The 230,686-nt window shown below is 70.0% G+C and carries 201 protein-coding genes, 2 pseudogenes and 1 riboswitch (2 of these 204 running past the window's edge); of the genes and pseudogenes, 100 read left to right on the forward strand and 103 right to left on the reverse strand.

Features of this window, described 5'->3' with window-relative positions:
- Positions 1–34: the beginning of a 2'-5' RNA ligase family protein gene (locus HEB94_RS43660; RefSeq protein ID WP_192755278.1), read on the reverse strand. It extends 401 nt beyond the left edge of the window; the window shows 34 of its 435 coding nt (coding positions 1–34); it begins with the start codon at positions 32–34; its stop codon lies off the left edge, out of view.
- A 129-nt stretch (positions 35–163) separates the two neighbouring features.
- On the opposite strand from HEB94_RS43660, the gene HEB94_RS43665 reads away from it, so the two are divergent.
- Positions 164–1,345: a macrolide family glycosyltransferase gene (locus HEB94_RS43665; protein ID WP_192755279.1), complete on the forward strand. Its 1,182-nt coding sequence runs from the start codon at positions 164–166 to the stop codon at positions 1,343–1,345.
- On the opposite strand, the gene tnpB is transcribed toward HEB94_RS43665, so the two are convergent.
- The 6 genes and pseudogenes from tnpB to HEB94_RS43695 all read right to left on the reverse strand — a co-directional run bounded on the left by tnpB (position 1,325) and on the right by HEB94_RS43695 (position 6,488).
- Positions 1,325–2,713, reverse strand: coding sequence for an IS607 family element RNA-guided endonuclease TnpB (gene tnpB, locus HEB94_RS43670; protein WP_192755280.1), 1,389 nt, complete (start codon positions 2,711–2,713; stop codon positions 1,325–1,327). The genes HEB94_RS43665 and tnpB overlap by 21 nt on opposite strands.
- A pseudogene (locus HEB94_RS43675) lies at positions 2,710–3,316 on the reverse strand (IS607 family transposase). Before HEB94_RS43675 ends, tnpB begins: the two are co-directional and overlap by 4 nt.
- A gap of 74 nt (positions 3,317–3,390) precedes the next feature.
- Positions 3,391–3,732 carry an NIPSNAP family protein gene (locus tag HEB94_RS43680; RefSeq protein WP_192755281.1) on the reverse strand — a complete coding sequence of 114 codons (342 nt, stop codon included), beginning with the start codon at positions 3,730–3,732 and terminating at the stop codon, positions 3,391–3,393.
- Positions 3,733–3,930: 198 nt separating this feature from the next.
- Entirely contained in the window at positions 3,931–4,572 is a 642-nt protein-coding gene (locus HEB94_RS43685) for an HAD-IA family hydrolase (protein ID WP_192755282.1), read from the reverse strand.
- Positions 4,573–4,637: 65 nt separating this feature from the next.
- On the reverse strand, positions 4,638–4,994 hold the full coding sequence (locus tag HEB94_RS54980; protein WP_192755283.1) for a ClpX C4-type zinc finger protein: 357 nt from the start codon (positions 4,992–4,994) through the stop codon (positions 4,638–4,640).
- Positions 4,995–5,138: 144 nt separating this feature from the next.
- Positions 5,139–6,488 carry an alpha/beta hydrolase gene (locus HEB94_RS43695; RefSeq protein ID WP_192755284.1) on the reverse strand — a complete coding sequence of 450 codons (1,350 nt, stop codon included), beginning with the start codon at positions 6,486–6,488 and terminating at the stop codon, positions 5,139–5,141.
- A 178-nt stretch (positions 6,489–6,666) separates the two neighbouring features.
- Between HEB94_RS43695 and HEB94_RS43700 the strand changes: the two genes are divergently transcribed.
- Both HEB94_RS43700 and metH read left to right on the forward strand, forming a co-directional pair.
- Positions 6,667–6,813, forward strand: a complete 147-nt coding sequence (locus HEB94_RS43700) for a hypothetical protein (RefSeq protein WP_192755285.1) — start codon at positions 6,667–6,669, stop codon at positions 6,811–6,813.
- 210 nt (positions 6,814–7,023) lie between these two features.
- Positions 7,024–10,698 carry a methionine synthase gene (gene metH / locus HEB94_RS43705; RefSeq protein ID WP_192755286.1) on the forward strand — a complete coding sequence of 1,225 codons (3,675 nt, stop codon included), beginning with the start codon at positions 7,024–7,026 and terminating at the stop codon, positions 10,696–10,698.
- A 103-nt stretch (positions 10,699–10,801) separates the two neighbouring features.
- Here metH and HEB94_RS43710 read toward each other — a convergent pair whose 3' ends face one another.
- The 4 genes from HEB94_RS43710 to HEB94_RS51810 all read right to left on the reverse strand — a co-directional run bounded on the left by HEB94_RS43710 (position 10,802) and on the right by HEB94_RS51810 (position 13,497).
- A complete protein-coding gene (locus HEB94_RS43710) occupies positions 10,802–11,158 on the reverse strand; it encodes an HNH endonuclease signature motif containing protein (RefSeq protein ID WP_238361779.1) in 357 nt (118 codons plus the stop codon).
- Entirely contained in the window at positions 11,067–12,218 is a 1,152-nt protein-coding gene (locus HEB94_RS51800; RefSeq protein WP_238361780.1) for a DUF222 domain-containing protein, read from the reverse strand. The genes HEB94_RS43710 and HEB94_RS51800 overlap by 92 nt, the downstream gene beginning before the upstream one ends.
- Positions 12,219–12,400: 182 nt before the next feature.
- Positions 12,401–12,745, reverse strand: coding sequence for a nitroreductase/quinone reductase family protein (locus HEB94_RS51805; protein WP_238363135.1), 345 nt, complete (start codon positions 12,743–12,745; stop codon positions 12,401–12,403).
- Entirely contained in the window at positions 12,670–13,497 is an 828-nt protein-coding gene (locus tag HEB94_RS51810; RefSeq protein WP_238361781.1) for an antibiotic biosynthesis monooxygenase, read from the reverse strand. The genes HEB94_RS51805 and HEB94_RS51810 overlap by 76 nt, the downstream gene beginning before the upstream one ends.
- A gap of 100 nt (positions 13,498–13,597) precedes the next feature.
- Here HEB94_RS51810 and soxR point away from each other — a divergent pair, with 100 nt between their 5' ends.
- Positions 13,598–14,053 (forward strand): redox-sensitive transcriptional activator SoxR, encoded by a 456-nt coding sequence (soxR, locus tag HEB94_RS43720; protein WP_192755288.1) that lies wholly within the window; start codon positions 13,598–13,600, stop codon positions 14,051–14,053.
- A gap of 288 nt (positions 14,054–14,341) precedes the next feature.
- On the opposite strand, the gene HEB94_RS43725 is transcribed toward soxR, so the two are convergent.
- The 3 genes from HEB94_RS43725 to HEB94_RS43735 form a co-directional block, all read right to left on the reverse strand.
- The gene (locus tag HEB94_RS43725; protein ID WP_192755289.1) at positions 14,342–14,914 is read right to left on the reverse strand and encodes a hemerythrin domain-containing protein; all 573 of its coding nucleotides are present in this window, start codon (positions 14,912–14,914) and stop codon (positions 14,342–14,344) included.
- A 124-nt stretch (positions 14,915–15,038) separates the two neighbouring features.
- Positions 15,039–15,392 carry a GNAT family N-acetyltransferase gene (locus HEB94_RS43730; RefSeq protein ID WP_192755290.1) on the reverse strand — a complete coding sequence of 118 codons (354 nt, stop codon included), beginning with the start codon at positions 15,390–15,392 and terminating at the stop codon, positions 15,039–15,041.
- Positions 15,389–16,411, reverse strand: coding sequence for a pirin family protein (locus HEB94_RS43735; protein WP_192755291.1), 1,023 nt, complete (start codon positions 16,409–16,411; stop codon positions 15,389–15,391). Before HEB94_RS43735 ends, HEB94_RS43730 begins: the two co-directional genes overlap by 4 nt.
- A gap of 231 nt (positions 16,412–16,642) precedes the next feature.
- On the opposite strand from HEB94_RS43735, the gene HEB94_RS43740 reads away from it, so the two are divergent.
- From HEB94_RS43740 to HEB94_RS43755, 5 genes and pseudogenes are all read left to right on the forward strand, one after another.
- Positions 16,643–17,137: a carboxymuconolactone decarboxylase family protein gene (locus HEB94_RS43740; RefSeq protein ID WP_192755292.1), complete on the forward strand. Its 495-nt coding sequence runs from the start codon at positions 16,643–16,645 to the stop codon at positions 17,135–17,137.
- A pseudogene (locus tag HEB94_RS54985) lies at positions 17,134–17,325 on the forward strand (alpha/beta fold hydrolase); the annotation flags it as partial. The gene HEB94_RS43740 and the pseudogene HEB94_RS54985, both read left to right, overlap by 4 nt.
- On the forward strand, positions 17,303–17,953 hold the full coding sequence (locus tag HEB94_RS43745; protein ID WP_202896859.1) for an alpha/beta fold hydrolase: 651 nt from the start codon (positions 17,303–17,305) through the stop codon (positions 17,951–17,953). The pseudogene HEB94_RS54985 and the gene HEB94_RS43745, both read left to right, overlap by 23 nt.
- A 103-nt stretch (positions 17,954–18,056) precedes the next feature.
- Positions 18,057–19,058 (forward strand): ATP-binding cassette domain-containing protein, encoded by a 1,002-nt coding sequence (locus HEB94_RS43750; protein WP_192755293.1) that lies wholly within the window; start codon positions 18,057–18,059, stop codon positions 19,056–19,058.
- The gene (locus HEB94_RS43755; protein WP_192755294.1) at positions 19,055–19,846 is read left to right on the forward strand and encodes an ABC transporter permease; all 792 of its coding nucleotides are present in this window, start codon (positions 19,055–19,057) and stop codon (positions 19,844–19,846) included. Before HEB94_RS43750 ends, HEB94_RS43755 begins: the two co-directional genes overlap by 4 nt.
- On the opposite strand, the gene HEB94_RS43760 is transcribed toward HEB94_RS43755, so the two are convergent.
- Together HEB94_RS43760 and HEB94_RS43765 are read right to left on the reverse strand one after the other, a co-directional pair.
- Positions 19,843–23,037, reverse strand: coding sequence for a BTAD domain-containing putative transcriptional regulator (locus tag HEB94_RS43760; protein ID WP_192755295.1), 3,195 nt, complete (start codon positions 23,035–23,037; stop codon positions 19,843–19,845). The genes HEB94_RS43755 and HEB94_RS43760 overlap by 4 nt on opposite strands.
- 147 nt (positions 23,038–23,184) lie before the next feature.
- The gene (locus HEB94_RS43765; protein WP_192755296.1) at positions 23,185–24,021 is read right to left on the reverse strand and encodes an NlpC/P60 family protein; all 837 of its coding nucleotides are present in this window, start codon (positions 24,019–24,021) and stop codon (positions 23,185–23,187) included.
- A gap of 701 nt (positions 24,022–24,722) precedes the next feature.
- Between HEB94_RS43765 and HEB94_RS43770 the strand changes: the two genes are divergently transcribed.
- Positions 24,723–26,069: an MFS transporter gene (locus tag HEB94_RS43770; protein WP_192755297.1), complete on the forward strand. Its 1,347-nt coding sequence runs from the start codon at positions 24,723–24,725 to the stop codon at positions 26,067–26,069.
- Positions 26,070–26,282: 213 nt separating this feature from the next.
- Positions 26,283–27,188, forward strand: coding sequence for a TIGR03621 family F420-dependent LLM class oxidoreductase (locus HEB94_RS43775; protein ID WP_192755298.1), 906 nt, complete (start codon positions 26,283–26,285; stop codon positions 27,186–27,188).
- On the opposite strand, the gene HEB94_RS43780 is transcribed toward HEB94_RS43775, so the two are convergent.
- From HEB94_RS43780 to HEB94_RS43805, 6 genes are all read right to left on the reverse strand, one after another.
- A complete protein-coding gene (locus tag HEB94_RS43780) occupies positions 27,189–28,427 on the reverse strand; it encodes a glycoside hydrolase family 5 protein (RefSeq protein WP_192755299.1) in 1,239 nt (412 codons plus the stop codon).
- Positions 28,428–28,578: 151 nt separating this feature from the next.
- Positions 28,579–29,514 (reverse strand): aminoglycoside phosphotransferase family protein, encoded by a 936-nt coding sequence (locus HEB94_RS43785; protein ID WP_192755300.1) that lies wholly within the window; start codon positions 29,512–29,514, stop codon positions 28,579–28,581.
- Between the two features lie 122 nt (positions 29,515–29,636).
- On the reverse strand, positions 29,637–30,110 hold the full coding sequence (locus HEB94_RS43790; RefSeq protein ID WP_192755301.1) for a GNAT family N-acetyltransferase: 474 nt from the start codon (positions 30,108–30,110) through the stop codon (positions 29,637–29,639).
- A 22-nt stretch (positions 30,111–30,132) separates the two neighbouring features.
- Positions 30,133–30,990: a carbohydrate ABC transporter permease gene (locus HEB94_RS43795; protein WP_192755302.1), complete on the reverse strand. Its 858-nt coding sequence runs from the start codon at positions 30,988–30,990 to the stop codon at positions 30,133–30,135.
- A 16-nt stretch (positions 30,991–31,006) separates the two neighbouring features.
- Positions 31,007–31,942 carry a carbohydrate ABC transporter permease gene (locus HEB94_RS43800; RefSeq protein ID WP_192755303.1) on the reverse strand — a complete coding sequence of 312 codons (936 nt, stop codon included), beginning with the start codon at positions 31,940–31,942 and terminating at the stop codon, positions 31,007–31,009.
- A 25-nt stretch (positions 31,943–31,967) separates the two neighbouring features.
- Complete coding sequence (locus HEB94_RS43805; RefSeq protein ID WP_192755304.1) at positions 31,968–33,266, reverse strand: ABC transporter substrate-binding protein; 1,299 nt, start codon at positions 33,264–33,266, stop codon at positions 31,968–31,970.
- Positions 33,267–33,723: 457 nt separating this feature from the next.
- Between HEB94_RS43805 and HEB94_RS43810 the strand changes: the two genes are divergently transcribed.
- From HEB94_RS43810 to HEB94_RS43835, 6 genes are all read left to right on the forward strand, one after another.
- Entirely contained in the window at positions 33,724–34,800 is a 1,077-nt protein-coding gene (locus tag HEB94_RS43810; RefSeq protein WP_192755305.1) for a Gfo/Idh/MocA family protein, read from the forward strand.
- 75 nt (positions 34,801–34,875) lie between these two features.
- Positions 34,876–35,748, forward strand: coding sequence for a sugar phosphate isomerase/epimerase family protein (locus HEB94_RS43815; protein WP_192755306.1), 873 nt, complete (start codon positions 34,876–34,878; stop codon positions 35,746–35,748).
- A 60-nt stretch (positions 35,749–35,808) separates the two neighbouring features.
- The gene (locus HEB94_RS43820) at positions 35,809–36,852 is read left to right on the forward strand and encodes an alcohol dehydrogenase catalytic domain-containing protein (protein ID WP_192755307.1); all 1,044 of its coding nucleotides are present in this window, start codon (positions 35,809–35,811) and stop codon (positions 36,850–36,852) included.
- 128 nt (positions 36,853–36,980) lie between these two features.
- Positions 36,981–38,216: a CapA family protein gene (locus tag HEB94_RS43825; RefSeq protein ID WP_192755308.1), complete on the forward strand. Its 1,236-nt coding sequence runs from the start codon at positions 36,981–36,983 to the stop codon at positions 38,214–38,216.
- Between the two features lie 132 nt (positions 38,217–38,348).
- Entirely contained in the window at positions 38,349–39,041 is a 693-nt protein-coding gene (locus HEB94_RS43830) for a TetR family transcriptional regulator (RefSeq protein WP_192755309.1), read from the forward strand.
- Positions 39,042–39,079: 38 nt separating this feature from the next.
- Positions 39,080–39,910: a class I SAM-dependent methyltransferase gene (locus tag HEB94_RS43835; protein WP_192755310.1), complete on the forward strand. Its 831-nt coding sequence runs from the start codon at positions 39,080–39,082 to the stop codon at positions 39,908–39,910.
- Here the strand turns inward: HEB94_RS43835 and HEB94_RS43840 are convergent.
- Together HEB94_RS43840 and HEB94_RS43845 are read right to left on the reverse strand one after the other, a co-directional pair.
- The gene (locus HEB94_RS43840) at positions 39,840–40,553 is read right to left on the reverse strand and encodes a hypothetical protein (RefSeq protein ID WP_192755311.1); all 714 of its coding nucleotides are present in this window, start codon (positions 40,551–40,553) and stop codon (positions 39,840–39,842) included. The genes HEB94_RS43835 and HEB94_RS43840 overlap by 71 nt on opposite strands.
- A 149-nt stretch (positions 40,554–40,702) precedes the next feature.
- The gene (locus HEB94_RS43845; RefSeq protein WP_192755312.1) at positions 40,703–41,488 is read right to left on the reverse strand and encodes an aminoglycoside phosphotransferase family protein; all 786 of its coding nucleotides are present in this window, start codon (positions 41,486–41,488) and stop codon (positions 40,703–40,705) included.
- Between the two features lie 252 nt (positions 41,489–41,740).
- On the opposite strand from HEB94_RS43845, the gene HEB94_RS43850 reads away from it, so the two are divergent.
- Positions 41,741–42,046, forward strand: coding sequence for a hypothetical protein (locus HEB94_RS43850; RefSeq protein ID WP_192755313.1), 306 nt, complete (start codon positions 41,741–41,743; stop codon positions 42,044–42,046).
- Positions 42,047–42,262: 216 nt separating this feature from the next.
- On the opposite strand, the gene HEB94_RS43855 is transcribed toward HEB94_RS43850, so the two are convergent.
- Genes HEB94_RS43855 through HEB94_RS43865 form a run of 3 tightly spaced genes read right to left on the reverse strand, consistent with a single transcriptional unit; the run spans position 42,263 to position 45,583 of the window.
- Positions 42,263–44,197: an FUSC family protein gene (locus tag HEB94_RS43855; RefSeq protein ID WP_192755314.1), complete on the reverse strand. Its 1,935-nt coding sequence runs from the start codon at positions 44,195–44,197 to the stop codon at positions 42,263–42,265.
- Positions 44,198–44,233: 36 nt separating this feature from the next.
- Entirely contained in the window at positions 44,234–44,959 is a 726-nt protein-coding gene (locus HEB94_RS53985) for a DUF402 domain-containing protein (RefSeq protein WP_202896860.1), read from the reverse strand.
- Positions 44,960–44,998: 39 nt separating this feature from the next.
- A complete protein-coding gene (locus HEB94_RS43865; RefSeq protein ID WP_192755315.1) occupies positions 44,999–45,583 on the reverse strand; it encodes a TetR/AcrR family transcriptional regulator in 585 nt (194 codons plus the stop codon).
- Positions 45,584–45,680: 97 nt separating this feature from the next.
- On the opposite strand from HEB94_RS43865, the gene HEB94_RS43870 reads away from it, so the two are divergent.
- Positions 45,681–46,646, forward strand: a complete 966-nt coding sequence (locus HEB94_RS43870) for an aldo/keto reductase (RefSeq protein WP_192755316.1) — start codon at positions 45,681–45,683, stop codon at positions 46,644–46,646.
- A 37-nt stretch (positions 46,647–46,683) separates the two neighbouring features.
- On the opposite strand, the gene HEB94_RS43875 is transcribed toward HEB94_RS43870, so the two are convergent.
- The gene (locus HEB94_RS43875) at positions 46,684–47,370 is read right to left on the reverse strand and encodes a hypothetical protein (protein ID WP_192755317.1); all 687 of its coding nucleotides are present in this window, start codon (positions 47,368–47,370) and stop codon (positions 46,684–46,686) included.
- 749 nt (positions 47,371–48,119) lie between these two features.
- Here HEB94_RS43875 and HEB94_RS43880 point away from each other — a divergent pair.
- The 5 genes from HEB94_RS43880 (at position 48,120) to HEB94_RS43900 (ending at position 53,783) form a co-directional block, all read left to right on the forward strand.
- Positions 48,120–49,520 (forward strand): ABC transporter substrate-binding protein, encoded by a 1,401-nt coding sequence (locus HEB94_RS43880; RefSeq protein ID WP_202896861.1) that lies wholly within the window; start codon positions 48,120–48,122, stop codon positions 49,518–49,520.
- A complete protein-coding gene (locus HEB94_RS43885; protein WP_337918389.1) occupies positions 49,517–50,536 on the forward strand; it encodes a carbohydrate ABC transporter permease in 1,020 nt (339 codons plus the stop codon). Before HEB94_RS43880 ends, HEB94_RS43885 begins: the two co-directional genes overlap by 4 nt.
- Positions 50,533–51,468: a carbohydrate ABC transporter permease gene (locus HEB94_RS43890; protein WP_192755318.1), complete on the forward strand. Its 936-nt coding sequence runs from the start codon at positions 50,533–50,535 to the stop codon at positions 51,466–51,468. The genes HEB94_RS43885 and HEB94_RS43890 overlap by 4 nt, the downstream gene beginning before the upstream one ends.
- 77 nt (positions 51,469–51,545) lie before the next feature.
- Entirely contained in the window at positions 51,546–52,706 is a 1,161-nt protein-coding gene (locus HEB94_RS43895) for a mandelate racemase/muconate lactonizing enzyme family protein (protein ID WP_192755319.1), read from the forward strand.
- Positions 52,707–52,751: 45 nt separating this feature from the next.
- The gene (locus HEB94_RS43900) at positions 52,752–53,783 is read left to right on the forward strand and encodes a LacI family DNA-binding transcriptional regulator (protein ID WP_238363141.1); all 1,032 of its coding nucleotides are present in this window, start codon (positions 52,752–52,754) and stop codon (positions 53,781–53,783) included.
- Here HEB94_RS43900 and HEB94_RS43905 read toward each other — a convergent pair.
- From HEB94_RS43905 to HEB94_RS43915, 3 genes are all read right to left on the reverse strand, one after another.
- The gene (locus tag HEB94_RS43905; protein ID WP_192755321.1) at positions 53,734–54,438 is read right to left on the reverse strand and encodes a nucleoside/nucleotide kinase family protein; all 705 of its coding nucleotides are present in this window, start codon (positions 54,436–54,438) and stop codon (positions 53,734–53,736) included. The two genes, HEB94_RS43900 and HEB94_RS43905, sit on opposite strands and share 50 nt — an antisense overlap.
- Positions 54,439–54,461: 23 nt before the next feature.
- Complete coding sequence (locus HEB94_RS43910; protein WP_192755322.1) at positions 54,462–55,199, reverse strand: formylglycine-generating enzyme family protein; 738 nt, start codon at positions 55,197–55,199, stop codon at positions 54,462–54,464.
- Positions 55,200–55,327: 128 nt separating this feature from the next.
- On the reverse strand, positions 55,328–56,137 hold the full coding sequence (locus tag HEB94_RS43915; protein WP_192755323.1) for an SDR family NAD(P)-dependent oxidoreductase: 810 nt from the start codon (positions 56,135–56,137) through the stop codon (positions 55,328–55,330).
- Positions 56,138–56,314: 177 nt separating this feature from the next.
- Between HEB94_RS43915 and HEB94_RS43920 the strand changes: the two genes are divergently transcribed.
- Positions 56,315–56,905, forward strand: coding sequence for a TetR/AcrR family transcriptional regulator (locus tag HEB94_RS43920; protein ID WP_192755324.1), 591 nt, complete (start codon positions 56,315–56,317; stop codon positions 56,903–56,905).
- A 64-nt stretch (positions 56,906–56,969) separates the two neighbouring features.
- Here the strand turns inward: HEB94_RS43920 and HEB94_RS43925 are convergent, their stop codons facing one another.
- Positions 56,970–57,410: a PPOX class F420-dependent oxidoreductase gene (locus HEB94_RS43925; RefSeq protein ID WP_192755325.1), complete on the reverse strand. Its 441-nt coding sequence runs from the start codon at positions 57,408–57,410 to the stop codon at positions 56,970–56,972.
- A gap of 171 nt (positions 57,411–57,581) precedes the next feature.
- On the opposite strand from HEB94_RS43925, the gene HEB94_RS43930 reads away from it, so the two are divergent.
- From HEB94_RS43930 to HEB94_RS43965, 8 genes are all read left to right on the forward strand, one after another.
- A complete protein-coding gene (locus HEB94_RS43930) occupies positions 57,582–58,202 on the forward strand; it encodes a TetR/AcrR family transcriptional regulator (RefSeq protein WP_192755326.1) in 621 nt (206 codons plus the stop codon).
- 49 nt (positions 58,203–58,251) lie between these two features.
- Positions 58,252–59,232 (forward strand): aldo/keto reductase, encoded by a 981-nt coding sequence (locus tag HEB94_RS43935; protein WP_192755327.1) that lies wholly within the window; start codon positions 58,252–58,254, stop codon positions 59,230–59,232.
- Between the two features lie 54 nt (positions 59,233–59,286).
- Entirely contained in the window at positions 59,287–59,763 is a 477-nt protein-coding gene (locus HEB94_RS43940) for an NUDIX domain-containing protein (RefSeq protein ID WP_192755328.1), read from the forward strand.
- A 33-nt stretch (positions 59,764–59,796) separates the two neighbouring features.
- Positions 59,797–60,372 carry a hypothetical protein gene (locus tag HEB94_RS43945; protein ID WP_192755329.1) on the forward strand — a complete coding sequence of 192 codons (576 nt, stop codon included), beginning with the start codon at positions 59,797–59,799 and terminating at the stop codon, positions 60,370–60,372.
- A gap of 202 nt (positions 60,373–60,574) precedes the next feature.
- Positions 60,575–61,600, forward strand: coding sequence for a YncE family protein (locus HEB94_RS43950; protein ID WP_202896863.1), 1,026 nt, complete (start codon positions 60,575–60,577; stop codon positions 61,598–61,600).
- A gap of 108 nt (positions 61,601–61,708) precedes the next feature.
- Positions 61,709–62,266: a hypothetical protein gene (locus HEB94_RS43955; protein ID WP_192755330.1), complete on the forward strand. Its 558-nt coding sequence runs from the start codon at positions 61,709–61,711 to the stop codon at positions 62,264–62,266.
- 192 nt (positions 62,267–62,458) lie between these two features.
- Positions 62,459–63,787, forward strand: a complete 1,329-nt coding sequence (locus tag HEB94_RS43960; protein WP_192755331.1) for an MFS transporter — start codon at positions 62,459–62,461, stop codon at positions 63,785–63,787.
- 238 nt (positions 63,788–64,025) lie between these two features.
- Positions 64,026–64,313 (forward strand): hypothetical protein, encoded by a 288-nt coding sequence (locus HEB94_RS43965; RefSeq protein ID WP_192755332.1) that lies wholly within the window; start codon positions 64,026–64,028, stop codon positions 64,311–64,313.
- 99 nt (positions 64,314–64,412) lie between these two features.
- Here HEB94_RS43965 and HEB94_RS43970 read toward each other — a convergent pair whose 3' ends face one another.
- On the reverse strand, positions 64,413–64,619 hold the full coding sequence (locus tag HEB94_RS43970; protein WP_337918390.1) for a DUF397 domain-containing protein: 207 nt from the start codon (positions 64,617–64,619) through the stop codon (positions 64,413–64,415).
- Complete coding sequence (locus HEB94_RS43975) at positions 64,616–65,077, reverse strand: Scr1 family TA system antitoxin-like transcriptional regulator (RefSeq protein WP_238361782.1); 462 nt, start codon at positions 65,075–65,077, stop codon at positions 64,616–64,618. The genes HEB94_RS43970 and HEB94_RS43975 overlap by 4 nt, the downstream gene beginning before the upstream one ends.
- Here HEB94_RS43975 and HEB94_RS43980 point away from each other — a divergent pair.
- From HEB94_RS43980 to HEB94_RS43990, 4 genes are all read left to right on the forward strand, one after another.
- Positions 65,029–65,313 (forward strand): hypothetical protein, encoded by a 285-nt coding sequence (locus HEB94_RS43980; protein WP_192755334.1) that lies wholly within the window; start codon positions 65,029–65,031, stop codon positions 65,311–65,313. The genes HEB94_RS43975 and HEB94_RS43980 overlap by 49 nt on opposite strands.
- A gap of 82 nt (positions 65,314–65,395) precedes the next feature.
- On the forward strand, positions 65,396–66,106 hold the full coding sequence (locus HEB94_RS43985) for a hypothetical protein (RefSeq protein WP_192755335.1): 711 nt from the start codon (positions 65,396–65,398) through the stop codon (positions 66,104–66,106).
- A 316-nt stretch (positions 66,107–66,422) separates the two neighbouring features.
- Complete coding sequence (locus tag HEB94_RS53060) at positions 66,423–66,557, forward strand: hypothetical protein (RefSeq protein ID WP_273377332.1); 135 nt, start codon at positions 66,423–66,425, stop codon at positions 66,555–66,557.
- A gap of 80 nt (positions 66,558–66,637) precedes the next feature.
- A complete protein-coding gene (locus HEB94_RS43990; RefSeq protein ID WP_192755336.1) occupies positions 66,638–66,838 on the forward strand; it encodes a hypothetical protein in 201 nt (66 codons plus the stop codon).
- A gap of 286 nt (positions 66,839–67,124) precedes the next feature.
- Here the strand turns inward: HEB94_RS43990 and HEB94_RS43995 are convergent, their stop codons facing one another.
- From HEB94_RS43995 to HEB94_RS44005, 3 genes are all read right to left on the reverse strand, one after another.
- Positions 67,125–68,282 carry a glycerate kinase gene (locus HEB94_RS43995; protein WP_192755337.1) on the reverse strand — a complete coding sequence of 386 codons (1,158 nt, stop codon included), beginning with the start codon at positions 68,280–68,282 and terminating at the stop codon, positions 67,125–67,127.
- Positions 68,282–69,406 (reverse strand): enolase C-terminal domain-like protein, encoded by a 1,125-nt coding sequence (locus HEB94_RS44000; RefSeq protein ID WP_192755338.1) that lies wholly within the window; start codon positions 69,404–69,406, stop codon positions 68,282–68,284. Before HEB94_RS44000 ends, HEB94_RS43995 begins: the two co-directional genes overlap by 1 nt.
- 70 nt (positions 69,407–69,476) lie before the next feature.
- A complete protein-coding gene (locus tag HEB94_RS44005; protein ID WP_192755339.1) occupies positions 69,477–70,811 on the reverse strand; it encodes an alpha-galactosidase in 1,335 nt (444 codons plus the stop codon).
- 379 nt (positions 70,812–71,190) lie between these two features.
- On the opposite strand from HEB94_RS44005, the gene HEB94_RS44010 reads away from it, so the two are divergent.
- On the forward strand, positions 71,191–72,006 hold the full coding sequence (locus HEB94_RS44010; RefSeq protein ID WP_192755340.1) for a hydroxypyruvate isomerase family protein: 816 nt from the start codon (positions 71,191–71,193) through the stop codon (positions 72,004–72,006).
- Between the two features lie 199 nt (positions 72,007–72,205).
- Entirely contained in the window at positions 72,206–72,928 is a 723-nt protein-coding gene (locus HEB94_RS44015; protein WP_192755341.1) for a GntR family transcriptional regulator, read from the forward strand.
- A gap of 24 nt (positions 72,929–72,952) precedes the next feature.
- On the opposite strand, the gene HEB94_RS44020 is transcribed toward HEB94_RS44015, so the two are convergent.
- A complete protein-coding gene (locus HEB94_RS44020) occupies positions 72,953–74,515 on the reverse strand; it encodes an MFS transporter (protein ID WP_192755342.1) in 1,563 nt (520 codons plus the stop codon).
- Positions 74,516–74,586: 71 nt separating this feature from the next.
- On the opposite strand from HEB94_RS44020, the gene HEB94_RS44025 reads away from it, so the two are divergent.
- Positions 74,587–75,273 (forward strand): TetR family transcriptional regulator, encoded by a 687-nt coding sequence (locus HEB94_RS44025; RefSeq protein ID WP_192755343.1) that lies wholly within the window; start codon positions 74,587–74,589, stop codon positions 75,271–75,273.
- Positions 75,274–75,344: 71 nt separating this feature from the next.
- Here the strand turns inward: HEB94_RS44025 and HEB94_RS44030 are convergent, their stop codons facing one another.
- Positions 75,345–75,773 carry a hypothetical protein gene (locus HEB94_RS44030; protein WP_192755344.1) on the reverse strand — a complete coding sequence of 143 codons (429 nt, stop codon included), beginning with the start codon at positions 75,771–75,773 and terminating at the stop codon, positions 75,345–75,347.
- Between the two features lie 458 nt (positions 75,774–76,231).
- Here HEB94_RS44030 and HEB94_RS44035 point away from each other — a divergent pair, with 458 nt between their 5' ends.
- The 4 genes from HEB94_RS44035 (at position 76,232) to HEB94_RS44050 (ending at position 79,644) form a co-directional block, all read left to right on the forward strand.
- A complete protein-coding gene (locus HEB94_RS44035) occupies positions 76,232–77,302 on the forward strand; it encodes an NYN domain-containing protein (protein WP_202896864.1) in 1,071 nt (356 codons plus the stop codon).
- Positions 77,303–77,421: 119 nt separating this feature from the next.
- Positions 77,422–77,829 (forward strand): ArsR/SmtB family transcription factor, encoded by a 408-nt coding sequence (locus HEB94_RS44040; protein WP_192755346.1) that lies wholly within the window; start codon positions 77,422–77,424, stop codon positions 77,827–77,829.
- Positions 77,826–78,260 carry an SRPBCC family protein gene (locus HEB94_RS44045; RefSeq protein WP_192755347.1) on the forward strand — a complete coding sequence of 145 codons (435 nt, stop codon included), beginning with the start codon at positions 77,826–77,828 and terminating at the stop codon, positions 78,258–78,260. Before HEB94_RS44040 ends, HEB94_RS44045 begins: the two co-directional genes overlap by 4 nt.
- 49 nt (positions 78,261–78,309) lie before the next feature.
- Positions 78,310–79,644: an SGNH/GDSL hydrolase family protein gene (locus HEB94_RS44050; protein WP_192755348.1), complete on the forward strand. Its 1,335-nt coding sequence runs from the start codon at positions 78,310–78,312 to the stop codon at positions 79,642–79,644.
- Positions 79,645–79,672: 28 nt separating this feature from the next.
- Here the strand turns inward: HEB94_RS44050 and HEB94_RS44055 are convergent, their stop codons facing one another.
- The 4 genes from HEB94_RS44055 to HEB94_RS44070 all read right to left on the reverse strand — a co-directional run bounded on the left by HEB94_RS44055 (position 79,673) and on the right by HEB94_RS44070 (position 83,684).
- Positions 79,673–80,173 carry a GNAT family N-acetyltransferase gene (locus tag HEB94_RS44055; protein WP_192755349.1) on the reverse strand — a complete coding sequence of 167 codons (501 nt, stop codon included), beginning with the start codon at positions 80,171–80,173 and terminating at the stop codon, positions 79,673–79,675.
- 49 nt (positions 80,174–80,222) lie between these two features.
- Positions 80,223–81,290 carry a S1C family serine protease gene (locus tag HEB94_RS44060; RefSeq protein ID WP_238361783.1) on the reverse strand — a complete coding sequence of 356 codons (1,068 nt, stop codon included), beginning with the start codon at positions 81,288–81,290 and terminating at the stop codon, positions 80,223–80,225.
- Between the two features lie 165 nt (positions 81,291–81,455).
- Positions 81,456–82,985 (reverse strand): globin domain-containing protein, encoded by a 1,530-nt coding sequence (locus HEB94_RS44065; protein ID WP_192755350.1) that lies wholly within the window; start codon positions 82,983–82,985, stop codon positions 81,456–81,458.
- 60 nt (positions 82,986–83,045) lie between these two features.
- Entirely contained in the window at positions 83,046–83,684 is a 639-nt protein-coding gene (locus HEB94_RS44070) for a LysE family translocator (protein ID WP_192755351.1), read from the reverse strand.
- 149 nt (positions 83,685–83,833) lie between these two features.
- Here HEB94_RS44070 and HEB94_RS44075 point away from each other — a divergent pair, with 149 nt between their 5' ends.
- The 3 genes from HEB94_RS44075 (at position 83,834) to HEB94_RS44085 (ending at position 88,482) form a co-directional block, all read left to right on the forward strand.
- Positions 83,834–84,265: an SRPBCC family protein gene (locus HEB94_RS44075; RefSeq protein ID WP_192755352.1), complete on the forward strand. Its 432-nt coding sequence runs from the start codon at positions 83,834–83,836 to the stop codon at positions 84,263–84,265.
- Between the two features lie 168 nt (positions 84,266–84,433).
- Complete coding sequence (locus tag HEB94_RS44080; protein ID WP_192755353.1) at positions 84,434–86,230, forward strand: GAF domain-containing protein; 1,797 nt, start codon at positions 84,434–84,436, stop codon at positions 86,228–86,230.
- A 272-nt stretch (positions 86,231–86,502) separates the two neighbouring features.
- Entirely contained in the window at positions 86,503–88,482 is a 1,980-nt protein-coding gene (locus HEB94_RS44085) for an elongation factor G (RefSeq protein WP_192755354.1), read from the forward strand.
- A gap of 6 nt (positions 88,483–88,488) precedes the next feature.
- On the opposite strand, the gene HEB94_RS44090 is transcribed toward HEB94_RS44085, so the two are convergent.
- Positions 88,489–90,264 carry an alpha-keto acid decarboxylase family protein gene (locus HEB94_RS44090; protein WP_192755355.1) on the reverse strand — a complete coding sequence of 592 codons (1,776 nt, stop codon included), beginning with the start codon at positions 90,262–90,264 and terminating at the stop codon, positions 88,489–88,491.
- A 165-nt stretch (positions 90,265–90,429) separates the two neighbouring features.
- Here HEB94_RS44090 and HEB94_RS44095 point away from each other — a divergent pair, with 165 nt between their 5' ends.
- A complete protein-coding gene (locus HEB94_RS44095; protein ID WP_202896865.1) occupies positions 90,430–90,909 on the forward strand; it encodes an Lrp/AsnC ligand binding domain-containing protein in 480 nt (159 codons plus the stop codon).
- Positions 90,910–91,021: 112 nt separating this feature from the next.
- Positions 91,022–91,816 carry an SDR family NAD(P)-dependent oxidoreductase gene (locus tag HEB94_RS44100; RefSeq protein WP_238361784.1) on the forward strand — a complete coding sequence of 265 codons (795 nt, stop codon included), beginning with the start codon at positions 91,022–91,024 and terminating at the stop codon, positions 91,814–91,816.
- A 64-nt stretch (positions 91,817–91,880) separates the two neighbouring features.
- Here HEB94_RS44100 and HEB94_RS44105 read toward each other — a convergent pair whose 3' ends face one another.
- The 5 genes from HEB94_RS44105 to HEB94_RS44125 form a co-directional block, all read right to left on the reverse strand.
- Positions 91,881–94,625, reverse strand: a complete 2,745-nt coding sequence (locus HEB94_RS44105; RefSeq protein WP_337918391.1) for a helix-turn-helix transcriptional regulator — start codon at positions 94,623–94,625, stop codon at positions 91,881–91,883.
- The gene (locus tag HEB94_RS44110) at positions 94,592–94,840 is read right to left on the reverse strand and encodes a hypothetical protein (protein ID WP_192755357.1); all 249 of its coding nucleotides are present in this window, start codon (positions 94,838–94,840) and stop codon (positions 94,592–94,594) included. Before HEB94_RS44110 ends, HEB94_RS44105 begins: the two co-directional genes overlap by 34 nt.
- 162 nt (positions 94,841–95,002) lie before the next feature.
- Entirely contained in the window at positions 95,003–97,366 is a 2,364-nt protein-coding gene (locus HEB94_RS44115; RefSeq protein ID WP_192755358.1) for a glycoside hydrolase family 65 protein, read from the reverse strand.
- The gene (locus HEB94_RS44120; RefSeq protein WP_192755359.1) at positions 97,363–98,097 is read right to left on the reverse strand and encodes a beta-phosphoglucomutase family hydrolase; all 735 of its coding nucleotides are present in this window, start codon (positions 98,095–98,097) and stop codon (positions 97,363–97,365) included. The genes HEB94_RS44115 and HEB94_RS44120 overlap by 4 nt, the downstream gene beginning before the upstream one ends.
- Before the next feature lie 185 nt (positions 98,098–98,282).
- On the reverse strand, positions 98,283–101,333 hold the full coding sequence (locus tag HEB94_RS44125; protein WP_192755360.1) for a tetratricopeptide repeat protein: 3,051 nt from the start codon (positions 101,331–101,333) through the stop codon (positions 98,283–98,285).
- 390 nt (positions 101,334–101,723) lie between these two features.
- A riboswitch (ZMP/ZTP riboswitch) is annotated at positions 101,724–101,820 on the forward strand.
- Between the two features lie 21 nt (positions 101,821–101,841).
- On the opposite strand from HEB94_RS44125, the gene HEB94_RS44130 reads away from it, so the two are divergent.
- From HEB94_RS44130 to HEB94_RS44140, 3 genes are all read left to right on the forward strand, one after another.
- Positions 101,842–103,293: a glycine hydroxymethyltransferase gene (locus tag HEB94_RS44130; protein ID WP_192755361.1), complete on the forward strand. Its 1,452-nt coding sequence runs from the start codon at positions 101,842–101,844 to the stop codon at positions 103,291–103,293.
- A gap of 126 nt (positions 103,294–103,419) precedes the next feature.
- The gene (locus tag HEB94_RS44135) at positions 103,420–105,942 is read left to right on the forward strand and encodes a DEAD/DEAH box helicase (protein WP_192755362.1); all 2,523 of its coding nucleotides are present in this window, start codon (positions 103,420–103,422) and stop codon (positions 105,940–105,942) included.
- 170 nt (positions 105,943–106,112) lie between these two features.
- On the forward strand, positions 106,113–106,418 hold the full coding sequence (locus HEB94_RS44140; protein ID WP_192755363.1) for a hypothetical protein: 306 nt from the start codon (positions 106,113–106,115) through the stop codon (positions 106,416–106,418).
- Between the two features lie 2 nt (positions 106,419–106,420).
- On the opposite strand, the gene HEB94_RS51820 is transcribed toward HEB94_RS44140, so the two are convergent.
- The gene (locus tag HEB94_RS51820; RefSeq protein ID WP_192755364.1) at positions 106,421–107,536 is read right to left on the reverse strand and encodes a DUF2267 domain-containing protein; all 1,116 of its coding nucleotides are present in this window, start codon (positions 107,534–107,536) and stop codon (positions 106,421–106,423) included.
- Between the two features lie 208 nt (positions 107,537–107,744).
- Between HEB94_RS51820 and HEB94_RS44150 the strand changes: the two genes are divergently transcribed.
- A complete protein-coding gene (locus HEB94_RS44150) occupies positions 107,745–108,782 on the forward strand; it encodes a hypothetical protein (protein ID WP_192755365.1) in 1,038 nt (345 codons plus the stop codon).
- Between the two features lie 30 nt (positions 108,783–108,812).
- Here the strand turns inward: HEB94_RS44150 and HEB94_RS44155 are convergent, their stop codons facing one another.
- From HEB94_RS44155 to HEB94_RS44205, 11 genes are all read right to left on the reverse strand, one after another.
- Positions 108,813–109,319 (reverse strand): Ohr family peroxiredoxin, encoded by a 507-nt coding sequence (locus tag HEB94_RS44155; RefSeq protein WP_202896866.1) that lies wholly within the window; start codon positions 109,317–109,319, stop codon positions 108,813–108,815.
- A 28-nt stretch (positions 109,320–109,347) separates the two neighbouring features.
- Positions 109,348–110,091, reverse strand: a complete 744-nt coding sequence (locus HEB94_RS49855) for a sigma-70 family RNA polymerase sigma factor family protein (protein ID WP_202896867.1) — start codon at positions 110,089–110,091, stop codon at positions 109,348–109,350.
- Between the two features lie 113 nt (positions 110,092–110,204).
- A complete protein-coding gene (locus HEB94_RS44165) occupies positions 110,205–111,122 on the reverse strand; it encodes an RNA polymerase sigma-70 factor (protein WP_192755366.1) in 918 nt (305 codons plus the stop codon).
- A gap of 93 nt (positions 111,123–111,215) precedes the next feature.
- Positions 111,216–111,935, reverse strand: coding sequence for an alpha/beta fold hydrolase (locus HEB94_RS44170; protein ID WP_202896868.1), 720 nt, complete (start codon positions 111,933–111,935; stop codon positions 111,216–111,218).
- A gap of 52 nt (positions 111,936–111,987) precedes the next feature.
- Positions 111,988–113,772: a ferritin-like domain-containing protein gene (locus HEB94_RS44175; RefSeq protein ID WP_192755367.1), complete on the reverse strand. Its 1,785-nt coding sequence runs from the start codon at positions 113,770–113,772 to the stop codon at positions 111,988–111,990.
- A 65-nt stretch (positions 113,773–113,837) separates the two neighbouring features.
- Positions 113,838–114,065, reverse strand: coding sequence for a hypothetical protein (locus HEB94_RS44180; protein WP_192755368.1), 228 nt, complete (start codon positions 114,063–114,065; stop codon positions 113,838–113,840).
- A 55-nt stretch (positions 114,066–114,120) separates the two neighbouring features.
- Positions 114,121–114,318, reverse strand: a complete 198-nt coding sequence (locus HEB94_RS44185) for a hypothetical protein (RefSeq protein WP_192755369.1) — start codon at positions 114,316–114,318, stop codon at positions 114,121–114,123.
- 202 nt (positions 114,319–114,520) lie between these two features.
- On the reverse strand, positions 114,521–115,276 hold the full coding sequence (locus HEB94_RS44190; RefSeq protein ID WP_192755370.1) for an SDR family oxidoreductase: 756 nt from the start codon (positions 115,274–115,276) through the stop codon (positions 114,521–114,523).
- Positions 115,277–115,440: 164 nt separating this feature from the next.
- Positions 115,441–116,259: a universal stress protein gene (locus HEB94_RS44195; RefSeq protein WP_192755371.1), complete on the reverse strand. Its 819-nt coding sequence runs from the start codon at positions 116,257–116,259 to the stop codon at positions 115,441–115,443.
- Positions 116,260–116,454: 195 nt separating this feature from the next.
- Positions 116,455–118,185, reverse strand: a complete 1,731-nt coding sequence (locus HEB94_RS44200) for an L-aspartate oxidase (protein WP_192755372.1) — start codon at positions 118,183–118,185, stop codon at positions 116,455–116,457.
- Between the two features lie 126 nt (positions 118,186–118,311).
- Entirely contained in the window at positions 118,312–119,562 is a 1,251-nt protein-coding gene (locus tag HEB94_RS44205; protein WP_337918394.1) for a low temperature requirement protein A, read from the reverse strand.
- 297 nt (positions 119,563–119,859) lie between these two features.
- Between HEB94_RS44205 and HEB94_RS53065 the strand changes: the two genes are divergently transcribed.
- Positions 119,860–123,750 (forward strand): S8 family serine peptidase, encoded by a 3,891-nt coding sequence (locus tag HEB94_RS53065; RefSeq protein ID WP_192755373.1) that lies wholly within the window; start codon positions 119,860–119,862, stop codon positions 123,748–123,750.
- Positions 123,751–123,909: 159 nt separating this feature from the next.
- Here the strand turns inward: HEB94_RS53065 and HEB94_RS44220 are convergent, their stop codons facing one another.
- Positions 123,910–127,266: a bifunctional cytochrome P450/NADPH--P450 reductase gene (locus tag HEB94_RS44220; protein WP_202896869.1), complete on the reverse strand. Its 3,357-nt coding sequence runs from the start codon at positions 127,264–127,266 to the stop codon at positions 123,910–123,912.
- 128 nt (positions 127,267–127,394) lie between these two features.
- Here HEB94_RS44220 and HEB94_RS44225 point away from each other — a divergent pair, with 128 nt between their 5' ends.
- The 8 genes from HEB94_RS44225 (at position 127,395) to HEB94_RS44260 (ending at position 138,047) form a co-directional block, all read left to right on the forward strand.
- Positions 127,395–128,171 (forward strand): TetR/AcrR family transcriptional regulator, encoded by a 777-nt coding sequence (locus HEB94_RS44225; protein ID WP_192755374.1) that lies wholly within the window; start codon positions 127,395–127,397, stop codon positions 128,169–128,171.
- Complete coding sequence (locus HEB94_RS44230) at positions 128,168–128,902, forward strand: DUF1275 family protein (protein WP_192755375.1); 735 nt, start codon at positions 128,168–128,170, stop codon at positions 128,900–128,902. Before HEB94_RS44225 ends, HEB94_RS44230 begins: the two co-directional genes overlap by 4 nt.
- A gap of 310 nt (positions 128,903–129,212) precedes the next feature.
- On the forward strand, positions 129,213–130,685 hold the full coding sequence (locus HEB94_RS44235) for a glutamate synthase subunit beta (protein ID WP_192755376.1): 1,473 nt from the start codon (positions 129,213–129,215) through the stop codon (positions 130,683–130,685).
- A 129-nt stretch (positions 130,686–130,814) separates the two neighbouring features.
- Positions 130,815–133,436 (forward strand): Tex family protein, encoded by a 2,622-nt coding sequence (locus HEB94_RS44240; RefSeq protein WP_337918395.1) that lies wholly within the window; start codon positions 130,815–130,817, stop codon positions 133,434–133,436.
- 150 nt (positions 133,437–133,586) lie between these two features.
- Entirely contained in the window at positions 133,587–134,438 is an 852-nt protein-coding gene (locus tag HEB94_RS44245; protein ID WP_192755377.1) for a TIGR03620 family F420-dependent LLM class oxidoreductase, read from the forward strand.
- A gap of 97 nt (positions 134,439–134,535) precedes the next feature.
- Positions 134,536–135,285: a DUF402 domain-containing protein gene (locus HEB94_RS44250; protein ID WP_192755378.1), complete on the forward strand. Its 750-nt coding sequence runs from the start codon at positions 134,536–134,538 to the stop codon at positions 135,283–135,285.
- A 45-nt stretch (positions 135,286–135,330) separates the two neighbouring features.
- Positions 135,331–136,164: a hypothetical protein gene (locus HEB94_RS44255; protein WP_192755379.1), complete on the forward strand. Its 834-nt coding sequence runs from the start codon at positions 135,331–135,333 to the stop codon at positions 136,162–136,164.
- Between the two features lie 137 nt (positions 136,165–136,301).
- Positions 136,302–138,047, forward strand: a complete 1,746-nt coding sequence (locus tag HEB94_RS44260; protein WP_192755380.1) for a M15 family metallopeptidase — start codon at positions 136,302–136,304, stop codon at positions 138,045–138,047.
- Positions 138,048–138,080: 33 nt separating this feature from the next.
- On the opposite strand, the gene HEB94_RS44265 is transcribed toward HEB94_RS44260, so the two are convergent.
- Together HEB94_RS44265 and HEB94_RS44270 are read right to left on the reverse strand one after the other, a co-directional pair.
- A complete protein-coding gene (locus HEB94_RS44265) occupies positions 138,081–140,180 on the reverse strand; it encodes a prolyl oligopeptidase family serine peptidase (RefSeq protein ID WP_192755381.1) in 2,100 nt (699 codons plus the stop codon).
- 60 nt (positions 140,181–140,240) lie between these two features.
- Positions 140,241–140,951 (reverse strand): TetR/AcrR family transcriptional regulator, encoded by a 711-nt coding sequence (locus HEB94_RS44270; RefSeq protein ID WP_192755382.1) that lies wholly within the window; start codon positions 140,949–140,951, stop codon positions 140,241–140,243.
- A gap of 197 nt (positions 140,952–141,148) precedes the next feature.
- On the opposite strand from HEB94_RS44270, the gene HEB94_RS44275 reads away from it, so the two are divergent.
- On the forward strand, positions 141,149–141,541 hold the full coding sequence (locus tag HEB94_RS44275) for a YrdB family protein (protein WP_192755383.1): 393 nt from the start codon (positions 141,149–141,151) through the stop codon (positions 141,539–141,541).
- Between the two features lie 22 nt (positions 141,542–141,563).
- Here HEB94_RS44275 and HEB94_RS44280 read toward each other — a convergent pair whose 3' ends face one another.
- From HEB94_RS44280 to HEB94_RS44330, 11 genes are all read right to left on the reverse strand, one after another.
- Positions 141,564–142,331: a VOC family protein gene (locus tag HEB94_RS44280; protein WP_192755384.1), complete on the reverse strand. Its 768-nt coding sequence runs from the start codon at positions 142,329–142,331 to the stop codon at positions 141,564–141,566.
- A 289-nt stretch (positions 142,332–142,620) separates the two neighbouring features.
- Positions 142,621–143,235 (reverse strand): MarC family protein, encoded by a 615-nt coding sequence (locus tag HEB94_RS44285; protein ID WP_192755385.1) that lies wholly within the window; start codon positions 143,233–143,235, stop codon positions 142,621–142,623.
- Between the two features lie 112 nt (positions 143,236–143,347).
- The gene (locus tag HEB94_RS44290; RefSeq protein ID WP_192755386.1) at positions 143,348–144,373 is read right to left on the reverse strand and encodes an aspartate-semialdehyde dehydrogenase; all 1,026 of its coding nucleotides are present in this window, start codon (positions 144,371–144,373) and stop codon (positions 143,348–143,350) included.
- A gap of 94 nt (positions 144,374–144,467) precedes the next feature.
- Complete coding sequence (locus HEB94_RS44295) at positions 144,468–145,031, reverse strand: hypothetical protein (protein ID WP_192755387.1); 564 nt, start codon at positions 145,029–145,031, stop codon at positions 144,468–144,470.
- 11 nt (positions 145,032–145,042) lie between these two features.
- Entirely contained in the window at positions 145,043–146,389 is a 1,347-nt protein-coding gene (locus tag HEB94_RS44300) for a DUF58 domain-containing protein (RefSeq protein ID WP_337918396.1), read from the reverse strand.
- Positions 146,390–146,391: 2 nt separating this feature from the next.
- Positions 146,392–147,378 carry an AAA family ATPase gene (locus HEB94_RS44305; protein WP_192755388.1) on the reverse strand — a complete coding sequence of 329 codons (987 nt, stop codon included), beginning with the start codon at positions 147,376–147,378 and terminating at the stop codon, positions 146,392–146,394.
- Positions 147,375–147,908 carry a hypothetical protein gene (locus HEB94_RS44310; protein WP_192755389.1) on the reverse strand — a complete coding sequence of 178 codons (534 nt, stop codon included), beginning with the start codon at positions 147,906–147,908 and terminating at the stop codon, positions 147,375–147,377. Before HEB94_RS44310 ends, HEB94_RS44305 begins: the two co-directional genes overlap by 4 nt.
- A complete protein-coding gene (locus HEB94_RS44315; protein ID WP_192755390.1) occupies positions 147,905–148,708 on the reverse strand; it encodes a DUF4129 domain-containing protein in 804 nt (267 codons plus the stop codon). The genes HEB94_RS44310 and HEB94_RS44315 overlap by 4 nt, the downstream gene beginning before the upstream one ends.
- A gap of 85 nt (positions 148,709–148,793) precedes the next feature.
- Entirely contained in the window at positions 148,794–149,552 is a 759-nt protein-coding gene (locus HEB94_RS44320; RefSeq protein WP_192755391.1) for a hypothetical protein, read from the reverse strand.
- A 191-nt stretch (positions 149,553–149,743) separates the two neighbouring features.
- Positions 149,744–152,083 (reverse strand): hypothetical protein, encoded by a 2,340-nt coding sequence (locus HEB94_RS44325; RefSeq protein ID WP_192755392.1) that lies wholly within the window; start codon positions 152,081–152,083, stop codon positions 149,744–149,746.
- The gene (locus tag HEB94_RS44330; RefSeq protein ID WP_192755393.1) at positions 152,080–152,733 is read right to left on the reverse strand and encodes a hypothetical protein; all 654 of its coding nucleotides are present in this window, start codon (positions 152,731–152,733) and stop codon (positions 152,080–152,082) included. Before HEB94_RS44330 ends, HEB94_RS44325 begins: the two co-directional genes overlap by 4 nt.
- Here HEB94_RS44330 and HEB94_RS44335 point away from each other — a divergent pair.
- Entirely contained in the window at positions 152,732–153,052 is a 321-nt protein-coding gene (locus HEB94_RS44335) for a hypothetical protein (protein WP_192755394.1), read from the forward strand. The two genes, HEB94_RS44330 and HEB94_RS44335, sit on opposite strands and share 2 nt — an antisense overlap.
- A gap of 191 nt (positions 153,053–153,243) precedes the next feature.
- Here the strand turns inward: HEB94_RS44335 and HEB94_RS44340 are convergent, their stop codons facing one another.
- Positions 153,244–153,927, reverse strand: coding sequence for a Crp/Fnr family transcriptional regulator (locus HEB94_RS44340; protein WP_192755395.1), 684 nt, complete (start codon positions 153,925–153,927; stop codon positions 153,244–153,246).
- A gap of 116 nt (positions 153,928–154,043) precedes the next feature.
- The gene (locus HEB94_RS53990; protein ID WP_192755396.1) at positions 154,044–154,976 is read right to left on the reverse strand and encodes a hypothetical protein; all 933 of its coding nucleotides are present in this window, start codon (positions 154,974–154,976) and stop codon (positions 154,044–154,046) included.
- A gap of 117 nt (positions 154,977–155,093) precedes the next feature.
- On the opposite strand from HEB94_RS53990, the gene HEB94_RS44350 reads away from it, so the two are divergent.
- The 3 genes from HEB94_RS44350 (at position 155,094) to HEB94_RS44360 (ending at position 158,561) form a co-directional block, all read left to right on the forward strand.
- Positions 155,094–156,038 carry a PfkB family carbohydrate kinase gene (locus HEB94_RS44350; protein WP_192755397.1) on the forward strand — a complete coding sequence of 315 codons (945 nt, stop codon included), beginning with the start codon at positions 155,094–155,096 and terminating at the stop codon, positions 156,036–156,038.
- 224 nt (positions 156,039–156,262) lie between these two features.
- Positions 156,263–158,047, forward strand: coding sequence for an ABC transporter substrate-binding protein (locus tag HEB94_RS44355; RefSeq protein ID WP_192755398.1), 1,785 nt, complete (start codon positions 156,263–156,265; stop codon positions 158,045–158,047).
- 313 nt (positions 158,048–158,360) lie between these two features.
- Positions 158,361–158,561 (forward strand): hypothetical protein, encoded by a 201-nt coding sequence (locus tag HEB94_RS44360; RefSeq protein ID WP_192755399.1) that lies wholly within the window; start codon positions 158,361–158,363, stop codon positions 158,559–158,561.
- A 55-nt stretch (positions 158,562–158,616) separates the two neighbouring features.
- Here HEB94_RS44360 and HEB94_RS44365 read toward each other — a convergent pair whose 3' ends face one another.
- Positions 158,617–159,222, reverse strand: a complete 606-nt coding sequence (locus tag HEB94_RS44365; RefSeq protein WP_192755400.1) for a TetR/AcrR family transcriptional regulator — start codon at positions 159,220–159,222, stop codon at positions 158,617–158,619.
- A 108-nt stretch (positions 159,223–159,330) separates the two neighbouring features.
- Between HEB94_RS44365 and HEB94_RS44370 the strand changes: the two genes are divergently transcribed.
- The 8 genes from HEB94_RS44370 (at position 159,331) to HEB94_RS44405 (ending at position 168,680) form a co-directional block, all read left to right on the forward strand.
- Positions 159,331–160,635, forward strand: a complete 1,305-nt coding sequence (locus HEB94_RS44370; RefSeq protein ID WP_192755401.1) for an FAD-dependent oxidoreductase — start codon at positions 159,331–159,333, stop codon at positions 160,633–160,635.
- A gap of 73 nt (positions 160,636–160,708) precedes the next feature.
- A complete protein-coding gene (locus HEB94_RS44375; protein ID WP_192755402.1) occupies positions 160,709–161,497 on the forward strand; it encodes an SDR family NAD(P)-dependent oxidoreductase in 789 nt (262 codons plus the stop codon).
- A gap of 7 nt (positions 161,498–161,504) precedes the next feature.
- Positions 161,505–162,722, forward strand: coding sequence for an enolase C-terminal domain-like protein (locus HEB94_RS44380; protein WP_192755403.1), 1,218 nt, complete (start codon positions 161,505–161,507; stop codon positions 162,720–162,722).
- A 138-nt stretch (positions 162,723–162,860) separates the two neighbouring features.
- Positions 162,861–163,934, forward strand: a complete 1,074-nt coding sequence (locus HEB94_RS44385; RefSeq protein WP_192755404.1) for a Gfo/Idh/MocA family protein — start codon at positions 162,861–162,863, stop codon at positions 163,932–163,934.
- 238 nt (positions 163,935–164,172) lie between these two features.
- On the forward strand, positions 164,173–165,675 hold the full coding sequence (locus tag HEB94_RS44390) for a DNA-3-methyladenine glycosylase 2 family protein (protein ID WP_202896870.1): 1,503 nt from the start codon (positions 164,173–164,175) through the stop codon (positions 165,673–165,675).
- Positions 165,672–166,181, forward strand: a complete 510-nt coding sequence (locus HEB94_RS44395; protein ID WP_192755406.1) for a methylated-DNA--[protein]-cysteine S-methyltransferase — start codon at positions 165,672–165,674, stop codon at positions 166,179–166,181. Before HEB94_RS44390 ends, HEB94_RS44395 begins: the two co-directional genes overlap by 4 nt.
- 83 nt (positions 166,182–166,264) lie before the next feature.
- A complete protein-coding gene (locus HEB94_RS44400) occupies positions 166,265–167,404 on the forward strand; it encodes an NAD(P)/FAD-dependent oxidoreductase (RefSeq protein WP_192755407.1) in 1,140 nt (379 codons plus the stop codon).
- A gap of 229 nt (positions 167,405–167,633) precedes the next feature.
- The gene (locus tag HEB94_RS44405) at positions 167,634–168,680 is read left to right on the forward strand and encodes a beta-propeller fold lactonase family protein (protein ID WP_192755408.1); all 1,047 of its coding nucleotides are present in this window, start codon (positions 167,634–167,636) and stop codon (positions 168,678–168,680) included.
- Between the two features lie 105 nt (positions 168,681–168,785).
- Here HEB94_RS44405 and HEB94_RS44410 read toward each other — a convergent pair whose 3' ends face one another.
- The 5 genes from HEB94_RS44410 to HEB94_RS44430 all read right to left on the reverse strand — a co-directional run bounded on the left by HEB94_RS44410 (position 168,786) and on the right by HEB94_RS44430 (position 175,111).
- Positions 168,786–169,847, reverse strand: a complete 1,062-nt coding sequence (locus HEB94_RS44410) for a zinc-dependent alcohol dehydrogenase (protein ID WP_192755409.1) — start codon at positions 169,845–169,847, stop codon at positions 168,786–168,788.
- Positions 169,848–169,988: 141 nt separating this feature from the next.
- Positions 169,989–171,443 (reverse strand): rhamnulokinase, encoded by a 1,455-nt coding sequence (locus tag HEB94_RS44415; protein WP_192755410.1) that lies wholly within the window; start codon positions 171,441–171,443, stop codon positions 169,989–169,991.
- A 16-nt stretch (positions 171,444–171,459) separates the two neighbouring features.
- Positions 171,460–173,493 carry a bifunctional aldolase/short-chain dehydrogenase gene (locus HEB94_RS44420; protein WP_192755411.1) on the reverse strand — a complete coding sequence of 678 codons (2,034 nt, stop codon included), beginning with the start codon at positions 173,491–173,493 and terminating at the stop codon, positions 171,460–171,462.
- A 51-nt stretch (positions 173,494–173,544) separates the two neighbouring features.
- Complete coding sequence (rhaI, locus tag HEB94_RS44425; protein WP_337918398.1) at positions 173,545–174,729, reverse strand: L-rhamnose isomerase; 1,185 nt, start codon at positions 174,727–174,729, stop codon at positions 173,545–173,547.
- 16 nt (positions 174,730–174,745) lie between these two features.
- Positions 174,746–175,111, reverse strand: coding sequence for an L-rhamnose mutarotase (locus tag HEB94_RS44430; RefSeq protein ID WP_337918399.1), 366 nt, complete (start codon positions 175,109–175,111; stop codon positions 174,746–174,748).
- A gap of 331 nt (positions 175,112–175,442) precedes the next feature.
- Here HEB94_RS44430 and HEB94_RS51845 point away from each other — a divergent pair, with 331 nt between their 5' ends.
- The 4 genes from HEB94_RS51845 to HEB94_RS44450 all read left to right on the forward strand — a co-directional run bounded on the left by HEB94_RS51845 (position 175,443) and on the right by HEB94_RS44450 (position 182,595).
- Complete coding sequence (locus HEB94_RS51845) at positions 175,443–176,759, forward strand: Gfo/Idh/MocA family protein (RefSeq protein ID WP_337918400.1); 1,317 nt, start codon at positions 175,443–175,445, stop codon at positions 176,757–176,759.
- A 73-nt stretch (positions 176,760–176,832) separates the two neighbouring features.
- Positions 176,833–178,758, forward strand: a complete 1,926-nt coding sequence (locus tag HEB94_RS44440) for a S9 family peptidase (RefSeq protein ID WP_192755412.1) — start codon at positions 176,833–176,835, stop codon at positions 178,756–178,758.
- A gap of 108 nt (positions 178,759–178,866) precedes the next feature.
- Positions 178,867–180,711: a sugar-binding domain-containing protein gene (locus HEB94_RS44445; protein ID WP_192755413.1), complete on the forward strand. Its 1,845-nt coding sequence runs from the start codon at positions 178,867–178,869 to the stop codon at positions 180,709–180,711.
- A 153-nt stretch (positions 180,712–180,864) separates the two neighbouring features.
- Positions 180,865–182,595 (forward strand): hypothetical protein, encoded by a 1,731-nt coding sequence (locus HEB94_RS44450; RefSeq protein WP_192755414.1) that lies wholly within the window; start codon positions 180,865–180,867, stop codon positions 182,593–182,595.
- A 129-nt stretch (positions 182,596–182,724) separates the two neighbouring features.
- On the opposite strand, the gene HEB94_RS44455 is transcribed toward HEB94_RS44450, so the two are convergent.
- A complete protein-coding gene (locus tag HEB94_RS44455; RefSeq protein ID WP_192755415.1) occupies positions 182,725–184,734 on the reverse strand; it encodes an aldo/keto reductase in 2,010 nt (669 codons plus the stop codon).
- 327 nt (positions 184,735–185,061) lie between these two features.
- Here HEB94_RS44455 and HEB94_RS44460 point away from each other — a divergent pair, with 327 nt between their 5' ends.
- The 4 genes from HEB94_RS44460 to HEB94_RS44475 all read left to right on the forward strand — a co-directional run bounded on the left by HEB94_RS44460 (position 185,062) and on the right by HEB94_RS44475 (position 189,710).
- Positions 185,062–186,387: an extracellular solute-binding protein gene (locus HEB94_RS44460; protein WP_192755416.1), complete on the forward strand. Its 1,326-nt coding sequence runs from the start codon at positions 185,062–185,064 to the stop codon at positions 186,385–186,387.
- Entirely contained in the window at positions 186,384–187,331 is a 948-nt protein-coding gene (locus HEB94_RS44465; RefSeq protein WP_192755417.1) for a carbohydrate ABC transporter permease, read from the forward strand. The genes HEB94_RS44460 and HEB94_RS44465 overlap by 4 nt, the downstream gene beginning before the upstream one ends.
- Before the next feature lie 11 nt (positions 187,332–187,342).
- Complete coding sequence (locus HEB94_RS44470) at positions 187,343–188,221, forward strand: carbohydrate ABC transporter permease (RefSeq protein ID WP_192755418.1); 879 nt, start codon at positions 187,343–187,345, stop codon at positions 188,219–188,221.
- 229 nt (positions 188,222–188,450) lie between these two features.
- Positions 188,451–189,710 carry an alginate lyase family protein gene (locus HEB94_RS44475; RefSeq protein ID WP_192755419.1) on the forward strand — a complete coding sequence of 420 codons (1,260 nt, stop codon included), beginning with the start codon at positions 188,451–188,453 and terminating at the stop codon, positions 189,708–189,710.
- Between the two features lie 255 nt (positions 189,711–189,965).
- On the opposite strand, the gene HEB94_RS44480 is transcribed toward HEB94_RS44475, so the two are convergent.
- Positions 189,966–190,301 carry a LuxR C-terminal-related transcriptional regulator gene (locus HEB94_RS44480; RefSeq protein ID WP_202896871.1) on the reverse strand — a complete coding sequence of 112 codons (336 nt, stop codon included), beginning with the start codon at positions 190,299–190,301 and terminating at the stop codon, positions 189,966–189,968.
- 318 nt (positions 190,302–190,619) lie between these two features.
- On the opposite strand from HEB94_RS44480, the gene HEB94_RS44485 reads away from it, so the two are divergent.
- Genes HEB94_RS44485 through HEB94_RS53995 form a run of 3 tightly spaced genes read left to right on the forward strand, consistent with a single transcriptional unit; the run spans position 190,620 to position 194,069 of the window.
- Positions 190,620–192,146: an extracellular solute-binding protein gene (locus HEB94_RS44485; RefSeq protein ID WP_192755420.1), complete on the forward strand. Its 1,527-nt coding sequence runs from the start codon at positions 190,620–190,622 to the stop codon at positions 192,144–192,146.
- Entirely contained in the window at positions 192,143–193,111 is a 969-nt protein-coding gene (locus HEB94_RS44490; protein ID WP_192755421.1) for an ABC transporter permease, read from the forward strand. Before HEB94_RS44485 ends, HEB94_RS44490 begins: the two co-directional genes overlap by 4 nt.
- A gap of 10 nt (positions 193,112–193,121) precedes the next feature.
- Positions 193,122–194,069 carry a carbohydrate ABC transporter permease gene (locus HEB94_RS53995; RefSeq protein WP_337918402.1) on the forward strand — a complete coding sequence of 316 codons (948 nt, stop codon included), beginning with the start codon at positions 193,122–193,124 and terminating at the stop codon, positions 194,067–194,069.
- Positions 194,070–194,195: 126 nt separating this feature from the next.
- Here the strand turns inward: HEB94_RS53995 and HEB94_RS44500 are convergent, their stop codons facing one another.
- Together HEB94_RS44500 and HEB94_RS44505 are read right to left on the reverse strand one after the other, a co-directional pair.
- A complete protein-coding gene (locus tag HEB94_RS44500) occupies positions 194,196–195,296 on the reverse strand; it encodes a Gfo/Idh/MocA family protein (RefSeq protein WP_192755422.1) in 1,101 nt (366 codons plus the stop codon).
- Complete coding sequence (locus tag HEB94_RS44505) at positions 195,281–195,961, reverse strand: ThuA domain-containing protein (protein ID WP_337918403.1); 681 nt, start codon at positions 195,959–195,961, stop codon at positions 195,281–195,283. The genes HEB94_RS44500 and HEB94_RS44505 overlap by 16 nt, the downstream gene beginning before the upstream one ends.
- A gap of 383 nt (positions 195,962–196,344) precedes the next feature.
- Here HEB94_RS44505 and HEB94_RS44510 point away from each other — a divergent pair, with 383 nt between their 5' ends.
- The gene (locus HEB94_RS44510; protein ID WP_337918404.1) at positions 196,345–197,166 is read left to right on the forward strand and encodes a methylenetetrahydrofolate reductase; all 822 of its coding nucleotides are present in this window, start codon (positions 196,345–196,347) and stop codon (positions 197,164–197,166) included.
- Here HEB94_RS44510 and HEB94_RS44515 read toward each other — a convergent pair.
- Positions 197,132–197,896 carry a nucleotidyltransferase domain-containing protein gene (locus HEB94_RS44515; RefSeq protein ID WP_192755424.1) on the reverse strand — a complete coding sequence of 255 codons (765 nt, stop codon included), beginning with the start codon at positions 197,894–197,896 and terminating at the stop codon, positions 197,132–197,134. The two genes, HEB94_RS44510 and HEB94_RS44515, sit on opposite strands and share 35 nt — an antisense overlap.
- 310 nt (positions 197,897–198,206) lie before the next feature.
- On the opposite strand from HEB94_RS44515, the gene HEB94_RS44520 reads away from it, so the two are divergent.
- Positions 198,207–198,521 carry a winged helix-turn-helix domain-containing protein gene (locus HEB94_RS44520; RefSeq protein ID WP_337918405.1) on the forward strand — a complete coding sequence of 105 codons (315 nt, stop codon included), beginning with the start codon at positions 198,207–198,209 and terminating at the stop codon, positions 198,519–198,521.
- A 60-nt stretch (positions 198,522–198,581) separates the two neighbouring features.
- Here the strand turns inward: HEB94_RS44520 and HEB94_RS44525 are convergent, their stop codons facing one another.
- The gene (locus tag HEB94_RS44525) at positions 198,582–201,815 is read right to left on the reverse strand and encodes a family 78 glycoside hydrolase catalytic domain (protein ID WP_475554915.1); all 3,234 of its coding nucleotides are present in this window, start codon (positions 201,813–201,815) and stop codon (positions 198,582–198,584) included.
- Between the two features lie 153 nt (positions 201,816–201,968).
- Here HEB94_RS44525 and HEB94_RS44530 point away from each other — a divergent pair, with 153 nt between their 5' ends.
- Both HEB94_RS44530 and HEB94_RS44535 read left to right on the forward strand, forming a co-directional pair.
- On the forward strand, positions 201,969–203,060 hold the full coding sequence (locus HEB94_RS44530) for a LacI family DNA-binding transcriptional regulator (RefSeq protein ID WP_192755426.1): 1,092 nt from the start codon (positions 201,969–201,971) through the stop codon (positions 203,058–203,060).
- 60 nt (positions 203,061–203,120) lie between these two features.
- A complete protein-coding gene (locus tag HEB94_RS44535) occupies positions 203,121–203,894 on the forward strand; it encodes a transposase (protein ID WP_192750141.1) in 774 nt (257 codons plus the stop codon).
- 253 nt (positions 203,895–204,147) lie between these two features.
- Here HEB94_RS44535 and HEB94_RS44540 read toward each other — a convergent pair whose 3' ends face one another.
- From HEB94_RS44540 to HEB94_RS44565, 6 genes are all read right to left on the reverse strand, one after another.
- The gene (locus HEB94_RS44540; RefSeq protein WP_192755427.1) at positions 204,148–204,942 is read right to left on the reverse strand and encodes a methyltransferase domain-containing protein; all 795 of its coding nucleotides are present in this window, start codon (positions 204,940–204,942) and stop codon (positions 204,148–204,150) included.
- Positions 204,939–206,039, reverse strand: coding sequence for a hypothetical protein (locus HEB94_RS44545; RefSeq protein WP_192755428.1), 1,101 nt, complete (start codon positions 206,037–206,039; stop codon positions 204,939–204,941). Before HEB94_RS44545 ends, HEB94_RS44540 begins: the two co-directional genes overlap by 4 nt.
- Before the next feature lie 58 nt (positions 206,040–206,097).
- Positions 206,098–206,805, reverse strand: a complete 708-nt coding sequence (locus HEB94_RS44550; protein ID WP_238363155.1) for an iron-dependent transcriptional repressor DtxR — start codon at positions 206,803–206,805, stop codon at positions 206,098–206,100.
- Positions 206,806–206,944: 139 nt separating this feature from the next.
- Positions 206,945–207,703 carry a cupin domain-containing protein gene (locus HEB94_RS44555; RefSeq protein ID WP_192755429.1) on the reverse strand — a complete coding sequence of 253 codons (759 nt, stop codon included), beginning with the start codon at positions 207,701–207,703 and terminating at the stop codon, positions 206,945–206,947.
- A 200-nt stretch (positions 207,704–207,903) separates the two neighbouring features.
- The gene (locus HEB94_RS44560; protein ID WP_192755430.1) at positions 207,904–208,920 is read right to left on the reverse strand and encodes a hydroxyacid dehydrogenase; all 1,017 of its coding nucleotides are present in this window, start codon (positions 208,918–208,920) and stop codon (positions 207,904–207,906) included.
- A 241-nt stretch (positions 208,921–209,161) separates the two neighbouring features.
- Complete coding sequence (locus HEB94_RS44565; protein ID WP_192755431.1) at positions 209,162–210,196, reverse strand: LacI family DNA-binding transcriptional regulator; 1,035 nt, start codon at positions 210,194–210,196, stop codon at positions 209,162–209,164.
- Positions 210,197–210,502: 306 nt separating this feature from the next.
- Here HEB94_RS44565 and ngcE point away from each other — a divergent pair, with 306 nt between their 5' ends.
- From ngcE to HEB94_RS44595, 6 genes are all read left to right on the forward strand, one after another.
- A complete protein-coding gene (ngcE, locus tag HEB94_RS44570; protein ID WP_192755432.1) occupies positions 210,503–211,939 on the forward strand; it encodes an N-acetylglucosamine/diacetylchitobiose ABC transporter substrate-binding protein in 1,437 nt (478 codons plus the stop codon).
- Positions 211,940–211,958: 19 nt separating this feature from the next.
- Positions 211,959–212,879, forward strand: coding sequence for a carbohydrate ABC transporter permease (locus tag HEB94_RS44575; protein ID WP_192755433.1), 921 nt, complete (start codon positions 211,959–211,961; stop codon positions 212,877–212,879).
- A gap of 17 nt (positions 212,880–212,896) precedes the next feature.
- On the forward strand, positions 212,897–213,841 hold the full coding sequence (locus tag HEB94_RS44580; RefSeq protein WP_192755434.1) for a carbohydrate ABC transporter permease: 945 nt from the start codon (positions 212,897–212,899) through the stop codon (positions 213,839–213,841).
- A gap of 112 nt (positions 213,842–213,953) precedes the next feature.
- Positions 213,954–215,111 (forward strand): Gfo/Idh/MocA family protein, encoded by a 1,158-nt coding sequence (locus HEB94_RS44585; RefSeq protein WP_192755435.1) that lies wholly within the window; start codon positions 213,954–213,956, stop codon positions 215,109–215,111.
- Complete coding sequence (locus HEB94_RS44590) at positions 215,108–216,274, forward strand: dihydrodipicolinate synthase family protein (protein WP_192755436.1); 1,167 nt, start codon at positions 215,108–215,110, stop codon at positions 216,272–216,274. Before HEB94_RS44585 ends, HEB94_RS44590 begins: the two co-directional genes overlap by 4 nt.
- Positions 216,271–217,158, forward strand: a complete 888-nt coding sequence (locus HEB94_RS44595) for a sugar phosphate isomerase/epimerase family protein (RefSeq protein WP_192755437.1) — start codon at positions 216,271–216,273, stop codon at positions 217,156–217,158. The genes HEB94_RS44590 and HEB94_RS44595 overlap by 4 nt, the downstream gene beginning before the upstream one ends.
- An 11-nt stretch (positions 217,159–217,169) precedes the next feature.
- Here HEB94_RS44595 and HEB94_RS44600 read toward each other — a convergent pair whose 3' ends face one another.
- From HEB94_RS44600 to HEB94_RS44620, 5 genes are all read right to left on the reverse strand, one after another.
- Entirely contained in the window at positions 217,170–217,979 is an 810-nt protein-coding gene (locus tag HEB94_RS44600) for an alpha/beta fold hydrolase (RefSeq protein WP_192755438.1), read from the reverse strand.
- A gap of 239 nt (positions 217,980–218,218) precedes the next feature.
- Entirely contained in the window at positions 218,219–219,058 is an 840-nt protein-coding gene (locus HEB94_RS44605) for a class II fructose-bisphosphate aldolase (RefSeq protein ID WP_192755439.1), read from the reverse strand.
- Positions 219,058–220,209, reverse strand: coding sequence for an N-acetylglucosamine-6-phosphate deacetylase (gene nagA, locus HEB94_RS44610; RefSeq protein WP_192755440.1), 1,152 nt, complete (start codon positions 220,207–220,209; stop codon positions 219,058–219,060). Before nagA ends, HEB94_RS44605 begins: the two co-directional genes overlap by 1 nt.
- Positions 220,210–220,221: 12 nt before the next feature.
- Positions 220,222–221,211, reverse strand: a complete 990-nt coding sequence (locus HEB94_RS44615; protein ID WP_337918407.1) for an ROK family protein — start codon at positions 221,209–221,211, stop codon at positions 220,222–220,224.
- A complete protein-coding gene (locus HEB94_RS44620) occupies positions 221,208–222,113 on the reverse strand; it encodes an SIS domain-containing protein (protein ID WP_192755441.1) in 906 nt (301 codons plus the stop codon). Before HEB94_RS44620 ends, HEB94_RS44615 begins: the two co-directional genes overlap by 4 nt.
- A 236-nt stretch (positions 222,114–222,349) precedes the next feature.
- Here HEB94_RS44620 and HEB94_RS44625 point away from each other — a divergent pair, with 236 nt between their 5' ends.
- On the forward strand, positions 222,350–223,138 hold the full coding sequence (locus HEB94_RS44625) for a DeoR/GlpR family DNA-binding transcription regulator (protein ID WP_192755442.1): 789 nt from the start codon (positions 222,350–222,352) through the stop codon (positions 223,136–223,138).
- Between the two features lie 69 nt (positions 223,139–223,207).
- Entirely contained in the window at positions 223,208–224,053 is an 846-nt protein-coding gene (locus HEB94_RS44630) for a metallophosphoesterase (RefSeq protein ID WP_192755443.1), read from the forward strand.
- Positions 224,054–224,549: 496 nt separating this feature from the next.
- Here HEB94_RS44630 and pdxH read toward each other — a convergent pair whose 3' ends face one another.
- A complete protein-coding gene (pdxH, locus tag HEB94_RS44635; protein WP_337918408.1) occupies positions 224,550–225,422 on the reverse strand; it encodes a pyridoxamine 5'-phosphate oxidase in 873 nt (290 codons plus the stop codon).
- 113 nt (positions 225,423–225,535) lie between these two features.
- On the opposite strand from pdxH, the gene HEB94_RS44640 reads away from it, so the two are divergent.
- Together HEB94_RS44640 and serC are read left to right on the forward strand one after the other, a co-directional pair.
- A complete protein-coding gene (locus HEB94_RS44640) occupies positions 225,536–226,261 on the forward strand; it encodes a class I SAM-dependent methyltransferase (protein WP_192755445.1) in 726 nt (241 codons plus the stop codon).
- 138 nt (positions 226,262–226,399) lie between these two features.
- Positions 226,400–227,542: a phosphoserine transaminase gene (gene serC, locus HEB94_RS44645; RefSeq protein WP_192755446.1), complete on the forward strand. Its 1,143-nt coding sequence runs from the start codon at positions 226,400–226,402 to the stop codon at positions 227,540–227,542.
- A 112-nt stretch (positions 227,543–227,654) separates the two neighbouring features.
- Here serC and HEB94_RS44650 read toward each other — a convergent pair whose 3' ends face one another.
- Positions 227,655–229,877 carry a hypothetical protein gene (locus HEB94_RS44650; protein ID WP_192755447.1) on the reverse strand — a complete coding sequence of 741 codons (2,223 nt, stop codon included), beginning with the start codon at positions 229,875–229,877 and terminating at the stop codon, positions 227,655–227,657.
- A protein-coding gene (locus HEB94_RS44655; protein WP_192755448.1) for a class I SAM-dependent methyltransferase crosses the window boundary here: on the reverse strand, positions 229,874–230,686 show its 3' portion. It continues 423 nt past the right edge of the window; only the last 813 of its 1,236 coding nucleotides appear in the window; its start codon lies off the right edge, out of view; the stop codon is at positions 229,874–229,876. The genes HEB94_RS44650 and HEB94_RS44655 overlap by 4 nt, the downstream gene beginning before the upstream one ends.

Consider the following 230,686-nt stretch of genomic DNA (forward strand, 5'->3'; position numbering starts at 1 on the left):
CCGGTACCAGCACCCCGCCATCACCGGGTCCCACCTGCGGCGCAGAGCCTCCACCCGGTCGGACGCGGCGCCCACCACCGCGACGCACAGATGACGCCGAACGGTCGTGGTCACGCCCCGCACGGTATCGGCCGCCCCGGGACGCGCGTACTACCGTTGCGGGGTGGCGAGCATCGCGTTCTTCGCACCCATCGGGGCCGGGCACGTCAATCCCACCCTCGGCGTGGTGGCCGAGCTGGTACGCCGGGGACACCGGGTCACCTACGCCGTCACGCGGCACTTCGCCGACGCGGTCGTCGAGGCGGGCGCCGAACACGTCCCGTTCACCTCGTCCTGGGAATCCCTCGACATGGCCGCGCCGCAGATGCACGGCAAGGAGCTCGTCCGGGCCATGGGCCTGCTGCTGGCGGAGACCAGGGTCGTGCTGCCCGTCCTGGAACGCCTCGAGCCGCCGGACCTGGTGGTTCACGACGGCCCGATGGCCTGGTGGGGACGTCTGCTGGCACGGCGTTGGCAGGTTCCCTCGGTGGAGACCTGGCCCAACCTCGTGAGCAACGGGCACTGGGCGATGTCGACGAAGTACACGACGCTCAACCCGTTGAGCCCCCGCTTCCTTCTGCAGATCGCCCGAATCGGCCGGTTCCTGCGGAGCCACGGCGTCACCGACGTCCGGGCGTTCATCCAGGGCGACGACGCGTCGCTGCGGCTCGTGATGCTGCCCCGCGCCTTCCAGTACGCCGGCGACACCTTCGGGGACGGCTATCTGTTCGTCGGTCCCGGGCTCACCGAGCGCGCGTACCAGGCCGGCTGGGAGCCGAACGGTGACCTGCCGGTCGTGCTCGTCTCGTTGGGCACCGCCTACAACAACCGGCCCGACTTCTATCGTATGGTGCTCGACTCCGCGGCGGGTCGGCCCTGGCAGGTGGTGCTGGCCGTGGGCGCGGTGGATCCCGCCGGACTCGGCCCGATCCCACCGAACGTCGAGGTGCGTGCGAGGATGCCGCAACTGGCCGTCCTGCGACACGCACAGGCGTTCGTCACCCACGCCGGGATGGGCAGCACGATGGAGAGCCTGACCTTCGGGGTGCCGATGGTGGCGTTGCCGCAGATGGCCGAGCAGCGTGCCAACGCCGACCGGATCGCCGAGCTGAACCTCGGCGTGACGCTGTCGCCCGAGCGGCTCACGTCCGAGACGCTGTGGAACGCCGTCGACCGCGTCGCGGCGGATCCGACCATCCGCGAACGCCTGACCTGGATGCGCGGCGAGATCGACGCGGCCGGTGGCGCCGGCGCGGCGGCCGACGCCATCGAGAAGCTACTGCCGTTACCGTTCAGAGCGTTTTAGTGCGCAAGCCTGAAAGGTAGTCCTGCCTTGCGGTGGGACGGTCCCGGTCTGACCCGCGGGTGCGGTGCCGGGTTCACGTTTCTTAGCCACCTGCCCGCCGGAGCGGGTCTTCTGGTCGGCTCCACGTGCTGCCACCGGGCCACTCCCGGCAGTGTGCCACTCGGCCGCGAGGGCGGCGAGGTTGCGTGCGGCGTTGGCGTCTCGGTCGAGGATGAGTCCGCATGCCTGGCAGGTGTAGGTCCGCTCGGACAGGGCGAGCTTGGCTTTCACCGTGCCGCATCCTGAGCAGGTCTTGGAGGAGGGGTACCAGCGGTCGGCCACCAGCAGCTGGCCGCCGTTCCAGGCGGTCTTGTATTCGAGTTGGCGGCGGAACTCGGCGAACCCGGCGTCGGCGATGTGGCGGGCCAGCCTGCGGTTGGCGAGCATGCCGGTGACGTTGAGGTCTTCGGCCACGATCGTGCCATGCTCCTGCGTCAGCCGGGTGGTGAGCTTGTGCAGGCCGTCGCGGCGCAGATTCGCCACCCGGGCGTGTGCCCGGCCCAGCCGGTTCGCGGCCCGCCGCCACCGCTTCGACGGGCGCTGCCCGGTGCGCCGATCCGGTCCGGTTTTACGCGACAGGGCGCGGCCCAGGCGCCGCATCCGCTGGTGGGCGGCGTTGAGGTGGCGCGGGTTGTCCACCAGCTCACCGGTGGACAGGACGGCGAGGTGTTTGATGCCGACGTCGACGCCCACCACCGAGCCGGGTCGGGCAGGCACACGGTCAGCCCGCTCGACCTCCACTGTGAAGGCGACGTGCCAGCGCCCGCCGTCTCGGCGCAGCGTTGCCGACATGATCCGCGCGGTGCCGGCCTCGAGGCGGCGGGCCAGTTTGCGGGAGGACTCGTGCAGCTTCAACCGACCCAGCCGTGGCAACACCACATGCTTACGGCCGGCCTCGACGCGGATCGTACCGGTCGTAAACCGCACGCAGGGTGTGCTGCGCCGACGGGACTTGAACCGGGGGAAACCCACGTGGCGCCCGGTCCGCTTACCTGAGCGGGAGTCCGCCCAGTTCTTCAACGCGCGGGCCAGCGCGTCCAAGCCGGTGTTGAACGCCTCCTTCGAACACTCCGCCCACCATGGCGCCACATCGTCCTTGGCGGCGTTCCACGCCTTACGCAACCCGGGCAGCGTCCACGACACCGTCGGGGTGAGCTGGCCGTCGGGGATGCCGTAGGTCCGCTCAGCGGCGCGCTGGTCCATGACCGCCTTGACCCGAGCCAACGACCAGTTGTAAGCGACTCGGGCCGCACCCGCATGCGCGAGAACCGCCCGTTCCTGAGCCGGAGTGAGGTCGAGGGCGAAACGATATGCCTGGATCGTCTTCACCCCGAGCCGTCCTCAGTGGCTGCCCCAGTGGCTGCATCGACGGCGGCCCGGGCACGGTCCGCCGACGGCCGGGGGCCATACAGGCGGGCGCACAGCGACGTCAGGATCTCGGTGACGTCGCGCACGAGGCCTCCTCCACCAGGTCACCGTCGACCTCGGTTGGGTCGACCACAAGCAGGCGGCGGCCCTGCGCGGCTAGCGCCGCCTCGACGTACTCGACGCCGAACCGAGCGAACCGGTCGCGCCGCTCAACCACGATCATCGACACGGCAGGGTCGCGCAGCAGGGCGAGGAACTTCCTACGATGCCCGTCCAACGCGGACCGACCTCGGTCACCACCCGGTCAACGGGCAACCCCTGGCCGGTAACCCACGTGGTGACCCGAGCGACCTGCCGATCCAGATCCGACTTCTGCTCAGCCGAGGAGACCTGTGCGTACACCACGACCTGCCCCGCGTCTCGTCGACCAGGGGCCAGTGGCTCGCCAACCATGATGAGCCGGCCCAGCCGGTACGTGGGAACAGGCAACGTCCCAGCCGCGTACTGCCGTCGCGCAGTGATGTACGCGACGCCCTGAGAAGCCGCCCACTCCTTCAAATTCACACCAAACACCCCAGCCCGCCAAAGAGCGCCAAAGATTCCCGACGCGCTGGCAGCTCCTAGCCCTAGCGTGCGCTCTACCGCAGCGGCGAATAGTCGGTCGGCGACAGGAAGACACTCTCGACGCGCTCGGTCAGCGAACCGTCGACCTCCGAGGCGGACTTGACGCTGATCCACTCCGGGTCGGCGCGGAAGGCATCCCAGGCCTGGTCGGCGCTGGCCCGGTCGGGGAACGCGAGGACGTAGACGAGCGCGTTGTCGCGGTCCGGCTCGTCGGTGGGGCTGAAGAAGGCGACCAGCTCCATGCCGTGCTTGGCGAAGAGCGCGAGCGTGTGCTCCCGGAACCGCCGGTGCAGCGCGTCGAGCTTGCCGGGTGCGGCGTAGTAGGTACGGAGTTCGAACACGCGGTCGGTGGTCATCGTCCATCCTGTCGGGCGTTGGGCGACGTGCGTCGCGGGGTGCGTCCGCGGGTCGGGGCGCCCCTGCGAGGCTACCGATCCGCGGTCGACCCAGGTCCGCGCGGTACTCCTCCCCGGTCCGGCTGACAGCCCCACTCCGCGGTGTCGGTGTTGGGTCCGGGGACCAAAGGAGTATGGAACACGTTGGTAAGCGCTCCTTCAGGTTACATCGATAATGATGTCCTTCAATTCAATCAAGGTTTCGATTCGGTAGCTAGCCTGTGTAAAGTCATGTGCTTTTGTAAAGTCATTGTAGACAATGGCACAGTCGATACCGGCCGCCACGGCTGAGTTCAGCCCTCTGGATGAATCCTCTACAACCAGTGTCTCTTCTTTGGTGGCTCCGAGGCGCTTCAAGCCGGTCAGGTACGGCTCCGGGTGCGGCTTGGCGAGGTCGTAGTCTTCGCGGGCAAGGATGAAATCCATGAATTGTTTGATCTGGCGCTTCTCATGGATGATCTCAAAATCTACACGTTTCGAAGTCGTCACGATGGCCATGCGGACGTATTTTGACAGTTCGGCAAGAGCTTCAACGACGCCTTCAATCTCAATGGCTTCCGTTCTGAGGTATTCCTGATAATAATCATTACGGACCTCACGCTGCCTGCCGATGGTCCGCTCATCAATACCTGCCGCCCTGGCCTGGGCCCAGGTGGCCAGTCCCTGGGTCATGTCTCGGAGGTACTGGTCCCTGTCCAAGGTGAATCCAATTTCCGCCAGGGCGCGTTCTCCAGCTTTGTAATACCAGAATTCGGTATCCACCAGAACACCATCATGATCGAAGAGTATGTACTTTTTCACTCGCTGATCCTTTCCGGTAGCCCCGGCAAACCATGGCCGTCGAGCGTGTCTCCCGGGTCCAGGTGTCACTCCTCGCCGGAGAAGCGCTCCCACGCCGACTGCCGGCTGATCCCGAGCGCCTCCCCGATGCGCGCCCACGTCACACCGAGCTCACGCAGGCGGCGGACATGTTCGGTGACGGCTCGCTCCACGTGTCCACGGGAGGAGTCGAGTCTCGTCATCTGCGCGAGGAGTTCCTCCTCGCTCTTCTCGGTCAGGTCCGGCAGCGACGCGACCCGTTCGTCGGCGAGGATCTGGTCGCACAGGCCAACGCACCCGTCGCAGATGAAGACCGCCGGACCGGCGATCAGCCTCTCGACCTCACCCTTCTCCTTGCCGCAGAAGGAACAGGCGAACACCTGGGTCTCCGTCTTCGCGGCCATCCTGGCACCCCCGATCCAATCTTTTGTCAGGTGATCCCTGACAGATTGCTTGTCAGGCTAGCCCTGACAGAGTGCGACGTCAACGACCCGTGATGCTGACCCGGCCAGTCGAGCGCCGGGGAGCGCGCGTCGGTCACGCACCGTTCACCAGGGCGGGTCCGCCGCGACGTAGGCCGGTCGCGGCAGCTCCTCGCCGTGCAGGAAGGCGCGTACGGTCTCGCGGTAGAGGTCCGGCTGGTGTGTCGGGATGGTGTGCCCCGCGTCGTCGATGGCGAGCAGCGTCGCGTTCGGCAGCAGGTCGCGGTACTCACGCGTGGCGTTCCAGTGGATGTAGTCGCATTCACCGCGCAGAACAAGAACGGGAGCGGTGACCGCACGCAATGCCGGCCGCGGATCGGCCACGCGCCCGGCGTCCAGTGAGGTCGCGGCGTTCGCCCAGAAACCGAAGCCCCGCGGCTGCCATGCGCCCTCGGTTCCGGACGGCGGGCCCGACGCGCACCCCGGCCGCATGTCGAGGTCGCTGACCATGGACTCGAAGACGCCGTCCATGCGCGCGTCCGGAAAAAGGGTGCTCGCCGCCCGCGGACCAGCCGCGCTCAACAGCACCTGGGCGAACAGAAACTGGGGATGCCGGCCGATCGCCTCCTGCTGGTCGCGCCGACCGGCTTCGGTGAGGCGCTCGGCCTCGGTGCCGGCGGGCGCCCAGATCTCCCCTGGGGAGGAGACGACCGCGCGTTCCACCCGCTCCGGATGCGCGGCGAGATAGTTGGCGATGAGCGTGCCACCCCACGAGGCCCCGACCAGGGCGAGACGTTCGGCGCCGATGACCTGCCGGATCGCTTCCAGGTCGGCGACATGCCGCGCGACGGTGTAGTCACCGACGTCCGCGAGACGTCCGGACAGGCCTGCCCCGATCTGGTGGTAGTCGTACACGTCGAAACCGCCGGCGGAGAGGTCGCGCACCAGCGCGCCCCTCGACCCGTCGGGCGAACCCGGCCCGCCGTGCACGAGGAGCACCGGGCTCGGCCTGGCTTCACCCTGGGCCGGTGTGTGGGTGTAGGCGATCCGTGAGCCGGTGGGCAGGTGCCAGAACCGCACGTCCGCCGTCATCGGCAGTGGGGTGCTCGGCGGGGTCGGGCCGAAGACGATCCCCCAGATCAGGAACCCCACGCCCGCCGCGGTGACGGCCGTGACAGCTCCCGTCAGCCACCGGCGCGACGCGCGGCGGGACGTGACCAACGCCGCGGCCAGTCGCACCACACCGCCCGTGCAGACCAGCAGCACCAGCCCCGCGCCGACCGCCGCCAGGACCCGATGCCCGGTGATCGCCGCGACGGCGACCAGACCGACCACCGCACCGATCGCGCCGGCTGGGATCGCCGCCACCACCAGCAGCCATCCCGCGATCCGTCGTACCACCGTGAACGCGCCGCGCGATGGTGCCACCTCTGGCCGAGGCACCTGATCCGCCTGATCCGCCTGATCCGTCGCCATGCTTCCACCCCCGTGGAGCCGTACATCGCCAGCACTGGGGCTTCATCTGACCATGATCACCGGCCTGGACCAAGCCCCGACGCACCGCGGGACCGCACGTCGTGACCGCCTTTCGCGTTCGGCCGTCCTCGGGACCTCGGCGCGGCTACTCTGCCTGCACACATTCATGGGGGGACACATGGGTGCCGGCACGATCATCGCGGGGATCGCCATCATCACGGGGGTCGTCCTGCTCCGGTACGGGTTGCGGTGGTACGACCTGTGGAGCATGGACCGCGCGGAGGAACGCCGCCGTCGCGCGGAGGACCACGAGCGCCGGGCGTGACGTCCGCGGCTCACTCAGGCGCGGCAAACCTCCGCAAGCGGGACAATCCGGGAAGAGGCGTCAGGCATCCGCAGGGTCTGGCCGGGTTTGGGTGCCGGGTTTGGGTAGGCTAGGCGTTCAGGTCGAGAGGCGCTGCGACGGGCCGACACCCGCCACGCTCGACCTGGATCGAATGACTCCAAGGGCGCCTCCGATTTCTGGAGGTGTCTGATGAGCAGGTCCACGAATGCCGGCGACGATCGCGGGCACGCGACCCGATCCGCGTCCGGGCCCGAGTCGGCCAGTGCGACCCAGGCGCTCCGAGACCTCCTCGACCAGCGCGTCGTCCTCCTCGACGGGGCCTGGGGCACGATGCTGCAGGGCGCGCAGCTCACACCCGCCGACTACCGCGGCGACCTCATCTCGCCCGATCACGCCCAGGACGTCACCGGCGACCCCGACCTGCTCAACCTGACGCGCCCCGACATCATCCTCGACGTCCACCGCCAGTACCTCGCGGCCGGCGCGGACATCACGACGACCAACACGTTCACCGCTACGAGCATCGCCCAGGCGGATTACGGCCTCCAGTCGTACGTCAAGGAGATGAACATCCGCGGCGCGCGACTGGCGCGGCAGGCGGCCGACGAGGCCGGAGGCAAATTCGTCGCGGGCTCGGTGGGTCCGCTGAACGTGACGCTCTCCCTGTCGCCGAAGGTCGACGACCCGTCCTATCGCGCGGTCACGTTCGACCAGGTCAAGACGACGTACGTGGAGCAGATCGCGGCGCTGGCCGAGGGCGGCGTCGACCTGCTGCTGATCGAGACGATCTTCGACACGCTGAACGCGAAGGCGGCGATCGCGGCGGCCCGTGAGGTCGCGCCCGACCTGCCGCTGTGGATCTCGCTGTTCGTCGACCTGTCCGGGCGCACCCTCTCGGGTCAGACCGTGGAGGCGTTCTGGCGGTCGATCGAGCGGGCCGAGCCGCTGGTCGTGGGCGTGAACTGTTCGCTGGGCGCCGCCGAGATCCGCCCGCACGTGGCCGAGCTGAACCGCCTGGCCGGCACGTACGTGGCCTCGCACCCGAACGCCGGGCTGCCGAACGCGTTCGGTGGCTACGACCAGACGCCGGAGCAGACCGGCGAGCTGATCGGCGAGTTCGTCGACTCCGGCCTGGTGAACATCGTCGGCGGCTGTTGCGGCACCACACCCGCACACATCGCGCGGATCGCCGAGGCGGTCCGCGGCAAGGCCCCGCGCACCGTCGCCGAGTCCGAGCCGGCCACCCGGTTCAGCGGTCTCGAGCCGTTCGAGATCGGCCCGGACACCGGCTTCGTGATGATCGGCGAGCGCACCAACGTCACCGGCTCGGCGCGGTTCCGCCGGCTGATCGAGGCCGACAACTACCAGGCCGCCGTCGACGTCGCGCTGGAGCAGGTACGCGGCGGAGCCAACCTGCTCGACGTCAACATGGACGCCGACCTGCTCGACAGCGAGCAGGCCATGACGACGTTCCTCAACCTCGTCGCGACCGAGCCGGAGGTCGCCCGCATCCCCATCATGGTCGACAGTTCGCGGTGGAGCGTGCTGGAGGCCGGCCTGAAGTGCGTCCAGGGCAAGGGCGTCGTGAACTCCATCAGCCTCAAGGAAGGCGAGGAGGCCTTCCTCGAACAGGCCCGCCGCGTCCTCGACTACGGCGCCGGCGTGGTGGTCATGGCGTTCGACGAACAGGGTCAGGCCGACACCACCGAACGCAAGGTCGCGATCTGCGGCCGCGCCTACGACCTGCTCACCCAGAAGGCCGGCTTCGCGCCCGAGGACATCGTCTTCGACCCGAACGTCCTCGCGGTCGCCACCGGCATCTCCGAGCACAACGGCTACGCCAAGGCCTTCATCGACGCGCTGCCGTTGATCAAGCAGCGCTGCCCCGGCGCGCGGACCAGCGGCGGCATCTCCAACCTGTCGTTCTCCTTCCGCGGCAACGACGTCGTACGCGAGGCGATGCACTCGGCGTTCCTCTTCCACGCCGTACGCGCCGGGCTGGACATGGGGATCGTCAACGCCGGGCAGCTCGCGGTCTACCAGGACATCCCCGCGGACCTGCTCGAACTCGTCGAGGACGTGCTCTTCGACCGGCGCCCGGACGCCACCGACCGGCTCGTGTCGTTCGCCGAGACCGTGAGCGGGTCCGGCACCCGCCGCGCCGTGGACCTGTCCTGGCGTGAAGCGCCGGTGAAGGAACGCCTCGGGCACGCGCTCGTCCACGGCATCGTCGACTTCATCGAGGAGGACACCGAGGAGGCCCGGCAGAGCGCGGCCCGCCCCCTCGACGTGATCGAGGGCCCGCTCATGGACGGCATGAAGATCGTGGGCGACCTGTTCGGTTCGGGGAAGATGTTCCTCCCGCAGGTGGTCAAGAGTGCGCGGGTGATGAAACGCTCGGTCGCCTACCTCGAGCCGTTCATGGAGGCCGAGAAGGAACGGGCCCGGCAGGAGGGACGCGCGGAGAGCGTCCGGGGCCAGGGCAAGGTCGTGTTGGCGACCGTCAAGGGCGACGTGCACGACATCGGCAAGAACATCGTGGGCGTCGTGCTCGGCTGCAACAACTACGAGGTCATCGACCTTGGTGTCATGGTGCCCGCGTCGGTCATCCTCGACACGGCGATCGCCGAGGGTGCGGACGTGGTCGGGCTCTCCGGTCTGATCACGCCGTCGCTGGACGAGATGGTCGGCGTCGCCGCGGAGATGCAGCGCCGCGACCTGAAGCTGCCGTTGCTGATCGGTGGCGCCACGACCTCGCGCCAGCACACGGCGGTCCGCATCGCTCCGGCCTATGAGGGGACGACGGTGCACGTGCTGGACGCCTCCCGCGTCGTCGGTGTCGTGTCGGACCTGCTCGACGCGGACCGCGCCGAGCAGCTCGCCACGAGCAACCGCGCGGAGCAGGAGCATCTACGCGAGCAGCACGCGACCAGGCAGCGGCAGCCGCTGCTGACCCTCGAGCAGGCCCGGGCCAACCGGGAACCGGTCGCGTTCGAGGACCTGCCCGTCCCCGTCTTCACCGGTGTCCGCACCGTCACTCCCGACCTGGCGACGCTGCGCGAGTTCATCGACTGGCAGTTCCTCTTCCTCGCCTGGGAGCTGAAGGGGAAGTACCCCGCCATCCTCGACCAACCGGTGGCCCGCGAACTCTTCGACGACGCCAACACGCTGCTCGACCAGATCATCGCCGACGGCAGCCTCCGGCCCGAGGGGGCCTACGGCTTCTGGCCGGCCCACTCCGACGGCGACGACATCGTGCTGGAGTCGGGCGTACGTTTCCCGATGCTGCGCCAGCAGACGACCAAGCCGGCCGGACGGGCCAACCGCTGCCTTGCCGACTACGTCGCACCGGCCGGTGACCATCTGGGTGGGTTCGCCGTCACCGTGCACGGCGCCGACCAGCTCGCCGCCACCTTCGAGGCCCAGAACGACGACTACCGCGCGATCATGGTGAAGGCCCTGGCCGACCGGCTCGCCGAGGCGTTCGCCGAGTACATCCACCTCGAAGCGCGGCGGGCGTGGTACGAGCCGGGCGCCGAGCCGCTGATGGAGGACCTGCACGCCGAGCGCTTCCGCGGCATCCGACCTGCGCTCGGCTATCCCGCGAGCCCCGACCACAGCCAGAAGCAGGACCTGTTCGACCTGCTCGGCGCCAAGACACTCGGCATGGCGCTCACCGAGTCCTTCGCGATGACCCCCGCCGCCAGCGTCAGCGGGCTGCTCTTCGCGCACCAGTCGTCGCGCTACTTCACCGTCGGGCGGATCGGCAAAGACCAGGCCGAGGACTACGCCAACCGGCGAGGAGTCGACCTCACCCAGGTCGAGAACATCCTGCGGCCCAACCTCGCCTACGAACCCCAGTAGGGGTGACGGGTCCGCGTCGTCGACGACGCGGGCCATGGTGGTGGTAGGGCGCGGCGGATCTCTGCGCCCGCGTTCAGCACAGCCGTCTCGCGCCCCGCGCTGTTCAGCGGCGGAGGGGGTGTTGGGTGGGGTTGGTCCATGGGGGTGGGATGTATTCGGGGTGGCCTTGATCACCCATCCGCACCTGCCAGTTGTCGTGGTGGATCATTTCGTGGTGGGTGGGGCAGAGCAGGACCCCGTTTCTCACATCGGTGGGCCCTCCGTCTGCCCAGTGGACGATGTGATGGGCGTGGCACCACTTCTCCGGTGCTTGGCAGTCGGGGAAGTTGCAGTGGTGTCCGTCCCGCTCCCCGATGGCGTGACGCTGGTTACTGGTGAAGAGTCGTGTTCCGGTGCCCAGATCGAGGATCGCTCCGTCGCTGCCCAGGACGGCGGGGAGGATCTCGGCGTCGCAGGCCAAACATGCGCAGCCACCGCGCCGATACCGCGATCCCGCCGGGGACTTTCCCGAACGCTCCGACCTTCGGACCGCTGCCATCCCCGCCGCCGTTCTCCGCGTCCCCGCACCCGGTGACGCACGCCTCGCAGCCGCCGTCGGGGCTTTGCGGGTTGAGGGTTGCGGTGGCTTGGAGGGTGGTGTGAATGGTCCCGTGGCCGTGGAGGTCGCGGAGAAACTTGAAGGGGATCGTGGCGGTGATCCGCGGCCTCGTCCCACCCCGCGTGGGTGCGTTCCCGGCGGCCTGAGCAAGCCCGATCCATTCGATCGCGGCGTCGGCCAAGCGGCGGTCGTAGGGACGCGTGTCCCTGCCATGCGGTCCGGGGCGGGGTTTCGCCAGGGCGTCGAGCATGCCGTGCAGTTGGGTCATGTGGGCGCGTTCGAACCGCATCGTGACCTTGCCGATGCCTGGCGCGGCGGTGCCGAAGTAGACGGTCCTGCTCGCGGCGGCTTTCCGTTCTTCCCGTGCGAGTTGTTCGCCGATCCGCCGGTCGGCGTCCTCAGGGGCCACCACCTGGTAGAGCCGTTCCCCGAGTGCGCGTAGCTCTTGGGGGTCGAACGCTTCAGCCTGCTCCACCAACGCCGACTCACCGCGGGCCTTGATCTCGGGGTCGATGTCGGCGGGGAGTTTCCCCATCGCGAGATGGATCTCCTGCGCGTGCCGCAACGACACCCGCCCCTGCGACAGCGCCTGCTTGGTGGTGTGCAGGGTGGTGTTGAGGGCTTTGGCCTGTTTCACCGCGCCGCCGGCTTCGGCGCGGCTCATCCGGGTCTGCTGCCGGACCCACACCGCGGTGCTCGCCGCAGCGGTGCCGGTGTGGACCGCGTTGACATCGGCTTGTCGCACGAGTTCCAGGATCAGGGCGTCCAGACGCGCCCGCTCCTTTGTGAGCGCCGCGAGTATCGGACCCAACTCGGCGTCCGGGAGCGACCACACGGGACACCACGCCACCAGGTCGAGACAGTCGCGGACACCATCGACCACCGCACCAAGCGGATGGGTGGAGGTGGTGTCGGTGTCCATGACCAAACCCTAGACCCGACCACCGACAACAACCCCTTGTAAAAAAGGCGATCCGAGCCACCCCGGCCAAGAGTCCTTCGAACAATTCTTTGTCAGAAACGAGTTCGACATGGGCGATCGAACAGGAGAGGCCCGAGAAGGCAAGGCCGGCGATACTCGAGGACCCGTCAACCTCACCTTGCCTAGGACGACCGTTCGAGGATCACCACCGGAATGTCGCGGCCAGACCGGGCTTGGTAGCTGTCGTACAGCGGAAAGATCGCCGCCATCCTCGGCCACAACTGTTTCTTCTCCTCCGCGGTGGCCGTCCGCGCACGCGCGTCGGACCTGTCACCACCGACCTGGACCGCGACGCCCGGGTGAAAGTGGAGGTTGAGATACCACGCCGGGTCTCGAGGCGATCCGGCGTTCGAGCCGACCAGAAGGTAGCGGTCGCCGTCCCGTCCGTAGATCAGGGCCGTACGCCGGAGCCTCCCCGTCCGTCGCCCGCGGGTGGTGAGGAGCAGCGTCGGCCAGCCCTGGTACAGGTGCCCTGTCCGGCCATCGGTCTCGACGTAGGCGCGGACATGCTCGGCCACCCACTCCGTCGGCTGTCCAGCACCTCCGCCCCTCCGACCTCCTCGGCAACCTCCCCTTCGACCGGAGTCGCCGACACGCTGCCCACCAGCCTGAAGCGCCTGTATCCGCCGCTGATCACCCCGGGGAACTCCTGGACCCGCCGCCAGCCGAGCGAGGATCCCACCGTCCCCTGCCCCGAACGCTCGAGCGCCTCACGGTGAGCCCGCTCGTCGGTCCACTCGGCGTAGTTGAGCACCCGCGTGCCGTCGACACTCACGTGGAAGTGGCCCGAGATCCCACCCTGTGCGGGTTGGGTCTCCCCCGCCATCGCGTCGAAGACCGTGTCGATCCATCGCTGTTGCCGTTGCGGATCGGAGCCGTCGAAGTCCACGGTGACGAGGACGACGCAGCCCGGGGCCGGTGAGTTGTCGCGGACGCCACTGCGGTGAAGGCGATACTCGACCAGATTGCCGGCGCCCATCAGGTCCGCCACGTACGCGTGATCCGCCTGGTCCTTCGCCCACTGCGTGTACGCCACCAGTGTGTCGTCCTCGATGCTTCGGAACAGGGCGACCGAGCGCAGTCCTGGCGGCGACGGCTCTCGCCTCACCCTGTCAAGGATCGCTTTCGGTGACGTTTCTCGAGCGTCCGCCTCGGCGAGCAGCACGCTCCCGGCATCGGGACGGTCGACGTCCGGCCAGGAAGCACGGTTCGCGGTCATGTCTGTCCTCCGCACAAGGGTGACTCACGTCCACCGCCAGTCGGCGGCACAGAAAGCGTCGAACTTAAACAAGGGTTCAAGTCAAGTTAGGGTGGGCCGCATGGCACCATTACCGGCCGACGTGACCGAGATCACGATCGGCGAACTGGCCGACCGGAGCGGAGTTCCGGCCTCTGCTCTGCGCTTCTACGAACGACAGGGCCTCATTCGCAGCCGTCGCACCTCGGGAAACCAGCGACGCTACGACCGGGCGACACTTCGTCAGGTCGCGTTCATCCGCGCCTCGCATCACCTCGGCATTCCGCTCACGGTGATCGGAGAGGTCCTTGCCCTCCTCCCCGAGGGTGTCGCGCCGAGCCACGACTTCTGGGTCAAAGCCTCAGAATGCTGGAGCGCGGAGCTCAACTCCCGAATCCAGCGGCTCGAACGAATGCGGGATCGTTTCACCGAGTGCATCGGCTGTGGTTGCCTGTCGTTCGAGCAGTGCACCCTGGTGAACGCCAACGACGACCTGGGCCGGGACGGCGCGGGACCACGCCGGCTGTTCAACTCCTAGGTCACGACCTGGTCGAGAAACGATGCCGCACTCACGCGATCCGTTCCGCGGAAGGCGGGCGCCTGGCATCCTGAACGGCATGAACACCGACCGCCGACGGGTGCTCCTGTGGACCTGGGTTCTGCTCGTGGTCCTGGTCCTCGCCGTGACGTCGTACCACACCGACGACATCACCAACACCGCCCCCGCCATGTCCTGAGCCGGCGACGAACGCCGTCGTGGCGCGGCCGATCGGTGGTCGCGCGGACCGCGACGAACCTGTGCGCGGGCGGCGTACGCCGATCCTCGTTACCTCCGCTGCGCTCGGCTCCAGTCCCGTATGGCGCCACGGATGCGGTCGAAGAGGGCCACCGGCGGACCCGCCAGAAGGTTGACGACAGCGGACTCGCCGACCGCGGGATGGGGCCGGGTGGGCGCCACGGCCTCCGCTGTCCGTACCGCGCCCGCCATCCTGCGAAGCCGGTCCGCCGGGAGTTCGCGGCGCAGGCGCGCGAACTCCTCGGTCTCCTCCTGCGAGGCGTGTGCGGTGACCGCCTCCGCCAGCGCGGCGAGCTTCACGTCGAAGCGGGGATGGTCCACACCGAGTTCGTAGAGTTCGGCGAGCGCCCTCTTCGCCTCGGCCTCCTCGTGCAGGCGGCCGGACACGACACGCTCCCCGTCGAGGAGTTCGCGTCGGGCGATCGGATGGAGGATCTCCTCCTCCGCTGTCTCGTGGACTGCGAGAAGCCGCACCAGATCCTCGAACATCGCACGCTTGGCGGGACCCGCGGTGGCGCCCTTCAACCGCGTGAGAAGGCCCCTGATCTGCTCGTGCTGCTCAAGCAACAGGTCCACGACGTCCTGTTCCCGCGTCTTCGCCATGCTCGCGACCTCCCTCACCACAGGGTCGGTGGCGTACGTCCCGGCAAGCTCCTCTTTCGCAGCTACCCGGTTGTGCCGTCCACAACACCTGCGGCGTGGGTCGCGGGCATCCGCCGCGAGGACCCTAGGAGTTCAGGACCCGGTCGAGCCACTGCAGCGTCTCGGGGGTCACCGGTCGCGCGATGTCGCTGAACTCTTCGTGCTTCTTGAGGTAGGCGGCCACGAGCGGGCACACGGGGACGACCTGCTTGCCGCTCTCGCGGATGTCGGTGAGTGCCTGGGTCACGAGGACGGAGCTGAGGCCGCGGCCGCTGAAGGCGTCCTTGATCTCGGTGTGGTAGAGGACACGCTGGTCCTCGCGGTCGCGGTAGGCGGCGAACCCGGCGATCTCGTCGCCCACGCGTACTTCGTAGCGGTTCTTCGCGTCGACTCGATGCACGGTGGGAGGGGTGGCGGGGCTGGTGGGTGCATCGGTCATCGTGGACGCTCCTCGTCACGTGCTGCTCGGGGGGACGGGTTGTGGCGCGGGGTGAGCCTGGCCTTCGGCAACGGCGGCGCGGGCAGGCGGCCCGGGTTGCCCTGGTAGCCCTCGACGCGGCCGAACTGGTCGGACTCCGCCTGCCAGGCGGCTCGGAACTCGGCGATCTCCTCGTGAGTGCGGCCGACGAAGTTCCACCACATCACGATCTCCTCCTCGAACGGTGTGCCACCGAGGAGAAGGACGCGGGCGGGCGCGTCGCCGGTGTTGGCGAGTTCGAGGGCCGACACGCCGGTTCCGACGTATCCGAGGTCGCGGGACGCGAGGTCGGTGCCCGCGACCGCGACCGTGCCGAGGTCCACCAGGACGCCGTGCTCGAACGTCGGATCGACGTCCAGGTCGAGCCGGGTGTGCGGGTCGAGGACGAGTTCGGCGCCGAGCAGCGGGGTGAACGTGCGTACCGGCGAGGTGTCTCCGGCGAGGGAGCCGAGGAAGACACGGGCCGTCGCGTTCCCGAGATCGACGGTACCGGGCGCGTAGTGCTGGAACTCCCGACCTGTGTGCCGGTGTGCGTCGGGCAGCGCGACCCAGAGCTGGACCCCGTGCAGGGTCCTGGTGTCCGGGGTCGAGACCTCGGAGTGGCAGATACCGTGGCCGCCGGTCATGAGGTTGACCTCGCCGGGCCGGATCAGCGCGTGCGAGCCGAGGCTGTCGCGGTGTTCGACCTCACCGCTGAACAGCCAGCTGACGGTCTGCAGGCCGGTGTGCGGGTGCGGGCCCACGTCCATGCCACCGGCCACCGCGACGTCCTCGGGTCCGTAGTGGTCGGCGAAGCACCAGGCACCGATCAGCGAGCGCTGGCGCTGCGGCAGCGTACGCCGCACGCGCATCGCGCGCGGTCCACCGAGTGGAACGTCTCGAGCGGTCAGGATCTCGACGTCCGGCCGGGTCGGATCGACCACGACGCCGGGATCGTCGCGGCACGTCAGCTCCGGCGGAGCCGTCTCGGTGTTACTCATGGCGCGGCTCACTGTCATGCGTCATCGGAGCACCTCGTTCTCAGCTCAACTGTCCCACCCGCGGCCGCGACCGCTGCGCCGCGGTCGCCCGTACGATGGATCCCACGGGGATTGTTGTCACGTCAGCATCTTGGTGTCAAGGCGGGGCGATAGGGTGCGGCAGAGACGGGCGGCGTACAGACAGCTACGGAGCCCGGTACGCAGATCGGTACGGAGAAGGTGAGGACCCGCATGAACGTCGAGGCCGACCACCGGCGGGTGTTCGTCGACAAGCAGAGTCCGGAGGTGTTCCGGGCGCTCCTGCAGACGGCGAAGGCGGCACGGGCGGCGGCGACCGAAGCCGGCCTGGACCCTCGCCTGATCGAACTCGTCAACCTTCGCGTCTCGGCGATCAACGGCTGCGCGTACTGCCTGGACCAGCACACCAGGGACGCCCTCAAGCTCGGCGAGACCGCGCAGCGCCTGGCCACCCTCTCGGCATGGCGGGGCACCGATCTCTTCTCGCCCACCGAACAGGCCGCGCTCGTTCTCGCCGAGTCGGTCACCACCCTTCCCAGCGCCGACGACCAGGCCCGCGACTACGCCCTGGCCCGCCAGCAACTGTCGGCCGACCAGATCTCCGCGGTCATCTGGGTCGCGATCACGATGAACTCGTTCAACCGGGTCTCGATTCTCAGCCGGCATCCCGTACGCCCGCAGGAGAAGGTGGCCGCGGGGGCCTCATGAACCTCACGGTGAACGGCGTCAGCCTGCGGGTCGAGGAGTCCGGCGCGGGTCCGACGGTCCTGCTGCTGCACGGCTTCCCCGACTCGAGCGACCTGTGGCGGCACCAGGTGCCCGCGCTGGTCGGGGCCGGTTACCGCGTCCTCACCATGGACCTGCGCGGGTTCGGTGAGTCGGAGCGCCCGGCCGAGGTCGCCGAGTATCGGCCCGAGGCCGTCATCGGCGACATCACCGGTACTCGACCATTTCGGCGTCGACCGGGTGCACCTCGTCGGCCACGACTGGGGCGGCGTCATCGCCTGGACGGTCGCCACCACGAACCCCGACCGGCTCGCCAGCCTGACCTGCCTGTCGACCGGGCACCCGGCGGCTTACCGCGACGCGGGGTGGGCGCAACGCGAGAAGGGCTGGCACACGCTGTTGTTCCAGTTCGAGATCGCGGGGGCCTGGCTGCTGCAGGACGACGCGCGCAACCTGCGCGAGGCGCTGACCGAACACCCGGACGCCGAGGCCGCCGTCGAGCGGCTCCGTCGTCCCGGCGCCGTCGACGCCTCGCTCGGCCTCTACCGGGCCTGGGCCCCACCCGAGTCGCTGCTGGCGCGGCGGCACCCGTACCCATCGATCCCGGTGCCGGTGATGGGGGTGTGGAGCACCCGCGACCGGTTCCTGACCGAGGAACAGATGACGGGTTCGGCCGCGTACGTGAGCGGACCCTGGCGCTACGAGCGGGTCGAGGGCGTGGGCCACTGGTTGCCGCTCGAGGCTCCCGCGAAGATCACCGAACTCCTGCTGGGCTTCCTCGGTTCCACCGGCCGATGACCTGGCTTCGTGCCGTGAAACCGCGCTGAAACCGCGGTAAAGCTTCGCTCCCGCACTCTTCTCGCAGTCGTGGACCAGCACCACCCTGACGAGACGAGGAAGCATGACCACTCCCGCATCCCAGCCGGCGATCGCGGTGACCGGGCTACGCAAGTCGTACGGCGACAAGACCGTGCTCGACGGTATCGACCTGCACGTCGCACCGGGGACGATCTTCTCGCTGCTCGGCCCGAACGGCGCCGGCAAGACCACCACGGTCCAGATCCTGTCGACCCTGATCGCCGCCGACGGCGGGCAGGTACGCGTCGCCGGTCACGACCTGGCGAGGGATCCCGACGCGGCCCGCGCGGTGATCGGCGTCACCGGCCAGTTCTCGGCGGTGGACAACCTGCTGACCGGCGAGGAGAACCTGCTCCTCATGGCCAGGCTGCGCCACCTCAGCCGGGCCGAAGGTCGGCGGCGGGCCACCGAACTGCTGCAGGACTTCGACCTCGTTGAGGCCGGCAGGAAGCTGGTCTCGACGTACTCCGGTGGTATGCGCCGCCGGCTGGACCTCGCGATGACGCTGGTCGGTGACCCGGCCATCATCTTCCTGGACGAGCCGACCACCGGGCTTGACCCGCGCAGCCGCCGCACGATGTGGGAGATCATCCGCCGGCTGGTCGCCCGCGGGGTCACGATCTTCCTCACCACGCAGTACCTCGAGGAGGCGGACCAGCTCGCCGACCGGATCGCGCTGCTCGACCACGGGAAGCTGGTCGCCGAAGGCACCGCGAGCGAGCTCAAGCGGCTGATCCCCGGCGGTCACGTCCGGCTGCGTTTCACCGACGTCCAGGAGATGCGGAAGGCGGCCCACGTCTTCGGTGACGTGCAGCGGGACGACGACGCGCTCACCCTGCAGGTCCCCAGTGACGGCGGCGTGCGGTCGCTGCGGACACTGCTCGACCAACTCGACCGCGCCGCGATCGAGGTGGAGGAGCTCTCGGTCCACACCCCCGACCTCGACGACGTGTTCCTCACCCTCACCGGCCGCCCCGCCGACCAGAGCACCGGCCAACACTCCGAGCAGGCCTCCACCACGCACGAAAAGGAACTCGCCCGATGAGCAGCCTCTCCTACTCGATCGCGGACTCGGCGACGATGCTGCGCCGCAACCTCCTGCACCAGCTGCGCTACCCGTCCATAACCGTCCTGCTCATCGGCATGCCGCTGATGTTCCTGCTGCTGTTCGTCTACGTCTTCGGCGGGACACTCGGCGCCGGCCTCGGCGGCGCGTCGGGAGGCCGCGCGGAGTACGTCAACTACGTCGTTCCGGGCATCCTGATGATGGCCATCGCCAGTGCCGCACAAGGCACCGCGATCGGCGTCGCGATGGACATGACCGAGGGCATCATCGCGAGGTTCCGCACCATGGCGATCAGCCGCGCCTCGGTGCTCACCGGACACGTCCTCGGCACCCTGATCCAGACCATGCTGAGCCTGGCCGTCATCACCGGCATCGCGCTGCTCATCGGTTTCCGACCCACCGCGACACCGATCGAGTGGCTCGCCCTGGTCGGCGTGTTCGCGATGATCAGCCTCGCGCTCACCTGGCTGTGCGTCGCGCTCGGGCTGATCGCCAAGACGGTCGAGAGTTCGAGCAACCTCCCAATGCCGCTGGTGCTGCTGCCCTTTCTCGGCAGCGGGTTCGTGCCCACCGACTCCCTGCCGGTCGGGATCCGCTGGTTCGCCGAGTACCAACCGTTCACGCCGATCATCGAGACGCTGCGCGGCCTGCTCCTGGGCACGCCGATCGGCGACAGCGGACTGCTCGCCGTCCTCTGGTGCGCCGCCCTCACGGTGCTCGGCTACCTGCTGGCCCGGGCGCGCTACAACCGGGACCCCTCCCGCTAGTGGGTCACCGCTTCGGGCTCGGGCCGCTCGTGCAGGGCGGCGAGTGCGGCAGCGAGCAGCGCGTCGCGATCCAGGTCGGCGTACGAGGACACCGCGTCCTGGTACGCCGACCTGTCGGCGTCCTCGGCGGCCTCCCGGACGCGGGTCACCGACATCGTGACGGAGAAGTCGCGCGGGTAGCCGAACCGCTCCGCCAGGGCGACCATCCGCGCGCCGGAGCGCAGGACCCGCACGTCGCCGGACCGCCGGCCACCGTCGAGGTCGGCCAGTGCCAGCGCCAGCAGGAGCGCGCCGTGGACCGGGCCGTCCACGTAGTAGGCCGGCGGCTGGTCGACGGGAGCGCTCAGCATCGCCATCAGGATCCCCGGCAGTTGGTCGGCCATCGTCGCCGCGAGGTCCAGCCGTCCGTGCTGGGTGTGGGCGACGACACTGACGCTGAGGAGTTGCAGGGCCCACGGATGCAGCCCCACCGAGTCCAGGCGGAAGCCCAGGTCGTCCCCGTCGCGGTTGGAAACCTCGTCGACGGCATGGCGCCACTGCGCCAGACCCGCCTCGACGTTGCCACGGGCCAGCTGGATCTCCGCCCGGACGCCGAGGTCGAAGGTGGCCATCGCGGTGCGGTTCTCATGCGGGGTCCCCGCCAGCCCGAGCCAGTGCTCCGCCTCGTCGAGGGCGCCGCGTTGTACGTTGGCCAGCACCAGCGCCCACCTGGTCTTGAACAGATCCGGCCACTGCTGCCCGGCGAGTACCTTCAGGGCCTCCTTCAGGTGACGCTCCGCCAGGTCACCGCGACCTGCCTGCAGAGCCAACTCGCCGATCCGGGAGTGGGCGAGGAGCCGGCCCCACGGGGCGCCGTTCTGGTTGGACGCCGCGAGCATCCGCTCCGCGGCCAGGAGCGCCTTGCCGGCGTCGCCGCCGTGCTCCCAGACGTAGGTCGCGACGACGTTGGCGATCATGGCCACCAGCGGCTGGTCGCTCCGACACAGCTCGTCCAGGCGGGCGAAACCCGCGCCCATGAGATCCGGCGTGGCGGCGATGACGGTCGCGGCCGCGCGGGTCACGGTGTCCGGCGGAGCCGGCGGGAGGCGGCGCAGGATGAACAGCTCACGGCCTCCGGTCCCGCCGTACAGCAGGAAGACACACATGATGTTCAGTACCGCGGCCGCCCTGGTGATCTCGACGTACTCCGGCTCCGGCCGGTAGTGCGAGAGCGGCCAGACGGACTCGGCGAGTGATGGCAGTCGGGCGTAGTTCGACTCCACGGTCCACAGGCCGCCGAGTGCGGCAACCGTTGCCGCGATGGTGGGACCGTCGCAGTGCTGGAGTCCGAGCCGGAACGCCTGCACGAGGTTGTCCTGCTCGGCCCGCACCTGCCACGCCGGGGAGAACGGGTCCTCGGTGAAGGTCGACTCATGGTGCGCGATACCGAAGTCACGTGCCCAGGCGAGGAACCGTTCGGTGACGAGACCGGCCTCGCCGGCGGACTCGCGTCTCGCGGCGCTGAACTCGCGGACGGTCTCCAGCATCCGGAACCGGGTACCCGACGGGGTGTCCGCGACCTTGAGCAGGGACTGGTCGACCAGGTGCTCGAGGACGAACAGGATGTCGTCGTCACCGAGCAGGTGGCGGGCGGCGTCCTCGGTGAAGCCGTCGGGGAAGATCGACAGCGCCCGCATCGCCGCCTGGCCCTCCGGATCCAGCAGGTTCCAGCTCCAGTCGACGACGGCGTGCAGGGTCTGGTGCCGTCTCGGAGCGTCCCGGGCGCCGCCGCGCAGCAACGAGAACCGGTCGTTCAGGCGCTGCGCGATCTCCGGGACGGACATGACCCGGACCCGCGCCGCGGCGAGCTCGGCGGCGAGCGGGAGGCCGTCCAGGTGGCGGCACAGGTCGGCCACCACCTCGGCCGGCAGGTCGACGCCGGGGCGGGCCGCCCGGGCGCGTTGCTCGAACAGCTCGACGGTCGTCTGCTGGTCGAGCTCGGGCAGCGCGTAGACCGACTCCGACGACAGTCCCAGGGGGGCCCGGCTGGTCGTCAGCACCCGGAGGTCCCCGGCCATGGACACCAGGGCGCGCACCAGCTCGGTGGCGCCGTCGAGAACGTGTTCGCAGTTGTCCAGCACCAGCAGTGCCGGGTCGGGGCCGAGGGCGCTGACGATGCTGGCGAGGTGGTCGGGTGGCGCGGTGCGCGGACCGACCGGCATGCGTCGCGCCTCCCCCACGCCGAGGACGGTGGCGACCTCCCGCAGGACGTCGGCGGCGGCGGTGACACCGGCGAGCGGGACGACGTGGACGATCCGCTGCTCCGCCTCCCGGCTCACGGAGTACGCGAGCCGGGTCTTGCCGAGACCGCCCGGCCCGACGATGGAGGTCACCCGCGAGGTCCGGATCAGCTTCGCCACCGCCGCGATGTCCTCGTCGCGTCCGAGCAGCGGGTTGGGCTCGTGCGGGACACCCTGCCGGATGACCGGTGCCTCGCCCCGCAGGAGCTGTTCGTACTCCGCCCGCAGCGCTGGGCCGGGATCGGTGCCGAGGTCGTCACGCAGCGAGCGGCGGTAGGTGTCGTACCTCGCCAACGCCGCGGCCGGTCCCACCGTCGCCGCCTCGCAGCGCAGCAGTTCGAGCAGCACCTCCTCATCGCGCGGGCTCTCGGCTGCCAAGGAGGCCAGTTCGTCGAGGGCCTCCGCGCGGCGACCGAGCCGGGACAGCGCGAGCGCCCGGGCCCGGCCGAGCGAGCGGTAGGTCGACAGCCGGTCCGCGCGCAGTGCCGACAACGGATCGTCGAGTACGACGTCGCCGCCCGCTGCCCCGTCCCAGAGCGCGAGGCCCTGCTCGGCCTGCTCGAGAGCGGCGGCATGGTCGCCCGCGCGGGACTGCTCGCCGCTCGCGGCCAGCCGCAGCAGCACCGCCGAGGCGTCCACCTGGTTCTCACCAAGCGCGAGGCGGTAGCCGGTGGGCGTGCTGGCGATCACGTCCGAGCCGAGCTGGGAGCGGGCCCGGGAGACCAGGACCTGGAGCGCCTTGGTGGGGTTCTCGGGTTGGTCGTCGGCCCACAGCCCGTCGACCAGTCGGGTGGTGCTGGCGCCCGCGCGCAGGTCGACCGCGAGGAGGGCGAGGAGCGCGCGCAGCCGGGGACCAGCGATCTCCTGGTCGCGGAAGGACACCCGCGACAGCAGGGTCAGATCGGTGGTCACCGTCGTAGGTTAGTCAGCCCGCCGGGTTCGCACGCAGAAGGCCGCATCGCCCACAACGGCGGGAAGCCGGAATGTGGGCGACGCGGCCTGCTGGCACGGTCTGCTCAGGTGACCCGGCCCGTCGAGACGGGTCCGGTCAGGTGATGGTCAGCTACCGTCCACGATCTTGTCGTAGCGGTAGGGCAGGTAGGCACCGCGCGAGTCCTGGATGGGCCACTCGTGGACGCTCTGGTGCGGGCGGTCGGGGTTGCCGCTGTGCTCCCAGACCGTGAAGCTCGAGTGCGAGTCGTCGTTCCACTTGACGAAGATCATCACGTGACCGCCGGCGCCGCCGGTGCTCGGACCCATGATGCCGAGCAGGTCACCGGGCTTGAGGTCGTCCTTGTCACTCAGAACGTGGGTGACGTCGGGCAGGTCGATGGTGCTGCGGCCCGGAGCGTCGAGGTGCAGAGCCATCGACGCGTACCCGGAGCAGTCGCTTCGGTACGGCACGCCGTTGGGGTCGTCGGCCCGGCCACTCATGTCGTAGCTGATCGACGGGTCCGTGAGCCAGGTCCGTGCCCGCGCGAGTACCTCGGCGCGAGTGATGGTGCCGTCCGTGACCGACTTCTTCGGAGCGGCGACCGCGCGCTGGGACTTCACGGCCGGACGCTTCTCGGCGGGAGCCGAGCGTTCCTTCTTGGTGACGGTCTCCTTGGTCGCGGTGACCGAACGCTTGTGCGTGGTTGCCGTCGGCTTCGCCCGCGGAGCGGACCGCTTCGTCGCGGTGGCGGTCTCGACGGCCGTGGGAGTGGCGGTGGGGGTGGTGGCGGTGGTCGGCGTGTCCGAGGGCCTCGCGGCGGCGATGTCAGCCGCGGCCTCCGTGCGCGGGCTGTCGTCGGACTTCACGACGCCGGCCAGTGCGGTCCCGCCGAGCGCGACCAGAGCCACGGCCAGCGCGGCCAGAACATATCGAGCGGCGCCGAGCCGATGGAAGAAATTCAAGACACTAACCCTTCTGTTCGCCGCAGGAGGGGTCGATATTGCCATATCGCTGGCGAATAAATGCCTTCGGACGATCAAGAGGGCCTTGTGGCGGGAGAAATTGATCTGCATAAAGTGCTACAGTCCGCGCCCGGCATGATCAATTGGTTGATCATTTTATTTGCCTTGTCTAATGCGGCTGACCGTGACCAGACCCAACGCTCGCGTCGCGACTCCAAAGGCATTCCCGATGTGGCATATCGCACATTCGGTGGCCGAATTAGGCGGGCCGGTGCTGGCTTTCGCAAATGTACCAGTTCGGTTTGGTGGTGCCATTTCACCGGATTCACCGTGCGTGCACCTGCGGCCTCATCGGGTAGCCGTTCCACCCGCGCCGGGGCTCCAACGGCAGGCCTTCAGCGGGCGCCCCCGCGGCTTCTCGCCCCGCGAAAAAGGGTTGAGGAAGTCAGGGGTGGCCCGGATAGGGTGCTGCCGTGCCCGAGTCGGACAGAGTGCGCCGCCCGTAGCGGCGGCGTGAACCCCACCAGCACGCTCCGCCGCGTCCGCGTCCCTCGCCGGTGCGGCTTCTGACGCTGCTCGGCGCCCGTTCGACTCACGGAGCGCTCTGTGTGCACACCTCTCCGGCCCGCTGCTCCCTGGCGGGCCCTTCGTCAGGTCATCCTTGACGTGCCTCACCTCCACGCCGGCTCGCGGAGGCGCAGATGAACCGGCGGTCGCTCGTCCTTTCCGCCGTCCTGTTGTCGGCTCTATCCGTCCCGCTGACCATCACCGGCGCCTCGATCGCGCTGCCCGACCTGCGACGCGACCTCGGCGCGGACCTGACGACAGCACAGTGGGTGGTCAACGGATACAACGTCGCCTTCGCGGCGTCGCTCACCTTCGCCGGCTCGCTCGCGGACGTGCTCGGTCGGCGCCGGGCGTTCACCGCCGGGGTCGCCCTGTTCGTTCTGGGGAGCCTGCTCTGCGCCGTCTCCGGTGACGTGGCCCTGCTGAACGTCGCCCGGGTACTCGCCGGCGTCGGAGCGGCGGCGGGCACCGCGGCGGGCGCGTCACTCCTCGCCGCGACGTTCGACGGTCCGGCCCGCACCCGTGCCTTCGGCCTGCTCGGAACACTCCTCGGAGTTGGGCTTGCCCTTGGTCCGACGGTCTCTGGTCACCTCGTGTCAACGTCGGGTTGGCGCGCGGTGTTCGTCCCGCCGGTGGTCCTCTCCGCCCTGGTTCTCACGCTCTGCCTTCTACTGCCGCGATCCACCGCGCCGGTCGGCCGCCGGATCGACTGGCCCGGTGGCACGTTCTTCACGGCCGGACTGGTGTTGGTCATCGTGGTTCTCGTGGAGGCTCCCGCGCTCGGCCTGGCCGACCCGCTGATCCTCACGGGGCTGCTGGCGGCGATCGGGTTCGTGGTGGGGTTCGTGCGGACCGAACGACGTGCGCGGGAGCCGATGTTCGACCTCGGCCTGCTCGCCAACCGGCGCTTCGTCGGCTACGCGGTGGCGGCGGGCGCTCTCATGGGCCTGCTGGTGCCGCTGCTGGTCTACCTTCCTTCCTACCTGATCGCGGTGGTCGGCCTGGACAGTGACGCGTCGGGGCTGTGGCTGCTCGCGCTCACCCTGCCGTCCGTGGCACTGCCCAGTGTCGGCGCCGTGATCGCGCGGCACCGCCCGAGGCTGCTGGTCGTCGGTGCCGTCGCCCTGAGCGGGGTCGGCGTCGCGCTGCTGACGTCGACGGGTCGGGACAGCGGCTTCTGGGAGTTCGCGCCGGCGTTCCTCGCACTCGGCACCGGAGTGGGACTGACCACGGGAGTGGTCGACGGCCTGGCCGTCTCCGCCGTAGGAGCCGAAGACGCCGGGACCGCGGCCGGCATCTTCAACACCGCACGACTCACGACCGAGACCATCGCGCTGGCCAGCGTCGGTGCCCTGCTCGCCGCCCTCAGCGGAGGCCACTTGGAAGGCGCGGGCTTCACGACCGCGTTGCACGCAGTGTGTGCCGCACTCGGCCTGCTGGCGATCGGCGCGGCCGCCGTCGTCGCGGTGATCCTCCGTTGAGGTGTTCTCAACCCGGACGCGCGCCGCGTTGCCGGAGTGCGAGTCGCTGTCCCCCGGCTCCGCGGCGCGTTACCGTTCCCCTTGTCCCCCTGTCGTGAACGGATACTCAGCTGACTGACATGAGAAGCCTGGGCAACGCGGCACGACAACGGAGATCGGCATTGAGCCCTGCTCGGTGAATGACGCGCCGACCAGAAGATGGTGTGACTTGTGGTGACTTACTCCTCCCGGTCCCGATCAGCGCACGGAAAAGAGCGCGGCACTCGTGCGTTTCGGTTCGGTGTCAGCCTGCTCGCCACAGGTTCGCGGTCGGCCTGGCAGCGTAAGGCCCGTCAGGCCGAGGACCTCGGCTACGACGTTCTGCTGGTACCCGACCACCTGGGGATGCTCGCGCCGTTTCCAGCCCTGGTGTCGGCCGCCGATGTGACGTCGATACGCGTGGGTACGTTCGTCCTCAACAGCGGGCTCTACCGTCCCGCGGTGTTGGCGCGGGACGTCGCCGACACCGACCAGCTCACCGACGGGCGGTTCGAGCTGGGGCTCGGCGCCGGTTATCAGGATGCCGACTTCAAGGCCGCGGGCTTACCACTGCCGAGCAGGAAACAGCGTATCGAGCAGTTGGCCCGCACCGTCCGGCAGGTGCGCCGGCTGTTGACCTCGGCCGACCACCGGCCCATGGTCCGCCAGAAGCCGCACCCGCCGCTGATGATCGCCGGCCGCGGCGCCCGGATGCTCGGCCTGGCGGGGCGAGAGGCCGACATCGTCGGGCTCCCCCTCGACGCCGGCGTCAAGCCCGGCACCGAGCCGGAACGAGCCCTCGCCGAACGGGTCGCACTCGTGCGCGCGGAGGCTGGTGAACGGGCCGACGACCTGGAACTCAACCTGCTGATCGCCGGCGTGGCGGTGACCCCCGACAGACCGGACCTGCCCGCGCTACGACCCTTCCTTCCAGGTCTGAGTGAAGCTGAGATCCTGCGGCTACCCAATGTCCTCCTCGGCTCGGAGCGGCAGATCGCCGAGCAGCTGCGGCATCTCCGCGAGGCGTACGGGATCAGCTACTTCTCAGTCGTCGAACCCCACATGGCCGCGTTCGCCAGGGTGATAGCCCAGCTGCGGTGATCACAGACGTTGTCCCCGTGGGCGGCGGCGGCCGTTGCGGGTGAAGTAGTGCTTGAGGAGTTCCAGCCGCGGGGTGCTCGGATAGCGCGTCAAGTCGTCCTTGTCGTCGTTGCTGAGTTCGGCGTCCCAGCCCTCCCACTCCCGCCAGGCGTGATACGTCCAGCTCCACCCGAGCCGTTCGAACTCCTCGATGGTGTCGCGCAGGTAACGGTTGCCGTCCGCACCGATCCATCGCGGTGTGCTGAACTCACCCACGAAGACGGGCACGTGGTGGGCTCGCTGATAGTCCAGTGCCGGGCGGAGGTAGTCGCGGATCGCGGCGCGGTCCCAGTACACCGAGGCAGGCAGGCCCTCCCAGGTCTGGCCGGGCGCCGTCCCCGGATAGTGGAGGCCCTCCGGATAGTCGGCCTGCACGCCCTGGTGGGTGAACGCGTGCGGGGCGTACATGTGGGGGGTGATCACGATCCTTCGGTCCGGTGGAGGCGGGAGCGCGTTCACCGACTCGAACCGGGAGTACCACAGGGGTCCGTCCGGCTTCGGTGAGATCGCCGTGCCGATGAGGATGTGGCGGTCGGGATCGTGGGCCCGGACGGTCGCGACCAGCCCCAGCGCGAGGGCGTTCCAGCTCGCCGGGCCCGACTCGGCGCGGACGTCCGGAACGGCCGGTTCGTTGAGCAGGTCGTAGCCCGCGACGACCGAACCACGGTCCTTGTAACGCGCGGCGATGTAGTCCCACAGTTCGTGCGCCAGGTCATGGAAGCGCAGGTCCTGCCAGAACTCGTCGTCGGGGAAGGTGGTGAAGTTGTCACGCAGGCCTGGAAGGGTGTGCGGGTCGATCACCACGTGCACGCCGTGGCGCTCGCACGCGTCGAGGATGGCGTCCAGACGCGCGAACGCCTCCTGGTCGAGGTCGAACGGCGCGGTCTTGCGCATCAACGGCGTGCCGGCGAATCCCAGCCGGAGCAGGTTCCCTCCCGTTGCCGCGAACGCCTCGACGTCCGCGTCGGTGAGAGTGGACGGTGCGGACATGCCGCGCAGCCGGTTCCAGGAGAACGACCGGTCACTCCCGGCTCTCTCCCCCGCCTCGGTGTCGACGGCGTCGTCGGTGTCCACGTCGCCCATGTCGTCCGGCCGCGCGGTGGCGGCGCTGGCGGTGCCGGCGCCGATGCCGCCACCGAGCAGGGCGCCGCCAACGGTCGTGCCCGCGGCCGCCAGCAGCTTTCGTCGGTCCAGGTCCATGGTTTCCACCCTCCGGGCGCGCGGAAGCACTGAGCCCCTCGGGCCGACGGCCCGTGCGCCGTCCCGCCGAGGCTGACGGACGTCCGCCGACGCTACTGAGGGCGTGCCCGCCGGTAAACAGACATGCGCGCTTTCGGCCACGTCACGGCGCTCATGGCCGCGAGAAGGTGCCGTGCCGGTGGTCGGCGACGAACTCCTCGAGCCGGCGCCGGGAGTCTGCCGCCATCGGCGTGTCCACCGAGAGTTCTGCCCGCGACGGCAACGACAGCGTGAGCCCCCAGCCGCGCCCGCGCGCCCAGGTCGCGTCGTCGACCGCGAGAACGCTACGAAGGACGGGGCGCGTCGCTGCGGTGACGAACGTCGTCCACGCGGCCATCAGGTCGCAGGCGGGGTCGGCGACGCCCAACCCACCGAAGTCGAGGACGGCACTGAGCCGTCCGCCGACGACGAGCAGGTTGCCGTCGTGCAGGTCGCCGTGGATCCAGACGGGCGGGCGGTCCCAGGCCGGCGCGTCCAACGCCGCGTCCCACACCGCCGTCAGTGCGTGGGTGTCCACCAGCCCGTCGAGGTCGGCGATGGCGGCACGGATCCAGGAGTCGTTGTCGGCGAGTGGCCCACCGCGGAAGAAGTTCTGCGGCCCGGGAGTGGGGCCGCCGGCGGTGTCGATCCGCCACAGCGCCGCGACGAATCCGGCCAGGTCGACCGCGGCCTGCCGCGGGTCGTCGACGGGCGCGACGGCGGAGTCCTCGCCCGCGAGCCACCGGTAGACGGACCAGCTACGCGGGTATCCCTCGCCCGGCGCGCCCTTCGCGAGTGGGACAGGAATCGCGAGCGGCAGCGACGGCGCGATGCGTGGCAGCCACAGGTGCTCCTTGTCCACCTGGAACCTCGCCCGGTTGGGCAGCGGGAGCCGCACGGTCAGGCTCTCACCCAGCCGGTAGATCGCGTTGTCCGAGCCGGCGGAGCTGATCGGCTGGAGGGGAAGGTCGGCCCACTCGGGGAACTGGGCGGCGAGCAACCGGCGTACCAGGGTGTCGTCGATCGTGAAGTCCTCTGCCCGCACGACACCACTGACACCACTGGCCATCGACTGCTCCCCTGGTCCGGACTCTCGACCCGCGTCGCGGGCCGTCGGCAATACCACCGGCCCGGGCGGCGCTCGTCAACAGGAATATGGCGGCGTATGCGCGACGACGTGTTCAGCCGGGCTCAGACGGTCGCGGCCAGCGCGGCGACGTAGAACGCGCAGGGGTTGCCCGGCCGCCAACCAGGCAAGGGGTCGACCGTGTCGATCTGGAGGAAGCCGCGTCGCTCCCAGAACGCTCGCGTCGGTGCGTAGGGCGGATAGTCGACGGACCCGTCGAGCGTCTTGACCTCGACCAGGACCACGCCGTCGCCGCGAAGGTCGGCCAGCATCCGGCGGAGCAGGCGGGTGCCCAGGCCGGAACCACGCCGCGCGGGATCGACCGCGATCCAGCGGATCTCCGCCGCCGCCGACCGGCGTTCGGTCACGGCGAATCCCACGACGGCATCATCGTCGGTGATCACCCATCCACCGTGGCTCGCGAGGTCCTGGCGCACCTTGGCGGGCACGTCGTCGGTGAAGTAGTCGGGCAGCGCGCGCACGATCCGCTCGCATGCGTCGACGTCGGAGTCGGTGGCGCGGCGTTCGGTCATCGCCATGGCCCCAACCTATCGGCGCACGCTACTTCGTGGCGCCTGCCGTGAGCCCTTCGATGATGTGGCGCTGGAAGAACAGGAACACCACGATCAGTGGGAGCGACGCGAGCAGGGCACCGGCCAGCAGGACGCCGTACTGCGACTCGAACGGTCCGATCAGCGACGCGATCCCGAGGTTGACCAGGAACATGTCCGGCTCGGTGGTCACGATGAGCGGCCAGAAGAAGTCGTTCCAGTACGCCAGGAACGTGATCGTGGCCACCACGGCGAGCCCGGGACGCACCAGCGGCACGACGATCCGCCACCACAGCCCGAACTCGCCGACGCCATCGACGCGTGCGGCGTCCAGCAGTTCGTCCGGGACGCTGAGGGTGTACTGCCGCATCAGGAAGACCGCGAACGCGTTCGCCGCCACCGGGATCACCAGCGCCCAGTAGCTGTTGAACCCGCCGAGCAGCCGGACGATCTGGAACTGTGGCACGAGCAACACCTGGAACGGCACGAGCACCGTACCGAGCACGAGCGTGAACAGCAGGCTCTTGTAACGGAACTCGTACTTCGAGAACGCGAACCCCGCCATCGAACTGATCGTCAACGTCAGCGCCGTACCGAGCACCGCGACGAGGAGGGTGTTGAAGTACCACCGCGCGTAGGGCAACAGGGAGAACAGCGCGGAGAAGCTCTCGAAGGTGAACTGGCGCGGGAAGAACCGCAGCGGGGTGGCGAAGATCTCCCCCTGCGGCTTGAACGCGCTCACCGCCATGAAGGCGTACGGCGCCACCATGACGACGGCGAACACCACCATCAGGGCGGTGACCAGCACTGTCATCGGTCGCCTGGCGGTACGCCGGGCCGAGTCGCGCAGAGCGGTCGTGGCACTCATGTGTTCTCGTCTCCTCTCACTCCGAGGTCCGGTAGCCGCGGAACAACACGATGTTGACGACGGACAGGATCAGCAACAACGCAAACATCGAGTACGCGATGGCGCTGGCGTAACCGACGTTGAAGAACTGGAACCCCTGCTGGTACAGGTAGAGCGAGATCGTCAGGGACGCGTCGGAGGGTCCGCCCTCCGTCATCAGCAGCGGTTGGGCGAACAGGTTGTAGGACCCGACGATCGCCTGGATGACGACGAACAACGCGACCGGTCGCAGCAGCGGCATGGTGACGAAGCGGAACGTCTGCCAGGCGCTCGCCCCGTCGACGGCGGACGCGTCGTAGAGGTCCTGGTTGATGGCGGTGAGTCCGGCCAGCCAGTACAGCGAGTTCAGCCCCAGGTAGGTCCAGATGCCCATCAGGATCATCGCCGGCATCACGACGGCAGGATCGGTGATCCACCCGACGGGTTCGACTCCGAAGTCGCCCAGGAAGTCGTTCAGCAGGCCGAAGTTGGTGTCGAAGACCCGCATGAAGATCACCGAGATCACCACGAACGACGTGATCACCGGCATGAAGAAGACGACCTTGAAGAGCGTCTTGAAGGCGAGGAGCTTCGAGCGGAACAACAACGCCAACCCCAGTGCGAGCGGGGCCAGGACGAAGACGCTCCCCAGCATGTAGTACGTCGTGTTCAGGACCGCCCGCAGGTAGCGCGGGTCACCGAGCATGTAGGCGTAGTTGCCGAGCCCGGCGAACCTCATCCGGTCGAATCCGAAGCCCTTGAAGAAGCTGAGGTAGAGCGACGACAGGATCGGATAGAGCCCGAACACCCCGAAGATGAGGAAGAACGGAAGGAGGAAGAGGTACGGCGCGGTGGACTTCCGCACCCGCCAGGACCCGCGGTCGGGCGCCGCCCGAGTCTCCCGTCCGGTCCGCGGCCGCGTGTTCGTCGCCATGTGACACCCGCCTCTCGTCGCAAAGTCAGGTGGTCGACAGCCTGATGATCTTCTCCGCCTCCTCCTGCGCCGTCCGCATGGCGACCGCGACCTCGACGTCCTTGCTGAGCGCCGGTGTGATGCCCTCGCGGAGCGTCGCCTGGGTGACCTCGGGCCAGAACGGTGAGTTGGACCAGGAGTTGATGTCGGGTGAGAGGTCGCTGACGATCTGGCCGACGCGCTGGTCGGAGAAGAACTTCACCGGCTCGTTCAGTGCCGGGTCCTCGTAGGCCGGCCGGAAGGTCGGGAAGGTCTGCCGTCGCCTGTAGTCGAACAGCAGGGACTCCATGGTGCTGTGCTCCCAGATCACGAAGTCGACCGCCTCGTCGGGCAGCGGACAGGATCGGGTGACGCAGACACCGGTTCCGCCGTGGGTCGCCGTCCGGGAGCCGTCGGCATCCCAGCGTGGGAACGGCTGCAACCTCCACTTGCCGGCGGTGTCGGGGATGTAGTTCTGGCTGTTGCCGCTGAAGTACCAGGCCGGGCCGAACATCGTCGCGATCGTTCCGTTGCCGAGTCCGGCGAACTGCTGCGGACTTCCGGTGTCGGAGCTGCGTCGGATCGCCCACCCCTCCTGGACCGCCCGGCGGCGGTAGGTCAGCGTGCGGATGCCCTCCGGCCGGTCGAGTGCCGGGCGGCCGGACCGGTCGAAGAAGCCGCCGCCCTGCTGCAGGGTCAGCTGCCACCACTCCTGCCAGTCGAGGTACTCGACGTCGGTCAGGTACCTGCCGGTGTCGCGGTGGTAGCGGCGGCCCTCCTCCGCGAACTGGTCCCACGTCTCGACCGGTGTGGTGACGCCGGCCGCGTCGTACAGGTCGGCGCGATAGACCATCAGGCAGGTGTTCAGCTCGTTGCCGAGGCCGTAGACGCGGTCCTCGAACGTCCACGGATCGGTGGCGGACGCGCGGTAGAACTGGTCGAGAAGCTTTCGCTCACGCAGCGCCGGAGTGAGGTCCACGAAGATCGGTTCACCCTTGATGAACCGTCCGAACGCGCTGATCTCGATGTCGGCGATGTCCGGCCCACCAGAGCCGGCCTGTGCCGCGACGAGGATCTTGTCGTGCATCTGTTGGAACGGCAGGGTCAGGATCTCCAGCTCGAAGTCCGGGCGTTTCGCCTTCCGGTAGAGCCGCCACGCCTCCTCGTGCCAGGGAACCCGGCCGTCTCGGGAGAACGCCCACATGCTGAGCACCGGTTTCCCGTCGACGGTCTTGCGTCCGGTCTGGGAACACGCGCTCGCGCCGAGCCCGCCCAGCGCGAGTGCCCCGCCGGCCGCGGCTCTCAACAGCCCGCGTCTGCTCAGTCCTCGACCGTTCGGTTCTCGGCCGTTCGGTCCTCGCCAGCTCAGCTCTCGCATACGCAACCCCAGATCCTGATCGAAGATGCAGGTACCTGTGCAGCCGGTTGGATGGTCGACTGTTCTTGGATGTGCGGACGGCGCTCGCCGTCTTGTCCGGGCCACCGCGGCTGACCAGCCGCGTTCGCCGCCACACCGTCGGTCGCTCGGTGGTCACCGTGGTCACTCGGTGACCAGGTGCTGGACGATACTCCAGCTGACAAGTCTGGAGAGCGCTTACCAAGCGCGTTCGATGCCGGTTCTGGAACGCTCACGGCCGGATTCGGACAGCACCACGACGGCCCGGCCACGTAGGCTGATTTCCGGTGCGTCCCCGACGCGAACACCGCGTCAGGACAGCCAGCCGCGTCACCCGAGCGGGGCTGTCACACGAGCGAGGAGGGCAATGACTCCGGCGCGAATCGGTGTCATCGGATGCGGAAAAGTCAGCCAGATGTATCTCCCCGTGCTCACGGGGATGTCGAGTCTCGACGTGGTCGCGGTCGCCGATGTCGATCCGGACAGCGCACGGGCCGCTGGTGAGCAGTACGCGATCTCCAACGTCGTCTCCCCCGAGAAGCTGCTCGCCGACCCGACGGTCGAGGTCGTTCTCAACCTGACCCCGATCTCCGCCCATGTCGATGTCACGCGCGCGGCACTGGCCGCGGGCAAGCACGTCTACTCGGAGAAGCCGCTCGCGACCAGTGTCGAGGAGGCACGTTCGCTCTTCGAGGAGGCCGAACGCCGCGGTCTCGCGTTGGCCTGCGCCCCCGACACGCTGTTGGGCACGGGCTTCCAGGCCGCCTGGAAGGCACTGACCGACGGCGAGATCGGCAAGCCGCTCGGCGCCACGGCGGCGATGTACCGCAGCGCGTTTCGGGGTACGAGCTTCTACACCAACGGCGCGACCCCGATCTTCGACATGGCGCCCTACTACGCCAGCGCCCTCGTCGCGTTGTTCGGTCCGGTGACCCGGGTGAGCAGCACCACCCGCACCTGGCCGGAGGGCGAGGTGGGCGAAGCGCCCGCGGCGGGCCCGCCGGTCGCGGTGAGCGGTGTCCTGGAGTTCGCCTCGGGCATGCTCGCGAACCTCACCCTGGCGTGGGCCACCGAGCACCGGCACGAGATCCCGGTGCTCACGGTGCACGGGACCACCGGTGTCCTGCGCTTCCCGAACCCGAACAACTTCGGCGATCCGGCCTACCTCCAGCGCTACGGCGAGGACACCTGGACCGAACTCCCGGGCAGCAGGCAGCCGGAGGACTGGAAGCACAACCTGCGTGGGCTCGGTGTCGCGGAGATGGCGCAGGCGATCCGCGCCGGTCGCCGACCCCGAGCCGGTGGCGAGCTGGCCTGCCACGTGGTCGACGTGATCGCCGGGCTGGTGCGCTCCGGCGAGACCGGCGCCGGGGTCGAGCTCAGCACGACCTGCACCCAGCCGGCGCCGGTGCCCGCCGGCGAACAGCACCAGCTGCTCTTCTGACAACGCTCTCCTGACAGTGCTTGCCTGACGATGACCGCCTTCTGGGCGGCTTTCTCCACGACGGGAAGGAACACCATGCGGGTCGACCTAGGCTGCGGCCAGATCACCTGGCGGGGGCTCTCCGCGGAGTCCGCACTCGCCGACATCGCGCGCGCCGGTTACGCCGGCGCTCCCTGGGGCGGACGCAACGCCAACAGCGCCGCGGACGTCGTCGCCCTCCACCAGAAGTACGGCCTGGCACCGGCACCCTCCTACTTCGGCGGGGAGTTCTGGGACCCGAGCCAGCGCGAGGACCACGTCGCGGCGGCCCGGAAGTACGGCGAGATCTCCCGCGAGCTCGGCCTCTCCGACGTCTACGTCGCCTCCAGCGGCTTCGACCAGCAGACGCGGGCCGGACGCACCCGCAAGCAGGCCGCCGCCCACGTGAGCGAGGAGGACAAGCTGACCGACGATCAGTTCGGTGAGCTCGTGCGCACCCTCCAGGCGGTCGGCGAGACCCTGAACGAGTACGGCGTCCGCGCCTGCTTCCACAACCACGTCGGCACCTTCGTCGAGACCGAGGACGAGATCGAGCGGCTGCTCGCCGCCATCGACCCCGAGGTCCTCTACCTCGGCCCGGACACCGGTCACCTCGCCTGGGCGGGCGTCGACCCGGTGGCCTTCACCCGCCGGCACGCGAACCGGATCAAGACGATGCACCTGAAGGACATGTCCGCGCAGGTGCGTGACCGGGGCGTCGCGGAGAACTGGGACTACGGAACCTTCGAGGCGCACGCCATCTGGGCCGAGATCGGCGAGGGTGCGGTGGACTTCCCCGCGATCTTCGAGATCCTGGACGGCGCCGGTTTCGACGGCTGGCTGATCGTCGAGACCGACGTCACCCAGAAGGAGAGCCCCTTCGAGAGCGCCCGGGTGAGCAGGGAGAATCTGCGCAAGCTCGGGATCTGAGGCCCGCACGCCTGGCCCTGGGGCCCGTCCCAGGCATCGACGGAAGACACGACACCACCCATGCACGCACTGACGATCCGGGGCGCCGACACCGGCGCCCAGCTCACTCTGGAGGAGGTCGCCGAACCGGCGCCGACGTCGCAGGACCTGCTGGTCGAGGGCCTCGCGCTCGGTGTCTGCGGCACCGACCGGTCCATCATCGCCCGCGGCGTCCGCCGGTCGGCTCCGGGCCGCGACTGGCTGATCCTCGGCCACGAGTCGCTCGGGCGGGTGCTCCACGCGCCGCCGGGTTCGGCGTACTCTCCGGGTGACCTCGTGACCGGGCTGGTCCGGCGACCCGATCCCCAGCCGTGCGCGAACTGCGCCGCCGGCGATCTCGACCTCTGCGAGAACGGCGAATACACCGAACGCGGCATCCTCGGCCAGGACGGCTACGGCGCGCAGCGGTACCTGCTCGACCCCGCCTACGCCGTGCGCGTCGACCCGGTGCTCGGACTCGCCGGCGTCCTCGTCGAACCCACCAGCATCGTCGCCAAGGCGTGGGAGCGCCTGGACGTGGCCGCACGGCGTCCCGGCGGTCGGGCGCTGGTCCTGGGTGCCGGGCCGATCGGCCTGCTCGCCGCGCTGCTCGCCCACCAGCGCGGGTACGACGTGCACGTCGTCGACCAGGTGGCCGACGGGCCGAAGGTGGCGCAGGTGCGGGCGCTGCCCGCGACGTACCACCAGGGGGTCGAGTCGCTCGCCGGTGAGTTCGACGCGGTCCTCGAGTGCACCGGCGAACTCGTGGCCGCCGCCGTCACCAGAACCGCCCGCGGTGGGGCCCTGTGCCTGGTCGCGGGCCTGCACCGGGGCGCCGAGGTGGGCACCGTCGACCTCGCCGCGGTCAGCGGCGCCCTGATGGGCGGCAACCGCACCTTCACCGGGGTGGTCAGCTCGAGCCGGCAGCACTTCGAGGCCGCGCACAGCGCGCTTCGTACCGCCGCCCCGGACTGGCTGTCCGGGCTGATGACGACCGTCGTTCCGCTCGCGAAGTACGCCGAGGCCTTCGCGCCCGATCCGCACGCGATCAAGACCGTCATCCGACTCACCGACGCCGCCGTGTAGTTCCGGGCTGGAGCGACCCGGGCCGGCCGGACCCAACCGGTCGGCCCAACCGGTTCGGCTCCTCCGGTCGTACCGGATTTCCCGGAGCGGCCCCCACGCGTGGGCCCAGGACCCCTACCCTTCCTTGCGTGCCGCGCCATCAGAGTCGTCGTCCGCGCTCCGCCAGTTCCGTGGCGGGCCCCATCGTGTTTCGCCCGCCGGTGGGCCGCTCCGCGTTCGCGCGTCTCCTGGTGGCGACGGTCGTCGCCGGCGCCGTGGCGGCCGCGTGCAGTGGGCCGCCGAGCGACGACACGGCGGCGGTATCGCGGCCCACCACCGCGGCCTCGCAGGCGGCGGGTACGCCTCCCGCGGCGCGGACACCCGCTCCGACGGGGACGCCGAAGGCGACACCCAGACCTGGCCCGCTCACCCTGTCCTTCGCCGGCGACATCCAGTTCGAGAGCCAGCTGGAAACACGTCTGGCCCGGCCGGCCACCGCTCTCGCCCCGATCCGGCCCGAACTCTCGGCGGCGGACCTCACGATCGCCAACCTGGAGACCGCCGTCACCACCGGCGGGCGCGCCGAGGACAAGACCTACACCTTCCGGACCCCTCCGGTGGCGTTCGACGCGCTCGCGGCGGCCGGCATCGACGTCGTCACGATGGCGAACAACCATGGCGTCGACTACGGGCCGGAGGGCCTCAGGGACACTGTCGCCGCGGCCGCCCGCGCGCCGCTCGGGGTGATCGGGATCGGCGCCGACGCGGACCAGGCGTTCGCCCCGTACGTCGTGACGATCAAGGGCACGCGCATCGCCGTCCTCGGCGCCTCGGCCTTCCCCGACCCGACCACGAGGAACTACCCGGCCGGCCCAGACCAGGCCGGCGTCGCCGCAGCGCTTGATCCCGAACGCCTGCTCGCGCAGGTGCGCACCGTACGAGACACCGCCGACCTGGTGGTCGTGTATCTCCACTGGGGGATCGAGCGGGTCGGGTGCCCGACCCAGGAGCAGAGCTCACTGGCCCACGATCTCGCGGAGGCCGGCGCCGACATCGTGGTCGGCAGCCACGCGCACATCCTGCTGGGCGCGGGTCGACTCGACGGGTACGACACCTTCGTGAGCTACGGCCTGGGCAACTTCGTCTGGCCGAACCGCAACTCCGCCCGGGAGATCACGACGGGCGTCCTCACCCTCACCGTGCGGGGGCGCACCGTGACGTCGGCCGACTGGGCGCCGGCGACGATCGGCGTGGACGGGCTACCCGCGTTCGCCCGTGGCGAGGACGCCTCGACGATGCGGGAGGACTTCGCGGGGCTGCGGTCCTGCGCCGACCTCGACGCCGTACCCGCCTCCGCCAGGACGGCCGCGCGCCCGGGCGGCTGAGCCTTCCGCGCATCGCACCCTCCGCACCCGTTGACGCTGTCCCCGCGCCGTCCTACCCTGCCAGTGGCTGACCAGAAAACCGATCTGGTCAGTCAGTCGGTGAGTCGACACGGATCTGGCAGGAGCCGGCAGGTGGAAGAGGACAAGGCCTCGCGCATCCTCGACGCCGCCGAAGCGTTGCTGGTCAGCTACGGCTATCGCAAGGTCACCATCGACGAGGTGGCGCGGCGGGCAGGCGTCGGCAAGGGGACGGTCTACCTCTACTGGCCGAGCAAGCGGGAACTCTTCGCGACCGTCCTCACCCGCGAGTCGGCCGAACTGGTCCGCGAGCAACTCGCCGCGTTGCGCGAGGATCCGGCCGAGGTCCGGCTGCACCGGGTGATGCGCCGGACCTTCGTCCAGGTCATGAAGAGACCACTGGCCAGGGCGCAGAGCATCGGCGACTACGACGTACTCGGCGAACTCCTGACCATGAGCAAGGCGGGGTTGCGGTTGGCGGCGAGCAAGTCGGAGAACACCTCCGGCTATCTCGTGCTGCTCCACAAGCACGGGCTGCTCGCCGACGACCCGGCCACCGACCCGCTTCTGTCGTACCGCCTCTCCGCCGCGGTCACCGGGGCCTTCCTGCTCGAGAGCGTGCTCGGCGCCGCTGACTTCGATCTGGACGACAAGGCCGAGGCGCTCGCCACGACCGTTCGGCGGGCCTTCGAGCCCAGCACGGAGCCGACGCCCGCGACGTTGCGCGATGCCGCGACAGAACTCGCCGACCTGCACGAGCGGTGGTTGGCGGTCCTCGACAACTCATTTCCACAGGGGAACTCATGACCGGCGCACTCAGGCGCCTCAGATAAGGAGCATCCGGCATGGAGCAGGTGAAGGTTCGGCTCGACGAGGCGATGGAGACCTCGCTCCTCACGCTGTACGGCAAGGCCATCGACGCACGACGCAAGCCGTCGATTCTGGGTGACACGATGGCCGTGGCGGCCATCGACCGGGTCGACTACGACTTCACGCGGCTGAAGAGCGCCGGACGGGTGGCGCCCAACGCGGCGGCCCGCGCCAAGCACTTCGACAACTGGGCCCGTGAGTTCCTCGCCACCCACGAGCGCGCCACCGTGCTGCATCTGGGAGCGGGCCTGGACACCCGGGTGTGGCGACTCGACCCGGGTCCGGGCGTGAGGTGGTACGACGTCGACTTCCCCAAGGTCGTGGACATCCGCCGACAGATCTTCCCCGACCGCGACAACTACCACCTGATCGGCGCGTCGGTGACCGCGCCGGAGTGGCTGGACAAGGTGCCGGCAGACCTCCCGACGCTGATCGTCGCCGAAGGGCTGACGATGTACCTGCGGCCCGAGGAGGGGCACGAACTCTTCCGCCGGATCACCGACCGTTTCCCGAGCGGAACGCTCCTCATCGACGGCCAGAGTCGGCTCGCGCTCCGCATGGTCAACAAGAAGCTCTCGCGCTCCCTCGGCAGCGGGCAGATCATGCACTGGGCCATCGAGGACCCGCAGGAGCTCGTGCGTGTCAACCCGAAGTTGCGCTTCGTCGACGGAGTGAGCGCGATGACCGCACCGACCACGGCGCAACTACCGGGCGGGATGCGGATCGTCGTCGCCATCAGCCGACTCGTTCCCGCCCTCCGCGACATCGGCTTCTACCTCCGTTACGAGTTCGGTGACACACGCTAGAAGGCGCGGCCCGACGAAAGGCGGGGCCGCGAGTTGGTCGGAACTCATGGGATGGTCCTGGCGGCGGAGGGGCCGTCGCAGCGCCGCCTCGCACGGTGAGATCCCGCAGACGGAGGTCACCGCCGGCGGCGACCTCGAAGATCCGAAAGTCGGCCGCGTTCCCGGCTCGCACGATGGTGGAACCGTTGCCGTCGATGGTGATCGGCTGGGTGATCATCGGCAGCCCGGTGCCCGCCTCGTGCGCGGTCAGCGCGTAGGTGCACGCCAGCGCGAGCTCGAGCGTGCCACCGCCGTTCGCGTCGGCGCGTACCAGCGCGGCGATGAGTTCGTCCTGGTCGCAGGGCACCTGCACCGCGCGCCCTGGGCCGTCCTCCTTCGCCGTGCCTGCGCGGGCGTCGTGGGAGTCGGCCCTGCGGTAGCGGTCCAGCCCGTCCCCACGATCGGGGTCGTCCGGCCGGTCAGGATCCGGGCGCGCCAGTGCTCGCTCGGTACCAGCCGCACGCTCCCCGCCGGCCGTTCGAGCGTCCTCGGGTACGTCCGAACTCACCTGGAGTCCCACGGCCGCGGCGACGAGCCCCACCGCGCCGACCAGCCCACCGACGACGGCGGCGAGCCCGGACCGTCGGCCGCTCCATCGGGCCATGCCGGTGACCTCCCCGACTCGGAGGTAGTGACAGGAAGGACGTTGCCAACAAAGCGACCAGCGGCGCACGAAGTCAGGGCAGGACGTACATGTGGCCGACCAAAGGCCGGTCGCGTCTCGTCAAAGGGAACCGACCCTGGAGACGCACCTTAGGTGTCCTGGCTGAAGTGGCGGATGGTCCAGTCGCGGTCCGCGCGCGCCTTGTCGTGGAAACCCAGTTCGAGGAACGTCCGCCACGGACCACCCTCGGCAGCGGATCCACGCGTACGCACCCGTCGTTCGTACTCCTCCTGCGCGCGAACGGCGATCCGCACCAGTTCGACAGCGGAGATCCCGGCCCCGGCCGCGAACGCGTCGAGGCGCGCCCCCCGATCCGGCGGCTCCGGGAAGCCCCGCGCGTGTGCGCGTTCGTCGTCCATCAACGGCACCGTGAACCACGCCAGGTGGCCGGTGTCGTACCAGGGATCTCCGGGGCCCGCGAAGTCCCAGTCGAGGACACCCACGATCTCCGGACCGTCGCCCCACAACAGGTTCCACGGCCCGAGGTCGCCGTGTTGCAGCACCTCACCCGGTCCGGGTGCGCCGTGCGCGAACTGCCATCGCGCGTCGGGCGGGCACGGACACGCCGACAGGGCCGAACGCAGCCGGGAGGCCAGTCGGCCGAGCCGCTCGGCGCCCTCCACAGCGAGGATCTCCGGGAGGAACGGCCAGCCCTGGTCCCTCCCCTCGACGTAGCCGAGAACCTCCCGGCCCGCGGCGTCGAGCCCCAGCGGCTCCGGCGCGAGGTCGAAGCCCAGCGCCCGGAGATCGCGCAGCAGACGCTGCACCGTCGGGCTCCACGGGCCGGCGGGCCGGCGTACGGTGTCGCCCACCCGGGCCAGCTCACGATCGCTCAGGCCCGCCCCGTTGATCGGCGACTCCGCACCGTTGTTCATGTGCGAAACCCTCCCTGCCCGGCCACGACATCGCAACGGTGTATCGGATGACAGACGGCGTGTACGACGTCGCGAATCCACCTGCGGGGCGCGCCGCCCATCAACCACCGGCTCCTGAGAAACACTTGAGAACCGGACGAGACCCGACCGATCCGCCCAGGTTGCACATACTCTTTGGGCCAAACCGGGTCGGCTCCTCTCAAGAGGAGATCCGTCCTCCCCAGAAAAATCGACGAGGAGCCGGGGGAACTTGTGAGTCTGTTCGACATGTTGAAGGAGAAAGCCGCCGAGCTGTTCCAGGCGGGCAAGGACCAGGCCAGCGAGGTGACAAACGAATTTGGTTCGCAAACCGAAGGAGTAGTCGGCCAAGCCGAAGGTGCGGTCGCGGAAAACGCCCAGAATCTCTCGCAGTCGGCGCAGGACGCCGTAACCCAAGCAACCAACGACCTCCCGACCGGGGCCGCGGACATCGCCCAGTCCGCCGAAGGCGCCGCCGGTGACGTGGTGAACGACGCGGTGGACAGGGTCACCGGCACCGAGGGCACCGCACAACGCTGACCGGACCGGTCGGAGGGACAGCCGCGGTGAGCGTCATTCATCGCCGGACGCCGGACTCGACATCCGTTGAAAGGATCAGCAGCCATGGCATCGCTCTCCGACCGCATCCGTGCTTTTCTGCGGAGCCCGAAGGGCCAACAGTTGAGCCAGAAAGCGCACGACCAACTTCGTAAGCCAGAAAACCAACGTCGACTCCGCCAGCTCATGCAGAAGTACTCACGGCGGCACTGACGGTCCTGGCGTCCGCGACCCGTTGTCGTCCGGACGCCACAGCAGTTCGCGGACGGTATGGATCGCCTCGGCGACGGATCTCGCGGCCGCTTCGGTGGGCAGCGGCCGCGGAGCCGGTGGCGTGCCGGTCCGTACCGCACGACTGATCTCGTTGAGCGCGTCGGCCAACTGGCGTACGGCATGTTCGCTCGGGGCGACCGCACCACCCTGCACGTTGACCGCGGTGGCGGTGATCGCGTCGACGATGCGCTCGGACGCCACGAAGGCCGGAAACCAGATGGTCGCCCGACGACTGACCGGCGCCGGCTCGGCCAGGGCCCGTTGGAAGACCGTGCGCAGGTCGGACAGGCCCCGGTAGACCTCCCGGAGCACGTCCGTACGCTCGGTCGGGTCCGGGCCGAGCGCGCGTTCCAGGTAGTGCATGATCTCCCGCAGTTCCGCGGCGAACTGCGGGCGCACGTGCGCGTGCCAGGTGCTCGGCCAGGGCGCGTAACCGAGGACGATCACCACGGCGCACCCGACCGCCGTGTCGATGAGCCGCGCCTCCGCGAGTTGCCAACCCGAACTCGTCAGCAGGTCGATCAGCAGCACCACCAACGGCGTCAGGAACGTCGTGAAGAGCCCGTAGTTGCGGGTGATGCCGTACGGAATGACGAACGCCAGCACGGTCAACGGGATCAGTAGCAACGGCCCGGGTGGTACGACCGCGAGCAGCACGGCGCCGAGCACCGCGCCGACCATGGTGCCGAGGCCGCGTTGGAGCGCGCGGGCGAACACCGAGCCGAAGTCCGGCTTGAGGACCACCGCCACGGTCAGCATCACCCAGTAGGACCGCTCCAGGGTCAACACCTCGCTGATGACCGCCGCGACCCCCATGCACAGCGTCAACCGGAGAGCGAACAGCCGGACCTGCCGCCCGCTCCGGATCTCGGCCAGTTGCTCGCGTACTCGTTCCCGCAGATCCTTGCCCGGCAGCCGTGGCTGCCCGTCCACCTCCGCGCGACCACGGGCGAGGACGTCGGTGACGGCGACGAGTTCCTCCCACAGCGCTGCCCGGCCGGGCGTGTCGGTCTGCGGCCGCGGGATGCGCGGGATCTCGTGGGAGGTCCCCTGAATGACGTTCGCGATGGCCTCGACGGCCCCGATCACCTGCGGCGTCGGCCGCCTCTCCTCGTGCGCGAGCGTCACCGCGGCCTCGGCGAGCGTGTGGGTCTGGTTGAGCAGCACCACCAGCCGCACGTACCGGCGGTCCTGGCCGGCGAGCGCCGAGCGCGCGGTGATCACGTCGTCGTAGGCCAGGTTGAGCGCGGCGGTGAGGTTCTCTCGCTCCTCCTCGAACCGCTCGGTGCTGGTCGCCGCCAGCAGTCGGGCGATCGCGCGGTAGGCCTCAGCCACGCTCTGCTCCTCCGGCGCGCGACGGAAGAAGACCCAGCCGATGGCGGTCAGGCCCAGCCCCCATGCCGCGCCGGCCACGAACAGGCTGACGACCAACCACCACGGGCGAAGCTCCCCGAGCGGCCCCGTCGCGAGCACCGCGAACAGCAGCAGTTGCATGCCGGTCGTGGAGCCGACGTCGCCCGCCGCACTGATGACGGCCGAGACCAGGGAGAGGCCCACGATCACGCCGACCGCGACCCAGCCCCGGCCATAGATCAACAGACCGACCATCAGGCCGACCGCGCCGCCCAGCACGGCGATGGTGCTGACGCGTTTCACCCGACCGAGATACGGGCCGCCCCGATCGACCAGGGAGCTACTCAGCCCACCGATCGAGAGGGGCAGGAAGATCGCCAGGTTGTCGGTCGCGAGGCCGACCCCCAACGGCAGGCAGATCGCCAGCGGCGCACGGATCATCCGTGCCCACGGTGGCTTGGCCGGGATCGGCCGAAGCACCTCGACCATCCATCCCAGTGCCGTCACACCGGGGCTCATTCCCCAACGGCGGGTTTCGTCCCCTCAACGACCGGGTCCGGGCAGGTCCCACCACCACGGAAGCACGCTGGGCGGACCGTCGTCGGGCGCGAGATCGCACCAGGTGCCGTCGAAGGGGAACACGCCGGCCGCCGCGAGGGCGATCACCCGTTCTCCTTCGGCGCGGATCGCCTTCGCCCCGGCTTCGTCCCAGAAGAACGGGTGGCCGGTCAACTGGGCGAACTCGTCCTCGTCCTTCCACTCAAAGGACCGGTCGGGCGCGACCAGGATGTCGAGTGCGTAGTCGCGGATGTCGACACCGCCGGACCACCGTTCGGCCGGGCTCTCGAGGTTGACGTACCAGCCGACGAACGTCCTGTCGTCCCGCCACGCCCACCACACCGAGTGGCTCACGTCCGAGTCCGCGCTGCCCGGCGGGAGGAGCATGAGGGTGTCGTAGGAGCGCCACGTCTTCGGCACCAGGACGGTCGGCAGCCGCATGTCCTCCGCCCATGGCAGGTGCCGAGTCGGCTGACCCTCGAGCGTGGCGCGCCGCAGGATGGCCGATCCCTTGCGGACCCACAGCAACAGGCCACGCTCGTCGTCCTGGATCACCCGTGCGCTCTCCACCGCGGCGATCCGCCCGTCGGGATGCAGACCGCGGCGTACGACGGTCTGCCCCTCCCGGAACCTGCCCGGCTCGCCCCGGCTCGGCTCGGCCTGGCCCGGCTCGTCCCGGTCAACCTCGTCCTGGTCCACGTGTGAAGGCACTCGCCCGACCCTACCGGCGGCGAGGGCTCGCCCACGGCGTCACGCGGGCGAGGCCGCGCCTTTGGTCGTACCGTCCAGGAACAGCGCGACGACGGCGGCGCTGGCGGGTTCGATCCCCGCCTGCCCGCGCATGACCAACTGGAGCGCCTTTTCCAACAGGCCCCGAAACATCTCGAACTGGATGTCGATCGGTACGTCGTCGCGCAGCGTGCCGTCGGCGACGCCCCGTGCCAGCAACGCCCGGACGGGTTGGGTGATCCTCTCGTCGAGTTCCTCGACCTCGATCTCGCCCAGATGCTTCTTACCGGTCTGCACGATGGCGGCGTACTTCGAACCGGCGGTGACGAAACCGCGGGTCAGCCGGGCGACACCCTCCCGGACGGGGACAGCGTCGAGTTCGGCCTCGGTGATCCTGGCGCCGAGCTCGTCGAACGCCGCCCGGGCGAGTCCCTGCAGCAACGCCTCCCGGTTGGGGAAGTAGCGGTAGAGAGTGGCGCGGCCGACACCAGCGGCCTCGGCGATCTCGGCCATGCTCACGGTCTCGCCGCGTTCGGTGAGGACGATCGCCGCGGTGTCGAGGATGCCCTTCACCACGCGATCGTGCAGCGCCGGCCGTCTCACCATGGGAGCACCCTACATGGGCGTCTCTTTCGTTGACATCGACGTTCCGTGTTGAGATAGTCGTGTCTCATCCGGCTGGCTTCGAGGAAGGGCACAGCTCATGGGGAAGCGCCGACTCGGCTCGACGGACATCGAGATCACGCCCATCGGACTCGGCTGCATGCAGTTCGCCGGCCCGGGAATGGTGGAGCAGTTCTATCGCGCGCTTGATCAGCCGTCCGTCACCCCGGTGGTGAAGTCGGCGCTCGAGGGCGGCATCAACTGGTTCGACACCGCGGAGATGTATGGCCGGGGCGCCTCGGAGCGCGCACTCACGACCGCGCTGCGGGAGTCCGGCGCGAGTCCGGGCACGGTGGTGGTCGCCACGAAGTGGGCGCCGATCCTTCGTACGGCGGCGAGCATCGGGCGCACGATCGACGCCAGGATCTCCTCCCTGCAGGGCTATCCCATCGACCTGCACCAGATCCACATGCCCTACGGCAGCCTCTCGGCCATTCCCCGGCAGGTGCGGGCCATGACCGCGCTGTGCCGCGCCGGACAGATCTCGTCGGTCGGCGTGAGCAACTTCTCCGCCCGGCAGATGAGAACGGCGAGTGCGCTCCTTCGCGGTCAGGGCCTCACCCTCGCCTCCAACCAGGTGCAGATCAGCCTGTTGAACCGGAAGATCGAGCGCAACGGCGTGCTGGAGACGGCACGCCAACTCGGCGTCACCCTGATCGCCTACTCGCCCCTGAGTTCGGGGGTCCTGAGCGGGAAGTTCCACGAGGACCCGGCGAACGTCAGGTCCCGCCCGCGAGTCCGCCGGCTCGTCGGGGGGCTGAGCCCACGAGCCCTCGCCCGTACGGCGCCGCTGGTCGACGCGCTGCGCGCGATCGCGCGGGCCCACGGCGCCACCGCGAGCCAGATCGCGCTCAGCTGGCTGACGACGTACTACGGCGAGACCGTCGTCGCGATTCCCGGCGGGACGAAGCCGCACCACGCGCAGGAGGCGGCGGCCGCGATGCATCTTCGACTCTCCGAGCGGGAGCTCGCCCAGCTCGACGAGCTGTCCCGCCCCGCCCGCTAGGCCGGCGACGAACAGATCGGCGGGCGCCGCGGCAGCGTCAGCCGGGCAGGCGGGCGTCCACCACGACCGCGACACTGAACGTCGTCCCGTCCGCCTGCAGTCCGTGGCAGCCCGGCTCGCGCACCCAGGTCGCACCCGGCCAGTGACGGTAGCCGTCGACGACGTTCACGCCGCGCCCGGCGGGGATCTGGACGGCCAGGGTGTGCGGACCCTCGCCGAACGCGACATCCCCGGGCGCGTCGAGGCGCCGGCCACGGAGCAGGACCGGGCCGGTGTAGGCCGGGTCCGCGAACCACAGCGTCTTCGCGCCGTGCCATCCCTCGACCCGCTGCGGCCCCAGCCGCAGCACTCCGTCCCACGCGTCACCTCCGACGACGGCGCGTACCGGTCCCTCGCCGACAGCGGTACCGCCGAACGGCAGGCCCGACGCGAGCGTGGCGCCGTTCGTCACCGGGCACCGGCCGGTCACCGCGGGGAAGCGCAGGTCCCGCCACAACGCGCTGGGTACCGCACCCGGTCGAGGGGTCGCGCAGATCTGGGGCTGCCGGGCACACGACTCGTCATAGGTCCGGGGCGTTCGCAGGGCATCACCGCCCGGCGTGACCACGGGCGTCGACTCGCGGACCCCCGGGCGGCTCGACTCCTCCGGCCCACCTGAGGACGACGCCGTGCAGCCACCGAGCAGACAGGTCGCGAGGACGAAGCACACTGCCGCGCGTCTCATCGGGCCCCCTCTCCCGTCGACGCTCCCGCGATCACCCCAGCACAGCCGCGCACCGAACGCCACCCCACGCCCTCCCGAGGAGGGAGCCCACCGGCCCGCGTGATGAGCCGGACGCACAGGGAAGTCATTCGTCACATCGCCGACCAACTCTTGACATGCGCGACGATGTGAGCGCTAACATTGCACACCGGTCAGAGGTCTGACCGAATGTCGTCCGGACGTCACCTGAATACGGACGACAAAGCGACGACCACCTCGTCCGGCACGTTGTGGAGGTTTCGAAGGAGCGGTCTTCGCGGCATCCGGCCACGAGGACGGCGCAGGAGCGAACGACAGCGAAATAACGGGAAACGCGAGTCGCGGCGACCTCAGCGAGCGGTTTCGCGATCACTGTCACCGGGCGAGTTCCGGGTATTCCTTCATGCCGTCGCCCCTCTGACGGGCGCCACTGATGCCCCTTGCCCACAAGGCGAATCGGGCACCCGCGACCGAGTTCACCCCACCGGCGAACGACTGTCCGCGTCCATTCGACGTCACCGTCGGCGTCCATTCGACGTCACCGTCCGCGTCCACGCAGAGTCACCGTTTCGGGTCTCTTGTCAGCCACGAACGTCAGCGACCCATGCCCACGTCACCAAACGTCGGCGCGCAGTTCCGAGTACGAGCGCCGTCTCGCATGCCGTGGCAGGCGCCGTCATGAGGACCCGATGCGTAGTCCCTTGTCGAATCCCCGAGAAAAGGCGTACCCAATGATGAGAAGAAGAGGTCCCCTTGCCGTTCTCGCGGCGCTCGGCCTGACCGCGGCTCTCGCCGGATGCGGCGGCGGCAGTGGCACCGACGACGGCGCTTCTTCCGACAAGAGCCTCACGGTGTGGACTCTGGAGGAGCAGCCCGACCGACTCGCGAAGGCCAAGGCCGACGCCGCCAACTTCACCAAGAAGACGGGTGTCAAGGTCAAGCTGGTCGGCGTCAACGAGGACCAGTTCCCCCAGCTGATCACCGCGGCGTCCGCCGCCGGAACCCTCCCCGACGTCGTTGGCGCGCTCCCACTCGCCGCCGTGCGCACGATGTCGGGCAACGACCTCGTGGACACCGACGCGACCGCCGAGGTGGTCGAGGACCTCGGTCCCGACACCTTCTCCAAGTCCGCGCTCGCCCTCACCAAGGACGGCGACGAGCAGGTCGCCGTGCCAAGCGACGGCTTCCCGCTCTCGGTGATCTACCGCAAGGACCTCTTCGAGAAGGCCGGACTACCCGAACCGAAGACCTACGCGGACATCCTGAACGCCGCGAAGAAGCTGAACGGGCCGAACATGGCGGGCTTCGTCGCGGGTGACAGCCCGAGCACGTCGTACACCCAGCAGATCTTCGAGTTCATGGCCCTCGCCAACGGGTGTGAACTCGTCGACAAGTCCGGCAAGGTCACCCTGGACAGCAAGGCCTGCGTCGACGCGTTCGACTTCTACGGCGACCTCACGCACAACTACTCCGTGCCCGGAGCCATGGACTCCACCTCGACGAAGACCACGTACATGGCCGGCAAGGCCGCCATCACGGTCTGGGCGTCGTTCGTGCTCGACGAGATGGCCGGCCTCGTCGACGACGCGAAGCCCACCTGCCCCGAGTGCGGGGCCGACCCGCGGTTCATCGCGAAGAACAGCGGGTTCGTCACGAGCATCCAGGGTCCGGACGGCAAGGCGCCGATCGCAGGCGGCGACGTGACCTCGTGGGTGATCAGCGCCGACGCCTCGACCGACGCGGCCAAGCAGTTCGTGGAGTACTTCATGGACGAGGGCTACCTGCCCTGGCTCGACCAGGCGCCGGAGGGGAAGTTCCCCACCCGCGCCGGAACCGCGGACGACCCGCAGAAGTTCGTCGACGGCTGGAAGAACCTCCAGGTCGGTGTGGACACCAAGGCCAAGCTGACCGACATCTACTCCCCCGAGGTCCTCGCGGACATGCAGCACAGCGTGGACAACTTCTCCCGCTGGGGCTTTACGCAGGGACAGGGCAACCTGCTCGGGGCCATCCTGACCGAACTCCCGGTGCCGAAGGCCGTCGCCAGCCTCGCCACCGGCAAGGCTGACGGCAAGAGCACGGCCACGCAGGCCCAGAAGGCCGTCGAGTCGATCCAGGAATCGTCCCAGTGACGCAGCCAACCGCCTCCGGCGGCACCGGGCTCGCCCCGGTGCCGCCGGACCAGCCCAGCACCTCCGCCCGCCGGGTCAAGCCCGGCGCCATGCGCCGCAGCGAGGCGCGCACGGGAATCGGCCTGATCGCGCCGACCGTCCTCATCGTCCTCGCGGTCGTCGTCCTTCCCATCGTGTGGAGCATCTCGCTGGCCTTCCAGCGGGTCCGGCTGATCAACCTGCGCTCGGCCGGGCTCTTCGGGGACTACAGCCTGCGCAACTTCGAGCGCGTGTTCTCCTCCCCCGGCTTCGTCGAGACGCTGCTGACGACGCTCGCCTACTCGGTGCTGGGTACGGCGTGTTCGATCGGGCTCGGTCTGGTGGCCTCGCTCGCGCTGCGCCGGAAGTTCCGTGGCCGCGGCTTCGTACGTTCGGTGATGCTGCTTCCCTACGTCGCGCCCATCGTGGCCGTCACCTTCGTCTGGCAGACCATGCTGAGCCCGCAGTTCGGCGTCCTCAACTACTGGGGCCAGCACCTGCTCGGCTGGTCCAAGCCGGTCGCCTTCCTCAGCGAGAAGTCCAACGACCTGTCGCTGTTCGGTCTGCACGTCCCGGTCCCGACGGCGCTGCTCACGGTCATCGCGTTCGAGGCGTGGCGGCAGTTTCCCTTCGCCTTCCTGTTCCTCACGGCCCGGATGCAGGCGATCCCGGCGTCCCTGGAGGAGGCCGCACGGGTCGACGGCGCCACGGTCTCCCAGCGGTTCCGGCACATCGTGTGGCCGCAACTGCTGCCCACGATCGCGGTCCTCTCGGTGCTGCGGTTCATCTGGACGTTCACGAGCTTCGACGACATCTACCTACTGACCGGCGGTGGCGCCGGTACGGAGGTCATCAGCGTGCGCGTCTACAACTTCCTCACCGGGCGCGGCGACATCGGTCTGGCCTCGGCGCAGGCCCTGATCATCGCGGTCGTGCTCGCGGTGATGGTCGGCGTCTACCTCAGGATGTTCGGTCGGCGGGAGGAGGACCTGTCATGACGACGACGAACACCCGCCCGGCGGCGCTGGACAAGGGCGGCCGACGCCGGCGGCCCAGCGCCTTCACCCGGGACCGGTTCGAGAACGGCTTCTTCGGCGTCGCGCGCTGGGTGGTCATCGTAGGACTCGTGATCGTCACGGTCTTCCCGTTCTACTACATGGTGCTGCTGTCGATCCGCACGCTCGGCGACGTCCTGGGCAACCCCGGCGCGCTCTGGGTCGATGTCGGCGAACTCAGCCTGAAGGCCTACACCCGCGTTCTCGCACCGGTCGCCTCCGGCGGCGAGGGGTTCCTCGGCTTCATGCGCAACAGCGCGCTGCTGGCCGTGGGCACCGTCGTCCTCACGCTGGCGGTGTCGATCCCCGGTTCCTACGCCGTGAGTCGGCTGCGCTTCTTCGGCCGCCGGCACATCAGCGCGTTGTTCCTCGCGGTGTACCTCTTCCCGAGCATCCTGCTCGCCGTTCCCCTCTTCGTGTTCTTCACCCGGGTGGGGATGCGCGGCTCGCTCGTCGCGGTGTTGCTGGTGTACGTGTCGCAGACGGTGGCCGTCTCCATCTACATGCTGCGCAACTACTTCCAGACCATCCCGGTGAGCCTGGAGGAGGCGGCGGCACTCGACGGCTGCAGCCGGCTCGGCACCATGCGGCGCATCAGCCTTCCCCTCGCGATGCCGGCCATCGTCGCCAACGGCCTGTTCGTGTTCATGGCCGCCTGGAACGAGTTCCTGTTCGCGTTGCTCTTCCTCGTGGACAACCGGGACCGCTGGACGGTCTCGCTCGGGCTGTCCCAGCTGACCGGCAACAGCATCGAGATCCCCACCACGGTGCTCATGGCAGCATCAGTGATAACCACGATTCCGATCATCGTCATCTTCTTCGCGAGTGAGCGCCTGCTGACCGAGGGCCTCACGAGCGGGGCCGAGAAGGGCTGAGCGGGCACACCCCGCCCGCCACGCCCCGACCACCCGCCGTCGAGGCCTCCACCATCACTATCCGAAGGGCACTGTGCATGCGCATCGAGAGCGTCACCCCGATCTTCGTCGACCGTTACCTGTTCGTGGAGATCAGGACCGACACCGGGCTCGTCGGGCTGGGCGAGTCGGGCGCCTGGGGTTTCCAGGAGGGCACCGCGGCGACCGTCGAACGCTTCGCCGAGTACCTGGTCGGACAGGACCCGCTCAAGATCGAGCACCACTGGCAGTACCTCTACCGGTGGACCCATTTCCGCGGCTCCGTCGTCATGGGCGCCGTGAGCGCGATCGACATCGCCTTGTGGGACATCGCCGGCAAGCACTTCGAGACACCGGTCCACCAACTCCTGGGCGGCAAGGTCCGAGACCGTGCCCGGGTCTACTACCACGTCTTCGGCGAGACCACCGACGAGCTGTGTGAGGGCATCGCCGCGGCCCGCGGTGAGGGCTACACCGCCGTCGGCCACCTCACGCCGTTCGTCGACGCGCCGCGCGACGAGAGCTACTTCGAGACCCACGTCCGCAAGATCGAGAACGCCGCCGCGTCCGTCGCGCGCTACCGCGAGGTCGCGGGCACCGACGTCGACCTGTGCATCGAGATCCACCGCCGGCTCGCACCGTACGAGGCGGTCCAGCTCGGCCTCGCGATCCAGGAGTACACGCCGCTGTTCCTCGAGGACCCGGTGCTTCCCGACAACATCGACGAGATGGCCTACGTCGCCTCGAAGATCAACATCCCGATCGCGACCGGCGAGCGGTACACCTCGCACTGGGAGTTCCAGATGCTGCTCGCCCGCGGCGGTGCGCAGATGGTCCGCCCGGACGTCTGCCTGGTCGGCGGCATCACCGGCGCCCGCAAGATCGCCGCGATCGCCGAGGCCTCACACGTCGGCGTGGTCCCGCACAACCCGCTCAGCCCCGTCTCCACCGCGGCGTGCCTGCAGATCGCCGCGACGGCGCCGAACTTCGTCCTGCAGGAGTTCCCCAACGAGACCTGGGGTTCGGCCGGTGACATGCGTCCGGACCCCGCCAAGCTCGTCACCGGCGCGGCCCTGCACGACGGCGAGGGCTTCGTCCACATCAGCGATGAACCAGGCATCGGCGTAGCACTCCAGGCCGACGCCGAGCAGCGCTACCCTTACCGCAAGCGTCAGATCCTCACGCGTCTGCACGTCGACGGGTCGGTGGTGGATCAGTAGCCCTACCCCGTCTACGGAGAGAATGCGATGAACCGCCGGGTGACCATGTCTGACGTGGCGAAACTCGCCGGAGTTTCCCATCAGACGGTCTCGCGCGTCCTCAACGAACCCGGCCGGGTCACCGCGGACACGAGGGCACGGGTCCAGGCCGCGATCGAGCGGCTCAACTACCACCCGAGCACGGTCGCCCGTGCCCTCGCGAGCCGCCGGACCAGAACCATCGGACTGTTGAGCACCGGTCTCGCCCTGCACAGTCACTCCAAGCGGATGATCGCGTTCAACGAGGCGGCGCGCTCGGCCGGCTACCAGGTGAGCATGGCGAGCCTGGCGAAGGCCGAGCGCGAGACCATGCTGCCCGCGCTCGGCGTACTCCTCGGTCAAAGTGTCGAGGGCATCGTCCTGATCGCCGCCGACGAACGCGCTCTCGAGATCATCCAGGACGTCGACCTCGGCGTCCCCCTCGTCATCGCCGAGAGCAGCGGGCGTGGCGGTCCGCACAACGTGTCCATCGACCAGTTCCTCGGCGCGCGGCTGGCGACCGGACACCTGGCCGATCTCGGCCACCTCGCGATCGCCCACCTGGCCGGTCCCACCTGGTCGCTGGACGCCAACCAGCGGCTTCGCGGCTGGCGGGCCGAGCTGGAACGCCGTGGCCTACCGGTGCCCGAACCCTTCTTCGGCGAATGGACTCCGGAAAGCGGCTACCAGATCGGGCGCCGGCTCGCGGAGAGCGCGGAGGTCACCGCTGTCTTCGTCGCGAACGACCAGATGGCCATCGGACTCCTGCACGCGTTGTCCGAGTGCGGCGTACGGGTCCCCGCCGACATGAGCGTCGTCGGCTTCGACGACATCGCGGAGGCGGCCCACTTCATCCCACCGCTGACGACGGTCCGGCAGGACTTCAACCAGCTGGGCCGGCAGATCCTCGCGACCCTGCTCAGCCTGATCGAGGATGTGGAGTCCGGCGAGCCCGTCCACACCGAGCCGAAGCTCATCGTCCGGGAGTCGAGCGCCGCGCCTCGCCTCCTCACGACGGGCGCGAACCGTCGGAAGGCCACCGCACCACGACAGGTCTGAGCGGGTCGCCCATGTCGAGCACGATGTCGGCCCGGTCGGAAGGACGTGCCTCCGCGCGGTACAACTCCTGTCCGGGCAGGTACCGCGCGAGGTAGCGCTCCTCCACCGTGGCCACCGAGCCGAACAGCGCGACGTCGCGGACGAGGGCGCGCCGCAACGTCTCCTCCGGTTCGACGTGGAGGTAGACCGTCACGTCCCAGTGGTCCCTGACCTGCGGGCGTAGCAGGAAGACACCGTCGAAGAGCAGGATCGCGTCGTCGTCAGCCCGACGGCGTTCGGCAACGACGTGCTCCTCCGACCGCAGGTCGTAGGTCGCCGGCAGATAAAGCCCGTCGCCGCCCGGCCCGAGTGGGCCGAGCACCGAACCCACGACCGCGTCCTGGTCGAAGGCGTCGAGGTAGTAGCCCTCCGGCGACAGGGATCCCCGGCGCCGACGGACCTCCTCGGGCCGGTGAAAGTCGTCGACGCCGAGCCGGATGACGTTCCGGCTTCGCCTCAGCGCGACCGCGACGTCGTCCGCCAAGCGTGTCTTGCCGGCCGCGTCCGGACCGTCGACGGCGACCCGCAGCGGGTGCGGGAGCCGGTGCCGAGCGAGATGCTCGGCCAACCGGGCCACCACCTCGTCGCGTTCGTGACCGCGCGTGTGCGCCCTCATGCGCTCGAGACGGTAGTCGATGCTCAGTCGACCACGAGCCTGATCGCGAGCGGCTCGCCCACGGAGTAGATACCGTGCCGCCGGTCGCAGCGGGCCAGGTCGCGGGCGTGCATGAAGCCGCCGCCCTTGGTGATGTAGGGCGAGTGGGCCCAGTCCTCGCGTTCGGGTACCTCGCGCGGAGCGCCGGGGAAGGGGGCGTAGAGCGTGGAGGTGAGTTCGTCGGCGTTGCCGGCCATGTCGAGCAGCCCGAACGCGCTCCGGCCCTTCGGGTACTGACCGACCGGTGACGTGTCGCCCCGACCCGACCGGCCCAGGTTGGCGCGGCCCTCCTCCCACTGGTCGCCCCACGGATAGGTACGCAGGTCGTCGCCGCGCGCGGCGCGGACCCACTCCTCCTCGGTCGGCAGGCGTACGGTCCGGCCGGTGAGTTCGGACAGGGCCTCGCACAGTGCCAGGGTCTGCTCGACCCCGACGGTGGCCGGATGATCCGGGCCGCCGTCACGGACGGGCAGGATCGCCGTCTCCTCCGCCAGGACGCGAACCTGTGCGACTGTCAACGGCACCTTGCCAATCCGGAACGCGGGCACGGAGACCACGTGCCGGGGAACCTCCTTGAGCAGCCACCCGGGCTCGATCCCGCCCATGTCCGGCGCGGCGAGTTCGGCGTGGACCGTGTCGAGGTCCGATCCCACCACCACCTGCCCCGCCGGCACCTCCACCAGGTCGTCCTCGATCCCCGCGAGCACGCTTGCCACGTCCATGTCGGCCTCTCCTCCGCCGTCCTTCGCTTCGGCACGAGCCTGGCATCGAGGACGGTCGCCCACCATCGGCCCTTCGACCGACCTGCCGTCTGTCTGCCGACGTAGGCGGGACGGGCGTGGTCGGGTACTCAGCCGCGGCCGGCCACGGCGAAGCGTTCGGCCGCGTGCCGGCGGGACACGTTCTCGGCGAGCTTCAGCCGAGCGGCCTCGAAGGCGTCCCAGTCCGCGACGTCGGGCAGCGAGGGGACGGTGACGAGTTCACCGGCGTCGAGTCCGGCCAACGCCGCCTCGACCGCCTCGGCCGGCTCCATCACGATCTCCTCGGGGAGGCTCGACAGGGGCACCCAGGAGCCGTCCCAGATCGCGGTCCGCACCGCACCGAACATCACCGCCTGCACCCGTACCCCGGTCCCCGCGACTTCCTGGTGCAGGCCCTGGGTGAAGGTCAGGACGTAGGACTTCGTACCACTGTAGGCACTCCCGGACGGCAACAGGTTGACGGCGAGCGCCGAGGACGGGTTGATGATGGTGCCGGTCCCTCGCTCCACCAGGCTGCCGAGCACCGCGCCCGTGAGCCGGGTCAGGGCGGTCACGTTGAGCTGGAGCAGCGTCGTCACCTCGGCCAGGTCGGCCTTGACCAGGGGTGTCAGTCCGCCGACGCCGGCGTTGTTCACCAGAACCTCGATCCGCTGGTCCGTACGCAGCCGCTCCTCCAGCGCGCGCAGGTCGGACTCCACCGTGAGGTCCGCGACGAGGACCTCCGCGTTCACCCCCGTCTCCTTCGCGACCCGGGCGGCCAGCGTGTCAAGGCGGTCTTGTCGACGGCCGACCAGCAGCAGGTCGTGCCCTCGGCGGGCCAACTGGTCGGCGTACGGCTCGCCGAGGCCACCGGAAGCGCCGCTGATCACCGCCAGGCCGGTCGTTGTCGCTTCACTCATCGGAAGCCTCCATCTCCAGGAAGTGTGGTCCCCGGCGGCGTCGCGACCAGGTGGATCGCGCATCACCCCGGTAGATGACGACCATAATCTAAACGTCCGGGCCGGGCACCCGATAGGTGATGCACGTCATATAAACTCTCGGAGTCGGGACGAACGACAGGTGAAGGGAGCGCACAGATGGGACGCGCTTCGAAGGCGGACGCGCAGAAGCATCGCGACGAGGTGGTGACCGCCGCGGCCCGAATGTTCCGGGAACGCGGCATCGGCGCGGTCAGCGTGCCCGAACTCATGGCGGCCGCCGGACTCACCCACGGCGGCTTCTACCGGCACTTCCCGTCCAAGGACGCCCTCGCGGCGACCGCGGTCAGCGCGGCCTTCGCCGAGCAGGTGGCCTGGACCAAGGCGATCTTCGAGCGCCACCAGGGCGACCCGGAGGCAGGCCACGCGGAGATCGTCGACGTCTACCTCTCCACCGACCACCGCGACCAGCCGGGCACCGGATGCGCCCACGCCGGCCTGGCGATCGACGCCTCACACACGTCCACGGACAGCGGCGTACGCGAGGCGTTCGCCGCCGGTATGCGTGAGACGGTGGACACGCTGGCGACGTCGGGCGGGCAGACGCGCGAGAGCAAGGCTCGACGCGAGGCGGCCCTGGTCGAGCTCGCGACCCTGGTCGGCGGGATGGTCCTGGCGCGGGCGACCGCCGGCGAGGAGATCTCCGATCAGGTCCTTGCCGCGGTCCGCAAGAGCCTCGCCCAGACGTGATCCCGCCTCGCGCCGACGCCGACGGCGACGGCGACGGCGACGGCGACGGCGACGGCGACGGCGATCAGTCGACCGACGCGCCGACCGTCCGGGCGTGGGTCTCGTAGGAGCCGGTGTCGATGCCCCACGAGACGATACGGAGCGGCTCGATCCGCAGGTAGGCCTCATCCATCGGGAACGGCACGGACAGGCGCTGTCCCACCTGCGCGCCGCCGCTGTCGTGGGTCCGCACCCGCCCGCGAATCTCCACCCCCCTCGGCGTCCAGGGGGCCACAGACGCGAGGTCGTCGACAATCAGGGCCGCCTTGCCGGTGCGCCTGGCGTCCCGGTACTTCTTGCTGGCCACCATGTCGCCGGCGGAACCGATGACGACGGTGTCGTCCTCGGGGTCGTAGTAGGCACCCACCGCGGTGGCATGGGGCATCCCGTCGCGCCCGACCGTGGCCAACCGGCCGAGCGGTTGGGTCCGCAGATAGTCGATCTCCGCTGCGCTGAACACGCTCATTCGCCGTCTCGCTCTCGATCTCGCCGGACTGAGGTCTCACTGGATTGAGGTCTCACTGGCTGGAGCAGGCCCGGCACCCGTCGCCGACCCACACACGCTAGGGTAAAACGCACATGGCAATAATTACAACGATCGTTGCAATCCAGCTGGAGAGAGGAGCGATCGCGGGACATGGCCACACCCCGACCACGCGGCGGACTGACGGACAAACGGCGGGCGATCCTCACCGGCGCACTCACCGTCTTCGCCCGTGACGGCTACACCCGTGCGAGCGTCGACGCGATCTCCGCCCAGGCCGGCGTCTCGACGCGCACGATCTACAACCACTTCCAGGACAAGGCCGACCTCTTCCGCACCGTCATCCAGGAGAGCGCGGGCCAGGTGGCGGCGGCACAGATCGCGATCATCGAGCGGCACCTCCACCGGATCAGCGACCTCGAGGCTGACCTGGTGGAGTTCGCGCAGGCGTGGCTCACTCCCATGCCCGACTACGCCGATCACTTCGCCCTGGTCCGGCAGGTCGACGCCGAGGCCGGCCACATCCCGCAAGCCGCGGTTGACGCATGGCAGCAGGCCGGTCCACTCCGGGTCCGCCGCGAGCTTGCCCGCCGGCTCCAAGGATTCGCCGACCGGGGACTCCTGCGCATCGAGGACGCCGAACGGGCGGCACTGCACTTCTCGCTGCTGATCTCCGGCGCCAACCCCTCCTACCGCGGCGAGGTCCGCCGGGACACCGCCGAGACCGTCCGGGCCGGCGTCCACGCCTTCCTGTACGGACATCTCCCACGGTGAGTCAGCCGTACCCGGACCGAGGGCGGGACAGAAACGTGAAGGACGACGAGTGCGCTATCGGCTGATGGGCCAGACGGGTCTACGGGTGTCCGAGCTGTTCCTCGGAGCGATGAAGTTCGGCACGCCGGAGGGTGGGTCGCCCCCGGAGGAGTGTCGCCGCATCGTCGATCTGTACGACGACGCGGGCGGCAACGTCGTCGACACCGCCAACGCCTACGGCGACGGTCGAAGCGAGACCATCCTCGGCGAGCTCCTCGAACGTCGTCGCGAGCGGTTCGTCCTCGCGACGAAGTACACGATCTCGCGCGACAGCACCGACCCGAACGCCGCGGGCAACCATCGAAAGAGCCTCGTCCACGCGCTCGAGGCCAGCCTGCGCCGACTCCGGACGGACTACGTCGACGTGTACTGGGTCCACATGTGGGACCGCCACACGCCGCTGGAGGAGACGATGCGCGCACTCGATGACGTCGTCCGCGCCGGGAAGGTCCTCTACGTCGGCATCTCCGACGCGCCGGCCTGGGTCGTCTCCCGCGCCAACACCCTCGCCGAATGGCGCGGATGGGCGCCGTTCGTCGGTCTGCAGGTTCCGTACAACCTCCTCGCCCGCGACATCGAACGCGAGCTGTTGCCGATGGCGGAGGCGTTCGGGATGACGGTGGCCGCCTGGGGGCCGCTCGCCCACGGTCGCCTGTCCGGCCGGCTCGAAGGCGCGACCGGTGCCCCGACCGACGGGCATGCGGTCACCCTGGCCCTGCGGGAGGTCGCCGACGAGGTCGGTGCGACACCCGCCCAGGTCGCGATCGCCTGGACCAGGGCAGCGTCGCGCGCGGTGCATCCGATCCTGGGCGCGCGTACGGCAGAACAGCTCAAGGACGGCCTGGGCGCCCTCGACGTCGTCCTCACCCACGACGCCCGTGCCCGCCTCGAGGCGGCGACCGACTTCACCGTCGGCTTCCCGGGTGACTTCATCGCCAAGTCCAGCCCCTGGGTGTTCGGCGAGGCCTCCGGCAGACTCGACGGCAGGTGAGAGACCCTCGAACCGATGAGCCCGCTGAGACAGGCACGAGCGAGGGAGGGCGACATGGGTCGCGTCGACTTCTGGGACGACCCGAACGCACCGGCCCCGAACAGCCTCGTCCCGTCGGTGACGGCGGTCGTGGTCCGAGACGACACCCTTCTGCTGATCCACCGGGTCGACAACGACCGCTGGGCCCTGCCCGGCGGAGCGATCGAGCTGGGCGAGTCGAGCATCCAGGCCGCAGTGCGTGAGACCAGCGAGGAGACCGGCATCGACATCGAGGTCCAGGGCCTGGTCGGCGTCTACACCGATCCCCGGCACGTCATGCGCTACGACGACGGGGAGGTGCGCCAGCAGTTCAGCCTCTGCTTCCGCGCCGATCCCGTGGGTGGTTCGCCACGCCCGCAACCATCGGAGACCAGGGCCGTCCGCTGGGTGGCCCTCGACCGGCTCGCGGATCTCGACATCCACCCCAGCATGCGCACCCGGATCGAGGACGGCCTCGCCTGGCGGCCGGGGACGGCCGCGAAGATCATTTGATCGTCGCGGTGTCGGCCGCCCTAGACTGCCCTGATGACGGATCACGGGGGTACGTCGGAACAGCTGTGGACCGTCCGCGCTCGCGTGCTCGAACGGCCGCCGCGACCTCCGACCGCCTGTCACACGGTCCTCACGTCCGACCCACCGGCCGGCTGCTCCGGCGTCGAGGTGGTCGGGCTGGATCCGCGCACGGTGCCCGGCGCGGCGATCCATCGCGGCGGCACGGTCTTCACCCCGACGCTCCGGCTGACCGGCCGCTACGACGGCGGGCGCCTCGTCCTCACCCAACCCCCCACGCTCGTCCAGAGGCGCGCGTACGCGACCCCTCCGGTGCGCAGACGGACCGGCTCCGTCCCCGCCGGCCCTGGCGCTGCGCGCACCATCGAGGCCGCTCCTTCAGACGTCGACCTGGCTGCGATCCGGGAGCGACTTCACGCCGACGCTGAGCTCGCCGACCACGGCATCGCGATCCTCGGCTCGGGTCAGGCCGGCGGCCAGGTGCTGCTCTGGGTCGTCGTGGCCGGACCCGAGCAGACCGAGTTCCTGCTGGACCGCTACGGCCCCCACCTCGTGGTGGAGGGCTGGCTGGAGCCGGTCCCGCCGCGATGAGGCCACGAACGATTCACCCGCTGGTCGAGAGACGTTCCGGACGCGGATCGCACTGATCGGGACACTGCGTCGAGTTCGCGCCGTGAGCTGTCGCCGTCCTCGCCCCGAAACCGGTGCGAACGACTGTCGCCGCTCACGCAGGCATTCCCAGGTCGTCCGATCGTCCTCCGATGTCGTTCTCGAACGGGAGTATCGAATGCTCGTGCGCACCAAGCCAGGAACCCGACTCCTCGTCGCGCTCGCGGCGACCGCCGCGGCCGGGGCGGTGGCTCTCACCGCGATTCCCGGCGCCGCCTCCGCGGCCGCACCCACCCGGGCCGCCGCCCACGTCGGCACCCAGGCCGTTGGCACCCAGGCCGTCGGCACCCAGGCCGTCGGCACCCAGATCGTCCGCTCCGCCGCGGCCGTGCCGCCCGTGCTCGACGGCACGGTGGTCGCGTCCTTCGACGCCTTCGACGCCAACCAGGCCATCGCGGTGGACAAGAAGTACTTCTACGCCGTCAACAACCGGACCATCACCAAGCACGACAAGGCCACGGGCAAGCCCCTGCTGCAGTTCGCCGGGGCCTCGGACGGTCCGATCATCCACATGGACAGCGGCGCGGTGGTCGGCAACAAGCTCTACGTCGCCCACTCCAACTACGACGAGTCGCCGATGGAAAGCTCCATCGAGGTGTTCGACACCGAGACGATGCGGCACGTCGGCACGCACAGCTTCGGGATCTACCGCGGTTCGCTGACCTGGCTGGACCGGCACGACGGCGCGTGGTGGGCCGGCTTCGCCAACTACGACGTGGTCCCGGACGGCGAGAGCGAGCCCTACGGCGAGACCTACAACACCCAGGTCGTGAAGATGGACAACGACTTCCAGGCGGTGGAGTCCTGGACGATCCCCACGCAGATCCTCGACCGGTTCAAGCCGATGAGCAACTCCGGCGGCTCCTGGGGCCCGGACGGTCGCCTCTACCTCACCGGCCACGACCTCGGCGAGGCCTACGTCATGAAGGTCCCCGCCGCCGGCGCCGAACTCGAATGGGTGGCCACGGTCGAACTCCCCGAGATCCAGGGCCAGGGCATCGCCTGGGACCGCTCCGGCGCCAAGCCGACCCTGTGGGGCATCAGCCGCGCGGACAGCAAGGTGATCAGCTTCTCGGTCCCCTACCGGAATATCAGCGACCCCGAGCGGACTGACTGGGAGATCCTCGGCCCGGGTGAGTTCCAGCAGTGACGTACCGCTCTGACCATCCGTGACGTGGCCGGCCCGGTCGGGTGACCGACCGGGCCTGGCCGCCGTGCCGGTGCCGGGGACGGTGTCCGGTACCGGCAGACTTCGCCGGTGCTCGAGGAGAAGGTCAACCAGAATTTCGGCCAGGTTCTACGCCGGCGAGGTGTTCTCATCCTCGCCCTGTTCGCACTGGTGTGGGCCGCCGCCGGCATCTCCGGACTGCCCTTCACCGGTCCGACGCAAATCCTGGTCGGGGCTGTCGCCGTACTCGTGACCGTCGTCGCTCTCGCCCTCGGCCTACGTCCCCAGGGGACGGCGGGCACCCGCCCGCGCGACCTGCCGGACGGATGGCGTCGCCGGGTCGGCCAGGTCAACCTCGTCGAGGTGGTTCTGGTCCTGGTGACCATCTTCGGCTGCGCCCGGCTGGGCGTGCCGATGCTCATCCCACCCGTCGTGTGCCTGGTCGTCGGCGCCCACTTCCTCCCGCTGGCGCGACTCTTCGACCAGCCGCAGTACCGCTGGACCGGCATCCTGTTGTGCGTCGTCGCGGTGGTGGGGTTCGTGATCCTCGCCGCGGGCGGGAGCACCGAGGCCACGCGCGCGGTCGTCGGCCTCACCGCCGCGCTCATCCTGTGGGCGTCCGCCCTGCACGTCGCCTTCCGCGGCTGACCGCGCCACTCCCCCTCCCTGGGGCCGGGCTCGCCCACGGGAGGTCGGTCGCGGCGATCCGGACCCCCTCCCTCCCACGGCTACGGGCGAGTTCTGGGTAGAACCAAACCTGCGGGACCCAGAGCGTGCCTCATCTGTCGTACGGAACGTGGACCACGCCCAGAGGATGGTGGCCGGGAGGGGTGGTCAGTCATGGCGTCGAACCGGAAACCCGAGACCGAACCCGCCACGCTGCGCCGCGCCATCGGGGCGTCCGCCATCGGAAACCTGATGGAGTGGTACGACTACGGGGTCTACGGCTACGCCGCGGCGATCATCGGCGAGGTCTTCTTTCCGTCGCAGAGTACGACGGCCGCGTTGCTGTCCTCGTTCGGCGTGCTCGCCGTCTCGTTCGTGATCCGCCCGTTCGGCGGGTTGTTCTTCGGCCCGTTGGGTGACCGCATCGGTCGGCAGCGGGTACTCGCGACCACGATCATCCTGATGGCATGCTCGACCTTCGCGATCGGGGTGCTGCCGTCCTATGACCAGGTCGGCGTCTGGGCACCGATCCTGCTGGTCCTCGCCCGTCTGGTGCAGGGCTTCTCCACCGGCGGTGAGTACGGCGGCGCCGCGACCTTCATGGCGGAGTACGCACCGGACCGCCGGCGTGGGTTCCTGAGCAGCTTCCTGGAGTTCGGCACGCTCAGCGGGTACATCCTCGGGGCGGGGTTTCTCACCGCGCTCACCTTCGCCCTCCCGCACGCGGACATGCAGTCCTGGGGTTGGCGGATCCCGTTCCTCGTCGCGCTGCCGTTGGGACTGGTCGGGCTCTACCTGCGGTTGAAGCTCGAGGACACTCCGGTCTTCCGGGAGTTGCAGGAGACCGGCAACGTCTCGCGGGCGCCGCTACGGGAGAGCATTTCGCGGAACTGGCGACCGATCCTGTCCCTCATCGGTGTCGTGATCCTGCTGAACGTCGCCGACTACACGTTGCTGACGTACATGCCGAGCTATCTGTCCGACGTGCTCGACATCAGTTCCTCGGTCGCCCTGCTCATCCTCGTCGGCGTCATGCTCGTGATGTTGGCGGTCATTCCGTTCGTGGGTGCGCTCTCCGACCGGGTCGGGCGTAAACCCGTGCTCCTCGCCTCGGCGATCTGCTTCGTGGCGTTCTCCTATCCCGCCTTCTGGCTCATCTCGCGGGGAAACCTCGCCTACACCGTCCCGGGCATGCTGATGCTCGGGCTCTTCCTCGTCCTCTATCTCGGGACGGAGCCGTCCACGCTGCCCGCGATCCTCCCGACCCAGCACCGGTATGGCGGTTTCGCGATCGGCTACAACCTGTCGACCTCGCTGTTCGGCGGGACCGCGCCCTTCCTGAACACCTACCTGATCTCGGCGACGGGCAACGAGTTCGTGCCCGCCTTCTACCTGATGCTGGCCGCGGTGGTGTCGATCGGCCCGATCCTGTCGATTCCGGAGACCGCGCGCGCGTCCATCCATGGCACGACCCGCCCGGGGACCACCCCGGTCGCGGGATGAGACCGGCCAGGCAGGGTTCGTAGGACCCAGATCGCTTCTGCGAGATATGAAAACTGGCCTGCTCGGCCCGACAACAAGACTCGTTCCTTCCTTGGTCTGCCGCACACTTTCTCCTGACCACCTCGCCGGATGAAGACAACGGCCGCTAGGGTGCGTCACCGCTGTAGGAACACTCGTCACCGTGTACGGCGCGTGGAAGGTCGAGAACAAACCGATAACTGGATGCGCGCGGAAATGTGTGCAATTCGACGTTGCGTTCATTGTCGCGATCGCGCTATTCGTGTTCACCCTCGCACCGTGGGTCGGTATGAAGGGACCTCCCGGCCCACTCATGATGAGTGCGCAACGCAACGTCGAACTTCAGCGCACCGCGAACGAGGTGGTCCGGACCATCCTCAACACCTCCGGCACCGACGAACAGCACCGCGCCCGGGATCCGGGACGCTCTGACCCGCTACGGCGTGGCGCTGAGCGCGTTCGAGCAGACCCGGAAAAGGTCAGGGCCACGCGGCAGGCCCACCCCTAGCCGACCTCCCACGACATCGACCGCTGCCGGTAGACGCAAGGCGGCCCCCCGCCGGAAGCTTACGGGGGGCCGATCAGTGCGGGCAGGAGCTTGGGTGGGTTAATGCAGGTCGAACTCGCCGGCCTTGATGCTGTCGAGGAACGACCCCCAGGCGGCCGGGGAGACCGTCAGCATCCCGCCGTCCCGATCCTTGGTGTCACGCACGCCGATGTGGGTAGTCGATGCTCCGACCTCGACGCAGTTTCCGCCGGAAGAGCTGTAGCTGGCCTTGCGCCAGTTGGTAACCTCGGCCCTAATGCTCTTCACGACATGATCCTTTCCATCATGTTGTCAGCGGCTTCGCTCAACAGGTCGGCGCTCGCTTGCGGCGAGACCGCCGCCTCGCGAATCCTGTCATACAATTCCAGCCTGCGTACGTCACTTACGTTCGTGACGACGGTGTCGTCAATCAACGTGTCAACGCTGGCGATCGTGCCGTCCTGTGGATCATGGTACGTGTAGAGCGAGAAGCTGCTCTTCGGCACCGTGAACGCCTCGATCGTCGCGTCCGCAGGAAGAACGCGAACGATTATGTGGTCACCGGCCTCGGCCAGGACGCGGTACTGAGCCGCCAGCACCTCCAGTGGGGCTGTGGGTCTACGAATGACCGCTTCGTCGATGATCACCTCATAGTGCGGCCCGTCAGACGTACCAACTACATGGAGGGGGACGGCCGGTGAGCGGCGGTGCCACCTACGACGTCGTTGGGCCAGAGACCCGGGCAAGGAACGTCCGGTTCATCTGGGGGCCGCTGAACGGCTACAACATCTACGCGGGTTCCGCCAACGTGAGTTACGGGTTCACCGTCCACAACTGGTCCTGGCATGGCCCCAAGTACCCCGGAAGGTGGTGGACCTGGGCCAAAGGGATCAAGGTGCAGCAGACAAACGACCTCCTCAAGTACATGAGCGTGGAGTCGACGCCTACCGATCCGATGGACGCTGGCTGGAGCACTAGCTAGTTGCTTGACATGACATGCCCTCACTTCGCCTTGGCGGGGTGGGGCACGTCCTATTGTCAATTCGACCGAGAGGACACGAGACATGACTGAATGGAGTGCTCTCGCGCGTCGTCGGGCGGACGCCGCCCGGCGCGCCGAGAAGGTGCGAAGGCTTCCAGCGGAGGCGTACGGCCACCCGCCGGACTATGTGTGGCAGGACACGTTCCAGCCCGTCCCGGTACCGCCCCCCGGCACCGGCTCCGTCGTAGTCATGTCGAGCGAGCCAGTCTGGCTGCGGGACATCGGTCCCGTGGGCAGGCTGGAGCTGCCGTCCTTCATGCTGACGCGCAGATGGTCGGCGGAGTGGTACGGCGACATCGACGAAGACGACGACGCCCCAGTGCCTGAAGGATCTGTTCGTGTAGCTCCCGTCCTCGGTTGCCCACGTCCCCTTATGCACCGCCTCGGCGTGCTGGAGTGGGCGGCTCGCCAACCCGCCGCCCGCGTCGTCAAGACGGTCGGGGGCAGCGCGGATGAGATCCCGATGGAGCTGACTGCCGTCAATCGGGCACCGGACCCAGGGACCGGCTACCTGCGTATCATGCTCGATTCCAGCCGCCCCATCTGGTACGCGGTGTGGTTCGACATCTACACCGGCCTCGCCGAGTTCGCCGACGACGACCTACGCGCGGTCATCGAATGGGCGCAGGCACAGCCAGCCGAAGACAAGCTGATCACCGGGGACGCGCTCGACGAACAAGTGGATCTCGCTGCGTTCCTCCAGCACCCCGACCGCTATCTGCAAGCACTCTGAGAAGACAGCCAGTCCAAGGGGCGGGGGTACCCCGCGTTCTGAGAGGACGACCATGCCGATAGGTGACTACGACGGGCCTACTCCCCCCAAGTACGGACCCGAGACCGAGCCGGACTGGGTGCAGTCCCGGATTGCGGCCGAGGCTGGCGACTACGAGAAGTCGATCGCCTACGGGCTTATGCACGTCGGTGCGTGCCTAGAGATAGTCGGCCAGAGACTCAGCGAGATTTCCTCCGCTCTAGAGGGGCCAGCTCAGCCTGTTGACCCTGATGACCCCCGCAGACGGCGGGATGAACCCCACTGAGAGGACAGCGCCATGGCAACATTCCCCAGCACGTTCGGCGATGAGGACCACCCTCACAAGCCGACCCTGATCGAAACCAAGGTCCACGAAGCCATGGCGGCAGGGAAAGGCGACCTGGCAATCCGGCGCGCACAGGTCGCGAACTGAACGGGACACAAGAGAGGAAGCCCTGCGGTGGGGGGCCGAACAGCCCGCCGGGGGCCGGTCGACGAAAGGAGGTGAGAACTATGAGGAAGAGGATCCTGATCGCGGCGGCGATCATCGTGGTCGGCGCGGGGGCGGCCGGGGCGACAGTCGCGTTCAAGTCGGGCGACATACCGGAGTGGCTACAGGGCTGCGGAGGGGTGACGGGCACGCCTGGGGGCGGTTGGACCGGGTACTGCCCGATGCCGGAGCACAGCATCATCGGTGGAGTCGGCGACAAGTAAGTTGGTTGGGCCCCTGCGGCTCGCCCGCGGGCGCTAGGCGGGCGGTTCCGGCAGGGGCCAGCTTTTAGTGAAGATGCAACGCCTTGCCACACGTGAAGCACCCGAGAGTCGGCGACTGCACAACCGCTCGACCACCGGCGCGGCAAGTCTCCGCGCCCCAACCCTTTTTCTTCTTCGGCTTCGTCGGCTCAAGCTCTGGCGCCACAGGTAGCAGCGACAGCTCCCCGACCTCCGCCACGCCGGTGGCCTCGACGCCGAGCTGTACGGCCTCCAGGCCCGCGCCTACTCAAAGGGTGGCGCCGATCTGGCGGCCGACCTCGGCGAGGAGCCGTTCGGCCTCGGCGAGGGCAACCGCACGGTCCCCGCCGGCTGCCTCCATCAGGGACCAGGTCCGCTGGACACCGAGCTTCTCCCGGCCCTCCTCGCTCATGGCGATCTCTCCCGCGACCAGGAACACCGGTACGCCGGATCGGCGGGCGAGGTGCGCGATCGCCGCGGGTGCCTTGCCGTGCAGGGTCTGGTCGTCGCAGCGACCCTCGCCGGTGACGACGACACGGGCACCACCGAGATGGCGTTCGAACCCCAGGATGTCGAGCACGAACGCCGCCCCCTCGATGATCTCCGCGTCCAGCAGACCGTAGGCCGTCGCCGCGACTCCCCCGGCCGCCCCGCCGCCGCGCAGAGTACGGATGTCCCTTCCCGACAACTCCTGGACGAGCGCGGCGAACTCGTCGATCTCCCGCTCGACCTGGTCGGCCGCCTCGCCGGTGAGGCCCTTCTGCGGTCCGAAGACCGCGACGCTGCCCTCCGGACCGAGCAGCGGGCAGGTGACGTCCGCCGCGATCCTGATCCGGGCGTCGCGCAGACCAGGGTGCAGCCCGTCCAGGTCGACCGCCACGATCCGTCCGAGCCCAGCGGCTCCGGGCTCGACGGGGAGGCCGTCCCGGTCGAGCAGGCGCGCGCCGAGGCCGACCAGCAGTCCCGTACCCGCATCCGTGGACGCGCTGCCGCCCAGTCCCAGCACGATGTCGTCGCAGCCGTGGTCGAGCGCGGCGGCGATCGCCTGGCCGACCCCGACGGTGTGGGCCGTCATCGGATGCAGGGCGGCACCAGGCAGCGTGGACATGCCGCAGGTGTTGGCGAGTTCGACCACGGCCTGCCGGCCACGGCGCGCGACAACGCTGTCGACCGGCGTACCGATCGCGTTGACGACGGTGACCGGCAGCGGCTCGAACCCGGCGGCGATCGCCGCGTCGACCGTGCCGTCACCTCCGTCGGCGATCGGCGCGACGTCGATCGGCGCGTCGGGTCGAACGTCGTGGATGCCGCGGGCCAGCGCCCGCGACACCTCCAACGCGGTGAGGGAGTGCTTGAACTTGTCCGGAGCGATGACGACCGTCCGCGACGACAAGGCGTCCGCCGGGTGGCCCGATCCGACCGCCATCAACGTGCGATCTCGTGGGTGGCGACCGCGTGTCCCTTGATCCACTCCCAGTCGTAGCTGACCCCAAGTCCCGGCCCCGAGGGCACCGACACGCATCCGTCCACGCCGACCGCGCCGAGGTCCTCGGTGTAGCCGTCGCCGTAGACCGGCGGCATGACCGGGTTGCCGAGTTCGGGATCGAGCAGGCCGAGCTCGTAGTAGTTGGTGTTCCGGATCGCCGCCATGCAGTGGCGTTGGGCCGGACCGGCCGCGTGCACCTCGACGTCGATACCGAGCGACTCGGCCGCGCGGGCGGTCTTGATCACCCCGGTGATGCCCATGTCGAGTTCGGGGTCGGCTCGCAGCATGTCGGTGCCGCCGGTCAACGCGAGCGACATCCGCAACTCCAGCCCCCGCACGAACTCCGTAATGAGCAAGGGCGTCTTGACACGTTCGCGCAGGATCTTGTGGGCGGTCGGCGCGTCGCCGCGCAGCGGGTCCTCCCACCAGTACGCGCCCACCTCGTCGCAGACCCGGCCCAGCTTGAGCGCGTCCGCGAGCGTGGGCAGGCCCTTGCCGGGGTCGGTCATGACGTCGGCCCGGCCGGCCAGGCGTTCACCGACGGCGCACATCACGTCGATCTCGTCCTTGACCAGTCCGGTGCCGAACCCGTGGAACTTGTAGGCCCGGACGCCGAGCCTGACGCAGTACTCGGCGTAGTCGGCGTAGGCGGCCGGCGAACCCAGCGAGCCACGCCCCTTGGTGCCGCCCACGGTGCTGACGTAGGCGGGGAGGCGTTCCCGGTGCCGGCCGAGCAGCGCCCAGATCGGTGCTCCGGCGGCCTTGCCGGCGATGTCCCACAACGCGATGTCGACGGCGCCGTAGCCGATCCGGTCGTGCTTGGCGTGCGCGCGGTTGACCGCGTCCCAGAGCCGCTCGCGGTCGCGGTAGTCCTGTCCGACCACCATCCGCAGTCCGGCGAGGGTCTGCGGAACGGCGAGCGGCGGTGCGCTCCACAACGCGACGTAGCTGCCCTCGTGGCCGTCGTCTGTGCGCAGCTGGACCGCGAACTTCCGCAGGGCGCGGCCGGATCCTGGTACGTCGAACTCGAACTCGGTGAGGGTGGCGGACTCGACGATGGTCATGCGGCGGCCTTCCGGGTGCGGGTGTCGATGGCGGTCAGGCGCTGGGACCTGGCCGTGGCGGTGGGTGCGCTCATGTCGTCGCCTTCTCGCCCGGCTTGTGGATCCAGTCCTCCTCCAGCGCCTCCCACTCGCGCATTCCGGTGGCCACGGCCCGCAGGCGTTCCATCGTCGCGCCGTCGTAGTGTCCGAGTGACAGGCCGTCGCAGCCCGCGTCGACGGCCGCCTTGACGCTGGCGCGCAGCGTCTCCGGCGTCGCGTTCGGGCGGACGCCGAGCGCCGCCAACAGTGGCTTGTCATAGCCGAGGGCACGGCGGGCCTTCATCAGCTTCGCTCGTTTGACCGCCACGCCCTCAGGGGTGCCGAGCTGGTCGGAGTAGTCGGACTCGCGCACGGAGTCGACGTACTCAAAGGCCGACCGGAAGTTGAGTCCGGCGAGCTCCGGCTGCGACATGTAGGTGTTGTAGCGGAAGTCCACCTCGGGACGGGCGGCGTGGATGGCCTCGGAGATGACGCGGAAGAGGTCGTCGATGGAGCGACGCCGGAACAGCAGCCACGCGGCGAAGGCGTCGTTCTCCAACAACAGCTCGGTCTCGCTGTAGTTGCTCTCCCGCAGCAGGGTGCCCTCGTGCGCCTCCTCGAGGTCCCGGCCGGTCGAGACCATCGCGAGATGCCTGCTCTGCCGCAGGACCTCCTCCCAGTCGAGTCCCTGGGCGCGCGCCTTCGCCTCGCAGGCGGCGCAGAAGCAGCCGCCGGTCGCGACGGCCATCACCGCGGTCCAGCCCGCCGGTTTGCTGCTGGCGCTCACGGTGTTGCTGGACCGGAAGCCCGAGCCGAACATCACCAGACAGGACTGGATGAAGTCGATGTCGTGGTTGGCCGCGAGGTCGGTCACCAGGCCGACGAGGTACTCCTGGACGTCGGGGTTGTTCAGACAGGGCAGGGCCCGCTGGGCCTCGACGGCCTCGAAGGTTCCGACCGAGTTGCCGAACACGTCGCGCTGCAGGACGTCCGCGTACTGCTCCCGAGCCACCTGGGCGTCGAGGATCGTGTGCGAGATCTCGCAGCCGGTCTTCATTCCACGCGACCGGGCCGACTCGACCAGGGTGTCCAGCCAGTCGGTGCCGGCGAGGAACTCGCGGCTGGAGGTCATCGGCTTGATCCGGCCGGGATAGGCCTCTGGCCGCGGGATCCAGTAGGCGCGACTGTCCTCGGGCGTGTAGTACTTCCGGACCGGGTTGTGCGGGTAGAAGCGGGCGTGCAGCGGCCGCTTCTCCTTGTGCATGAGGCCGACGAGGTACGCCGAGTTGACCCCGGCCAGCGCCTCGAGGTTGTCCAGGCACCGGTCGACACCTTCGTCGGCCAGGTCCCACGCGTACAGGCTGGCTGCGATCTCGTTCAAGGGCATGGGGAGCGCCTCCGTCTCGGGGTCGGCCCCTTCCCCGTCACGGGGGAGGAAGGCCGTCGGATGCTCAAGCCATCAACGTTGTGCGCGAGGTCGAAAGTCGTCGCCGCGGCCGCATCAGGACACGGCCGAGGGCTGGAAGGGCGAGCACGCGGGTGGGTCCGGTACCCATCCGATGGAGCTCGGCGTCGAGTCCACCTGTTGCCTCCTCCTGAAGGGATGCAGCAGCCTTGCGGAACGAGATCGACCCTGGCGTCTCCTGACGTCGCGAACTGGCCGCGGCGGAGGCGTGGACATGACTGTTTCAGCCGGATAACTTGCCTGTCAAGCAATCTAGTCAGACATGTGCACAAGTGGCTCGCGTACCCGAAGGAGAGCGCCGATGCGGACGTCCCGGCCGGTCCTGAACGTCTCGATCACCCTCCGAGCCCTCCCGCTCCTGGAGCGGTTCGAGGCAGCTCGGCGACTCGGGTTCGAGCAGGTGGAGTTGTGGTGGCCGTTCGACTCCCCCACGCCCGGCGAGGGCGAGGTGAGCAGCCTCGTCGCGGCGTTGGACGATGCCGGCACCCGGCTGCGTGGGCTCAACCTCTTCGCGGGCGACATGCCGGCCGGTGAACGCGGAGTCGCCTCGAACCCCGAGCGGGCCGGAGAACTCACCGCCAACCTCGACGCGGTCCTCGCCATCGCGGAGGCGACCGGATGCCGGCTCTTCAACTGCCTCTACGGTCACCGCGACGAGCGCTGGAGCGAACAGCAGCAGGCCGAGACGGCCGACCAGGCGATCGCGGGTGCGGCCGACCGGTTGGCCGCGCTCGACGGCGTGGTCCTGATCGAGTGCCTCGCGCAGGGTGAGAACGGTGCGTACCCGCTCACCAGCCTCGAGCACTGCGCCGCGGTCGCCGACCGGGCGAACGCGCTGAGCACGCACGGCAACGTCGCGCCGCTCCTGGACCTCTACCACCTGGCACGCAACGGCTTCGACATCGTGGAGAGCGCCGCCCAGTGGGCGAAGCGGGTCGCGCACTGCCAGATCGCCGACGCGCCCGGCAGGCACGAGCCGGGCACGGGCGACCTCCCGCTGCGCGAGGCGATCGACACGTTGTACGCCAACGGGTACCAGGGGTTGGTCGCGGGAGAGTTCGTTCCCGCGTCGCCCGAGGGCCCGACCACCGCGTGGGTCGAGGACCTCGGGTGGTGAACGGGAGCGTGCGAACGAAGGGTGTGAACGACGGTTGGTGAACGAGTCATGCTGAACGTGCATCCGTATTCTGGACGCGTCGGCGGCGTCCGCTGATCCGCTGTCGGCTACCGTCTCCGCGTGCCGTGGCGCGAGGTCGAACGTGTCCTCGCACATCCGCCGCGGCATCCCAGCGTCCGAGTACCAGGAGGACGGTCCCATGGATCTTCAGTTGGAGACACGCTCACTGGTCGACGCTGTCACGCACGCCCTGCGCGACCGGATCCTGACCGGCGAGATCCCTGCCGGCGCGGCGCTGACCGAACAGACCGTCGCGACCGGGGCCAACGTCGCCCGGCCGACCGCCAAGGCCGCGATCGAACGCCTCACGCACGAAGGCCTGTTGCGGCGAGGAGCCAACAAGACCGCCCGGGTTCCCCAACTCGACGCGGACGACATCGCCGACCTGTACTTCAGCCGGATGTTCCTCGAACGCGAGGCCGTCGCGGCGCTGGCGCGGGCGAGCACCGTCCCCGAGCCGGCCTGCGACGCGCACCGGCGGTTCCAGATCGCGGCCAAGGACCGGTCGCTCACCGGCATCGTCGAAGCCGACATCGACTTCCACGTCGCGTTGGTGGCGGCCCTGAACAGCCCGCGGGTGAGTCGTATGCACACCTCGGTGATGGGTGAGGCACATCTGTGCATGGCGCAGGTGCAGGCGCACCGGCTCCTGACCGCGAAGACCATCGCCACCGAGCACGGCGCCATCGTCGACGCGATCGCGTCGGGTGAGGAGGAGACGGCCGCCCGTCTCCTCGTCGACCATCTCGAACGCGCCCGGGACCGGCTCGTCAACAACCTCGCGGTCATCTCCGCCACGGCGGCCGGCGCGGCGGCCACCGTGCCGGACCCGAGCCCGGACACGGCGGCCGCGGAGAGCTAGGACACGACCTGGTACACCGGCCGGTCAGCCGACGCGCTCGACCGTGCCGACGGCGCCGTCGCCCTGCGGAGACGCCGGTTCGCTCGGCGTGCGCCGCAGCAGCAGTGTGACCGCGAGGGCGGTGGCGGCCATCACGACCGTGCCCACGATCGCCGACAGTGCCATGCCCTGCGTGAACGCCTCCTGCGCCGAACCGAGCAGCGCCGTTCCGATCCGTTCGGGTAGCTGGCTCGCGACCTCGACCGCTCCGGGGAGGGTCTCGCGAGCCGCCTCTGCGGCTTCGCGGGGCACCCCACTGGCCGTGACGGCGGCGACCTCGGCCCGGTAGACCGCGGCTCCGATGCTGCCCAGGATGGCGATGCCCACCGCGGCACCGAGTTCGCTGCTCGCCTCGGACAGCGCGGACGCCGAACCCGCACGCGCGGCCGGGGCGGCACTGACCACCATGTCGGACGCCAGTGCGAGGACGGCGCTGATCCCGAGCACCATCACGGCAAACCCCAGCAGCAGAACGGCGAGTGGGGAGTCGACCCGGATCTGGGTCATCACCGCGAAGCCCGCGGACACGAGCACCAGGCCGCCGCCCACGACGTAGCCCGGACGGAGCCTGCGCAGGAGCGCCACCGCCAGCAGCGCGCCGACCGGCATCACCGCGACCACCGGGAGGTTCCACATCGCCGCCTCGAACGGCCCCATGCCGAGCACCAACTGGAGGTACTGCGTGCTGAACAGCAGGAAGCCCACCATCGCGAACATCGTGAGCGTGCTCGCCGCGATCGACGTACTGAAGGGGCGGTTGCGGAACAGCCGGACGTCGAGCATCGGATCGGGCAGGGTGCGCTGCCGACGCAGGAACACCAGTCCGAGCAGGGCGCCGGCGAGGACCGACAGCACCGGAACGACCCCCAGGCCGTCCTCCGCGATCCGCTTCACGCCGTAGACCATCGCGAGCACCGCGACCAGGGAGAGGACGACGCTCGCGAGGTCGAGGCGACCCACGCCCCGGCTCCGGAACTCCGGCAGCAGGACCGGCCCCAGCACCAGCAGCAGCACCATGAAGGGCACGTTGACCAGGAACGCCGATCCCCACCAGAAGTGCTCGAGCATCGCCCCACCGACGAGCGGGCCGAGCATGGCGCCACCGGAGAAGCCGGCGGTCCAGACGGCGATCGCCGTGCGACGTTGCCCCGGGTCGTGGAACATGTTGCGGATCAGCGAGAGTGTCGACGGCCCCAGGGTCGCGCCCGCGACACCCAGCAGCGCGCGGGTCGCGATGAGCATCTCGGCGCTGGTGGAGTACGCCGCGAGGACCGACGCGATGCCGAATGCCCCCGCGCCGACCAGGAGCAACCGGCGACGGCCGAACCGGTCGCCGAGCGTGCCCATCGTGAGCAGCATGCCGGCCAGCAGGAACCCGTAGATGTCCATGATCCACAACATCTGGGCGCTGCTCGGCCGCAGGTCGGCGCTGAGGAAGGGCAACGCGAAGTTCAGTACGGACATGTCCATCGAGACGAGCAGGCACGGGAGGACCAGCACGGCGAGGCCGAGCCATTCCTTCCGACCGGCCTTTGCCGTGTCAGTCATGAGCCGAACTATACGCACGTATTAAACGCTCGTATAGGACGTTCGTATAGCGGCTTGGGTAGGCTTCCCCCGTGGGACATCGAGAGGACCTGCTCGCCGGGGCGCGGAAGTGCCTGTACGAGCGCGGATACGCACACACCACCGCCCGCGACCTGGTGGCGGCATCTGGCACCAACCTGGCCTCGATCGGCTACCACTTCGGTTCCAAGGAGGCGCTGCTGACGGAGGCGCTGATCTCCGCGTTCGACGAGTGGGGCGAGGAGCTCGTCCACGTCGCGCGCACCAACGCCGTCAGCGGCAAGGGCGCGCTCGAACAGATGGAGGCGCTGTGGGTGTGGATGATCGAGTCGTTCGACCGGCTGCGCCCGCTGATGATCGCCAACTTCGAGGCCTTCGCCCAGGCCTCACACTCCGACCGGTTGCGGGCCCAGTTGGCGAGCTACTACGAGCGCTCCCGGCAGGAGTACGTCGAGGCCTTCGCCCAGGCCTCACACTCCGACCGGTTGCGGGCCCAGTTGGCGAGCTACTACGAGCGCTCCCGGCAGGAGTACGTCGAGGCCTCCAGGGAGTTCACCGGAGTCGACGGTGCGGAGGCGCGCGCCGTCGGCTCGTTCCACATGGCTCTGCTCGACGGCCTGATGCTGCAGTGGATCCTCGACCCCGAACACGCACCTTCCGGCCAGGAGATGGCGGGCGCGTTCCGCTCGATGGTCGAGCTGGTACGCCGCGACGACGCGAGCACCCCTCCGAGCGGCTGACCCGCGCGGAGTCGGCCGGGCCGCCATGCGGCGCCCGGACGCCTACGGACGACCGGGCGCGCGGCGCCGCGCTACTTGTGCGTCCGATGTCGTAGGCCCAGGCGGTCCCGGAAACCGGTCGGGTGCTCCGCCTCGGCCCGCTGCCCCGGGACCTCGCCCGAAGTCCCGGGCTTCGCGGACCCGGAGCGCTCGCCCTCGAGCCGCTCCATGCGCTGGGCCTCCCGCTTGCGCAGCTCGTCCGCCTCGCGACGGGTGTGCCGCAGCTCGCGCCGGTGGGCCCTGGCTCGGTACGCGGCCCTCGCCATCATCGCCAGGCCCAACATGCCGACGAGTCCCGTGATGACGCCCCAGAAGAACACCCAGCCGGACGACATCGGCACCGGCCAGCCGAAGAGCGTGAAGTTGCTGGCCAGCGTCGCGTCGGCGCCCTGGTTGGCCGCCGTTCCGACGACACCGACCACGGCCGCCGCCACGAAGAGGATCAGCCCAAGGAAGAACATGAAGCTCGCCTCCGCACGCGTCGAGATCTCCCCACCCGCGGGTCCGAGCGACGCCAAGCGGAGGGCGCGCGGCCCTCGTACTTCAGATCGCCGTGGGCCCACGGCGTGCTGCCAGTCAATCGCCGCTTCGCGACGTCCGTCAAGGTACGGCAGTCACTGGTAAACGCCCAGGTGAGAGTGGATACGACCGGGGGCCGTGCCCGAGCGGGACAAGTCCGGAGAATGCCGCGTCCCGCTCCTTCCCCGCCCACCCGGCACGAGCTCTCCGTCCGCTGAGTCCAGCCGTGTCGCACCCGCTCACCCGGTCGGCCGAGCCGACGGACGGCGGTGGGTACCCGCCTCTGCCGATCGGCCGATGTGCCGGGTGGCTCGCCGGCACGAGCCTGGATGCCATGCAGCCAGCATCCACGAGAACCTCCTCGACACCAGGCCGGGCGCCGACCTCCGCGCCTGGATCCGTGCTTTCCCGATGGCCGGCCTGGGTGGGGTACGCCGCCTCGGCCTGGTCGCTCCTGTACGCCGCGCTCGGCCTCTTCTGGACGTTCGGCGGTGCGGGCTTTCCGTTCGGAGCGGGGCACGACCCCGAACCGCTCGAGTCCATCCTCGGCGGGCTCCCACGCACGACCGCCGCTCCCGTGATCGCCGGGTTCGGACTGATCGGCACGGTGGTCGCTCTCGCGAGTACCCGGCCCGGGGCGCTGCGTCGTCCTGGCCGCAACGCCGCGCTCCGGATCCTCGTCCTGGGCTTCGCGGCCCTGAGCGCGGTGGCGCTGCTGGTCGTGATCCCGGACCGGCGACTGCTGATGATCGTGGCGTACGCACCGATCCTCGCCGGCATGGGCCTGTGGGTCCTTCTCACCGGATCGGACCTGCCGACCATCGCCAACCTCGGGCTGTGGACGCTCACCCACCAGGTCGGCAGCGTGCTGGGCGGGTTGGTGTGGGCGGGGGTCGCCGTGTCCTTCGCGCGCCGGAAGCGCGCCGCCTGCGTCAGGTGCGGCCGCGGTGACCAGACGCCGGCCTGGACCACGTCGGCGGCTGCCGCGCGGTGGGGACGCTGGGCGGTCGGGGTGGCGGTCGTCGTACCGCTCGTCTACGCCGCGACCCGCTGGGCCTGGGCCCTCGGGATCCGGCTCGGTATCAGCGAGGAGTTCTACCAGCAGGGCAGGGCGAACAACATCTGGTGGGCCGGAGCCGCGCTGGCCACGCTCGCCATCGGCGGCGCCGTCCTCACCCTCGGCCTGGCCCAGCGATGGGGTGAGACCTACCCGCGCCTGGTGTGGTTTCGGGCCGGACGCCGCGTGCCGCCCGCACTCGCCATCGTGCCCGCCTCCCTCGTCTCGATCATCGTCACCTCGGCAGGACTGGAGTACCTCCGACTGATGTTCCGTCCGGAGTTCCAGGAGAACTCCTGGGCCACCATGGGGCCGGAACTTCTCTGGCCGCTGTGGGGTGTCGCCCTGGCCGCCGCGACGCTCGCCTACCACCTGCGCCGCCGGGGCGCCTGCGCGGACTGCGGGCGCGGGTGAGCACGGCAGGCTCCCCGTCCTCCGCTGACTTCTTCCGGGATGCGCCGAACCGCCCTTGACGACGGCGCCGGCGAGCCCTACGTTTAACCCATCCGTTAATTAACGGAGAGGTTAAACAGATGGCAACCGATCGACTCAGCATGATCTTCGCGGCGTTGGCGGACCCGACCCGCCGGGCGATCCTGGCCCGACTGGCGGAGGGCGAAGCGACCGTCTCGGAGCTGGCGGAGCCCTTCTCCATCAGCCTTCCAGCCATCTCGCGGCACCTGAAGGTGCTCGAGGAGGCCGGGCTGATCACGCGGAGACGGTCGGCCCAGTGGCGGTCGAGCAGTCTCAACGCCGGCCCGCTCCGCGAGGTCATGGGCTGGATGGAGCACTACCGGGAGTTCTGGGACGCCAACTTCGACCGGCTCGACGCTCACCTCCGACGGATCCAGGCAGAAGCCCCCACACGACAGCCCGGCGAACCCTCCCGGGCGAAGACCACGGACCCACAGAGCAAACCCAGGAAGAGGGCAGAGAGATGACCGAAACCTCCCCCGCCAACGAACTCGTCATCAGCCGGGTCTTCGACGCGCCCCGCGAACTCGTCTACCGCGCCTTCGTCGATCCTGACCAGCTCGCCGAATGGTTCGGCCCGGAAGGGTTCTCCATTCCGCGGGAGTCGGTCGACATCGAGGCACGGGTGGGCGGCCACCAGCGGTTCGAGATGGTCAGCGACGCCGACCCGACCTTCAGGTCCCCGGTCAACGCCCGCTTCACCGAGGTGGTCGAGAACGAGCTGCTCGTCGGCGTCGAGGAGAACTCCGGCATGAATCTGCGGGTCGAACTGCACGACGAGGGCGGCCGCACCCGTCTCGTGTTGCGTCAGGGCCCCTACTCCGAGGAGTTCATCGGCATGGCCCGCGACGGTTGGGACAGCTCTCTCGGCAAGCTCGAGAAGCTCCTCGGCGTCTGAGCCCGTCGTAGACGGCAGAGGACCTGCGACGTAAAGGACACCGACAGACATGAGCCTTTCGACGGTTCGCATTCTGGCGGCCGGAGCGGTGGCCGCGGCGGTGGTGGCGCTGGGAGTCCCGGCCGGTGCTGCCACCGCCTCCGAAGCCACGTCCCTCGCGACCGGCAGGTGGACGAGTACCTGGTCGGCGTCGCTTCACCACCCGACCCCAAGCAACGACTGGCAGGGATCCAACTGGTCCGTGCCGGGGTTCACCGACCAGTCCGTTCGTCAGGTGGTGCGGGTGAGCACCGGTGGATCCCAGGTACGGATCAGGCTCTCCAACCGCTACGGCGCCGCACCGCTTCGGGTGACAGGGGCGACGGTCGCCAAGGCGGCGACCGGCGCGGCCGTGCGACCTGGCACCGTGCGTCAGCTGACGTTCGACCGGTCGCGGTCGACCACGATCCCGGTGGGCCAGGAGACGACGTCGGACGCGGCAACGATTCCGGTCGGGCCGCTCGACTCGCTGGCGGTGACACTGTACTTCGCGGGCTCCACCGGACCGGCCACCTTCCACGAACTCGCGCTGGCGACGACGTACCGGGCCCAGGGCGACCGGCGGTTCGACCCGAGCGCCTCCGCGTTCGCCGGAGAGACCTCGCACTCGTGGTACTACCTGACCGGCGTTGACGTCGCCGGCAGAACCGGTGGGTGGGCAGGACGCCACGGCAGCGTGGTGGCGCTCGGTGACTCCGTCACCGAGGGCTACGGCTCCACAGTGGACGCCAACAACCGCTACCCCGACCAACTCGCCGAAAGACTTGTCCGGTCTGGCCGGCCGATGGGGGTGGTCAACGCCGGAATCGGCGGCAACAAACTGCTCGGCGACTCCACGTGCTTCGGCGCCAGCGCGGTCGACAGGTTCGCGAACGACGTACTCGCCCAGCCCGACGTGCGGACGGTGATCGTGCTGGAAGGTGTCAACGACATCGGCACGGGTGGCATGCCCGACTACCTCGGGTGCGGCGCTTCGCCCACAGTGACGGCCGCGCAGCTCATTGATGCTCACCGCGGCCTGATCCGCGCGGCGCACGGGCGCGGTGTGCGGATCGTCGGCGCGACGCTCACGCCGTTCAAGGGAAGCTTCTACGCCCCCGCCGAGGAGTGGGAGGCGGCGGAGAAGGCCGGGTCCGTCCCCGCCGCGGAGCGGGTACGCGATGCGGTGAACACCTGGATCCGCACCAGCGGGGAGTACGACGCGGTCGCCGACTTCGACTGGGCGCTCGCCGACCCGGCGGATCCGGACGCGATGCGGGCCGCCTACGACGGTGGCGACCAACTCCACCCCAACGACGCCGGCATGGACGCCATGGCGAACGCGATCGACCTCGGCAGGCTCTGACCGAACCAGGTGGATCCCGGGCGCGCCCTCACCGCGAGCCCGGGATCCTCTTGACGAAGTACACCAGCGTCCACGACCTGCCGGGCTGCCGCTCCCGGCCGACCTCCTCATAACCAAGGCTGCGATAGAACGCCATCGCGTCCGGCTGGTCCGCGGTGTCCAGGTGCATCTCCCGCATACCCAGCCCCTGCGCACGCCGCTCCAGGGCGGTCATCAGGGCCCGGCCCACGCCGTGGCGCCGGGTGGCCGGATGCACCCGGATCCGCTTGACCTCGGCCCGCGACCCGGCAGTCGGCCGGATGCCGCCCATCCCGACCAGGTGGCCGCCGAGTTCGGCGACCAGGAAGTCGCCTCCAGCTCGCAGGAACCTCGCGGGTATGTCGGCCAGGTCGGGAAAGGCCGGCGGATGGCGTGCGGGCGGCAGCGGCAGCGGAACGCCTGGATCGGCGGTGGCTCCGATCGTGATCAGGTCACTCAACGCCCACAGCGTCGGCGCGTCCGCCTCACGAAACCTTCTGACCGTCAGCACGAGACAGACGCTCGCAGTCCGACGGCCGCCGGCGCGAACGAATATCCCTCTAGCGACCGCCGGAAGACCGCCCGGTGGCGGCCTCACCAAGCGGGATCTGGTCGGCCGGCCGTTCCAGCTTGCGGATGATGACCTTGACGCGGTCGATCGGGATCGCGAACCCCAGCCCCTGGGTGGCCGCGCCGGTGGCCGGTGCGTAGACGGCGGAGTTGACGCCGATGACCCTGGCGGACATGTCGACCAGCGGGCCACCGGAGTTCCCCGGATTGAGAGGCGCGTCGGTCTGGATCGCCTCGTACGTCACGTCCGGCCCGTTGGCCATGTTCCTGATCCGCACCTCACGATTCAGCGCGCTGACGATGCCGAAGGTGACCGTTCCCTCCAGCCCCTCCGGCGAGCCGATCGCGACGACCGGATTGCCGGCCCGGACGGCCGAGGACGCTCCCAACCTGGCCGGCGTGAGGCCGCTCACCCCGTCGGCCCGGATGAGGGCCAGGTCGCTCGCCGGATCCGTCCCGACGATCGACGCCGAGGCCTTCTGCCCCTGCCGTTCCTCACCGAACCGCACCGTGATCTGGCCGCCGTCGCGCGCCGAGGAGACCACGTGGTTGTTGGTGAGGATGATGCCGTCCTGGGTGAGGATCACCCCGGACCCGTTTTCGCTCCCGGTCATGGACCTGACCTGGATGTCGGTCACGCTGCGGGACGCCGTGTCGATCACCTGCGGGACGTGGGAGAGGCTGCGGACGTTCGAGACGTCGGCGCCACCGGCGACCGAGTCGCTCAGGTGGTTCGCCGTCAGGACGCCACCGAGTACGCTCCCGAGCCCTCCGGCGGTGACGGCTACGGCGGCGACCAGAGCCACGAAACGGGCCCGGCTCCGACCCAGCCACCAGGCCAACCGGGGCGGCCCGAGTTCGAGCACCTCGCGTTCGCCACGTCCACCCTGGTCCTGGACGTTCAGCTGGCCCACATCCTGCTGGCCCACACCCTGCCCGCGCTGACTGGGGATCCGGTGCCCTCCAGGCACCCGGATCCGTTGGGTGAACGGGGCCTGGACCGGTCGGGGCATACCACCAGACGAGCGGTCCTCGCCGCCGGCGCGCGCGTCACTCATCACCTTCCACGCTCCGCCACGCGGCCCTCCGCGGCAGGAGGCTTCCGACCCAGCGCGGTCCGCCCCAACGGGGGACGCCGGTGCCACATCCGTACCGAATCGAGCGCAATCGTGACCTGCCGTACGCGACATCCCTTCTGTCCCGGCTGTGACGTGCGCTCCCCGTCAACCTCGCCTAGCCCGCGCACGGGTCAGGGACCGGCGGACCTCGCCCTTCGCCACCGACGGCGCCGCCTCCTCCAGCCAGTCCAGCGGAGTGCGACCGCGACTGTCCCGGGCGACCGGATCGGCACCGTTGTCGAGCAGGACCTCGATCGTGGCCAGAAAGCCCGCCCTGGCGGCATAGTGCAGCGCGGTCGCCTCGAGCGCCCCGACGCCCGCCCTCCCAGCGCTCCCGGGACCGCCTCGTCGGCGATCGGTGGCTCGGGCGCCGTGGCGAAGCAGTGCCCGGACGTAGTCCGGATCGTCCTTGCGACCCTGGTTGCCGGTACAGCAGGCACCGATCCACGCGCCGGAGGAGTCGATGCGCGCTCCATGGCCGGCGAGCATCGGCGCGAGCCTCGGGTGCAGCACCCAGCGACCAACCCCGAGCCGGGTCGCGTCGGCGCCGTGCGCGAGGAGGAGTTCGACCATCGGCGGGCTGGACCTCTCCGCGGCGCCGCGCAGTGCTCGCACTCCGTCGGGCAGAGGGCTCCGGCGATGCCGGAGGAGGAGGCGCAGCGCCTCGAGCTGCCCACCTCCGACGGCGTGGTCGAGCGCCGTGACGGCGAGGACGTCGGTCGCCGGATCAGGTTCGCCGGCGACGCTGCCGTCGCTGTCGAGCAGGCGGGTGAGTACGGGTACGTCGCCGAGGAACGCCGCCGTGAACACGTCCTCCCGCGCACCCGCCCGCAGGAGGACCTCCTCCACCTCGGCCTGACCCCGCAGACGCGCCGCGCACAGGGGCGTCACGTACACCACCCGCTCGAAGGCACGCCCGCTCACGCGCACCGGCAGGTGGTGCGGCGTGTTCACGTCCACCCCGAGACCCAGCAGCAACCCCACCACGGCCGTACGCCCCGCCAGGACGGCCAGCTGCATGGACGCGGCGGCGTACGTCGGATGGCGTAGAGCCGGTGTTTCCTCCATCGCCGCCGCCAGCCGGTCGACATCGCCTCGGCGGGCCAGGTCCGTCGCGCGCCTGAGGGTTCGGGCGCCCACGCCGCACCACGCGACCTGACCGACGGCCCGTTCGTCGTCACCCGGCTCGCCACGCAGGGCGTGTGCGAGGGAGCGTGCCTGCGCGAGGATCGACGTCCGGTCGGCCTCGTCCGGGACCATGACCTCCAGCGCCCGGCGGAAGTGGCCGAGCCAGCGAGCGGCCAGCGCCGGCGTGATCGGGAGGTCGTCGTGGCGCTGCTTCAGTCCGGCGTGGGACTCCTCGGAGTAGCGGGCGGGGCCGCCCAGCCATTGGGCGAAGAACACCTTCTGTCCCGCGCGCCCGGCCGCGAGGTCACGTGGGAACAGGGGCCTGAGCAGTTCGTCGTCCTCGAACCCGGCATAAAGATGGTCGACGAGCCGGTCGACGGTCGGTTGGCCACCGATCCGGGTGAAGAGACCACTGCCGCCGAAGGGACGGAAGCCCGCCGGATGGTGCAGCAGGACGCGGTGTCGGAGCGACTCCGGAACTCCCGCCGCCTCCCGCACCGATCCCACCGTTCCCACCTCCGCCGATCCCACCTCCGCCGATCCCGACCGCCCTGGCCAGGTCGTGCCCTAGTCCCTGCGCCCGGTGACCGCGACGGACAGGCCGAGGCCGACCATCGACAGACCGCCCACGCCGCCGATGAGTTCGGCCCGGCGCGGCGAACGTCCGAACCAGGACCGGACGGCGCTGGCGGCGACCGCCCACGCGCTGTCGGAAAGCAGCGCGATCACGAAGGACACCAGGCTGAGCAGCAGCATCTGGACCGGTACGTGGCCCGCCGGCCGGTCCACGAACTGTGGCAGGACGGCGGCGAAGATGACGAACGCCTTCGGGTTGGCCACTCCGACGACGAAGCCCTCTCGCGCCGCCCGCCACGGGCTCCGAGGCGCCTCGTCACCGGTGAGCGCGGACACGAGGGAGCGTCGATGCCGGACGGCCTGGACGCCGAGCCAGACGAGGTAGGCCGCGCCGCCGTACTTCAGGACGGCGAAGACGAGCGCCGAACGTTCGACGATCGCGCCGACGCCGAGCGCGACGCACACCGCGACGAGATAGACGCCCACGGCGTTGCCGCACACCGATGCGAGGGCCGTCCTCCGGCCGTAGGCCAACGCCCGCCCGATCACGAACAACACGCTGGGCCCGGGAATCACGATCAGCACGAACGACGCCAGCGCGAAGGCCGCCAGCTGACTCGACGACACCATTCGCGCGACATTAGCAGCCGGAACACCCGACTCGGGGGGTCTGGGCGAAAGGGGACACTTGCCCTGGACCACGTAGCCGATCACGTCCCTGATCGGTTAGTGGTGGGAGACAGATCACCCGTCACGACACCGAGGGAAGGGCTTACCCCATGAGGTACGAGACCACGGTCCCGACGTCCGCCGATCCCGGTAACGTCTGGGCGACCTGGATCGACGTCGAGCACTGGCCGGACTGGACCGAGTCCGTGACGTCGGCCGAGCGCCTGGACAGCGGCGAGTTCGGCGTCGGCAGCCGGGCGCGGATCAAGCAGCCCGCGATGCGGCCGATGGTCTGGACGGTGATCGAGGCCCAGCCAGGCCGCTCCTTCGTCTGGGAGACACGGACGGCGGGGACCCAGATGGTGGCGGGTCACTTCCTCGAGACGGGGCCGAGCAACACCCTGAACATCCGGCTGAGCATCGACCACTCCGGCCTGCTCGCCGGCCTGCTGGGCCGCATCGTGGGCGACCGCATCCGCACGTACCTGCGGATGGAGGGGGAAGGCGTGAAAAGGCACGCCGAGGCGAGATCCGCTCGGTGAACCACCTTGGTCGGCGTTCCGCCGGAGCACTTTGGGCGAGGACGGTCGGTTGGTCCCGGCGACGAAGGCCGGGTGTCGTGACACACCGCGTGGACCTCCCGAACGCCCCTGATCCGGTCGAGTCGGCTCGTCCTTTGCGCACCAAACAAGCGGCCTACCATCTAAAGGATGGCCACCTTCCCCGACGGCCCAGATCCGGCCCACTTCGGGCCGGAAGGGGCTTCCTTGGAGAGCGCTGGCCTTGGGGACGGAGAGGCTGACCTGAGGCAGGCGGTCCAGGAGGTCGTCGCCTCAGCATGCCGGCTCACCGGTGCCCAGCATGGCGTGCTGCTGGTGGCGGAGTCGGAGTGGAACGTCCTCAACGTCGTCTCCTACGGCCTCACCCCCGAGCAACGTGAGGCCATCGACGGGCTCACCGACCTGCGGCACTTTCTCAGCCGCCTGCTCGAGGCCAACCAGGCGGCAGGGGTGGGTGACGACGGCGACCAGCCGGGCCACGCCGCCCCGCGACCACGGATCACCAGCCTGCTCGCCGTCCCCGTCCATCTGCGGGAGGCGCCGTACGGCCACCTCTACCTCGCCAACAGGCAGGGTGGCCAGGAGTTCGGCATGGCCGACGAACAACTCGCCGTCACCCTGGCCAAGGCGGCCGCGAACTCGATCGAGAACATCCGGTTGCTCCGCCAGCAGTACCGCCGCCAGCGGTGGCTCGAGGGCACCTCCCAGATGACTCGGGCGACACTCAGCGAGGTCGACCTGCCGACCGCGACACAGTGGGCCTCCGAACGCATCCGGGAGATCTCCGGGGCCGACTACGCCGCCATCACGCTGACGGACTCCGCCGACCCCACGAGCCTGATCTACCTCGCGGGTTCCGGCCTGGAGTTCCGCCCCAAGCGCGGCGACCGGATCCCGCGCCAGGGCATCGTCGGGGTGGTGGTCGACTCCGGCCGGGCGATCGTCACCGAGGACCTCACCACGGACCCGCGCTACGACCCGACCCCCGAGCGGCGGCGGCACCTGGCCGTCCTCGGGCTCGCGATGTTCATGCCGCTGAACGCCGACGAGGAAGTACTCGGAAATCTCCTCGTCGGTTGGCGGCGGGGCTCGCCCCAGGCCCGGCTGGCCGCGCGTGAGGTCGATCTCGTCCAGACCTTCGCCAACCAGACGGCGCTCACCCTGCAACGGGTCCGGGCGCAGGAGGACCAGCGGCGCCGGGAGCGGTGGCTCGAGGCCGCCTCGCAGATGGCGCAACTGCTCCTTGGCGAGGTGGACCGGGACGAGGCGATGCGGCTGATGATCCGCCAACTCCGGGAGATCTCCGGCGCCGACATCGCCGGCGTCATGCTGGTGGACGAGAACGACGCCGACAGCATGTACGCGGTCGTGTTCGAAGGGATCGACAACAACGAGATACCGCCCGACGTCCGGATCCCACGGGAGGGGCTGGTGGAACGCGTCCTCGCCGACGGCAAGCGCATCGTCAGCGACGACTACACCCACCTACCGGGCCACCAGCCACCGCCGAACTGGGCCGCCCACATCTCGCGGGTCGGCCTTGGAATGCAGGTCCCGCTCGTCGCCGACGGGCAGGCGCTCGGAACCGTCTTCGCGGGTTGGGACCGCGGTTCGCCCCACGCACGCACGGCCCGCGCCGAGGCCGAGCAGATCCAGACCTTCGCCGACCTCGCCGCCCTCGCCCTGCAACGCGTCCGCACCCAGGGCGACCGCGAACACCTCATGCTCCTCGAAGAACGCGACCGCATCGCCCACGAAATGCGCGACCTCGTCATCCAACGACTCTTCGGCGTCGGCCTACGCCTGCGCACCGCCGGCGACATGAGCACCGAACCCGCCGTCCAACAACGCATCCACGGCGCCATCAAGGAACTCGACACCACCAGTCGACAGATCCGCTCCACCATCTTCGGAATCAGCGACGACGAGGCCGACCCGTCCGACTAGTACACGCCTCGGTCGTGTCCTGCGGATCATGGTCGACTGGTGAGCGGGTCATCCGCGCACCCCTGGCCGCCACCACGGTGGGCGTTGTCGTCGCCGTCGCCGTAAATCCAGTCGACGTCCGGCCGGATCCGGTGTCAGCATGAGCGGGGAGCCTCGACTCGTGAGCAGGCTCACCACGACGGAGCCACGATTCTCGGGAGCACAGATGCGGCAGAGCCTCGGAACACGCCAGCGCCCTTGTCGGACGACTGTTCTCGAGGATCTCCGTCTCCATGCCAACCCTCAACATCGGCATTCTTGCCCACGTCGACGCCGGTAAGACCAGCCTGACCGAGCGGCTCCTGTTCGACACCGGGGCCATCGACCGGCTCGGCAGCGTCGACGCTGGTGACACCCAGACCGACAGCAACGAGATCGAACGCCGCCGCGGCATCACCATCCGGTCGGCCGTCGCGCCGTTCCGGATCGGCGACCTGCAGGTCAACCTCATCGACACACCGGGACACCCCGACTTCATCGCCGAGGTGGAACGGGCCCTGTCCGTGCTCGACGGCGCGGTCCTGGTGCTCTCCGCCGTCGAAGGCGTGCAGGCCCAGACCCGCGTGCTGATGCGGACCCTGCGGCAACTGCGCCTGCCCACCCTGGTCTTCGCCAACAAGGTCGACCGGATGGGTGCGCGCGACGAATCCCTCCTTTCCGACGTACGCCGGAAGCTGTCCCTGCCCGTCGTCCCGATGAACTCCGTTCAGCGCATCGGCACCCGCACCGCGCACGCGGCCCCGCCATCCCCGGACGACGCCGCCCACCGAGCCCGCCTGACCGAGATCCTGGCCGAGAACGACGACTCGCTGCTGGAGGCGCTGGTCGCCGACGACCTTCCGGCGTACGACACCCTCCTGCGCGCGCTCGCCGCCCAGACCGCCGGCGGTCTCCTCAACCCGCTCTACTTCGGGTCCGCGCTGACCGGGGAGGGCGTCGCGACCCTGCTCGACGGGATCGGTCGGTTCCTTCCCCGGGCCCGCACTGACGGGGACGGACTGCGGGGGACGGTCTTCGCCATCGAACGCGGCCGCTCCGGGGAGAAGTTCGCCTTCCTGCGGATGTACGCCGGCGAACTACGCGAGCGGCAACGGGTCACGGTGCACCGGCCCCACCCCGACGGTGGGGTGGGCGAGTACGCCGGCCAGATCACCTTCCTGCGCAGGGTCGGCGCCGCTCCCGGGGACGCCCGGCACGCGGGCCCGGGCAGTATCGCGAGGATCGGCGGCCTGCCCGACGTACGGGTCGGCGACGAGTTCGGGTCCGGCGCGGGACTCGGGCGGCTCGGGCCGCAGGTGCGCTTCGCGCCGCCGCGGCTGGAGACCCTCGTCCACGCAGGCGAACCCGGTCAGGCAGGGCGCCTGCACGCCGCCCTGGTGAACCTCGCGGACCAGGACCCGTTGATCCAGACCCGCACCACGCCCGACGGCGGCACGTCGGTGCTGCTGTACGGCGAGGTGCAGAAGGAGGTCATCGCGGCCACCCTCGCCCGGGACTTCGGCGTCGAGGCGATCTTCGAACCGAGCCACACCATCCACGTCGAGCGGGTCACCGGTGTCGGTGCGGCCTTCGAGCCCATGGGCGGCGGGCCGGGTGAGTTCTGCGCGACCATCGGGCTGCGAGTGGAGCCCGCCGAGCCAGGCGCCGGCGTGGTCTACCGGATGGAGGTCGAACTCGGGTCGTTGCCGCTCGCCTACCATCGCGCGATCGAGGAGACGGTTCGCAGCGCCCTCACGCAGGGGCGGTACGGCTGGTCGGTGCCGGACTGCCGGGTCACCCTCACCCACTCCGGCTTCAGCAGCGCGGGGAGCACGGCTGCTGACTTCCGCCACCTCACTCCGCTGGTGCTGATGCGGGCGCTCGACCAGGCCGGAACCCGAGTCCACGAGCCACTCGACGCGTTCGAGCTCGAGGTGCCGGCGGACACGCTCAGCGCGGTCACCCGGCAGCTCACCGCGGCCGGCGCCGCGATCCGCGACACCGCCGCGGACCAGGCATCCTGGCAGCTGTCAGGGGGTATCCCGGCGCGCCAGGTGCACGCCTTCCAGCAGCAGCTACCCGAACTCACCCACGGCGAAGGGGTCTGGTGGTCCCGACCGGACGGCGACCGCCCGGCCCCCGAGCCGGCGCCTCGGCGGGCCCGGACCGACGGCAACCCCTTCGACCGGGACGAGTACCTGCGTCATCTGACCAGCGGTGGTTCGGGTGGCTGAACGTCCTCACTCGCCCGCGGCGGCGACGGTCCGCACGAGGCGGCTGAGCGCGGGCGGGACGTCGTACTGACCGAGGACGACCTCGACGAGAGACACGTTCCCGGCGGGCTCGGCGCAGGCGGCGAGCGCGTCGTCGAGTTCGCCGACCGTCGTGACCCGTCGTACGACCGCGTCCGGGGAGGCACCGAACAGGCTCGGACAGGCCGACCAGTTCCACCGCGCGATGCCGTTGTAGTGCGCGTCCCGGCCGTGGATGACCCGCTCGACGGTGTAGCCGTCGTTGTTGAGGACGACGACGATGGGGTCCAGCCCCTGCGCGATGATGCCGCCCAACTCCTGGGCGGTCATCTGCAACGCCCCGTCGCCGATCAGCAGGACGGCACGCCGGTGGGCCGACGCGCCCAGTTGGGCACCGAGGAGCGCGGGCAGGGTGTAGCCGATCGACGCCCACAGCGGCTGCGCGATCAGGTCCGCGCCGCGGGGCAGCCGAACCGCGAGCAGGCCCTCGAACGCCGTTCCCTGGTCGGCCGCGAGGAGGTCGTCGGGCCGGAGGAAGTCGGCGAAACGGTCCCAGAGGATCGCCTGGGTGAGCTCCGCGTCGGCCGGAACGCTCGCCTGCGCACCGCGTGCCGGGCGGGACGAGCAGGCCGGGGCGTCGTCCGCCGCCGGACCGCGCCCGGCGACCACGGCGGTGAGGGCAGACAGGGCCGCCGCCATCGTCACGCCGCGGCAGGGCACACCGCCGACCACCGCGTGGGTGGGGCGCAGGTCGAGGAGCCTGCCCGGATCCAACGTCGCCGTGAACCCACCGCTGCTGAGGTCGGAGAGGTGGAGTCCGACCGCGATGACCACGTCGGCTCCCTCGACGGCCGCGCGAACGCCGTCCTCGCCGGCGGCGCCCACATAGACACCGAGGAATCCCGGCGTTGTCTCGTCGACGGTCCCGCGGGCCGCCTTGGTGGTCGCCGACGCGAGGTGCCCCGCGCGAATCAGCGCGTCGAGTTCCGCGCGGACGTGGTGCCGGTCGGCCAGGTGGTCGACGAGCACGACCACCCTGGTGGCCCCGTCGATCAACTCGGCCGCCCGCTCCACGAAACCGGAGAGTGCGGGTTCCGCCTCCGAACCAAGGAGGGCGCCAGTCGCGAGGTCGGCCACCCACTCCTCCTCCGCGGCCAGGCAGGGGGCGTGCACGAGATCGGTCGGCAGCCCGAGGTAGCCCGGCTCCTTCTCGGAGACGACTCGTCGCAGGACCCGGTCGATCTCCGCGGCCGCGGTGTCCGCGGTGTCCGCGGTGTCCGCGGTGTCCGCGGTGTCCGCGGTGTCCGCGGTGAGCGTGGCGGACGCACAGGTCACCTCATCGAACGCGCGGACGAAGTGCCCAGAATCACCGTCGAGCAGCCCGTGGTGCACGTGCAGGCCCTGACGTTGTACGTCGGTGGCGGGCATTCCGACGATGTGCAGGACAGGGACATGTTCGGCATAACTGCCGGCCACGCCGTTGATCGCCGACAACTCACCCACGCCGTAGGTCGTGACGAGCGCCGCCAACCCGTTCATTCGGGCATACCCGTCGGCGGCGTAGGCGGCGTTGAGTTCGTTCGCGGTTCCGACCCATTCCAGGTCCGGATGGGCGTCGATGGCGTCGAGAAAGAGCAGGCTGTAGTCCCCAGGCACGCCGAAGATGTGCCGGACGCCCACCTGGGCAAGGCGGTCCAGTAGATACTTCGCGATCGTGGTGATCCCGTCGAGGCTGGGGTGAGGATCAGATCGTCGGGTCGCCATGTGGCGCCTCCGAGTACGTCGATGGTGAATTCCGTACCGAATGCCGTCGGACGCCGCTCAGGTAGGGGCGAGGACGACGGTGCCGGTCGCGATCGCCACCGTACGCTTTTGTTTGACGCACACCCAGGCACGGCGAACGTCGTTTCGAAGGTGAAGGTGTTGACAGTGCTTGATTCGATCGACCGGGCATTGTTGCGCGAACTGGAAAACAATGCACGGCAGACCAACCGCGAACTCGCCGGCGCCCTCGGCGTGGCGCCTTCGACCTCGTTGATGCGGGTACGCGGCCTTCAGCAGCGTGGCGTGATCGTCAGCTACCGGGCGGAGGTCAGCCTGCACGCCGTGGGCAGGCCGGTCCAGGCGCTGATCTCGGTCCGCGTCCGTCCGCCCTCACGCCGGATCATCTCCGAGTTCCGCGAATGGGCAGCCCACCTGCCGGAGACGATCGGGCTGTTCGTGATCGCGGGGGCGTGGGACTTCCTGATCCATGTCGCGGTCCCCGACACCGACGGGCTCTACACCTTCGTCGTCGACCGCCTCACGCAGCGGGCCGAGGTGGCCGACGTCAGAACCAACGTCGTCTACGAGCACGTCCGCTCCGCCCACATCGACCCCGCGGGCCAGGACCCCGCCGGCGCGGGTTGAGCGCTGGTGCCGTCAAGGCTCGGTTGGCACCGGTGGCGTGGTCGGCGGACGCCGCCAACGCCATGTCCGATGGCCGCCGGACTTTCCGCCCGGCTGGGAACAGAATCAGATCATGTCCCCAGAACCCAGCAAGAAGCGGACGAACCACCACATGAGCACGCACCTGATCACCGAACTCGACGGCAAGGTGGCCCTCGTCACCGGAGGCAGCCGCGGCATCGGCGCCTCGGTGGCCCGCCGGCTCGCCCACGACGGCGCGGACGTCGTTCTCACCTACCGGAACAACGCCGACCAGGCAGCCGACGTCGTCGCCGACATCAAGGCCCTGGGCCGCCGGGCGCTTGCCGTCCAGGCCGACAGTGCCGACGCGGCGGCCGCCCGCCGCTGCGTCGAGGAGGCCGTCGCGGAGTTCGGTCGGCTCGACATCCTGGTCAACAACGCCGGACTCGGCGTCCTCGGTCCGGTCGAGCAACTCGACCTTGACGACATCGACAGTGTGCTGGCGGTCAACGTCCGCGGTCCACTCGTCACCACCCAGGCCGCCCTCGCGCACCTGGGCGCCGGCGGGCGGATCATCACGATCGGCAGCTGCATGGCCGAGCGGGTCGCGTTCGCCGGTGGTGCGTTGTACGCGACCAGCAAGTCCGCCTTGACGGGGCTGACGAAGGCACTGGCCCGGGAACTCGGACCGCGCGGCATCACCGCCAACCTCGTCCATCCCGGTCCGACCGACACCGACATGAACCCCAGTGACGGCCCAGGTGCCGAGATGCAGCAGGGTCTGACCGCGCTCGGTCGCTACGGCGAGCCCTCCGACGTGGCGGCGGCGGTCGCCTACCTCGCCGGCGACGGCGGCAGGTACGTCAGTGGGGCCTCGCTCGCGGTGGACGGCGGGTTCGCCGCGTAGGACCCACGTCCGCGCGGCGGTGCGGCGATCGATGGCGAAGGACCACGCCGGGCCCGCGTGGTCCTCAGCCGAGAACGTCGGCGACTTCGGTGCGGGAGGACACCCCGAGTTTGTGCAGGATGTTGGAGACGTGGATGGCAACGGTCTTCGGCGAGATGAAGAGGCGCCGGGCCAGTTCGGCGTTCGTCAGCCCGTCCGCGACCAGCACCGCGACCTGCCGCTCCCGCCGGGTGAGGGCGGCACCCACCCCTGCCGTGGCACCGTCCGCGGCGGCCAACCCGAGCCGCGCGCGCACCTCCTCCAGCTGCGCGACGCGCCAACCGCGCCACTGGCACAGGAGGCGTGCAGCCTTCTGCACGTGGCCGACCGCCACCTCCCGCGGCTGGTCGGTGAGCGCGAGCGCGCAGCGTGCCGCGCCCACGTGGGCGGTTCCACGCGCCGACGCGCCGAGGACCGGAGCGTCGGCGGCGACACGGTAGCTGGCGAGCGCCTTGGCCCACTCGCCGTGGGCCTCGGCCAGTTGTGCTTCCACCAGCGTGCGGGCGGCGTCCCACACGTGGACGTCGAGCAGCTCCTCGCCCATCCGGTCGAGGGTGGGCAGCGGCAACCCGACGAACAGCGCGGCGGAGATCAGGTCGTGCGCCTGCGATCCGCTGCGCCAGGACTGCTCGGCGAGCGCGGCGAAGACCTGGTCCAGCTGGCTCTGCGCGGCGGCGAGGTCGCCTCGGCGGCAGGCGAGGTGGAAATCCAGGCCAGGAACGATCAGACCGGTGGCGTACGGCGAGGACCGCAACCCCTCGATCGTCTGGTCGGCCAGGTCGAGCTCGCCGGCCTCGAGGTAGAGCCCGCTGAGGAAGACGGCGTGGTAGCAGGTTCGACGAAGGTGCCGCTGCTCATAGCCTCGGTCGCGCTCGCGGCCGAGTTCGAGGGCGGTGATCGCCGCGGCGAGGTCGCCCTCGCGCGTCGCGATCCGCGCCCGGCCCTGGAAGTACGCCGCGACGGCGAGCGACTCGATCCCGGCCCGCTCGGCATCGATCCGCATCCGCTCCAGGATCTCGGCGTGCTCGGCTGGTTCGGCGGCACCGGCGTTCTGGACGACGTGGTTCAGGGTGCGGGCGGCGAGCACCCACTCGCCGAGCTTCTCGGCCTCGTCGACGACCCAGGCGAGCAGCGCCCGGCCCTCGTCGCTGCTGGACGCGCGCTCGGTCAGGGCCGCGCCCTTCTCGACGAGTGCGGCGAGGCGGACGCGCGGCAGGTCGAACTCCTCCGCCAGGGCGATCGCGCGGTCCGCCCAGCTGACCGCCACCTCGGTCTGGTCGCGCAGCATGCACGACTGGGCCACCACCGTCATCGCCCGGGCCTGTTCCGCGCCGGGCGGCAGCTTCGCGATGAGCCGCTCGACCTCATCGGTGAGCGCCTCCATCCTGGCTTCTTCCTCGGTGTCCCAGGCCAGCCTGACCAGGAGGTACAGCGCCTCGACCTGCTCGCTCCTGGTGGCGGCGCGATCCTGCCAGCGCCGCGCGTAGGAGATGGCGTCGTCGAGCAGGTCGGCCAGCCAGGCCGCCTGCGCCGCGCCGGCCAGCAGTTCGGCGTCGTCGCTCTCCTCCTCCAGGCCCATCTCGGCGAGTTGCAGCGCCTGGTACGCCGACCCGATGGACAGGTAGAGCGCGGTCCCCTTCCGGGCGGCGGCGACCATCTCGTCGTACCGGCCCGCGGCGCGGGCGTGCAGGGCGACCATGGCCGGGTCGGAGCCGCCCGCCGCGAGCAACGCCTCCAGCGCCGCCTCGTGCAGCCGCCGCTGCTCACGACCGAGCAGCCGCGCCGAGATCGCCTCGCGCACCAGCGAGTGCCGGAAGTGGAAGTCGTCCTGGCCTTCCTGATCCTCGACGAGGACGCCGAGCACGACCAGCTCACGCAGGGCGGCGATGAGTTCGTCCTCACCGGCACCGGTTACCGCCGCCAGCAGGTCGAACGGCACCCGGTGACCGAGCACCGCGGCCGCCTCCACGATCCGGCGTACAGGGGGTTGCAGTTCGTCGACCTGGCGGCGCAGGACCTCAGCGAGGCTCCAGGGCAGCGGTTGCTCGCCCAGCACCTCGAGACTGTCGTTCTCGTGGCCGCGCATGAGCTCTTCGAGGAAGAACGGGTTTCCGCCGGTGCGCTCGTGGAACGCGACCACCGAGCGGTAGGGCACGGGCTTCCCGGTGATGGTGGTGAGCAGGGCCGCGGTGTCGGACTCGGTGAGCCGCTCCAGCCCGAGATGGGTCACGGCGTAGCGGCGGCCGAGCCTGGCCAGCAGCGCGGCGATCGGCTGCCGGCTGGTGACCTCGTCGGGACGGTAGGTGCCGATCAGTAGCCGGGACCCACCGGTGTCGGCGATCCGCTCGAAGAGCGCGGCGCTCTCGGAGTCGGCCCAGTGCAGGTCCTCGAAGACGATGACCGCCGGCCGCTCGCCCACGAAGTCGTCCACGATGGCCAGGCCGGCGTGCAGGCGCTCGACCGGACTGCGGTCCGGATCGGCCAGTGAGTCGAGTTGGAACTCGTCGACACCGGGCCGACCGTCGACCGCGTCCAGGAGTACTTCGTAGGGGCGGGAGAGCGAGCCGGGCTCAGCGGTGCCGACCAGGACGGTGTACTCCGACCCGAGCGTGGCCAGCAACTCCTGGATCAGCCGGGTCTTGCCGACGCCCGGCTCCCCCGCGATGACGGCGACCCGGGACTGGCCGGAGGCCGCGAGCTCGGTGAGTTGCCCAAGCTCACGGTCGCGCCCGACCATCACCCGACTTGCCCCGCCACGTGTCCACCGCACGGAGCAAAGTTACCGTCCGGTCGGCCGGGCGCCGAAGCGCCGGCCTCGCCCTCCTCGCGGGCGGCCGCCCCGCGGCGGAGCCGGTTGGCGGCGCGGTTGGCCGCGCGGCGGTACCGGCGCGCCGCGCTGAGCCGGTTGTGGCGCTCGGCGGCGGTGATCATCTGGCGCTGTTGGGCCTCCGCCAGACTGAGCATCAGATGGGGGTGCTGAATCATTTCCGGTCCTTCCGAAGTGGTGTGACACCATCCTCGTTTCGGTAAGGACCAGCTGCCATCAGCATCGATTACCTATCTTGAGCGGCCGGCGTTACCTATGCCGCCCTCGGACCCACCTAGGCATATCTAGGGCCTGCCTCGGCCCCATGGCGCGGCGGCCGGTCAGGTCGGCGCGGTCGGCCGGCGGTGAGCGGGCTCGCGACCCGGAGGCTGGCGCGGAGACGGGTGCGTCGGCGTACGCGGGATCGGCATCGTCAGGCGTTCACCGGCGTGCAGCGTGATCTGCTCGCCATGGTGGGAGGTGTTGATCTCCTCACCCTCCAGCAGGTGGTAGGTGGCCTCCTTGCTGGCGATCCGCACACCGATCTGGCGCCCCTTGAAGCGCATCCGGAAGCTGATGCTGGTGAGCTCGGGAGGAAGCCGGGGCGCGAAGGTGATCTCGCCGCCGTGGTCCCGCATGCCGCCGAAGCCGGCGACCGTGGCGATCCAGGCACCGGCCAGGGACGCGATGTGCAGCCCGTTGTGGGTGTTGCGGTGCAGGTCGTGCAGGTCGGCCAGGGCCGCCTCGGCGAGGTAGTCGTAGGCCAGCTCGAGGTGGCCACACTCCGCGGCCAGGACCGCCTGCGTCGCGGCCGACAGCGAGGAGTCGCGGACGGTCAGCTGCTCGTAGTAGTGGAAGTTGCGCGCCTTCTGCTCCGCGGTGAAGGCGTCGCCGCGCACGTGCATCGCGAGAACGAGGTCGGCCTGCTTGACGACCTGCTTGCGGTAGAGATCGAAGTAGGCGTAGTTGAGCAGCAGCGGGTAGGTCTCGCGGGGTGTGTTGGCGAAGTCCCAGACCGCGTGGTTGGTGAACTGCTCCGACTGGGGATGCACCTGCAGCTCGGTGTCGTACGGAACGACCATCCGGTGTGCCGCGTCACGCCACCGGGACGTCTCCTCCTCATCGACTCCGAGCGTCTGCGCGATGTCGGGGTGGCGTTCGCAACTGTCGGCCGCCTCGCGCAGGTTTCGCTGGGCCATGAGGTTGGTGTAGACGTTGTTGTCCGCGATCGCGCTGTACTCGTCCGGGCCGGTCACCCCGTCGATCCGGAAGCCGGCGTGGACGTCGTGGTGGCCGAGCGACATCCACAGCCGGGCGGTCTCGACGAGGAGTTCGAGCCCGTAGAGCCGCTCGAACTGCTCGTCGCCGGTTGCCGAGAGGTACCGCGCGACCGCGTCGGCCACGTCGGCTCCGACGTGGAAGGCCGCGGTGCCGGCCGGCCAGTAGCCCGAGCACTCCTCGCCGTTGATGGTCCGCCACGGGAACGCCGCCCCCGCCTGGCCGAGCTGGGCGGCGCGGGTGCGGGCCTTGTCCAGCGTGGAGTGCCGCCACTGCAGCGCGTTGCTCACGGCCTCCGGAACGGTGTAGGTGAGTACCGGCAGGACGAAGGACTCGGTGTCCCAGAACGCGTGCCCGTCGTAACCGGGGCCGGTCAGCCCCTTGGCCGGGATCGCGCGGGTCTCGCCGCGGGCACCGGCCTGCAGGACGTGGAACAACCCGAACCTGAGTGCCTGCTGGAGTTCGGCGTCACCGTCGAGTTCGACGTCGGCGGAGCGCCAGAAGTCGTCGAGGTACCCGCGTTGTTCGTTCAGCAGACCCTGCCAGCCGGTCTGCCGGGCGCCGGCCAGCGCCGCGTCCACCTGCGCCCGCAGCGCCGGAGTGGAGCGCTGGCTCGACCAGCCGTAGGCGATGTACTTCGTCATCCGCAGCCGCTGGCCCATCCGCACCTGGACGGCGACGGTCAGTCGGGCCAGGTCCTCCTCCGCCTGGACCTCGGTCCACATCGGGTCGCGGACGTCGAACTCGTGGTCCATCGCGGCCGCCATCCGCAGCCCGGAGCGCCGGGTGTGGTGGGCGAGGACGGCGCGGTAGCCCTCCGCCGAGGCGAAGTCGGCGACGAGCGGCGCCTCCAGGACGGCGGCCACCCGGGGATCCATGGTGACCCGCTCGATGGGCTCGTTGGCGAGCAGGTCCGACTGCAGGACGACCTGCAGGTCACCGTCGAGTGGCTCGACCTCGTAGTGGATGGCCGCGACCGCCCGCTGGGTGAAGGAGACCAGGCGTTCGGACTCGATGCGTACCTGCCGGCCCGTCGGCGAGATCCACTCGGTGCGCCGCCGCAGCGTGCCGGAGCGGAAGTCGAGGACGCGCTCGTGGAAGGGCGCGGAGCCGTAACGCATGTCGAGCGGCTCGTCCTCGACCAGCAGCCGGATGATCTTGCCGTCGGTGACGTTGACGACGGTCTGGCCGTCCTCGGGATAGCCGTACCCCGCCTCGCCGTAGGGCAGTGGTCTGCGCTCGAAGAAGCCGTTCAGGTAGGTGCCGGGCAGGCCGCGCGGCTCGCCCTCCTCGAACGCTCCTCGCAACCCGATGTGGCCGTTGGACAGGGCGAAGGAGGACTCCGTGCGCTTCAGCGCCTCGATGTCCAGCCCGCTCCAGCGCAGCTCCCAGGGCGAGACTTCGTACCTCGGCTGCTCGGTCGTCATGGCACCGTCGTCAGCAGGTCGGCGAGGTCGGTCACGGCGAGGTCGGCACCGTGCTCGCGCAGCGCGGCCGCCTGACCCACGCGGTCGACCCCGACCACGAAACCGAAGGCGCCCGCCCGGCCGGCCTCCACGCCGGCGAGGGCGTCCTCGAACACCGCCGCGCGCGCGGGCTCGACGCCGAGGGCCCTGGCGCCGGCCAGGTAGGAGTCCGGGGCCGGCTTGCCCCGTAGCCCCTGGTCGGCGACCACGATGCCGTCGATGCGGGCCTGGACGAACTGGTCGAGGTTCGCCGCCGCGAGGACGGCCTCGGCGTTCTGGGAGGCGGTGACCACGCCGATGGCGAACCCCGCGTCGCGCACCTCCTCGAGGTAACGCACCGAGCCGGGATAGGCGCTCACACCACGCTCCTTGACGAGCTCGAGAAGCAGGTCGTTCTTCCGGTTTCCGACCCCGTTGACGGTCTGGGCGTCGGACGGATCGTCGGCGGAACCCTCGGTGAGGGTGATGCCGCGGGAGTGCAGGAACTCACGTACGCCGTCGGCCCGGGGGCGCCCGTCGACGTGCTGGTCGTAGTCGTCCTGGCTGAAGGGTCGGTAGCCGGAACCCTCGCGCGCCCGGAGGAACTCGTCGAAGGTCTGTTTCCACGCCGCCATGTGCACGCTGGCGGTCGTGGTCAGGACGCCGTCGAGGTCGAACAGGCAGGCCGTGATCGGCTCGGGTAGACCCAGCACGATGCTGACGCTACCGCGCGATCATGGGAACGCGCCGCAACCCGGATGAATCCGCGAAGCGGCAGGTGCCGGTCTCACCGGACCGGGCCCGCGCGAACGCGCCACGCTCGCGCAGGCCGACAACTGTCCGGCAAGCTCCCGACCCCGCTCCCTACCCCGACGGCCGGCGACCTGGTGCGGTCGCGTCAGGTCCGGCCGTTCGGGCCGTCGTCGAGGTCCTCGCCCAGGCTCTCGTCGAGTTCCTCTCCGCCGCTGCTGCGCGCGGCGATGGCCGCCTGCTCCTGCCGCGGTCCGGGCAGCGCCAGCCGGGACGTCGGCTTCGCGCTCACCGCACCGCCCTGGCCGGCCACCAGCACCCGCAGGCTCTCCGCGGTCACCGGTGCGATGTCGACGAACCCCGCGTCGATCGCGAGGTGGAACGCCGCCCGCGCACCGGCCACCTCACCCTGCTGGCGCAGCAGGGAGCCGAGGTTGACGGCGGCGACCGACACCACCTCGGCGTGCCCGGAGTCCACCGCCAACTGGTACGCGGCTCGCGCACCGGGCACGTCGCCCTGCTCGTCCAGCAGCAACCCGAGGTTCAGCGCCGCCATCGGTGCCACGTCGGCGTGCCCGGAGTCCACCGCCAACTGGTACGCGGCCCGCGCACCCGCGACATCGGACTCCTCCGTCAGCAGCACACCCAGGTTGTTCGCCGCCATCGGTGAGACGTCCGGGTGGTCGGACTCGACGGCCCGTTCGTAGGCCGCGCGCGCACCGGCGACATCGGACTCCTCCGTCAGCAGCACACCCAGGTTGTTCGCCGCCATCGGCGCCACTTCCGGGTGCCCGGAGTCGACTGCTCGCTGGAACGCCGTCTCCGCGCCGACCAGGTCCCCCTGGTCCTTCAGCAGTGAGCCGCGGTACAGCGCGGCCATCGGCACCACGTCGACGTCGCCCGAGTCGACCGCCCGCTGGTAGGCCGCCTCGGCTCCGGTCAGGTCACCCTGGTCCTTCAGCAGCATCCCGAGGTTCAGGGCGGCGACCGGAGTGACGCTCACGTCGCCGGAGTCCATCGCCCGCTGGTAGGCCGCCTTCGCGCCCGACATGTCACCCTGCTCACGCAGCAGCGAACCCAGGTTCAGCGCCGCGACCGGCACCACCTCGGAGTGCCCGGAGTCGACCGCCTTCTGGTAGGCCGTCTTCGCGCCCGACATGTCACCCTGTTCACGCAGCAGCGAACCCAGGTTCAGCGCCGCGACCGGCACCACTTCGCGGTGTCCGGAGTCGATCGCCTTCTGGTAGGCCGACTCGGCGCCGGCGACGTCGCCCTGGTCCTTGAGCAGCATCCCGAGGTTGAGTGCCGCCGGAGGTACGACGTCGGTGTGCCCCGACTCGACGGCCCGTTGCCACGCCGCCCGCGCGCCGGACACGTCGCCCTGTTCACGCAGCAGCGAACCCAGCTCGTTCGCGACCCGCGGAACGACGTCGGGGTGCCCGGACTCCATCGCCCGCTGGTAGGCCATCCGCGCACCGTTGAGGTCGTGCTGCTCACGCAGCAGCGTCCCGAGGTTGTTCGCGGCACGCGGCATGACGTCGGGGTGCGCGGAGTCGATCGCGCGTTGGAACGCCGTCCGCGCGCCGGGCACGTCGCCCTGCTCACGCAACAGCAGACCGAGGTTGTTCGCCGCGCGCGGCGCCTCCCCCGCGTGGTCGGCATCCAGGACCTTGCGGAACGCCATCTCGGCGGCCGCGGAGTTGTCGCGCAGGCTGGCCCCGATACCGATGTTGAACGCGTCGTCGGCCGGAACGGCAGCGAGCAGTTCCTGCCACATCGCCTCGAACACCGGCCGCGCCTCGTGGCCGTGCCGGCCCTCCTCGACCGCGATGACGTAGTCGAGCACCTCCAGGCCGGCACCGTCCTCGGTGTGGCTCAGCAGCGCCACCTCCGACGACGCGGCCTCGGTCGCCCAGGAGAGGCCCTCCTCGAACAGCCTGGTGGTCGGATCCAGGTCGATGCGGACCCGCCGCAGGTACAGCGGGTAGAGGCCACGCAGTTCGGCATCGGTGAGTGGACGGTTCAGACCGGCCCGGCGTGCGTCCACCGCCGCCTGGACGATCGTGTACCCGGCCGGCTCCTGGTCCTTGCCGGCCTGGAACTTCGCGATCAGCTGGTCACCGCTGACGACCGCCTCGCCGATGCTCGCGCTGATGTGCATCTGCGGGTACAGCTGTTCGGCCTCGGCGCGTTCGCGCACGGTCAGCTCGAAGTCGAGTGGCACCTTCGTGGCCCGCCGCAGGGCCGCCTTCGCGGTCGCCGCGACGTCGCCACCGCTGGACAGGATCTGGTCCCAGCGCTCGTCGGTGATGGTGGCGATCAGCAGGGCCCGCTCCGACGCCCGGTCGAGGGCGTCGGCGGACAGGTGCGTGAGGTCGGCGGCCGTCACGTCGTCCAGCCACACCACCCACGGCTGTCGTTCGTGCGCCAGCGCGCCGTCGTCCCGCAGCAGCTCGGCGACCTCCTCGCCGCTGGCCGGGATGAGGACACCGGGATCCCGGCCACCAAGAACCGATCGCGCCGCCTCCACGACGGTGCGCGACTTGCCGGCCTTGGCCGGACCGACGACGACCACGAACGGGAACGGCGCGCTGTCGGCGTTCAGCAGCGCGGCGAGGCGACCATCGGCGGCCGGTCGGCGCACGTAGGGCGCCTGACCGCGCGAGGTGTACATCGTCTGGGTCGGCCCCAACTGGGCGTTGGTGAGGTCGGACAGCCGGGGCAGCTTGCGCTCCGGGACCCGCGGCTGCTGCTGCTGCCTCCGACCGGACTCACGTCGGCGTTGCTTGGGCCGCGTCTGCTCCTCCCACGGCTTGGTCGCCGGCGGGCCTGCACCGACCGCTGGTGCTTCGGGTCGCTGCTCGCCCCAGGGAGCGTTGCGTTCCTCCCAGGGCTCGGCCCCGGGACGTTGCTGCTCCTCTTCCTCCTGCCAGGGCTCGCCCGCATCGTCCCAGCCGCCGCCCTCTTGCCAGGATCCACCAGGCTCGTCACCCTCCGCCGTCGGCGGCGGCGCCTTCTTCGCGGCGGCCTTCTCGGCGCGGGCGGCGCGCATCTCCTCAGGTTCTGTCAGGCGCCCCACGCCGGCCACCACGAAAGCGGCCACCGCAAGAAAGAACATGCCGCCCACCATCGCCCGTTGCGTACCGGCCGTGATGGTCTCGGTCAATGCCCCCAGAACCAGCAGAACGAGGCCACTCATGCCCAGCGAGCGGACCCAGGTCCGCCCGCGAGGCGCGTCCGGCTTCACCGAGTCTTCTTGCTCCCCGGCCACAAACTCACCCCCCGGCGCTCCCTCGCTCGGGCCGGCGCCCCGCAGCTGGCCTACCGCCTCTGACCTGCGGAAACAGTCGATCCCGGGGGACGTCTCTGAGACATCCCTCATCCCAGTGTCTACAGAAGAGGGCAGGTGAGGGCGCAAACGCCGGAGAGGGCCTCACACAGGTGGGGGCGCGCCGCGCGATCGGTCCGGCCCGCCCTGGTTGGCGCGGGGCTGACCGGCGATGGGGTGGCGTGTCCCACCTCGGTGCCGATCCGGGCGGACGCGCCCAGGAGGTCCTGCCGGTCGGGTCCGGGCGCGCACGGTAGCCTCGTGCCGGGCCGTGACTGGCGCGTTGGGATGGGATCGACCATCAGGAAGCGGCCCCGTCCGTCCGCGAGACGTCGTGCCGTGCGCCTGGGCCCCTTCCCGCACGCCCACAGGAGGTCCCATGAGCGCTACGTCATCGCAGGTCAACAGTGAGTCGACGGCCTACCGCAGTGCCCTGCAGGTGATCGCGGGCGTCGAGCCCAGGGTCGCCGCCGCCATCGGCGCCGAGCTCGCCGACCAGCGCGAGTCCCTCAAGCTGATCGCCAGCGAGAACTACGCCTCCCCCGCCGTACTCCTCGCGATGGGCAACTGGTTCAGCGACAAGTACGCCGAGGGCACCATCGGACGCCGCTTCTACGCCGGCTGCCGCAACGTCGACACCGTGGAGGCGCTGGCGGCCGAGCACGCCCGCGAACTCTTCGGCGCACCGCACGCCTACGTCCAGCCGCACTCCGGCATCGACGCCAACCTGGTCGCGTTCTGGGCGGTGCTCGCCCACCGGATCGAGGCGCCCGCCCTGGAGCGTGCGAAGGCGCGCCAGGTCAACGACCTCAGCGAGCAGGACTGGTTCGAGCTGCGGCGGGAGCTCGGCAACCAGCGGATGCTCGGCATGTCCCTGGACGCCGGTGGCCACCTCACGCACGGCTTCCGCCCCAACATCTCGGGCAAGATGTTCGACCAGCGCAGCTACGGGACCGACCCGGAGACTGGCCTGCTCGACTACGACGCCGTCCGTCGTACGGCCCAGGAGTTCCGGCCGCTCATCCTGGTCGCGGGCTACTCCGCCTACCCCCGGCTGATCAACTTCCGGATCATGCGGGAGATCGCCGACGAGGTGGGTGCGACGTTCATGGTCGACATGGCGCACTTCGCCGGGCTGGTCGCCGGCAAGGTGCTGACCGGCGACTTCGACCCGGTCCCGCACGCCCACATCGTCACCACCACGACCCACAAGTCGCTGCGTGGCCCGCGCGGCGGCATGGTCCTGTGCCACGAGGACCTCGCCGAGCAGGTCGACCGCGGCTGCCCGATGGTCCTCGGTGGGCCGCTGCCACACGTCATGGCCGCGAAGGCGGTCGCGCTCGCCGAGGCCCGGCAGCCGGAGTTCGCCGACTACGCCCAGCGCATCGTCGACAACGCCCAGGCCCTGGCCGAGGGGCTGAACAAGCGCGGCGCCACGCTCGTGACCGGCGGAACCGACAACCACCTGGTCCTCCTCGACGTCTCGGGCTACGGCCTCACCGGCCGACAAGCCGAGGCCGCGCTCCTCGACGGGGGCATCGTCACCAACCGCAACTCCGTCCCACAGGACCCGAACGGCGCGTGGTACACCTCGGGGATCCGGCTGGGTACGCCCGCGCTCACCACCCGCGGTCTCGGCGTCGCCGAGATGGACGAGGTGGCCGCGCTGATCGACGCCGTGCTCCGCGAGACCAAGCCGGGCGTGACCGCACAGGGCAAGGCCTCCAAGGCGCAGCACGTCCTAGACGAGTCGGTCGCCTCCCGGGTGGCCGCGCAGGCGGCCGACCTGCTGGCCAACCACCCGCTCTACCCCTCGATCGACCTCGGCTGACCCGATCCGGCAGCGGGCCCGCCGATCCAGTCGGCGGGCCCGCTGCCGTTCTCGTATCGTCGGTGTCCGGCCACGGACCCGGCTCAGGTGGGCAGCGTGGGCGGCATAGGGCACGATGGAGCGGCCATGACCCTCGCACACCAGTCGCCAGAGCTGCCCTCGACCGCCGACACCGACCCCGACTCCCTCTTCGACACCTTCGCCGGTTGGGCGAAAGAGCGCGGTTTCACCCTCTATCCCCACCAGGAAGAGGCGCTGATCGAGATCGTGTCGGGCGCCAACGTGATCCTCAGTACGCCGACCGGTTCCGGCAAGAGTCTCGTCGCCGCCGGTGCGCACTTCACCGCGGTCGCGCAGGGCCTGCGTACCTTCTACACCGCTCCGATCAAGGCCCTCGTGTCGGAGAAGTTCTTCGCCCTCTGCGAGATGTTCGGCCCCGCCCGGGTCGGCATGATGACCGGCGACGCGAGCGTCAACGCCGACGCCCCGATCATCTGCTGTACGGCGGAGATCCTCGCCAACGTCGCCCTGCGCGACGGCGCGCGGGCCGACGTCGGTCAGGTGGTCATGGACGAGTTCCACTTCTACGCCGAGCCCGACCGCGGCTGGGCGTGGCAGGTGCCGCTGCTCGAACTCCCGCACGCACAGTTCCTGCTGATGTCGGCGACCCTCGGGGACGTCAGCAGGTTCGAGGAGGATCTCACCCGGCGTACCGGTCGACCCACCACCCTCGTGCATGCCCTGGAGCGCCCCGTCCCCCTGGTGTTCTCCTACGTCACCACCCCGCTGCACGAGACGCTGGAGGAACTCCTCAGCACGCACCAGGCTCCGGTCTACGTCGTGCACTTCACCCAGGCGGCGGCCCTCGAACGCGCGCAGGCCCTGATGAGCGTCAACGTCTGCTCGCGCGCCGAGAAGGACGCCATCGCCGACCTCATCGGCAACTTCCGGTTCACCGCCGGCTTCGGTCGTACGTTGTCCCGGCTGGTCCGCCACGGCATCGGCGTCCACCACGCCGGCATGCTGCCCCGCTACCGGCGGCTGGTCGAGACCCTCGCCCAGGCCGGCCTGCTCAAGGTCATCTGCGGCACCGACACGCTCGGCGTCGGCATCAACGTCCCGATCCGCACGGTGCTGTTCACCGGCCTGTCGAAGTACGACGGCATCAAGACCCGGCTGCTCAAGGCACGCGAGTTCCACCAGATCGCCGGCCGCGCCGGGCGGGCCGGCTACGACACCATCGGCACCGTGGTGGTCCAGGCGCCCGAGCACGTCGTCGAGAACGAGAAGGCGCTGGCCAAGGCAGGTGACGACCCGAAGAAGCGGCGCCGGGTCGTGCGCAAGAAGCCGCCGGAGGGCACGATCGGCTGGGGCCGGCCCACCTACGAGCGGCTCATCGAGGCCGAGCCGGAGCCGCTGACGTCGAGCTTCGCGGTCAGCCACGCCATGCTGCTCAACGTCATCGGCCGTCCCGGCGACGCGTTCGCCGCGATGCGTCACCTCCTCACCGACAACCACGAGGAACCCGCCGCGCAGCGCCGGCACATCCGGCGCGCCATCGCGATCTACCGCGCGCTCCTGGCCGGCGGCGTCGTCGAACGGCTCGCCGAGCCCGACGAGGAGGGCCGCCTCGTCCGGCTCACCGTCGACCTCCAGTTCGACTTCGCGCTGAACCAGCCCCTGTCGCCGTTCGCCCTCGCCGCGATCGAGCTGCTCGACCGGGAGTCACCGACGTACGCGCTCGACGTCCTGTCGATCATCGAGTCCACCCTCGACGATCCGCGGCAGGTCCTGTCCGCGCAGCAGTTCAAGGCCCGCGGCGAGGCGGTCGCGGCGATGAAGGCGGAGGGCATCGAGTACGACGAACGGATGGAGCTGCTGGAGGAGGTGACCCACCCCAAGCCGCTGGAGGAGCTCCTCGAGGCCGCCTACGACATGTACCGGCGGGGGCATCCGTGGGTCGCCGACCACGAGCTGTCCCCGAAGTCGGTCGTGCGCGACATGTACGAGCGGGCGATGACGTTCGTGGAGTACGTCGGGCTCTACGGTCTGACCCGCTCCGAAGGGCTGGTGCTGCGCTATCTCGCCGACGCCTACAAGGCGCTGCGGCAGACGGTCCCCGAGGACGCCCGGACCGAGGAGCTCGTCGACCTCACCGAATGGCTCGGCGAGCTGGTCCGCCAGGTCGACTCCAGCCTGCTCGACGAGTGGGAGCGACTGCGCAACCCGACCGACGAGGCCGATCCGGCGGCGGCTCTCAAGCCCGCGCCGCTGCGGACGCTGACCTCCAACACCCGGGCGTTCCGAGTGCTGGTGCGCAACGCGCTCTTCCGCCGGGTCGAGCTCGCCGCCCTGCGCCGCTACGACCAACTCGGCGAACTCGACGCCGCGGCCGGCTGGGACGCCGACAGGTGGGCGGAGGCCCTGGGCCGGTACTTCCAGGAGTACGACGCCATCGGCACCGGTCCCGACGCGCGGGGTCCGGCGCTGCTGATGATCGATGAGCAGCCGGACCGGTGGGTCGTGCGCCAGATCTTCGCCGACCCCGAGGACGACCACGACTGGGGCATCAGCGCGGAGGTCGACCTGGCCGCCTCCGACGAGGAGGGCACCGCCGTGGTCCGGGTCGTGGCGGTCGGCCCCGTCTGAGCGCCATGTCCGGTTTGTTTTTGTGCTCCGGCCTGTCCGGCCTGTCCGGCCCGATTCGCGGAACCCGTCCAGCTGATCTTCCTCGCGCGCGACGATGGGAGCGGCGCGCCTGAGGGCTCGGATCCCAGACGCCTCGACCACTTTCCGCAGGGCATGGGGGGACGGGAGTCATGGCCAGCAAGCAGGGTCACACCACGCACCAGAGGCACGACCACGTGCACGGCGAGGGCTGCGGCCACGTCGCCATTCCGCACCAGAACCACGTGGACTACGCCCACGACGGTCACCTGCACGTCATGCACGAAGGGCACAGCGACGAGTGCACCATGTCAGAGCACCACGAGCACAGCGGTGACCACGCACACCAACACGGCGAGGGGTGTGGCCACGTCGGCGTGCCCCACGGGGACCACGTCGACTACGTCCACGACGGCCACCGCCACGCGGCGCACGGCGGCCACTGGGACGACCACTGACCTCAGGGCAGGACGGCCTCGAGATCGTTGGGCAGGGCGGACTTCACGTCGGCCCACTCGCCGTCGGTGATGTGCTGACGCAGTGCGGCCATCACCCGGTACGCCAGCTGGTCCATCCCCCCGTCGATGTCGAATCGGAACTCCTCCTGGATCCGGTTCAGGAACTCCTGGCGGCTCATCTTGACCGGTACCCTGCTCGGCTCCCAGCCCTCGTAGTACATGCCTCGGACGAGCATCGGCAGTTGGGCGCCCAACTGTGCGGCCTCCTGGACGCTCAGCCGGTCGCGTAGTGCGTGCAGAGTCGCTCGAAGCGCCGCACAGGACTGGTTCCGGCGTTCCTTGGGCCAGCCGTAGTCGTGCTCGATCTCCCGGAGGACATGGTTGGTCTTGTCCACGGTCGTGTTGAAGGACGAGTAACCCGTCTCGGCCATGACCTTGCTCCTTTCGCTGGTGGCGCGTACCGGGCCCCTGCTCGGCGTCGCGGCGCGGACCAGCGCACGCACCTCCTCATCGCTCACCTGCTCGAAGTTCTGGTACGACTCACCGACGGCGAAGAAGGGCGACGGCGTCCGCACGCAGCGAAGCTCGTCCACCCGATGGGCGAGTTCCTCACAGACCGAGGCGGGCCCGGTCGGCACGGCCACCACCACCCGGGCCGGACCGAGTTGGCGCGCGGCATGGATCGCGGCACGCATGCTGGCCCCCGTCGCGAGCCCGTCGTCGACGAGAATGACGGTTCTGCCCGTCAGGTCGGGAATGGGGCGACCATCACGGTAGAGCTGGTCCCGGCGGCGCAGTTCTGCCCGCTCCCGCTCGGCGACCTCGGAGACGACGCGACCGGACACGCCGAGGGCCCGCAGGATGTCGTCGTTCAGGACGACCACGTGTCCGAAGGCGACCGCGCCCATCGCGAGTTCCTCCCGGCCCGGAACCCCGAGCTTGCGGACCAGGAAGACGTCCATTGGAGCCCCGATGGCCTGGGCCACCTCGTGGGCCACCGGCACGCCGCCGCGCGGCAGACCCAGCACGATGACGTCGGTCCGGTCACGGTAGTGACAGAGGAGTCCGGCGAGAGCCCGGCCGGCCGCTCTCCGGTCCTGAAAGAGGCGATCTCCCATGCCTGCCTCCTGCTTCGTCGCGCAGGCGGCGCCCCCGACCGCCGCCCTGCACACGACGGCGTCAGCGGCGTTTCTTCGAGCCTACTCACACCCGCGGCCGGTGTGGTCCAGGACATTTGTCATGCCTGCGTGCGATCGGATGGCATCCGCCCGAAGCGGTCGCGACGCCGAGGCTGAGTCTCGTCACGGACGACTCGCGGAGGTCCTCATGCGACGCATCGCCCCAGCCATCGGCCTGTTCTTCCTCGCCCCGCTCATCGCGGAGTTCCTGCTGGGCAATCTCCCCGTCAGTCTGCTGTTCGCCCTGATGATCCTGGCGCCGCTGTACGGTGCCGGCGCGCTGTTGATCAGGGAGGTGGTCCGTCGAACCGGGCGAGGCTGGCCGAGCATCATCGTGCTCGGGTTGGCCTACGCCGTCTTCGAGGAAGGCGTCACCACCCAGTCGCTGTTCAACCCGAACTACGCCAACGCCCACCTGCTCGACCATGGCTACGTGCCGGCACTCGGCCTGTCCGTTCCGTGGACGTTGGGCGTACTGGCCCTCCATGCGGTGTGGAGCATCGGGGTTCCGATCGGACTCACCGAGTCGCTCGTGCTCGACCGCCCACGCACGCCGTGGCTCGGCAAGCTCGGCTTGACAGTCACCGCGGTCCTCTTCGCGTTGGGCTCGGTGGCAACCACCGCGATGCAGCTCTACCAGGACGACTTCGTGGCGTCGGTGCCGCAGTTCGTGGGGGTCGCCGTCGCGATCGTGGTGTTCGTGGCGGTGGCCATGACGTTCCGGCCGGCCGCGCGCCAGGTCGACAGCGTCAACAGGGTCGACAGCAACGCCATCAGGGTCGTCACCTCCCGCACGGCGCCGAACCCGTGGTGGGTGGGGGCGTTCGCGTTCGTCACCGGCACCGCGTTCCGCCTGCTTCCGGACGGGATCCCGGCCTGGCTGAACGTGGCGGGACTTCTCGTCCTCGCCGCGATCGTGATCGCGGTCGTGCGCCACTGGTCGCACCAGACGGGCTGGGGTGATTCGCACCGGTTCGCACTCGTCGCCGGCGCGATGGTCTGCTACGCGGTGCACTCCTTCATCGAGACACCCGTCATGCCGGTGTCACCGGCGATCGACCACACCGGTGACGTCGTCTTCTCCCTGGCCGCACTCGTCACCCTCGCGCTCACCGCTCGCCGACTGCGTCGACACGCCGCCGCGTCGACGGTCGAGGAGGCCGGCGTCGCACCAGCACGCCGCTGACCGACCGGCGCGGTCCGTCGGTCGCGGGGGTCATGGGGCGAGGTTGATGGTGGCGGGGATGCCCTGGCGGGTCATCTTGGCGTAGGGGCACAGCGCGGTCGCCTGGGCGAGCAGCGGGGCGGCCGTATCCTGTTCGACTCCGGGCCAGGTCACGACAAGGTCGGCACGGAGCTGGTAGCCGCCGTCGGCGGGGTCGCGGCCGAAGGTGACGCTCGCCTCGACCGTGATCGGTCCGGGGTCGAGAAGGTGCTGGCGGGCCACCAGGCTGAGGGCGCCGTGGAAGGAGGCGGCGTAGGCGGCGGCGAAGAGCTGTTCGGGGTTCGGGGCGGTGGCGTCGCCGCCGAGTTCCGCGGGCATCCGCAGCTCGAGGTCGAGGGCGCCGTCGGAGGAGCGGGCCCGGCCGGTGGCCCGGCCGTGGGCGGAGCTGCCGCCCTCCACGGTGACGCGCGTGACGTAGAGCGGTCTAAACGCGGTGCCGCTGTCGTCATGGTCCGTGGACAGGATCGGGTCGTTCACCGGTACGCCTTCCAGCGGCACGCGAGGAGCCTGTGGTGGGGCACTCTGGTCATGGGCGGTGCCAGCGCCGCAACTTGTCGGGATTCAGCACGATCCACACGGCGGTGACCTCGGCTCCGGCGACGCTCGCGCTGATCACCGCCACGGCCCGGCCCGACCGGCGCAGCACCAGCCCCGCGCGACCGTTCACGGCCTCCAGGGTGACGTCGGTGCAGGGCCGGCCGGTCAACAGGGCCGTGACGAAGCGGGCCACCGCGTCCGCGCCGTAGGTCGGGCGTACGGCGGCGCGCAGTTTGCCGCCACCGTCGCTCACGACCATCGCGTCCGTGGCCAGGACCGCCCGCAGTGCCTCGGTGTCCCCCGTCTCGCAGGCCGCGGCGAACCGGCGGGCGACATGGTCGTGTCTGACGATCGCCTGGCTGAACCTGACCGGGTGCTGGGTCAGGTCGGTGCCGGGCTGGGGCCGGCGTACCGGAGCGCTGGGGGTGTGGACGTGGATGGGGGCGGCCAGCAGGTCCAGGCAGATGCTTCCGGCGGTCCGCGTCAGCCAGGCGCGCGGCACCGCGATGCCGGCGCGCTCCTCGTCGTCGAGGGCGTACCAGCGGCGATAGGTCTCGTCGACGATGCGGTCCGCGGTGACTTCGGAACCGAACATCCACAAGGCGATCTCGACCAGGTGCTGACGTTCGTCGAGCATCTCCGCCAGCGACTCGGCGGCCACGTCGGTCATGTCCTGCCGCCCTCGCAGTCGGGAAAGCACGCCGGGTAGCGGCGTGGCCTCTCCTTTGTCCATGCCGTGGGGGTGCCGGCGTGGCCGCCGGCCAACGACGTTGTCGGCACGATGTCCTCGGTTCCTTCGGTGTCCGCAGGTAGGACGGGTCAGCCCGTCGGGTTGTGACACCGCGTTCAGACGAGCTGGCTTCCCCGTGAGCGTGAGCGTTCGAACGCGTCCAGTTTGGCCGGGTTGACGATCCACATGACGTGATGGATGCCCTCTGGGGATCCCTCGATGGTGAGCATCGTGACGCCGGAGCGACCACGGGGCACGAGCACGCCGGCGCGCCCGTTCACCTCGAGCCAGGTGAACTCGGCGCCCGGCCAGAACCGGGGTGCGAACGCGGCCAGGAACCTCGCCACCCGGTTGGTGCCCAGCAGGGGGAACCGCGCCGCCCCTCGGATGCCGCCGCCGTCGGAGGAGCTGACGACGTCGGCGGCGAAGAGATCTTCGAGAGCGCCGATGTTCCCGGTCTGGGCAGCGTCGAGGAATGCCTCCAGCAGCTGCCGGTGTTCGCTCTTGTCGATGGGCTCGCGTCGTACGGCACTGAGGTGTTTACGGGCGCGGCTCACGAGCTGGCGAGCGTTGACCGGGCTGAGCTGGAGGATCTCCGCTATCTGTGGGTAGGGGTAGACGAACGCCTCGCGCAGGACGTACGCGGCGCGCTCGGTGGGAGTGAGTCTTTCGAGCAGGAGCAGGAAGGCGAGTTCGAGGTCCTCGCCGCGTTCGGCTCCCACCGCAGGGTCGATGCTGGTGTCGATGGGTTCGGGCAGCCACGGCCCGATGTAGGACTCGCGGCGGGCGCGGGCGGACTGAGCGACGTTGATCGCCAGCCGGGTGGTGATCAACGCCAAGAAGGCCGACGGGTTCTCGATGGTCGCGCGGTCGGTGTTCTGCCAGCGCACCCAGACCTCCTGCAGGATGTCCTCGGCTTCGGCCGCGCTGCCGAGCATGCGGTACGCGATGCCGAACAGGCGCGGCCGTAGCTCGACGAACGCGTTCGCGGCCTGCTCGAGTACGTTCGCCTCTTCCGCGGATTCCGTCTGCATGTCTTTTCCACGCCTCCGCTGGTGTGGAATCAACCTATCCACATCGATTCGGGCGCCGGCGAAGGGCCTTCGCCGCCCGCCGGACCGGCGTCGTCAGTCGCGGAGATGGCGGACGGCCTCGAGGATGGTGTCGGCCACGGCGTCGGGCTGGGACGCCGCCAACGCGTGTGAGGCGCCGGGGATCTCCCTGGTTCCGCGTGCGGAGGCGCGCTCGGCCATGAACCGTGCCGCCGCGGCCGGGATGTTGAGGTCGCCCTCGCCGAAGACGAACCAGGACGGCGTGGTGCGCCATCCCGGCTCGGTCGCCGCCAGCCCTTCGGTCAGTGCCCGTTCGGTCACCGGACGCTGCGTCGCGGCCATCAGGGCGGCCTCGCCGGCGTCGAGATCGGCGCAGAACTGGTGGTGGAACCGGTCCTCGGCGATGCGGAACTCGGTGCCGCCGGTGGCGACCGGGTAGGTGACCAGCGCGCCGCCGAGAGTGCTGCCTTCGAACTTGCCGGACAGCAGCAGTGCGCTCTCGCCGGGTTCAGGGGCGAAGGCGGCGACGTAGACCAGGGCACGCACGGCCGGATTCCCGGCCGCCGCCTGGGTGATCACCATGCCGCCGTAGGAGTGGCCGACCAGGATGACCGGGCGGCCGATGCCGGCGATCACGTCGCGTAGGTAGGTGGCGTCGCCCTCGACGCTGCGCAGCGGGTTCGCGGCGGCGACAGCGGTCAACGCATGGCTGTGCAGGCGTGGGAGGACGCGGTTCCAGCTGGCCGATTCGGCGAAGGCGCCGTGGACCAGGACGATGACGGGCTGGTCGTTCATCAGAAGGCCTTTCCGGTGTTCGGAGCCTGGTGAGCCTGGCAGGTGTGCCGGGTCATGGTGTTCTTCCTTCCTGGCCGGGTGTTTCCTCGCGGAAGCCGATCTCTCGGTGGGTTCCGTCGCACAGCGGCTTGTTGCCGGAGTGGCCGCAGCGGCACAGCGTCATCCGGTTGCGGGTCTCCAGCGGTTCACCGTCGGCCCGCAGGACCGGCACTCCACCGGTGACCCACAGTGCGCTGGCCAGGCCGTCCTCCTCCGCCAGGACCGAGATGGCCCGCGGAAGATCGGGTTCGATCGTGTCGCCGCCACGTTCGAGGGCGTAGCTGTAGGAGCCGGAGGGGCAGTGGTCGATGCGGCCCATGACGGTGGAGCGCACGTCGCTGTCGCCGGTGTCGGCGAGCATCTCGGCGATCGGCCTAGTGCGTCCGATGCAGAAGGCGGCGTGGATACACAACTCCCCCACCCGTTGCGCCGAGATCCTCACCCCGTCGTGCACATGCTGCAGTTCCTCGTACGGCCGCACCCCCGCGGTTTCCGTGCCGTCGAACCCGATCACGGCGTGGGTGCCGTCGCAGAACGGCTTGGAGCCGGAGTGACCGCAACGGCACAGCGCATAGGTGTCCTCGGTCTCCAGGGGCTCGCTGGTCTGCCAGGTCAGCGCGTCCTTCTCCGCGGAGACGATCTTGCGCTTACGTCTGAGTGGGAGGCCGCCGTACACGAGGTACGGGCCGTCGCGCAGGACGACGACCCGCTGCCGGTCGCCGACGCTCCACCGGCGCTGTTCGGGTGCCACGTAGTCGAAGGTGGGTCCGGCCGTGGTGCCGTCCTGGTCGGGCATCCTCATCAGGGACTGGGCCTGGGCCTTGAGCGCGTACATCGTGCCGGTGGCGACCGCGAGCAGCCTCGGGCTGCCGTTGAACGCCTGCTCGAGCAGGTGCAGGACGGCACTGTAGGTGTGGTTGAACTCTTCCTGGGCGGTGCGGATCGCGCTGCCTGGAGCGTGGTCGACCAGTCGTGGGTTGCGCCGCATCGGGAGCACGCCGGCCAGGTCCACCGAGATCGGCTCGCCGGTGGGCCCGGACTGCGGGGTGTCGCCGCGCTGGTAGCGCCGGCCGACCTTCAGCTCCTGGAACCGGTAGTAGTGCGCGACCTCGTCCCGTTCGGGGTGGAAGACGTCCTGGTCGCCGTCCCAGACCCCGCCGCGGGCCGTGCCCTCGCCCTGCTCGACGATCTCCTCCAGCGCCGCCAGCGCGGACTCCAGTCTGTCGACGGCGACCAGTCGCCCGGCGGTGTGCCGGAAGTGACCCGCGTTGATCTGGCGGGCCGGGTCGCCGCTGAAGACCGCCTGCTCGCCGAGCCGGTCGCACAGCAGGCGCAGTCCTTCCTCGATGGCGGCGTAGAACTGCCCGATCGTCTCGTAGTCCTCACCCTCCGCCGCGGCGCCGGGAGGGGCCGGCTGCTCGATCCGCAGGAACATCTCGAGTGCTTCCGCCCCGAACGGGACGAGCGACAGTTCCAGCGAACGGTCCCCGTGCGGCAGGGGTCGGGGATGGGGCGGAAGCATCCGCGGGGTGTCGAGGCGTGGCCGTCCGCCGACGGCGTTGAGCAGGTTCGCGGCCAGCGCGAGGTGCAACATCTCCTCGACGAAGACGCTGCCCACCACCTCGACGGCTTCGGGGTTTCGCTTCGGATCCAGCGAGTACAGCGCGCAGAGGTACGGCGGCAGGGTCGCGTGTTCCAGTTCGATCGCCCACTGCAGGTGTTCGCGAAGGCTCTCGAGCGTGTCGATCCGCGCCGTCGAGCCCGCGGTGGCGGACTCCTGGGTTTCCAGGTGTTTCATGGGTGTCATGCCTCGGCTGTCGGAAGGGGCGGTCTTCACCGCAGGCAAAGGGACCCGGGTGCTCTTCACGTGCAGTGATCGCCCGGCCGGGACTCGCCCTCCAGGGTCTCGACCGCGTCGAGCAGACCCCGCAGGACGACCTCCTCGCGTTCGACGTCGGTCGGGTCGAACAGCCACTCGGTGACCGGAAGCGTGATCTCCTCTTCCGGGCGGCTCGCCTCGGCCTCGGTGAGTTCGACCTCGACCTCGGCCCTGAGCTCGTACAGGAACTCGTTCTCGCCGTTTGCGCTCATGTTTCCTCCATACGTGGCGTGGGTGGATGTTCGGAGGGCCGGCTGACCGCGTGGATCAGCCGTACGGTGATCTGGTCGGCGGCGAACCGGTGGGTGAAGCGCTCACCCTGGTGGGCGGCCAACGTCGCGCGGCCGGACTCGCGCTGCCACGGCAGGTGGCCGGGATGGCGTGCTGCCGTCCGAGTTGCTCGATGACGTCGGCGGTCCAACCCGCGACATCATCGAACTCGGCGACCATCGCCAACGCGGTCAACGGAGAAACTCCTGTCCAGTCATGGGAGCCTGGGCCCACGCGCCGGCCACCTGTCGTCGTCGTGGTCCGCGGAGATGGTGCGCGGAGATGGCGTGCGGATGAGGTGCGGAGCCCGCTCAGGACGGGCATGGGGCTCGGACAACCCGCTCCGGCCGACCTTCGAACTCGAAGCACATCTCACCCTCCAGTGCGGAGCCGGGATCTACTTACCGGTCGCGTTCTGGACGAGCCAGTCGCGGTAGCGGATCGTGCCGAGGGCCGCGCCGTCGCCCGGAACCAGCGTCCGCTCGCCCGGCACGCTGCCGTAGTAGAGCGCGTGCGGGTCGGCGACCACCTCGCGCGGATCGCCCCAGGCAGCAAGGGCGTTCCGGAAGAACTCGTCCATCTGGAACTGCTCCGGCCCACCGATCTCGGTCCGGCCGTTCAGCGGCGAGCCCACCGCGACCCGACCGACCGCCAGGGCGACGTCCTCGCCCGCGATGGGCTGGTAGCGCACGGGCGCGATCCGCACCGTGGTGCCGTTCGTGGCCTCGTCGGCGATGCTCCGGGTGAACTCGAAGAACTGCGTCGCGTGCACGATCGAGAACGGGACTGACGACTTCTCGATCAACTCCTCCTGCGCGACCTTCGCCCGGAAGTAGTCGTTGTCGGGCATCTTCTCCGTTCCCACGATCGACAGCGCGACGTGGTGACCGACGCCGGCCGCCTCCTCCGCGGCGAGCAGGTTGCCGGTGGAGGTCTGGAAGAACTTCATGACGGCGTCGCGCTCGAACGACGGGGAGTTGGCGACGTCAACGACCACCTGTGCGCCCTTCAGCACCTCCGCCAGGCCTTCGCCGGTGAGGGTGTTGACGCCGGTGTTCGGCGCCGCTGCCACCGCCTCGTGGCCAGCCCTACCGAGATTCGCCACGACCTTCGACCCGATCAGGCCGGTTCCGCCGATAACCACGATCTTCATGTCAAGCCTTCCTTGCTTGTCGAGGTGCTTGTGATGTGTGCCCGGGACTTGTTGTCAGCCGGTCGTCAGCTAAGACAGGACAGAGCCGGAAACTGTGACAACCATCGAGGAAGTTCTTGTGCGGCCGCGGCGAACCAGTCGTCGGTCCACCCGAGCTGATCGGTTTACCGCTGGACCGGAATGACCGCCACCGGGCAGCTGGCGTGGTGCAGGACGTTCTGGCTGACCGAGTGATGGATCAGCGCGCTGATCTCGTTGTGGTGGTGAGAACCGACAACGAGCAGGGACGCCCGGGACGCCGCGTGCATCAGCGTCTTGCCTGGTTGGCCGATGAGAGACTCCTGGTCGATCCTGACGCCGGGGAAGCGTTCACGCCACCGGGCCAGGTCGCTCTCGGGCAGGGGCGAACTCTCGCCGGCTGATCCTTCCGCGCTGACATGCGCGAGTACCACCGGACTCGCCGTCCGGGCGGCGTGCGCGAGCGCGAAGGCGAGGAGGTCGTCGCTTTCGCCGGGGTCGGCGATGCCCACCACGACCGGTCCACGTGCCACGACAGGCCCGCGCACGATGACGACCGGGCAGGCGGCCTTGGTCCCGAGGCGGGTGCCGACCGATCCCAGCAGCAGGCTCGCGACCTCGCCGAGCCCGCGACTGCCCACGACGAGGAGTTCGGCTTCACGAGAGTGCTGCAGCAGGACGGGCACGGGCTCGGTGTGCGGCAGGGCGGTGGTCACCACCTCGATGTCGGGTGCGACCGCCTGTGCGCGAGCCAGCGCGGTCGCCATGGTGCTTTCGGCGGCGTGCCAGAGGTCGTCCTCCGGAGGCGCGGCCGGTGCGAGTGCGAGGGCTGCTCCCACGAGGGGGGAGCTGAAGGCATGCAGGATCTGGAGCGGTTGCCGGCGGCGTTGGGCCTCACCTGCGGCCCACTCCACGGCCCGCAGGCTCTCCTCGGAGCCGTCCACGCCCACGACGACAGGGCTCATCATTGTTGTCCTTTCACGAGAGGGTGGCGGTCGCGCCGCCCGCGGTAGACCGGGAGGGTGGCGATCGCACGTCAGAGGTACACGAGAAGGTGCCGACGACTGCGCCGTCGGTGATACGCGGCGCGGCGACGATGTCTGCCGACGATGTCTGCCGCGGTAGGGAGTTCTGTTCTTCAACCGGGTCGCCGGTGGCTTCTACTCGACCAGCTTTCCGGCGGACGAGACCTCGCGCATGAGCGCCGCGATCTCGCCGGGAATCGGCGGAATGGCCTCCCGCTGCACCGATCCGGGGCCGGACCACACGAGGTTGACCTGCAGGGCCGGGTCGACGTCGGGGTAGTCGGAGCGGTTGTGGCAGCCGCGGGTCTCGCGCCGCTCGAGTGCGGTCTCGATCGTCGCGCGCGCGGCGAGCGCCGAGGACTTCAGGTCGAAGGCGTGGGCCAGGTCCTGGAAGCCGGCGATGTCCGGGTGCACGCCGACGTCGTTGATGCGTGCGTCCACGGCGGTGAGTTCGGCGAGGCCCTCGCGCAGGCCGGTCTCGTCGCGCACCACGCCTGCGTGCTCGGTCATGATGTCGCGGAGGGCGCGCTGCAGAGACCGCACGTTCTCCGGGCCGTCGGCGGCGAGAAGGTCGTCCACCTCCGACCGTGCCGCGTCCAGCGCCTCGGCCGAGCGGCGCTGGGCATCCAGGCCCGCGGAGTACTCCGCCGCGGCCTGCCCGACGATGCGGCCGTAGACGAGAAGTTCGATGAGTGAGTTGCCGCCGAGGCGGTTGGCGCCGTGCAGGCCGCTGCCCGCCTCCCCGATCGCGTACAGGCCGTCGACGCCCGTGCCGTGGTCTTCGGATCGCACCCAGACCCCGCCCATCGAGTAGTGCGCGGTCGGCGCGATCTCGATCGGCTCCTTGGTGATGTCGAGCATCTGCAGTTCCAGGAGGGTCTGGTAGACGCGAGGCAACCGCGTCATGATCGTCTCCCGCGGCAGGTGCGACACGTCCAGCCACACGCCACCGGCCGGGGTTCCACGGCCCTCCTTGATCTCGGTGTACGCCGCCAGAGAGACGCGGTCGCGCGTGGACAGCTCCATCCGCTCCGGGTCGTAGCGCGACATGAACCGCTCGCCAAGTTGGTTGCGCAGGATTCCGCCCTCCCCCCGTGCCGCTTCGGACACGAGGGTTCCGGCCGCGTTCTCGGGCGCGATGAGACCGGACGGGTGGAACTGCACCAGCTCGGGATCGCGGATGCGGCAGCCGGCCAGCACGGCCAGGCGGAAGGAGTCGCCGGTGTTCTCGTCCCTGCGGGAGGAGGTGCGCCGCCAGATCCGGGTGTGGCCGCCGGCGGCGAGGATCACCGCGTCGGCATGGATGACGTAGCGGCTGCCATCGGTCAGGTCGAACCCGTACGCACCGAAGACCGCGTTGTCGCGTACGAGAATGCGTGTGATGTACACGCTGTCGAGGATGGGGACGTCGAGCTGCGCCGCCCGGTTGACCAGGGTGCGCTGGATCTCCAGTCCGGTGTAGTCCCCGGCGAAGGCGGTGCGCCGGTAGGTGTGGGCGCCGAAGAAGCGCTGGGAGATCCGCCCGTCCGCCTCGCGTGCGAACGGCATGCCGTAGCGCTGGAGATCGTCGATTCCCCGCGCGGCGCCCTCGGTGACGATCCGCACCGTCTCGGGGTTGGCGAGAAGGTAGCTCTCCTTGAGGGTGTCCGCTGCGTGCTGTTGCCAGGTGTCCTCGGGATCCATCGTGGCGAGCGCCGCGTTGATGCCGCCCGCCGCGAGAGAGGTGTGCGCGTCCGCCTTGGGTCGTTTGCCCACCGCCAGGACGTCGACTCCGTGCTCGGCCAGTTCGATGGCGGCCCGAAGTCCGGCTCCTCCCGTCCCGATGACCAGGACGGAGGTGGCAATCCGGTTCTCTGGCGAGTGCATGGTGCTCCTTCGATGAAAGCCGTTCCGCAAGACAAGACCGGGTAGCGGCGTGATTTGTGACATCCCGGCACCTGTCGGGGTGGGGATAGATGAACGGAGGCTGCCGTTCGGCCAGGCGGCTGTGGTCTACTTCACAACTTGCCGGAGCCGGCGGCGCGCGCCGTGGCGCTCGCCCGCACGGGCCCGCATGGCCGCGGTCGTGATCGTGACGGCGACCAGCAGGACGCAGATGGCTGTGATCGCCGCGACGACGGCGGCCACGCCGATCCGTGATGTCGCGAGTGGCAGCAGGATGACGGCGACGCAGGCCGGGACCGCGGCGGGATAGATGACGGGCCCTGGGACGATGAGCGCGTGCGCCGCGCAGAGCAGGGCGAGATACGCGGCGACCGGGATGGCGACGGCGAAGCCGAGTGCCAGGGGTGATGCCGCGACGTGGTGCCCGCTCTGCTCCACCGCCACCTCGAGTCCGGCGCCGAGGGCCGCCAGAGCCGCGAAGATGCCGTAGTGGCCGTATCCCCACAGGTAGGACCGGTCCCGGCGGTCACTGAGTCCCTCGCCTGCCTCCACCAGGAAGTAGAGCCACCACAAGGCGAACAGCAGGATGAGGCCGCAGACGGCGATGACGACGAAGGGACCGCTGATCTCGCCGGTCTCCAGCGCTCCTTCGACTCCCCGGCTCGTGGCCAGGACGCTCTCACCGAGCAGGATGATCGTGAACAGGCCGTAGCGCTCGGCGATGTGGTGCGGATGCCAGTTGGTGGCCCTGGCGCGCTCCGCCCAGCGTGGAACCGAGAGTTCCAGGACGACCAGGACGAGGAAGAACGGCAGCGCGAAGGACGACGGCAGAACGCCCGTGTCCACGAGGAAGAAGCGAAGCACCCACCCCAGCTGCATGATGCCGACACCGGCGGCGTAGCGCAGCGCGGTGCGGCGGCGGGCGCGGTCTTCGAGACCGGCCCGCAGCCATTGGGCGACGAGCCCGATCCTCATGATGAAGTAGCCCAGGGTGACGATCCCGTAGTCGGATTCGCTGACCGCGGCGGGCACACCGGCGGCGAGGACCAGCACCCCGGCCATCTGCAGCATGGTCAGCAGCCGGTAGGCGACATCGTCGGTGTCGTAGGACGAGGCGAACCACGTGAAGTTCATCCACGCCCACCAGATCGCGAAGAACACCTGGAGGAACGGCATCAGCCCGGCCAGGCCATGACCGCCCGCGATGGCGTGCGCGAGTTGTGCGGTGACGGCCGCGACCGCGACCACGAAGGTGAGATCGAACAACAGCTCGAGCTGGCTCGAAGCGCGGTGCGGCTCGTCGATGGGACGAGCGCGCATCCGGACCCGGATCCGGATGGCGGTACTGGCTGGTGGCACGGTCTCGCTCCTGTCGCTTCACAACGTCCGGTCCGCATCAAAGACAGGGCAGCCCGTCGATCTGTGACAACGCGACACCGAGATCGCGGCACAAAACTTGTCGCGGAGCTGTCACCGACCTCGAGACGTCGACGAGAACCCGGACCACGACGGTCGTCCTCCCTACGCCGTCCTGCCCTGGTGGCGTGTCCGAGCCATGACGCAGATGCGCCGCGGACAGGGATGGATCCCGCACCATCACCCCTGTGAAGCTCTCCGCTGGACGTCCCCACCACGCGGGGCGTGGAGGAGGTAGGAGTGAAGGCCCGACGCACCCTCGCTGCCATCGTCGCCGTCACGGCCGCGACCGCCGGCACCCTCGGCACGGCGGGATCCGGGACGGCCGCCGTGGCTGCCCCTGCCCCTGCCCCGGACGCAGCCGCGCGCGCGACCGTCGCGACCGCTGCCCACCAGGCAGGTACGGGTGCGCCCGGTGGGCACACCTACTCCCTCACCCTGATCACCGGCGACGTGGCCCGGCTGACCGTGCTACCGGACGGCCGGCAGACGGCCACCCTGGACAGCGGAGACAGCGGGGACAGCGGGGACAGCGCAGGGCGCGGCTATCACCTGAGCGAGCGCGACGGCGACGTCCAACTCGTCCCGGACGAAGCACTTCCCTACGTCGCGAGCGGTCAGCTCGACGCCCGCCTGTTCAACCTCAGCGAGCTCGTGGCGCAGGGCTACGACGACCGGTCCGGCGGCTCGATCCCCGTCCTGCTCACCGCGCCCACCGGAGCCCGTGCCACGAAGACGCTGCCCCGCACGCCCGCCGCGACCAGCCGGACCCTGGCACTGCCCAGCGCCCACACCCTGGCCGTCACGCCGCGCAGGGGCGCGGTGCGCGACTTCTGGCGTTCCATCGACGACGACAGCCCCGGCGACGGCGTCACCCGCCTGGCGAGCGGCATCGGGAAGGTCTGGCTGGACGCCAGGCTGCACGCGACTCTGGACCAGAGCGTTCCCCAGATCGGCGCACCGACGGCCTGGCAGGCCGGCTTCACCGGGAAGGGCGTGAAGGTCGCCGTCCTCGACTCCGGCTACGACGCCGGCCACCCCGACCTCGCGGGACGCGTCAGCACGGCGAGGAGCTTCGTACCCGACTCCGACGGGGTTTCGGACCACTTCGGCCACGGGACCCACGTGGCCTCGACCGTCGCTGGTTCCGGCGCCGCGTCCGGCGGCTCCCGCAAGGGGGTGGCACCAGAGGCCGACCTGGTGATCGGCAAGGTCCTCGACGACACCGGCGGTGGCCAGGAGTCGTGGGCGATCGCCGGCATGCAGTGGGCGGTCGACCAGGGCGCCCGGGTGGTCAACATGAGCTTCGGCGGGTTTCCCTCCGACGGGAGCGATCCGGTCAGTGCGGCGGTCGACGAGCTGTCCGCCAGCAGCGACGCGCTGTTCGTCGTAGCGGCCGGCAACGTCGGACCGCAGGCCGGCACGGTCACGGCCCCTGGCGCGGCGAGCGCCGCGCTGACGGTCGGAGCTGTCGACAAGCAGGACCAGCTGGCGTCGTTCTCCAGCCGCGGTCCTCGACTCGGTGACGGTGCGGTCAAACCCGAGGTGACGGCGCCGGGTGTCGCGATCGCCGCGGCCCGCGCCGCCGGTACCGACCTCGGCTCCGACCTGAGCGAGTACTACACGTCCATGGACGGTACGTCGATGGCGACGCCGCACGTGGCCGGTGCCGCCGCGCTCCTCGCCCAGCGACACCCGGACTGGTCCGGAAGCCAACTCAAGAACGCCCTGGCGAGCACCGCGCGGCCCACGGACGGGGTATCGGTCGCCGCGCAGGGGGCCGGCCGGATCGACGTCTCCCGAGCCGTGACCGAACCGCTCGAGGTCAGCGCGGCGAGCGTCTCGTTCGGCCCGCTGCCCTGGACCGGGGATCCGCGCCCGGCGCTCACCCGCGAAGTGACCTACCGCAACCCCACGAAGAAGGCGGTGCGGCTCACCCTCGACCTGTCCGTACCGAGCCTCGGGGCCGGCGTGCGCCCCGCGGCCGCGCTCACCCTCGACAAACGGGTGATGGCGATCGGGCCCGGCCGGACCGCCACCGTGACCCTGCGGCTGGACTCCGACCACACCGAGCCCGGCAGCTACGCCGGTGTGCTGCTCGCCCGTGGCGAGACCACGACGCTGCGGACGCCGGTCGGGTTCACGGTGGGCGCTCCCACGCACGACGTCACCGTCTCGGTGACCGACCGGGACGGCGGGACCAACTTCGGGATCGGCAGCGACGTCGAGGTGTGGAACCTCGACACCGGTGAGCTCACCCTGCAGGCGATCGGCGCCGAGGGCAGCACGACGCTGGCGGTACCGACCGGACGCTACTCCCTGATGGTGTTCGCGAATCTCCCGTATCCGGGCGGGTGGCAGACCAGGGCCGTCGCGATGCTCGGCGACCCGGAGGTGTCGATCACCGGGCCGCGGTCGTTCCACTTCGACGCCCGTGACGCGGACCCGGTGTCGCTCACCACGCCACGCGCGGCGGATCCGGGCAACTTCGGGATCGCCTGGCACCGCAGCGCCGGTGATCGCTCGGAGGTGAGCGGCAAGGGCCTGTCCGGCGACGTGACCAAGGAGGTCTACGTCCAGCCGATGCCCCGGGTGAGCACCGGCACCTTCGAGTTCCTGCACCGCTGGGACCTCGCCCAGCCGCAGCTGACGGCGCGGATCACCGGGCCTGGAGGCTTCCGCCTTCCGACGCCACGACCCGCCGAGCTCGCTCCCACCTTCGTCGGCGACGGCCGGGTGCGTGTCGTCGATGGCGGGTCGGGAACTCCGGCGGAGCTGGCGAAGGTCGCGGCACGGGGATCGGTGGTGCTCGTCCAGCATCTCGAGGGTCAGGTGTCGGAGCAGGCGCGGGCCGCGGCCGCCGTGGGGGCGCGCGTGCTGTTCGTGTACAACGACACGACGGCCGGCCCCCTGAACGAGTCGGCGGAAGGCGCCACGATCCCGGTCTACCAGCTGGAACGCGTCGAGGGTCTCCGGCTTCGGGCGCTCCTCGCGAAGGCGGCCCAGCCCTGGAAGGTGCTGCCCGGCACGACCGGTAAACCGGGCGAGACCAGCGAGCCGGTGCGGATCGATCTCGCCGGAGTCTCCGGGAGCGGCTCCACCTACGACGTGATCTTCCGCGAGACGAGGCTCGACCGGCCGATCCGCCACGACCTGAAGCGCGTCCCACTCGCGACCATCCGTACCGACTACCACCAGCAGGCGGTTACGGCCACCGGTCACCGGGAGGACAGCAACGCGTTCCTGCCCGGCATCGCCGTCGGGTTCGGGCTCGTCAGGTCGGTCACGACCCCGCTGCGCCGCACCGACTACGTGAGCGCCGACCCCGACACGCAGTGGGTGACCTCCACCGACGCCGGCCCGTTCGGCCTCAGCGGGCACGAACTGTCGGTGGCCCGGAGCTTCCGACCGGGACAGCGGGTCGACCGGGTGTGGTGGCCGGCGATCATCCGTCCCGCCGTTCCCGACATCACCGGCGGCGAGGTCGAGGGGTTGCCGGTGGCACGGTTCGAGGACGCCATCCGGATCGTCGTCCCGCAGTTCGTGTCCGGCGACGGGCAGATCTACGGCTACGCCGACAAGAACGACACGACCAGCCTGGTCCTGCGGCGCAACGGCACGGAGGTGGGACGGGCCGACTGGTCGGCCGGCCAGTTCGTCGTGCCACCGTCGCCCGCTGACTACGAGCTCGAACTCGACGTACGACGGGCCGCCGACACCTGGACCCGGACCTCCACCGCCTCGCACACGGTCTGGACGTTCCGCTCCGGGCACGTGTCGGGACGCGAGGTCCTGCCGCTGCCGCAGGTCGGCTACCGGCTGGACACCGACCTCCACAACCAGGTCGGCGCCAACCGCCCGGCGTCGCTGGTCCTCTCACCCGGCTACCAACCGGGTGGCCGGGGCCCGGGCGGATTCCGGGTCAGCGCCGCGATCTCCTACGACGATGGGGTGCACTGGCGGAGCCTTCGTACGAGGAACGGTCACGGGGACACCGTGGTGGCCACCGTGCCGCCCGCACCGAAGGGCGCCGGGGACCCGACCGTCCGCGTCACCGTCACCGACCGGGCCCACAACAAGCTGACCCAGACGATCGAGAAGGCCTGGCACACCGGAGGTACGGCCCGCTAGGTGCCACCGCACACAGGACACCCCGATGGTGGGGTGGTGGGCCACCTGGTGGCCGACCACCCCACCCCCGACTCCCCCTACCCAGGAACCCACCCGGGCTAGGCCAGAACGACCCCACGAACTGCCAGGAGTGCGCCCGAAAGAGGCGCGACCGGGTGGTCAGGCGAAGACGTCCTGCTGGAAGCGCCCGGCGTCCTCGAGTTCGCGGAGCCACCGTTCGCCGTCCTCAGGGGTACCGCCACGCCGCTGGAGGTGGATCCTCACCAGCGCCTCCCGGACCGCGGGCGCCATCCGCGCGCCGTCACCGCAGACGTAGATGTGACCGCCCGCCTCGAGCGCCGACCAGACGCCGTCGGCCTCGGCCAGCAGGGCGTCCTGGACGAACCGGTACGGGTGTCCGCGCAGGCTGGAGTAGGCCAGGTGGATCTGCACCACTCCGGCGCGTTCCCAGTCCTCGAACTCCGCCCGGTAGAGCCAGTCGTGCTCGGGATGCCGGCACCCGTAGAAGAGCTTCGCCGGTCCCACGGGGCGGCCGGCGGCCGCCACGGCCGCGCGTTCCTCGACGAACCCGCGGAGCGGGGCGATGCCCGTGCCCGGACCGACCAGGATCATCGGGGTCGCGGGGTCGGCGGGTGGCTCGAAGGCCGGAGCCGGCGTGCGTACGTAGCCGAAGAACACGTCGCCGGGCGCGAGCCGCGCGAGGTACTGCGAGCACAGGCCGCGGTACTCGCCCGCGCCCGCCCAGGCGGGCCCCTCCACCAGGCCGACGGTCAGCCGCGCATGGCGCGGGTCGACGCTCGGCGAGGACGAGATCGAGTAGAAGCGCGGACGGATCGGCCCGGCCATCTCCAGGAACGCCTCCAAGGGCAGCTCGAGTGCGGGGTAGCGCTCGAGCACGCCGAGGATCGACACCCGCTTCGCGAGGATCTCCTCGGCGTAGCGCGCCTCCGCCTCGTCGGCGTCGTCGACAGAGCCGGAGCCTGCGGGGCCGGAGCCTGCGGGGCCGGAGCCTGCAGGGCCGGAGCCTGCGGGGCCGGAGCCTGCGGGGCCGGAGCCGGAGTCGTCAGGCCCGGAGCGGGCGGTACCGGTGTAGGCCGCCAGCTCCCGTTTGGTCCATGGGCACCTGGTGTGGTCGGCGAGTGCCCGCAGCTGAGCCCGGGTGGCGACCTCCTGCAGTTCGACGAACTCCGTCAGCAGCAGATCGACCAGGACCGGAACGCCCACCGGCAGATGCGTGGGCCGGTCGTCCTCCTGGTGCAGCCGAACCACCTGACCGGCCGGCACCCGGAGCCGCTCCTTCGCCCAGGCCACGAGCTCCGGGTCGTTCTTCGCGAACACCGCGAGGTGGTTTCCGGTCTGGTAGGTCATCCCCTCCGGCAGTTCGACGACGAGCGACCTCGCGGCCGGACGCGGCGCCTCCAGGCTGAAGTCCCACAGGCCGGTGGGGTCGGAGACGAGTTCCTCGCTCGCGACCACCCTGATCGGGACGGCCTGCTCCGACACCACGGCCGGGCGGATCTCAGCCTCGCTCAGCACGTCCAGGCGGTAACGCGGCCCGTCGGTCGTCGCCGGGTCGGCGCCGTAGTCGCGGGCGAGCGCCGACCACAGCGTGTCCGTCCAGGTGTTCGCCATGCCGTCGAAGTCGCCCGCGGCATCGGCCTCCCCGCGGGGCACGACGGCGGTCGCCCCCGCGGCGAGGAGGGTGGCCTCGACCCGCTTCGGAAAGGCCTGGTACGTCGACCACTGGGTGTTGCCACAGCCGAGTACCGCGAACCGAAGTCCGGACAGCACGTCCGCGGCAAGCCCGCCGGTCCGGCTGAGCTGGTAGAAGCGCTGGGCGTTGTCGGGGGCCTTGCCGTTGTAGCTCGCGGTCGCGACCAGCAGCAGCTCGCCGGTGGGTGGTGTTCCGGACTCGATCTCGCCGGCGAGTTCGTCGAGTGTGGTCAGGGTGGTGTCGAAACCCGACCGCCGGGCACGGTCGGCCAGCTGCTGCGCGAGGTCCTCGGTGCTGCCCAGGTTGGAGCCGTAGGCGACGCGAAGTCCGACGCCGAGGGCGCGGACGTCGAAACAGACGGAGTCCGTCGCGGCTTCGCCGTCCCCGCTCGCCCGCGTCGAGTCCGGTCCGAGGACCGCGCGTTCGTGCGGTTGGCGTTCGCGTACACGGATCGTGAACCCGTCCGGCTTCAACGTCAAGGTCTGCTTGACATGGAGCTGGTAGGCGTGCGGGTCGGACAGCGCGAACCGTTGCAGCACGAGAGCGAGCGCGAGGCGGGCCTCGGTGAGGGCGAACTGGCGTCCGATGCAGGCGCGTTCGCCGTTGCCGAAGGGCTTGTAGGCGTGCGGATGGTGACCGGCCTTGTTCTCCGGCAGCCACCGGTCGATGTCGAACTCCTCCGGGCGTTCCCACGCGCCCGGATGGTGGTGCAGGGGTTCGAGCAGGACGCTGATCTTCTGCCCCTTGGGCAGGGCGTAACGGCCCCCGATCACGGTGTCCTCGTACGCCCTCAGACCGAACGCCGGAATCGGCGACCACAGCCGCAGGGTCTCGTCCAGGATGCGCGCAATGACGTCGAGCTTCATGGTCGTCTCGTAGTCCGGGACGCTCTCACCGGGCAGCAGCTGGTCGACCTCGGCATACGCCCGGGCCAGCACGTGCGGGTTGCGCAGCAGCAGGTAGAGCGCGAAGGAGAGCAGGCCGCTGGTCGTCTCGTGTCCGGCGATGAGGAACGTCAGGACCTGGTTGCGGATGTTCTCGTCGCTCAGCCGTTCACCGGTCGTCGGATCGCTCGCGTCGAGCATCAGGCCGAGCAGGTCGCGCACCCCGGCCTGCCCACCGGCGCGGCGTTGCCGGATCACCTCGTCGACGAGCGTCTGCATGGTGTGGATGTCCGCCTGGTAGGCGCGGTCCTGCTTTCGGCGCAGCGTGGTGACGAACGGCAGTTGCCGCGTCCGCATCATGGCCTCGACGAGCGCGTTGCTCATCGCCTGGAGGAACGGGTGCAGCTGCTCGTGCTCGAAGGAGTGGAAACGGTGGCCGAACCCGGTGAGGGAGATCGTGTCCAGCGTCAGCCGGGTCATGTCCTCCGCCACCATCAGGTCGACACCCTGGTGGTGCTGCCATTTGGCGACCAGTTCCTGCGCGACCTCGAGCATCTGCGGGAAGTACGCCCGCATCGACCGCTGGCTGAACGCCGGCATCAGGATGCGGTGGGCGTGTCCCCAGCTCGGTTCGTCGTGCCGGGCGGTGAAGAGTCCGTCGCCGCTGAAGTTCCGCACATGGCTCAACGGCGGGTCGATCGTCTTGTAGAAGCGCGATTCGTCAGACAGTTCGGCCACCAGGTCGGGGTCGTAGACGAAGGTCACGACGCGTCCGCCCAGCCCGATCTGGTAGATGCCCCCGGGGTAGTTCCCGGCCAGACCGGCGAGGTACCGGCTCGGACCGTCGGCCGGAATCTGCAGCGTGTTGCCGACGACGGGCAGGCCACGCGGGGAGGGGATTGGCCGGAGGTCGGTCAAGGGAGCTCCTCACGATGACGCCGCCAGGCGGTGGCCCGGCGGAGGCGCGTTTCCGGGTGCTGGCGGATTACCAGCCATACGCCGTATGACGCGAAACCATACACCGTATGGCTGCTAGCGTACGACGTATGGTTACGCGGGCGGGACCGACGGACGGCGGGGCAGGCGGGTCGAGGGGCGGCCCCGCGAGCGGAGCCCGACGAGACTCCCCCCACCTGACCGCCGAGCGGATCCACGCGGCAGCGTTGCGGCTCGTCGACGTCGACGGGATCGACGCCCTGAGCATGCGCAAACTCGCGGCGACGATGGGCGTCAACCCGATGTCGCTCTACCACCACGTGCCCAACAAGGCCGCTCTCCTGCGCGGCATCTGCGGCCTCGCCGTGGCCGAACTCGACATCCCGGTCCGCGCCGACGCGGACTGGCGGGACCAACTCAGACAGATCGCCCACAGCTACCGTTCACTCGCGCACCGGCACGGCAACCTCATCACCTACCTGATCGCCAATCCGGGCTTCATCCAGCGGGACGGAGCGCTGTGGACGGCGCTGTGCGAGACCCTCGCGCGGGCCGGCATCCCCGCCGAGGAGGTGGTCCGGATCGGCAACGTCCTCCTGACGTTCGTCTCCGGCTTCCTCCTCGCCGAGGTCAACGGCACCCTGGGTGACCTGCTCCGTTCGGGGCCCGCGAGCGGCGAGGGCGAGCAGCCGGACGACGGCGCGGCCGACGCCGCGGCCGACGCCGCGGAGTTCGACCGCGGCTTCGAGGCCGGGCTCGAACTCGTCATCGCCGGCCTGGAGGCCCACGGCGCGAGCGCGGCCACCCCCGCGAAAACGTCCCGGTCCGGCACCGCCCCGCGCCGGCGCGGCGGCCGCACGGCGCGGCCGAACCACCTGGGCCGGTGACCGACTCACCGGGCCCGGCGGCCGACCCGGGCCGACCGGGTGGACACGACGAACCTGGTCGGCACCCGCCGATGCCGACCATCTCCCTGGGCCTGCTCGCCCTGGGTGCGGGCGCCACGGACGCGCTGAGCTGGGCCGGCCTCGGCGGCAGCTTCACCAGCGTGATGACGGGCAACCTCGTCCTGCTCGGCCTGGCCCTGGGAGAACCCGCGCCCATGGGTGCGGTCCGGCCCGCGGTGGCGATCTGTGCGTTCATCGTCGGGGTGTACGTCGCGGCGCTCTGGCTGCGACGAGCCCGGGCGGAGGATGCCACCTCCTGGCCGGACCGCGTCAGCGTCACCCTCGGAATGGTCGCGCTCGTCCAGGTCGGCGTACTCCTGTGCTGGCTCGCCGGCCTCGGCGACGGCGGTCCCGGACAGCAGAGCGTCCTGATCGCCCTGTCGGCGATCGCGATGGGCGCGCAGAGCGCGGCGGTCAGCGCCCTCGCCCTCGCCGGCGCCGCGACGACCTACCTCACCGGGACGCTCGCGTCACTCACCACCGAACTCGCGACCACCGGCCGACCGGCCACGATGCGCCGACGGTTCACCGTCCTCCTGGCCCTGCTGCTGGGCGCGGTCCTGGAAGCCGCCCTGCTGACCGGCGTCCGGCCGGTGGCGCCGGCCCTGCCGCTCGTCGCCACGCTCGCGGCGATCGTTGTGATGGGCCTACGACGACCGGCCCGCCCCTGACCGCCGGGGCGAGCGGTGCGTCCACACCATTCACACCATCCCGGCAACCCCGGCGAAGACGGGATCAAGGGGCGCGAGTCAGGTGGGTGCGGCGCGGTCGATTCCAAGCCCCGGTCCAAGCCCCGGGCGGTCCGGGAGCCGAGCACTCGCGCACGAGGGCCGCCGGAATGGACGGGAACAGGACGAACGCGAGCGGAGACCGGGACCAGAGAAGGACCACAGAAGGACCCCGTGGCAGGGCTGGAGGTCATCTCGCGGGCTAGCATCGGGTCCGACACATGTCAACGTCTCCTTGCCTCGATGTACGACCATGCCCGCACAACCGTGGGGGTTCCTACGCCACCCACGCGTCGACGTCCGCAAGCGCCCCATCGCCGAGCGCCTGCGGGACTGGCGGGTCGTGCTCCTACCGACCTCCGCCGCCGACGCCGGTGTCCAGGCGGCCCGCTGCATGGACTGCGGGGTGGCGTTCTGCCACGCCGGCTGCCCGCTCGGCAACCTGATCCCGGAATGGAACGAGTTCGTCGCCCGTGACGAGTGGCGCCGGGCCATCGAGGCGCTCCACGCGACCAACAACTTCCCGGAGTTCACCGGCTGGCTGTGCCCCGCGCCCTGCGAACCCGCCTGCGTCCTCGCGATCAACAGCGACCCTGTGAGCATCAAGCAGGTCGAGCTGTCGATCATCGAACGGGCGTGGGCGGAGGGCTGGGTCACCCCGCTGCCGGCGCCCGTCCGCAGCGGCCGGCGGGTCGCCGTGATCGGCTCGGGACCGGCCGGCCTGGCGGCCGCCCAGCAGCTGGCCCGAGCGGGGCACGAGGTTCACGTCTTCGAACGCGACGACCGGATCGGCGGCCTGCTGAGGTACGGCATCCCGGATTTCAAGATCGAGAAGCCTGTCGTCGACCGCAGGCTCGCGCAGCTCCGGGCCGAGGGCGTGGAGTTCCATCCGGGGGTCGAGGCCGGTCGTGATCTCACCGGGCGGGAGCTCCGCCGCGACCACGACGCCGTCGTGGTGGCCGTCGGCGCCCACGCGTCCCGCGAGGTGGACCTGCCGGGTCGGCGGCTCCGCGGAATCCATCAGGCACTGACGTACCTCCCACTGGCCAACCGGGTGCAGGCCGGCGACCTGACCGGCTCCCCCATCAGCGCGGCCGGCAAGCACGTCGTCATCATCGGCGGTGGCGACACGGCCGCCGACTGCCTCGGTACGGCCAACCGACAGGGCGCGCTGGAGGTCCACCAGCTCGACCACAACCCACGCTTCCCCGACGTCCGCGACCCGCTGACGAACCCCTGGCCGCAGTGGCCGCGCGTGCACCGGACCTCACCTGCCCACGAGGAGGGCGTGGTGGAGGGCTGGTCGCGGGAGGTCGTCGAGTTCCGCGGCGACGAGGAGGGACGGGTCCGCGAGGTGCGGACGGCGCGGGTCGAACGTCGCCGCGACGCCGCGGGCCACCGCGACTACGCCGTGGTGCCGGGCAGTGAGCACGATCTGCCCGCCGACCTCGTCCTCCTCGCGGCCGGGTTCGTCGGTACCGACGCGACACCGCTACTGGACCAGCTCGAGGCGCGGGTGGACCCCGTACGCCGGACGCTCCTCGTCGACGACGGCTGGGCGACCACCGCGCCCGGTGTCTTCGGCTGCGGCGACGCGCAGCGCGGGGCGAGCCTGATCGTGTGGGCCATCGCTGATGGTCGGTCCTGCGCCGCTGCGGTCGACCGTCAGCTCATGAACCGCTCCTTGCTCCCCGCGCCGGTCCGGCCACGCAGCCGGCCACTCTGAGCGGCACCCCTCCCCCGGTGAGTGGCCCCTGTCCGTCCCCGCTCGTATGCTGCCCGGACGCGCGCGGCGAACCTGGTCCGTCGGACAGAATGCGTCCGAACGACGCGCGCAGAGAGGGCGGAGCGAGACGTGACGACGAGCACGGGGTCCGAGGTCCTACCCGAGACGGCGGCGCCGGCGGCGCCAAGGGTGGTCCCAGCCGCCGCGATCAACCAGCGGATCGCTGAGGAGCTCGGCGTCCGGGAGGGCCAGGTCAGGGCCGCCGTGGACCTGCTCGACGGCGGCGCGACCGTGCCGTTCATCGCGCGTTACCGCAAGGAGGTCACCGGCACCCTCGACGACGCCCAGCTGCGCACCCTCGAGGAGCGCCTGCGCTACCTCCGTGAGCTGGAAGAACGCCGCGGCGCCGTCCTCGACTCCATCCGCGAGCAGGGCAAGCTCGACGCGGCGCTGGAGGCACAGATCCTGGCGGCCGACTCCAAGGCACGGCTGGAGGACATCTACCTGCCCTACAAGCCGAAGCGGCGGACGAAGGCACAGATCGCCCGTGAGGCCGGCCTCGAACCCCTCGCCGACAGCCTGCTCGGCGACCCGGGCCTCGACCCGCAGGAGGCGGCTTCGGCCTACGTCGACGCCGACAAGGGCGTGGCCGACCAGGCCGCCGCCCTCGACGGTGCCCGCTCGATCCTGGTCGAACGGTTCGCCGAGGACGCCGACCTCATCGGCACGCTGCGCGAGCTCATGTGGTCTCGCGGCCGGTTGGTGTCGAAGGTGCGTGAGGGCAAGGAGGAGGCGGGCGCGAAGTTCGCCGACTACTTCGACTTCGCCGAGGGTTTCACCTCGCTTCCCTCCCACCGGGTGCTCGCGGCGTTCCGCGGTGAGAAGGAGGAGGTCCTCGACCTCACCCTGGAGCCCGAGGAGCGCGACGGCGACGAGCTGGTGCCGGCCGGCCCGACCGACTTCGAACGCCGCGTCGCCGAACGCTTCGCCATCACCGACCAGGGCCGGCCTGCCGACCGGTGGCTGGCCGACACCGTGCGCTGGGCATGGCGGACCCGCATCCTCGTCCACCTCGGCATCGATCTGCGGATGCGGCTCCGGCAGGCGGCCGAGGACGATGCGGTCCAGGTGTTCGCGGCCAACCTGCGTGACCTGCTGCTCGCCGCACCGGCCGGCACCCGCCCGACGATGGGCCTAGACCCCGGCTTCCGCACCGGCGTCAAGGTCGCCGTGGTCGACTCGACCGGCAAGGTGGTGGCGACCGACACCATCTACCCGCACGTGCCCGCGCGGCGCTGGGACGAGGCCCTGGTGACCCTGGCGCGGCTGGCACGGGCCCACCAGGTCGAGCTGATCGCGATCGGCAACGGCACCGCGTCCCGCGAGACCGACAAGCTCGCCGAGGAGCTGATCAAGGCGCAGCCAGAGCTCAAGCTCACCAAGGTGGTCGTCTCGGAGGCGGGCGCCTCGGTCTATTCGGCCTCCGCCTACGCGTCGGCCGAGCTGCCCGACCTGGACGTCTCGCTCCGCGGTGCGGTGTCCATCGCCCGCCGCCTGCAGGACCCGCTCGCCGAGCTCGTGAAGATCGATCCGAAGTCGATCGGCGTCGGTCAGTACCAACACGACCTGGCCGAGACCAAGCTGTCCCGGTCGTTGACCGCTGTGGTCGAGGACTGTGTCAACGCCGTCGGTGTCGACGTCAACACCGCCTCGGCGCCGCTGCTGACCCGCGTCTCCGGCATCACCGAGAGCCTGGCCGCCAACATCGTGACGCACCGCGACGCGACCGGACCGTTCCGCTCCCGAGGCGCGCTCAAGGACGTCCCGCGGCTGGGGCCGAAGGCGTTCGAGCAGTGCGCGGGCTTCCTGCGCATCCCCGCCGGTGACGACCCGCTCGACTCCTCCAGCGTGCACCCGGAGGCCTATCCCGTCGTCCGCCGGATCCTCGAGTCGACCGGTCAGGAGCTGCGCGCGATCATCGGCAACACCGCGGTGCTGCGAGCGGTGAAGCCCACGGAGTTCGTCGACGACACCTTCGGGTTGCCCACGGTCACCGACATCCTCTCCGAGCTGGAGAAGCCGGGCCGCGACCCGCGCCCGGCGTTCCGCACGGCGACCTTCGCCGAGGGTGTCGAGGAGCTGAAGGACCTCATCCCCGGCATGGTGCTGGAGGGAGCCGTGACCAACGTCGCGGCGTTCGGAGCGTTCGTCGACGTGGGCGTGCACCAGGACGGGCTCGTGCACGTGTCGGCGATGTCCAAGAACTTCGTCAAGGATCCGCGCGAGGTCGTGAAGCCGGGCGACATCGTGCGGGTCAAGGTGCTCGACGTCGACATCCCGCGCAAGCGCATCTCGTTGACGCTCCGACTCGACGACCAGGTCGGCGGCGAGGCCGCCGCGCCGGCGCGTGGCAACGCCCGCGGCCGGGAGCGTGAGGGCGGCGATCCCCGCGAGGGCGGACCGCGCGGCGGCGGTGCCCGTACCGGTGGTGCCCGCGGCGGCGGTGCCCGTACCAGCGGCGCCGCTGGCGGCACTGCTGGCGGGGATGGTCGCGACGGGCGGGGGCGGCGCGGCGACGCACGAGGAGCACGCGCAGGAGACGGCCGCGGTGGCCGCGGTGGCGACACCCGCGGCGGGCGCGGTGGCGACACCCGCGGCGGCGCGCCCGACACGGCACTGGCCGACGCGCTTCGTCGTGCCGGCCTCGTGGGCGACGACAAGGGCAGCGACGGCAGGGGCGGCAAACGCTGAGCAAACTCCGCTGAGTTCGGCGCGTCCGGGGAACAACCCGGCGCGGCGTCCGGTTGGCTCTGACTATTGGCCGACTGCCACCCTCCGGCAGTCGGCCGGGCAGACAACCGGGCGCCGCGAAGGCGCGGCCAGACGCCAGGCGAGGTGGCTATGACGAAGCTGGAACTCGGGCCGGTCGGCATCGGACTCGACTATGTCGGACATCCGCTCAGCGCTGTTCTCGACGCGGCCAGTGAACTCGAAGGTCTCGGTTTCTCCTCGATCCTGCTCTCCGGCGGCGCGAACGACGACCTCAGCCGGGTCGGCGAGATCGTGCGCCGTACGGACCGCATCCCCGTGTTTCCCGGGATCTTCTCCGTCGATCTGATCGACCGCGCCTCGGTGGCACGGACCTACGCCGAGGTCCAGGCCAGCGACCCGGACCGCTTCCTCGTCGGGCTCGGTGGAGCGCACGGTCCGAGGCCGCTGGAGACCCTGGCCGGCTACCTCGACGAGCTCGACACCCTCGACCCGACGGTCCCGGCGAGCGCCCGGATCCTCGCCGCTCTTGGCCCGCGGATGCTCGAACTCTCCCGCGACCGTGCGGCCGCTGCCCTTCCCATCCTCGTCACCCCCGACTACACCGCGCAGGCGCGGGAGCTGCTCGGCCCGGACACCGCGCTCATCGTCCAGCACTTCGTCGCCGTCGACACCGATCCAGAACGCGCCCGTGCCGCCGCGCGCGGTCCGCTGAGCTTCCTGCGCCAGATCCCTGGCTACGCGCGCAACTTCGCTCGGATGGGCTTCAGCGCCGATGACGTCGCCCACCTGAGCGACCGGATGGTCGACGCGCTCGTCGCCTGGGGCGACATCGAGGCGATCGGCGAGCACGTCGACGCACTGCTGCGCGCCGGTGCCGACCAGGTGGCGCTGACCATCGTGCGAGTCGAGGGCGAGCTGGAGGACCTGCCGGCCGAGCAGTGGCGCCGCCTCGCGCAGATCGTTCCCGCGACAGCCGGGTGACGTCCTGAGCGTCGCTGACGCGCCGAACACGGCTGGGGCCGTCTCGGGTGACCCCGCGCGCGGCACTGCGGGAACCCCCACCGGCGAGCGCCTGTCCGTGAAGCCGGGCGGCACGCTGGTCGTCCAGGAGTACTGGCGCGGACACCTGTGGAGTGCGGTGCCCCACGTGCTGGTCGCGGCGGAAGCGGACCAGTACGTGACCTACCTGCCCGCCGGCACCGCGGCGACGTACGCGAGCAGCGTCGGCATACCCGGCCGCGACCACCTCTCCCGCGCCGAACGCAAGCTCCTCGCGATGGAGAGCTGCGTGTACCGGGTGGTCGAGCGGCAGGTCGCGCCGGAGACGTTGCACTTCTTCACCAGGGGTTCGTGGGCCCGCGTCAACCTCGGCTGGACAACGGAGCGGACTTTCCTCGGCTGGTACGTCAACTTCGAGTTGCCGGCCACGCCGAGCGGGACCGGTCTCCGCACCATGGATCTCGTCCTGGACATCCTCATCGGACCTGACGGCGACTGGGCGTGGAAGGACCGCGCCGACTTCGACGAGGCCGTGCGGCGCGGCGTGTTGGATCCCAAGCTCCTCGCCACGCTCGAAGCCGAGTCCGACCGCGTGCGGGCGCGGGTAGCCTCCCGGTCGGGCCCCTTCGACGAACGCTGCAGACGTGGCGGCCAGATCCGAGCTGGTGCGTGCCCGTCCTCCCACCGGAGTACCAGGTGGAAGGCAGGTGTTGGGGTGGCGGGTAGCTCGGTGACGACGTGCCGCGCGCGGTTGTTCCCCGCCGAACTCCTCGACGCCCTGAACGCCGGAATTCGCGAACGTCCTCACGCCACCATCGGCAGGTCCTAGCCTGAGGGCCCGGTTCAGCAGTACTCCGAGAACGGCGCCCGAGCAGTGAAACTGACGTATCGAGTGGCGGCTGGCCTCGCGGTCGGTGCCCTTGCGGTGTTGATGAGCGCGTGCAACTCCACCTTGACGTTGGCGCCCGCGGAGGAGTCCGCGCGCACGACGGAGGAGAGCGCGTCCGGCCCGGCGGCCGCGCCGACCGGTGACGCTTCGACGGATCGGACGCCCGCGGCATCGACCAGCGCCGCTCCCACGGCCGCTGTCGCAGACCCCCCGCTGCCGCCTCGTCCGAAGACGACCGCCGGACCTCTGGACGCCGGCAACCTTCCGGCCGCCACCCGGATCGGACCGACCTTCACGCCCCACGCCGAGCCGGACTCGGCCGAGGACGGCTCCCGCTCCAACGGCGCACCGGTCCGGCAACGCGACCCGGGCGAGGTCGCGTCGTCCATCGTCCCGTTGGGCTGTCCGGGTTCGGAGTCGGTGGCCGCGCTTCCGGTGCCCGTGAACGCGCTGGAGGAGACCTACCGGACCCGGGAGCAGAGGTCCGCGGTCGCCCTGGTGCTGGACTACGGTTCGGACGCCGCCGCCACCGCGCTGGTCGAGCGGTTGGCAGCGATGCTCGCGTACTGCACGCGGCCGACCCCGACCGACCCGCTCACGACACCCCGGCTGGTCGCGACGGTGAGCCGGCCGGATAAGCGCACGCTGTTCGACTCGAGGTACGAGGTCGGGCCAGGCGCCTCGCCGAGCCGATGGGACGAGACGGTCGTCCGCGACGGTAGCCGGGTGGGGCTGGCCATCGTCGAACGCGCCGCGTCCGCACCGGCGGGCGACCAACGCGGTCTTGCCAGCCACATCCGCGACCGGATCGCGGACTAGGCACCGCCGGCGACTCGTCCCGACCGTGCACCGCGGCGCCGCACGAGTGTCCGCGTTCACATCGGTCTCAGCTTCGATCTCGGCTTCGGACTCGACATGTGGTTCGTACGCAGAACCAGTCACGCAGGGGGAACGTGATGGACTCAGTGAAGGCACGCCCACTCCCGGACCGTCCGGTCCGCCGCGGGCACCACCTGGTTGTGTGCGTGGTCGGGGGTGTGCTCGGTTGTCTCCTCCTGAGCCTCCTGACCGTGCTGCCCGCGGGGGTGCGAACGGCGCATGCCGCGCCGCCACCGGCGATGGCCGCCGCACCGCCTCCCGCGGACGACATCACCGCCCCCGAGGCCGACGACCCGGCCGCCGCGATCGAGGAGCGGTACCAGCAACTCGGCGGGCCGACCGGTGTGCTCGGCGCGCCCACGTCGGCCGTCACCCCGATCCTGCTCGGCTTCGTGCGGACCTACGCCCACGGCCGCATCTACTACTCCACACCGACCGGCGCGCACGAACTGCTCGCGGGCCCGATCCTGGACCGCTACCTGCAACTCGGCGCCGAACGCAGTCCGCTCGGATATCCGGCCACCGGCCCGACCGCCGAACAGCCGGCGGGCACGGTGGTCCAGCGGTTCCGGGGCGGCCGGATCTACTCCGGGCCTTCCACCGGCGCCTGGCCGGTCTACGGCCCCATCCTGGACCGCTACCTCGCCCTCGGCGGGCCCACCGGCAAGCTGGGCCTGCCCACGAGCGGTGAAGCCGCCGTCCCACCCACCGGTGCGCGGGCCAGCGTCTTCCAGCACGGACGCATCTACTGGTCGGCGTCGACCAGGGCGTGGGAGGTCACCGGCGTCATCCTGACCTACTACCTCTCGCTGGGCGCCTCCGCCAGTGCGCTCGGCCTGCCCACCAGCGCCGAGTACATCTCGGGACGCGGGGCGTTGGTGCAGAACTTCTTCCACAGCCGCGTGTACTGGTCACAGGCGACCGGTGCGCGCTCGGTCTACGGCCAGACGCTGGTGCGCTACCTCGCCCTCGGGGGCTCCGCCGGGTCACTCGGGCTGCCGACGGTGTCCGAACACGCGGCTGCCCGGCCGGGAGCGCGGGTGACGGAGTTCCAGAGCGGTCGGATCTGGTACTCCCCGGCCACCGGCGCCTGGGAGGTGCGCGGCGCCACCCTGGCGAAGTACCTCAAGATCGGCGCGGACGCCTTCTGGATCGGCCTCCCGGTCAGCGTCATGCGTCAGACGTCCTACGGGTACCGGCAGGACTTCCAGAACGCGTCGATCCAGTACCTCGACGCCAGGAAGGCCGCCTACGTGCGGGTTCCCTTCACCACCAGCGTCGTGACGCCGAAGGCGAAGGACATCCCCTACACCTACCGCAGCGGCTGCCCCGTCGCCCCGTCCGGGCTGCGGATCATCACGGTGCCGTTCCGGAACTTCTACGGTGACGACGGGTACGGCCGGATCGTCGTCCGGGCGAGCGTGGTGCCCGAGGTCACCGTGGTGTTGAAGTACGCCCACGCGAACTGGTGGCCGCTGCGGCACATCTACCCGGTCGACAAGTACAGGGGCAGCGACCCCGCCTCGATGCAGGCGGACAACACCTCGGCGTTCAACTGCCGCAAGGTCACCGGCAACCCCTACCGGCTCTCCCAGCACTCCTACGGCAACGCCATCGACATCAACCCGTTCGAGAACCCCTACGTCACGGCGACCAGGGTCTACCCGGACGGCTCGGAGCCCTTCCTCAACCGCTCGAACGTGCGGCCGGGCATGATCCTGCGGGGCGACCCGGTGGAGCTGACGATGCGACGGCTGGGATGGCCGTGGGGAGCGCGGTGGGCAGACCCGGACTACCAGCACTTCTCCGAGAACGGCGCCTGAACAGGTGCAGGCCGCCGTTCTCGGAGGACGGGCTCAGGCGCTGTTCTCGGCGGGGGCGAGCCGCTCCCACAGGAACTCATAAACCAGCGCCTGCTTGAACGCCAACTGCTCGTTGTCGGCGGCGGCGCCGTGCCCGCCTTCAATGTTCTCGTAGGAGGACACGTCGTGGCCCTGCTCGCGCATGCGGGCCACCATCTTGCGGGCGTGTCCCGGGTGCACCCGGTCGTCCCGGGTCGAGGTCACGAACAGCACCGGCGGGTAGGGCCGGTCGGGCTGGACGTTCTGGTAGGGCGAGTACTCCTTGATGAAGGCCCAGTCGTCCTCGTCGTCGGGGTCGCCGTACTCGGCCATCCACGAGGCACCGGCCAGCATCCGGTGGTAGCGCTTCATATCCAGCAGCGGCACCTGGCTGACGATCGCGCCGAAGAGCTCGGGGTAGCGGGTGAGCATGACGCCCATCAGCAGGCCGCCGTTGCTTCCGCCCTGGATGCCGAGCTGCCCCGGCGTGGTGATGCCGCGACGCACGAGGTCACGGGCGACGGCCGCGAAGTCCTCGTAGGCGCGGAGCCGGTTTTCGCGTAGGGCGGCCCGGTGCCAGCTGGGGCCGTACTCGCCGCCGCCCCGGATGTTGGCCACGACGAGAGTGCCGCCGCGTGCGAGCCAACCGCGGCCGTTCACCGCGCTGTAGGCGGGGACGAGCGGGATCTCGAAGCCGCCGTAGCCGGTGAGGAGGGTCGGGCCGGCCGCGGCGTTGCGGTCGGAGCCGTCCGCGTCCTGGACCGGGCCGACCACGAAGTAGGCGACCTGGGTGCCGTCGTCGGAGGTCGCGAACAGCTGCCGGACGGACAGTCCGTCCACGTCGAAGAACGCCGGCGCGTGCTTGATGGGCTCCATCTCCGCACCCACCTGGCCGTAGCGCAGGGTGGACGGCTCGGTGAACCCGCTGGAGTTGAGGAAGATCTCGTCGCTCACGTCGGGATCGGTGCCGACGATGTCGGAGTTGCCGAACTCCGGTACGCCGGCCAACGGGCCCCGCGTCCACTCACCGCCCGCACTGCCCGGCGGTGTCAGCACCTCGAGCCGGCTCTTGACGTCGGCGAGGGAGTTGATGACGAGGTGGTTGCGGGTCCACGCGATGCCGCTCAGCGACGTGTGCTCGTCCGGCTCGAACAGGACCGTCAGGTCGCGGTTGCCGGCGAGGAAGTCGTCGAGCCCGGCGACCAGCAGGGCACCGGCGGGGTACTCGGTCGTACCCACCGTCCACGGCGTCCGGGTGCGGATGAGCAGCCACTCCCGGTGCGCGCCCGCGTCCGCGTCGTTCGGCACGTCGATCCGCACGAGGTCGGAGCCGACGCGGAGGTACTTCTCGAAGTTGTAGAAGTCGATCGCGCGGTGGACGAAGTCGCGTTCGAAGCCCTCGGTCGGGTCGTGTGAGGCGCTGACGGAGACGTCCTCGGGCTTGCCCTCGAAGACCGTCACGGCCTCCGACAGCGGGGTGCCGCGGGTCCACTCCTTCACGATCCGGGGGTAACCGGAGGAGGTCAGCGAGCCGGGCCCGAAGTCGGTGCCGACGTAGACGCGGTCCTCGGTGATCCATCCCACGCGGCTCTTCGCCTCCGGGAGGGTGAACCCGTCGTCGACGAAGGTCCGCTCCGCCAGGTCGAACTCGCGCAGCACCGACGCGTCCGCCCCGCCGCGGGAGAGGCTGACGAGGGCCCTGCGGAAGCCGGGACGCAGCACCTGGGCGCCCTGCCAGACCCAGTTCTCGTCGTCGGACTTCGCGAGGGCGTCGACGTCGATCAGGACGTCCCACTCCGGTTCGGCGGCGCGGTAGGACTCGAGGGTCGTACGCCGCCACAGGCCGCGCGGGTGCTCGGCGTCCTGCCAGAAGTTGTAGAGGTAGTCACCACGACGCCGGACATAAGGGATGCGCTCGTCGGAGTCGAGGACCTCCCGGATCTCGCCACGCAGCCGGTCGAAGCGGTCGCCACCGGTCAGAACCGGGAGGGCCTCGTCGTTGCGTTCGCGAACCCACTGGAGGGCGGCCTCGCCGGTGACGTCCTCCAGCCAGAGGTAGGGATCTTCTGGTCCGTCCGAGTCGTCGCGGGCGGCGGGGGCAGCGGCGTCAGTCATGCCTGCCATTGTGACGCAGACCCGCAAAGGTGCCACCTGGTTGCGAGGGCGGACACGCGCCTAGGAGAGGTCGCGGAAGCCCACCGTGTGCGCCATCAGGTCCACCGAGGCGGTGAAGAAGGCCGTGTCGTCGGTGAACGCGCCCTTCAGGTGACCGAAGAGTTCGAGGCTGGTCGCGCCGAACACCTGGGTCCAGGCGGTGAGCGTACGGACGAGCACCGTGTCCGGAAGACCGTCGAACCCGGTGAGAGCGGCGAGCCGGGACGCCTGCTCGGCGAGGTCGCCCGACAGCTCGGGGACGCCGGTCGGCTCGTCGAGGCGGCCGGCGTTCCAGGCGTCGCGCGCGAGCCCGAGCAGCAGGTAGGGGACGCGGACGGCCGCCGCGATGGTCTCCTCGGGCGCGGCGTATCCCGGCACCGGCGAGCCGTAGACCAGCGCGTACTCGTGCGGGCTCTCCCGCGCCCACGCCCGCACGGCCCGGCACGCGGCGCGCCAGCGTCCCAGGAAGTCGTCGGGCGCCTCCGCCGCCACCGCGCTCTCCGCCCGGTCGCCGAGGGCGGTGAACGCGTCGACGATCAGCGCGGTGAGCAGCGCGTCCCGGCTCGGGAAGTAGCGGTACAGCGCGGAGGAGGCGACGCCCAGCTCACGCGCGACGGCGCGCAGGGACAGCGCGGCGACACCCGTCTCGGCGAGCTGCCGGCGCGCGATGTCCTTGATCTCCTGGGTGAACTCCGCCCGGGCGCGTTCCCGGAAGGTCCTGGTCGCGGTCATGCCGCCAGTCTGCCACGTTCGTGAGCACCGCTCTCACCAGAGGTCACCGCTCTCCATCGAGAGCGATGCACTTGACAGGACCACCGTCTCCAGGGTGAACAGTGCTCTTTGTCGAGAGCAGTGCTCACAAACAACTCGACCGGAAACAGTGAACGAAGGCCGCCGCCGTGAGCGAGGCCGAAGAACGGAGAGTCACCATGAACGCGCGGACCGGATTCACCCAGGCGAACCTGCTGCTCGTCTTCCTACTCGAACTCGGCGCCCTGGCGGCGCTTGGCTACGCGGCGTCGACGGCGAGCGAGGCCACCGCCGCACGGGTCGCCCTCGGCGTGGCCGTGCCGGTCGTCGCGGCCGTGTTGTGGGGCCTGTTCGCCGCGCCGCGGGCGCGGTTCCGGCTGCCGGCGGCGCGGCTGGCGGTGAAGGTCCTCGTCTTCGGCAGCGCCGGACTCGGCCTGGTCCTCAGCGGGCACGCGACGTCCGGGATCGCGTTCGTCGCAGTGGTCCTGCTGAACGCGCTCGCGCTCCGACTCGCTCCTCCGCGGGAGCAGAGCGTCCCGACCCCGGGCGTACCCGCCCGGGGCGTTGCCTAGGACCCGCTCGCGGTCGCGTGGCTCAGGCCGCCGTCCGCACCGGGCCGACGACCTGGAAGCGCAACCCGAGCGGGTCCCGAACCTGGGCGATCCGGCCGTGCGGGGTGTCCTGGGGCATGCTCAGGATCTCCCCGGAGAGCCTGGACACCTCCTCCAGCGCGTCGTCGGTGTCGGTGACCGCGAAGTACGTGATCCACTGGGGCGACATGTCGGTCGTCTGCCATCGGCCGCACACCTCGTGGCCGCCGGCCTTCCAGACCGAGTAGTCGAAGGTCTCGTCCCCGATCGGCACCTGCTCGTCGTAGTCGAAGACAGCCTGGTAGAACGCGTCCGCACGAACGCTGTCCGGCGTCGCCAACTCGTTCCAGGCCACGGAGCCGGGATCGCCCCACTTGCCGGCGCCCCGGTGTTCGCGGCCCTGCCACATGCCGAAGGTCGCGCCCATCGGATCCATCAGGACGGCCATCCGACCGCTGTCCGGCACGTCCATCGGATTCATGATCATCTTGCCGTCGTGGTGTGCCGCCGTACGCGCCGCGGTGTCCACGTCGCTCGTGGCGAGATAGACGTTCCACAGTGGTGGAGCACCGTCAGGCTGTGGTTGCGGCGGCATCAGCGCGGCGACCGGTGTGTCGTCGGCCAGGCACACGGTGTAGTGCCCGGAGTCGGCCCCCTGGTCGGCGAACGCCCAGCCGAACACACCGCCGTAGAAGCGCCGGGCTTGCTCCAGGTCGGGCACCGTCGCGTCCACCCAACAGGGTGCACCGTCGGCGAAGTCGGTACGTCTCATCACGATCTCCCCCTCGTGCGTCCGGCGCGGCCCGTCGCGGGCGCCTCGAACGGCGGGGTGCCCGTCCGGCCCGGGTCGCGAGGCGTGTGCAAGTAGCGATTGACAGGCAGCCACCTGCCCCGCTCACCTCAAGATTCGCACCCCAGGACGCCGGTGCGACAGCGGAACGTTCGCTCCACCCGACAAGGGGGACGCCATTGGTCCCGGGCCGAGGATCGCCGAAGGCCCAGCTGGGGATGGAGGGTGAGGGAGATGGGGAGAATCGGGCCGTCTGGGCAGCGTTGCCCGATCAGGCCTGGCGAGCGTAGGCGGTGACGAGGGCTGCCACACCGTCCGCGATGAGCTGGACCGCGATCGCGGCGAGCAACAGGCCGGCGATCCGGGTGAGCACCTCGATGCCGCTGGGCCGGAGCACCTTGACGATCAGGCCGGAGAAGCGCAGCACGAGCCAGACCGCGATCATCACCGCCGCGATGGCCGTGGCGATCGCCACGTAGTCGGTGAACCCGTCCGCCCGCTGCACGAAGAGCATCGTCGCGACGATCGCACCCGGCCCGGCCAGCAGCGGCGTGCCCAGCGGTACCAGCGCGATGTTGGTGGTGCTCTGCTGGGTCGGATTGTCCGCCTTGCCGGTCAGCAGTTCCAGCGCGACCAGGACCAGCAGCAACCCACCGGCGGCCTGTAGCGCCGGTAGTTCGACGTGCAGGTAGGCCAGCAGCGTCTGTCCGGCCACCCCGAACACCACGATCACGCCGAGCGCGAGCGCTACCGCCTGCCACGCGGCGCGGTTGCGCTCAGCGGCGGGCCGGCCCCCGGTCAGGGCCAGGAAGATCGGCACCATGCCCGGCGGGTCCGTGATGACCAGGAGCGTCAGGAAGACCTCGCCAAACAGCTTCAGATCCACCCGAGCACGGTAGCCTCAGCCCTTCTCCGCGCCAGATTCGCGTGCCCCGGTGAAGCCACCGGGCACGCGCGCCGCATCCGGTCGGCTCTGCAGCGTCAAGGTCGCCTGGCGCTCAGCCGATCCGGGCGGCCAGCAGCTCGGCGATCTGGACGGCGTTCAGGGCGGCACCCTTGCGCAGGTTGTCGTTGGACACGAACAGCGCGAGGCCGTGCTCGGCGGTCGGATCCCGGCGGATCCGTCCGACGTAGGACGGGTCCTTGCCCGCGGCGTTCAACGGCGTGGGGATGTCGACCACCTCGACGCCCGGCGCTCCGGCGAGCAGGCTGAGCGCCTGGGCCGGGGACAACTCGCGCTCGAAGGCGGCGTTGATCGACAGCGAGTGCCCGGTGAAGACCGGAACCCGCACGCAGGTGCCCGACACCGGCAGCTCGGGAATCTCCAGGATCTTGCGGCTTTCGTTGCGGAGCTTCTGCTCCTCGCCGGTCTCGTCACTGCCGTCGTCGACGATCGTTCCGGCCAGCGGAAGCACGTTGAACGCGACGGGTTCGGCGAACACCGTCGGAGTGGGGAACTCCACCGCCGCGCCGTCGAAGGCGAGGCCCGCTGCTCCCCCGACGGCCTTGCGGAACTGCTCGTCGAGCTCCGTGACGCCCACGCCACCGGCGCCGGAGACGGCCTGGTAGGTGCTCACGACCAGCCGCACCAAACCGGCAGCCCGGTGCAAGGGCGCCAGAACCGGCATCGCGGCCATCGTGGTGCAGTTGGGGTTGGCGACGATGCCCTTCGGGATCGTGTCCAGGGCGTGCGGGTTGACCTCGGAGACGACGAGCGGCACCTCGGGGTCCATCCGCCAGGCGGAGGAGTTGTCCACCACGACCGCGCCCTCGGCTGCGACCCGGGGCGAGAGCTGCTTGGACGTGCCGGCCCCTGCCGAGAAGAGGACGACGTCCAGGCCGGCGTAGGAGGCGGTTTCGGCGTCCTCGACGACCACCTCCTCCTTCCCGAAGGGAAGCGTCCCCCCCGCCGAGCGGGACGAGGCGAAGAACCTGATCTTCTCGACCGGGAAGTTCGCCTGTGCCAACAGCTGCCTCATGACACCACCGACCTGGCCGGTGGCTCCAACCACTCCAACGCGCATAGCGGAAAGGCTACGAGGTAACCACCACTGCGCGCACGCCGGTTTCGGACTGTGGGCGCGCCGGCCGCAAGCAAGTCCGCCTTGACACCGTCGGTCAGCGCCGACGGCGTGGGATCCGGTCGTAGACCAGGACGCCCACCAGCCCGAGCGCCAGCAGCACCCCAACGACGGGCACCACGACGGTCGGCGCCTCCGCCAGGCGTCCGGCGATCCCCACCGCGACCGCCCCCGTGACCGCCACCGCCGCCAGCATCGCGAGCGCCCGGACCAGGAACCGGCGGAGCACGGATCCCGTGACCACCGCGTCCAACGGGAGCGCGGCGGCGAGGGCGGAGCCGGCGTGATGGAGGTAGGCGACCCAGGCGAGCGCGACCAGGGGCAGCCAGCTGACCGGCACCTCGAACGCCGTGGTCCGCAGCAGCCAGCCGAACATCACCAGCAGCTCCAGGGCCATCACCAGCCACGTGCCCGGGACCACGGCCGGTACCAGCGCCAGGAGCGCGGACACGACGTATGGGAGCGGCCCACTCAGGCCCGGCGGCAGCACCAGGGCAAGGGCTACGAACCCGCTCACCGCGACCAGGGCCCGCGCCAGGATCGCGGCCCGGCCGAGCCGGCGGACGGACTCCACCGCCTCGACCAGTGCCTCAGCGGTCATCCCGGTGTAGTTCATCGCGGTGCCGCAGCCCGTCGGGAGACCTCGCGGAGCACCTGGTCGAGGGTTCCGGCGCCCACCCACGGGACCGCGGGTACGCCGTGCTCGAGCAGTTGGGCGAGGGTGTTCCTGCGTTCCATTCGCCACAGGCCGAACGCCGCCTCCGTCCAGGGACCGCCGCGGTCCGGACGCGCGTTGGCCGGGAGGGTGTCGACGGCGAGCACGGAGCGACCGCTGCGCGCGAGCCGGGCCAGCAGGGCGACGCTGCGTTGGTCGAGCAGCGGGGTGAGGACGATCAGCAGGGCCTGCTGCGGGATGACCTGGCGGGCGAAGATCCCGGCGGTCGGATCGTGCGGGCCCTCGCCGTGCCGGATGTTCAGCAGCCACTCCAGCGCGGCGACGAAGTGCCGTCGGCCGCTGCCGACCCGCAAGGCGCGGTTGCGCCCGCCGTACTCCATCAACCGCACCCGGTCACCGCGCCCGAGGTAGTGCTGCGCGATCCCGGCCGCGGCGCGGACGGTCGTGTCGAGCACGCTGGACTCCCCCTCGAACCCCTCGGAGCGGCCCGCCTCGTGCAGGACGTCGAGGATGAGCACGAGTTCGGCGTCACGGTCGGACAACGTCTGGGCGACGTGCAGTTCCCTGGTGCGCAGGGACGTCCGCCAGTCGATCCGGCGCAACCGGTCACCGGGCGCGAACTGCCGAATGCCGGCCAACTCCCCGCCCTGGCCGTACCGCCGCGACCGGTGGACGCCGACCAGGCCCGCCGCGTTGGGCATCGCCTCGTCGGCCTTGAACGGTTCGGTACTGGGAAAGACCTTCACCGCCGCGGCCCGCGACGTCACCGAACCGCTCGTCAGCAACGCGCCGCAGGCCACCGCGCGCACCCGCACGGGTGGGACGGTGTGCCGACCCCAGCGCAGGACCCGGCCGCTCAGCGTGAACCGGGTTCGCTTCCCCGCGCCCACCGGTGCGGCCAGCGGGCGGGTGCCGTTCTGGTCGCGTATCCAGGTCAGCTCCTCCCGGCTGACCAGGGCGAAGTCGTAGGCGGCGTCGCCGTCGGCATGGACGTCGATCTCGACGTGCAGGTCGGCGCCCTCCCGCAGGTCGGAGTCCGCGGCACCGACCTCGACGGTGGGCAGCGCGCGCGGACGCCGGAGCAGGGCCACCGACGTGCCGACCGCGAACGGTGTCGCCAGCACCACCAGGTCGACCCGACCCGTCACGACCGCGACGACCAGGAGTGCCAGGGTGAGCACGAGCGCACGCCGCAGGGCCGGGGTGGTCGACCAGCCGGCGCTGTCGGAGGCCATCACGGCGCCGCGGGCCAGGCCCTTCAGTGCGGCCAAGGATTCCGTCACGTTCAGCCCGCGTAGGTCGGGAGCGACGCACTGGCCGGCGTGGGCACGTTCGCCAACGCCTCCGTCACCACCTGGGCCGGGTCGATCCGCTGCAGCCACATCTCCGGCCGCAGCGTGATCCGGTGTGCGAGGGCGGGTACGACGATGTCCTTGACGTCCTCGGGTACGACGAAGTCGCGCCCGGCGAGGACCGCCTTGGCCCGGGCCAGCAGCAACAGCGCCAGCGACCCACGCGGGGACGCGCCGACCAGGACCCGCTGGTCCGACCGCGTCGCGCGCACGATCTCGACGAGGTAGCGGCCGATGGAGTCCTCGACCGCGACGTTCTCCAGCGACTCCTGCATGGCGACCAGCGTTGGTGGGTCGACCACGGCGGCCACCTCGGACTCCTCGCGCCGGCGCACCATCCGGCGGCGCAGCACGTCGAACTCCTCCTCCGACTCCGGATAGCCGAACGACACCCGGAGCAGGAACCGGTCGAGCTGGGCCTCCGGCAGCGGGTAGGTGCCTTCGTACTCGATCGGGTTCGCGGTCGCCAGCACGTGGAAGGGCGTGGGCAGCTGGTGGGTGGCGCCCTCGACGGAGACCTGCTTCTCCTGCATCGCCTCGAGGAGCGCCGCCTGCGTCTTCGGCGGCGTCCGGTTGATCTCGTCGGCGAGCAGCACGTGGGTGAAGACCGGTCCGTGCCGGAAGGTGAAGTCGTGCGTGCGCTGGTCGTAGAGCAGCGAGCCCGTCACGTCCGCGGGCAGCAGGTCCGGGGTGAACTGGATCCGCCGGAACTCCACGCCGAGGGCCTGCGCGAACGTGCGCGCGGTCAGCGTCTTGCCCAGGCCGGGCAGGTCCTCCAGCAGCACGTGGCCGCCGGCCAGGATGCCGGCCAGGACGAGTTCCAGCGCCGGCCGCTTGCCCACGACGACGCCGGCCACCGCGTCAAGTACCTGTTGACACCGTTCGCTCACGGCCTGGATCGACAGCTCAGGAACGCTCACAGGTCCTCCACCTTCTCGACAACTGCGGCAAGCTCGGCCGGCGAGGGAAGCCGACGCGGGCGGTCAGTACTCAGAAACTCCCACATCCCGGGGCCGACCAGCTCCCGGGCGCGGTCGGCATGCTCGGTGCGGGTGATGCCGTAAGCCACCCGCAGGCGCTCGTCGACCACCGCCGCGATAGAGGGATGCACCACCCGTGCGTAGTAGTCGCGGTCGCCGCGGATGAGGTCGAGACGCTCCTCCCAGCGGCGCACGTCGGCGAACGGCCGGTCCGGTACGCCGTACACCGTCATCTCGGTGTCCTCACGCACCAGCGACTGGCTCGGCGGCGCGGGCGTCAGTGCCACCGTGAGCCGCCGGCCGAGGACGACCGCCAGCACCACGACGAAGCACAGCGCGTAGGGCACCCGGGCATGAAGGACCAGCACCAGCAGGGCGTAGGCCCCTCCCGCCGCCACGGCGGAGATCAGCAGGACCCGCAACGCGACGACGGCGTTCGCGCGGGTGAACCTGGTCCGGATGTCGGTCATCGGCGCGCGTCCTCACCCGTGGTGAGCGGTGACTCGGTGGTCGACGGGCCCCGGTCTTCGAGCGGCGACTCCGCGGCCGCCTCCGACTCCGCGGCTGCCGCCAGTTCGGCGCGCAACCGGCCGAGGGCGGCGCGCGCCTGGGTCCGCATCGACTCCTCCACCTGCGCAGGTGCGTACCTCGCCTGCCGGTACAGCTCCGCACACCTTCGCAGCACCGACGGGCTGACCTGGTGCGTCGCGAGCATCCGGGCCACGAGGTCGCCAGGGGTGTCGGACACCTCCCGGGGCGTGCCGGCCGCGGCGGCCGCCGCCTCGAGCCGGAGCCAGCACGCGATGACAGCGCGGCGCGGGTCGACCGCGTCGTCGTCCAACTCCTCGATGCCCGCCTCCACCGCGGCCCGGATCGGGGCGGCCACCTCCTCCGGCTCGGGGAGTTCGGACGTCTCGACGGCCAGCACCTGGCGGGGCCGGCGGTGCCGGAGCCAGAGCCGGACGAGGTACACGACCAGGCCGACCAGGCCGGCGAGCAGGATGACGGCGCCGACGACGGGGATGACGGCCAGCCATCCCGGTACGTCGAGGGACTGCGGCGGAGTCGCGATGGTCGGCGTCGGCATCGGACCGGGCGGCATCGTCGGAGGCGGCGGCGGAGGCCCAGCCGGGCGAGCGCTGCCACCGGGCAGCGGAACTCCGGTGACGTCCGGACCGGACATGCCTGCGACGACGAGAATCAGTCCGAGCAGCGCGACCACGGCGATGACCGGCCCGAAACGGCGTACGACCTGACCGACGTCTCTCACCTTCCCGCCTCGCGCCGACGGATCGTGAGGATCGTGCGGCCATCTGGGAGCTACCGGACAGACCCGAGGGTCTGCCCTGCAGACCCTAGCCGGGTAGGCCAGGGTCCGGCGAAGCGCCAGGGTGGCCAGGGTCCGCCATCGGCCGCGATTCTTGCTGACCCTCGGAGTCGAGGCGGCGCATCCGCTCCACCAGATCCTCGCGGTTCAGCCCCACCACGAAGCCGAGGACCTTGCGATCGACCAGGTCACGCTCGGCCGGATCGGCGCCGGACCTCAGATCATCGACGATCTTCCCGATCGTGTCCGCATCTTCTACCCAGACCTCGGGGCCTTGGCTGCCCGACTTGTCCGAGTTCTCGCGTACAGCCGCGGCTTGCGCCGCGGACGCCAGCCTCTCCGCAACAGAGATAAATGTGCCTGCGACGTGCGGCAGTTGGTTCACATCCTGCTGCTGCGAGAACCACCAAGCCGTCGCTTGTGACGGATCTGCCAGCAGCTTCTGCCAGTAAGCGAGCCTCGGCTCTTCAGCCTCGCGCGCCCATTGCCATAGCTGCTCGTCTTGTAGAAGCCGACGATGGTTGTCGAGAGCCTGACCGAGCTCATCCCGCAGCTCGACGATCACGTCGTCGGCCCACACGCGAGCACCCGTAGTGTCAGCCACCCCATCCTCGTACAGCGCCTTCTCGAGTGCAGTCTGTAGCCGTTGCGGCTCAAGGGGTGACATGGATGCGCTGATCTGCTCAGCTCGGTGTCTGATCGCGTCACGGGCACGCACTCGTGCTTGTCGGCCGTCGGCCCGCTCCGGAATCTCGCCATCGATACGCAGTCGCACGACGAACTGCATCCGCTCGTCCATACTTCGCAAGTGGAAGTACGTCAACGGCGCAGGCTCGTCGGCCGGCGAGTAGAACAACTTCCGCAGCGCACGCAAAAGCCGCTGGAGCGCCGTCGGACGAGCGGCAAGACCAGGCGAGCCCGCCGTGGAAGACGATGGGGTACCCAGGTCAGGGTGGGATTGTTCAGTGCGTAGAGCTGTCATCTCAGGTCCTTCGCGCCGGGCGCCCAGGCAGCAGGATCGATCTCATCCAGCCGGGTGCGCAGTTGGCCGAACAGGTCGTCGACGGTGTCCGACTGTGTTGGCGCGGCACTGCGCCGTCGGGTGGCATAGAGGAGTTGAGCGATACGCCGAAGGTCACTCTCGGCGGCCTGCACCAGGCGCTCGACGAGCGCCGTACGACGTTGCGGAGACGAGGCCTCGACAGCCCCTAGCCAGGCGCGAACCAGTGTCGCCACGTCCTCGCTCGACATCCTGTCGAGGATGCAGCCCCAGAGATCCGTGACGAGGGCCGCGCTCACGTTGGCCACCCCGACGGTGTGTCCCACGGGCACCAAGTGCCGCACTTCACCTGCTCGTGTCAGAAGTCTGAGCAGCTCCGCGTCCTGGAGTATCGCCGTGAGCGCGCTGGTCCGCGCCTGAGGTGGCGGCTCGAACCAGTCGAGTAGGTAATCGATAACGCGCGACGGGCCGAGATGCGCGGCAAGCTGTACGACAGACGCAACGACCGCGTCGCGCACCTCGGGGGCCGGCGTTGCTGCCAGGTGCTTGAGGCGGGTGAACGCGCTCCTGGGGTAGACCACGCCAAAGCTCCCGCACACCTCTGCAACCACGACCTTCAGGCTGGTGGCGGCGTTGTCATAGGCCCAGTCATACATCTGAGCGCGCACCATCTGTCCGATCGCAGGATCGGTCGCACTCTTGGCCAGGAGACGAACAGCGACGGATCTCCGCGACCGTTGCCGGGAGCCTCCAGGCGCGCTACGCATCCGCGAAGAGCTCCCTCCTAAAGTCGAGGCGCCTCCCGGGCCGGCACCTGCCCAGCGTCGCGCGACATCGATCGCGATCCTCGCACCCTCCCGAGCGGATGCCTCTCGCTCTATGGAGCCCCTCTCGGCCACCTGGGTGGCCATCTCCCCCACTCGATCAGCAAGCCGCTCAAGGTCTTGTCCGGTCAGGTCCCAGACGAGTGGAACCTGATCTATCCAATCGACGAGATCCCTGCGGATCACCGGATGCTCGCTCCAGAGGTGCGAAAGTACCGACCGCCCGAAATCCAGACGGGTGAACCTTCTGGTCAGGGCGTCGAACGATGCAGGACGCAAGTCCCCCAGTGCGGTCACGGAACCGGGCCATTCGAGGCGCGGAGCAGGATCCGGCTCTACCCCGCTGACATGCCGTAGCAGCCGGCCCGCTTCGACAACTGCCGACGAAGGGGCACCTTCGAGGAGCGCGGCCGCGGCCAGGTCAGCACGCCAACGAGCTTCAGGATGTTCGGCGAGCTCGGACCTCAATTGCTCGGACCAGTCCTGTGACGCGTAACGCACCTGCTCAAGCAACTTGTCGATGCGCTCTTCGCCAGCATGGACCGCTTCCTTCACCAGGACCGCGAACTCGGCGGCCCGTGGCGGAAAGGAATCCCGAAGCGCCTCGGCTAGCCAGGCATCCGCGACTAGTTGGTCGACTGATACAACGTCCAGCGTCCCGCCAAGGTGCTTACGGAACACGTGCTCGCCAGAGGGAACCTGGAGCACGTGCACCTGACCGTGGAAAGCCTGAGCCACCCGATTGCCCAGCCGTTTGGAGATGGCGAGCACCAGGTAGCTCCTGCTCCTTGTCAACTCCCCCTGTAATCCACCTAGGCCATGTACAACTTTTTCGGGGTCGAGGTCACGCATCGTCGTGAGGTCGACGATGAGCGCTGTCGGGCCTCCTTGGTTCGATAACAGGCGCTCCCAGCGGAAGTCCTTGTCTGCGGCCAGTTCCTCCACCAAGAGGTCGGCCAGCTGTCCTTCCGAGCGAGTGATCAGCTTGTGCAGAAGGTAGGCAGCGGCAGAACTTTGCCCCATCCCTTCGGCGCACGCAAGGACCAGCATCCGACGCATTGACAGGATGTTCACCTGGTCGTCGAGACCGTCCGGCGGCACGACGAGAGCCGCCCGTCTGGCCAGTTCTTCTGGGTCCAGGAGGCTCGTACGCAAGGGAATCTCGGCACGCGCCTCGTTGTACTCATCCTCGGCCAGGGCATACCTGATGTAGTTGTTGATGACTCTCGCGCTGTACATATCGCGGCCGATGTGGTTGGCCGTCTGAGACTGATCGATGTCCCGTCCCGCGGTGGTGAGATCTACCTTCCCGCCATCCGCTCCAACTGGTCCCGCAGTCCTCACCAGGACTTCCGATCCCGCAAACTCGGGCTCGGGCTCGGACCTGACCATTGCCTGAAGGCCAGGTTCGGAGTCGTCAGGGCTCGGAGCTGCCCTCAACTCCGGCTTATCGGGTCGTGGCGTCCCGTCCGCACCCTCGATGGCATCGGTCACGAGGACTCCCTTCCGCTACCGGCGCCCGCTTCGCCGCCGGCGGTGACCCGTCGACCGCTTCGCGTGCCGAAGTTCATGTCACCCTGCGCGCCGTACTGGGACCCGTGAACTGTGGTCGTCGTCTGCGACTGATCGATGTCACGGCCGGCGACGGTGTTGCCGCTGCCGGACACAGAGCCGATCCCCGCGGCCGAGCCACCACGGTCAGCGTGGACATGGGATGGCGCCGGCGAGGGCTGATCTGCTCGGTGAGCGTCGCGGCCCCCATCTGAGGGCTCGCCTCCGGCAGAGGCCTGCTTCTGCCCCATGGCAACGACGCCCGAGAGTCCCAGTCGCAACAGGTCGCCCGAGGGTTTCGGCACGCGCAGATACGCCGTCGACTTGAAGTTCTTCTTCGGGATATCCATCGCCGCCGCCGCGAACTCGGACTCACGCAGCCTGGACCGCCCGGACCGGACGACATCCTCCATGACCCGCTCGGAGATCGCGGCGGCGAGGAAGGTCACCTCCGAGTCCGAGTGGTCGAGCAGCAGCCGCAACGGCTCGGCATCTCCAAGCCGATGGGTGTCGATCATCGGCTTGCCGACTGGAGAGTCGACACCGGGAAGTTCGCGCGACGGACCGACGTTCAGGCTCAGTCGGAATCGCATGGTGATCCCCCGGGACACGGAGGAGGGGTGCCTGCTCCTCAAGCACCTCCTGGAGCGCGTCGAAGTACCTGTCCACGACGCCGGGCAGATGCTTCGGGTTGAAGCCGATGATGTAACCGTCGCCGGTGCTGTCCGGGAACCAGCGTCCCTTCCAAAGGTCGGCGAGGCCACTACGTCCGCAGGCGGACTCCAGTACTTGGGGAATCCGCGATGCCATCTCTTCCTGTTGAACATCGTTGTGCCCGCTGAAGCCCTTGGTGTCGACCACCAGGATGGCCGCATCGGACGGAAGCTCTTCCGCCTCCGACCGCTTGAATGAACCGCTCATAGCCCGCTCCCCGGCTGAGAATGTTGGACGTCGCGCCTTCACTCACGCGACTGATCCAGGGTGCGGTTGCGCGCGGAGAAGTTCTGTCCACTTCTAGACGGATCGCGAAATCTCCCATGCCGACATCGCGAGGCTTGGAGCACCGCGTTCCCCCGGCGGCCGTACAGCCGGTCGCCGGGGACTCAGCCGGCCGGGTACTCCGCCCGCATCCGAGCCGGGTCCTCGACGAAGATCCGTGCGCGTCCGAGGCGTACCAGGCCGGTGCGCTTCCAATCGGCGAGAACCGGAGCGATCGAGCTCCGTGCCAACCCGAGCGCGCTCGCCAGTTCCTCCTGAGACATCGGAACCATGGTCGGATTCGGGTGGTCCGGGCCGGCCGCCGCCACAACGTTCAGCAGGAGTCCGGCGAGACGCGGAGCCGTACTTCGATGAGCGACCTGCCACGTATGCACCGCGCTCTCGCGGACCTTCGTCATGACGTAACGGTCGAGCGGTTCGGCGAGCCTGTGCCGGCGGATGAACTCGGTGAACTGCGTATCCGCGAGCGTGTACGCCACGCATCGCTCCATCGCCTGGATCGTCGTCGTCCTCGGCCCGTCGTCGTTGCGCGAGAACTCACCGAGCAGGTCACCGGGGCCGCGGACGGCGAGCAGAAGCTCGACGCCGGACGGCTCGGAGTAGATCACCTTGACCCGCCCCGCGACCAGGATCACCACCCAGCGCCCTGGGTCACCTTGGACGAGCAGGCGGCCGCCTGGCTCATGGATCTGACGAACTCCGCTCTGCACCAACGCGGCCCACACTGTCGACGACACGAGTTGGCGGAAGCCACGCGGCGCAGACAGAAGGTCACCCTCAGTCCCCATGGAATCAATCCATAGCATCATCGAGGGATCCAGATCCCGCGTCCGCGCCTACGGCCCGATAGCGGTCAGCTCATCGAACCGCCTCGTAAGCTGGCGGTCCGCCATCGGCCGCCGACTCAGGCGGCGACGCGGCCGCCTCGACCACCGGGCGTCGGACCGGGCGTCGGACCGGGCGTCGGGCCGGGCGGGGAGCCCGACCCGGATCCGGGACCGGAGCCAGCGTGAGGCCGGGACGATGGACCGGCCGTGCCGGACGGAGCGTCACCGACGGAGCCGGCCGAGCTGACAGACCCCAACGAGCCCGTCGAACCCGGCGAACTGACCGGACCCGCGGACCCTGGCGAGACGCCCTCGCCACCGGAACCCGTCCCCGCCGGGGCACCCGAGCCCGCGGACGTTCCCGGCGCGCCCGGCACGGGATAGCTGACACCCAGGCCCGCGGGTCCGATGGCGGGCCGTTCCGCAGGTGGCCCGAGCCGGTCCCGCAGGGTCGTGAAGATGCCGGCCACCTGCAACAACTGGTGGATCTTCTCCTCGTCCCCTGCGAACCACCAGGCCGTCGCGCGTCCCGGATCGGTGAGCAGCTGGTGCCAGTACTGGATGTCGTACTCCTGCAGCTCACGCTGCCAGCGCAGGATCTCGATCTGCTGCCGGGTCTGCTCGCGGTCGTTCACCGCACCCCGGAGTTCGGGGTCGACCATGACCTCGGTGCAGTGCGCCCAGGCGATGACTCCGGTACGACCGACCTCGACGGGGTTCTGCAGGAGCGCTTCGAGCTCGGCGCGCAGCCGGTCCGCCTCGGTCAGCGAACGCAGCGCGGCGAGTTTCTCGGCCCGCGCCGCCACCTCCGCCTGCGCCACCAGGAACGGGTCGGTGGCCACCGCGACGTCGGGGCCGGTGGAGTACTCCACCGCCAGCTCGACCCGGAACGGGAAGTGCCGGTCGGCGCTGTCCAGGGCCAACCGGGTGTTGGACGTCCAGGGATCCCAGAGTGGGTCGTCGTCGCGGCCGAGGACGGTCGTTCGCCACCATCGGCGCCAGGCGTTCACGCGACGTCGGAACCAGTTCGGTGCGTCGGCCATTCGTCAGTTTCCGGCTGGGTCCGGTCGGTGTCAACGCGTCGTGATGCGAGATGCTGGCAGTCCCGGACGGAGGAGACTGCACACGTGATCACGGTCATCGGCGAGGCCCTCGTCGACCTCGTGGGCGAGGGCGGAACGTTCCAGGCCAAGCCTGGTGGCAGCCCGTTCAACGTCGCGGTCGGGCTGGCCCGGCTCGACGTACCGAGCGCCCTGCTGGCCAGGCTCTCCGGTGACAGCTTCGGCGCGCAACTGCGGCGGCACCTGGACGACAACGACGTGTCCACGCAGTACGCCGTCAGTGCGAGCGAACCCACGACCCTCGCCTTCGCGCTGCTGGACGAGCACGGCACCGCGAGCTACGAGTTCTACGCCACGGGAACCGCCGACTGGCAGTGGACGGCGCGGGAGCTGCCCGATCCGCTGCCGGCGGAGGTGACGGCCGTCCACACCGGTTCCCTCGCCCTGGCCCTCGAGCCCGGCGCGTCCGTCTTGGAGGAGTTCCTCGCCCGCGAGCACAAGCGCGGTCAGGTCACCATCAGCCTCGACCCCAACATCCGGCCCCTGCTCAGCCCCGACCGTGCGGCGACCCGCGAGCGCGTCGAGACCCAGGTGACCAGGGCACATCTGGTGAAGGTGAGCGCCGAGGACCTGGGCTGGCTGTATCCAGGCGAAGCCGTGGACGACGTCGTACGCCGGTGGTGCACGCGCGGACCGGCCCTCGTCGTCGTCACGTTGGGCGCGGACGGTGCCTTCGCGGTCGGCCCCGAGCAGGCGCGTGTCGACGTGGGCGCACCGGTCGTACCAGTCGTCGACACCGTTGGCGCCGGCGACGCCTTCACCGCGGCACTGCTCGCGGGCCTGCACGAGCATGACCTGCTCACCGGCCTGCGGCGCCCGCGCCCGGAGGTGATTTCGGAGGGAGTCCTCCACGAGGTGCTCACGCGGTCCGCCACGGCCGCGGCGTTGACGTGCACCCGCCCCGGCGCCGATCCGCCCACGACCCGTGAGCTGGCCGAAGTCATCCTCTGACGACCAGATGGTGGCGAGGCGCTCACCCTCAGCCAGGTGACCCGGCTGTGGCTGCTCCGCCGCGTGATCGATGAACAAGCGTGCCCGAATCGTAACCATAGGTCCAGGCAGTCGCACTTATCGTCGACTTTCGACCTGATCGAAAAGTGCCCTGGGCGTACGGCTCGCGCCGCGCGCCCGAGGGTGCCCTCACGCGGTAACACCGTGGTGACATGGAGGGTTTCATGCATTGGAGAAGGCTGGTGGCAGCCGCCGGGGTGCTCGCCCTTGGCACCGCCGCCTGTGGCGGGGGTGCATCGCCCTCGGAACGAGCGGCGCAGGACAAGAAGGAGTCTCCGTCGGCGGCACCGCAGGGTGGCGGGTTCCAGGTCGTCGAGGACGCCAAGGCGGTCGGCCCGGCCAAGGACATCACGGGCGCCCAGAAGGGCGGCACGGTCACCGTCCTGACGGCTAACGCGCCGGAGACCTTCGACCCCACCCGCTCCTACTACATCGACACCGGTTCGGTGCTCCGCCTCACGGCCCGCACGTTGACGACGCTGGAGCTTCGCGACGACGGGAAGTACTACCTGATCCCCGACCTGGCGACGGACCTCGGCCAGCACAACGACGACTACACCCAGTGGACCTTCAAGCTGAAGGACGGGATCAAGTACGAGGACGGCTCGCCGGTCACGGCGCAGGACCTCGCCTACTCGGTGAAGCGGTCCTTCGCGACCGAGGAACTGCCGGGTGGACCCGTCTACCAGCAGAGCTACTTCGTCGACGGCGCCACCTACAAGGGCCCGTTCAAGGCGGCGGCCCAGGGCGGCGGCATGGACTACGCCGGCGTGGAGACGCCGGACGACAGGACGCTGGTCCTGAAGATGGCCAAGCCGTTCCCGGACCTGCCCTACTACACGACGTTCCCGGTGTTCACGCCGATCCCGCGGGCCAAGGACACGAAGAGCAACTACGGCAACCACCCGCTCGCGACCGGACCGTACAAGTTCGAGTCGTATGAGAAGGGCAAGCGGCTCGTCCTGACGAAGAACGAGCAGTGGGACCCGGCGACCGACGCGGGTCGCCACCAGTACGTCGACAAGTACGACTTCAAGTACAGCCAGAACCCGATCAAGCTGCAGGAGCAGCTGATCAACGACAACGGTCCGGACCAGACCGCGATCACCTACGACAGCGTCGACTCCTCCCTCCTGCCCAAGATCCAGGGCAAGGAGCCGGAGAAGCGGATGATGACCGGTGACGGCACCTGCACCACGTTCGTCTACCTGGACACGCGGAACATGCCGGTCGAGGTGCGCAAGGCGCTCGCGGTGGCGTGGCCGTACGACTCGCTGCACAAGGCGGCGGGCGAGAACCCGTTCACTTACGAGCCGGCGACGACAATCCTGCCGAAGGTGACGCCGGGGTGGCTCGACTTCGACGCCTTCGGCAACGGCTCGAAGGGCGACGGTGACCCCGCGAAGGCCAAGCAGATGCTCCAGGACGCCGGCAAGCTCGGCTTCGAGGTCGTCTGGGCCTACTCGAACGACAACGACATCGCCGCGCAGGTGTCGGCGGTGCGCGAGCAGAAGCTGAAGGCGGCGGGCTTCAAGGTCCGGGCCGTCCCGATGCCGCGCGACCAGCTGCGTGCCGAGCTCGAGAACCCCAAGTCCGAGATCAACATCCGCTCGGTGGGTTGGTGCCTCGACTGGCCGTCGGGTACCACGGTCTTCCCGGCCATCTTCGACGGCCGACTGATCGCCCTGAACCCGAACGCCGCGCCGAACAAGTCCTTCCTCAACGAAGAGGACGTCAACTCCGAGATCGACCGGATTTCGGCTCTGCCACTGGACCAGCAGTCCCCTGAGTGGGCCAAGCTGGACAAGATGGTTGTCGAGAAGTACGCCCCGGTGATTCCGGTCAGCTTCTCCAAGGTCAATTTCCTGTACGGATCCAAGGTCGGCGGTGTCGTTCTCGACCCGTTCGGCGGCGGTCCTGACTTCAGCAAGTTGTTCGTGAAGCAGTAGTCCGCGCCGCGCGGTCCGCGCACACGGAATCCGTAACCAGTTCCGTCACCAGGTGGCGGTGGTCCGGCCTCGAGCCGGGCCACCGCCACAGTGGTCCCACCGCAGGTCCCCGCGCGGAATCTCCCCTCGTCAGCCCCGTCAGCACCGAGTTTCACCGAGGCGAAAAGTGCCACCAGCTCCTCAATATCAACACCATGAGCAACCTCGAATTGACACAGCGTAGTCAAATGAAGGTTGCCTCCCGGCGGCAGTTCGCGTGCATCCGCGGCACTTTTCTAAAAGCTGCTGCATCTGCCACCGAATCGCTGGCATCGTGTCCTTTCGTAACACGGCGATCGGGGACACCATGGACTGGAAAATTGTCGTGGCGATCATTGTCACCGGGTCCGTCGGCCTCATGATCATTTCCATGATTGTCGGCACTGTGCGCAGCACAAGAGGCGGCCTCGACTGGGATCACGCCAGAGATCGAAGCTTCCGCCCCTGGGACGACGATCGGTCGGCCGACGACTGACGGACCGCCCAGGCATGACCGGGCGACCGGCGTCACGGCGCAACCGGCGACACGGTCAACCCTCGACCACGTCCGCACTCCGTCCTCGCAACAGTGGCAACAACACCTCGTCGACGATCTGCTCGAGTTCGACCGGTCGCAGCTGGCGCCCCTCCAACAGGTTGCCCTGGAAGACCAGCGCGGGAGCGGTCCGGACGACCAGCGGAGTCACGGCACCGGGACCGATCTCGCCTCGGTCGACCGCGCCCCGGAGCAGGCGTTCCAGCAGCGCGAGGCGCGGCTCGAGCACCTTCTCACGCAGCGCGCCGCGAAGCTCGGGATCGTGGAACAGTTCCCCGAGCAGCGCCGCACCCGGCAGGTCCCGCCGCGCCCCCATGGCCTCGTTCATCACCGACACCAGGACGAGGAGATCGGCGCGGAGCGTGCCCGGAAACTCGACGGCATAGGGGTCGGGAAGGGCGCTGCGCAGAGTGTCGAGGACGAGCTCCCGCTTGGAGGGCCAGCGCCGGTAGAGAGCAGCCTTGCCGGTCCCGGCTCGCTCGGCCACGCCGTCCATCGTCAGCGCGGTGTATCCCGTCTCCGCGATCTCGGCCAGGGTCGCGGCGTGGATGGCACGGCGCAACGTCTCCCCACGACGTCGGGTCTTCGTGTCCGCGGCCATACGCCCGATAGTAGACGCTTGCGTTCCCTGGGCGATCGACTACGCTCGAACTAAGGAACTGGCTCGTCTACTAAGACAGGCCGCCCGGCCTGTCCGAGGGAGACCCCCATGACGGACGACCGATCCACCCGAACCGACCGAAGCCAAGCCCACACCCCAGCCACCCGAACGACCAGGACGACGGCCTGCGTCGTCGGAGGCGGACCCGCCGGAGTCATGCTCGGGTTCCTGCTGGCCCGGGCCGGCGTCAGGGTGACCGTGCTCGAGAAGCACGCCGACTTCCTCCGCGACTTCCGCGGCGACACCGTTCACCCGTCCACCCTCGAACTCCTGACCGAGCTGGGCCTGCGGGAACGGCTGGAGAAAGTGCACCACCAGCGCATCTCCCAGGTCTGCTTCGACCGGGACGGCCAGCAGGTCACCGCGGTCGACTTCAGCCACCTCCCCGTCCGGCATCCCTACGTCGCGCTGGTGCCGCAGTGGGACTTCCTGGAGATGCTGGCCGCGCAGGCCGACACCTACCCCGAGTTCGACCTGCGCCGAAACGCCGAGGCGTACGAGCTCGTCCGTGAGGACGGTCGAGTGGTGGGCGTACGGTTCCGCGACCCCGACGGCGACCACGTGGTGCGTGCCGCCCTGACGTTCGCGACCGACGGGCGCCACTCGACCATCCGGCAGGCGTCCGGGCTTCGGTCGCGCACCTTCGGGGCGCCGATGGACGTCGTGTGGTTCCGGCTTCCCCGCAAGGACGAGGATCCGCTCGAGGAGGCACTCACCCTGCGGCTGCGTTCTGGTCGCGGTGTGGCGGCGATCCCGCGTGACACCTACTGGCAGCTCGCCTACATCATCCGCAAGGGCGGCTTCGGCGCCCTCCGCGCGCAGGGCATCGACGCGCTGCGGCGCGGAGTCGCGGAGACCGTGCCGTTCCTCGCCGACCGGGTCGACCAGCTCGCCGGCTTCGAGGACACCAGCGTGCTGGAGGTCCGGGTCGACCGGCTGCGGCGCTGGCACCAGCCCGGGCTGCTGCTCCTCGGAGACGCGGCCCACGCGATGTCACCGCTCGGCGGCGTCGGGATCAACCTCGCCGTCCAGGACGCCGTGGCCGCCGCCAACATGCTCACCGAGCCGCTCCGGACCGCCCAGAACCTCGGAACCCCGGTGCCGGAACGCGCCCTGGCCGCCGTCCAGCACCGCCGGCAGGTTCCGACCATCGCGACCCAGACCTTCCAGCGGTTCGTGCAGAGCGTCGCGGTGGCCCCCATGCTGCGGGCGGATCCCGACGATCACACGGCACGGATGCCGGTCCCGCCACTGGTCCTCCCGCTGGTGCGCAGGCCGCTCGGCCGGCTGATCGGTCTCGGCATCCGGCCGGAGCACGTCCGGACCCGGCCAGCGTCCGCCGCGCGAACCTGAGCCCACGCACCGCCCACCGTGACGCGGCTCTAGGGTCGGAGAGGAGTGGACGGCCGACCACCGGAAGGAAACCATGGGCGACTTCGCGGGCAAGGTGGCACTCGTCGCGGGCGGCGGGTCAGGAATCGGTAGGGCCGTCGTCGAATGCCTCGCCGCGGCGGGCGCCACGGTCGTCGCGTGCACGAACGTCGAGGAGCAGGCGCGCGCCGTGCGGGCCGAGGTCGGCGGCGAGGTCAGCGCGGTGGTCGCCGACGTCACCCGGGCCGAGGACGTACGCCGGTTCGTCGCGGAGGCCTCCGCGGAGCACGGCGGCGTCGACGTCCTGGTCAACTCCGCCGGCATCCAGCGCTACGGCACCGTCGAGGAGACGACCGAGGAGCTGTGGGACGAGGTGCTCGACGTCAACCTCAAGGCGATGTACCTCACCTCCCACTTCGCCGTACCCCACCTGCGGGCTCGGGGCGGTGGCGCGATCGTCAACGTGTCCTCGGTGCAGGCCTTCGTCGCACAGGACCGGGTCGCGGCCTACGCCGCGTCGAAGGGCGGCATCATCGCGTTGACGAAGGCGATGGCCGTCGACCACGCCAAGGACGGCATCCGCGTCAACGCCGTGTGTCCCGGCTCGGTCGACACCCCGATGCTGCGCTGGTCGGCTGACCTGCACCGCGGCGACCGGGCCGTCGAGGAGGTCCTGCGCGACTGGGGCCGCAGCCATCCACTCGGCCGGATCGCCCAGCCGGCGGAGGTCGCCGAGCTCGTGGCGTTCCTGGCGAGCGACCGCGCGTCGTTCATCACCGGCGCCGACTACCGTGTCGACGGCGGCCTGCTCGCCACCGTCCCCGTCACCCTTCCTCAGGAGTAGTCGCTCGATGAAGATCACCGACCTGCGTGCCACCACGGTCACCGTCCCGTTGGAGGCGCCGCTGCGTCACTCCAACGGCGCGCACTGGGGTCGTTTCGTCCGCACCATCGTCGAGGTCGACACCGACGAGGGCATCACCGGACTGGGTGAGATGGGTGGCGGCGGTCAGAGCGCCGAGCTCGCGTTCGCCGGGCTGCGGCCCTATCTGCTCGGGCACGACCCGTTCGCGCTGGAGTCGCTGCGCTTCCGGATCGCCAACCCCACCGCGTCTCTCTACAACAACCGGACCCAGCTGCTCGCGGCGATCGAGTTCGCCTGCCTCGACATCGCCGGGAAGGCGCTCGGCACCCCGGTCTACAACCTGCTCGGCGGCAAGGTCCGCGACCAGGTGGAGTTCGCGAGTTACCTGTTCTTCCGGTACGCCGACACCGCGACCGGCCTGGGCGAGGTCCGCACGCCGGACCAGCTCGTCGAACACGCCCTCGCCCTGAAGGAGGCGCACGGCTTCACCACGCACAAGCTGAAGGGTGGGGTCTTCTCGCCGGCCCACGAACTCGAGGCCTACCGCGCGGTGGCGGAGGCGCTGCCGGGCGACCGCTTCCGCTACGACCCCAACTGCGCTCTCTCGGTCGAGGAGGCGATCCGCTTCGGCCGGGCCATCGAGGACCTCGACAACGACTACTACGAGGACCCGACGTGGGGACTGAACGGCATGCGCCGGGTGCGTGACGCCGTGGCCATTCCCCTCGCGACGAACACCGTGGTCGTCAACTTCGAACAGCTCGCGACCAACCTGCGCGACCCGGCGGTCGACACGATCCTGCTGGACACGACGTTCTGGGGCGGGGTCCGCGCCTGTGTGAAGGCCGCGAACGTGTGCGAGACGTTCCAGCAGTCCATCGCCGTCCACTCCTCCGACGAGCTCGGCATCCAGCTCGCGACCATGCTCCATCTCGGTGCCGTCCTCCCCAACCTCACGCTGGCGGCCGACGCCCACTACCACCACCTGACCGACGACGTACTGGTCGGCGGGAAGCTCACCTACCAGGACGGCCGCATCGCGGTGCCCGACGGTCCCGGGCTCGGCGTGACGCTCGACCGCGACAAGCTCGCGAAGTACGCCGAGCTCTACCGCGAGCTCGGCGACTACCCCTACGACCGGGACCCCGGCCGCCCGGACTGGTACCCGCTGGTCCCCAACACCGACTGGGCCGACCCCAGCTAGGCAGACGCACCCTCGGTCTGTCTCACCTGGCGGGTCGGCCACAAGCGGGCCATCGCCGTGACCTCGTGACCACGCGCCGGTAGCGTGCGAGGCCCCAGGCCCGCCTGGGCCCTCGGCAACCACATTCCAGGAGGAATGATGGAGCGGCTACGCGCGGCGATCGTCGGAACGGGTGGTATCGCGAGGGCACACGTGCGCGGGCTGCGGGCGCTTGCCGACCAGGTCGAGATCGTGGCGGCCACCGACATCGACGCCGAACGACTGGAGACGTTCGGTGCGGAATGGGAGATCCCGAAGCGCTACCGTTCCGTCGACGAACTCCTCGCGGCCGAACGCCTCGACCTGGTTCACATCTGCACACCTCCGGGCGCGCACGCCGAACCGGCGATCAAGGCCCTGGAGGCCGGCGCCACCGTGGTGTGTGAGAAGCCGCCGTGCCTCACCCTCACGGAGTTCGACCGGATCCTCGCCGCCGAGGAACGCAACCCCGGACGCTTCGTCGGCATCTTCCAACACCGGTTCGGAACGGCGGCACAGACCGCCAAGGACCTCATCGACGCGGGCCGGTTCGGCCGGCCGTTGGTCGCGATCTGCCACACGCTGTGGTACCGCCCGGACGCCTACTACGAGGTCGAGTGGCGCGGCCGGTGGGACACCGAGGGCGGCGGACCGACGATGGGGCACGGAATCCACCAGTTCGACCTGCTCGGGCACCTGCTCGGCGACTGGACGGAGATCTCGGCGCTCGCGCCGCGGCTCGCCCGCGACGTGGAGACCGAGGACGTGTCCTTCGCCCACCTCACCTTCGCCAACGGTGCCGTCGCGAGCATCGTCAACAGCGTCTTGTCACCGCGGCAGGAAAGCTACCTGCGCTTCGACTTCACCGAGGCCACCCTGGAACTCTCGCACCTGTACGGCCACCGGCTGGACTCCTGGAGCTACACGCCGGCACCCGGGTTCGCACAGGACCCGCCGCTGTGGCCGCCGCGCGGCGAGGAGGTGCCGAGCGGACACCAGGCGCAGTTCGGCGAACTCCTCGACAGCCTGCGGGCCGGCCGGCGACCGGCCTGCACAGGTGCCGGGTTGCGGCGTACGGTCGAGATCGTCACCGGCATCTACGCCTCCGCCTTCACCGGCAAGCCCGTCACGAGGGCGGACCTCGACGCGACCAGCCCGTTCTACCACCGCCTCAACGGAGCCGATCCGGCCTGACCGAGCTACGCCCACCAGTGTCAAGGGCTCCTTGCCGGTGGCGGTGGCACGGCGGGACGCACGCGGGTCGAGTGGGCCGTCGTCTACCGGACCATCCGGAGCTTCCGGACATTCCCAACAAAGTGGCGTCCAGACCGGCCGCAAGGCCAGCGGAGCCGCGGAGGCGTAGGAGCGGGTGGACGGCCGTGTCCGATTCCCGCTGGCCCGGCGCGGGCTCGCGTGTCAGGCTCGACCTGTGATGCCGTCGTTCGAACAGTGCTACCGGGCCGTCGAGTCGCGGGACTCCCGCTTCGACGGGTGGATCTACATCGCCGTGACCTCGACCGGCATCTACTGCCGCCCGAGTTGTCCCGCCACCATGCCCAAGCGGCAGAACTCCAGGTTCTACGCCACCGCGGCGGCCGCGCAGGAGGCCGGTTTCCGGGCCTGCCGGCGCTGCCTGCCCGACGCGGTCCCCGGCTCACCGGAGTGGGACCTGCGGGCGGACGTGGCGGCCCGGGCGATGCGGCTCGTCGACGATGGTGTGGTCGAACGCGAGGGAGTGGGTGGCCTGGCCGCCCGGCTCGGCTACACCCCTCGCCACCTCGGCCGGCTGCTCGTCAGTGAGCTCGGCGCCGGGCCACTGGCCCTGGCCCGCGCCCGCCGGGCGCACACCGCCCGGCTGCTCCTCGAGACCACCGCGCTGCCGATCACCGACGTGGCGTTCGCGGCGGGGTTCGGCAGCGTCCGCCAGTTCAACGACACGATCCGCACGGTGTTCGCGTCCACACCGACCGAGGTACGTCAGGCCTCCCGGCGCAAGGAGCCGACGAACGGCGCGGTCGTCCTCCGGCTCCCCTACCGCCCGCCCTACGACGTGGACTCGGTGTGGCGCTATCTCCAGGGCCGGCTCGTACCCGGTCTGGAGGAGGTCGACGGTCCGACCTATCGACGGGCGGTCCAACTCCACCACGGCGCGGCGATCCTCGAACTCACCCCAGGCGACGGCTTCGTCCGGTGCGCACTCCGGCTCGACGACCTGCGTGACCTCGGTCCGGCCGCCGCCCGCTGCCGTCGGTTGCTGCACCTCGACGCCGACCCGGCCGGCGTCGCGGAGGTCCTCGGCCGTGATCCGCTGCTCGGCCCCCTGGTACGGGCCCGCCCCGGCCTGCGGGTCCCGGGCAGCGTCGACCCGTTCGAGACGGCCGTCCGCGCGGTGATCGGTCAGCAGGTCTCGGTCTCCGCCGCGGCCACGGTCGCCGGCCGGCTGGTCACGACCTACGCCGACCCGCTCGCCCACCCGAGCGGGTCGCTGACCCACACCTTCCCCACCGCGGAGTCGCTGGCCAGCGCCGACCGGCTGCCGATGCCGAAGGCTCGGACCCGCACCCTCACGGCCCTTGCGGCGGGCGTCGTCCGCGGTGACCTGGACCTGTCGCCGGGAGCCGACCAGGCCGAGGCGGACGCCGCGCTGCGGGCACTGCCCGGCCTGGGTCCCTGGACCGCGTCGTACGTCGCGCTGCGCGGGCTCGGCGACCCCGACGCGTTCCCCGGCACGGACCTCGGCATCCGGCGCGCGCTGGTACGGCTCGGCGTGGAGGACCAACCGCAGGCCATCGCGGCCCTGGCCGAGCGCTGGCGTCCCCTGCGCAGCTACGCCGCCCAGCATCTGTGGACGCACGGGAGCGCGGCCGGCCTGGACGGCGGGGGCGAGACTGGTGGCCTCGGTACGAAGAACCACCACGAAGGACAGGCGGCATGACCAGCGACCCCCGCGGCGATGCGACCGGAACCTGCACGATCGACTCCCCGGTCGGCGCCCTGGAACTCCGGACCAGCGCCGGCCGGCTCACCACGATCTGGTTCGCCGGGGACGCACCGCCCAGCCGCGGCGACCTCGACGACGACCCGGTTCTCGCCGCGTCGGTGGAGCAGTTGCGGGCGTACTTCGCCGGTGCGCTGACGGAGTTCGACCTGCCGCTGTCGATGGCGGGGACGCCGTTCCAGCGCCAGGTCTGGACCACCCTGACGCAGATCCCGTACGCCGAGACCTGGACCTACGGCGATCTCGCCCACCGGGTCGGCATGCCCACGGGCGCCCGCGCGGTCGGCGCGGCCAACGGGCAGAACCCGCTGCCGATCGTCGTCCCGTGCCACCGGGTGGTCGGGACGAACGGACGGCTGGTCGGGTACGGCGGTGGGCTCGACCGGAAGGTGACCCTGCTGGAGCTGGAGGCGAAGGTCAGGTTCGAGCGCGATTTCGGCTGACCCGGTCGGATTTCGCGCGGATCGTGGGCCAGCTTGCCGATTCCGGGGGATCTTCCCAGCCGGCTGTGCCAAAGTGAACTCTCATGCGGGTCGTGGTGATCGGCGGGGGCATCGTCGGAGCGAGCACGGCGTACCACCTGGCGCTACGCAACATCGAGGTCGTCCTCATCGACCGGGCGGACCCGGGCCGGGCCACTGACGCCGGCGCCGGCATCATCTGCCCGTGGCTGTCGAGGTCGACGGCCGATCCGGACGCCTTCCGGCTCAACGTCGCGGGCGCGACCTACTACCCAGAACTCGTCGCCCGGCTGGCCGACGACGGCGAGACCGAGTCGAGCTACTCCCCCGTCGGCGGCATCCAGGTCAGCACGGACGAGACCGACCTCGCCGACGCCTACGACCTGGCCCAGCGCCGGGCGGCGGCGATTCCGCAGGTGGGCACGGTCACCCGGCTGGAGCCCAGGGAGGTACGCCGGCTGTTCCCGCCGTTGCACCCCGACCTCGGCGGCGTCCACGTGAGCGGTGGCGGGCGCGTCGACGGCGCCAAGATGCGGGACGCGCTGACCCGGGCCTGCGCCCGTCGCGGCGTCCGCATGGTGACCGGCTCGGCGCGGCTGGTCCTCGTCGACGGCCGGGTCGGTGGAGTCCACCTCGAGAACGGCGGAGACGACGACCCGGGCGAGGGCGGCACGATCATCGGCTCCGACGCCGTCGTGGTCGCGTCCGGCGCCTGGAGCGGTGAGCTGCTCGAGCCGGCCGGCGTCAAGTTGGGGTTGGCGCCGCAGAAGGGCCAGATCATGCACTTCGCGCTGGCCGACGCCGACACCTCGACGTGGCCGGTGATCCAACCACCAGGGTCGCACTACCTGCTGGCCTTCCCAGGCGGCCGGGTCGTGTGCGGTGCCACCCGGGAGACCGGTTCGGGATACGACTACCGCGTCACGGCCGCGGGCGTGCACGAGGTCCTGGACGCGGCGATCTCGGTCGCGCCCGGTCTCGCCGACGCGCTCGTTCTGGAGACAAGAGTCGGATTCCGGCCGCTCAGCGACGACGCGGTCCCCTTGCTGGGCAGCATCGCGGGGATCGAGGGCCTCGTCCTCGCGACCGGATTCGGAGCGACCGGACTGACCGCCGGCCCCTACGCCGGGCTGATCGCGTCCCGGCTGGCCGTCGGTGAGCATCCGGCGTTCGACCTCGCGGCCTATGACCCACAACGCGTCTGAGATCCCCGCCCGCCGCGCCCGGGCCATCCGCGTGGCGATGGCAAGGCGGAGCGGGAGCCAACAGTAGGTGTCCTGCCGGCGACGACGACAACGCCGCCAGCGTGGATGTGGGGGCCCGCGGAAGCCGCACTGACCACGATGTGACGCACACGTGGGTACGGACAGCGACAACCGGTAGGTTCTTGGCTGGTCCTATTCGCCAACGACGGCAGGGCAATCGGAGGTACTCGTGGACGCGACCCGTTTGGTCTACATCGGCTCGTTCACCAAGGACGCCGGTGGCGAGGGCACAGGCATCAGCCTGGCGCGCCAAGACACCGCGACCGGTGAGCTCACCTTTCTCGACATCGTGGCCGAGACGACGTCCCCCGCCTTCCTGGCGTGGCACCCCGACGGCACCCACCTCTACGCCGTCAACGAGCGCGGTGACGCCTCCGTCGTCGCCTACGCCGTCGACGGCAAGGGCGGCCTGCGCGAGCTCGGCGTCCAGCCGACCGGCGGCAACGGCGCCTGCCACCTCGTGGTCCACCCCTCGGGGCGCTACCTGCTGACCGCCAACTACGGCAGTGGCCACCTCTCGGTGCACCCGATCCGCCCGGACGGCTCGCTGGGCGAGCGCACCGACCTCATCCAGCACGAGGGATCGGGGCCGAACGCCAAGCGTCAGGAGGGGCCGCACGCCCACCACGTCCGGGTCGACCCCAGCGGCCAGCACGTCCTGGCCGTCGACCTCGGCCTCGACGCGGTGCTGACCTACACCCTCGACCTGGAGACCGGGACCCTCGCTCCGGGACCCGTGGCCGAGACCGCACCGGGCGCCGGACCACGCCACCTGGCGTTCGGCCCTGATGGCCTGGTCCACGTCGCCGGTGAGCTCGACTCCACCGTGACGACCTACTCCCTCGACCCCACGACCGGCGCGCTGAGCCGGCAGGGTGTGGCGCCGTCGACGCTCCAGCCGGCGCCGGCCGACAACTACCCGTCCGAGATCGGGATCAGCGACGACGGTCGCTTCCTCTACGTCGCCAACCGCGGCCTGGACGTCATCGGCACCCTCGCCGTGCGGGGGTCTGAGGTCGAGCCCATCGCCGACGTCCCGACCGGTGGCGCCTGGCCGCGGCACCTGGCCGTCGTGGGCGGGCATCTCTACGTCGCCAACGAGCGCTCCCACCAGGTCACGCACTTCGTCCTCGACGGCGGCACCGGAGTGCCCGAGCAGGCGGGCGACACGCTGGAGATCCCGAGCCCGGCCTGCATCCTGGCCGCACCCCGCTAGAGCACGCTTAGGGCCCGGTGAGCCGACCATGATCGCGGTCGGTTCGCCGGGCCCTGGCGTTTCTTCACCAACGCCGCGGTCGCTACCGGCCGGGCGCCGTCGACCTCAGTTCGCCGACCCCATGGCGTCGATCCCGGCGGGGAAGACCAGCACCTTGCTCGACCCGTCCTCGCCCTTGGCCAGGGCGCGGAACGCCTCGGGCGCGTCGGCCAGCGAGACGCGTCCCTCGACCAGCCGGCCGAGTTCCTGGGGACCGCTCGCCACCCACTCGGCCGTCGTCCGGAAGTCCGCACCGGAGTAGCAGTAGCTGCCGACGAGGCTCCGTTCGGCGATGCTCACGGCGTAGGCCTGGATGCTCACCTGCGGCTCGTGCATGCCGACCAGCACCACCCGCTCGCCCTCGTCGCAGACGGCCAGCGCGTCGGCGAGGGAGCGGGACGAGCCGACCGCGTCGACCACCAGGCTCGGGCTTCCGGCACCGCCCGCGCCGGCGAGTGCGTCGGCGAGGGGCACCTGGGTCGGGTCGAGCGTCGCGAGCCCGATGTCCTCCAGCAGGGCACGTCGGCCCGGGTGGGGTTCGGAGACGACGATCCCCTTCGCGCCGAGCCGGGCGGCGGCGAGCGCGCAGGCCTGGCCGATCGGGCCACCGCCGACGATGAGGACGCGGTCGTCCGGGCCGCAGCCGCCGCGGGTGAGGGCGTGGTAGCCCACGGCGAGCGGCTCGACCAGGGCGCCGTAGTCGGCGGGCATGGTGTCAGGCAACGGGACGACGTTCGCGGCCGGCACCACCATCAGGTCCGCGAAGGCGGAACTGATTGAGGGCGCCACGCCGATGATCTGCTTGGTGGGGCAGCGATGGTCCTGCCCTGCCTGGCACGCCGGGCAGGTGCCGCAGGCGAGGACCGGGTGCACCGTCACGACCGCGCCCTCGGTCAGGCCGGCGGACTCCTCGACGCCGGCGCCGAGCGCCACGATCCGGCCCACGGTCTCGTGACCCATCACCTGGCCCGGAAAACGCCGACCGTTCTCGCCGGTGTAGCCGTGTAGGTCCGAACCACAGATGCCGGTCGACAGGACGCCGATCAGCACCTCCCCCGGCCCCGCCGTGGGGTCCGGGCGGTCCTCCACCGCGAGGTCCCAGGGGCCACGAAAGACAAGTGCACGCAAAAGATGCCTCCCACCGCTCGACGACGTTGCGAACCATACCCAGCCCACCCGATGGAGCCGACCGGCCGTCAGCCGGCTGACGGCCTTCCCCGGGTGGGCGTCCGGTTCCGGTCTACCCCTGCGAACGTCGCCGGGCGGCGCTCAGGAGACGCGGGCGAGAGCGTCGCGCCAGCGGTCGTGGTTGCGGGGTTCGTACGTGTGGAGTTCCTGGGTACGGCGGACCACGTCCCGGCCCTCGGCCCGTCCGGCGAGGACGCCGTGCGCCCGGGCCTGGACCAGCAGGTTGCCGAGTGCGGTCGCCTCGACCGGACCAGCCACCACGGGAAGCCCGCAGGCGTCGGCGGTGAGTTGGCACAGCAGGGTGTTCTGCGACCCGCCACCGACGACGTGCACGACGTCGACCCGGCGCCCGGACAGCCGCTGCGCGGCGGCGACGTTACGGGCGTGGGCGAGGGCGAGGCTGTCGAGGACGCACCGGGTGACCTCGCCCGGCGTCCCCGGCTCCGGCTGACCGGTCGCCCGGCAGTGCGCGCGGATCCGGTCCGGCATGTCGCCGGGCGCGAAGAACTCCTCCGACTCCGCGTCGACCACGCTGCGCAGCGCCGGTAGCTCGGCGGCCTCGGCGAGGACCTGCTGCAGGCTGACCGGCGTCCCGGCCTCCTGCCAGGTCCGCAGGCTCTCCTGGAGCAGCCACAGACCCATCACGTTGCGGAGGTAGCGGATCGTCCCGTCGACGCCGACCTCGTTGGTGAAGTTGGCGGCGAGGCTGTCCGCGGACAGCACCGGCGCCGTCAACTCCACCCCGACCAGCGACCAGGTGCCACAGGAGACGTAGGCGAAGTGCTCGTCCCGCGCGGGAACCGCGGCGACGGCCGAGGCCGTGTCGTGGGAGCCGACGGCGGTCACGACGAGGCCGTCGCCGATCCCCAGGAACGCCCGGAGATCCGCGTGAAGCGGCCCCAGGACGTCGGCGGGCTCACGCAACACCGGGAACAGCCGCCGCGGCAGACCGAGCTTGTCGATCAGGTCGTCGGCCCAGCCGCCCGCGGTCACGTCGTAGAGCTGGGTGGTGGAGGCGTTGGTGCGCTCGGCGCCGACCGTGCCCGTCAGGCGGTGGCAGAGCAGGTCCGGCACCATCTGCAGGGTGCTCGCCCGGGCCAGCAGCTCCGGGTCCTCCGCGAGCAGCTGGTAGGCGGTGTTGAACGCCATGAACTGCAGCCCGGTGGTGGCGTAGATCGTCTCGGCACCGAGTTCGGCCCGGACCCGCTCCATCACACCGTCGGTGCGGCTGTCGCGATAGTGCACCGGCGAGGCGAGCAGAGCGCCCGACTCGTCGAGCAGGCCGTAGTCGACGCCCCAGGAGTCGATGCCGACCGACGTCACACCGGCCGCCGCGGCCCCACGGAGCCCGGTCGACACGCCCTCCCACAGGGCGTCCAGGTTCCAGGACAACCGGTCGTTGACAGTAACGGGGTCGTTCGGGAACCGGTGGAGGACAGTCGCCTCCAACCGGTCCGGTCCGACCGTTCCGGCGAGGACGCGCCCACTGGAGGCGCCCAGATCCACCGCCGCCGCGCGTAGCTCCGTGCCCTTCATGGGTCGCGCCTCCGCCCTACCGTAGGAATGCCGCGGCGACGCCGCTGTCGACGGGGATGTGCAGGCCGGTCGTGTTGGCGAGGTCGCCCGCCGTGAGAGCGAACACCGCCGCCGCCACGTGCTCGGGCAGGACCTCCTTCTTCAGCAGGGTGCGCTGCGCGTAGTACTCGCCGAGCCGCTCCTCGGGTACGCCGTAGACCGCCGCGCGCTGGGCTCCCCAGCCGGAGGCGAAGATCCCGGACCCGCGAACGACACCGTCGGGGTTGATGCCGTTGACCCGGATGCCGTGCTCGCCGAGTTCGGCCGCGAGCAGCCGGACCTGGTGTGCCTGGTCGGCCTTCGCCGCGCCGTAGGCGAGGTTGTTCGGTCCGGCGAAGACGCCGTTCTTGCTGGAGATGTAGACGATGTCGCCGCCCAGGCCCTGCCCGATCATGGCTGCCGCGGCGGCCTTGGCCACCAGGAAGGAGCCGCGCGCCATCACCCGGTGCTGCAGGTCCCAGTCGTCCACGGTCGTCTCGAGCAGGGACTTGGAGATCGACAGGCCGGCGTTGTTGATCACGAGGTCGACCCCGCCGAAGGCCAGCGCGGCCTCCGCCAGCGCTGCCCGCACCTGGTCCTCGTCGGTGACGTCGACGGTGACGGGGACCGCCAGGTCGCTGCTCCCGATCTCCTCGGCGACCTTGCGGGCCGTCTCGGCATTCATGTCGGCGACGACGACGCAGGCGCCTTCCCTGGCGAGGCGTTCGGCGATCGCGCGGCCGATGCCCGAGCCCGCGCCGGTGACGAAGGCGACCCGGGTCGCGAGTGGCTTGGGCGCCGGCATCCGGGCGAGCTTCGCCTCCTCCAGCAGCCAGTACTCGATGCGGAACTTCTCCCGCTCCTCGATCGGCGCGTAGGTGGAGATCGCCTCGGCGCCGCGCATGACGTTGACCGCGTTGACGTAGAACTCGCCCGCGACGCGGGCCGTCTGCTTGTCCTTGCCGAAGCTGAACATGCCGACGCCCGGGACGAGCACGATCGCCGGGTCGGCTCCCCGCATGGCCGGCGTGGTGTCGTCGGCGTACCGCTCGTAGTAGGCGCGGTAGTCCTCACGGTAGGCGACGTGCAGCTCCCGCAGCCTCGCCACCACGTCCTCCAGCGCCGCGGTGGGCGGAAGGTCGACCACCATGGGACGGACCTTGGTGCGCAGGAAGTGATCCGGGCAGGAGGTGCCGAGCGCGGCGAGCCGCTGGTGGTGCTCGCGGGAGACGAAGTCGAGGATGACGTCGCTGTCGGTGTAGTGCCCGACCTGCGGCCGGTCGGTGGAGGCCAGACCGCGCACGATCGGCAGCAGGGCGGCCGCCCGGGCACGGCGCTCGACCTCGGGCAGCGGGGCGTACCCCTCGACCACCGCACCGAACGGGTCGGTCCGGCCATGGCTGTCGATGTAGGCCTGGCACGAGCGGATGATCTCCAGCGCGTTCGCCTCGCACTCCTGCGAGGTCGCGCCCCAGGCGGTGATGCCGTGCCCGCCGAGGATCACGCCGATCGCCTGCGGGTGCTCGCGCTTGATCTCGGCGATGTCGAGACCCAGCTGGAACCCGGGACGCCGCCAGGGCACCCAGGCCACCCGATCGCCGAAGCATGCCTTGGTCAGCGCCTCACCGTCGGCAGCGGTCGCGAACGCGATCCCGGCGTCGGGGTGCAGGTGGTCGACGTGCGGGGCGTCGACCAGGCCGTGCATGGCGGTGTCGATGGAGGGCGCGGCGCCGCCCTTGCCGTGCAGGCAGAAGTCGAACGCCGCGACCATCTCGTCCTCACGCTCGACGCCGGGGTAGACGTCGACGAGCGCGCGCAGCCGGTCCAGCCGCAGGACGGCGAGCCCCTTCTCGGTGAGGGTCCCGAGGTCGCCACCGGAACCCTTCACCCACAGGAGTTCGACCTCGCCACCGGTGACGGGATCGACCTCGGCGCCCTTGCACGACGTGTTTCCGCCGGCGTAGTTGGTGATCCGCGGGTCGGAGCCGAGCCGGTGGCTGCGCTCGAGCAGGTTCGCGACCTCAGGACGCATGTTGCCTCTCTTCTGCCGTCATTCGACCTGGTCCGGCGGGGGCCGCGGTGATCATGCGCCCCAACCGGCGGCCTGGCCGCCCTTGCGTTCTTCTCGGACCCGCTCGGCGTGGCCGCTGGCGCGGTAGGCCGCGATCGGGTCGGGGTCGATGCCGAGATCCTCGCGTACTTCCCGCAGCAGCGGACGCACGTCGGTGTTGTAGGCGTCCATCAGCACGGCGTTGGAGCCGAGCACGTCACCGTCGCGCTGCGCGGCGGCGAGCGCGTCGGAGTCGACGAGCAGCGCCTTCGCGGTCGCCTCCTGGACGTTCATGATCGAGCGGACCATGGCCGGCACCTTGGGTTCGAGGTTGTGGCACTGGTCGAGCATGAACGCGACGTTGGCGGCGGCGTCCAGAGCACCGGCCTGGACGATCTCGTGCATGATGCGGAACAGTTGGAAGGGGTCGGCCGCACCGACCATCAGGTCGTCGTCGGCGTAGAAGCGGCTGTTGAAGTGGAAGCCGCCGAGCTTGCCCTGCCGGAGCAGGAACGCCACGATGAACTCGATGTTGGTGCCCGGAGCGTGGTGGCCGGTGTCGACGAGCACCTGGGCCCGCTCGCCGAGGGTCACGCAGTGGGCGTAGGACGTGCCCCAGTCGGGGATGTCGGTGGCGTAGAACGCCGGCTCGAAGAACTTGTACTCGACCAGCATCCGCTGGTCGGCGCCCAGCCGCTCGTACGTCGCGGTCAGGGCCTCGGCAAGGCGGTCCTGACGGGCGCGCAGCGAGTCCTGCCCGGGGTAGTTCAGGCCGTCGGCGAACCACAGGCTGAGGATGGACGACCCGGTCGCGTCCATGATGTCGACGCACTCGAGCAGGTGGGCGAGCGCCTTCTCGCGGATCGCCGGGTCGGGGTTGCAGACGCTGCCCAGCCGGTAGTCGTCCTCCTGGAAGACGTTGGGGTTGATGGCTCCGAGCGCGATGCCGGCGTCCTTCGCGTGGGCGGCGAGGTCGGCGTAGTCGTCGACCTTGTCCCAGGGAATGTGCAGGGCGACGCTCGGCGCGACGCCGGTGAGCTTGTGTACGAGGGCCGCGTCGTCGACCTTCTCGTAGGCGTTGCGCGGCACGCCCTCCTGGGCGAAGACCTTGAACCGCGTGCCGGAGTTGCCGTAGGCCCAGGACGGCGTCTCGATGTGCTGGGCGCGCAGGGCGGACTTGACACTTTCGGCGGTGGCGTTGGCGGCCATACCACTCATCTCCCGTCCAGCCGGCTCAGTCGAGGTGGAAGACCTCGGTGAGCGGTCGCATGTCGGTGTCGGCACTGCCCGACTCGAGTTCCTCGAAGTACTCCGCCATCTCGTCCTGCCAACGGCGGTTGATCTCACGCTCAGCCATACCCGCCCGCGCGGCCTCGAAGTCGTCGGTTTCGAGATAACCGACCAGCAGGCCGTCGTCGGTGAGGAAGAGCGAGTAGTTGTGCCATCCGGTCTCACGCAGAGCCTGCTGCATCTCGGGCCAGACGGCCCGGTGACGCTCCCTGTATTCGTCGAGACGATCAGGCCTGACCCTCAGGAGAAAGCACACCCGTTGCACGGCACCGCCTCTCTCCGTCGAAACCTCGCGGGACACCCCTTCCACCGCTCGTCGAGCGGCGGCGTCTGAATCGTTTCATAGATGGTAGGGAGGGCATGCGGACAGGGTCAACGGGAGGGTCCCGGTCAGGACAGGCCAGATCCGGAACGCCGGTCGGACCAGCTCCTCCGGCTCCTCGCGCCCGTCGTACCGCACCGCTTCCGGCACGGCACTGCTCGTGTTCGCCTGGTCGCCGGGGTGGATGAGAACACCTTGTCCTACTGGGTAGTGCGCGGCTGTGCGCAACCGCCTGACACCATCGGGGCAAGGAGCTCCACTGGCGTGACTCCGCCCCCGACCTTCCAGTCGTCCACTCCGATCGCTCCTGGAGTAGCCCGTGACCGACCAGACCCTTCCCGCGACCGACGCGCTCGCCGCGACCGGGATCACCGGCCGCCCCGTCACGATCGCCGTCGTCGGCGCGGGCAACCGCGGCTCCGCGTACGCGAGGTGGGCGGCGGCGCACCCCGAGCGCGTGCGGATCGTCGCGGTCGCCGAGCCGCGTGAGTACCAACGGAAGGTTCTCGCCGAAGCCCACGGCATCCCGGCCGAGCAGACGTTCACCTCGTGGCGGGACCTCGTCGCCGCGGGCAAGCTCGCCGACGCCGCCATCATCGCGACGCAGGACCACGACCACGTCGAGCCGGCCGTCGCACTCGCCGACCAGGGCTACCACCTGATGGTGGAGAAGCCGATGGCACCGGATGAGGAGGGCTGCCGGGCCCTGGTCGACGCCGTACGCCGGGCCGGCGTGATGTTCGCGGTATGCCATGTTCTTCGCTACACGCCGTACACCCAGCTCGTCAAGCAGGTGATCGACTCCGGTCGGCTCGGCGACATCATGAGCGTCCAGCACCTGGAGCCTGTCGGCTACTGGCACGTCGCCCATTCCTACGTGCGCGGCAACTGGCGACGTGAGGACGAGTCGTCGTCCATGCTGCTCGCGAAGTCCTGTCACGACATCGACTGGCTGCGCTACGTGGTGGGCGCGCCGATCGAGCGGGTCTCGAGCTTCGGCCGGCTCTCCCACTTCCGGCCGGAGAACCAGCCCGCCGGTGCTGCCGAGCGCTGCCTGGACTGTGCCGTCGAGTCCACCTGCGCCTACTCCGCCAAGAAGCTCTACCTCGGCCAGATCCGACGAGGCGACACCGGTTGGCCGCTGCACACAGTCACCGACGACCTCACCGAGGACGGCGTCACCAAGGCCCTCGCCACCGGTCCCTACGGCCGTTGCGTCTACCGGTGCGACAACGACGTGGTCGACCACCAGGTCGTCTCGCTGGAGTTCGCGGGTGGCGTCACCGGCACCTTCACGATGACGGCGTTCGCGGAGAAGGGGCACCGGCGTACGCAGATCTTCGGCACGCAGGGAAGCCTCGACTGCGACGGCGAACACGTGCGGGTCTTCGACTTCCTGACCGACCGCACCGAGGTGCTCTCGGTCGCCGCGACCGGGTCGGACGCGGGCTCGGGTCACGGCGGTGGCGACGCGGGGCTGGTGGACTCCTTCATCGCCGCCCTGGCGGCGGGTGACCCCGGCCTGATCCGCTCCGGCGGGTTGGAGTCCCTGGAGACCCACCTCGCGGTGTTCGCCGCCGAGCGCGCCCGTCACGCGGGGACGGTCGAGCCGGTGGAGGCGGTCACGGTCGGCTGAGCGCGCGGCCGGGCGGGTCCGCTCATGATCAGTCTCTCGACCGTCCAGGTGACTCCGACTACAGTCGCGCGACATGAAGCCTGCTGATCTCGCACTTCTGCGGATCCCTGGAGCACCAGCGCTGTCTCCCGACGGGCAGACCGCCGTCGTCTCGGTGACCCGGCTCGACCTCGACGAGGACACCTACCGCGCCCAGCTGTGGACGGTCCGGACGGACGGTTCCAGCCCGGCGCGCCCGCTCACCCACGGGTGGCGTGACTCCGCCCCGCGCTTCTCCCCCGACGGCCGCTTCCTCGCGTTCGTCCGCGCGGCCAAGGACGGGAAGCCCCAGCTGTACGTCCTGCCCACCGACGGCGGCGACGCTCGGCAGGTCACCTCCGACGACCAGCACCCGCTGGGCGTCGGCGCGCCGGTGTGGAGCCCCGACTCGACCCGGATCGCCTACGTCACAAGGGTTCCGGAGGAGGGGCGGTACGGCACCAAGGAGGACGTCGGCGCCGAGCAGGAGCCACCGCGCCGGATCACCACCCTGCGCTACCGACTCGACAGCACCGGCTTCGTTCTCGACCGCCGGCCGCACGTGTTCGTCCTCGACCCCTTCGTCGAGGAGCCGACGCCGCTCCAGGTGAGCACGGGAGACTTCGACCACGCGGACGTGACCTGGAGCCCGGACTCCTCGCTGCTGGCCTTCACCTCCGCACGGCACGAGAGCCGGGACGTCGACCTGCGCAGGGACGTCTTCGTCTGCACGCCCGAAGGTGAGGGACTGCGGCGGGTCACCGACACGACGCTCAACGTCGCGCAACCGGCCTTCGGGCCCGACGGGCAGACGCTGTACTTCCTCGGCGAGGACCTCGGCCCCGACGGCCGCGACTTCGTCGCGCGGCTGACCGGGCTGTTCGTCGTACCCGTGGACGGGACCGAGCCACCCCGGCGCCTCACCGACCCGGAGCGCTACCACTTCGGTGCCGCGCCCGCCCGCACCGTGGTCACCACCGACGGCGTGCTGTTCGGCAACGAGAACCGCGGCGCGATCGACCTGGTGCTGGTGCCCTTCGACGGTGGTGAGCCACGTCCGGTCCTCTCCGGCACGCGGCAGGCCACCGGCTACGACGAGGCGGCCGGGGTCGTGGTGGCCACCGTCACCACCGGCACCGACGCGGGCGAGGTGGTGGTCGTCAGCGACGGGGAGGAGCGCCCGCTGACGTCGTTCGGCGAGGAACTCTTCTCGACCGGGCGGGTCCGGCCCGTCGAGGAGATCACCGCGACCGCCCCTGACGGCTACCCCGTGCACGGCTTCGTGGTGCGGCCCGACGGCGAGGGTCCACACCCGGTCCTGCTGATGATCCACGGCGGGCCGTTCGCACAGTACGGCTGGACCCTGCTGAACGAGGCCCAGGTCTACGCCGGCGCTGGATACGCCGTGGTGATGGGCAACCCCCGCGGCTCCTCCGGCTACGGTCGCGCGCACGGCACCGCCATCCGTCACAACGTCGGCGAGGTGTCCGCCACCGACCTGCACGCGCTGCTCGACCACGCGCTCACCGCCCCTGACCTCGACTCGGACCGGGTGGGTGTGATGGGCGGGTCCCACGGCGGGTTCATGACCACCTGGCTCGCGGGCAACAGCGGTCGCTTCCGCGCGGCGATCAGCGAACGCGCGGTCAACGCCCTCGACAGTTTCGTCGGCTCCAGCGACATCGGCTGGTTCTTCGGCGAGCAGTACTACGGCGACCCGGAGCAACGGGCCCGGCAGAGTCCACTGTCGCACGCCCACAAGATCGAGATCCCGATGCTGATCATCCATTCCGAACAGGACTGGCGGTGTCCGATCGAGCAGGCGCAGCGGCTGTTCGTCGCGCTGAAGCTCCGGGGTGTCGAGGCCGAACTCCTGCTGTTCCCCGCCGAGAGCCACGAACTGTCCCGCTCCGGCCTGCCGAGCCACCGGATCGCCCGCTTCGACGCGATCCTCGACTGGTGGGAACGCCACCTGCGCTGAATCGGCCGCCCGGACAGCGGATCGATCCTTGCGGAACCCTCACCGGGTTCTGAGAAGATCGGCTTTACAGCGATGTAGAAGATTCAAACCGCGACTCCAGGAGTCCCTGTGCCCGAGGCATCCCCCACCTCGTCCGCGACCGGCGGCGCCGCCGCGAACCCGACCGACGCCGGCCTGCCCCGACCCGAGTACCCCCGCCCGCAGTTCGTCCGCCCCGACTGGCTCAACCTCAACGGGCGCTGGCAGTTCGAGATCGACCGCGGCGACTCCGGCCTGGAGCGTGGCCTGGTCGACCGGGAGCTCGGCGCCGAGATCCTGGTGCCGTTCTGCCCGGAGTCCGAGCTGTCCGGGATCGGCGACGTCGACTTCCTCGAGGCGGTCTGGTACCGCCGCACCGTCCAGGTCCCGGCCGAATGGGCCGGCCGGAAGGTGCTCGCGCACTTCCAGGCGGTCGACCACGACACCACCGTCTGGGCCAACGGAGTCGAGGTCGCGTGGCACCGCGGCGGCTCGACGCCGTTCAGCGCCGACCTCGGCGAGGTCGCCGGCCAGGAGGTCACGCTGGTCGTTCGGGCTCGTGACCACAAGGCGGGCCCGCAGGCCCGAGGCAAGCAGTCCGACCGCTACGCCAACCACGACTGCCACTACACCCGCACCACCGGCATCTGGCAGACGGTGTGGCTCGAGCCCGTCCCGGAGAGCCACCTGCGCCGGCCGAAGGTGACGCCGGACGTCGCCGCAAGCGCCTTCCACGTCGAGGTTTCGCTCGCCGGGCCACGGCGCGGCCTCGGCGTCAAGGCGACCTTGTCCGACGGTGAGGGCGTCGTCGCGACCGCGCGCGCCCGGGCCGACCTCGACCTCGCCGTGCGCCTCACCCTCGCCATCCCGGCGGAGCGGGTGCGGCTGTGGTCCGTCGGCGACGGTTTCCTCTACGACCTCGCGTTCGAGCTCCAGGACGCCGAGGGCAACGTCGTCGACGCCGCGACCAGCTACGCCGGGCTGCGTTCGGTCACCATCGACGGCAAGGCCGTCCTGCTCAACGGCGAAGCGGTCTTCCAGCGCCTCGTCCTCGACCAGGGCTACTACCCCGACGGCATCCTCACCGCGCCCGACGACGCCGCGCTGCTCGCCGACATCGAACTCTCGGTCGCGGCGGGGTTCAACGGCGCGCGCCTGCACCAGAAGGTGTTCGAGGAGCGTTTCCTCTACCACGCCGACCGGCTCGGCTACCTCGTCTGGGGCGAGTTCCCCGACTGGGGGTGCAACGTCGGCCGCGATGGCGACAACCAGCAGCCGACGGCGACCTACATCACCCAGTGGCTGGAGGCCGTGGAGCGCGACTACTCCCACCCCTCCATCATCGGCTGGTGCCCGCTCAACGAGACGCGGCAGCACCTGCACGACCGGATGACGGTGCTCGACGACGTCACCCGGGGCATGTTCCTCGCCACCAAGGCCGCCGACCAGAGCCGCCCCGTGCTCGACAGCTCCGGCTACTCCCACCGGGTGCGCGAGGCCGACATCTACGACTCGCACAACTACGAGCAGGACCCGGTGAAGTTCGCCGCGGCGATGAAGGGCCTCGCGGACGGGAAGCCCTACACCAACGACGGCGGCGCCGACCGGCCGTGGTCGGTCGCCTACGCCGGACAGCCCTACTTCTGCAGCGAGTTCGGCGGCATCTGGTGGAACCCCGACGCCCGACCGGAGGAGAACTCCTGGGGATACGGCGAGCGCTGCCGGACCCTGGAGGAGTTCTACACCCGCTTCGAGGGCCTCGTCGCCGCACTCCTCGACGACCCCGACATGTTCGGCTACTGCTACACCCAGCTGACCGACGTCCACCAGGAGCAGAACGGCGTCTACCGGTTCGACCGGTCGGAGAAGTTCGACCTGGAACGCGTCCGGGCCGCCCAGACCCGTACCGCCGCGATCGAGAAGCGCAACGGCTGACCCGCACGTACGCCGTCGGCGCCGGCATCCCGTCCGGCGCCGGCGGAGTACGACCGATCGCGCGTCCGGTCTTGGCCAGGCCCCGTCCGGCCTCGGTCACGGCGCCGGCCCGCGCGGCTCTCGCGGCGCGGACGTGCGTAGGCTGCTGGTCTCATGACCAGCCCATCTCCGCTCGACGTCCTCACCGCCGGCGTCGAGAGCTATTCGCCTTACCTGCAAGGCTCCGGCGAGTTGCACGACCCGGTCTTCGACGAGCCGACGCAGTACGGCACGGCCTATCACGCGCTGTGTCAGGCCGTCCTTGCGGTGACCGGCCCCCCGGCGGAGCGCGCGCGCCACCTGGACAACGCACGCCGCGCGCTGGACGCCGCCCTCACCCACACCGCGGACCCCACGCTCGAGCCCACGGGGTCGTCCTTCTCCCGGGCGAACGGCTCGGTCCGGCGTTCCAACCACCGCGACTTCACCTGGCCGCCCATCCTGAAGACGTTCCGGATCCTGCGGGACGCGGGCGACGAGCGCAGCGCGGAGTTCGCCGAACGCATCGCGGCCGTCGACATCACCCAGTCGTTTCGATCTCGTCCCCCGTCGAACTGGGCCTCGGTGTGGCTGTCCGGGGAGTGGATCCGAATCCGCGAAGGGCTCTCACCTCACACAGTCAAGGACGTCGACGGCTGGCTCGGCGAGTTTCTCGCCGACCTGCTGCGACCCGACGACGGCTTCTACTTCGAGCCCGGAAAGCCCAACTCCTACGACCTGTTCACCCGCTTCCACATCGCCGACCTGCTGGTCGAGGGGTACGACGGTCGCCACCGCGAGGACCTGGAGCGGCTGATGGCCACCGGCCTCGCGCGCAGCCTCGCCGTCCAGCTGTCCGACGGCTCGCTCGCCTCCGCCCACCGCAGCACCGGACAGACCTGGACTCTCGGCGCGCAGATCGCCTTCTTCACCCAGGCCGAGAGGTTCTTCTCGGCCCGCAACGACAGCACCCGCGCGCGGCAGGCGGGCGAGGCCGCGAGCCGCGCGTTCACGTCAATGAGGCGTTGGCAGCGGCCGGCCTCGACCTTCAGCCCGGTGGAGAACCTCCTCCCCGCCGGCTACCGGGTCGGATACGAGACGTACACCGGAGACGGCCACTACGCGAACCTCGCCCTCGCCTTCCTCGCCTGTGCGGTGCAGGCGGGGTTCCGGGCCGACAAGCCGGCCGTCCTGGAACGCCCGCCCGCCGTCCGGGCCGAGCACGTACCCACCTTCCGCGGCGTCGCCCACACCGGTCGGTACTCCGTCGCGGTCAACGCTGATCCAGCACCCGCCTACGACGGGTTCGGCATCACCGACCTCACCTTCGGCCCGGGCCGCCACCTGCAGTTCGCCTCCAGCGTGCGGCACGTCGAGAGCGGCGGATTCCTCAACCTGGGAAGCGCGACGCGGGCCGGCGGCGTGCGCGGCGAGATCGATGTGCTGGCCCAGCGGACCTTCACCCTGGACGCGCCGATCGAGGGCACCGAGCGGGCCGACGGCGCGGGCCTTCGACTGAGCGCCCGTGGCGAGGACGGCGCGCCGTACCAGCTCGAGGTGTCCGTCGGACCGGCCGGTGTGGAGGTCGAGGAGTCGACGCCCGGGGTGGTCGCCAACCGGACCTTGCTGATCCCCTACCTGCGCGACCTGGGCAGTGGCACCGAGACCGTCGTCGAACGCACCCCTGACGGTGTTCGGCTCGTGCACGGCGTGGAGGAGATCGCGATCGGTGTCGACGCGGAGGTCGAGGCGATGGTGCATCTGCCGTACGGCTTCGAGAACCGGCGCGGCCTGTGCGGCCTGGTCCGACTCGATCTCGCCGGACCCGCCGAGGGTGTGCGCTTCCACGTGGCCGTCGTCCGCTGAGGGGGGCTCCCCAGCCGCACCGGCCGAACCGAACAGACAAGGGTCCCGCACACGAAGCCTCGTGTGCGGGACCCTCGCCTCTCGGCACTCGGGATCACCCCTCGTGCGGGTGTCCCTCGTGCGCCTTCGTCAGTCGCGCAGATCCAGCCAGCGCACCTCTTCCGGGCTGAGCTCCACCTGGAGGGCGGCGAGCGAGCTGTGCGTCTCCGCCATCGCGCGCGGCCCGATCAGCGGGAACGTCGGGAAGTCCTGGTGCAGGACGTACGCCAGCGCGATCGCCGTCGGGTCGACACCGCGCCGCTGCGCGAGGTCCTGCGCCCGGGCGAGCCGCTCGAAGTTCTCGTCGCTGTACCAGCAGCGCACCAGCTCGGCGTCGGAACGGTCCTCCGGCTTCGCCCGGCCGGTGAAGAAGCCGCGCGCCTGACTCGACCACGGCATCAGCGCGAGCTGGTTCGTCTCGAGCCACGTGCGCGACTCGTCGTCGCTGACGGCGAGGCAACCGGCCCACGGCACGTCCATGGCCCGTGCCAGGCTGAAGTTGTTGCTCACCGCAACGAACGGTTGACGGCCATTGGCCTGCGCGTAGGCGTTCGCCTCCGCGATCCGCTCCAGCGTCCAGTTGGACCCGCCGAAGGCCTTGATCCGGCCGGCGCGGAAGTGCTCGTCGAGCACGTCGACGAACTCCGACACGGGGTAGTCGGTGTTGTCGCGGTGCATGAAGTAGACGTCGACGTAGTCGGTCTGCAACCGTTCCAGCGACTCGTGCAACTGACGGGTGATCGACTCCGGGTCGCAGTGGGGGGTGTGCGCACCCTTGCCGATGACGACGACCTCCTCCCGGATGCCGCGGTTCTTGATCCACTGTCCGAGCACCCGCTCGCACATGCCGCGGCCGTAGATGTAGGCCGTGTCGAAGGTCGTACCGCCACGCTCGAAGAAGTCGTCGAACATCGCCGTCGCGTGCGGCAGCGCCGTCTGGTTGTCGACGCCCATCACCAGGCGGGACACCGGCTTGCCGACACCGGGGATCTCGGAGTACCGCATCGTGTGCTCCGAACGCCGGGCCAGCGGGCGTCCGTGGACGGTCGGGCGGTCGGCGTCAATCCGCTCGGACGGGTAGGTCAGGCCGATCGCCTGCCGCCAACTGTCCAGCGTCGCGGCGGTTCCGAGCGAGTCGGCCCAGCTCATCGCCGGCGACTGCCGCTCCGCCAGGTGGTCGGCCACGCTGTCGGCCTCGGCCGCGTACAGCGGGGTCTGCTCCACCTCGACGTGCCGGTCCTCCTCCCCGATGCGGTAGACGTCGATGCCGGAGGAGCCGCCGTCCCGGCCGGGCAGCCACGAGTTGGCGACCACGAGGTAGCCCTCGCTGCCGACGACGCGCACGACGTTCTCGGCGCTGTGCCGGATCCCGGTCACGACGTGCGCGGACACCCCGCCGGCGAAGGTGAGGTTGGCCGCGGCCCACTCGTCGACACCGGTCTCACCGACACGGCCGACGGCGGTGAGCGACTCCGGGTCGGCGAACGGCTTGCCGACCGCCGCACCGGCGATCAGGCGCGCCATCGTGACCGGGTAGCCGCCGACGTCGAGGATCCCGCCGCCGGCGAGTTCCGCGTCCCAGAGCCGGCTGCCCGGGTTGGGGCGGGAGCCGAAGGCGAACGACGCCTCGATCTGGTGGATGGTCCCGATCGCGCCCTCGCGCAGGAGTTCGAGCAATTTCTCCGTCTGCGGCACGCAGCGGTACATGAACGCCTCCATCAGGAAGACGTCATGCTCGCGGGCGGCCTCGATGACGGCCATCGCCTCGGCGTGGTTGACCGTCAACGGCTTCTCGCACAGGATGTGCTTGCCGGCCTCGGCGGCCCGGATCGCCCACTGGGCGTGCTGCGGGTGAGGGGTCGAGATGTAGACCGCGTCGACCTCGTCGTCGTTCAGCAGTTCCTCGTAGCTGCCGTAGCCGCGGGCGCCACCGAACTCGGCGGCGAACTTGTTTGCCTTGTCGATATCGCGACTACCCACTGCCACGAGTACGCCAGTTCTCGAGGCCGGAAGGTCTGCTGCGAAGCGGCGGGCGATGTTGCCGGGGCCGAGGATTCCCCAGCCCAGCTTCCCGTCCGCACGTGTGATGTCTCGTCCCATGCCACCAAGCCTTCCAGGCCGGGTCGACAACCTCATCGTCGAGCCGCATCCGGTCGCCAGGCTGGCCGAAGTCGGACAGGAGTGACTCCGGTGCGCAGCCGCTCCACCACCCTGGTGGTTCGATTCCGGCACCGTGGGTTCGCCAGTGTGATCCACTCTTGCCCGACGCGGAGCCCAGTGCAAGTCTTCTCTGCCCACACGGGGTCACAACCGAGTGCATAGCGCAACGACCAAAGGAGGTCGATGGCGATGCCGACATCACGCAGGGCCGCAGCCATATCGCGCCGGCGAGCGATTCAGGCCCTTGGCGGTCTCGGACTGAGCGCGATGGGCCTCCTTTCCGGAGGCTGCACGATCACCAAAGGTACGCCGCCCATTTCCAACATCGGCCTGGACAAGAAACCAGCGCCTGGCCGTAAATCCAATATCGAGGTCTACAGCGTCTGGGGCGGAACCGTCGGGGAGGGAATGGTCAAACTCGCCCAACGGTTCGAGGAGGCCCAACCCGATATCGGCGTCCGCGTCGTCTACGCGCCGGCCGGTATGGGCGGCGGTGCCGTCCAGCAGAAACTCTTCACCGCGATCGCCGGAGACAACCCGCCCGACGTGGGCCAGCTCGTACCGTCCCAGGCTCCACAGTGGGTCGAGCTCGGCATCATGACCGATCTCACCGACCGATATCGGGACGCCGGCCTCACCAAGGACGACTTCTTCCCGCCGATCTGGGAGAGCATCACCTACCAGGACAAGATCTGGCAGGTCCAGTGGGACGCCGACCCCAACTTCCCGTTCTTCTGGAACAAGAACCTCTTCGAGGAGTCCGGACTCGACCCGGAGAAACCGCCGACCACGATCGAGGAGGTCGACGAGTACTCCCAGAAGATCCTTCGGAAGTCCGGTGCCAACGTCACCAAGATCGGCATGATCCCCTGGGATTCCTACGGATACTCCAACTCGCTGTTCACGTGGGGCTTCGGGTTCGGCGCGGAGTTCTTCGACAAGGAACGCGAGGAGGTCACCCCCGACCACGAGTACTCCATCAAGGCCCTGGAGTGGATCGTGAAGTACGCCAAGTCGGTGGGCGGGGCGGACCGGGTGACGGTGACTCCACCCGGCCTGCAGCTCCATCCCTTCAGCACCGGCAACATCGGCATGTCACCGCTGGTCGCTCCGAACTACCGCGACATCAAGGCCAACGTCAAGGAACTCGACATCGGCGCCACCCTGCTGCCGTTCCAGGCACCGGGTGCCAAGGGTCCAGGTGCCGGCGCGTGGATCGGCGGCTGGGGGATGTTCATCCCAGCGACCGCACGGCACAAGGACGAGGCGTGGGAGTTCATGCGATGGGCGGGCGCGACCGATGAGGGCACCAAGGCCCAGTGGGACACCATCGGCTTCCCGCCCGGCTACAACAAGGCGGCCGTGCTCAACGAGATCCGCGACGACCCGATCATGGCGCCGTACTACGACGTGCTGACCACGGCCACCAACATCCGGCCTCCGGTGCCCGTCGCCGACTTCTACTTCACCCAACTCGACGAGCAGATCAGCAACGCCGTCCTCGGCCTGAGCACGCCGCTCGAGGCGATGCGCACCGTCAAGAAGAACGTCATGGACGAGTGGGACCGGTTCCGGAAGGAGGTCGAAGTATGACCACGACCTCGACCACGAGCACCCGAGCCACGCGGCGGGCCACCGGCCGACCTCGGAGCACACCGCAGCAACGGCGTAACTTCTTCTGGGGTCTGGTCTTCACGTCTCCGGCGATCATCGGCCTGCTGTGGTTCACGGCCTACCCGGTGTTGGTCTCCCTCTACTACAGCTTCACCTCGGCGACCATGATGAAGCCGGCGAGCTGGCTCGGTCTCGGCAACTACGAAGCCCTGATGTCCGACGCGAGTTGGTGGAGCTCGTTGTCCAACACGCTCTACTACATCGTGGTGAGCGTTCCGCTGGGCATCGTGGTGGCGCTGATCCTCGCGATCATGCTCAACCTCAACGTCCGCGGCCAGTCGGTCTACCGGGTGATCTTCTACCTTCCCGCGATCGTCCCACTGGTCGCGTCCGCGGTGGTCTGGCTGTACGTCTTCAACCCGCAGTACGGCATCCTCAACACCATCCTCGGCTGGTTCGGGATCACCGGCCCAGGCTGGCTCGCGAGCCCTCAGTGGGCGATGCCGGCACTGATCATCTTCAGCACGTGGGGCGCCGGCAACCTGATGATCATCCTGCTGGCCGGACTGCAGGACGTCCCGCAGGACCTGCACGACCAGGCCAAGGTCGACGGCGCGGGGGTCATCCGGCGGTTCCGGCACGTGAGTCTGCCGTTCCTGAGTCCGCACCTGCTCTTCGCGTTGGTGACCGGACTGATCGCGGGCTTCCAGTTCTTCACGCCGGTCTTCGTGCTGACCAACGGCACCGGCGGCCCGGCCGGCAAGACGCTCGTGTCGGGGCTGTACCTGTACCAGAACGCCTTCCAGTTCTTCAAGGTTGGATACGCGAGCGCGATCGCGTGGGTGCTCTTCATCATCGTCGGCCTGGGAACCGCGCTCGTCTTCCGTCTGGTGGGCCGGCGCGTCTACTACGGCGGAGCATAGGAGGGAATTCGATGGCAGTCGCACAACGTAGTGCCCAGGCCCCTCCCGCCGTACGAGGCGCCGGTTGGAACAAGCTCGCCGAGAAGATCGTCTCCCACGCGTTTCTCATCGCGGCCAGTGCGATCTTCATGGTGCCGTTCTTCTGGATGGTGTCCGGTTCCCTGAAGACCGGCGCCGACCTCAACGCGTTTCCGGTGGTGTGGTTTCCGAACACGCTGACGCTGGAGAACTACATCGCCGGACTGCAGGTCTTCCCGTTCCTGCGCTATCTGTTCAACACCCTGGTGATCTGCGCGTTCTCGATGGTGGGCGCGGCGCTGTCCAGTTCGTTCGTGGCGTACGGGCTGGCCAGGATCGAGTGGCGGTGGCGCACCCCGCTGTTCGTGGTGCTCCTCAGCACGATGATGATCCCGTTCTACGTCACGATGGTGCCGCTCTTCACGATGTTCCGCACCCTCGGGTGGACCGACACCTACCTGCCGCTGATCGTGCCGCACTTCTTCGGGGTGCCCTTCTACATCTTCCTGCTCCGGCAGTTCTTCCTGAGCATTCCCAGGGAGATGTCGGAGTCGGCGCGGATGGACGGCGCCAACGAGCTTGTCATCTACTGGCGGATCATCCTGCCGCTCGCCAAGCCCGCCTTGGCGGCGGTGGCGCTGTTCCAGTTCCTCAACTCCTGGAACGACCTGCTCGGCCCGCTGATCTACCTCAGCGACGCCGACAGCTACACCCTCTCCCTCGGCCTCACCTTCTTCCGTAGCGAGTACAGCTCACAGTTCGGTCCGTTGATGGCCGCCAGCACCGTCGTGGTCATCCCGGTGATCGTGGTGTTCTTCTTCGCCCAACGCACCTTCATCCAGGGGATCACCCTCACCGGCGTCAAGGGGTAGTTCCCACCCAGCCGCCAGCGGGTCGCTGGCTACGTCGAAGCGCCTGGCCGAAGCCTCCTCGGCCGGGCGTTTCGGCGTCCACCTGCCCCACGGCCGCCCGAGGTGCCCGAGGTGTGCCCGCGTCGACGCTGGCCGGTCTGGTCGATTCCGTGGGTAAGCGCTTGCCGACCACTGTCGCCGGTTCCACACTTGCGGGTCCAACTGATGTCTCTCCCGACGGAGGTCGTGGATGAGTAGCGGAAGAACACGGCGGCTCGTGGCCACGCTGATGGCACTGTCGGCCCTGGTGGCGACCGCCCTGCTCACCGAGGCAGGTTCGCTGTCACCACCAGCGGCGGCGGCCGTCACGACCCAGGCCTCGGACTTTCGGCACCCGGGCGTTCTGGTCACCCGTCCGCAACTGGACTACGTGCGCCGCCAACTGGCGCGTGGCGCCGAGCCGTGGACCTCGGCGTACGCGCAGATGCGAGCCAGCACCTACGCGGCGCTCGACTGGACACCCAAGCCCTGGGCGGTGGTCGAGTGCGGCTCGAGCTCCAACCCCAACCTCGGCTGCACCGACGAGCGCAACGACGCGTTGGCGGCCTACACCGACGCGCTCATGTGGTACCTCACCAGGGACGAGCGCTACGCCGAGAAGGCGATCGAGATCATGGATGCGTGGTCGGCGACGATCACCGACCACACCAACAGCAACGCGCCGTTGCAGACCGGATGGTCCGGCGCGTCCTGGTCGCGGACGGCCGAACTCGTCCGTCACACCTACCGCGGCTGGCCGGCCGCGGACGTGGAGCGGTTCGAGCGGATGCTCCGCACGGTCTACCTCCCAGAGATCATCGACGGCGCCCCGGACAAGAACGGCAACTGGGAGCTGATCATGATGGACGCCGCGGTCGGGATCGCGGTCTTCCTGGACGACCGCGCCACCTTCGACCGCGCGGTGAACACGTGGCGTGCCCGGGTGCCGGCCTACATCTACCTCCCCGAAGACGGTCCGCTTCCGGTCCCACCACCGAACGGCACCAAGGACACACCCGAGGAGATCATCCGCTACTGGCAGGGACAGACCACCTTCGTCGCGGGCCTGGCCCAGGAGACCTGCCGGGACTTCAGCCACACCGGATGGGGCTTCGAGGCGGCGTCACACGTCGCCGAGACCGCCTGGATCCAGGGCCTCGACCTCTACGCGGAGGTGCAGGAGCGGATGACGCGGGCGCTGGAGTTCCACGCGAAGTACGACCTCGGTGCGCAACCGCCGGCCTGGCTGTGTGGTGGAACGGTCAAGCCGGGGCTCGGTCCGACACTGGAGATCAGCTACAACCACTACCACAATCGTCGTGGCGTGGCGCTCCCGCAGACGCGACAGCTGATCGAGACCAAACTGCGTCCGACCGGGGCCAACTACTTCCTCGCCTGGGAGACACTCACCCACGCCGACAATCCACAGCCCCGCGGATCGTCCCAGGCACTGCTCTCCGGAAGAAGGTAAGCTCGACGATCTAGCCGGGGACGATCACGTAAAGCCCAGACATGCCGATCGGCCGGGTCCTGGTAAGGACCCGGCCGACACGGAAAGACAAATTCACGGTGTGATCCGACTATGCGGTCGGGCTGTAGCCCGCCAGGATTCACCCAAGGAAAACCCGTTGAACGGGAAAGGACGGAGACCCTTTCAACGGGAGATGGATGCCGGTGGGCCGGGGCGCTTCATTGCGCACCGACTCGCCGGGCATGGAGGACCGGACTAGATCAACCCGTTCCGCGCCGCCCATGCGACGACCTGAATTGGCGCCCGAGCCCCGAGCCGGTCGCAAAGCGCCCGAGAGCGCCTGCGAACTGTCCGGTCGGAAAGCGCTAGCCGACGCGCAATAGCTTCCACAGGAAGCCCGTCAGCCAGCAGTGCCAGGAGCCTGATCTCGTCGTCTGTCACGCGTCGCCTGAGATCAGTCGTCGTCGTGACGTGACTTGGAACGGTGTGATGCGTCGTGGTGACAGCCGGTGCGCCGTACATCCCTTCGGCGGCCACACCAGCCGGTCGGAGTGCCCTCACTACGCCATGGCTGAGATCTGACATGCCCATCCGCCTTCGCGTTGACCCCGTACCCTGCGCGTTAACCCCGTGTAAAAAGAAGCGGCCTGAGTCGTTTCAATGTCCACCTAAGGTACGGGCGCGGCACCGCCTAGTCAACGGTCGGACGCAGGCTGTTCGCGACATCTTCGCGCACAGCATGAACTGTCAGTGACGCCCCATCGCGCACAGTGAGCTCATTGTTAACCGTCCGCATCAGGACGGTTACGAAATTTGCTTGACACGGTCCGATCACGACTCCTCTACTAGGTGTGATCTTCAGCGCGGTAAACGTTCGCCAGCGAGGAGAGGGGCCTGTTCATGGGGCGGATGAGGCGTCGAGCGGCCCTGGCTGCCGCACTTCTCGCACTTGTCGGAACGGCCGCGTGCGCCGGTGGCGGAGGTGACGGCGAGGGATCCGGTGACGGCGTCACGCGGTTCTCCTACCTGCGGCCGACCTGGGGTCCGGCGACCTACACCAAGGACGGGCCCTACGAGAAGGAGCTGGAGAAGCGCGGGAAGGTCCAGGTCGACGTCCAGATCATCCCGGTCGTCGACTACGACACGAAGGTCAACACCATCCTCGCCTCGGCCGACATCCCCGACGTGATCTGGGGCTCGGGTCCGATGTCGCCGACGTGGAAGGAGGCCCAGGACGAGGGCGCCTTCCTGCCGATCGACGCCTACCTCGAGAAGTACCCGGCGATCCGCGAAGCGGTGCCGGCGAGCATCTGGAAGATCCTGGCCGACGACAAGGGCGACACCTACTTCCTGCCCAACCTCATCTGGCCACAGGTTCCGTTCTTCCTCTTCTACCGCGAGGACCTTTTCGAGAAGGCCGGCCTGGCCGAGCCGAAGACCCTGGACGATCTCGTCTCGACTCTCCAGAAGTTGAAGACGGACTATCCCACGATGGTGCCGTTCACGATGGGTTACGAATGGCACGCCAAGGATCTCGCCACGTCGTTCGGCACCAGCATGAACGGCTGGGAGCCCTCGGCGGACGACCCCGACCAGCTCGTGCCGTGGTTCACCAAGGACAAGGAAGTCGACGTCTACTTCTGGTTGCAGGATCTCCACAAACGCGGGCTGCTCGACCCCGACTACGGCGTCAACAAGGAGCCGAACTTCTCGACCGACAAGTTCAAGGCGGGCAAGGCCGTCATGGCGCTGGAGAACTGGGCCGCGTTCCCTGACATCGCCTCTGAGCTGCGAGCAGTCGACCCCGCCGGGAAGGTGGGAGTCGTCTCGCCGCTCGGGGACCTCGGCGGGACGCGGACCGTCTTCCCGGTCGACCGGGGCTTCTACGTCTCGGCCGAGATGGAGGATCCCGACGGCTTCTTCCGCTTCCTCAACTGGACCCTGACCGACGGCGCGGACTTCCGGCGGTGGGGCATCGAGGGCAAGACCTATCGCACGACGGGCGCTACGAAGACGCCGATCCCGGACACGGAGCGTGAGAAGTCGTACCAGGGTCCGCAGGTCGAGCCGTTGAGCTTCCTCTCCCCGTTCAGCGAGAAGCTGGACTGGAACCAGATGCAGCTCGGCTTCCAGTCGGCGGGCGTCGGTGACCGGTTCGACTACATCCGGGGGAAGTTCGACGCCTACACCGCCAAGGACTACCCCGACTACCGGGACCCGACCGCCCGTTCGGCCACGGAGGACAAGAAGGGCACCCAACTCTTCGAGGACTACCTCCAACGGGTCACCGAGAGCACGATCATGAACCACGACGTCACCCGGGCCGACTGGCAACAGGCCGTGGCGAAGTGGCGGGCCGCGGGCGGTGACGACATCATCCGCGAGGTCAACGCCGCGCAGAAGGACAGGTCGAAGCCGAACTACATTCCGCGATGACGACGGTCCGGCGACCGGCTGGCGCCACGGTGGCGCCAGCGCGCCCAGCGGCTGGAGGACGCCTCCGGCGTACGGCCCACGACGTCTGGCGCTACCGGTGGATCTACGCGCTCATCGCTCCGACCATCATCTATTTCGTGATCTTCGCCTACCTGCCGATGATCGGGTTGCAGATCGCGTTCAAGGACTACCGCGTCTTCCGCGGTATGTGGGAAGGCCCGTGGGTGGGGTTCGAGCACTTCCAGACGATGTTCGGCTCGGAAAAGTTTCCGCAGCTGATCCAGAACACGTTGCTGATCAGCTTCTACCGGATCATCTTCGGCTTTCCCGTGCCGATCATCTTCGCGTTGCTGCTCAACGAAGTACGCCGGATGTGGTTCAAGCGCAGCATCCAGACGGTGACGTACTTCCCGCACTTTCTTTCCTGGGTGGTCTTCGCCGGCATCGTGGTCAACATTCTCGGGCCGACCGGAATGGTCAACACCCTCCTCGTCGGTGCGGGCGACGACCGGATCAACTTCCTCACCAATCCCGACACCTTCCGCTCGGTGGTGGTGATCACCGGTGTCATGAAGGAGTTCGGCTGGGGGGCGATCATCTATCTCGCCGCGTTGTCCGGTATCGACCAGCAACTCTACGAGGCGGCCCGGGTCGACGGTGCGGGCAAGCTCCGCCAGATCTGGCACGTCACCCTGCCCGGTCTGCGCCCGGTGATGGCGGTCCTGTTGGTGCTCTCCCTCGGCAGCATGCTCGACGCCGGCTTCGACCAGATCTTCCAGCTCCAAAACGGCGCCGTGCTCGAGGTCGGCGACATCATCGACACCTACGTCTACCGGGTCGGCCTGCTCGACGCGCAGTTCGAGCTCGCCACCGCCGTCGGCATGTTCAAGGGCGTCGTGGGCCTGGTCATGATCGTCACCGCCAATTACGTCCTGCGCCGCATGGGTCAGCGGTCCATCTGGTGAGGAGGCCGTCGTGAGTACGCCGTCGACGTCGGAAGCAGAACTCGTCCGGTCCGAGGAGGCCGTGCCCCGCCGGTCCCATCTCGACCGCAACCCGTGGTGGGGCGACCTGATCATCCACGTGGTGCTGGTGGTTCTCGGTCTGGTGACCGTGCTGCCGATGGTCAACATCCTGGCTCGGTCGCTGAGCACCAGCGCCTCGATCGCCGGCAACCCGCTGATGCTCTGGCCGACGTCGCTCACGATGGAGGCCTATCTCTACATCTTCGAGACGCCGGTGCTGATGCGGTCGTTCGGCATCACGGTCTTCGTCACCGTGGTGGGTACGGCGTTGAACCTCTTCTTCACCACCACCGCGGCGTACGGGCTGTCGAAGACCTACATTCCCGGCTACCGCTTCCTGATGTGGCTGGTGATCGTCCCGATGCTGTTCGGCGCCGGGCTGATCCCGACCTACCTGCTGCTCAAGGGCCTCGGGCTGATCAACAGCATCTGGGTGCTGATCATCGTCGGGCTCGTCTCGCCGTTCAACCTCATCCTGATGCGCAACTTCTTCTGGAGCCTGCCCGCCGAGATCGAGGAGTCGGCCCGGATCGACGGAGCGTCGGACCTGCAGGTCCTGTGGCACATCGTGCTCCCCCTGTCGAAGCCGGTGATCGCCACGATCGGGTTGTTCTACGCCGTCGCCCACTGGAACGACTTCTTCACCGGACTGTTCTTCCTCACCGACAGTTCGAAGTGGCCGCTGCAGGTGGTCATGCGGTCGATCATCATCGACCAGAGCATGCTGGGCATGGGCGGCGGCAACGCACCGAACCAGGACCTGCAGAAGATCGTCGTCTCGGCCGACAACATTCGCGCGGCGACGATCATCTTCTCCATCGTGCCGGTGCTGCTGGCCTATCCGTTCCTCCAGCGCTACTTCGTCAAGGGCATCATCCTCGGCGCGGTCAAGGGCTAGTCAGAGGCTGATCGCTCCCGGGCCCCCCGCATCACGGCTGGCTCGCGGGCCCACCATCGCGGCCCGAAACAGAAGAACCCCTGCCACGAAAAGCTCGTGGCAGGGGTCCTTCGGACGACGAAAACGTCAGGCGACGTCGGGGGTCGCGCCCTCGGGCACGGCCTCCGGCCGCTCGACCGTGCTCTCCACCTCGACCGGCGCGCCACCCTTGGCGCCGGACTCGAGCAGCGACTCCATCACGTCGAGGACGTGGAAGGCGAGGTCGCCGTTGGCGCGGTGCGAGGTGCCGTTCTGGATCGCGCGAGCCATGTCGCCGAGGCCGAAGCCACGACCGGAGTCGGCGTAGCCGCCGGACACCGGAGCGACCGTCCACTCCTTGCTGCCCGCGCTGAGGACCGCGACCTCACCGGCGAAGGTGTTGGGGTCGGGCACCGACAGCGAACCCTCGCTGCCGTAGACCTCGATGCGCGGCAGCTTCGCTCCCCACACGTCGAAGCTCGTGACGACGGTGGTGAGGACGCCGGACTCGTGCTCGAGAACGCCGGTGATGTGGGTGTCGACCTCGACCGTGAACGTCGTTCCCTGCTTGGGCCCACTGCCCACGGTCCGCTCCTGGCGGGCGCGGCCGACCCGACCGGTCACCCGTGCGACCGGGCCGAGCAGGTTGACCAGCGAGCTGAGGTAGTAGGGGCCCATGTCGAGCAGCGGGCCGCCACCTGGCTTGTAGTAGAACTCGGGGTCCGGGTGCCACGGCTCCGGGCCCGGGCTCACGAAGAACGCCGTCGCCGCGGTGGGTACGCCGATGTCGCCACGGTCGAGCAGGACCCGAGCGGTCTGCGTGCCGGTGCCGAGGACGGTGTCGGGCGCGCAGCCGATCCGCAGGCCCGCCTGCTTGGCCACCTCCAGCAGGGGGCGAGCCTCCTGCCGGGTCGCGGCGAGCGGCTTCTCGCCGTAGACGTGCTTGCCGGCGTTCAGCGCGGCCAGCGCGACCGAGGCGTGTGCCGCCGGGATGGTGAGGTTGAGCACGGCGTCAACGTCGTCGTCGGCGTACAGCTCGTCGGGCGTGAGCGCCCGAACGGAGTACTGGTCGGCAGCGGACTTCGCCCGCGCGACGTCGAGGTCCGCCGCGGCGACCACCTTGACGTTGGACAGCTTGGCCATGTGCTCGAAGTAGGCCTTGCTGATCGTGCCGATACCGACGACGCCCACCTTCAGCGGCTCGCCCATAGAAGTCCTCTCTCGATGACGGTGCGGACCTCGGGGGTGTCGAGGTCGTCAAGCTTGTGACCGACCGTACACACGAAGACCCGTCCGGATCCCCACGGCTTGGTCCAAACGGCCGGCATCGTGACGCCGTCGATCCAGGGGTAGTCCGGGTGCGCGGCGAACGTCGTGGACGCGAGGACGTCGATGCTCGGGTCGGCGTGCACGTAGTACTGCTCGGTGTGGACGGCGAACCGCTCGATGCCCTGCACGATCGGGTGGTCGGCCCGGTCGGCCGCGACCTCGACCTCGTGGTCGACGAAGCCGCCCGGGTGGCAGATGAACTGCCCACCGACCATGAAGTTGTACTCCAGGTCGGCGCGGAAGGCGTCGGCGATGCCGCCGTGCCAGCCGGCGAGGCCGGTGCCGGCGCGGACCGCCGCGTCGAGCCCCTTGCGTTGTTCGGGAGTGATCTCGCCCATGGTCCAGATCTGCAGGATCAGGTCGGTCGCGGCGAGCAGGTCGGCATCCAGGTAGGAGTCGAGCGTGTCGGACACTTCGACGGTGAAGCCACTCTCCTGGAGGAACGGGATGAAGCGATCGGTCGACTCGACCGGGACGTGGCCGTCCCAGCCTCCCCGGACGACCAGTGCGCGGCGCGAGCCGGGCGTCTGTGTGGGTGTTGTCACGGGCGTCACGCCCCTCCTGTACGAGCCCAAGTCAGCCATGACGGTAGGACCCTGTGTCACGCAGGGCAACGGCAACCCCCACCGCGTTCAGCATGTGAGAAGCCGTGCGCCAGCGGTGTCCGGAGGTTGCCAACGGAGTGACCCAGCGTGGCGCGCGGACGGCGGGTGCGCCGGGCCCCGTCGGCGACCCGCGCGTCACGGGGGCGCGGCGTCTTGGTGGGCTGGCGCTGGAGGGTGGTTGGGGCATCAACGGGGTCAGGTACGGCAGGGTGATGGCGGCGCCTTCACGCGCCGAGGCCCGGCGCTGTCGCTGCCGGCGTTCTCCTCGTCACGACGCGCTCACGCTTCACCTCGCGACATCGGACAGGCTCTAGGCTGGCGGCGTGTCCGCAACGTCCATCGACCCGCTCCCCTCGCCACGCCCCTTCGAGCTGGTGTGCGAGGTCGAGCCGCCGACTCGTCCCGACCTCGGCCACATCCGTCGGCAGATCGAGGTGCTGGCACCGGTGGCCGACGCCTTCCTCGCGCCCGACAACCACCTCGGCCGCGCCACGATCTCCAGCGTGGCCGTCGCGCACGAGATCCAGCGCGCCGGAGCGCCGGGGATCGCCTGCCTGAACTCCCGCGACCGCAACCTGCTCGGCCTGCGGCGTGACCTGCTGACCGCGGCGGCGTACGGCGTGGAGCGGTTCGTGTTCGTCTACGGCGACAAGCCGACTTCGGGTAACCGCGCCAGCGACCTGACCGTCCGCGCCATGTTGGAGGAGGTCGGCGCCCTGGCCGAGGAGCCCGCGCTGCGCGGCGCCAACTTCCGCGCCGGGGTGGCCGCCGGGCCTGGCCGGTTGCCGGCCTGGAAGCGCGCGGCCGACTTCGTGTTCGCCCAGGTGAACTTCTCCGTCGAGGACCTCCTGCGCTGGCGGGAGGCGCAGCGCCTGGACTGCCCGGTCTTCGCCGGTGTGATGGTGCTCGCGAGCGAGGGGATGGCCCGCCGGCTCGCCGCAGCGATCCCCGACATCGACATTCCGGAGGAGCTGATCCGGCGGGTCGGTCAGGACAAGCTGGCCGGCGTCGAGGCGGCCTGCGAACAGGTGGAGCGCATCCGGGAGAGTGGCGCGTTCGACGGGGTGCACCTCGTCACGGGCGTGCGCTTCCGACCGGTCGCCGAATGGTTCACCGAGCGCGGGCGCGGTCGAGGAGCACCGTGAGTCCGGCCCAGTCGGAGGCGTAGTCGGGCCAGACCTGCGCGGCGAGATCGTCGAAGAGACCGGCGGAGGCGTCGACCAGGTCGAGCACGCTGTCTCGACCCGAGTCCTCCTCGGGAATCAGGTCGAGCACGCGTTCGAGCACCTCGTTGCCCGGCCCACCGTGACGGTGGTGAGTCGTACCCATCTCGTGGTCCCGCAGCAGCATCGCGAGCTCCAGGCACGCGCGGGGCAGCTGCAGCGCGAGGTGGCCGCCCATCAACAGGTCGTCCCGGGCGTCCTTGACGACCGCCAGCGCGGCGGTGAACCGGAAGTCGTAGATCTGCGCGGGAAGCTCGGGAAGCCGGAACGCCTCGGCCGTACCGGTGACGCGTCCGGTCGGGGAATCGGGGAGCACGACCTGGCGACGCACCGCAGGAAGCGCCTCGGACTCGGAGACCGCGAGGAGATCGACCCAGCGGCCGTCGCGGTAGACCACGCGAACCCCGGCGCCTCCGTCGCGCTCGGTCGCCTGGTAGGTCCAGGCGTGCCCGAGGAAGCCCAGCCAGTCGGGGCTCGCGACCTTGTGAACGTCCTCGACCGGCACGACCAGGGCGACGTCGAGGTCACTCCACTCGTCCAGGTCCCCGGTGGCCGCCGAGCCGTGCACCCACAGCTCGCTGACCGCCCGGTCGGAAGCGGCCGCCGCCGCGATCTCACACAGCGCGTCCGAATGCCAGGTGCGTTCGCCCATGGCGCGGCCTCCTCGATCGTCCTCGCCCACCCCGTCGCGCAGGGGTACCAGTTCGTCGCACTGGGGCACTCGACCGTCTCCGGCTGAGTGCCCCCTCGACGTCGAAGCGTGGTCCGGGCGTACAGACGTCTCGCGCGGCTGGGACGCATCCGGCGCGTGGATGGTTCCAGCTGCTGGGATGAGGGCGCGCCAAACTGACCGCGGATCGGGAAACCTTCCCAACCCTTGGAGCAAATCACAGGTCGCTCTCAGGTTCACAGGCGAAGCTCCGGGCGTATCCGCTTCATCGCCCGACCATGAGGGACCCGAGGTGTTGACCTATTCCGACCTGGAGCTCGACGAGAACGCGCACGAGGTTCGCCGGCGCGGCGAAGCTGTGCGGCTTTCCCCGACCGAGTTCAACCTGCTCCGTTACCTCCTGATCAATGCCGAAAAAGTAGTGAGCAAGTCACAGATCCTGGACCGAGTTTGGGACTACCAGTGCGGTGGTGACAGCCGCATCGTCGAGTCCTACATCAGCTACCTGCGCCGCAAGATCGACGTCCACGACCCGAAGCTCATCCACACCATCCGCGGTGTCGGCTACACGCTGCGGATCCCCCGCGGCGCGGCCGCCGCACGCTGACGGCACGTGCTGGTGCGGCCCTTCCACCCGCACACACCGCGCTGATCGTCACCGGCCTGATCAACGGGACGGCTCGGCGGGCGTCACGAAGGCATAGGTTCCCGACCCTATCCGGACCACGACCTCGTTGCCCTCCGACCGCACCACGGTCACGCCGTCGACGTCACCGACCGCGCGGCCACCCTCGGTCAGGCTCGCCACGTCGGTGGCGGGCAACCAGACCTCGGCGGTGACGTTCGCCGGCACCGTGACGTCCAACGCGAAGACACCATCGGCGACCCGCCAGTGGGTCGCGACCTGACCGTACGCCGTCTCCAACGACGCCCGCGCCCAGGTGAGTCCACCACCGACCCGCGGACGCACCACGACCTGGCGGTAGCCCGGCGATCCCGGTGCGATGCCGCCCAGCGTCTGGTACATCCACTCCCCCACGGCGCCGTAGGCGTAGTGGTTGAACGACGTCATGCCCGGATCCTGGAAGCCACGAGAGTCGCTCCAGGAGTCCCAGCGCTCCCACATCGTGGTCGCGTCTCCATGGACGACGGGATACAGCCACGACGGGAACGTGTCCTGCGTGAGCAGCCGGAAGGCCACCTCCTCATACCCGAACCGCGAGAGTACGGGCAGGAGGTACGGCGTCCCGAGGAAACCGGTCGCGAGGTGCCAGTTGCGCGAGGCGATCTCCTCGACGAGCCGACTGGCGGCGAGGGGCTCCTCCTCCGGCTCGAGCAGGCCGAAGTGCAACGCGAGGACGTAGGACGTCTGGGTCCCCGACACCACCCTGCCGCCGCCCCGGACGTATCGCTCCCGGAACGCCGTGCGTACGCGGGCGTAGAGCTTCTCCCACCGCGCGGCGTCGTCGGCGCGGTCCAGCTCGTTCGCCAGCGCCGTGGCGACCTGCGCGGCGTAGGCGAAGAAGGCCGTCGCCACGAGGTCCTTGGGCGTCGGAGTCGGCGCCAACCAGTCGGCGAAGCCCTCCGCCGGGCGCACCAGGTCGGTGCTGTTGGTCTCGAGGTAGTGCAACCAGGAGTTGACGGCACCGAGGCTCTCCGCGGCGATCCTGCGGTCGCCGTAGGCCCGAAGCACCTCCCAGGGGACGATGGCGATCGCGTCGCCCCAGCCTGCCGCCCCGACCGCCGCACGGCCGTCCCCGCCCATCGCGAACGACTGTGGGGTCAGGACGTCGGGCGCCACGTGCGGCACCCCACCGTCGGGTAGCTGGCCGTCGCGCAGGTCGCGCAGCCACTTGCGCAGGAAGGACCGGACGTCGTAGTTGTACGCCGCGGTCGAGGCGAAGACCTGGGCGTCGCCGGTCCAGCCGAGCCGCTCGTCACGCTGCGGGCAGTCCGTCGGAACGCTGAGGAAGTTGCCGCGTTGCCCCCAGACGATGTTGTGCTGCAGCTGGTTCAGGCGCGGATCGGACGTCTCCAGCGTGCCGATCTGCTCCATGTCGGCGTAGACGACCTGGGCGGTGATGTCGGCGGCGTCAAGCTCGCCGGGGTAGCCCAGCACCTCACAGAACCGGAAGCCGTGCACGGTGAAGCGGGGTTCGAAGATCTCGCCGTCGGGATCTCCGGCCAGGATGTACTCGTCGGTCGCCCGCGCCTCGCGGAGCGCGTCGACGTAAAGCCCGCCCTGGTGGTCGAGCACCTCGGCGTGCCGGACGAGCAGGCGGGTACCGGCATCGCCGCGGACCCGGAGCCGGATCCAGCCGACGAGGTTCTGCCCGAAGTCGACCAGGTGCACACCGGGACGGGGACGACTGACCTCCGCCGCGGGCAAGGTCTCCTTGACGCGGATCGCGGGCGCGACCTGTGCCTCCAGCGGTCCGTGCTCGGGTATGTCAACGACAGCTTGCGGCCAGGCGTGGTCGTCGAAGTCCGCCCGGTCCCAGCCCGCTGGTTCCAGCCGCGCGTCGACCACCTCGCCGTTCTGCAGGTCGGCGTACCTCGTCGCGCCCTCACCGGCACGCCACGAGTCGTCGGTGGTGAGGAGGGTGCGCGAGCCGTCGACGTGCTCGATCTCCAGCCGGGCACGGAAGAGCCGCCGCCGGCCGTAGTGGAACGGGCCGAACCAGCACACGTTGCCGGCGTACCACCCGTCGGCGAGCACCGCGCCGAGGACGTTGGCGCCCGCGGTGACGAGGTCGGTGACGTCGTAGGTCTGGTACGGCAAGCGCTGCGCGTAGTCGGTCCAGCCGGGCGCGAACCGGTCGGTGCCGACGCGGGCGCCGTTGAGCCGCGGTTCGTAGACGCCGAGGGCGGTGGCGTAGAGGCGTGCGCGGCGCACCGGCGAGGGGCTGGTGAACGCCTTGCGGAGGTAGGGGCTCGGCCGGTAGCTCCGCGGGGAGCGCCCGTGTGGCGCGTTGCCGTGCAGGCCGAACGCCTGCGCGAGCGACCACCGCGCGTCGTCGTGGCCGGGAGCCGCCCAGCCGTCCTCGCGCGCGGGTCGACAAAGCCACCTGTCGTCGCTTGTCACCACGACGGTCGGGCCGTCCGCGGTTTCGACGTCGAGTCGCAGGGCGAGCCCGGGCGGTTCGGTCGCCTCGGGAGAACCCTCCACATCGACGGCGAGCACGTTGACGCCGGGCTGGACAGCGCCGGTGACACCGACGTCCGTCCCGTCGACGGGCACCTGTCGCGCGTTGACGAAGGCGCGCAGCTGCGCCGCGCCGGCGTCGGCGACGAGACGGGCACGTACGACGGCATGGTCGGCGGGAACCTCGAAGCGGGTCCGGAAGTACGCCGTCGAGGAGGTCGTGGACGTGGCGGCGGATCCGGGCGACGTCGACACCCAGATGCGTTCGATCTGGTGCGGCCGGCCGGCGTAGTCCAGGGACACGACGTCCTCGAGGTCCCGCTCGCGGGGCGATCCGATCCACGCGGCGGAACGTTCGGCCTGCCAGTCGGACTCGCCGAGCAGACCGACCTCGAACTCGGCGGGTTCACTCCAGCCCGAGTCGCGACCAGCCTCGTCGCTGATCCGTACCGCCCAGGCGTACCGTTGGCGGGCGGCCAAAGGCGGACCGGCGTAGGGCACGTCGACCGACTGCGCGGACTCGACGACGCCGGAGTCCCACACGACGGCGGAATCCTGCGCCGACGTCGGGACGATCGGCGCAGAACCCGCCGAAGGCTCGAAAACACGCACCTGATAGACAGTCTGCGCGCGTTCACGACCGGAACCGGTCAGCCTCCAGGCCAATAACGGCGTGGGTTCGTCGATCCCCAAAGGGTCACGGGTGCGTTCGGTCACAAGATCATGGGGCCGAAGCGGTTCGGTGGTTTCGTCCACGTGGAATCCGTCCGTTGATTGGGCGGTGAAACCTTTCAAGATTAGCGCGAGTGACGCTATTGTCGGCGCTGGAGGCTGTCAAGGTCTCTATTCTGGATTCCCTACCCAGGTTCACGTGTGGGGCTCCTCGTTCTATCTCGCGGAGGGTGCATCATGGCGGCGACCGTCCAGGGAGTTGGCCGTACCTCGCGTGCACCGGCACCGACCCGCCGGCAGAGCATTCGTGACGTGGCCGAATTGGCCGGTGTGTCGGTCGGCACGGTTTCCAACGTGCTCAACAAACCCTCACTCGTGGCCGAGGAGACCCGCCGCAAGGTCGAGGCCGCTATCGCGACACTCGGATTCGTCCGCAACGGCTCCGCGCGTCAACTCCGGGCCGGCACCAGTCACGCCGTCGGAGCTATCGTCCTCGACATCTCCAATCCCTTCTTCACCGACGTCGCGCGTGGCATCGAGGATCGCCTGGCCGAGGACGACCACATCCTGATCCTCGCGAGTTCCGACGAGAGCCCCGAACGCGAACGCCGCTATCTGCGGTTGCTCGAGGAGCAGGGTGTGCGAGGCGTCCTGGTCAGTCCGGCCGAGGACGACCTCAGCCCTTTCGACCAGGCGAGAGGACGCGGCACCGCCGTCGTCCTGCTCGACCGGACGAGTCCGGGCGCGACGATGTGCTCGGTTGCCGTCGACGACGTACGCGGCGGCGAACTCGCGGCCGCCCACCTGGTGTCACTCGGCCACCGGCGGATCGCGCTGATGAACGGGTCGACGAAGATTCGGCAGTGCGCCGACCGTCGTAAGGGCGTCCGCAAGGCGCTGCGGGCCGCGGGTCTGCAGATTTCCAGTTCGCTCGTCGAGGTGACGGTGAGCTCCCTGAACGCCGCCGGCGGCGAGGAGGGCCTCAACCGGCTCCTGGACCGATCCGAACCGGTGACCGCCGTGGTCTGCGTCAACGACCTCACCGCCCTCGGCGTCCTGCGGGGACTTCGCCAGCGCGGGCTGAGCGTGCCGGACGACGTTTCGGTGGTGGGTTACGACGACGTGGAGTTCGCGGCCGTCCTCTCCACTCCGTTGACCTCCATCCGGCAGCCGCGCTACCAGATCGGCCGGGCCGCGGCCGACCTGTTGCTCGCGGAGGCTCGGGTGCGCGGCCGGCACCGGCACGAGCAGGTGTTGTTCCAGCCTGAGCTCGTCGTCCGGGAGTCCAGCGGTCCCATCCAGGCGCGGGATTTGGGAGACGCACCCTAAAGGTTGTCCCGTAATCGGCGTGTCGGGTCGGTAGACCCGCCGGTCGGGGTTGACCATGTCGTGGTGCAGGTGATCAGTGCTTCCTCGGATGGCTGGATTCCACCGTTTACGGGGTTGTCGGTGCGGCAGTTCCGCAAGCTGGTGGGCATCGTGCGGGCTCGTGGCGCCGAGCAGACAGGTGCGGGCCGCCGGTGGGGGCTGGGACTTGAGGACCGGGTGTTGCTGGTCGCGGTCTACTACCGCACGAACCTGACGTTGCGGCAGGTGGCGTTGCTGTTCGGGATCTCCAAGTCCGCCGCGGGCCGCGTGGTCGACCACCTCGCTCCGTATCTGGTGCTCTCGCCGCTGCGGCGCCGCCGGGGGCCGGAGCAGGTGCTGATCGTGGACGGCACCCTGGTCCCCACCCATGACCGCAGCATCGCGGCGTCGTCGAAGAACTACCGGTACTCCACCAACCTGCAGGTCGTCATCGACGCCGACACCCGCCTGACGGTCACGGTCGGCAAACCGGTGCCGGGCAACCGCAACGACTGCCGCGCCTTCCTCGACTCTGGCGCCGATGCCGCCTGTGCCCAGATGGCCGTGATGGGCGATGGCGGCTACCAAGGCACCCGGGTCATCACACCGTTCCGCAAACCAGCCGGCGCCACGTTGCCGGAATGGAAAGAACAGATCAACACCCGCCACCGCCGCATCCGCGCCCGAGCCGAACACGCCCTGGCCGGCATGAAGAACTGGAACATCCTGCGCAACTGCCGACGCAAACGCCAAGGCGTCTACTACGCCACCTCAGGTATCGCCCTCATGCGCAACCTCACCCTCACCACCGACTGAACCACCACACCCACGGTCGACCCGCCCAACCCCAGCACGCCACAAGATCATTACGGGACAACCTTTAGGTTCGCTTCGAGCGAAGCTGTCAAGGACGGCTTGGCAGGGCCCGTTCGACCCGGTTCGGTTCGAGCGTCAACCAGAACTTGCCCCCGCTTTCGATGTGTGCCGAGGCACGGGTCTGCGGCGGCGTACCTCAGGAACGACCAGCCCCGATAGGCGCGGACGGCCCGGTACGGCACAGGCGGACAGGTCAGTGCCGCATCGCCAGGACGCGCCGGATCGGGATGGCGACCTCGACGCCCTCCGCGCGGCCTTCTGCCCGCTCGGTGAGCCAGCCGGCCGCGGCTTCACGGCGTTCGTCCGTGGCGTCTGGCAGATAGAGCGCGTCGACCAGCAGCGCGGCGTCGTCCGCCGAACGGACCCGGAAGGCGAAGCGCTCCCGCGCGTCCTCCAACACGTCGAACCCGGCGCGCTCCAACAGGCCGCCGAGCCCGGTGAGCTCCGCCCCACCGGGGAAGCGCGGCGGGGTTCGCAGCCGGGCGGTCAGCGGGCCCAGCACGAGCACGTCGCTCGGCCGCAGCGGCACGGCCGACGCCACGGTCGCCGACAACATGCCACCGGAGCGAAGGACCCGCGCCGCCTCGGCGAGGGCCTCCTCGATCGGCTGGATGACCATCAGGCCCATCGAGCACACCACGGCGTCGAAGGACCCCGCTTCGAAGGGCAGCCGGGTGGCGTCGGCGCACAGGACCTGCGCGTGGTGGCGGTCGCGAGCGGCCCGGAGTTCGGCCAGCGACCGGTCGATCCCCACGACGAGGGGCTTGCCGCTCGGCTCGTCCGGGGCGTCCTCGAGATGCAGTTCGCCTGCGACCGCGCCGCTGCCACACGCGACGTCGAGGACCCGACGCCCCCGACCGGCGACCGGCCGAAGGACCCAGCCGTAAGGCGTGAGATCACCAGCCGTGCAGCGCGCGAGCAGGTCCTCGGTACGACCGGCGTGGCGGGCGTGGAACTCGTCCAGGTAGCCAGGCCACTCCCAGGTCACGGCGTGCGAGCCTCCTTGGCGTGAGGGGGAAACGCGAGCGCGTCGAGAATGCTGTCTCGGATGGTCCGCAGCACCGAACCCGTCTCGATCGGACGGCCGGCCACCGCGCTCACCAGCTCACGGAGCCCTGGGAGTACCTCGACTCCTCGGGCCGTTCCAGCGTAGGGCGGATCGAGTCCGTCCGCATCTTCGGCCGTTTTGAGTGGGTTCGCTCCGTCGCGCCAGGGCCGGGCCAGCCGTGCCCAGGAGCGCTGCCAGGCCTGGGTGATCTCCCCGGGCGCCGGCACGCCGAAGAAGTGGCCGACGGGCGCGTGATGGCGCAACGCGACGACCGGGCTCTCGGCGTACATCCGCGCGAGTTGGACCCGGGCGCCGAGGTCCAACCGGACGTCCTGGGGCAGCTGCGTCCACACGGTGCAGGGCTGCCGGCAGACACCCTCGAGCGGCGGTCGGCCCTCGACCGGATGGGACGCGCAACGGGCCAGGGCGTCGGCGGTGCGGGAGTGGAACCGGTCGAGGTAGGCGTCCCAGCTGTCCGCGTCACCGCGCATGGCGGTACCGATCCGCTGGGCGGCGCTGCGCTGTGCGGAGTTGTGGCCGCACGCGGGGTCGCGTCGGCCCCACCTGCTGTCCTCGATCTGGACGAACCTCGTGAGCTCGCGCGGGTCGCCCGCATGGCCCAGAACGCCCTCCCACGCGAGGAGCGGGAAGTACTCCGCGATGAGGTGCAGCAGGACCACCGCGTGCACCGGCTCCCGGCGCCGCCAGCGGATGTCCATCGCCTCCAGCATCAGGGAGTACAGCGGGCCGAGCGAGCGCAGCGAACCACGGTCAGCGTCGTTCGGCGCCCGCGGGAACTGCGCCGCCCGCACCGGCGCGACCACCTCCTCGGGCAGCGCCCGGTCGGCGGCGATCAGATCGAAGTCCTCCGCGTCGAGGTCGAGCAGCCGCTCACCCGCCAGCGCCAGCGCCTCCACCCGGCCACACACCGCAGCCGGAACGTCGAGCACGTGCACCACGCTGGCGACGCCGCCGAAGCGGTAGTCGGACAGGAGCGCCCGGACGACGCCCAGCGCGCGTTGGGCAGAGTTCTCCACAGGGGCAGCGATCCTCCGGTCGAGCCGTCTGGGCGCGTTCCTGGTCAGACGGCTCGCGTCAGATCCGCTTGACGAAGATGTGGCCGGCGTCGGTCACGGAGATCTCGGCCGTCTCGCCCTGCCCGTCGTCGGCGACCGGACCCGCGGCGTCGACACCGCTGAGCCGGACCCCGCCCTGGGCCGGGATCACCGTGATCACCTGACCTGGAAGGGCACCCGCCCGCCGCAGCACCTCCATCAGCTCGGGGGACTTCTGCAGCGGTTCGCTGATGCGGCGGACGACGACCTTGGTGTCGTCACCCGTGCCCGCGAGGCTGGTCGCCACCTGGTCGAGCGACTCGACGCCCTCGAGGAAGTCCTCGACGTTGCCGGTCACCCCGAGCTCGTCCAGCCCGGGGATGGGGTTGCCGTAGGGAGAGGTCGTCGGCTCGCCGAGGATCTGCACCAGGCGGCGCTCGACGTCGTCGGAGATCACGTGCTCCCAGCGGCAGGCCTCGACGTGCACCAGCTCCCAGTCGAGGCCGATCACGTCGACCAGCAGCCGCTCGGCCAGCCGGTGCTTGCGCATGACCCGGGTGGCGAGGACCCGGCCCTTCGGGGAGAGCTCGAGATGACGGTCGCCCTGGACCGTCAGCAGGCCGTCGCGCTCCATCCGGGCCACCGTCTGACTCACGGTCGGGCCGGACTGTTGGAGCCGCTCAGCGATTCGGGCACGCAGCGGAACGATGCCCTCCTCCTCGAGTTCGTACACGGTGCGGAGGTACATCTCCGTGGTGTCGATGAGTTCGCTGTGGCTCACGCCCTGTGCTCCTTCTAAGGTCTGCCTGCCCAAAGGATACGCGGCGACGTCCGAAGCTGGTCGCGGGCAAAAAGGGCAAACGCTGGCGGGTGCGCCGTGGCAGGAGCTAGCGGCGCTCGGGCTCCGCATCATAGGCCGACAACCGCCCACACATGCCATATCGGTCGTACCTGGGCGCGGCCAGCCCGAAGACGCCACCGGCACCGAGGTGGCCGGTGTCGCCGTCGACGAGCGCCGCGAGTTGCCGACCGGACTCCCGCGCGGCGGCGAGTGGACCGCGTTCCCAGCGTTCGTGCCAGCTCGACAGCCGCGGTTCGACCAGCCGCCGGGCGGCGGCGTAGAAGTCGGCGAGCCCGGCCTCGGGCCCCTCGGCCTCGACCCGCTCGCGCAGGGCGAGGAACCCCTCGACGGCGAGGTCGCGGCGTCGCCGGGCGACCTGCTCGTCCTGGGTGGCCATCCGCGTGGGCGAGCTCAGCCGGACCTGCCCGGCGTAGGCCTCGGCGTCGGCCAGGAACTCCGGCGGCAGCGTCAGGACCGCGTCGCCGGCCTCGGGGAGGCCGGCGTTCTGCATCACGACCAGGATGTCCAGGTCGCCGTCGTTGACCGCCCGGTGGATGACGCCAGGGGTGAACCACACGATCTCGTCGGGGCGCAGCGGTGTCTCGGCGTAGCCGTCCGGTCCGAGCGTCTGGAGCCGGCCGGAACCGCCGACGACGACGTAACCCTCCGTACACAGAAGGTGCACGTGCGGCGCGCCGCCACGCAGGCCGTCGACCGTGGGCCAGTCGTAGATGTGGATACGCGAGATCGCCGTACCGCCGGGAAAGTGCCCCAGAACGCCGCGCGGGCGGACCAGCGGCTCCATGAGGTCAGGAGGAACCCTGGCGTGTGGCGCCTCGCTCTGCCGCCTTCCGCCGGTCGCGCGTCCGCTTGCGGCGGGTGCGTTCCTTGGTCCAGCGAACCTTCGCCCTCGAGCCTCGTCCCATGCCCGGAGCTTAGCCGCACTCGCCCGCCGGAACGGGCTGTGACGCGACCCGTTCCGGCCGTCCTTCGAACCGCGGGCGCTCAGGCGAGCTGGGAGAGCCGGTCCTCGAGTACCGGGTAGGCGAACTCCTCGCCTCGGGAGAACCGCTCGAGTTCGTCCAGGGCGAGCGCGCCCATCCGGAGCACCTCGTTGCCGAGGGAGCCCGCGATGTGCGGCGTGAGGACGACGTTGGGCATCGTGAACAGGGGCGAGTCCCCCGGCAGCGGCTCGGGGTGGGTCACGTCGAGGACGGCGTTGATCCGACCGCTGGCCGCCTCGGCCGTCAGCGCCTCGGTGTCGACGAGCCGGCCGCGGGCGGTGTTGATCAGCGTGGCGCCGTCGCGGAGCAGGGCGAGCCGGCGCGCGTCGAACATGTGGTGGGTCTGCGGGATGTCGGGCGCGTGGATGCTCACCACGTCGCTGCTGCTGACCAGTTCGTCGAGTTCGACCAGTCGGACCCCGAGTGCCTCCGCCTGCTCGGCGGTGAGGGTCGGGTCGGCGAGCAGGACGTCCATGTCGTACGACGCGAGCAGCCCCAGCACCCGGCGACCGACGTGTGAGGCGCCGATGATGCCGACGGTGGTGCGGTAGTTGCCGTACCCCGGGTACCTCGCCTCCCAGTTCTGGCGGGCCGCCTGCTCGCGGAAGGCCGCCTGGATCGGGAAGACCCGCTTCCCGGCGAGGACGATCATGGACACGGTGAACTCCGCGACCGGAACGGCGTTGGCCGCGACCGCGGAGGAGACGCGTACGCCCTGCCGCCAGGCCGCCTCGCTGACGAGGCTCTTCACTGTCCCCGCCCCGTGGATGACGGCCTCCAGCCGAGGTGCCGCGGCGACCGCCTCGGCGTCGACGGGCGGCGAACCCCAGCAGGTCAGCAGGACCTCCGCGCGGGCGAGCGCCTCCTGCGCGCGCTCGGTGCGGAAGTCGTCTAGGACGACGTCCAGGTCGACGTCGGCGAGGCGGGCGAGACGCTGCCGCATGGGTTCGTCGAGGAGCCGCGGGAGGTTCTGGGGGGACATCGCGAGGACTACGACGGGGCGGCGGGCTTGAACCATGACCGGCAGCGTATCGCGGCCGGGTAAGCGCTTCCCGAGGTCCTGGCGACTCCTCACCGCCGGGTCCGTGACGACAGCGGTGCCCGTGATCAGGTCCGTGATCGTGAAGCGAGGCGGGCTCGTTCTCGCCCCGGCCCACGTCCACGACACCGTCGAGGAGGCGGAAGGCGCCCACCGAACGCCGTCCCGCCGGGCCTCTTCCGCCCCCTCGCCGCAACCATGATCGTGACCAGCGGACGGGTCAGCCGCGCAGCTTGCGGGTGCTCTGCCGGATGACGACCTCGCCGCGGACCCGGACCAGCCGGTCCTTCTCCGGTGCGTCCAGCTCCAGAGCCAGCTCCGCCGCCCGGACACCCATCTGCTCCAGGGGGAGCCGGACCGTGGTCAGCGGGGGCACCAGGTCGCGCAGCGTCTCGATGTCGTCGAAGCCGGCGATGGACAGGTCGCGGGGTACGCCGACGCCCTCGTCCCGGCACGCCGCCATCGCCCCGACCGCCATCACGTCGTTGACCGCGAACACACAGGTGACTCCGAGCTTGCGGGCGATGAGCTCACGCGCGGCCTGGTAGCCGCCGTCGCGGGTGAAGGCACCCTCGATCACCGCCTCGGGAGCGAGGTCGATCCCCTTCTCGGCGAGCCCGGCCTTGAACCCCGTGAACCGGTCACGCGCCGTGAGCAGCGCGCGTGGACCCGCGAGGATGCCGAAGCGCTTGTGCCCGAGTTCGGCGAGGCGAACCGCCAACTCCCGCGCGCCGGCGCGGTTCTCGGGCAGAACGGTGTCGGCCGGCAGCTTGTTCTGGCTCACGCAGGCGATCCGGCCGCCTCCACGCCGAAACGCCTCCACCTCCTTCACGAGCCGCTCGGTCTGCTCCTTGTCGGCGGTCCGGCTGCCGACGAGGATCACCGCCCGGGCCCGCAGGGCGCGCAGCATCGCGACATATTGCACCTCGCGGATGGGATCCCGCGACGTCGTCCCGAGGGTGACGATCAACCCACGCTCGTCGGCGACCCGCGTGACGCCGGAGGCGATAGCGGAGAAATAGGGGTCGGCGATGTCGTGCATGACGATGCCGACGGTCGAACTCGTGCCGCGCGCCACAGCCTGCGCGTGCAGGTTGGGCGTGTAGCCGAGTTCCTCCGCCGCCTGGAGCACGACGGCTCGCAAATCCTCGTTGACGCGCCGGGTGCTGCCGTTCAGCACTCTCGACGCGGTAGCGAGCGAGACCCCCGCACGCCGCGCCACGTCGCCGAGGGTGACAACCGTGGGAAGGCTCATTTACTCGTGTCTCCGCCCGAACTCGTTTCTTCTTGTACGACCTCCAGCATGCCGGATGGTCATTCGGGCCCGATACACAGACGCACTGGCGCAGGAAAGTTACGCTTTCGCGAAGCATTTCAGTGAACCCTTGTTGCGGCGATCACGCGGCATTACGCTGCACGCACTCCACGCAATGCGGAGTCCCGCGGGTCACACCTGTCACCCCCGGGACGGCCAGCGCTCCGGCGGTGACCGATGTCGACGCCTCCCGGTCCTCGAGCGCGCCCACGCGATGTTCATCACACGCAAGCAGCAGGAGGAACGATGACCGAGCACCGCCCGTTCGCCGGCCTGGACCGCCGGCAGTTCCTGCGCCGTGCGGCGGCGCTGGCGGCAGCAGCCGGAAGCACCTCGATGCTCGGTGCCTGCGCCACCAGTGGGGGCGGCGGCCCGACGTCCACCACCCCGAAGCCCGCCGCCAGCGCGGACGCCAAGAACCCGTTCGGAGTCGACCCCAAGGCTCCGCTCGATGTCGTCATCTTCAAGGGTGGCTTCAGCGACGAGTACGCGAAGTACCACGAGGGGATGTACAAGAAGAAGTACCCGCAGGCGGAGGTCTCCCATCTCGGCACCCAGGAGATCACCGCCCAGTTGCAGCCGCGCTTCGTCAACGGCACTCCGCCGGACGTCATCGACAACTCCGGCGCCCAGGACCTCGACACCGCGACGCTGGTCAACCAGGGCCAGTTGACCGACCTCGGAGAGTGGCTCGACGCTCCGTCGTGGGACTCTCCCGACAAGAAGGTCAAGGACACCGTCATCGACGGGACCTTCGCTCCCCTGACCTTCGACGGCAAGATCTTCGGCCTGCCGTACGCCTTCAACATCAACGGCCTCTGGCACGACGCCAAGCTCTTCCGCGACAACGAATGGGAAGTCCCCAAGACCTGGGACGACCTGATGGCGCTCGGCGAGCAGACCAAGGCCAAGGGCCTTCCCCTGTGGACCTACCAGGGCCAGTACCCCACCTACATGCTGACCGTCTTCCACGCGATGGTGCAGAAGCACGGCGGCAAGGAGGTGATGAAGAACATCGACAACCTCGAGGACGGCGCCTGGCAGCAATCGGCCGTGAGCGATGTCGCCGAAGCCTTCTTCGAGCTGAAGTCCAAGGGCTACATTCTTCCCGGCACGGCCTCCCTGAGCCACACCCAGGCACAGGCGGCCTGGCTGCAGCGCAAGGCCGCGATCATCCCGTGCGGCTCGTGGCTGAAGAGCGAGATGAAGTCGCAGGTTCCGGCCGACTTCGAGATGACGATCGCTCCCACGCCCTCCATGGACGACAGCGACGAGTTCCCGTTCGATGCGATTCCGAACGCGCCCCAGGAGAGCTTCATCGTTCCCTCCAAGGCGAAGAACGTTCCCGGCGGGCTCGAGTATCTCCGCCTCATGCTCTCCAACGAGGCGGCCCAGAAGTTCGCCGAGTTGACGTTCACCCTGACCGTCGTCGACGGCGCTCACGACTCCCAGGCGCAGGACCCTGTTCTCAAGTCCTCCCTGGCCGCGCTCGAGGCCGCTCGCAAGATCGAGCAGTTGGACTCCATCACGTACGGCACGTGGTACCGCCCGCTGGCCGAGGAGGCCGAGGCGGCGATGGGCGTGTTGCTGACCGGCAACCTCGACGCGAAGGGATTCCTCGCCCGGGTGCAGAAGAAGGCCGACAGCGTGAAGCAGTCCAACATCAAGAAGTTCAAGCGCTGAAAGGGCGGGTCTTTCCGCGATGCGTAAGGGCCGAGTTCCTTTCATCATCACGTTCCTCGCTCCGCCGCTTGCTCTGTACGTGGTCTTCGTCCTCTCACCGTTCGTGCAGGGGATCCAGATCTCGTTCACGGACTGGACGGGGTTCACACCACAGTTCAGCTATGTCGGCTTCGACAACTACACCGCCCTGATCCGGGATTCGGCGTGGTGGCACGCGGCGCTGAACAACGTGAAGCTGCTCTTGGTCATCCCAGCGGTGACACTGGTGCTGGCGTTGGTGTTCGCGACGCTGCTCACCCGTGGGGGCACCGGCGGCGCCAGGTCCGGCCTGTTCGGCTCCCGCTTCTACCGGGTCGTCTACTTCTTCCCCCAGATCATCCCGGTCGTCATCGTCGCGATCATGTTCCAGTTCATCTACAGCACGCAGGGCGGCCTGCTGCAGCAGAGCCTGGACTTCTTCGGGCTCGACCTGCTGCGGATCATCCCCAACGGACCGCTCGGCAACCCGGGCTTCATCCTCTGGTCCATCATGTTCGTCGCCGTCTGGTCCGCGGTCGGCTTCTACATGGTCTTGTTCATCGCGGGGATGCAGCAGATCCCGCGGGAGTTCTACGAGGCGGCCGCGATCGACGGGGCCACCCGGTTCCGCATGTTCCGGCACCTCACACTGCCGCTGCTGTGGGGGCACGTGCAGGTCTCGCTCGTCTACATCGGAGTCGGGACCCTCGACATGTTCGCGTTGTTGTCGGTGATGGCGCGTAACGGTGTCTCCGCCGACTTCGGTGCCGACGTGATGGCGACGCAGTTGTTCCGTACGGCGTTCGCCCTGAACTCGCAGTTCGGATACGCCTCGGCCATGGCCACCATGCTGCTGATCTTCTCGCTGCTCCTCGCGGTCCTGACGTTCCGCTTCACCCGCCGCGAGCGGCTGGAGTACTGACCGAAAGACGAAGCCTGATGACGAGCCTGCCCACACCCGCGCCGGCCCCCACCACCGAGTCGCCGAAGCCGTCGGCCGCGCCTCCCGCGAAGGGGGACGGCCGCGGCTTCCGGGGCGCGCGGCTGCTCAGTGACGGGATCCCGCAGATCTTCCTCCTCGCCTGGGCGCTGCTGGTGATCCTGCCCATGCTCTGGGTGCTGTTGTCCTCGCTCAAGACCAACGCGGAGATCTACCGCAGCCCGTTCGCGCTGCCGCAGACCTGGCAGTTCGCGACCTACGTCGACGCCTGGCAGACCGCCAACATCGGACGGTTCTTCCTCAACACCGTGATCGTCGTGGTCCTCGGGGTCTTCTTCACCCTGCTGCTGTCCTCGATGGCGGCCTACGTTCTCGCGAGGTACGCCTTCCCGGGCAGCCGCTTCATCTACTACCTGTTCCTCGTCGGCATGACGTTCCCGCTGTTCCTCGCGATCGTGCCGCTCACCAAGGTCACCCAGAACCTCGGCCTGCAGCAGTCCCTCCCGGGCCTGATCATCGTTTACGTCGCGTTCTCCCTGCCGTTCTCGGTGTTCTTCCTGACCGCCTTCTTCCAGTCCCTGCCGGGCGAGCTCGCCGAATCCGCCTTCATCGACGGGGCCGGGCACTTCCGCACGTTCTTCCAGATCATGCTGCCGCTGGCCAAACCCGGCCTGATCAGCATCGGGGTGTTCAACTTCCTCGGCCAGTGGAACCAGTACCTCCTCCCCCTCGTGCTCAACACGCCCAAGGACAACGAGCGGAGCAACTTCCTCCTGACGCAGGGCCTCGCCGACCTGGCGCAGCGCACCCGCTACGAGTCCAGCTCCACCTCGCTGGCCGAGATGTTCGCGGGTTTGGTCATTGCGATGATTCCGGTCCTCGTGGTCTATATCGTGTTCCAGCGGAAGGTGGAGGAAGGTCTCACCGCCGGCGCCCTGAAGTAGCCGTCCAAGCCCGGTCACAGCCGCCCGGGAGGGGTGGCTTGCTACCGCCAGGAGGGCTCGGCTACGCTGGAAAGCGTTTTCCATGGTGCTTGCGTATGGTGGAGGGGCGCGAATGAGCGTTCGCGAAGTCGGAATCGTCATGAACGGCGTGACCGGCCGGATGGGATACAACCAGCATTTGGTGCGATCGATCCTGGCCATCCGGGAGCAGGGCGGTGTGGAGCTCGCTGACGGTAGCCGCGTCGTTCCTGACCCGATCCTCGTCGGCCGCTCGGAGCAGAAGCTCCGCGACATCGCCCATCGGCACGACCTGACGAAGTGGACCACGGACCTGGACCAAGCGCTTTCCGATCCGTCCGTCCAGATCTACTTCGACGCCCAGGCGACCCGCGCCCGCGAGAAGGCCGTGCTCGCGGCCATCGCCGCGGGCAAGCACATCTACTGCGAGAAGCCCACGGCGGACTCCGTCGCCGGCGCCGTCGAACTCGCCCGGGCCGCCCGGGAGGCCGGCGTCCGCAACGGCGTCGTCATGGACAAGATCTTCCTGCCCGGCCTGCGCAAGCTGAAGCGCCTGGTCGACGTCGGCTTCTTCGGCCGCATCCTCTCCATCCGGGGCGAGTTCGGCTACTGGGTGTTCGAGGGTGACTGGCAGCGCGCGCAACGCCCGAGTTGGAACTACCGCGCCGAAGAGGGCGGCGGGATCACGCTCGACATGTTCTGCCACTGGAACTACGTCCTCGAGTCGATCGCCGGCCCGGTCCGCGCCGTCACCGCCCGCTCGGTGACCCACATCCCGCAGCGCTGGGACGAGAAGGGTGTGGGCTACGACGCGACCGCCGACGACGCGGCGTACGCGATCTTCGAGCTGGACGGCGGCACGATCGCCCAGCTCAACTCCTCCTGGTGCGTGCGGGTGTTCCGCGACGAACTGGTGGAGTTCCAGGTCGACGGCACCGAGGGCAGCGCCGTCGCCGGTCTGCGCAACTGCCGCGCCCAGCACCGCTCCGCCACCCCGATGCCGGTCTGGAACCCCGACATGCCGGTCACCGAACCGTTCCGCGACCAGTGGCAGCAGGTGCCCGACAACACCGCGTTCGACAACGGCTTCAAGGTCGAGTGGGAGCAGTTCCTCCGGCACGTGTTCGAGGAGGACCCGCAGCCCTTCCCGCACGACTTCATGGCCGCCGCCCGGGGTGTGCAGCTCGCCGAACTCGGCATGCGCTCCTCCCAGGAGGGCCGCCGCATCGAGGTTCCCGAGGTCTCCGGATGACCGGTCCGACCCTCACCCTGCCTCGCGCCGACGGTTCAGCGGAACGCTACCGGCTCTCGGCGCCACGCCAGTGGTCCCGGCCAGCCGGCGGGTTCACCAGCCGGGTCGCCTTCGCCGCCGCCCACGTCGTCGCCGACCCGCTCGCCGACAACACCCCCGGTGCCCCGGCGCGGCTGGACTGGGACGCGACCCTGGCGTTCCGGCGCCACCTGTGGGCGCACGGCCTCGGAGTGGCCGACGCGATGGACACCGCCCAGCGCGGCATGGGCCTGACCTGGGACACCACGGCCGAGCTCATCCGCCGCAGCGCGGCCGAGGCGGCCGCCTGCGGAGGCGTGGTCGCGTCCGGCGCGGGTACGGACCATCTGCCCTGGCCGGCGGGCGCCGAGAGCCTCACCCTCGACGACGTCCTCGCCGCGTACGAGCAGCAGCTCACCGTCGTGGAGGACGCCGGCGCCCGGCCGATCCTGATGGCGAGCCGCCATCTCACCGCCACCGCACGAGATGCCGACGACTACGCCACGGTCTACGGGCGACTGCTCGGCCAGGTCCGCCGACCGGCGATCCTGCACTGGCTGGGCCCGATGTTCGACCCGGCGCTCGAGGGCTACTGGGGATCGAGCGATCTCGACATCGCCACGAAGACGTTCCTCGCCCTGGTCCGCGAGCACGCCGCCGCCATCGATGGCGTCAAGGTGTCCTTGCTGGACGAGGACCACGAGGTCGCGCTGCGGGCGGCACTGCCCGCGGGTGTCCGGCTCTACACCGGTGACGACTTCAACTACCCCCAGCTCATCGCGTCCGGCTCCGACGCGCTGCTCGGCATCTTCGACGCCATCGCACCCGCCGCCGCGACCGCGCTGGCGGCGTTGGACCGGGGGGACACCCAGGGCTACGACGAGGCGTTCGGCCCCACGGTCGCCCTGTCGCGACACCTGTTCAGCACGCCGACCTACTACTACAAGACCGGCATCTGCTTCCTGGCCTGGCTCGCCGGCCACCAGGGCGCGTTCACGATGGTGGGCGGCCTGCAGAGCGCCCGCAGCGTGCCGCACCTGGTCGAGGCCTTCCGGCTCGCCGACCAGGCCGGCCTGCTTCCCGACCCCGACCTCGCGGCCAGCCGGATGCGGCAGTTCCTCGCCGTGAGTGGAGTGAGCGCATGAGCACCGTCGACGCCAGCACGGTCGACTCCGCCGTCGGCACGGTCGAGCGCCCCACCGCCGACCCGGATCTGTCGCGGCTGTCCCTCAACCAGAAGACCACCAACAGCTGGGGCGTCGCGCAGGCCGTGGACGGGTGCGTCCGCGCGGGCGTCCCCGCGATCGGCCTGTGGCGCGAGCCCGTGCAGGAGATCGGCCTGGAGCAGGCGCACAAGCTGGTCCGTGACGCGGGTCTTCGGGTCTCCTCGCTGTGTCGGGGTGGCTTCCTCACCGCGCCGGAGCCCAGCGCCCGCCGACGGGCGCTGGACGACAACCGGCTGGCGATCGACGAGGCGGCGACCCTTGGCGCCCCGTGCCTCGTTCTGGTGGTGGGCGGGCTGCCCGAGGGCTCACGGGACCTCCCCGCGGCGCGGGCGCTGGTGGCCGACGCGCTGGCCGAGCTCGCGCCGTACGCCGGTGAACGCGGCGTACGGCTCGCGCTCGAACCGCTGCACCCGATGTACTGCGCGGACCGGGCGGTGCTGTCCACCCTCGCGCAGGCACTCGACCTGGCCGAGGCCTACCCAGTCGAGCAGGTCGGCGTGGTCGTCGACACCTTCCACCTGTGGTGGGACCCGGCGGTGTTCGAGCAGATCCGCCGGGCCGGCGACCGGATCGCGTCGTTCCAGGTGTGCGACTTCAACCTCCCCATCCCCGCCGACGCGCTGCTCGCGCGCGGCATGATGGGCGACGGCGTGATCGACTTCCGGCCGTTCCGGGAGGCCGTCGACGCGACCGGCTACACCGGCGACATCGAGGTGGAGATCTTCAACGCCGACGTGTGGGCCGCCGATCCCGACGAGGTGATCGCCACCATGATCAGGCGGTACGCCAACCTGGTGCTCTGAACCTCCCCCGGTCAGCCCTGCGCCAGGACCTCCCGGAACCGCAGGACGAACCGGGCAGGGTCCTCGGCGAAGCCGATGTGGCCGCCGGGAAACATCGTGGGCTCGATGCCGAGTTCCGCGGCCAGCGTCTTCGACGTACGTTCACAGATCTGGCCACCGGAGTCCTCGCCGAGGCCGATCAGGACGCGGCTCCTCGACCCGCGCAGCGCCTCGACGTCGGGCACCCAGCGGGTGGTCGGGCGCAGCATGTGCGCGTTCTGGTAGTTGGCGTCGGCGATCTCCTGCGGGCTCGGCTCCGTCGGGATGAAGTCGCCGACCAGGTCCCCCGGCTCCGGCATGATGATGTTGGCGTGGGCCAGGAACTTCACCCAGGCTCCGCCGACGTCGCCGGACAGGTGGGTGGCGATGATGTCGTCGATCTGCGCACGGTGGTACGCCGGGTCCTCGAGCAGCTCCAGCAGCGGGGGTTCGTGCGCGATGACGGTGTGCACCTGCTCGGGGTGGGCCTGGACGAGCGCCAGCGCGCTGACCGCTCCGCCGCTGGAGCCAAGCACGACTGCCGGGCCGGCGTCCAGGTGGGCGATCAACCGGGACAGGTCGTCGGCGCGCATCTGCGGCGTGGAGTCCTGGTCCGGGTCGGCCAGCGGGCTGCGGTGGATGCCCCGAGGGTCGGTGGTGAGGACGGTGTGGTCGGTGGCGAGCAGGTCGGCGAGCCCCGCGAAGGGCGCGGCGTCCATCGGTGCGCCGACGAGCACCACGAGCGGGCCCTGGCCGCGTACCTCGTAGTACAGGCGCGCGTCGGGGATCTCCAGGGTTCCCACCGTCGGGCGGGCGTGGCGGGGATGGGGGCGTCGGGAGCGGTGGACGTGTCGTTCATCGGGGTCCTCCTGGACGAAGCTGGTTCTGCTCGGTCCAGAAGGAGACTCCCCGCGCGGTCCCTCGTCATCGCGTTCCGGCGACCCTTTTCCGGCTCACGCTCTCCGGGGTCAGGTTTCCCTGCTCACGCCGCTCGCGGCCATCCATCCGCCAGCCGCGGACCTGACCTGCGTGGTCAGCGGACCTAGGCAGCCGCCCGCAGCACTCCGAGCAGTCGGGCCACCTCGGCGGCCACCGCTTCGCGGCCCGGCGCGAGGTACTTGCGGGTGTCGACCACCTTCGGGTTCGCCGCGAGGTAGTCGCGCACCGCGCCGGTGAACGCCTGGTTCAGCGCCGTCGCGATGTTGATCTTCGTCATGCCGGCCTCGACCGCCCGGGTGAGATCGGCGTCGGCGACGCCCGAGGAGCCGTGCAGCACCAGCGGGACGGGCACCGCCTTGCGGTTGGCGGCGATCAGGTCCAGGTCGAGGGCCGCGGTCTTCTCCAGCATCGCGTGGGAGGTGCCGACCGCGATCGCGAGGGCGTCGATCCCCGTCGCCTCGACGAACGCCGCCGCCTCGGCGGGATCGGTGCGCGCGCCAGGAGCGTGTACGCCGTCCTTACCGCCGACCTCGCCGAGTTCGGCCTCCACGAAGACACCCGCGGCGTGGCAGTGCTCCACCACCGACCGGGTGGCGGCGACGTTCTCGTCGTAGGGCAGGACCGACGCGTCGTACATCACGGACCCGAAGCCGAGCGCGACCGCCTCGCGCACGAGTTCGGCCTTCGTCGCGTGGTCGAGGTGAACGGCGACCGGCACCGACGCGGTCCGCGCCACGGCGAGCGTCGCGAGCCCGATGGGTTCGAGCCCGCCGTGGTACTTCACGGCGTTCTCGCTGATCTGCAGGATCACGGGCGCACCCGCGCGTTCGGCACCGTCGACCAACGCGTTCGCGTGTTCGAGCTGGATCACGTTGAACGCGCCAACACCCCGGCCATCGCGCGCCGCGTCGCGCACGATGTCACCGGTCGACACCAACGGCATCAGAGATTCTCCTTCGTGAGTTCGCCCGACACCCAGCTGCCGCGGCGCATCACCGCGGCGGTGCCGAGCTCACTGTCGAGCACTACCAGGTCGGCCAGCAGGCCCGCCTGCAGCGCGCCCACCTCGGTGAGCCCGAACGTCCGGGCCGGCGTCGTCGAGGCCATCCGGGCGGCCTGCGTGAGGGTCTGCCCGGCCTGCTGGACCGCCAGCCGGAACGCCGCGTCCATCGTCAGGGTGCTGCCGGCGATCGACTCACCGCTGATCAGCATCACCAGGCCGTTCTCGACCCGGACCGGCCGGTGACCGAGGTTGTAGACGCCGTCGGGCATCCCGGCCGCGGCCATCGCGTCGGTGACGAGGGACACCCGGTCGGCTCCGGCCGAGCGGGCGGCGACGGCGATCACACCCGGGTGCACGTGCATCCCGTCGGCGATCAGCTCCACGGTCACCCGTTCGTCCTCGAGGAGGGCGCCGACCGGTCCGGGAGCGCGGTGGTGCAGAGGTGGCATGCCGTTGAAGAGGTGGGTCGCGACGGTGGCGCCCGCGTCGACCGCGTCGATCACGGTGGTGTAGTCGGCGTCGCTGTGGCCGACGGCGGCGACCACGCCGGCCTCGCACACCCGGCGTACGGCGTCCAGACCGCCGGGCAGCTCCGGGGCCAGCGTGACCATCCGGATGGTGCCCCGGCCAAGTGCCAGCAACCGGTCCAACTCGGCCCGCTCCGCCGGCCGCAGACAGGCCGGGTCGTGCGCGCCCTTGCGTGCCTCGCTGATCCAGGGACCCTCGAGGTGCATGCCCGCGACCACACCGTCGACCACGAGGTCGGCTGTGGCGACGACCTGGCGTTCGAGCTCCTCGGCGGTGGTGGAGACCAGGCTCGCGAAGGTCGTGGTGGTCCCGTGCGAGCGGTGGAACTCCGCCACCCGCGCGGTGTCCTCCAGCGTCGCGGTGAGGTAGGACGCTCCCCCGCCGCCGTGGACGTGGGTGTCGACGAAGCCGGGTACGACGATCCGGCCGGCGAGGTCGACGTCGGCCGGTCGGGCCGGGATGCCCTCACCCACGCCGACGATGCGCTCGTTCACCACCTCGATCCAACCCGGGTCGAGGACGGCGTCGGGGGTCACGACCTTGCCGTTGGCGAGCAGCGTCACGGGTTTCCTCCGTCAGTGGACCGGTGCACGGTCGATGAGGCGCTCGGCCAGGAGGGCCGCGCCCAGACATCCTGCCTGGTCACCGAGCGTCGCCCGGACGACACGGGGATGCCGTTGGAACGTCAGTCGCTTGTCGAGCTGTTCGGCGAGCGGGGCCAGCAGGAGGTCCTCCGCCTCGGCGAGGCCGCCGCCGACGATCACCACCTCGGACCCGAGCAGCGTCACCGCGGTGTGCAGGACCGTCACCAGTGCCGAGACCGCCTCGTCCCACACCGCGCGCGCGTCCTCGTCGCCGGCCTGGACCAGGGCGGCGACGTCGGCCGCGCCGGAGACCGTGCGGCCGCTGCGTTCGGAGTAACGCCGGGCCACTGCGGCGGCCGAGGCGACGCGCTCCAGGCAGCCACGCGCGCCGCACGGGCACGGCTCACCGTCGGGTTCGACGATGACGTGGCCGACCTCACCCGCGTAACCGCCTGCGACGAGGGGGCGGCCGTCGACGATCAGGCTGGCCGCGATGCCGGTGCCCAGGGCGATGAACAGGCTGTCGCTCGCGCCGGCGCCGGCTCCGAGGACGTTCTCGGCCAGGCCGCCCGCGCGGACGTCGTGCCCGAGCGCGACCGGGATGCCGAGTCGTTTGGTGAGGACGGTGACGAGCGGTGCGTCGTGCCAGCCGATGTTGGCGGCGGTGACCGCGACACCGCGGGCCTCGTCCACGATCCCGGGTACGGCGAGACCGGCGGCCGCGGGCGCGTCCAGCCCCAGGCCGGGCGCGTCCGCAGCGAGCGTCTGGAACGCCGTACCGATCTGGTCGATCACTGCCTGCGGGCCCGCCGCGACCGGCGTGGGGAACGACCGGCGGGTGCGTACCCGCCGCTCGGCGTCGACGAGAGCACCTTTCATGGAGGTGCCGCCGACGTCGAGGGCGAGGACGCAGGAACGCGGGTCGAACGCGTCAGGCTGGGCGGGGTCCGGGCGCCCGGACGGGTGGGCCGTCTGGGTCACTTGGTGTCCACGCCTGCTGTTCCGGACAGGATGACCGAGCGGGTCAGGTTGCGCGGACGGTCGGGGTCGAGCCCCTTCTCCGCGCCGATCGTCACGGCGAGCCGTTGGACCCGGATCAGCTCGGCCATCGGGTCGCGGTCGGGAACGGACACGACCAGGGCGCCGATCTTGGCGACCTCGTCGCGCAGACCGGCCGGCGGCGCTCCGAGGAACCACACCACGGAGGAGCTGTCGGTGATGCTCATGGGACCGTGACGGTACTCCATCGCGGGGTAGGACTCGGTCCAGGACAGCGAGGCCTCGCGCATCTTCAGCGCGGCCTCGTTGGCCAGGCCGATGGTCCAGCCGGCACCGAGGTAGGTGAACTGGCGACGCTGCGTGGCTCCGTCCGGCAGCGCCTCGGTCACGGTCTGCTCGGCGTCGGCGATCGCGCCGGACAGGTCGGCGCCCAGGTGGGCGCGGAAGAGCGTGAGGGCGGAGGTCGCGAAGCGGGTCTGGACGACCGACTTCTCGTCGGCGAAGTCGAGGACGACCGTCTCGTCGGACAGGTCCATCACCGGCGTCGTGGGGTCGGCGGTGATGCCTACCGTCGGCACCTGGCCACGCAGCTGGGACAGGACCGCGAGCACCTCGCTCGTCGTGCCGGAGCGCGTGAGGGCGACCACCCGGTCGTAGCGGCGGCCGGCGGGGATCTCGGTGGCGGTGAAGGCGTCGGTCTCGCCGTGTCCGGCCGCCTCCCGCAGGTTGGCGTAGGCCTGCGCCATGAACCAGGATGTGCCGCAGCCGAAGACGGCGACCCGCTCGCCCTTGCGGGGCAACACCCCTCCGGCGGTCTCGGCGAGTGCGACGGAACGACGCCAGCACTCCGGTTGGCTGGCGATCTCCTCGGTCACGAATTCCATGCCTGCCCCTTCCGCGATCGGCTGCCCGCAGCATAGGCCATCGACCGCGCATTTGTGCATGCTTTGACCGGTAAACGAACAGTCATGTGCAAGATCTGGCCATCCGCTGCCCGACTGTCACAAACACGTGCCCAATGTCGGAATAAGCGCGTTCAAGCATCCCCATGCAGGCTGTGGGCACTCTATGATCGGTTTTCCCAAACTCTCGCGCAGCTTCGAACATTGGGCGGTAGTCCATGAACCGCTACGAACGGCTCAACGCGATCCTGGAACTCGTCGCCGAGCGCGGCCGGATCGACGTCGAGACCCTGTCCGGCGAACTCGACGTCTCGACCGCGACCATCCGGCGCGACCTCGACCACCTCGCTCAACAGCAGTTCCTCACCAGGACCCGTGGTGGCGCGGTCGCGCACAGTGTCGCCTACGACCTGCCGCTTCGCTACAAGACCGCCCGCCAGGCGACGGAGAAGCAACGCATCGGCCAGGCGGCCGCCGATCTCGTCGAGGTCGGGATGGTGATCGGGATCAACGGCGGCACCACGGCCACCGAGGTCGCCCGCGCCATCGCCACCCGCACCGACCTGCGGTCGCCCGACGGAGGCCGCCGCGCCGTCACCATCGTCACCAACGCCGTCAACATCGCCAACGAGCTGACCGTGCGCCCGCACGTCAAGATCGTGGTCACCGGCGGTGTCGCCCGGCCACAGTCCTACGAGCTCGCCGGACCGCTCGCGACCCACATCCTCGAAGGCGTGAGCCTCGACCTCGCCATCCTCGGCGTGGACGCCGTCGACCCGATGTACGGCGCCAGCGCCCACCACGAGGGCGAGGCCGACATCAACAAGTTGATGGCCTCCCGGGCCCGGCAGGTCGTCGTGGTCGCCGACAGCTCCAAGCTCGGCTCACAGGCGTTCGCCCGGATCCGGCGGCCGGAGGAGATCGACCTGCTCATCACCGACGTCGGCGTCCCCGACGACGCGGTGGCGAAGTTCGAGGAGGCCGGCGTCAAGGTCATGTGCGTCTGATCGCGTAACACGCACACCCGGTTACGCGCGGCAGCCGTGTCTCGCTCCGCTCGTGTAGTTTCACGGCTCGTGCGCATCCTTCACGTGTCCGACCTCCACATCGAGCCCGAGCCCGAGGAACGCCTGCCCGGCCTGATGAGCACGCTCGCGAACGACCGCGAGCCACTGCGCCGCGTCGGTGCCGACCTGATGATCGTCTCCGGCGACCTCACGACCTACGGCAGTTCGAGGCGTGACCATCTCGCCCAGGCGCGCGAGTGGCTGGACAGCCTCGGGATCCCCTACCTCGCCGTTCCCGGCAACCACGACCTCGGGCCGAGCCGGATCCGGGGCGAGCGCAACCCCCACCAGGAGGGGTTCGAGGACGTCGAGTTCAAGCAGACGGGCTATGGCCGCACGTTCGGGCCCGACCCGTTGGTCGTCCGCGACCTCGACCGGCTCCGCGTCGTCGGGGTCGCGCTGCGCGAGGACGACCTCGACGGCGTACTCCCCCGGCTGACCGAGCTGATCGGCGCCGACACCCGGCCGGTGATCCTGGTCGGTCACTATCCGCTCGTGCCCACGCGCGAGCCGAAGCCGCACACCGACTTCGGCTCGGAGACGTTCGTCCCGCGGGCCGGCGCCGTCCTGCTCGACCTGGTCCGGCGCAGCCCGAACGTCGTCCTCTACGCGTGCGGCCACGTGCACGTCAACTCCGCCCGCCCGCTCGCGCCGCACTGCCTCCAGGTGACCGCCGGTTCGCTCGGCCAGGGCGCCAGCACCTACCGGGTCTACGACGTCGACGAGACGGGTCTCGGCTACTCCACCGTGCTCGGCAGCGGGCCGCTGATCTTCTGGAACACCTTCGACCCGGCGCTGGCGGCGGAGTTCTCCCTCGGCACCGGCACGGAACGCACCGGCAGGATCACCTTCTGAGCCCTCGCCGCCGTGCCCGTTCGTCCGCCGGCCGTGAAAACACCGTTGTCTGTTTCGCCGACACCGCGTACGGTCGTGCGTACACGAGGAAGGAGGTGGTCCAGCGTATGCATAGCTTTGGGACTCGTGAGGTGGCTGTCCGCTAGCCGCTGTCCCTTGAAGGACCGACTGCCGATCACCGGCTCGTCCTGATGGCACCCGCCGCGGTAACGCGGCGTGAGTGCCGGATGGCGGCCGGCGAAGCCAAGGCAGCCACCCGACCCGCGGGCGCTGGTACTTGTCCCCCCAGCACACAAAGCCCGCGGGTCGTCCCATGCCCGGACCCGGCGATCCGCTCGCCGTGGCCGGGCATTCGTGTCGTGGGGGGTACGCCGGCCCGTGCCGTCCATCCCGGAATGTCCGTACCACCGACTGGCCGGAACCGGGCACGGCTCAGCTGTCGAACCAGGTGCTGGATCCCGCCGGGAGCGCCGGACGTCGGCCGCCGGACGGCGAATCAGGGCGCCAGGCGCTCGAGGACCCAGCCCTCACCCTCGCGGCGGTAACCGATCCGGTCGTGCAGGCGACCGTGCCGGCCCTGCCAGAACTCCACCGTCTCCGGCCGGACGCGGTATCCGCCCCAGAAGTCGGGCAGCGGAATCTCCTCGTCCTCCCCCCACCGCGCCTCCACCTCGGCGTACGCGCGGTCGAGGGCGGCCCGATCGGCCACCACCTGGGACTGCGGGCTCGCCCAGGCACCGAGCCGGCTGTCGCGAGGCCGGCTCGCGAAGTAGGCGGCAGACTCCTCCCGGCTGACCCGCTCGGCGGTGCCGGTGACGCGGACCTGGCGTTCCATCGCGTGCCAGGGAAAGACGAGTGCCGCCCGCGGGTTGGCCCCGAGATCGGCCGCCTTGGCCGACTCGTAGTTGGTGTAGAAGACGAAGCCCCGCTCGTCGAGTCCCTTCAACAACACGGTGCGGGCGGACGGGACGCCGTCGGGCGTGGCGGTGGCGAGCACCATGGCGTTCGGCTCGGGCACCTCACCAGCGAGCGCGTCGTCGAGCCACGCCGCGAACTGCGTCAACGGGTCGGGGGCCACGTCCGCCTCGTCGAGTTCACCACGCGCGTAGCGCCGGCGCAGGGCCGCGAGACCGGCCGCCGGAGCGCCGGGCGGAAGGCTGACCGGTGGCCCGACCGGGACGGTCGGAACCGGCGCGGCGCTCGGCACCTCCGGGACCGGCGGGAACGGCGGCCGCTCCTCGGGTCGGCGACCCGGTATCGGTGGACCGTCAGGAGACACCACACCGGCCGCACCGTCGGCGGCGGGGATGGCCGCGGCAGAGGTGTCGACGGGGGGAAGGTCGGCGGCGTCGCCGTGCGCCTGCTCCACGAGTCCCGACCCTAGCCCTGCCGGGCCGTGTCGGCGCGGTGGACTCGCGTCGCACCGCGTCGACGGCCTCGCCATGGACCGCCGACGGTGTGATCGTGGGCACCATGACGAACATGACCGAGCCGAACGGACCGGATCGACCTCCGCCACCTCCGCGTTCCTGGCTGCTGGACCGGCCGCTGACCGGGTTCGCCCTGCCCCACGGACGGCTGGGTTCGTTGCTGGGACGGGTGATGGCGGTACTCGGCGGAGCCGAGCAGCGGGAGGTGTCGAAGCTGCTGGAGGTACGCCCGGGCGAGCGCGTGCTGGAGGTCGGCTACGGGCCCGGAGTCCTGCTCGCCCTCCTGGTCGAGGCCGGCGCCACGGTCGCCGGCGCCGATCCGTCCCCGCAGATGTGTGCCTTGGCCCGGCGCCGCAACCACGCGGCTGTCGAGGCGGGACGGGCAGACCTGCGCGTGGGTACGGCGGAGCGCACCGGCTTCGACGAGGGCGCCTTCGACGCGGCCGTCTCGGTCAACAACGTGCCGATGTGGTCCGACCTGGCGGCGGGGATGCGGGAGCTCCGTCGCGTCGTACGTCCGGGCGGCCGGGTGGTGGTCACCTGGCACGGCGGCTCGCGCCCGACCCGGGTGGGACGCCGGATGACGCTGGACGCGCAGGTGCTCGACCGCATCCTCACGAGCATGCGGGACACCTTCGGAACCGCCGAGCTCCACCACGGCACCCGGGTCGTCGCCTTCCGCGCCACCCGTCCACTCGATCATGCCGGCGAGACCATCGATGATCATGCTCGTGATCAGGGGGACGAACGGGCGCCAGGAGACCATCCGGCTTCGTGATCATGGGGTGCGCGGGCGAATCTCCCGCCAGCACGCGCCCCTTGCCCCCGGACCGGTGGGCGCGCTGACAGAATGGACCGGGCCTGACACTGACGTCCGCGCATCCTGTCTGTCCCGCACGTCCGCAGAGGTGGCACTGTGGCTGACGCCTTCGACCCCGCCCGCATCACGATCCCCCACGACCGGCTGCCCGCCGACGGCCGCTTCGGGTCCGGCCCCTCGAAGGTGCGGCCCGAGGCTGTGGCCGCCCTGACCGGCGCCGCGTCGACACTCCTCGGCACCTCGCACCGGCAGGCGCCGATCCGGAAGCTGGTCGGGCGGGTCCGCGCTGGCATCAGCGAGCTGTTCGGCCTGCCCGACGGCTACGAGGTGGTGCTCGGCAACGGCGGGTCCACGGCATTCTGGGACATCGCGGCACACAACCTCGTCCGCGACCGGGCTCAGCACCTGTCCTTCGGGGAGTTCTCCGCGAAGTTCGCGTCGGTGACCGGCGGCGCGCCGTTCCTCGGTACGCCGACCGTGGTGAAGGCCGAGCCCGGCACCCTGGCGTCCCCGTACGCCGAGGAGGGCATCGACGCCTACGCCTGGCCGCACAACGAGACCTCGACCGGTGTGATGGCACCGGTCCGCAGGATCGCCGGAGCCGACGAGGACGCGCTGGTCCTGGTCGACGCGACCTCGGGTGCCGGTGGTCTTCCGGTCGACATCGCCGAGTCCGACGTCTACTACTTCGCACCGCAGAAGTGCTTCGCCTCCGACGGTGGCCTGTGGCTGGCCGTGATGTCGCCACGCACACTCGACCGGGTTGAGGAGATCGCCGGCTCCGGTCGCTACGTTCCGACGTTCCTCGACCTGCCGACGGCGATCGACAACTCACGCAAGGACCAGACCTACAACACCCCGTCGATCGCGACCCTCGTCCTGCTCGCCGAACAGCTCGACTGGCTGCTCGGGGGCGGCGGGCTCGCCGGCGCGGTCGAGCGGACGAGCGACTCCTCCAGCCGGCTCTACGCCTGGGCGGAGAAGTCGGAGTTCGCGACGCCGTTCGTGTCCGACCCGGCCGCGCGTTCCCTCGTCGTCGGCACCGTCGACTTCGACGACGCGGTGGACGCCTCGGCCGTGGCGAAGGTGCTCCGCGCCAACGGCATCGTCGACGTCGAGCCCTACCGCAAGCTCGGCCGCAACCAACTGCGCGTCGCGATGTTCCCGGCGGTCGACCCGGCCGACGTCGAGGCACTGACCTGGTGCGTCGACTACGTCGTCGAGCAACTCCGCGGCTGAGCGCGCCCCCACCACGAACGCGAGGGCCGGTTTCGCGGCGCGCCAGGCGGCGCCGGCGATACCGGCCCTTCGCTGAGTCCTGGCGGGGTCCTGGCTGGATCCTGGCCGAGGCCTATTCGGGGTCGTCGCGGTAGAGAGGGCGGCGGCGCCGTGGCCGCTCCGGCTCCTCCTGGGACGGGACGGGCGACCAGCCAGTCCCCTCATCTGACCAACCGGGCTGCTCCCCCGAACGCGGCACGGCCCACGGCGGCTTCTCGTCCCCCTCCGAACGCGGGGTCTGGCGAGGGCTCGGCGGGCGATGGTCGGCCGGGGGCACGTCCTCGGTCGAGCGGATCCGCCGACCCCTTCGGGCCGGCGCTGCCGGCGGTTGGGGTGCCGGGGTCGGTACGTCGGGGACCGGGTACCACGGCCGGTCCGAGGTGCCGTTGTCGTACGCCGGCTCGTCGTGAGTCCAGCTCTCCTGTGAGCGGCGCCGTCCTCCGGTGTTCTCCTCGTCGGGCCGACGCGGCTCCTCCGTCGGCTGCTCCTGGGCGTGCCGCCGTCCCCGCGACCGGCGCGGCTCCTCCGGGGGCCACTGGGCCGGCGGCGGCCACTGCTCCTCCGGAGGCGAAGCGTTCTCCGTCCGTCCCCGCGCGGGCGGCCACTCGTCGAGGCGATCATCGGATCGCGACCAGTCCTGCGTGTCCTGTGTGCGCGACCACTCCTCCGAGCGCGACCGGTCCGCCGGATGCGACCGGTCCGCCGGAACCGACCAGTCCTCCGAACGTCGCGGCTCGGCCCACGGCTCGACGGGCTGGTCCACCGACCGGCTCGAACGCCCGGGCTCCTGCCGGGGCGGCGCCGGCTCGTCCGGGTGAGGGCGCCAGTCCGCGTCCTCCCAGGGCAGGGGTACGCCGCCGCCGTCGGCGGGACCGGCCGCCCGGCGTCGCCCGCCCGCGGGACGCTCGTCTCCGGGAGCGGTGCCGGACGACGCCACGCCGTTGCCCGCCCAGGTGTCGTCTCCGGCGCTCGGGGTCGCCCATGCCTCACTCGCCCATGCCTCGCCGGTCCGGCCCGGCTCCGGCCACGCCTCGTTCCGACCCGGCTCGGCCGACGTCGCGTCGTCGACCGCCAGGCCAGCCTCCCCGCGCCGATGATCGTCCAGCCCGCTGGTCGCCGACCGGGCCTCCCGCGGGTCGTCGTAGGGCGAGGTCCCCCGCCCGTCCGGACCGCCCGGCGCCGGATCCTCGGGCGGACGACGCCGCACCGGGCGCTTACGCCGCGACACGGGGAACGCCGCGATGCCGGCGAGGACGGCGGCCACGATGACCAACAGCAGGATGCCGCCGGGCAGGCCACCAAAGAGCCCGTTGTCGGCGCCGGCACTGGTGTCCGCGGTGTCGTCGGCGGCGGGAGCTGTGGGTTTCGCGGTGCTCGGCTTCGGCGCCGGGGTCTGGCCGGGCGTGGAGGTGCCGACCGGGGCGCCCGCGGTGAACGGCACGCTGAACACGGAGGACCTGGCGCCCTCACTGCCCACGAAGATCTGTTCGCCGTCCAGGCTCATCGCGACCGACTCGCCCTGGCGCTGCTGCGTCAACGGGATCTTCCGCACGACCTTGGCGTCGGGCCAGTTCAGCACCTGTGCGTCGGCGTACGTGCGGAGGACGATCGCCGAGCCGTCCGGAGCGAACACCCCGTCGGTCACGACCGCCGGGGCGGAGGCGACCTTCGTCATTTCGGCCGTGGCTCCGGCGACGAGTTCCGGCGGCGCGGCGTAGATCGCACCGCCCTTCGGGTCCTTGGTCACGATGTAGACGCGACCCGTGCGGGGGTGGACGAGCAGCGCCTCGGCGTCGTGGGGACCGTCGGGGTACTCGAGCCGGAACCTGCTCCACTCGACGCTCTGGTCACCGAGCGACTCGGGTTCGCGGAACCGGTAGAGCGTGACCGAGCCGCGCAACTTCTCGTTGTCGCCGATGTCGCCGATCCAGATGCGCTCGTCCGGGCCGCTCGCCAGGGCTTCCCAGTCCAGATGCCCTGCGCTGCCGAGCACGAGCGTCCCGACGACGTTGCCACGGGGGTCGAGCGCGAAGACGCGGGCCGTGTCGCCGGAGTCGTTGTTGGTGTAGAAGTAGCCGGGGTGCCTGGTGCTGGCGGCGAGTCCGCTGGACTCGGTGACGCGTTCGTCGTCGATCGTGAACGCCTGTTTCGCCTCGTCGGGATCACCGGGAGCGGCGTAGGAGGGCGCGGCGGCCAACGGGGCCGCGACCAGCCCGGCCAGAGTTCCGGCGGCGGCGACCGCGGCGAGTCGGTGGCCAAGCCGGGCGATCCGGCGGTCCGCGCGTTCGAAAGTCACGGTCGCAGCACCTCCGCCAGGTCGGGCTCCAGCAACCGCGCGAGTGCGGGCGTCACCCCCCACGCGGTCATGAGCGCGCGGTAGTCGGCGATGACCTCTTCGGACGGGGCCGCGCCGGTGCGGACCGCTCGGAGTAGGACGTTGCGCGGTGTGTGCTCGGAAGGGACGAACTCCATCACATCCACGCGGTAACCCACAAGTCTCAGGATCGCCGCGCGCACCCCGTCGGTGAGCACGTCCGTCAGCCTCTCACGAAGGATCCCGTGCCGGGTGAGGAGGGAGTAAGGCGCCGGCGCTCCCCGCTCGCGCACCTGTGCGTGCAGGTCGTGGTGGCAGCACGGTGCCGCGAGGATCAACGGCGCACGCCAGCCGACCCCGCGGGCGAGCGCGTCGTCGGTGGCGGTGTCGCAGGCGTGCAGGGCGAGAACGACGTCGGCACCGGCCTCGACCTGGGCGGCCGCGATGTCGGCCGCGGTGAACGTCACGTGCTCGGACCAGCGAAGTTCCTCCGCCAGCCTGGTGTTGCGTCGCCGCGCCTGCTCCTTCACGTCGATGCCGGTCAGCGTGACGGGCAGCCCGCGCACACCGGAGAGGAACGCGTAGGCCGCGAAGGTGAGGTAGGCGTTGCCGCAGCCGAGGTCGACGAGCCGCAGCGGGCGCTCCGGAGTGGGGCGCTCGAGCACGCCCGCCGCCACGGCGTCGTCGATCGCCGGTCCGAGCAGCCGGACGAACTCCTCCACCTGGCGGTACTTGTCCCGCCGGGTCGGTTTGACGACGCCCTCGCGGCTGCTGATGCCGACGGCGGCGAG

This window comes from Actinopolymorpha pittospori, from assembly GCF_014873875.1.
Taxonomy (GTDB): domain Bacteria; phylum Actinomycetota; class Actinomycetes; order Propionibacteriales; family Actinopolymorphaceae; genus Actinopolymorpha; species Actinopolymorpha pittospori.

Coding starts and splice junctions, on each gene's coding strand:
- HEB94_RS54980 (WP_192755283.1), bottom strand. CDS start 4,994: ATGGCCGCGAAGACGGAGACCCAGGTGTTCGCCTGTTCCTTCTGCGGC.
- HEB94_RS43680 (WP_192755281.1), bottom strand. CDS start 3,732: ATGACCACCGACCGCGTGTTCGAACTCCGTACCTACTACGCCGCACCC.
- HEB94_RS44015 (WP_192755341.1), top strand. CDS start 72,206: ATGGATCTTCAGTTGGAGACACGCTCACTGGTCGACGCTGTCACGCAC.
- HEB94_RS44180 (WP_192755368.1), bottom strand. CDS start 114,065: ATGAGCGCAAACGGCGAGAACGAGTTCCTGTACGAGCTCAGGGCCGAG.
- HEB94_RS44190 (WP_192755370.1), bottom strand. CDS start 115,276: ATGAAGATCGTGGTTATCGGCGGAACCGGCCTGATCGGGTCGAAGGTC.
- HEB94_RS43925 (WP_192755325.1), bottom strand. CDS start 57,410: ATGAGCGTGTTCAGCGCAGCGGAGATCGACTATCTGCGGACCCAACCG.
- HEB94_RS44355 (WP_192755398.1), top strand. CDS start 156,263: ATGCATTGGAGAAGGCTGGTGGCAGCCGCCGGGGTGCTCGCCCTTGGC.
- rhaI (WP_337918398.1), bottom strand. CDS start 174,729: ATGAGTGGTATGGCCGCCAACGCCACCGCCGAAAGTGTCAAGTCCGCC.
- HEB94_RS44415 (WP_192755410.1), bottom strand. CDS start 171,443: ATGAAGGGCACGGAGCTACGCGCGGCGGCGGTGGATCTGGGCGCCTCC.
- HEB94_RS44020 (WP_192755342.1), bottom strand. CDS start 74,515: ATGACTGACACGGCAAAGGCCGGTCGGAAGGAATGGCTCGGCCTCGCC.
- HEB94_RS44460 (WP_192755416.1), top strand. CDS start 185,062: ATGGGCCTCCTTTCCGGAGGCTGCACGATCACCAAAGGTACGCCGCCC.
- HEB94_RS44470 (WP_192755418.1), top strand. CDS start 187,343: ATGGCAGTCGCACAACGTAGTGCCCAGGCCCCTCCCGCCGTACGAGGC.
- HEB94_RS43900 (WP_238363141.1), top strand. CDS start 52,752: ATGTCTGACGTGGCGAAACTCGCCGGAGTTTCCCATCAGACGGTCTCG.
- HEB94_RS44385 (WP_192755404.1), top strand. CDS start 162,861: ATGGAGCGGCTACGCGCGGCGATCGTCGGAACGGGTGGTATCGCGAGG.
- HEB94_RS43725 (WP_192755289.1), bottom strand. CDS start 14,914: ATGGCGAAGACGCGGGAACAGGACGTCGTGGACCTGTTGCTTGAGCAG.
- HEB94_RS43800 (WP_192755303.1), bottom strand. CDS start 31,942: ATGGCGACGAACACGCGGCCGCGGACCGGACGGGAGACTCGGGCGGCG.
- HEB94_RS44295 (WP_192755387.1), bottom strand. CDS start 145,031: ATGACCGCTGAGGCACTGGTCGAGGCGGTGGAGTCCGTCCGCCGGCTC.
- HEB94_RS44085 (WP_192755354.1), top strand. CDS start 86,503: ATGCCAACCCTCAACATCGGCATTCTTGCCCACGTCGACGCCGGTAAG.
- HEB94_RS44640 (WP_192755445.1), top strand. CDS start 225,536: ATGACCGAGCCGAACGGACCGGATCGACCTCCGCCACCTCCGCGTTCC.
- HEB94_RS43780 (WP_192755299.1), bottom strand. CDS start 28,427: ATGGACCTGGACCGACGAAAGCTGCTGGCGGCCGCGGGCACGACCGTT.
- HEB94_RS44475 (WP_192755419.1), top strand. CDS start 188,451: ATGAGTAGCGGAAGAACACGGCGGCTCGTGGCCACGCTGATGGCACTG.
- HEB94_RS44070 (WP_192755351.1), bottom strand. CDS start 83,684: ATGGTGTCGTCGAGTCAGCTGGCGGCCTTCGCGCTGGCGTCGTTCGTG.
- HEB94_RS43890 (WP_192755318.1), top strand. CDS start 50,533: ATGACGACGACGAACACCCGCCCGGCGGCGCTGGACAAGGGCGGCCGA.
- HEB94_RS44395 (WP_192755406.1), top strand. CDS start 165,672: ATGACCAGCGACCCCCGCGGCGATGCGACCGGAACCTGCACGATCGAC.
- ngcE (WP_192755432.1), top strand. CDS start 210,503: ATGACCGAGCACCGCCCGTTCGCCGGCCTGGACCGCCGGCAGTTCCTG.
- HEB94_RS43940 (WP_192755328.1), top strand. CDS start 59,287: ATGGGTCGCGTCGACTTCTGGGACGACCCGAACGCACCGGCCCCGAAC.
- HEB94_RS44490 (WP_192755421.1), top strand. CDS start 192,143: ATGACGACGGTCCGGCGACCGGCTGGCGCCACGGTGGCGCCAGCGCGC.
- HEB94_RS43915 (WP_192755323.1), bottom strand. CDS start 56,137: ATGAGTGAAGCGACAACGACCGGCCTGGCGGTGATCAGCGGCGCTTCC.
- HEB94_RS44310 (WP_192755389.1), bottom strand. CDS start 147,908: ATGACCGACATCCGGACCAGGTTCACCCGCGCGAACGCCGTCGTCGCG.
- HEB94_RS44000 (WP_192755338.1), bottom strand. CDS start 69,406: ATGACCATCGTCGAGTCCGCCACCCTCACCGAGTTCGAGTTCGACGTA.
- HEB94_RS44560 (WP_192755430.1), bottom strand. CDS start 208,920: ATGGTTCAAGCCCGCCGCCCCGTCGTAGTCCTCGCGATGTCCCCCCAG.
- HEB94_RS43910 (WP_192755322.1), bottom strand. CDS start 55,199: ATGGACGTGGCAAGCGTGCTCGCGGGGATCGAGGACGACCTGGTGGAG.
- HEB94_RS44275 (WP_192755383.1), top strand. CDS start 141,149: ATGAACGCGCGGACCGGATTCACCCAGGCGAACCTGCTGCTCGTCTTC.
- HEB94_RS44420 (WP_192755411.1), bottom strand. CDS start 173,493: ATGCGTCCTGAGGTCGCGAACCTGCTCGAGCGCAGCCACCGGCTCGGC.
- HEB94_RS43840 (WP_192755311.1), bottom strand. CDS start 40,553: ATGGCCCGATGGAGCGGCCGACGGTCCGGGCTCGCCGCCGTCGTCGGT.
- HEB94_RS43875 (WP_192755317.1), bottom strand. CDS start 47,370: ATGAGACGCGCGGCAGTGTGCTTCGTCCTCGCGACCTGTCTGCTCGGT.
- HEB94_RS44330 (WP_192755393.1), bottom strand. CDS start 152,733: ATGCGATTCCGACTGAGCCTGAACGTCGGTCCGTCGCGCGAACTTCCC.
- HEB94_RS43820 (WP_192755307.1), top strand. CDS start 35,809: ATGCACGCACTGACGATCCGGGGCGCCGACACCGGCGCCCAGCTCACT.
- HEB94_RS43835 (WP_192755310.1), top strand. CDS start 39,080: ATGGAGCAGGTGAAGGTTCGGCTCGACGAGGCGATGGAGACCTCGCTC.
- HEB94_RS43785 (WP_192755300.1), bottom strand. CDS start 29,514: ATGGCCAGTGGTGTCAGTGGTGTCGTGCGGGCAGAGGACTTCACGATC.
- HEB94_RS49855 (WP_202896867.1), bottom strand. CDS start 110,091: ATGGACAAAGGAGAGGCCACGCCGCTACCCGGCGTGCTTTCCCGACTG.
- HEB94_RS43695 (WP_192755284.1), bottom strand. CDS start 6,488: ATGGCGACGGATCAGGCGGATCAGGCGGATCAGGTGCCTCGGCCAGAG.
- HEB94_RS44130 (WP_192755361.1), top strand. CDS start 101,842: ATGAGCGCTACGTCATCGCAGGTCAACAGTGAGTCGACGGCCTACCGC.
- HEB94_RS44550 (WP_238363155.1), bottom strand. CDS start 206,805: ATGTACCTCCGCACCGTGTACGAACTCGAGGAGGAGGGCATCGTTCCG.
- HEB94_RS44590 (WP_192755436.1), top strand. CDS start 215,108: ATGACCGGTCCGACCCTCACCCTGCCTCGCGCCGACGGTTCAGCGGAA.
- HEB94_RS44575 (WP_192755433.1), top strand. CDS start 211,959: ATGCGTAAGGGCCGAGTTCCTTTCATCATCACGTTCCTCGCTCCGCCG.
- HEB94_RS43755 (WP_192755294.1), top strand. CDS start 19,055: ATGAGCAGCCTCTCCTACTCGATCGCGGACTCGGCGACGATGCTGCGC.
- HEB94_RS43990 (WP_192755336.1), top strand. CDS start 66,638: ATGAGGAAGAGGATCCTGATCGCGGCGGCGATCATCGTGGTCGGCGCG.
- HEB94_RS44440 (WP_192755412.1), top strand. CDS start 176,833: ATGAAGCCTGCTGATCTCGCACTTCTGCGGATCCCTGGAGCACCAGCG.
- HEB94_RS44060 (WP_238361783.1), bottom strand. CDS start 81,290: ATGAGTGACGCGCGCGCCGGCGGCGAGGACCGCTCGTCTGGTGGTATG.
- HEB94_RS44140 (WP_192755363.1), top strand. CDS start 106,113: ATGGCCAGCAAGCAGGGTCACACCACGCACCAGAGGCACGACCACGTG.
- HEB94_RS44270 (WP_192755382.1), bottom strand. CDS start 140,951: ATGACCGCGACCAGGACCTTCCGGGAACGCGCCCGGGCGGAGTTCACC.
- HEB94_RS43995 (WP_192755337.1), bottom strand. CDS start 68,282: ATGGCGGTCGGATCGGGCCACCCGGCGGACGCCTTGTCGTCGCGGACG.
- HEB94_RS43795 (WP_192755302.1), bottom strand. CDS start 30,990: ATGAGTGCCACGACCGCTCTGCGCGACTCGGCCCGGCGTACCGCCAGG.
- HEB94_RS44370 (WP_192755401.1), top strand. CDS start 159,331: ATGACGGACGACCGATCCACCCGAACCGACCGAAGCCAAGCCCACACC.
- HEB94_RS44605 (WP_192755439.1), bottom strand. CDS start 219,058: ATGCCGTTGGTGTCGACCGGTGACATCGTGCGCGACGCGGCGCGCGAT.
- HEB94_RS43960 (WP_192755331.1), top strand. CDS start 62,459: ATGGCGTCGAACCGGAAACCCGAGACCGAACCCGCCACGCTGCGCCGC.
- HEB94_RS43735 (WP_192755291.1), bottom strand. CDS start 16,411: ATGAGTAACACCGAGACGGCTCCGCCGGAGCTGACGTGCCGCGACGAT.
- HEB94_RS53060 (WP_273377332.1), top strand. CDS start 66,423: ATGGCAACATTCCCCAGCACGTTCGGCGATGAGGACCACCCTCACAAG.
- metH (WP_192755286.1), top strand. CDS start 7,024: ATGAGCAGGTCCACGAATGCCGGCGACGATCGCGGGCACGCGACCCGA.
- HEB94_RS43920 (WP_192755324.1), top strand. CDS start 56,315: ATGGGACGCGCTTCGAAGGCGGACGCGCAGAAGCATCGCGACGAGGTG.
- HEB94_RS44135 (WP_192755362.1), top strand. CDS start 103,420: ATGACCCTCGCACACCAGTCGCCAGAGCTGCCCTCGACCGCCGACACC.
- HEB94_RS44390 (WP_202896870.1), top strand. CDS start 164,173: ATGCCGTCGTTCGAACAGTGCTACCGGGCCGTCGAGTCGCGGGACTCC.
- HEB94_RS44530 (WP_192755426.1), top strand. CDS start 201,969: ATGGCGGCGACCGTCCAGGGAGTTGGCCGTACCTCGCGTGCACCGGCA.
- HEB94_RS44090 (WP_192755355.1), bottom strand. CDS start 90,264: ATGGCGACCCGACGATCTGATCCTCACCCCAGCCTCGACGGGATCACC.
- HEB94_RS44365 (WP_192755400.1), bottom strand. CDS start 159,222: ATGGCCGCGGACACGAAGACCCGACGTCGTGGGGAGACGTTGCGCCGT.
- HEB94_RS44320 (WP_192755391.1), bottom strand. CDS start 149,552: ATGCAGTTCGTCGTGCGACTGCGTATCGATGGCGAGATTCCGGAGCGG.
- HEB94_RS44620 (WP_192755441.1), bottom strand. CDS start 222,113: ATGGAATTCGTGACCGAGGAGATCGCCAGCCAACCGGAGTGCTGGCGT.
- HEB94_RS43810 (WP_192755305.1), top strand. CDS start 33,724: ATGACTCCGGCGCGAATCGGTGTCATCGGATGCGGAAAAGTCAGCCAG.
- HEB94_RS44595 (WP_192755437.1), top strand. CDS start 216,271: ATGAGCACCGTCGACGCCAGCACGGTCGACTCCGCCGTCGGCACGGTC.
- HEB94_RS44480 (WP_202896871.1), bottom strand. CDS start 190,301: ATGGGCATGTCAGATCTCAGCCATGGCGTAGTGAGGGCACTCCGACCG.
- HEB94_RS43865 (WP_192755315.1), bottom strand. CDS start 45,583: ATGGTGAGACGGCCGGCGCTGCACGATCGCGTGGTGAAGGGCATCCTC.
- HEB94_RS44110 (WP_192755357.1), bottom strand. CDS start 94,840: ATGATTCAGCACCCCCATCTGATGCTCAGTCTGGCGGAGGCCCAACAG.
- HEB94_RS44515 (WP_192755424.1), bottom strand. CDS start 197,896: ATGGGCGAACGCACCTGGCATTCGGACGCGCTGTGTGAGATCGCGGCG.
- HEB94_RS44280 (WP_192755384.1), bottom strand. CDS start 142,331: ATGAGACGTACCGACTTCGCCGACGGTGCACCCTGTTGGGTGGACGCG.
- HEB94_RS44465 (WP_192755417.1), top strand. CDS start 186,384: ATGACCACGACCTCGACCACGAGCACCCGAGCCACGCGGCGGGCCACC.
- HEB94_RS44235 (WP_192755376.1), top strand. CDS start 129,213: ATGCCCGCACAACCGTGGGGGTTCCTACGCCACCCACGCGTCGACGTC.
- HEB94_RS44380 (WP_192755403.1), top strand. CDS start 161,505: ATGAAGATCACCGACCTGCGTGCCACCACGGTCACCGTCCCGTTGGAG.
- HEB94_RS44335 (WP_192755394.1), top strand. CDS start 152,732: ATGGTGATCCCCCGGGACACGGAGGAGGGGTGCCTGCTCCTCAAGCAC.
- HEB94_RS43905 (WP_192755321.1), bottom strand. CDS start 54,438: ATGAGGGCGCACACGCGCGGTCACGAACGCGACGAGGTGGTGGCCCGG.
- HEB94_RS44340 (WP_192755395.1), bottom strand. CDS start 153,927: ATGGGGACTGAGGGTGACCTTCTGTCTGCGCCGCGTGGCTTCCGCCAA.
- HEB94_RS44150 (WP_192755365.1), top strand. CDS start 107,745: ATGCGACGCATCGCCCCAGCCATCGGCCTGTTCTTCCTCGCCCCGCTC.
- HEB94_RS43790 (WP_192755301.1), bottom strand. CDS start 30,110: ATGGCGATGACCGAACGCCGCGCCACCGACTCCGACGTCGACGCATGC.
- HEB94_RS44030 (WP_192755344.1), bottom strand. CDS start 75,773: ATGTTCTTCCTTGGGCTGATCCTCTTCGTGGCGGCGGCCGTGGTCGGT.
- HEB94_RS44200 (WP_192755372.1), bottom strand. CDS start 118,185: ATGCACTCGCCAGAGAACCGGATTGCCACCTCCGTCCTGGTCATCGGG.
- HEB94_RS44075 (WP_192755352.1), top strand. CDS start 83,834: ATGAGGTACGAGACCACGGTCCCGACGTCCGCCGATCCCGGTAACGTC.
- HEB94_RS44565 (WP_192755431.1), bottom strand. CDS start 210,196: ATGAGCCTTCCCACGGTTGTCACCCTCGGCGACGTGGCGCGGCGTGCG.
- HEB94_RS44585 (WP_192755435.1), top strand. CDS start 213,954: ATGAGCGTTCGCGAAGTCGGAATCGTCATGAACGGCGTGACCGGCCGG.
- HEB94_RS44265 (WP_192755381.1), bottom strand. CDS start 140,180: ATGACTGACGCCGCTGCCCCCGCCGCCCGCGACGACTCGGACGGACCA.
- HEB94_RS44245 (WP_192755377.1), top strand. CDS start 133,587: ATGACGAAGCTGGAACTCGGGCCGGTCGGCATCGGACTCGACTATGTC.
- HEB94_RS43930 (WP_192755326.1), top strand. CDS start 57,582: ATGGCCACACCCCGACCACGCGGCGGACTGACGGACAAACGGCGGGCG.
- HEB94_RS44400 (WP_192755407.1), top strand. CDS start 166,265: ATGCGGGTCGTGGTGATCGGCGGGGGCATCGTCGGAGCGAGCACGGCG.
- HEB94_RS43730 (WP_192755290.1), bottom strand. CDS start 15,392: ATGACCGATGCACCCACCAGCCCCGCCACCCCTCCCACCGTGCATCGA.
- HEB94_RS44195 (WP_192755371.1), bottom strand. CDS start 116,259: ATGAGCCCTGTCGTCGTGGGCGTGGACGGCTCCGAGGAGAGCCTGCGG.
- HEB94_RS51820 (WP_192755364.1), bottom strand. CDS start 107,536: ATGGGAGATCGCCTCTTTCAGGACCGGAGAGCGGCCGGCCGGGCTCTC.
- HEB94_RS44170 (WP_202896868.1), bottom strand. CDS start 111,935: ATGAACGACCAGCCCGTCATCGTCCTGGTCCACGGCGCCTTCGCCGAA.
- HEB94_RS44045 (WP_192755347.1), top strand. CDS start 77,826: ATGACCGAAACCTCCCCCGCCAACGAACTCGTCATCAGCCGGGTCTTC.
- HEB94_RS44455 (WP_192755415.1), bottom strand. CDS start 184,734: ATGGGACGAGACATCACACGTGCGGACGGGAAGCTGGGCTGGGGAATC.
- HEB94_RS44450 (WP_192755414.1), top strand. CDS start 180,865: ATGACCAGCCCATCTCCGCTCGACGTCCTCACCGCCGGCGTCGAGAGC.
- HEB94_RS43740 (WP_192755292.1), top strand. CDS start 16,643: ATGAACGTCGAGGCCGACCACCGGCGGGTGTTCGTCGACAAGCAGAGT.
- HEB94_RS43870 (WP_192755316.1), top strand. CDS start 45,681: ATGGGGAAGCGCCGACTCGGCTCGACGGACATCGAGATCACGCCCATC.
- HEB94_RS43880 (WP_202896861.1), top strand. CDS start 48,120: ATGATGAGAAGAAGAGGTCCCCTTGCCGTTCTCGCGGCGCTCGGCCTG.
- HEB94_RS43815 (WP_192755306.1), top strand. CDS start 34,876: ATGCGGGTCGACCTAGGCTGCGGCCAGATCACCTGGCGGGGGCTCTCC.
- HEB94_RS43700 (WP_192755285.1), top strand. CDS start 6,667: ATGGGTGCCGGCACGATCATCGCGGGGATCGCCATCATCACGGGGGTC.
- HEB94_RS44050 (WP_192755348.1), top strand. CDS start 78,310: ATGAGCCTTTCGACGGTTCGCATTCTGGCGGCCGGAGCGGTGGCCGCG.
- HEB94_RS44175 (WP_192755367.1), bottom strand. CDS start 113,772: ATGAAACACCTGGAAACCCAGGAGTCCGCCACCGCGGGCTCGACGGCG.
- HEB94_RS44080 (WP_192755353.1), top strand. CDS start 84,434: ATGGCCACCTTCCCCGACGGCCCAGATCCGGCCCACTTCGGGCCGGAA.
- HEB94_RS44010 (WP_192755340.1), top strand. CDS start 71,191: ATGCGGACGTCCCGGCCGGTCCTGAACGTCTCGATCACCCTCCGAGCC.
- HEB94_RS44005 (WP_192755339.1), bottom strand. CDS start 70,811: ATGCCCTTGAACGAGATCGCAGCCAGCCTGTACGCGTGGGACCTGGCC.
- HEB94_RS44165 (WP_192755366.1), bottom strand. CDS start 111,122: ATGCAGACGGAATCCGCGGAAGAGGCGAACGTACTCGAGCAGGCCGCG.
- HEB94_RS44625 (WP_192755442.1), top strand. CDS start 222,350: ATGAACCGCTACGAACGGCTCAACGCGATCCTGGAACTCGTCGCCGAG.
- HEB94_RS44555 (WP_192755429.1), bottom strand. CDS start 207,703: ATGGAGCCGCTGGTCCGCCCGCGCGGCGTTCTGGGGCACTTTCCCGGC.
- soxR (WP_192755288.1), top strand. CDS start 13,598: ATGGCACCATTACCGGCCGACGTGACCGAGATCACGATCGGCGAACTG.
- HEB94_RS51800 (WP_238361780.1), bottom strand. CDS start 12,218: ATGGACACCGACACCACCTCCACCCATCCGCTTGGTGCGGTGGTCGAT.
- HEB94_RS43895 (WP_192755319.1), top strand. CDS start 51,546: ATGCGCATCGAGAGCGTCACCCCGATCTTCGTCGACCGTTACCTGTTC.
- HEB94_RS44100 (WP_238361784.1), top strand. CDS start 91,022: ATGTCCCCAGAACCCAGCAAGAAGCGGACGAACCACCACATGAGCACG.
- HEB94_RS44260 (WP_192755380.1), top strand. CDS start 136,302: ATGGACTCAGTGAAGGCACGCCCACTCCCGGACCGTCCGGTCCGCCGC.
- HEB94_RS44485 (WP_192755420.1), top strand. CDS start 190,620: ATGAGGCGTCGAGCGGCCCTGGCTGCCGCACTTCTCGCACTTGTCGGA.
- HEB94_RS44375 (WP_192755402.1), top strand. CDS start 160,709: ATGGGCGACTTCGCGGGCAAGGTGGCACTCGTCGCGGGCGGCGGGTCA.
- HEB94_RS51810 (WP_238361781.1), bottom strand. CDS start 13,497: ATGACCGCGAACCGTGCTTCCTGGCCGGACGTCGACCGTCCCGATGCC.
- HEB94_RS44125 (WP_192755360.1), bottom strand. CDS start 101,333: ATGAGTGGCCTCGTTCTGCTGGTTCTGGGGGCATTGACCGAGACCATC.
- HEB94_RS44580 (WP_192755434.1), top strand. CDS start 212,897: ATGACGAGCCTGCCCACACCCGCGCCGGCCCCCACCACCGAGTCGCCG.
- HEB94_RS44500 (WP_192755422.1), bottom strand. CDS start 195,296: ATGGGCGAGCCGCTGAAGGTGGGCGTCGTCGGTATCGGCACGATCAGC.
- HEB94_RS43945 (WP_192755329.1), top strand. CDS start 59,797: ATGACGGATCACGGGGGTACGTCGGAACAGCTGTGGACCGTCCGCGCT.
- HEB94_RS44290 (WP_192755386.1), bottom strand. CDS start 144,373: ATGCGCGTTGGAGTGGTTGGAGCCACCGGCCAGGTCGGTGGTGTCATG.
- HEB94_RS43845 (WP_192755312.1), bottom strand. CDS start 41,488: ATGAACAACGGTGCGGAGTCGCCGATCAACGGGGCGGGCCTGAGCGAT.
- HEB94_RS43985 (WP_192755335.1), top strand. CDS start 65,396: ATGACTGAATGGAGTGCTCTCGCGCGTCGTCGGGCGGACGCCGCCCGG.
- HEB94_RS43770 (WP_192755297.1), top strand. CDS start 24,723: ATGAACCGGCGGTCGCTCGTCCTTTCCGCCGTCCTGTTGTCGGCTCTA.
- HEB94_RS44225 (WP_192755374.1), top strand. CDS start 127,395: ATGGTTACGCGGGCGGGACCGACGGACGGCGGGGCAGGCGGGTCGAGG.
- HEB94_RS43750 (WP_192755293.1), top strand. CDS start 18,057: ATGACCACTCCCGCATCCCAGCCGGCGATCGCGGTGACCGGGCTACGC.
- HEB94_RS44115 (WP_192755358.1), bottom strand. CDS start 97,366: ATGACGACCGAGCAGCCGAGGTACGAAGTCTCGCCCTGGGAGCTGCGC.
- HEB94_RS44040 (WP_192755346.1), top strand. CDS start 77,422: ATGGCAACCGATCGACTCAGCATGATCTTCGCGGCGTTGGCGGACCCG.